Genomic DNA, 230,686 nt, shown 5'->3' on the forward strand with positions numbered 1-230,686 from the left:
TAGTCCACCCCATCATTACGTATATAAATCTAATTAATTGTATAAAAATACAATTAAACACAAAAATATCTATTTTTTCACTAATCGTTGCGCCAATTTCTCTACTGCCAAATGTATCTCTTCAAAAGTCGCGTTAAGCGGCGGAAGAAGCCTCAATGTATTCGGGCCAGCGGTAAGGATTAACAAACCATCTTCCTGAAGCTTTATGAGCAATTCGTTTACCCCGTAATCCATTTCAATGCCCGCCATGAGGCCGAGGCCTCTTATCTCCCTTACAGATGGAACGCCTTCAAGTTTCTCTCTCAATAGGGAAAATAGATACTCGCCCTTCTCCCGGACCTTTAACAACATATCTTCCTTAAAAATTTGATCAGTGACAGCACAGGCAGCAGCAGCGCTGAGCGGATTCCCGCCAAAGGTTGAACCATGGCTCCCTGCATTGAAATAGATGCTTAATTCGGCTTTTCCAAGCATCGCCCCTATAGGGAGTCCATTTCCCAATCCCTTTGCCATCGTCACGATATCCGGTTTAAAATCAAAATGCTGATAAGCAAATGGTTTCCCTGTTCTTCCGATGCCCGTTTGGACTTCATCTACAATAATGAGTGCCCCATTTTCTTTGGCAATTTCCTGAACAGCTTTCAAAAATGACTTTTCCGCACAATGGATCCCACCTTCACCCTGCACGATCTCGATCATAATGGCTGCTGTATCCTGATCAATATGTTTCTGCAGATCATCGACGTCATTAAAGAGAAAGTAATCAAATTGCTCAAGCATCGGACCATAACCGACTCTTACTTTTTCCTGCCCGGTCGCCCCCATTGTCGCGTATGTTCGGCCATGGAAGGATTGCAGGCAGCTTATGATTTTTTTTCGTCCAGTCGCTTTTTTAGCCAATTTAATGGCTGCCTCATTCGCCTCGGCTCCACTATTGCAGAAAAAGGTATACTCAAGCCCCGATTGTTCGGTTAATATATCCGCCAACTTCTCCTGCAAGGGCTGTTGAAACAAGTTAGATGTATGCCAATACCGATCAATCTGGCGATTCAAAGCCTCCTTCACCTGTTCTGGCCGATGGCCTAAATTCAAAACGCCGATTCCCGATGTAAAATCGAGATATTTCTTTCCATCGCTATCACTCAGCCAGCTTCCTTCAGCATATTCAGGTGTAATGTTCCATCTTCCATAGGTTTGAAATAAATGGCTCATGATTGCATCCCTGCCTTTTCAGAAAATGTCGTCCCTATCCAATTCCCTTTTGAAAAGAAAGCATCTTTCCCATTCACAATCCTCACTTGCCTTATGCCGGTCTCCAATGCTTTCAATGCAGTTTGCACCTTTGGAATCATTCCTCCAAGGATGACTTTTTCCCGGATCAATCTTTCGACCTCTTCTGCCGTTAATGATTCAATTAATTTCCCCTCATGCAATACACCCTTCACATCTGTCACAAACACACAGCTATCTGCATCCAATGCCCTTGCTACAGCTCCAGCCGCCATATCGGCATTAACATTCAATGTTGTCCCCCATTCGGAAACAGCCAAGGGAGTCAGCACCGGCACAAGACCCATATCCAGTACGTTTTTGATCAATTCGCTGTTTACAGACGTAATTTCACCGACTTCTCCTAATGATTCCTTATCTATATGCCTTCCTTTCAGAAGGCCGGCATCACTGCCATGCAAACCGATTGCATTGAAACCGTGCTGATTGAGCAGCCCTACAAGGCTCCTGTTCGTCTTTCCGGATAGGACAAGCTCAACCACATCAAGGACATCACTTGTTGTTTTTCGTAGACCGTCATGAAATTCAGGAATGATGTGTAGGGTTTCTAGCATTTGGTTGATATCAGGCCCTCCTCCATGGACAAAAATCAGGCGATAGCCTTCTCGCTGTAAATCTTGCAAACTGGCAAAAAACGAATCGTCCAATTCATCCAAAATACTGCCGCCCAATTTTAGGAGCAGAATTTTCATGCATACCCCTCCTTTATCACGTACGATAGCTTCCGTTTATTCTCACATAGTCATAGGATAAGTCGCAGCCCCAGGCAGTGCCTGTTTCATTGCCTTCCTGTAAAGCCACTTCAATTACAATATGATCATTTTTCAATTTATTTGAAGCATCTTCTTCAGAAAATGGAACAGGTATCCCCTTACGAAGCATAGTAATTCCTTCAATTGAAATATCAACTTGCTGCGGGTTGAACCCTACGCCGCTTCTTCCCATGGCTGCTATTATGCGGCCCCAGTTCGCATCACAGCCAAAGACAGCTGTTTTGACCAAAGAAGAACCAACGATTGTTTTCGCGATCATCCTAGCATCGTTTTTTGTTTTACTTCCCTTAACCGAAACCTCGATCAATTTAGTTGCCCCTTCGCCGTCTCTCGCGATTTTTTTCGCTAGGTCTTCACAAACGGCCGTTATTAATTTGATGAATACCGGCCAATCTGCATGGGAAGGAACCAGTTCCTCATTTCCGCTTAAACCGTTTGCCATGATAAGCACCATATCATTCGTTGATGTGTCCCCATCCACCGTAATCTGATTGAAGGTTTGATCAACAGCCTGCCGCAGTGCAAGCTGCAGGTTATTTGGCCCTATAGCAGCATCGGTAGTCAAAAAGCCAAGCATGGTGGCCATATTAGGATGGATCATTCCCGACCCTTTAGCCGCTCCGCCTATTGTCACTGTACTTCCTGCAATTTCTGCACGATAGGCGCATTGTTTGGTTACTGTATCTGTCGTTAAAATCGCTGTTTCAAAATCAGATGCCCCATGAGCTTCATTAGTCGCTTCCAAACTGTTTATGCCATTCTCGATTTTCTTCATATCGAGATATTCTCCAATAACACCGGTTGAAGCAACTGCAACTTGCCCTGGAAGCAATCCAAATTTATCCGCGGCCAATTGCCGCATAGTCAAGGCATCCTGCAATCCGCGCTCCCCTGTACACGCATTTGCACATGCACTATTGACAATGACTGCCTGCAATAAACCGCCATTAGACAAGCTTTCCCTAGTGGCGAGGATGGGAGCAGCCTGGACAACATTTTGTGTATAGACCGCCGCTGCGCTGGCAGGTTTTTCCGATAAAATCAACCCTATATCTTTTTTGGAATAGCGCAATCCCGCATGCAGCCCCCCAGCCAAAAAACCTTTGCAACTGACTATATTCCCTTCCTCAACTTGCTGGATTTCCGTTTGCGTTTGCATACTGTTCATCCTTTTCACATGCAGGCCTATGGAAATAGCGGCAATTGCATTAATCCATCAGTTTCCCCGAAACCACATAGAATATTTGCATTTTGTACAGCCTGGCCTGCTGCCCCTTTCATTAAATTATCGATTACTGAAACAATCGTTATTCTTCCTGTTCTTTCATTAATAGAGAGTGAGATATCGCAAAAATTCGACCCCATCACCTGTTTGGTGCATGGATACACACCCTGCTCCTGGATTCGGATGAACGGATGGTTCATATACGTTTCCCTATACAAACCATGTAGCTTGTCATTGCTCCATTCCCCTTTCAATTCTGCATAGATGGTGGCCATGATCCCTCTCGTCATAGGCACTAAATGGGTGCTGAATTCAATTGTCGTACGATCCCCTTGCCAGATGTCCAACTGTTGTTCGATTTCAGGAATATGCTGATGCTCATGCACTTTATATATCTTAAAATTTTCATTCACTTCACTATATAAAGAACCGACGCTTGCAGACCTTCCGGCACCGGAGACACCCGATTTTGCATCAATAATCACGGAATCCGGCCTGATTAATCGCTCAACCATCAATGGTGCCAAACCCAATAATGAGGCTGTTGGAAAACAACCTGGATTAGCAACGAGATCCGCTTCTTTGATCTGTTCTTTATTCCATTCACTGAGCCCATAAACCGCTTTTCCCAAGATTGCTTCTTCTGCAGGCTCTTTTTTATACCATTTCCTGTATGACTCTTGAGATTGCAAACGATGGTCACCGGATAAATCAATGACCTTCACCCCAGCAGACAATAGTTTCGAAGCAAGGTCTTTTGCGACGCCTGACGGTGTTGCCAGAAAAACAAGCTGGCTATTCCCAGCTATTTCATCAATATCTATATCACGAAGCCTATAGGGACTATGAGATAAATGCGGATTTTCCTGATGAAGGAATTGTCCGGGCTTAGACGATGAGTGGAGAGAGGAAATAGTGAAAAAGGGATGTTGCTGCAGCAATCTGACTAACTCTACGCCGCTGTATCCCGACGCTCCGATAACTGATACATCCATTCTTTCGTACACCACCTTTTCATTAATCTGAAGGAATTTCCATTTCTTTCTGCTTTTATTTACATTATTATAATCATGAATAAAAATAAAATCAAATGAATTTTTATAAATAATTTATTTTTCTAAAATTTAATATCACCCCTTCCCAAAACCCTTGTATTTTAAAGAGTTTTTCCACTTTTCATTAACCAACACAAATCCACCTAATTAAACTTGTCCAATATAATATGCAACTGATATTAATTTTGCTGTAGTATTTTCCCCCGCATCCAGCATGTTTTTACACAAAATAGGCGTTATCGTCTCCCTTCAAAAAAAAACTGCACCCCGGCAAGGGTGCAGTTTTTCCACTCAATTAATAGTTAAAATTTCATATTGGCTCGCCAATTCAATGAAGTGATCCATTCCACTTATTTTACCGGCAGTCAATTTATCTTCGACACCGTAATAATCTACACATGTCTTACAGGCATAAACCCCTACCCCTTTTGCTTCCATTTCTTTCAGATGGACCGAAGCGAGGGATTCTTCCGTTAAGGCCAAAACACCTGAATTCATGCAGAAAACGGCTACCGGAAGGTCCTCCCGTTGCTTCAAAAGAGTAAAAAAGGTTTCCAGGACCGTTTCTCCCAGTTCCCCGTTACCTGAACCAAACTTATTGGAGCTTAACAAAACGACTTTATTTTTCATGTTACCAACTCTCCTCTAAAAAGCAGTTGTTTTTATGAAATACCTAAAGCAATTTTAGCATATCGGGAAAGGCGGTCTTTTGTCCAAGGCGGATTCCAGACAATATTCACTTCTGTTTCCTTAACTTCAGGAATATCCATTAGGGCTACCTTCACTTGGTCTACAATTGTCCCTGCAAGCGGGCAGCCCATTGCAGTCAGCGTCATCGTAACAGTTGTATTGCCTTCCTCATCCATATCTATGTCATAAACTAATCCAAGATTGACAATATCAATGCCTAATTCCGGGTCGATTACTTGCTCCAATGCCCCCATCAGGTTATCTTTTAAATCTTGATCCATTGCATTCAACTCCTTTTTTTCTATTCTAACAAATAAGGGATTGCTTTGCCCATATCTTAGCGTCAAGCAATCTTTTTCTGAAAGTTATAAGTATTCCACAAACCAATTCACCGCTTCAACCACGCCTGCATTCGGAACTGCATGCCCTGCCTTTTCATCCAAAATATAAGAAATTGGGATGTTTTTTTGATCATATGATGGCTTAATTTTTTCATAAAATGCATATTCCGCTTGATAAGGCACTACTTTGTCATTGCCTCCGTGCCAGAACATAAGAGGTCTTTCCTTCCATTCAGCAAGCCGTTTTGTCACATCGTACGGCTCTAAGATAGCCAATTGTTGTTCAATTTGCTCTTCGGTCAACAAATCAGCTTTCATATTCTTCATCGCTTCGACCTGTTGGTTCGCAAATTCAATATACGCCGGATTCCCCATCAAGGACACACCTGCATGGATCCATTCGTATTTTCCCATGGCTCCTAGAGTAGTTATGGCACCCATCGAAGTGCCTATGAGCCCTATCCGTCCATCTAAGACTAAACCATCTGATACCAGACTGTCTTTAATGAAAACCAATTCTTCGATACTATTCAAAACAATTTTCCAAAAAGAGGCGTATATATTTTTTTCTTCTGCCCGCTCTCCATGATATAAAGCATCAGGCAATATGATTCTGTATCCTTTCTCTGCCAGCATATAGGCAAATTGAAGGTTTCTCTCCTTTATGCTATTCACTCCGTGCAGGAATATAACAAGAGGTGCCGGCTGATCCGCTAATTGCTGCTTCACTACATGCAACACAGGGATATTATGTATGCTGTCTTTTTTTATGATAACCAAAACGAAGCCCCCTACATACCATTTTCTTTAGTTTTCTTACTAATGTATACTATACCTTATAAGTTCAGGGATGGAAAAAAGATACGTCTTCCTGTACATTCAGAAGAAAAGCTTTTTCCAAAAGGAGATACATTATGACAGAAAAACATTTAATTGCTCTAGATTTAGACGGAACACTGTTAAAGAACGATAAAACCATATCCTCCAAAACAAAAGCTGTACTCCATGCTTTAAAAGAACAAGGACACCAGATCATGATAGCCACCGGCCGCCCCTACCGATCCAGCGCTTCCTATTATCAGGAACTCGGCCTGCAGACACCGATCGTCAACTTCAATGGAGCTTTTGTCCATCATCCCCTTTCCACTAGCTGGGGAACGTACCACAGCCCATTGGATTTATCAGTGGCGAAAGATATCGTGGAAGCTTGCGAAGACTTTCCTCTCCACAATATTATTGCGGAAGTGAGAGATGATGTTTTTTTTCATTACCATGATGAGAAAATGATCGATCTTTTCCAATTTGGAAACCCGAACATCACTTATGGCGATCTTCGCAGCTTTCTCCAGGCCTCACCGACAAGCATGCTCATCCATACAGAAGAACATGATGTACATAGCATCCGTAAACATCTGTCCGATGTTCATGCTGAAGTAATTGACCACCGCCGCTGGGCAGATCCTTTCCATGTGATCGAAATTGTCAAATCTGGTCTCAACAAGGCAGTCGGCATCCAAAAAGTAGCAGATTTTCTGGCTATTCCAAAAGATCGGATTGTTGCATTCGGTGACGAAGACAATGACCTGGAAATGCTGGAATATGCAGGGACAGGTGTAGCGATGGGAAATGGGATCGATGCAGTGAAGAATATTGCCGATACCATAACTCTGAGCAACGAAGAAGACGGAATCGGCCTGTTTCTACAGGAAAAATTCAATATCCCCGACCGTAAACTATCCTAATGCCCTTGAGGAAAGTTCAGCAATCATTGCCAGTATCCTATGAGGTGTATCGGCTTATACTAAAAGTGCATCCATATGCGATGCCAATAGCTTAGATAGCGAGGGGTTTACTAATGGGCAAAAGCACAAAATCAAAACGTTTTTTCCAGCAAAGTAAAGACGCTGTTTCCAAGCATGATGAAAAATTCCCGTACCGCATGACCTTAGCGGAAGCAGAAGAAAGAAAATCATGCAGCTGCCATTCAGGTACGGATTGCTGCAATTAATGCAGAGCAAATTGTAACTAGTCCGTACTTCAGAAAGCCAAGAAAATGCTTCCCCTTCACAAGAGTTCATGGCTTCCGTTATTCAGGATGGTCTGGAGCGTGGAACATCAGGCTAAAAGAGGCACATCAAAGCTAACAGCTTTCCCCGCAATAGAACAGCCTACCTAATGGATAGGCTGTTCTTTTTTTACCATTTAGTTGACATCAGCCGTACTGCACTATATAATTCAAAAAAATCAATTATTCAGGAAACGTCGACGAGGATCAGTACAATGTATAAAGCCATTTCCAGAGAGAAAGCAAATCGCTGAAAGCTTTCAGTGGCCCGCATCGGAACCTGCCTCTGAGTTCTGTCCGCAAAATCGGGCAGCGGTTAATCGCCGTTAATAGATAAGAGTGTGAAGCTTGGCTTCGAAATAGGGTGGTACCGCCGATATATCGGTCCCTATTCGATTGCCGGTTTTTTTTTTTACCCTATATGGATGAGGTGCAATTATGGCAAAACAATTTGTGAAAGAAATTACTGCTATGGAAGACAACTTTGCCCAGTGGTATACAGATGTGGTCAAAAAAGCAGACTTAGTTGATTATTCAAGCGTCCGCGGAAGTATGATCATTCGGCCATATGGCTATGCGATTTGGGAAAACATTAAGGATGCCCTTGATAAAAAAATCAAGGATACTGGCCATGAAAATGTGTATATGCCACTGTTCATACCTGAGAGCCTTCTGCAGAAGGAGAAAGACCATATCGAAGGTTTCGCTCCGGAAGTTGCCTGGGTGACTCATGGGGGAGAAGAAAAATTAGCAGAGCGGCTTTGTGTACGCCCTACTTCAGAAGTTCTTTTCGGTGAACACTATAAAAACATCATCCATTCCTATCGCGACCTCCCAAAATTGTACAATCAATGGGCAAACGTAGTCCGCTGGGAAAAGACAACACGCCCTTTCTTACGAACATTGGAGTTTCTTTGGCAGGAAGGGCATACATGCCACGAAACCGATGAAGATGCACAAGAAGAAACGGTCAAAATGCTCGAAGTCTATGCATCCATGTGTGAAGATGTCCTCGCAATTCCTGTAATCAAAGGAAAAAAAACGGACAAAGAAAAATTTGCGGGCGCCAAATATACGTATACGATTGAGAGTCTTATGCATGACGGAAAAGCCCTGCAATCAGCTACTTCACACCATCTCGGGAACGGATTTGCCAAAGCGTTCGGCATCCAATTTACAGACCGGGACGGACAATTGCAATATGTCCAGCAAACTTCCTGGGGATTCACTACCCGTATCATCGGAGCTATGATCATGGTGCATGGAGATGATAGAGGCTTGGTTGTACCGCCACGCATTGCCCCTACACAGCTCATGATCATCCCGATTGCCCAGCATAAAGAAGGCGTTCTGGATTTTGCCTATGACCTCCATGAAAGATTGAAAAAATCGTACCGTACAGGCATTGATGCCAGTGACAAGAAACCAGGATGGAAATTCAACGAATATGAAATGAAGGGAATTCCATTGCGCCTGGAAATCGGGCCGCGGGACATAGAATCCAATCAGGCTGTGCTGGTTAGAAGGGATACAGGCGAAAAACAAACAATTAATTTATCCGATATGGAATCAACCATCGAAAAAACACTGGAAGATATCCAAAAAAACCTTTATCAGAAAGCAAAAAAACATCGCGACAATAAAACAAATGCCGCAGAAAATATAGAGGGCATGAAACAAATCCTTGATGAGAAAACCGGCTTCATCAAAGCTCTATGGTGCGGCAGCAAAGAATGTGAAGAAGAGATAAAAGAAAAAACAGGTGCAACTTCCCGCTGCATTCCTTTCGACGAACAAGCGAAGCCAGGAAAATGCGTATGCTGCCAAAAAACCGCCGAAATCCTAGTATACTGGGCAAAAGCTTATTAATACAAAAGCGGACGGGACCGTTTATCCCCGACCAGCTTAAGGCGGGACTCTCTTAAAAAGGCAAAAAAAATAGGCCGGAGGGATCCACTTTTCATTTGGAACCCTCCAAGCTTATTTCTAATCTTTCCGAAAAAAGCCTACTACATTGGTCGTCTCTACAATGTTTACAAAGGCCTTCGGATCGACTTCCTGTATGATATGTTCAAGGTCATACAGCTCATATCGTGTAATAACCATCATCATCATCTCTTTTTCTTCACCCGTAAATGCCCCTTTAGCCGGCAGCATTGTAATACCGCGTACCAACTTTGCATGAATAGCATTCTTCAATTCCACAGATTTCTTCGTAATGATAAATACAGTCAGCTTTTCATGCCGGGTATGGATTGCATCAACTACACGGGTAGATGCATATAATGCTACAAGGGTATACAACGATTTCTCTGCTCCATACAAATAACCAGCACATAAGATGATCGCTCCGTTCATAGCAAACAAATATGTACCGATTGGTTTATCCTTCACCCTAGACAGAAGCATGGCTACAATATCCATCCCCCCGGTGGATGCACCGAATTTCAAAGTAAAACCGACACCCACAGCACCGATAACCCCGCCAAAGACAGCATTCAGGATGATATCTGGGGATAATTCCTTAACAGGAAGGATTTCCAAAAATAACGTTAATAGTGCGACACTCAAAAAGCTATATAAAGTAAAGGACTTCCCGACCTTTTTCCAAGCAATAACCGTAATGGGGACGTTTAAAAGAAATAATAGCACCCCTGTCGATATGGAAAAAGGAGCATGAAAGTAATCAAGCATCCCCGATATTAACTGCGCCAATCCTGCGAATCCACTTGCATACACATTGGCGGGGATCAAGAAAAAATTCAGAGCAATCGCATTTAAGAATGCCCCAATGATGACAATAATGATTTTTTTTGCTTCAGCTACATACAACTTTGGATTCCCTCCATTAAACCAATTATTATTTACCCACTGTTTACCACTATACTCTTTTTTTGAAAATCAAAACACCCTATTTCCCTATTATTATCCCCAATGATAAACTATATAGTGAAATCATAGAAATTATATAAGAAGGTGATATTGTGAGTATACATATTATAGCCGATAGTGCTTGTGATTTGCCTCTATCATATTTTACTGAACACGATGTTACTTTTTTCCCTCTTAATGTCCAATTGGACGGAAAAGACTATCAGGATGGACTAACTATCGAGAGCAAAACAGTATATGATGCAATGAGAAATGGCAAAGCGCCGAAAACATCCCAGGTTTCCCCCGAGTTATTCCTGGAAAAATTTTCTGAATTCGCCCAAAAGAAAGAATCCGGTATTTACATCGCATTCTCATCCGGCCTTTCAGGGACCTATCAAACAGCTGTCATGATTAGAGACCAGGTCAAAGAAGAGTATCCCGACCTTGACTTGGAGATCGTAGACACTAAATGCGCTTCACTTGGTTATGGTTTAGTTGTTGAAAAAGCAGTGGAACTGGCAAAGGCCGGCGCAACTAAACAAGAACTGATGGAAGACATTCTTTTCAACAGCGAACATATGGAGCACCTGTTCACTGTCGGAAATCTCGAATATCTTGCACGCGGAGGAAGAATCTCCAGAACGTCCGCCTTTGTAGGGGGATTATTGAATATTCGTCCGCTATTGCATGTAGACGACGGAAAGCTAATACCTCTCGAAAAAATACGCGGTAAAAAGAAGCTGGTCCATCGTACGTTGGAAATGATGAGAGAGAGAGGCGTCAATTTAGATAAGCAAAAGATCGGCATCAGCCATGGAGATGATATGGACAGCGCTTTGGAATGGAAGAAAGCCATCCAAGAAGAATTCGGAACTACTTCATTCCAAATTGAAATGGTTGGGGCAACTGTAGGTGCCCATTCAGGGCCTGGCACAATCGCCATCTTCTTTCTAAACAAGGAAAGAAACAAGTGATAGATCTGACTAGAGTGCGTTCTGTAGAACGCACTTTTTGTATGGACAAATTTTGGCAAGCTTTAAATGGATGTTTATTTTCCTCTTGAGAATGGTAAATCAAGAACATAACACTTATATACACGTTCGATATATGGCTTTAGTGCGCACTAAGACGATATTCGATGATAATGATATGAAAGAAAAGGGAGTTGCTTTATTCAATGAGCGAAAAAAATCCAATACCAAATACGTTACAGCAAAACCGGCAACCAGGCATTCAATCTGAAATGGATCCCCAACCAGAGGTGGTTCGCCCCAATTATAAAGGAAGTGGAAAATTAAAAGGAAAAACAGCCCTTATTACTGGAGGCGACAGCGGCATCGGCCGTTCAGTGGCCGTCTATTTCGCAAAAGAAGGCGCAGATATCTTTTTCCTATACTTGGATGAAGAAAATGACGCCAAGGAAACCAAAAATCTGGTTGAAAAAGAAGGCGTTTCTTGCAGTTGCCTTGCAGGCGACGTAGGGGATGAAAAGTTCTGCCAAAAAGCAGTCGATGAAGTGATTAATAAATACGGAAAGCTGGACATACTTGTAAATAATGCCGGTGAACAGCATGTACAAAAATCTTTCCTTGATATTACATCCGAACAAATGGAAAAAACATTCCGCACCAACTTTTTCGGGTATTTCTATATGGCCAAGGCTGCCCTTCCACATATGAAGAATGGCGCTGCCATCATTAATACGACGTCCGTGACAGCCTATGAAGGCCATCCTGAGTTAATTGACTATTCATCCACAAAAGGAGCCATTGTTTCTTTCACAAGAGCTCTTTCCAATAATATTGCCGGCGAAGGAATCCGCGTAAACGCTGTAGCTCCAGGCCCAATCTGGACACCGCTTATTCCTTCAACATTCCCTGCCGAACAAGTGAAACAGCACGGCGGCAATACACCGATTGGAAGAAGAGGGCAGCCATCTGAATTAGGTGCAGCCTACGTGTATTTAGCCAGCGACGATTCATCCTATGTCAGCGGACAAGTAATCCATATTAACGGAGGACAAGTCGTCAACGGTTGACCATTCCCCAATTGCTTATTGCATAAAAAAACGGCCCATTTATGAACTGAACCCCAATTGTTAGACTCAACAATTGGAGGTGCAGTTCATTTACAGGCCGTTTTTTATATCATTGTTGGTTCGGCCGAGCAGACCATGCAGGACTCTCTTTCGACTAAACGAAATGGCAAAATGATCCGCTTTTTTGGTTCCTTTGGATTTTCAATATGCTGGATAAGACTTTTAGCGGCCTGATAACCTAAATCATAAATGCCAATGTCTACTGAAGTAAGCGGCGGATTAGCCAATTCAGCGAATAAAACGTTATTGAAGCTGACAATGCTCATCTCCTCAGGTACAGAAATATGGCGTTCCTTCAATACATTCAAGACACCCATTGCCACTAGATCATCGGTCACGATCAATGCAGTAGGCGGCTCCACCAACTGAAGAAGGGCTGCCACTGCTTGTTTGCCTCCCATTTCAAGAAACTCGCTTTCAACCTCCATATCCGTCGAGTAATCAACTCCCGCTTCTTCCAATGCTTTCCGGTAACCTAGCTTTCTATCCAATGTAACTACATATTGAGGGTCCCCTCCGATAAAACCGATCCTTTGGTGCCCTTTCCCTAAAAGATACTCTGTTGCTTCTTTGGCCGCGCGGAAATTATTATTATCGACATGTGTAATTTCCTCGCCTCCATCGTAGGGCTTTCCAATGATGACAAATGGAAAATTGCGCTCTTTCAAATAACAGATGATCGGGTCATCGATTTTCGAATAGAGCAAAATAATGCCATCCACCCTCCTTCCCTGAACCATCTCAACAACTGCCTGCAGGTTTTCCTCATCCGTTTTTCCTGTATTCATCTGAATAGAATAGCATTTCTCATGGGCGGCTTCTCCCAGTCCCCTTAAAACGGTCGAAAAAAATGGATTTTGAAAATATATGTCGGTCGATGCCGGCAATACCAAACCGATCACTTGAGTAGACTGGTTCGCTAAGCTGCGGGCGATAAAATTAGGGTGATATCCTAGTTCTTTCATCGCCTCTCTTACACGCTCTTTCGTACTTTGACTGATTTTAGCATGATCAGCGATCACTCTTGAAACAGTGGAAGGAGCAACGTTTGCCAGTTTTGCAACATCCTTAATTGTAATAGTCATATGGCCTTCCCCACTTTCGTTAAGCATTTTAGATGAATGAACCCCTTCGTAATGTGGGCCACTACCCCTTTAACTGCTATATTAATATCATTTATAAGAATAACTTCTCTTCTATTATAAAACGTATGAAAGCGGTTGACTAATATTAAATAGAAAATTCAATTAATTTTATTTTCGGCATATGATGTTTGGTTTAACGTTTTATCACTTGCCATACAGTTTAATTTAAGCAACAAATAGAAAAAAGGCCATGGAACTCGCCTTATTAAAATCATGTCCATTCCATTTTTCTTTTGCATTTTTACACTATATTAGTCTAATAGACCACTTGTTTTTTCTATCCTTTTATTTTTTGGCTTTCTCCAATAATGTTTTGGCCGGTCCGTATGAAGGTTTTTTTAGAATTTGCAGCAAAACAGGAATAGCCAATTGATGCTCATCCTTTTCTATTAATGACTCTGCAAATTTGACTGCAACCACATCATTGTCCGGCTTTAAAGAAATGAACCCCTTTATCATAAAGCTCCAGGGAGTTCTCGTTCACATTATTCTTTTTTTCGAATCAATGCAAATCTATGTTTTTACACTTGATGACCATGGTGGTTCCAGAAGCGAACACCACTTCATGACGTAGGCTACTATCGTTCAAGAGAATGATCTCATCGACCATCCAATCATCCAGGCCTCTTAACATAGATGTTCCTGGTCCGTAAGATCGTAATCAAAATGAAACGCGGTGACATTCTCCCATAAAATCTTATATATTCCGTTGCTATGATTAATGAACGCCTCCATTCTGACAGTGTTTTTCGTTTGACACTTATACAAACGAGAAAGCCGGCCATCATGGAACGAATCATTTAAGAAAAAACGCATGGCCGATTTCGTTAACAGGCCTTTGGCCTTTGATAATAGATTGAGATAGCCTTCATTATCATTATTCATGTCTGTAAAGTATTTCATCTTCTGTTTAATTCTTCTCTCCTCAATCCTCTTTTTCGGTCTTTTATTTTGGCTACAATAGAGGAAGGGCCGCCTCTCATCTGGCAGCCCTTTCCATTACGTTACATTTTTCACTTTATATACACTCTTGCTTCATAAGGTTTTAATGTACCATCTGTGCCTGTATAACCGGTCTTTTCATTATGCAACAGAAGCTCTGCACTTGAATCAATCCATTCATTAACAGCGCATTGAATCGGCTGGGCACTGAAGTTACAGATAACCCACGCCACAGATTGATCCGTTGTCCGTTTATAGGCAAATAGAGAAGGGTCTTCAGGAAGGAGCAGCTCAAAGTCTCCGTAAATAAATACATCATGCTCTTTTCGCAAAGAAATCATCTTTTTGTAAAAATGATAGATAGAATCTTCATCTTGTTGTTGCCTTGCTACATTGATTTCCGTATAATTCGGATTCACCTTCATCCATGGAACCGAACTTGTAAACCCTGCGTTCGCTCCATTATTCCATTGCATAGGAGTCCTTGAATTATCACGGCCGCTTTGCCAGATAATTTTCATGATATCCTTAGGATCTCTTCCTTTGGCTGTTTCGGTTGCATAGAGATTTTTCATACCTATATCATCGTAGTCATCGATGGTTGGAAAAGAGACATTCGTCATCCCTATTTCCTGTCCTTGATATATAAATGGAGTGCCTTGCATAAAGAAGTAGCAGGCTGCCAGCATTTTCGCGCTTTCATTCCAATATGAACGATCATCGCCCCATACTGAAACACTGCGGGGCTGGTCATGGTTTTCAAAGAAGAGTGCATTCCAGCCTTTGTTGTGAAGGGATGTCTGCCATTTCTTGAGCACCTTTTTCAAAGAACGCACATCCACTTCTTTTTTCGCTTCTTTTCCCCATAAGCCAAGGTGTTCAAATTGGAAAATCATATTGAAGGCTCCATTCTTTTCTCCTACCCACTGGTCTGCCTGCTCTATTTTTACTCCATTGGCTTCACCGACTGTCATGACATCATACTTGTTGAACGTCCGTTCCTTCATTTCCTGAAGAAAAGAGTGGATTCCTTCCTGATTCGTATGCATATCGAATGCCGGCACATATGGAAGGTTACCTGGGTTAGGCATATCAGGCAACCCTGGGCGTTTCTTTATATGGCTGATTGCATCTACTCTAAATCCATCGATCCCTTTAGCCAGCCACCAGTTGATCATGTTGTACAGCGCTTCTCTCACTTGAGGGTTCTCCCAATTTAAATCCGGTTGCTTCTCGGCAAATAAATGTAAATAATACTCTTTTGTTTTTTCGTCCCATTTCCAGGCGCTTCCTGAAAAAATGCTTTCCCAATTGTTCGGTTCGGCTGCATTTTTAGCTTGTCTCCAAATATACCAATCTCTTTTTGGTGAATCAACGGAATCCTTCGATTCGATGAACCATGGATGCTCATCGCTCGTATGGTTGATGACGAGATCCAAAATAATTTTCATGCCGCGGGAATGGCTCTCCTTCAATAGCTCATCAAAATCCTCCATGGTCCCGAAATCAGGCATAATGTTGTGATAATCGCTGATATCATAACCATTGTCAGCATTAGGAGAAGCATAAAATGGGCAAATCCACAATACGTCAATTCCAAGTTCCTGCAAATAATCAAGCTTTGAAATAATTCCCTTCAAATCCCCGATGCCGTCTCCATTGCTATCCATGAAGCTTCTAGGATATATTTGATAACAGACTGCTTCCTTCCACCATCTTTTTTCCATCTATAAATCCTCCGATTATTTGTTTAACAAGCACACAACAATGGAAGCTCGGAACATATCAACGCAAACAGGCTATTAAGCTTAGGAAGGCCGGGTGCTATTTATCGTTTGCGCTTGGAACGCTTCATGATAATTAAAATAAAGATGGCAAAAACGATCCAAACGGAGAGAATCGCTCCGATGAATCCCTTATTTATACCGGTTTTATCTGCTAGCGCATAAATTTCAGATTCCTCGCGATTGATAATGATTGTATATTTCCCGTCTTTTTCCCGCACTAAATCTCCTGCCAAAAGACCCCTGAGCTCCATATGGTCAGCAAGGTCCTTACTGCTCAACGTTACGTTTTGCGTTTTAGACGTATTATTGATAGCCGTTATAATCACTTCGTTCTTATAAGCTCTTTTATAGACTGCCATTCCATCTTTTTCATACAGAACGTCAAATGATCCTCTTGTTAAAGCAGGTAGCTCTTGTCTCAATTTTCCGACTTTTGTTGCGTGGTCTATTATTTCTTTTTCTGCTTTAAATCCCATGAATCTAGCATTATCAGGATAGGACCCGCCATCCAATGCTATTTCCGAACCATACATGATAACAGGTATCCCGGGAACCGTATATAAGTATGTCAGTGCAAGATTCCACCTGGTCCCTGGGTTGCGGTTCTCGTTTACAATGTCCCGGGTGAACCTATTTGTGAACAAGTTATCAACCAGATTTCCTGTCCGTCCAGGATGCTCCAGTCCAGGCTGTAAAGATTCTATATTGGCAAGCGCTTCTTTAGAACTCCTGTCAGAGGTAGCAAACGCTTTACGTACAGGCTCCATGCCGTCAACATTCAACGTACCATCGAAACCGGCCTGTTCATAGGCCTTTGCCTTTTCCACATCATTATCAGGATCAAGCCCAATCATAAAGAAATTTTTCTTCTCTTTTTTTACTTCTGTATTAAAATCCTGCCACATGCTTATTGGCGCTTCATTGATAAAAGGAATGTAATATCCGTCGATATCGGTTTTCTTAATCCACCATTTAGCAGCATCCACTATGTATGCGTGGACATCAGGCTGGGATTGATCCAAGCGCGGCAATCCGTTAAGCGCTTTCGTATTGAAGCTGCTTCCTTCCAGCTTTCTGGGATTGGGCTGAAACCACTCTTTTTTTGCCGGATCCTTCACCCATTCATTGCTGCTCCCTACCGAAAAGGTCGGAAACTCAATTATGACGCGGATTTGTCGTTTGTGTGCTTCGCGGACTAACTGTTTAAACTCTTTCAGACTTCCATAATGCTCCTCGGTTTTATAGAAATCCTTAACATTGTATCCTGCAAACCCCTTTGCCTCATTATCAAAAATCGGCGATAGTGATATCGTTGTAAATCCCAGATCCTTTATGTAATCCAGTTTTTTCTGTATTCCCTCGAAATCTCCGCCATTAAAGGCAGTGGCTTCTCTGACATCTACCCCTTTATTATTCTCTGTGTTTGCATCATTAAAACGATCAATCACAATATGGTATACCGTTTCATCCTCCCAAAGACGGTTTTCCTTTTCCAATGCATGGGCCGGCATGCCATAGAAAAAGAAGAACGGGACAAGCAATACTATCAGTAATTTCTTGTTCACCTTCTAAGATCCCCCTATCACTTATCTTCTACGCTTTTAAGATTATCTCTTTCAACTGTCAACGTCAAACAGTAAATCTATTTATTGTATGAAAAGGATAGGTTTGGAAATTAAAGCTGTTGTTCTTTTGTGCAATCGATTGCATTTAGACGTAGAATCTATCAGAACAAATACATTTTCAAGAAGTTTTAAACTCTACTTTATTCTTTTTAAATAAATGAAATCGATTGCATTTATAATAGTATAATAAATGCAAATTCACTTTCAAGTTATTTCAACCTTAACAACCAGATTGCCAGAATTACCATTGCAATGTCCCATTAACCATACTAATATGAAATAACATGTGTTTGTGAACAAATCACAATCATGGGCTTTACCAACTACCCAAGGAGAACACATCCAACGATGAAAAATACGAAACAAATGACATTATTTGCTTTAACATGGCCGCTATTTGTTGAACTATTCCTCCACATGCTTATGGGGAATGCAGATACTTTAATGCTCAGCCTTTACTCTGACAATTCAGTAGCAGCCGTTGGCGTGGCCAATCAAATACTTGCACTGGTTATTGTCATGTTTGGATTTATAGCAACCGGGACAGCTATTTTGGTCGCCCAAAACCTTGGGGCGAAAAACCCGCTTGCTGCAGCTGAAGTGTCTGTTATTTCAATGGTCACAAATTTTGCTTTTGGTTTTATATTGAGCATTGCGGTATTCTTATCGAGCAAACAGCTGCTTCTGCTTATGGATATACCTGGCGAACTGATGGATGAGTCGCATTCATATCTCAGCATTGTAGGCGGATTATCGTTCATCCAAGCACTGATTATGACTGCAGGCGCTATCCTGCGCAGCTATGGTTTTACCAAAGATGCTATGTACGTTACGATAGGCATGAACGCACTTAATATTATCGGCAATTATTTATTCATTTTCGGCCCTTTTGGAATTCCGGTCCTAGGTGTAGAAGGGGTCGCTATTTCCACCAGTATCAGCCGTGTGTTGGGCCTTGCAGCCATCCTGATTCTACTAGTCAAGCGAGTCCCTCACAAACTTGATTTTTTCGGGATATTCCGTATGCCTATCCAACATGTAAAAAACCTGTTGGCAATCGGAATTCCTTCAGCCGGTGAACAACTTTCCTATAACGGCTCCCAAATGATGGTGACCTATTTTATTGCTATGATTGGAACAGAAGCGTTGACCACAAGAGTATACGCATCCAACCTAATGATGTTTATTTATCTATTTGCTATAGCAATCAGCCAAGGAACCCAAATATTGGTAGGCCATCAAATCGGTGCGCGAAAATATGATGAGGCCTATAGCCGTTGCTTAAAAAGTTTAAGGATGGCCATTTTGATATCATTTCTGTGCGCACTTGCATTCTCGGTCTTCAGCAAACCATTGTTGTCCATTTTTACTTCCAACCAAAGTATAATCGTAGCCGGCAGCTTGCTCATTTGGCTAACAATCATACTTGAACCCGGAAGAGCGTTTAACATCGTCATCATCAACTCTTTGCGTGCAACCGGAGATGTGAAATATCCGGTTGTAGTCGGAATCCTCTCCATGTGGGGAGTCAGCGTCTCTTTATCTTATTTTCTGGGTATCCAACTGGGTTGGGGATTATTCGGGGTCTGGATAGCCTTCATAGCAGATGAATGGCTTCGTGGCATTCTGATGCTCAGAAGATGGCGATCGAAGGTTTGGATGGACAAAAGCTTTGTCTCTGAAGAAATCCTCCCAAAAAGCAAAGCTTCATAAACGCCACAGGCTGGCTGTATTACTAGAATGACCAACTTTATAGGCCAATCATTTCTTATTAAGATATCCATAAAGCGAAACAATCCGAACGGATGTGACATACTACTAAGAATGTCACATCCGTTCGGATTTTTCTTTAACTGAAACACGATTGTCACGATCTTTATCTTTTCCCCTCTCACTTTAAACAAATATGGTACGATTGGCATAGAAGTATATGATTACTCTTGGGAGGAATTCACGTTTGGAAATCTATCAAGCTTCAATCCGCGATCTGGACAGCATCGCGCCACTTTTCAATGATTATCGGATTTTTTATGGCCAGCCTTCTGATTTGCCGGCAGCACGCTCGTTTATGAAGGAACGATTGACTAACAAGGATTCCATAGTCTACACAGTGAAGCTAGAAGGAGAACATGCCGGTTTCGTGCAATTATATCCTTCCTTTTCTTCCGTATCAATGAAACGTCTATGGATTCTGAATGACCTCTATGTCTCGGAAGCTTTCCGAAGAAAAGGGGTTGCAGAACGTTTGATCAATGAAGCGATTAAACTCGCCCGTTCAACTGAAGCAAAGGAACTTTCGCTGGAAACTGCCTGTACAAATAGCCAAGCCCAAAGACTGTATGAAAAGATTGGATTCATCAAAGACGATGAACATGTATATTATTCCTTGCCCATCTGATCAAAAAGGGCCGTTCCCTGAATGGGAACTGCCCTTCAAGGCCTATATATCTTTCAATTGCACATTATACTGTTCAAACCACATATCCAGTTGTACCAAATGCGCAAGCAATTGCGGACCGGACATCAATTGGCCATACCAAGGGGTCTGGAAAGAGGATCCTTTTGATTCTATTAATGTCTGAAGCTGTTCTTTTTCAAAGAATTCATGCAGTGCACTATGTTTATTGGCTACTCTCTCTTGCAGCAAAGCCGTCACTTTATCTGTATAAATAGGATGATGTGTTTTAGGATATGGACTTTTCTTCCGGTATAGGACTTCTTCAGGCAAAATACCTTCCATCGCCTTCCGAAGAATCCCTTTTTCCCGATTGCCTGCCATTTTCATTTCCCATGGGATATTCCAGACATATTCAACCAAATGATGGTCAGCAAAAGGAACGCGCACTTCCAAGGATGCCCCCATGCTCATCCTGTCTTTCCTCTCTAGTAGATTAATCATGAAATAGTGGAGATTGCTATAAAATAATTGCCTTCTTCCAGCCTCCACCTGGTTCTCCCCAGTCAGCAAGGGTGTTTCCTCCAAAATCTGCCGGTACTTAGCTTCTGTGTATTCCTCTATCTTCAATGAACTGCGCCATTTATCCTTTAGGAATAAAGACCTCTCCTTGCTTGAACGAATCCAAGGAAACTGGCGGTTTTGCACAGGAGGATCTTGGAACCATGGATACCCTCCGAATATTTCATCCGCGCATTCCCCTGACAAACTGACCGTAAAGTCTCTTTTTACTTGTTCACAAAACCACAAGAGAGATGAATCAATATCGGCCATACCAGGTAAATCCTTGGCAATCATCGATTGATGCAACCCATCTGCCAATAATTCCTGAGAGATGACACAGCGATGATGCTCAGTCGATTTCGATGCCGACACCATATCAATCCATGGTGCGTCATCACTTGGCTGAAAATGGTTTCCCTTATAATAAAGGGCATTATCCTCATAATCGATGGAATACGTATGCAATGGTCCTTGGTTGGTCTTTTTATAATGGTCAGCAGCTATTGCCGTAATCACACTCGAGTCAATTCCGCCTGATAGAAAAGTACAAAGAGGAACATCCGATACCAATTGGCGGATAATCGCATCTTCAACTAAAAATCGCACTTTTTCCGCAGTTTGTTCCATATTTTCTGTATGCTCTCCGCTCTTAACATTCCAATACCGCCACATCTTCAATCCTTGGCGGGATAACCGTAGGGCATGCGCCGGACGGACTTCCTTTATCCCATGGAACACACCTGTTCCTGGAGAATGCGATGGCCCCAGCCCGAATAATTCGCATAATCCCTCTCTGTCCACTTCAGCCCTGACTTCTTTATGAGCCAGAATGGCTTTCATTTCAGATGCAAATAAGAGCCCTTTTTTATGTTCTTTATAAAAAAGCGGTTTGACCCCTAATCTGTCGCGTGCCATGAATAATTGCTCCTGTTCATGGTCCCATATGGCAAAAGCAAAGATTCCATTCAGATGATCCACAACATTTTCTTTCCACTCAATATAAGAAGTTAGCAGAACTTCTGTGTCAGAATGACCTTTAAAAGAATATCCTTTTAATAACAAGTCTTTTCTCACATCTTCTGTATTGTACAATTCACCGTTATAACAAATCGTATAACGTTCCTCTCCATGAGCAATCGTCATCGGCTGTTTGCCGCCATCAGGGTCGACTACAGTCAACCGCTTATGCGAAAAGCACGCATGGCGGCTGCTCCACACATCACTTTCATCCGGACCGCGCTGCTGGAGTGTATCACCCATGGCTATTACTGTGGATACTTCCTGAAATAAATATTGTGAAAAATCTACCCAACCAGTGATTCCACACATATTTTGACCACCCTTTCCCATCTGCCTTGTTATTTAGGTCACTGGCTATGTTTCTGCACTTCCTGTTTATATGTATTCAGAAATTGCAGAAAGATTAACAGCATCATTTTTAATTTATTTTAGACGTGTAATAGCCTATGCAGAAGGGAAAGATGTGTTAATGTCCAAACGAAACTCTTTGGCATAACTAGCTTCACTAAGCACTATCGGGAAGGCGGCTTAACAAGTGGTATTTGCCAGCTGCAGCAAATTTTTCTTTTTCCCGGGAAGTTAAGAATGGTCATGTATGGCAATATCCGCCTATTTTATATACGGACAAAAAGTAGGTGAATTTATTATCAACAGTCGGAGGGTACAAAATGAATAAGCAACAAAGAACAGAGCTTATAAAACATCAATCGAGATCCTTTACGGCAGGTATCGTTGAATTTATAAATGATCAATGGATTTTTTTTAGTGATGAAACAGATGAAGCCTATCCGCTTGAGGAGTTTCTTCACTATGAAATAGAGGTATTCAGGGGGAATCGCTGGAAGAAAGGCGTCCTGACAGATATGGCGGTGGTCAATATTAAGAAAGAGCTCGTTTTCTTGAACCACCAGGAAAAAGTAAGGATGAAAAAACAACTGCTTTATTCATTCGAGCGGCTTTTAGAAGAAATCAATGATGATTCTTTTTTCCAATTTATCATGACGCTAAATTCAATGTCTTTTTCCATTTATGACTGTATTTACGGCTACAATCAATTAACATTCATCCGAGACAGGGCAAACTGCAGCGGAGTCAATTTCTTTACATTCGACAATGGGCAATGTGTCTGTTCCGTCCAGCATCATTTTGTTTATTCCACTAAGGAACACGACCGCTTTGAATTCACTCAAAATACCGGAAAACGAATTGTCATTGAAAAATTCACCCCTAATCCATAATGCTCTTAATAAAGGAATCAGCGGCAGCCACTGATTCCTTTTACATTCCTTGTCCTCCTGCAAGCCAATACGCTCTTCCCTTACAGCGATTGGAGGAAGCTTTTCTCAAATTCCTCTGATTGAAGGGGCTTATCGATGTAATAACCTTGTGCGTAATGGCAATCCATCTCCTTCAACAATTGAAGTTGGTCTGCTGTCTCGACCCCCTCGGCAATGATCTGGAGCGAGAGCCCTTTTCCCATCATAATGATGGCTTCCACGATGGCAAGATCACTAGTCCCTTCCTTCAATTGTTGGATAAATGTCTGATCGATCTTTAAATAATCAATCGGCAGGTTTTTTAAATAACTTAACGAAGAATAGCCAGTTCCAAAATCATCAATAGAAACCTTCACGCCCATCTTCTGTAATTGCTCCATAATGGATACACTGAACGACAAATTTTCCACCATGATATTTTCAGTCAGCTCAAGATGGAGATTTGAGGCTTTCATTCCCGTTTCCGAAAGAATATTTTTGACAATCGAAGCGAAATGGGGTTGCTGCAACTGATGGGGTGAAACATTGACTGAAATAGCCAAATCCCCTAATCCCTTCTCGCTCCACTTTTTATTTTGCCGGCAGGCAGTCTTTAATACCCAATTTCCGATTTCGTCAATCAGGCCTGTTTCTTCTGCAAGAGGAATGAAATCTGCCGGGGAAATAAATCCCTCCTCGGGGCTATTCCACCTAATCAGCGCCTCACTTCCGTATAAATGCCCTGAGTGTACGTCGATCAAAGGCTGATAGCATAAGAAAAACTCATCATTGGCTAAGGCTTTCCGCAGATTGCTCTCTCTCTTCAAGCGTTCCTTCGCATCTTCATTCATTTCATTGCTATAAAACATATGTGTGTTGCCGCCTAAATTTTTGACCCGGTTCAATGCAATGTCAGCATTCTTCATCAATGTCTGTTCCGTTGAGCCATCCTCGGGGAACATGCTGATGCCGATTGATGCCGATACGAAGAATTCCTGGCCTTCATATTGAATCGGCTTACATATAACCCGGTTCAATTGCCTGATTACCTTATGGATTTCTTTCATCGACACATGCTTAGTCAGCAGCAGGGAAAACTTATCTCCTGCAAATCGGCCAAGGTAAGCTCCCGGTGGAAGAATCCCATTTATCCTCATGCTGATTTCCTTAAGGATAATGTCCCCTGCATAATGGCCCAAACTGTCATTGATTAATTTAAATCTGTCAATATCAATTAGCAGTACACCCATATCCCAGTTTTTTTTGCGATTGCGGCTAATCGCGTCCACGAGGATATTCGAAAACATAAGCCGGTTCGGCAAATCTGTCATACTGTCATAATAAGACAATTGCGACAGCTGGTCACCCACCTTTTTCTGCTCGGTAATATTCTTGCCGATGCCGAATAAGCCAATCGCTTTATTGTTAACCATGATTGGTACTTCTTTCACATAAAAAAACTGTTTATGCCCTTTTTTATTTTCAACATCAAACTGATAGGTTCTTATTTTCCCTTCTCTTGCTTCATCCATTCGCCTTTTTGCATTAGACCTTTCGGAAGGAGGCATAAAATCGAACGAGATGCTCCCTATTACTTCGTTTCTGGTACCACCGAAATTGTCCAGAAATGCTTCATTAACTTCAATGACTTTCCCATCCATCCCCAATGTATAAACAAAGTCCAGGCTATTGTGGAACAATGTAGCAAATTTTTGCTTAACCACCTCAGCCTGTATATCCTCTTCCATTTTGTCCAGCGCATATTGAAAAGCTACCGGCTCTTCGCTCTCCATTAAAGTAAATGAGAGAACAATCGCCCCAGCTTCCGGCATGTTTTCGCTATTTGTTTGTCCAACAGTGCAATCGTAGATAATAGATTTAGGAATGGATTCATCGCAAACATTTAGAATGGATTGAATGCATTTCCGGTCTTCATTTACTGCAAACAGATGGACAATAACGAGGGGATAATCATTTAACCGTTCTTTTTTGATGTACGTTACTAAGTCCTGGATCCCGGAAAAAATATGGGTCAGATGTTCACTCATGATTATCACCACTTATTTTATCAATAGTTTTATGCTATTAATAAAATAGCATAAATAGTCTCATTTTTGCAGAAAAATAGAAAAAACCACCAACTTTTTTGGTAGTTTTTCGTAAAAAATTCGTATTTCCTTCCAATTATTGAAGGACTTTTATCTCATCTTAAAAAGTTTATGCCCAGCGGCAACCGGAATCCAAGAGCAAGGACTGCCAGAAATGCAACCACAAAAAGAACAGCCATTCCAGTTACTTTCTTTCCTTTGCCCAGGCGAATCAATACCATTTCGATTAAACCAATGACAATGATTCCAAGAACCATCTTCCCATACAATTCTCCTCCGAGCGTGCCTTCCTTGGAGATAAGCATGCCCCCGCTAAGAAGAATCAATATGTATAAAACCCGAATAATCATATGTGTAATTTTAAAGCCTTTTTTATTGCCTTTCTTCCATAAAACAACTGCAATGATCATCAATATAATCGCTACTGCCCAAGTAGTGATATGAAAATCAGTAGGCATGGGAAATTCCCCCTCTTTTGTATATTATCCACTATATAATACCATAGAAAAAATTCCCATCCTATTAAAAAGCTCGACATAGTGATAAATAGTAGATAACTATTCTTCCACTCTATTAGTAAGCGTACCTATTCCTTCAACAGTGATGTCGATCATATCGCCAGGCTTCAAAAACTTCGGAGGTTTGAAGCCTTTACCCACACCAGCCGGGGTGCCTGTAGCTATGATATCGCCCGGCTCCAGCGTCATGCCTTTAGAAAGCACTTCAATGACTTCCGGAATGGAAAAGATAAACTGTTCCGTATTGCCATTCTGTCTCAATTCTCCATTTACTTTCGTCTGTACCTGCAATTTGATAGGATGCTCTACAGCTGTTTTATGGACAATGTAAGGGCCCATCGGGCAGCTCCCATCCAAGCTTTTCCCGATAAAAAATTGCTTATGGCGTTCTTGAAGGTCACGTGCAGTCACATCATTAATAATGGTGTAACCGAAGATATACTTTTCTGCATCTGCTTTTGATACAGCCTTCGCTTCTTTTCCGATTACAACAGCAAGCTCGCCTTCATAATCAAGCTGCTTAGTCAAACTGCTATGGGACGGGATACTAACCCTATTTCCAATGACAGTTGTCGGAGCTTTTGTAAACAGCATAATATGCTCCGGTATATCTGCTTCACTTCCCATCTCAATCGCATGGTCTCGATAATTTTTTCCCACGCAAAAGATATTTTTCTTTGGTCTTGGGATTGGAGCCAAAAATGTTACTTCTTCATGCAAACTAAATAAATGTGGTTTGCTCTGTGCATATTCCGCTGCCTCCTGAATAGCTGTTACCATCTCTTCCCCTGCTTCTATTAAGTCGGCCATATCTGTAGGGATGGCTATTCTATCCTTTCCCATCTCCTCTAAAGCCTGCGCGATATGCAGCAGCTTACCGGATGTAACGTCTTCCATTACAATCATTTCATTTCCGTCTTTCGTCACAGTTGCTAATTTCATTGTACTTCCTCCCTTTTAAATACAGGCCTCTTTCCATATGTCCCCCATCGCCACATATATTCGATAGGCCCTTGCCTGAAACGGAAAAGCCAAAAGCGGCTAAGAAATACTTGCAGAGCAAACAAGACAATTAGGATAAGAACGCCTGTCGAATAGGAAATGCGGCCGTACAGGCCGAATCCATATGAATAAAAAATAGTCGTACAGACGACCGATTGAAGCAAATAATTGCTCATTGACATCCTTCCTACATACGCAAAAGGATGAAGCAGGCGCCGCATATGGCGATTTTGCAAAAGCAATAGGATAGCAGTCAGATAGAAAAGTGAAAGCAGAGGCCCTCCAAAATAAGTCTGCAGAAACATGGCAGAATAACTGTTTGTCCAGAAATATGGCAGTGCCTTGCATACAAGTCCAGACATGAAGCCGACCGCCCCAAGCAATAAGAGCATCCCCCTGTTTTCTTCCACTCTGGCAATCCATCCTTTTTTGGCGCAACCTGCTCCAAGCAGCATAAGGGGCAAAATATTCAAGACGAGCAGCCAATAATTCCCCAAATCGTTTACAGTATTCCAGTCCTTCAGCCTTTGTTGAAAAATCTCCAGAAAGCTTCCATTTTGATAGTTCATTTCAGAAATTGCCGCTTCTTCAGAATTATACAACAATTCATCCGGGTGATTGGCTTCCAACCCGGTTAATTCTGCCAGACCGGTCCCTGCCAACAGAAGACCCCATACCACCAAATAAGCCAAGGTGCCTGTCATCAGCAATCCTCTTCCGCTTTTCCCGAGAAACAAAAGGAGAAATATGCCGCAGATCGCGTATGTAATAAGGATATCCCCATGCCAAATCAAAAAGGCATGGATGGTTCCAATAAAAAACAAGATTCCCAACCTTTTTAAAAAAAGCACATGAAAAGATATTTTCTTTTGGGCAATGCGTTCTGACATCAACATAGCTCCAAAACCAAATAGAAATGCAAATAAAGGGTAGAAACTCGACTGCGCAAACACCGTAACGGCCATCTGCACATAATGGTCAATTCCTGATCCCCAATATGTATCAGGATTCAAATATAAAGCAGGACTGAAAAAAAAAGGCATATTCACAAACAAAATGCCCAAAAGGGCCATCCCCCTCAGAATATCCAATGATATAATCCGGTCTTGCTCCCCGATGGCGCCTAAACGGTGTTCCATCTCCCATAAACCCCTTCTTTCCATAGCATTTTCTTTATTTCAACCAGGAGAGGATGAAATAATGGGACTTCTTTCATTATAAGCCCTAAAAGTGGCTATCTGTCAAAAATGACCTCTTTGACAAAAGCCACCTTTTTTATTGTTATAGCTCCACTAATTCACGAATTTGCCAGACTGCCCTTTTTCTTTCCAATAATCGTTCCGTAGCAAGACCTTTTGAATTTTTCCTGAAGCAGTCTTTGGCAGTTCTTCGACAAAGGTAACTCCCGTTATTGCCTTAAAATGGGCTAGAGATTCACGGGAAAAAGCAATCAACTCCGCTTCAGTGACCTTTGCCTCAGCATGGGCAACAATATAGGCATGCGGCGTTTCTCCCCATTTCTCATGCGGGACAGCAATAACGGCCGCTTCCAGCACAGCGGGATGGTTATATAAATTCCCTTCCACTTCAATGGAAGAGATATTCTCTCCGCCTGAAATAATAACATCTTTTTTCCGGTCCACAATATCAACATTGCCATAACGGTCAACTGTAGCCATATCGCCGGTATGCAGCCAGCCATCCTGAATCGCCGCCATGGTCGCTTCGTCATTCTTCCAATAGCCCTTCATCACTCCGTGGCTTCTCGTCAATACTTCACCGATTTCACAGCTATTCTGCTGGACTTCTTCTCCGTCTTCGTTCACTACCTTCACCCTACTTCCGCACATAGCCCGTCCCGCTTTGGCTTTCAATGCATGCTTCTCTTCCGCTGGCAGGCCGGAGAGCTCGGTCGGCAAAATAGAAGCTAAGCTTAATGGCGAAGATTCAGTCATTCCGTATACCTGGATAAACTCCCAACCAAGTTCATTCTCTACTTTGGCAATAAAAGCGGTAGGCGGAGCGGAACCGGCAATGACGATCCTCAATTTTTGATTTATAACCGGTTTTTCCCGATCGGCATATTGCAGGATTGAATTCAACACGGTTGGAGCCATATGCATGACTGTCACTTTATGCTTATCAATGAGGTTGAAAATAGCTTCCGGAGTCGGTTTCTTAAGGAGAATTTGTGTTGCGCCATTCAATGTATAATAAAAAGGGGCACCCCAACCATTTACATGGAACATTGGAAGAATATGAAGATATGTATCTCCATCGTGCACCTGCAAATGGTGCATCGTTGAAAAGGCATGGAGGTAATTATTCCGGTGAGTCAGCATGACGCCCTTCGGGTCACCGGTTGTACCGCTTGTATAAAGAAGCGAGCAAACATCGTCTTCAGAAATGGTTTCCCTTTTGAAAGCTTGCTTGGGATATGAATTGAGCCATGCTTCATATCCCACTTCCGCACAATCGGCATCATTATAATGCACAATAATATGCTTTACTGTTTCAAGCCTGTCTTTTATCGGTTCTATGAAGCCATATAAATCCTGGTCGACAAATAGCACTTTGGATTCGCTGTGGTTCAGGATAAATAAATAATCTTCCGGCTTAAGCCTCACATTAAGCGGCACCATTACTGCCCCCAACTGAAAAATGCCATAGAATCCTTCCAGCATTTCAACTGTATTTGGAGCAAGATACGCAACCATATCCCCTTTTCGAATGCCAAGGTCCTTCAGGCCATGGGATAGAGCATTGACTCTTTCATTCAATTGTCGATAAGTAAACACTCGCTCATCGCAGTAAATCGCTTCTTTATCCCCAAAGAGCGCCACTGCACGATCCAAAAAATCAGTCAAAACCAATGGTACATTCATATATCCCCCGCCCAACTATTTAAATTTTCTGAATAATTTTATTTTAGCATATCAACATCCTTTATCACAGAGCCTTTAAGCAAAACAAAAGCGGAAAGCTCCCGCGTATCCACGACAAGCTTAAGACGGGCTCTCTTTCCATAGGTCTGAATGTCGCAAATAAGGAAAGCCAGGCGCAGGCATGATATTTTTAAAAGACCAGTTAAGATTTCTTTATCCACTTTATTGCAAAGATAACATACGGATAATCGTATTTAAAACCCCATCTTCCTCATTAGAACCTGTAATAAAATTTGCTGCATCTTTTACTTCCTGAACAGCATTTCGGACAGCAAAGCTGTATTCACCACAAGCCATAAGCTCTATATCATTATATGTATCGCCAAAAACCATCGTTTCTTCAGGAGTAACCTTCAATAAACGTTGCAAGTGTTTAACGGTAGTCCCTTTATGGACATTCGCATTCGTTATATCAATCCACGAAACTTCCGAAGCAACCACATAAGCCGATTGAAAAAATGCAGATAATTTCTCTTTTGTTTCGATACATCTTCCCATCGGATCGTGGACCGTAATCTTTATAAAGTCCTCCTTCATTTCAGCGAAATCGGAGACTTTTTTTACTTTCGCATAAGATCTTCTTACAATCTGTTCTTCTTCATTTGACAGATGATCTTTAAAAACAGCGCCATCTCTTGTACAAGCAATAACGGTATGTTCCGAACTAATATCTTCAAGTAAGCGAATGATTTCTAATCCTAGCTTATTACTTACTAGTGATTCAAAAACAAATTGATTATTATGTTTGATTCGAGCGGCACTATCACCTAATATCCATAACTCATTTGCATCTTCACCGAATAATTCTTCTACACGTTCACATTGTTTTCCAGTAACAGGAGCGAAAACAACTCCTTTTTCTTTCATCATTTTTTTCGCAATCTGGTACAAATCTCTGTTAAAGTCTCCCCTATTATTCAAGAATGTTCCATCCATATCAGATAACACTAATTTAATCATTTTCTTTCCCCCTATTGATTGTCTATAGGCCTATCATAAAAAACGATGTTACATTCATTATAAAATAGCCAAAGGAATGAGGACAATATCAATGAAATAGAGCACAACGTAATATGTGTAAATATCTTACTAATAAAAAACCCACACAGCAGCTTGGCTATCGTGCGGGTTTCCATATACTCTTCATTCAATTACTTTTTCATGGCATAAACTGTTTTTTCATCTTTATGGATTAATTCCGCTACCAGGATATATCTTTGCGGTGCATCACCTATAAAGCTGAAAGGATAGCAAGTGGTCACAGTTAGGGTAGGTTTTGTTTTCGGAACGATCACTGTACGGTCATCGCTATCCACTATTCGGGTCTTTTTCACTTTGAATGTAAATGTTCCAGCAGTTGTAGTGGTAATCAGCTCATCCCCGACGCCCACTTCGCCCAATCGACGGAAAACGGTATCCCGATGGCCCGATAATACGGAATTATCCTTTTCTCCAGGGAATGCCGAGCCTGCAAAATGCCCGACACCTTTTGCTAATTCATCTTCATCCGTGCCGTGGATAATAGGCAGTGAGCGGTCAAGCTTGGGGATAAATAAAGATCCCATCACTTCTCCCTCTGCTGGTTTTTGAATATAAACGACCTTGCTGGCCCGTTTTTTATTCAGGGCAGAAACAGGCTTCTCTGCTGATTCTGCCACTTTTTCTTTTTCTATTGTTTTATTCCATTTGAAGATTGTATAACTGGCCAGGAGTTTATAGGCATTTGTTGTAGTGAAGTACAGCCCTGCCATTAACAAAAAGGCTGCACAGCATCCAATGACCCACTTTTTCCGATAACGAAACGCCTTTTTTTTCACTTATTTAGCAACCTTCACTTTACGTAATGCAAGAAATGAAATTGCCAGCAAACCTACACCTGCCAACAATCCGCCCATATAGTTGCCTGCTGTATTCGGAAGCTTTCCTCCCTTTACTGTCAAGGGCTTGTGTACAGCTGGCGTTTTTAACGCATGGTTGGCTGTTTGTTGAATGGCATCACCTGTTTCATGGATCAAATCAGAGCCGATCATATCTCCTGTTAAAATCATGTCCAAGAGTAGCTTTCCTTCGTTGTTATATATTTCAATCAGTAAACCTGCTCCCTTTGCATCCTCAAGTTTCATTAAACTCTCGAATGAAATCGGAGCCTTGTTGCCATTCTTCACTAAATAGAATTTAAAATCCAATTGAAGGATCTGCTTGAATTCATCCAAAACCGCCATCATTTGCGCCATTTGTGAAGGTGAAAGCTCGTCCACCGTTTCAAAATCTTCAAAGGCCATCATTTTTTCAGACAAAGCCATTAGCTTATCTTCCAATGCTGAATCTTCATTTTGGATTTTGTCCATATGCTCCGCCAGCTTCATTATTTCATCCTCAGTAATACCCAATTCTGAAAAAATGCCTTCCAGTTCGCCGAATAAATCCTCCATGTCTTCATACTCTGGATAAGAATCCATTACTATAATATCTTCAATGTCGGATATAAATAAAAACGATTCTTCTATTGACTTGCCTTCTTCCAACTCCCCATACTCGGCAAGCAATCCTTCGAGTTCTTCTCTCGTCATATCATAATCCTTCAGTAATTGATCGAGGGCTTCTGTTGTCACACGAGGCCCCAAAGTATCACGAAGATCTTCAATATCTTCAAAATCCTCCAATGTCAAATCAAAGGACAAGAGATAGTCATCCAATTGTTCTTTTGATAAGTTCACTTCAGCCAAATATGCATCTAAATCCTTAGTTTCAACAGCAGCCGAAGCAGTAAAACTCCCCCCAAAGAGTAACGTGACAGTTAAAAGTGCAGTAATTAAATATTTCAAATAGATCCCCCTACTTATAAAGTTTTTAAAATACTAAAGTAGTATACAGGCAAAAAAGGGATAAAAATAGGGTATTTCATCCTATTAAATTCTTATTCATGAGAAACTCCAAACATAAACATACAACTCTCACACCCAACAAACAAATCACATAGCATAGTAAGAAAAGCGGAGGAAACCGGTAAGCGGTGTACAAACTGGAACCTTTCTCCTCGAGATCAAGGAAACACCATGAACGAAGTGAATGGATGTTGACTGATCGTAGAGAGACAGGCGAAGTTTTCTAACCGCTGGTTTTACCTTTGACTATACTCGGCTTAAGACCTCGAGAGGCTGGCGTTTGCAGCTGGACCGAGAGAAAAGCGGAAGAAGCCGCTTAGCGGTGCTCAAATCTGAACAAATAAATGGGGCGGTGAGGTATAGCATGCCTGCCTTTGTAGGTGCGATTCAATTGATCAATATTGGAACAAGCGGCGTTTTCCATGTGGGCGATGTCTATAAAATCGCTCCCATTTCAACATCGAAGACCTATGCCGGTGCAGGCTCCTTCAACACCGGAGAAAGTATTTCTGTCTATAACAATGACAGCAGGCTATCGACAACAGACAATGAAAATATCGATCAGCCGATTCTTTTCAATGTTTAATATACGAAAACAAACAACAAGGAGGCACATCCATGAATTATTACATTACACAAAGCATCCAAATCAACAGTATCCGAATCTCCAGCATTTCCAACTCCTCCATTTTTCAGATCGGAAGTGCAGGCATCATTAAATCCCTCAGTACATTAGCGAATACCGGTGAATATACCGAAGAAGCCCCTCCTATCCCAAGCGATGTTACAGTCGTTAAGCAAATATAGGCCATCACCTATCCATTTCCGCTGCATATACTGTTAAATACACATACGTCTACCAACAGAGGTGATTGAGCATGAATGATTTTTACACCTATGCTGCTGAAATGAAAAAATACTTAGAGGCGCAGGCAAAAAAAGTACAGTCACTAGAGGATGAAATCAACCGAATCAAAGCAGAGCAAAAAAGAGCCACTAGCCAGGCTCCCATTCACATCGATAAAATTGAATATAAATTCGACCAATTAAAAATCGAAAAATTGGATGGTACCTTGAATATCGGCATTAACCCTTCCGATTTGCATGAAATTGAAGAAATGGCCGCCAATGGAAAACCATTTCCAGTCCCTTATCCCCCACAATACAGGGAAGAACTTTCTGACCAGATTGCTTCACATATAGCAGATTTCATCGAAAAGGAACTTCCTTCCCTCATATCAACAACAGAGCTGGAAATCGGCCGAAGCTTCCACGGGGAATATGATCAATTTATACAGCAGGATCTGCTAAAGCAATTGGACAGCCGCATTTCATATTATCTGAAGCAATTTCCTCCGAATGAACAAAACCGTAAAAATCCGGAGTACGCAGCTAAAATCATCGAGCAAATGAAAAGCGATATCGAGCAAGCCGTACGGGCTTTTTTGTTAAACATCCATGAAGGTACGAAAGGAATGAAATAAATGGATTACCACGTTACAAATGAAAACCTTTGTGTCGGCAAAGTCAAAGTGATCGGTGTAGCCAGTTCTTCGCTGCTTTTGATCGGGGATGCCCAAACCATTCAATTATCATCCGCATTTGACACGCCGCCTGAATCATTGATTATTGGCCCTCTGGTTCCATTGGCGCCGAAAGCGTAAAGAACGATGCTTAGCCGATCTACTTATGTAAGACAGATAGATTGCGTAAACATCGGGCTCAGTTCTGTTATGCAAATCGGCGATAGTCAGTACATTGACGCTTCTTCCCAGGCATTAGCCGTACAGCAAGGAAGCAAATATTACGACGATGACCCCGACCAGTTCGAAGACTATGATATCTTTCGCTATTTATCACCTGTTCCCGTTATCTATGAGCCTATTGAAATGTGTGTCATTAACAAAAAACCGCGCATATCGGTTGATTATCTTCAAGTCACTGCCATAGCTTCATGTTCAGTCGTCCATATCGGCAATGTGGACCACTCACGGTTGGCAACCCGGATTTTAAATATACGCAGAGTTCCATCCACAGGAAATCCTGCTGATTTGCAGGGATAGAAAGGAGGAGTTGAGCATGCCGGCAATTGTAGGCCCTATTCAAGTAGGCACCGTGACAGGCGGAAGCATACAATTCGGTGATGCTTTTGTCTATTCCCCTAAATCCTCAAGTAAATCTGCCGCAGGATCAGGTTCTGCCCTGACAGGTATCTTTATTATTTCAAATAATGGCATCAGCGCCACCAATGTATTGGATGCCAATGTCATCGACCAGCCAATCGCAGGCAATAACTGATATCGGGTTATCGTCTGCGCCTTTCTTTTGCCTTTTTCGTGCGCACCAGCCTGCCGGATGGCTGCTTCCTGATCCATTTGATAAAATTCCTTATTTTCTCATCCTCCCTTAATTCCTTGACCGTCGATAACCTGGCAGCTAGTTCCTCATTCGTATAAATAGCATGTATTTGTTTATGGCAAGCTATACATAGCAGTGCAGTCGGGAGGAAAGATTCGCCCAGTTCCTTAGGCGTCAAATGGTGCACAGTCAGCTCCGTTTCTTCACGCCCGCATAATTCACATTTTCCCTTATTCTCCTTTTTGGATGCCGCCATTTAATTTCACTCTCCTTTCACCCCTTCTTATCACGTAACTATTATGCCAAAAAAATGCACGCTTCATGAATGGATGGCTTTTTTCCTTTTATAGATCGCGTACAATGCCATCGCTGTTATTAAAAAACCGCCCCCGGCTATTAAACCCACGTTTCTTGCACTTACATAAGCCAGCACAATCCCCGTGCCGAACATGGATAGTCCCATCATCACATTGGAGACTGTACTTAACAGCCCAAATACTATCCCATGATACTCTGCTTTTGTTTCTTTCATAAGCAGTGTATCTATCGCCGCATTTCCGATACCTGAAGCAAAAGAGATAAAGAAATAAACAATCAATCCAAGCCAAGCAATCTCCATTCGGCTAAGCGCAATGATTAATATCCCTTCCAGCATAAGCATGCCCATCCCTATTTCTAGATAGTATCCACTAATCCTATTGGCCAAACTGAAACTGCTGATCAAACCGATGCCAAGCGCAGCATAAAAAAGCCCTACTCCTATATCTCCCATCCGAAAAACCTCAACAGCGTATACACTGATAAGAACATTATTGGCACCGTCAAAAATAGGGATTATACACTCAAGCATAAAAATGATAGAAAGAATTCCGGAAGCAGCAATCATCGTACGAATAATTGGAAAAGCAGCCACTTTTCCATTTTGTTTATGGTTTTCAACTCTATCCACTAAGTGCGATTCCTTTAGAAAAAACAAAATAACGGCAGCGGCAATAAAGGAAATGCCATTTATTACAAATGGCAACTCTTCTCCTAAGTAATGGGCAACTACTCCTCCGGAAAAGGAACCCGCAATTAACACGATGCCAGTAACAGATTGCTCCAAGCCATTGATTTGCATGATGTTTTTTTCTTGGACAATGGAAGGGAGCAAGGATTTTCTCGCCGGTGCATAGATGGCTTCCCCCGCCCCTAATACGAATGAACTGACATAGACAATCCACAAGTCGCTTTCCGAATGAACAAATAAAAAGGATAAAGCAAATCCTATTCGAATGATATCCGTTCCGATCATCACTTTTTTCTTTGAAAAACGCCTTGTTATATATCCTCCCAACGGGCCAAACAGTAAAAACGGAATAACCCTTATAGCCAGCGCAGTTCCCACTGCAAACCCCGAACCTGTCATGCGGAGAAGCAGGCCAAGCATGGCCACTTGGCTGAACCGGTCCCCTAAGCCATTAATTACACCTGCCAAAAACAATTGACGGTATTGTTTTTCTTCCCGGAATAAACACCATGCTTTCATCATCTTCCCATCTCCTCTTTGCACCTTCTAATTAGATATATATCTAATTAGAGGGTGCAAAATAATCCGCCTTTACACTTGCCAAAGCTCAGGCGGATTTAATTCGTATCTGTTTTTCTCTCTGAACATAAACTGATGCATGACCAACTCTCTTCTCAACAATGCATAATCGTCATTGTATGCTTTAAGATAAGCATTTATTTCAGATTCTTCATAGACCTTCCCCATCTCCAAACCACTTGCAATCCGTTCAAGTATAATCAATTTCTTTTTCCGTTGGACTGGCATTTTCTCCAAACGTCCATCATGGCTAAAGAAATGGGTAAGTACCTTGTATTTCTCTGCATCATCGGTATGCCAATCGATTTTTTCTTCCTTTGAGATAAGCTTCACAATGGCAATAGCACTGCTTTCAAGCACCTTTTGGTTAAGTGAGAAATAAATCGTATTGCCGTCCCGCTTTTCTTTGATCAAACCGATTTCCCGCAGCTTTGAGATATGGTGGGTGATGGTAGGCGGCTTAAGCCCTAATCTTCCTGCGATGGCCTGGCCATGCATTGGATGCTGGTTCAATAATGACAAAATTCTTATCCGGGTAGGATCGCCGATGGTTTTATGAAAATGGACCAATCTATCTAATTGCAAAAAAATCCCTCCTCTAACTAATTAGATGATAATCTAATTAGTTAGATAAATCAATTACTTTCAAAAAATCTCCCCGCCCTATGGGAACAACAAAAAAGTAAACGCCCATAATGGGCATTTACTTTTCAACTTCAGCTTCTATTTTTTGAAACGGAAAGGGACAGTTGTTACAATCACATTTTTCCGATAAAGCAAATACGTACGTATCAATAATCCGGATTGATTATGGAGCGTATTTTGCCAATTCTTTTTCGGAATAAATTGCGGAATAAGGACTGTCACCGTATTATTGTTTGCTTTCGTTTCCTTAATGACAACATCGATATACTTCGTCAACGGCTGTATGATACTCCGGTATTCAGATTCTAGCACCACAAGAGGGATATCCGGCTGCCATTGTTTCCATTTATCAGTGAATTTCTTTTCTTGTTCCTTCTCGATTGATACATAAACCGCCCTAATTTCACAATTGAACGCTTTCGCATAACAGATGGAATGCTCAACTGCACGAGTAATCCCAGCAACCGGGATAATCATAACATTTCCGTTAACCGGTTTTTCGGATGTTTCCGTTGATATCCGCAATTGCTCCCCGACAGCCAGATAATGTCTCTTTATCCGGTGGAAACCCATAACGATCAAAGGCAAAAAGATCAATACTGGCCACACATGGCTGAACTTCGTAATGAAGAAAATCATCATGACAGAGAAACTGATGGCTGCTCCGACAAAGTTGATGGATAGTTTGGCGATCCATCCTTTCGGTTTTTCCCTGATCCATTTCACGAGCATCCCGGTTTGGGACAATGTAAAAGGAATGAATACCCCGACCGCATATAAAGGAATTAACGATTCAGTCTGGCCTTTGAAAATGATAATCAACAAAATGGAAGCCAAGCCTAGGGCAATGATTCCATTTGAATAGCCCAGGCGGTCCCCTCTGATCGTAAACATACGGGCGATATATTTATCTTTTGCCAAGTTTACTGCCAGCAATGGAAAGGCAGAATAGCCAGTGTTGGCTGCAAGCACCAGAATAAGAGCTGTCGTTGCCTGAACGAAATAATACAAAACATTCCGTCCGAAAACATCGGCAGCCAATTGGGACACAACCGTTTCCTCCGTCTTCGGCGTAATGCCATAATAATACGCAAGGAACACAATCCCAATTAACAGGACAGCCAGCAAGCCTCCCATCGCCATTAACGTCTTTGCAGCATTTTTCGGAGCCGGTTCCTTAAAATTCGGGATGGCATTCGAAATGGCTTCTACCCCGGTTAAAGCAGAGCAGCCCGACGCGAACGCCCGTAGCAGAATAAACAGCGAAATCCCTGCCACAGGCGTTCCGATTGAAGGATGGATATCAGCCGGGATATGTCCTGTCAACACGTTAAAAACGCCAACCCCAATCAATATAAATAAGGCAAAGACAAACAAATAAACAGGATACGCAAGTATGGACGCCGATTCCGTAATGCCGCGCAAGTTCAATATAGTAATAAAGACGACCAAAGCGCAGGCAATGGCAACCTTATGCTCATGCAAACCCGGAAAGGCGGATGTAATAGCATCTGTACCGGCGGAAATACTAACAGCAACTGTTAAGATATAATCGACAAGTAAAGAACCCCCGGCAATTAATCCAGGATTTTCCCCAAGATTTTCCCGTGATACGACATAAGCCCCTCCCCCATGCGGATAGGCAAAGATAATCTGTCTATATGACAAAATTAGGGCGACCAGCAGGATCAACACTCCCACTGCAATAGGCAGCGAGTACCAAAGGGCTAGCGACCCTACAGATATCAATACAATTAATACCTGCTCTGGCCCGTAAGCTACAGATGATAGCGCATCTGAAGAAAGGATGGCAAGAGCTTTCGTTTTATTCAGCTTTTGGTCGTGCAACTCAGCCGACGTCAGCGGACGCCCTAATAGAAAACGTTTAATCATTGAATACATATGAACACCACCCATACAAATTACATACATGTCCTTAGCATAAAATATTACCGGTACCAAACTTGCGGGCTATTAAAAAACACCGGCATTGGGATTTGCCAGCGCGTATCAGATACGATACTGCATTGCCTCTATTAACATCTGCTGATTACCCTTTTATACGTAAAATCTTCAATGCTAAAATAGCCGTACCGTTAACATTTATGGGAGGTTAAATGGCTGAATTTCTATATGAGACACCTAATGTCAAAAACATATTTCAATTCAGAAACTTTCAACCGATGATTATCATACTCTCGTAAACAATTCTTGTAAACTATTTTCTTTGTTTTGCCTGACTTTATGACGAATGTTCACTAATTGCTTTCAATTTTGTAGACTTTCTAGCAAGGAAATTCCTATTTGTTCATCCTCTTTTCTACCTAATTGATAATTGGCCAAAACTACGGAGGCCACTTTCTTTTCTTTATCTATTGCTAAAAATGAACTAAAGCAACCTGTTCCACCGCCATGCAAAATCACATTATGATTTTTCTTTAAGAGCAACCATCCAAGGCCCATATCATACTTCTTTGTTGCATTTCCATATTTTTTGTGGCAAAGAGACATATATGGTTTATCTTCGGATATATGTATCTTTGCATATTTGAGTAAATCGTCAGCAGTTGAACTTACTGCACCCGCCGGTGATATTAGATTTTCCTTGTTCCAGTCCCAGTTGCCGCAATCATCATTTTTTTTGTTATATCCATGTAAATTATTATTTGATGTTCCTAAATATGTATCGCAGAGCCCAAGTTCCTTATGAAGGAACTCATTCATGGTATCCCAATATCCTCTTCCTGATACAATCCCCAACCCATAACCAAGAAGTGAAATGCCGAAATTTGAATATTTCCATGAATAATCCATATTTCTTAATTTATTTTTTTCAATTAGGATTTTCATTTTGTCATAATCCATATTTAGCGGATTAGTCTTATTCATATCTCCACTGCCCATAATCAAACCTAAAATTAGATTAAAATATTCACGCTTATTTAATGGGAGTCTCGCTGAATACCCAGAAGAATGAGTAGCAAGACGGAGCAATGTAGGATAATACTCATCCCCCTTAAGGTCTTCTATATATGTTTGTATTGAATCGTTTATCGACAACTTATCTTCAGCTACATATTTTGATAATAATGATACAGTAAACGTCTTGGTTATCGACCCAATTTCATAGTGGTATTTTTTTGATGGATCTTGTTCCCCTTTTTCATTAAATATTTTTATTACCGAATGATTGTCTGTTGTTAAATAGCCAACAGTTAATTTTATATGTTTCTTTCCTCTACAGGCCCTTTTAATTAATTTTAGTGTTTTATCGCTAATTTCAAACATAATGATTTCTCTCCTTTATCCTTCAATCTTTAAAAGGGTTGATCTATTTTCTTCAAGATAAATTAGCCTATTTATTTATTTTTCCCCTTTATTAACTGCTTGAATTCTTCTTCTCCCAAACTCTTTCATTATGTTCATTTGTAATTCATCAGTATCTTCATCCATGTTTAAATTACCCTCTTCTTCAAATCCGTCGTGAACTTCATCATCAAAACTATAAAGTTTCTTCAATAGCTCCCACATTGTTTCCAATTCTTCAGTTGAAAATTTCTTAAAAAGGTCTTCCAAAAGGAATATGCCTTTTTCTGCAACAACAAGTAATACCTTTTTTCCGTTATTAGTAATTTTTACGTTGATCGCACGTTTATCTTTCCTACTAGGAACTATATGTACATAGCCTTTTTTTTCTATAATCGTGATTAATTGTTTAGTGCTCTGTTTTGTAGTACCTAATTTTCTAGCAATATTATTTAAAGTCGTTTCATCTTCAGGTAAATGCGCAATTGCCACCATTACCATATACTGTCTTGATGTTAAAGGTTCAAGATACTTATCGCTTTTTACCTGAATTTTATTTGCTAAAGAAAACAAAGTAGCATACGTTTGCTGCATTAAAAAAAGTTCTCTGTAAATATCCATATCCGGCCTCCAATTTAGTCATTATATTGTCTAAATTAAGAGTATCACATTTTATAATATAGTCAATATACTGTCTATATTACTCTTGAAACACAAAGCCAGTTCAGTTAATAAAAAACCACCTGCAACCGATTATTTTAATTGAAAATTCCACTTATTAAATATTGCCTGTTCAACTATCCGACCCATTTTTGAACAAGAAAAAATCCTGCATATTAACGCAGGATTTTACCGAAACAACTACTGAACTAAAACGTCCACCCGATAACAGCATAGGCTGATTGTTATCATTAAGATTCCAAGATGTACATAGTTAATGTGAGATACTAATTAATATTCCCTAAATACACGAGAGATCTTTCGTTATGAACATGTGCCATGAGATATCCTCTTAACCCTTTAGGATACATTCTATATCGAAGTAATTCTATTTCTATACCTGCTTCATTGCTAGCAGGATTAGTAGGTTTATGCCGTTATCCATTTCATCTATCAAAGTACAAGCAACTGATTACTCTACTAACAAAAATGGACTATTTTAAAGCGCAAGATTGCTTTTCCGAAAAAAAGATGGAATGGACCCATTCGTCCATTCCATCCATCTTCCCTTTACATTTCCAGTACATGCCCTCCGTCATCGAAGAAATATAGATAACGGCCGTTTAACTGGATGTTAAGTATCTCTTCCACCGCGCGTGTGTATAGGTCAATTTGTACAGCATACCTCTTCTCGAGAATAGGTTTTGCCTGTCCAAATCCATCTGGAAAGCGGTCAGTGATCCGATCAGTCTTATAATCCAATAAGACTGTCCCTTCCTCATCTGTAAACAGGCAATCAATAATCCCCTGAACCATGACCAGTTCATCGGGACCATCCCAATCACTATATGCTTCTTGAGCTGGCAGCATCAAGCTGAAAGGCACTTCACGCTGTATTTTCTGGCTTTGCTTCATCCTTTTTGCCAGGTCTGTTTCAAAGAAAGCCGCGATTTCATCCACATTTACTGCTTCCGCTTGTTCGGCTGTCAAAAATTCTTCTTCAACAAGGCGGTGAATAAGGGATATGATTTTTTCCTCTGTCATATCATCCCTGACATTGGCCTGTTGCATGACTAAGTGGGTGATGGTCCCTCTCTCTGCGCCTGTAATTGATTTAGCTTGCATGAAAGCAGGGCGTTCATGGATTTTCTTGACTGGCTTCATGATTTGGAATGCATTTTCCCTCTCCTGTACTTCAACCTGCCGTTTCAGCTCTGTTACTGTCTGTTTGGAAAGGTGGTTCGCCGCTGCATGGCGCCCGTATTTCCATGAGAGCTGTTCTTTTATCTGTCCGGCAAAATCGGATTCTATATGGACAGCTTGAAAATTGCGCAATGCATCCATCATATCCTGTTCATTTTCTTCCTCATCCACTGTGGCCTTCAAAGCGGTTGCCTCAATGATCGACATCTTCCAGGAAGATGGGTGGCGGACAATCGATTGATCCACTCCCGTATGGGCTGCCCCTTCAAAGAAATCGGCGTTATCCCTATGTCGGGCGAGGGCAGGACCAATCCAATCGCTATAGCTCTTGGCGGAGGCCCGTAAATGCTCCGGGAGAAGCCAAACAGGATGGTGCAAACTAGTCCGCCATTTTTTAAGCGTCTTATCCTTATTCTTTATGCTGCCGATTAAGATCAATTTCTCCTTGGCACGCGTTAAAGCTACATATAGGACCCTCATCTCTTCTGCAATGAGCTCGAGCTGTTTCTTTCTTTTAAAGGCGATTTGCGGCAAGGAAGGGTAGGTAATCCGGAGATCCGGATTCGTATATTTGCATGCAAACCCATATTCCTTATCCAACAGGTAGCTTTTATATAAATCCATCATATTGAATTGCCGGGCAATTCCTGAGACAAAAACAACTGGGAATTCAAGGCCCTTGCTGGAGTGGATCGTCATGATCCGGACCACGTCCTCCTGTTCGCTGAGCGCACGCGCCGTCCCTAAGTCATTCCCGCGGTCCTGCATTCTTTCAATGAAACGAAGAAAGCGGAACAAGCCCCTAAATGAACTTTCTTCATATTGGCGGGCTCTGTCATATAGTGCGCGCAAGTTAGCCTGCCTTTGTTTTCCGCCTGGCATTCCGCCTACATAATCATAATATTTCGTATCACGGTAAAGCTGCCAAATCAAATCAGCAACGGAATGCTGGCGGGCGAGTTCACGCCATACACCAAGCATCTCATAAAAGGTATGGACATTAACATAAAACTCCCCATTGATTTCCGTCTTTCCTTCCTTACAGAAAGACTGCAATGCTTCAAAGTACGAATTGCCTTTGCCATAGGTTCGCACTGCCGCCATTTGCTCTTCGTCCAATCCGACGATCGGAGACCTCAGCACAGAGGCGAGCGGGATATCCTGAAGCGGATTATCAATGACTTTCAAAAGGGACATCATAACTGCCACTTCCGTTGCTTCAAAATAACCGGAAGCCAGGTTACCGTATACTGGTATCCCTTGCTTTTTGAACTCTTCCATAACTTCCGGCGCCCATGTCATCGATCTCATCAAGATGACAATATCACGGTATGTGATCAACCGTTCCAAGCCGGTCTTTGTATCAGTGATTTTCCTTTTCTCATGGATCATCTCTTTGACGGATTGAGCCAACAGCCTTGCTTCCAATTGTGCTTTTTCAAGCTCTTCCTCTTGTTCTTCGGGCATGCCCTTGCTTCCTTCGGATTGATCCCGGTCGATCAATAGAATTTCAACCGGAAATGCTTCATCTTGCGGATAAGGGGCACCCAATTTCAATTCAGCATCATCATCATATACAATTTCACCCACTGTAACGCCCATCAGCTGCTTGAACAGATAATTGGTTGCGTCCAATACTTCCTTTCTGCTGCGGAAATTTTTATTCAAATCAATCCGCAATCCTCCAGCAGCGCCATCGTGTCGATAGGTCATATGCTTTCCTAAAAAAAGGTTGGGCTCTGCCAGGCGGAAACGATAGATGGATTGTTTCACGTCGCCAACCATGAATCTGTTCCCTTCGGCAGGTTCAGGCTTGCTCACTAAATTCAGAAGTGTTTCCTGGACAGAGTTTACATCCTGGTACTCATCGACAAGCACTTCCTTAAATTGGCTTCTGTAGTTTTCGGCAATCTGCGATGGAATGATGTTTCCGTCGCTGTCTGTCCCGGTCAATATCTGCAGGCAGTAATGCTCCAAATCTGAAAAATCGACAATGCTTTTTTCGCGTTTTTCTGCCGCGTACCGTTGCTTGAAATCCTTCACCAGCTCAGCCAGCATCGCCACATAGCCTTTCAATTCTTTCATATCATGAAGATAGCTTTCTGGCTTCCTTGAAAAAAGTTCTTTCTTTAATCCATCGACTGCATCCTTTGCCTGCTTTCGCAGTTCTTTCGATTGTTCGATTAGATCCTTATCATATTCATCGCCTTTAACTGCTTTTAAAGTGGCAAACTTATAACTTCCCATTGCTTCATATAAAGCACTCCATGATTGCGTAAAAGCGGCTTCCAATGTTTCAAGAAGCGTCAGATCCTTCACCAGGATTTCAGCATGCGGAGCCGGTCCGCCTGGGATTTTTGTGACTTCAAGGGCATTCTCAATACAAGCTCTCGCTTCGGAAAGCTGCAGTTGAATATAGAACTGCAATGAAGGGTAAAATGGTAATTCATCAATAACCGCTCCTTCTTGCAGGTCATACATATCAACCATGCTGTCGAGCCAATTTTCAGGATAAGGATGCGAGCTCGAAAAATTATCGAGCGTACGGATGATATTCTGCAATTCAATATCATTCCTGTCGTTGCTGAACGCGTCTACTAAACGGAAAAAAGGATCATTGCCGGCAATGGCATATTGCTCCTCCAATAAATCATCCAGTACCTCATCCTTTAAGAGCTCCGCTTCTGTGCTGTCGGCAATGCGAAATCCCGGATCAATATCGATTTCATAATAATACTTCCGAATCACATCCAGGCAAAAAGAGTGCAAGGTTGAGATAGAGGCCTTGTTCAAAAGGCTGAGCTGCCTTCTCAAATGTTGCGATTCTGCATTTTTCTTAATTTCTTTATCGAGCGCATCTGCAATACGATGTCGCATTTCGGCCGCCGCCGCATTGGTGAAGGTCACAACCAGCAGCTCGTCTACATTCATTTCGTTTGAAATGATTTTATTGATAATACGGTTGACCAGCACAGCTGTTTTCCCTGATCCGGCTGCTGCCGCAACCAAAATATCCTGCCCTTCTGCCCAAATGGCTTTCCATTGGCTTTCTGTCCATGTTAGTTCAGGGGGCATAGCAGGGATTTGGCCTTTACTCATGGTCATCCCCCTTTTCTATTATGCTCTGCATGATTTCATCATGTTTTTTCGGTTGCAAATTCCGGTATTGGTTTTCTTTCAGGGCGCTGTCGAACATGCAAACACTCTTGTACGGACAGAATGTGCATGGAATCCGATCCTTCAGCTTGTACGGATTGATGGTTGTGTTCCCTTCCATAATCTCATTGCCTGATTGTTGATAAATCTGATGGATATGCCCTCTTAGCATTTGAAGCTCCTGTTCACTGGCGATAGGCGCGCCGCTTTTGAACAGTCCCCCAGTTTTATAAGCCACAGATATAACCTTTGAAGCGCTTCTCTCTCCTTTGATGAGATCATGGTCCATCATATTCAGGACATCCTGGTCATTAAGGAGCAAGCCTTTCATCTTAAACTCTTCAAAAATTTTCTCTTCAATCACATCTGAACCAAGCATCTCAGTCGCCTTAATGATTGGATTATGCATATGGAAGTAAAGCATGCCTGCCGGATGCGCTGTTGTTCCTATTAACCTCTGGGCATGGGCGATTATGACATCCAAATATGTCAGCATCTGCAATGCAAGCCCATAATAGACTTCATCCAAGTTCACGTCCTTGCTGCTCGATTTATAATCGATGATGCGCAGATACGTTTGATGATTGATCTCTGCCTTATCCACTCTGTCGATCCGGCCGACTAATTCCATTTCCGAGCCGTTGGCCAAAGTAAAAGAAAGAGGCGGCAGACTATCCTCGGTCCCGAAGCCGAACCCCAACTCCAGTTTGACCGGCTCAAAACCGCTGTGCCTTGCTTGCTCGCTCAATACCATGCTCGCCCTGCTGATTACATTTTCCAGCTTGCGTTTAATAAAATGGTGGCGGTTAGTGCTAAGCAAAATTTGGTTCTGTAGTTTTGGCGCCAACTGCTCAACTGCGCCACTCGCATATTTTCTGCACTCTTCTTTCGTTAAAGTAGCCCAAGATCTCTTTTTTTCCAACAGGTCATCCGAGATGATCTTAATGGCTCCATGGAACATTTCACCAATATCAGGCGCTTCAAGCCTGAACACCTTTCGTTCCTGAAGATGTAAACCGTGGGATGCAAAATGGGAAAATGCGCAGCTGTTGTATTTTTCCATTCTCGAAACGCTTGCTTTCATCCGGTTTCCATACAATTGCTTCGAGGTATGTTCGCTGAGGCGGACCACTTTATTTTCATAAAAGAGGCTCGACAAAACTTTTTTTGCCGCTTCTCTATGTGTCTCTGATTCCAAAAGCTGATTATATAAACTGTACCAGCTGGCTTCCACTTTATAGCCGCGCTTCTTCATTTGCAGCACAGCCGCTAAATTGGATAAGGCGACATCTTCATTCGGCATATATTTCAGCTGAAGTTCTTCTCCTTCAGCACCTGGCTCATTTTGAAAAGAAATTTCTTTCATGGAAGGCACTACTTCTTTGATCCGTTTAATATAGGGTGACGGCAACAAGGCTGCCCCTTCCTCATCCCCTAGTGGATACGTAACAAATAATGCATGTGATGGCGTCGTAAATGCCCTGTATGCCGTAAATTCCTCATCCAACAAACGGGTCATTGAATCCGGAGCCAATTCCACACCAGCCTTAGTGAGGGCATGCCGGTCCTGGTCCGATAAAATGCCTTCCTCGGATACTTTCATAGGCAGAACGCCTTCGTTCATTCCGATGACAAATGCGATTTGCACATCCGTAAGCCTTGAAAGATCCATATTGGCTACGACAACTTGGTCGATGGCAGGAGGAACCTGTGAGAAGTTCATGGCTTGCAGGCCGGAGTCAAGCACCGAAATGAATTGCTTTAGGTTCATTGTCACCGAGCCCATTGTTTCAACAAACTGGTCCAATAAATCCACCACAGATTTCCATGCTTGGCTATGCTGCTGAAGAAGAAGGAGATTCCCTTCTTCCTCTGCCGCCCTTTCCAATTTCTCCAGCTTCTCGGGTATATGGATATCCTCTAAAAATTGGTAAACGGCTTGGGCATATTCCAATCCCGCCTTTGCCCGTTTACATCGTTTGGAGAGTGTATGCAAGGGCTGCGCGAATAGGTCCTTTAATTCATTCAGCATGTCTTCCATAGATTTTTCCTGGTCTGTCTGTCCCCGCTCTTCCAATTCGAGTCCTCTGAATCTACGGTATGACCATCTTTCCTTATTGGTCCATCGATCGCCTTTTATGCCCCTTGATAATACATAATTCTCCAACTGGTCGACCTGAAGCCTCATTTCCCTTTGGTTGCTGTCCAACGGATAAAGCAAGTCTGTCTTGATCGCCCGGAAGACTGGCTCATATCTCCAATGAGTCATAATGGTTTCCAGCGAGGAACGGATCAATTCGACTAAAGGATGATGAAGCATGGTTTCCTTTGAGTCGATAAAAACGGGAATCTTATATTCCTGAAACGTGGTCTTGATCAAATCGTGGTATTGATGGCCGTTCCGCACCAATATGGCAATATCTTTCCACCTGAAATGCTGGTCTCTCACCTGATGGATCATTTCTCTGGCAATTCCATCTATCTCTGCCCGCCGGTTGGCTGCCATTCCCACCACAATATTCGCTTCCCCGGGAAATTCAACAGCTGGTCTTCTATTAAAATGGTGTTCCAAATGTCCGAGGGCCGGTGATTTCTCAAACCTGACAATCTTTTGCATGATCCTGTCCTGCTCAATCTCCACCTGAAGCTGACTTGCTGATTTATAGAGCTGGTCATAGAGCCGGGCACTCATGGCAAATAAGTAAAAGTCACTTGGCGGCCCCTGTCTGAATGCCTGATCCATTGTAAGAGCAACAGTCACTTTTTTACAGTGCTTCATCAATTCATTGACAACCATCAATTCCTGCGGTGTCAAACTATAAAAACCGTCTATATAAATTTCCGCATCCTGCAAATAGGATGATTTAGGGATTTTAGCCGCCAAAAGGGTAAGATAATCTTCCGAATCAAGGTACTTGCCAATAAGGGCTTTGTCAAATTCAGTATAGATAATATGCAGATCATGCCATTTATCTCTAAGGCTCTGGTCGCTTTCCTTGGCGATTCTTTCCTCAAGAATGCCACCCATATCTTCCGGTGAGACACAGTACCGCTTCAATTCGATCAGCATCTGCTCCATTGATTGGATAAAACCTGTTTTTGACGCGGATCGTTGGAATAGCTTCAGCTCATCCTTCTTTTCTTCAATGATTTTGGCAATCATCATGCTTGTCCCGACAGAGCTCAGATGCAATCTGCTCATTCCCCCGGTTTCTTGTAAAACCCGCAAGGCAAGCCGCCGAAAGCTGAAAACCTGTGCCGCGATCATTCCATTTAACCCAGGTGTGCCTGCCAAATTATATTCCGATATAAATGTCATCTGATCCGGCACCAAATAAAGAATCGGATGACGGTCAGGTTGATTATGAAGTTTCTGTCTAATATCATCTAACATCCAAGTTGTTTTTCCGCTTCCGGAACGCCCCAACACAAATTGTAGCGGCATATATCCAACTCCTTTCAGTTCATGTGCGAAGGAAGCAAAAACGCGGTAATGCTCCTAAATAATCAATAAAAAAACAGCAAAATCCATTTCCTTCCTATCCCCATAAACATATATTCAGTATACCATTTTTGCAGGAATCCCGAGATTGACAATTCCTGTTTACAGGGAGAAACAAAGAAGGCAAACAACCATCAGGAACGTTGGTTATCCGCCTTCTTTGAATTCTATAGTTGCCATCCAGTATGTTCTGCTTGTCCCAACAAAAAACGCACTCCAATAGCGGCAATCCTCTATATAAAAACAGTCTACTCATTCTTTCCTCTTTGCCTTTGTTTCACTTTTGATTCGATATCCCTGTTTAGGCTTACCTCAATCCGCTTGCCCACATACCAGAGGATAAAAATAATGAATAGCACAATAGCTGTCCTGTATGGCTTCGTGAATAATGCTGTGATGTCGCTTCCAACAAAGGAAATTGTAAAAATCATAACAAGCTTTCCCGCAGCTACCGCCATCATATACTTCATTGTACTGATCCGCGACAACCCCGCAACAATATTGACCACTGCCGAAGGCGTGAAAGGAAAGCATAGCATAACGAAAATTGGGCCAAACCCATGCACATCCAGCCATTTTGTCAACTTTTTCACTTGTTTATTTCTTTTTATGAATGCAAGCAGTTTAATATGCCCATACTTCCTGATGATTAAGAATACTAATATCGCTCCCACGGTTGATCCTGCCCATGTAATTAAAAATCCAATCCACAAACCGAATGCGTTCGTATTGGCGATCACAAAAACCACTAACGGCAAAAATGGCAAAAATGCTTCAACTAAAGGAAGGAGAATGCCGGGAAAAATGCCGAATTCCTTATACTGCTGAATTAAATCAAGTATATGCTCTGTTGTAAAAAAATCTTTTAATGTCTCCACATCCATATAATGCTCCTTAAACAACGTAATCTTAATCATCTTCACATATGTACTTACTCTTATATTACATATTTTTTGAAGAAAAAAAAGCTGTATAACCCTGATTTTCAATGAAATCTCCTTTTTTCCTTTACCCTTAGCGATTGGAAATCATACATACCCGACAAAAATAGCAAAAGCAGGCATGTTTAACCAGTCAAAAGACTATTTGATGCATATCGGAAACAAAATGTGGAAAGTACCTTGAAATTGAGGAAAGGCTGCTATAGAATAAGAACAAATGTTCTATTTTTAGAGGTTGCTGGAGGGGTTTATAATGACACGTATACCAAAGGAAGATCGCGATATGATTGAGCAAGCTATCTATTTGCCTATGGTGTTAATAGTTCTCCAACGCGATCTTTCTATTTTTCAAAAAGGGCCTTTTAAATTAAGAAGGCCTTATATAGAATGGGTTGAACAAACGATTAAATACGTACAGCTTGAACTGATTAATGTCAAACGTTATTTGAGGCAGCAGAATATTAAAGTAAGTGAACTAAAGCGCGACGACGCATTCACAATGTATCTGTTTCTTTATAAAGGCTTTGAGGAACACCATAATTACTTTAATCCCCGCATTCGAAACAAAGTTGAAGATTTATTGAAGCACTACTTATATGGAAGGCTTGAATGAGGATGGCTTTAGGCTTCCTGTTCACTATAATGGTACTTCCTTCTCGTTTCCATCACATTTTGTTCAAGCTTACTTTTAAGGATGGCAGTCCTGGCTACTTGCGATTCAAAAACACTGAAAGAGATTGGCAGGCAAATATGTTTCTTATTCCTGAATAGCACATTCGTTTCGAACGGCCCATTTTTAGAGAAACGCAATATATGGCTCGAGGAAATCCAGATGCAATCATCCCTTTCCGGCGATGATGTCGGAAACATAAAAATGGAAAATGATTTCTCAATTTCAATGGGCGCTTTATGGGTATAGCCTGTTAAATGCCTCGTGCCCCTCCTTCTCCCTTCATAATCACTTCCAAAATATTCACAGCTTTTTTTGATAATGTCGATGGGCTTACCGCGTGCGGCAAATTCACTTTCTACTTCCGTTACATGGGAACTTTGTTTACCCTCGACAATCATTGGTTGCAACATGATCGTATAAGGATTCACTTCATACTCATCCAAAACCAATTCCAAATAATCTGTCATATCCTCCCCAACCTTTCTTTTTTTATCAATCTTAGGAATAAAATACCATAAAAATGCCAAAAAATTTACAATTTCACACAAAATTCTAAATTATATGTATTAAAATCCTCCTTTTTATATATTTTTTAAATTTTTTAAATTTTCAGTTGATTTTACTTTTATAATTAAATATAATTATAAAAAGGTCTAGGGGTGATGCTTCATGAATAATGAACATTCTTATACAGAAATGATGAAAGCTACATCAAAGAGAAAACAATCCGAAAAAGACACATTCATGCTGGAACTCTATGTCGATATGATTCTTCAGGAAGCCTTGTTAAAAGCACAGCGAGAACAACTTCTTCAAAAAATTGATTATGCACTCGATCACAGAGACAATGCCCTTTTTACAGCCTATTGCAAAGAACTAACAGAATTAAATAAACGATTCGGCGCTTAATCCTACTGGGAACACATTCTTCCTTTCTAAATTATTTCCTGCCGACACTGTTTGAACTGCACTCGTTAATGATATTGGACCATATGAAAAAGAAGGCTGCCCACGCTGCAGCCTTCTTTATTGATGTTTGGGCAGTGTCCTTGCACCTTCCCTTTTATTCACCCATTTCCTTACTATAAGATTCAAGCATTGATATCCGCTCCAGCATCGTCGGATGAGTATATCTGAAAAGTTTCACTAAAATGGGCGGATGGATTTGCGACAAGGAGGTTTTAGAAAGCTCTTGAAAAGTCTTGACAGCAGCATCAGAATCCTTCACCATCTCAATCGCATACTCATCAGCGCTTTTTTCCTCATACCTTGAAACCGCATTTGATATCGGACTCGATGCAAAGCTTAAGACAGACAGGATGCAGAGAAACAAAGGAAGCGAGCTTAAGCTTCCAATCGACGCAATTCCCCATTGCTTTCCTCTTCTTTTCAGCAACCCTTCCATAATTTTAGCCGTCAGCCATAATCCCGCAAAACCGGCTACAGCATACATAACAATTCCATAATAGATATGTTTCTTCACATAATGGCCCATTTCATGTGCCATTATAAACAGAATTTCATCATCGTCCAATTTATTGAGAGTAGTGTCCCAAAGCACAATCCGTGAGTTTGAGCCAATACCTGTTACATACGCATTCATTGTATTTGTTTTCGTAGCCATATCTACTTCAAAGACATGTTCTGCAGGTATATTTGCCTTTTTGGCGATCTGGAGGATTTTTGCTTCGAGCTCTTTATCCTTTAATGGATAAAAATCATTATAAAGCGGATCAATGACAACAGGTTTTAAAAACATGAAAAACATCATAAACGGGATGGACAACAGCCAAAGATATACCCACCACCGCTTAGCGCTTTTCTTAATCAAATAATAAAGAACACTTACAATGACAGCAGTCATCAAAAACCCAAGCCAAAAATCAAGCAGTTCATCTTTCATCCACATAGAAAACGTCTGGTTGGAGATATGATACTTCTTGGCTAAATAGAAACTGATATATTGAAAAGGAAAAAAGGCAGCAAACGAAAGAACAGACAGATAAAAAACATAAATAGCATTTTGAAAGATAGTGAAACGTGTAATAGAAAGAGATGATTTTTCCCATTTTTTTGATAGTCCGGCCATGAGAATAATGGCGTACATAAGCCACTCAAACGGGGTATTCAAAAAAAATAAGAAATTTTTTATTTCTGAGTACTCTTCACTTAACACAAGTTGATGCTCATTCATGAACGTTGTTGGATCAGCGCTCGTCCCTTTATATTGCTGAGGAAAATCTGAATCGCTGAATACAAATAGATACAGAAACATTACTAAGGCAAACAAGATATAAAATCCGACTGCCTTCATTATCATTCTAGGCACCACACAACCTCCTCTTGTTCCCCGCCCTTGAAAACCGGATAGTAATACAAGCCCCTTTACTAATGTAGTTGGCACTTCTATAAATTAGAACCAATTTTATATTCCCTCAATAACTATAAAGAGTTCATATATATTTCAATGTTTTTCCTTTTTTATCACTCTTTGCCAAATATATTTGTTGTATGATATGTATGAAGCACTCTTACATATTCTTTCATATGCATAGTGAGGAAACGGGGCGGAGAAATGAAAAAACTCTATATGATTTTTGCAATCCTATTAGTACTTGGCATTGGCTCGGGCATCTATTATTTTACAGACTATCGGCAATCAAAAATGGAATTTCCTCAGGACATCACATTGCAAACAGTAAAAGGAGAAGACTTTACATATCGCCATTTGAAGCCAAAGGTAAGGCTGGTTGAATTTATGTACACACAATGTCCGGATATATGCCCAAACACGACATTCCAAATGAAACAACTGCGCAGCCGCTTGGAAAAAGAAGGAGTCTTCGGGAAAAAAGTTGAATTTATAACCGTTTCCTTCGATCCGGAAAATGATACCAAGCTTGTTCTCCAAAAATATGCGAAAACATTCGAAATGAATGAAGATAAAGGCTGGTTTCTTCTCTCAGGAAGCAAGAACGATGTTAAAAAATTAACCGACAGCTTTAATTTCCAATTTCGTGACCCCGGTACCGGGCAATTCATCCATTCATCGGCAACCTATCTCCTTGATGAAAAAAATAACGTGATAGCCGTGTTCGGAATGGGAGAAAAAAATTTCAACCAACAAAAAGTATATAAAAAGATCATGAAAGCGATTTAAAGGACTTGTGCCTACAAGCCCTATTGCTTCAAGTATAATTGATTTCTATTCATATCGGCCTCTTTGACAGCTCCAGAAACCAAATAAAATAAAAACATCCCTCGCTTAAAAGGGATGTTTTTGTTCAGACAAGCATTGCACGGTCATTATTCATTTGCTCCCCACGAATGCGCTGGAATTCACTCAAAAGCTTCTCAATTGTCAATTGTTTCTTCTGCTCTTGGTCGCTCGTAAAAATGATCTGCCCTTTATCCATCATGATTAGACGGTTCCCTAAATCGAGGGCTTGCTGCATATTATGTGTGACCATCAATGTTGTCAGGCCATATTCCTTCACAATATTTTTCGTCAGCTCGGTCACCAGTTCTGCCCTCGATGGATCCAATGCCGCCGTATGTTCATCCAGCAATAAAATTTTCGGTTCTGTAAAAGTAGCCATCAATAAGGAAAGAGCCTGCCTTTCACCACCTGATAGCAAGCCGACCTTTGCATTCAAACGGTTTTCAAGGCCGAGGTGAAGCGACTCCAGCTTAGTACGGAAAAAATCTTTCCGTTTCTTTGTAACCCCTAAACGTAATTTACGCGGTGTCGTCCTTCCGTAGGCGATGGCCAAATTCTCTTCTATTGTCATCGTTGGAGCGGTGCCAGCCATCGGATCCTGGAATACCCGGCCAATTTGTCTGGCCCGTTTATGCTCAGGCAAGCCATTAACCTGAACACCGTCAATCGCGACTTCACCTATATCCGGTTTAAGCTTTCCCGATACCATGTTCATCAATGTGGATTTCCCCGCCCCGTTACTTCCGATGACGGTGACAAAATCGCCTTTTTCCAGGTTAAGCTGGATATTGGATAAAGCCATCTTTTCATCTGGCGTACCCTCATTGAATACTTTATAAATCTGCTTTAATTGAAGCAATGTGGTCCCCTCCTGCCTTAACGTCATTTCCATTCTTCAGATGCAATTCACTCAAGCGCTTTTGCTTGCGTGTGCGCTCCTTCTGTTTATCCAATATCTTCGGTAAAATGAGGGCAATAATCACAATAATGGCAGTAATGAGCTTCATATCTCCCGTATCCAAAAACTTCGCCTGCATGGCCAGTGTTACTACAATCCGATAGATAATCGCTCCACCAACAACAGCGAAGGTTGCTCTGACAATGGATTTGCTGCCGAAAATCGCTTCTCCGATAATCACGGATGCCAGACCGATCACAATCATGCCGATTCCCATTCCGACGTCGCTGAAACCTCCATATTGGGCAATCAATGCACCCGATAATGCGACAAGACCATTCGATATGCCTAAGCCGAGTATTTTCATGTTACTCGTATTGGCTGAAAAGCTGTGAATCATATTTTCATTATCCCCTGTAGCCCGGATGGCAAGGCCAATTTCCGTTTTCAAAAAGGCATCGATCAGGAATTTAATGATCAATGTTACAACAAGCATGGCCAGAAGAACTCCCCAGCCTGAGGGAAGCACACCATCAAGGCCCACACTGCCCAATAGATTGCCGGCAGTTTCGTTCAAACCGGAATTGTTCCAAGCATCGCGTATTTTTGAAATTAAGGTATCCTCCGTCAATAACGGAACGTTTGAACGCCCCATGATCCGAAGGTTGATGGAATACAGCGCGATCATCATCAATATTCCCGATAGCAAAGGGTTAATTTTTCCCTTTGTATGAAGCAGCCCTGTTATGGAACCGGCCAAAAAGCCGGCAAAAGCAGCTGCAACGGTAGCCAATAGCGGATTAAACCCATTCACAATCATTATGGCGGCAGTGGCCGCCCCGGTGACAAAGCTGCCATCAACAGTCAAATCGGGAAAATCAAGTATACGAAAGGACAGGTAGACACCCAAAGCCATTATGGCGTATATCATACCTGCTTCCACTGAATTAAAAATTGCTCCTGCCATATCTTTCTTCCTCTCTCTGTAGAAATTCATCGTCCGGCACGTCCAATAGAAAAGAAGGCTGGCGTTGCAAAGATTCGTATATTCACAGATACCTGAAATACAATCTCATCATCGCCAGCCTTTATTCCACCCATAAACTGCTGTACGGAATCTCTTCTTATTTTACGAACTCCGCTTTGTCTTTCCATTCGTCCTTAATCTCTACACCCATATCTTTAGCGGCTTTTTCATTGATGACTAATTTGACTTTATTAGGGAACTCCACTGGGATGTCGCTAGGTTTTTTTCCATTTTTCAAAATGTCTGCAGCCATTTCCCCGGCCTGATAACCGATATCGTAGTAGCTGAAGCCGTAAGCCGCGAAAGCGCCTCTTGAAACAGAGTCCAATTCTCCTGCAAACAACGGCAATTTACGGTCAGCAGCGACCATTATCACCGATTCTAATGCGGAAACGACCGTATTATCTGTGATGATATAGAAGGCATCGACTTTTCCGGCAAGCGATTCAGCGGCCTGTTTTACTTCGGCAGAAGTAGAGACAGACGTTTCAACTACTTTTACCCCTTTGCCTTTAGCCGCTTTCTTCATTTCGTCCACTTGGACAACCGAATTCTGTTCACCGGAATTGTAGATGGTCCCAATTGTCTTTGCTTTCATTTCATCCGCGATGAAGGCAACCGTATTTGGTATAGCTTCAGGGTTATTATCTGATGTGCCCGTGACATTTCCGCCTGGCTTATCCATCGATTGGACGAGCTTTGCACCAACTGGATCCGTAACGGATGTAAAGATGATTGGAATATCCTTCGTTGCGTTCTTGGCAGCCAAGGCGCTCGGTGTCGCATTCGCAAAAATCAAATCAACATTCTGCGATACATAGTTATTGGCGATAGTGGCCGTATTATTCTGATCATTTTGTGCATTCTGTTTGTCTAGATCCGCCTTGACTCCTTTATCCTTCAGTGCCTTCTCAAAGCCCTTGCTCGCCTCATCTAATGACGGATGCTCCACGAATTGGGTGAATCCTATTTTATATGTTTTATCTTTGGATCCTTCCCCGGCATTGGTATCATCATCAGTCTTGGAACCGCATCCCGCTAATAGTAAGATGGACAGCATTCCTGCTGCCATCGTCCATTTCATCTTTTTCATTAAAAATCCCCCTTGAATTTTTCATAGAAAATAAGTGCTTTTACTTTTTCACTGTTACGCTTTTATGTATTAAATTATATCTGTTTTTTAAGAAAATTCAATATATTTAGCTTATTAATAGATTTATTTATTATATTTGTACACTATTAAGCTATCTATATATTCTATTCATGTAAGTGAAAAAGGAATTTATCTTGGTAATGATGATTTGTTCAGAAAAACAATAAACGATATCCACAAAAAAGAAAGCGCTTACTTAAAGTGTCTATTCATCCCCTCTTTCTATCAGCCCTCCTTGTTCAGTGCTTTCGGACCAAACTCTCCGTTCACCATTCAGACACATTTCTCCTCTGCCTATTGTATTCCACATATCTGCAAACTATCCTGCACCTATTCATAATTAGAAATCGACATTTTTCTTCGATTCCTGCAGGATTAGAAAAAGGAGCCCAATTAGAGCTCCTCTTTCCAGACATTCATTCCTTTTTTTCATCCTTCACACTATTTTTCAAATCAAAATAGGCTTTTATGATTCCCTGGCCGATATGTTTATTGACCGAATCGGTGTCTGTTCTCATGTCAGGTACCACAACCGAAAAGGCAACCTCTGGTTTTTCATATGGTGCATAGCCGACAAGCGTCAAGTTATAGGTCGGCTGATCGAGGAGAGTCTTCTGCAATACGGGATCATAGTAATATGATTGCGCCGTACCAGTCTTCCCGGCAATATGGTAATCCCTGTAAGGCTCTTGACTGAAGTACGTGTAGGCTGTCCCGTGCGGAACCTGGTATACACGCCGGAATCCCTCTTGAACATTAGCAATTTCGTTGTTTTTATTATCGATTCTATTCAAATAAACAGGATTAACGCTTTTAAGGATGTTTTCCTTATCCCCTTTATTAAGCGACGGCTCCCGTATCTCATTGACAAGGTGCGGCTTGATTCTGTAGCCGCCATTAGCGATTGTCGATACATATTGAGCCAGTTGCATCGGCGTATATGTATCATATTGGCCGATCGCAAAGTCAAGAAGCAATCCTGGCTCTTCCGCCGTCTTTTTGAATCCGCTTGATTCATTCGGCAAATCAATCCCCGTTTTGACACCAAGCCCGAATTGGGCGAAATGGTTGCGCATATCCTGGAAGGCATCCGAATTATTCGGCAGCTTCATGCCCGGATAATATTCCCGGCCGAGCATTCTTATCGCAAGCTTGAACATATACACGTTTGAAGACCGTTGCAAAGCTTCGACTTCAGTGATTGGCCCCATGGAACTGACCGACTTTTTGACTAGGTTTTTCCCCAATTTAATAGGTGCATCCGTCATTGTGGTATAAGGGTGAATCACTTTTGTTTTATATCCTGTCAGGACAGTCGCACCCTTGACGGAAGATCCCATTGCATAGGCTGAGTTAATTGTGCCAAGGGCATCATCTTTCACCTTATAAGTCCCTTTTTCATACTCAAGCCTTTTCCCGGCCATGCTTAATATCTCGCCAGTCATCGGATTCATCATGACGACATAGGCTCTGTCCAAATGCTGCCCGCCGCTGCTCGCTTTCGCACGGAGCAATTCACTTTTAACGACTTCTTCTACCTTCTTTTGCAACCTCATATCAATCGATAGGACAAGATCGTCCCCCTGCTTGCCTTCCTTCACTTTTTTGGAATCGATGATATTGCCATTTTTATCTGTAACAACTTCATTGACGGGCTTCACTCCTTGGAGGACGTCCTCATATTGCAATTCCAGCTGGCTTGTTCCAACCCGGTCATTCCGGTTATAATCACGTGCCAAATAATAGTCCAGCTTCTCGCTTGGCAGCCCTTTTTCTGAAGTAGATACATTTCCTAAAACCGATCGGAATATATCGCCATAAGGATACTTCCGGTTCCAATCGACTACAACATCAACACCGGGCAGCTCATCGAGAATCTCACTGATTTTGGCAATCTCTGTTTCGGAGACGCCGGTTTTGATTGGCTGTGGCGTAAATGCGTAGCCTTTCTTCATTTCCCTAAAGATGGCCAGTATCTTTAAATCGTCTGTTGTCAACGTCTTGAGATCTTTTTCTGTGATGCGGTCCAGCTGCAATCTATAAAGATCTGCATCTTTCAGCTTTTCATTTTTCAATTCCTTGTCGGATAATTTTTTGACGGCATTTTTCGGATGTTTTAAGATCCAATAATCCTTTTTATCGCGCTCAGTAATTTTCTCATCCGTTACTTTTATATAATGTGTCAGCTTCTCCGCAGTCTTCAGCATTTCCTTCGGGGAATCATGCTCCCCTTGCGTATAAATGATACTGTTCACACCTACGTTATCGATAACCATGCTATAATTGCGGTCCATAATCCGGCCGCGGGGAACGTTCAGCTTGACTGTCTTCAAGTCGGTCCGGTTGAGCATATTCGTATAATCCTCTCCGGATAGAATCTGAACAAACCCCAAGCGGACAATCAATGCCACAAATAGGATAAACACGAAGAAAAACATGATATTCAGCCGAAATGAACTGATTTTTTTTTGTTTTTTTTGTTTTTTGGTTTTCTTTTCCTTACTAAATTTCAAGCATGCCTACTCCCCTTTCGAACTATCATTCTCAAAAAAATAAAAGAGAAATAAGAAAAATTAAACCTATAATGCAATAGAGCATGACCGTCAAAGGCTGGGGCATTATGATGTAGACCATGCTGCAGCAAATAAACGCAATCCCGCTGAACGCACTGACGTTTCTCTTAAACATATCCGTACTCCTCCCTGCATGCCTCTAAACCAGAAGCCTGAACTTCACTATCGTAAAAGGGCTCTATAACTGCTGTCCATACTGAATTTCCCCATTATTCATCGCTAAAGGACAAATAGGATGCCAAGACGGGTTTTAACCGATCATTGACGTAATGGCTGCCCCTCCGTAAACTCACATCTTCCACCAATGCTGTTAGTAGAATCTTGGGCTGGTCTGTATTGAAGGCTACTAAAAACCCATTTTCCAGACCGTCGACCCCTTTTTCCTTCTTTAATTCCGCTGTACCTGTCTTTGCTGCCAAAGTGACTCCCGGCAGTTTCAGGCTATGTGCCGTACCATCAGGGCGTTCTACTACACCTATAAGTCCTTCCCTGATGGTATTGGCGGTTGAAGGTGAAATGACTGGAACAGGCGGAGTTGTCTGCTGATTCTTCAGCAGCCGCGGCATAATAAGCGCACCATTATTGGCGAAGGGTGTAAAGGCTACACCCAGATGGATAGGGGACATTAACACCTGGCCCTGTCCATACGCCGAGTCGGCCAACAGTATGTCAGTTGTAATTCCTTTATTGGATAACTGGCTTTTTTGAAGGGCAATCGGCAACTGGAAATCTTCCTTAAAACCGAATTTAACCGCCTCTTCCTCAAATCTTTTCGCCCCCATTTCCAATGCTTCCTGGGCAAAATAAATATTATCGGAATAAGCCAATGCATCGTTCATATTTTCAGGTGAAGCGTCTTTTACGCGGGTAACATAGTAGCCGCCCCAGCTAGCATCCTTCTTCCAATGGAGTCCGTGTATAGCCCTTTTCTTCTCGGGGTATGTTGTTCCCAAAGTTACTCCGACTGCTGCTGTTATTGCCTTAAAGGTTGAGCCCGGTGCATATACGGACGAAAACCGGTTAATGAATGGATGGTTCGGATTATCGCTGTATGCCTTCCATTGCTTTGTGCTCATACCTGCCACCATCAAGTTAGGATCATAGGAAGGATAGCTGACCAATGCCAGCAGCTCCCCGGTAGACGGATTCATCGCACTTACTGCTCCCGTATCATTCTTCAACTGTTGGTAAATAGAATTTTGCAGGGAGGAGTTGATCGTCAGCTCCACATTCGTTCCGTTAACTGGTTTCCTTTCCATTATAACCCTTTTAACATCTCCGGAGGAATCCTTTATACCGATTATTCCGCCTTTTTTTCCCCTCAATTCTTTCTCAAATGTATATTCAAGTCCTGCCTTGCCTATATAATCGCTTTCACTGTATATATGCTCTTCATCTTTCTCAAGATCCTCTGCTGTCACTTTCTTCACATACCCGATCAGATGGGCAGCTCCTTCACCCAATGGGTATACCCGCAACTTTTTAATCTGGAAGGATACACCGGGGTATTCCGTATTGGAGAAGTAACCTGGATTGAATGTTCTTGGCATTACTTTAATGGGAACGAATAAATCCGGCTTCACCCACTTTTGCCCAAGTGCTTCCGTTAAGGATTCTATTGGAACTGAAAATTGCTTGCTGATTCTGCCCAGTTGTTCCTCCTTGTTCTCTCCAAGTCTCCCAGGAACGATTCCCATTTCATACACTTCTCCATTTTTAGCCATTGGAATGCCATTTCGATCGAGTATTTCTCCGCGGACGGGCTCCCATGTTTCCGCATAAGCTTTGTCTCCATACTCCATATCGGGCAGAATAAGCCCTGGAGACCATTCCACCTTCCACTGGGCTCCCATGTCACTATCTTCCTTCACAAGGGATGTATGAAAATCAGCGGGAATTACACCGATGGAGGTAGTCAGACTGGCTGAAAAGACAGCTTCATATTTTTTCTTTTCTTTGTTATAAGTCATTTTTTTCGAATGAATATCAATCTTTCCAAGACCTATGCCAGAATAAATATTTTTATATTTTTGCAAGAAATCTTTCTTTGTAAAATCGTTCCTTTTTAACTCCTCTTTAGAGAGCAGAGTATACATATCTTCGTATTCCAATTGTTTATAGTGCTTCAAATATTGGCTGAAAACCACTTCAGGATCGGATTTCGGCAGTTTTGCCCATTTCCAGAATTGGTAACCCAATAGCAGGACAAGGAACAAAACTAGGATAACAAATGCTTTCTTCATCACTAACATCCCTTTCTTTTTCATTCATTGCCTTACTTTGGATATTTCGCTTGCTTTCGACATTCTGAAACTGCAAAAATAACCGTACTGGCCGACACCTATATGTCGCTTTATTGGCAACTATCAATCTAATATTTTATAATTATAAAATTGATGCATGGACGAAACCATGGACTGGACATGATATTTAAATGATAAGATGCAGAATATTCTGCATTATCAACAAAGGGGGGCAAGCTCTATAATGGATCCATATAAATTGATGCTGAAAACAATCCATACAGAGCCTCGTGGCGAGTATGTATATATATATGAAGGGCAGTCTGTTTTAATCGGAAGAGCAAGCCTTCATACGAGGGCGGATTTTCCTGTCTATAATGATTTTGTATCCCGTGAGCATTGCAAATTGTATATGGAAAATGGCAAGCTCTATATAATGGATTTGGCAAGCAAGCACGGAACGGAGCTTAATGGCATGAAATTGGCTCCAATGGAACCAATTCTCTGGACCACGGGAGACCAACTTACATTAATAAGTGGCATGATTGAGTTCAAAATTGAACATGATGACCAAAATACCCGTGAGCTAAGCTTGAAGGAGCTGCAGTCCATACGTGATGTGGTGCTTAATGATAGTTTGCAAAATGTCCTTATCGAAAATGAAGTGATTAAGATGCCGGCTAAGGAATACATATGCTTCAAACTGCTGTTTGAAAACATGAATGAAGTGATTACTAAGTCTTCCATTATAGATCAGGCTTGGCCCGAAAGGAAAAATACGATGCAGCCTTGGGCTAGTGATGAAGAAATCAGCTCGCTCATCTACAGAATCCGCAAAAGGATGAAACCTTACTTTTCCATCAAATCGATTCCCCATAAAGGCTATTACATGGAGCGATTATAACGGTATATAGACAAAAGAGACCTAGCGAAGCCAGGTCTCTTTTGAATGAAACAGCATATTTATTTCGTTACAATCTCTTTTAAAGCTCGGCGAAGAATTTTACCTGTCGTATTTTTTGGGAGTTCATCCAAAAATTCTATCTTGCTTGGCCACTTATACTTAGCCAAATGTTCTTTGCAGTATTGAAGCACTTGATCCTCGGTCAATGAATCATCGCTGGATACTACAAAAGCATGGACAGCTTCTCCTTGGTTCGGATCCGGGACTCCGAGCACCGCTGCTTCAACTATGCCGGGATGCGAGAATAATACTTCTTCCACTTCCCGTGGGTACACATTATAACCACCGACAATAATCAGGTCTTTTTTACGGTCGACAATAAAGAAGTAGCCTTCTTCATCCATACGCGCCAAATCACCCGTATATAGCCAACCATCCTTAATCGTCGCTGCCGTTTCTTCAGGCATTCTATAATACCCTTTCATCACGTTCGGGCCCTGCACTACTAATTCACCCACAGCTCCTGGCGGCAGCTCTTCCCCCATTTCATTGACGACTTTATTCTTCACATTCAGAATAGAGGTTCCAATCGAGCCAGGCTTTCGCGGCCGGTCTAACGGATTGAAACATGTAACGGGCGATGCTTCCGAAAGCCCATATCCTTCGGATACCATTACATTGAATTTGTTTTCAAATTGTTTTAATAGGGCCACCGGCATCGATGCCCCGCCTGCAATACACAAACGAAGAGATTGGAAGTCTTCAGGATTTCCATTGTACTGCAATAAGAAATTAAACATCGTCGGCACGCCTGCGAAAATAGTAGGTTCATATACCTTGCCGATCCGATATATTTCAGCTGGGCTGAACTTCGGAACGATGATGATTGTTCCGCCAGAGATTAATGGAGCATTCATGCATACCGTTAAACAGAATACATGGAACATCGGAAGCGTTGTAATAACGCGGTCATCCGATGTGATCTTCAAATAATCGCCAACATCTTTCGCATTGCTGAATAGGTTGCGGTGGGTCAACATAGCGCCCTTTGGCTTGCCGGTTGTACCGGATGTATAAAGGATAACTGCCACTTCTTCAGGATTCAATTCCGGCTCTTCAAATTGAAGGCTTCCCATTCCTGCAATTTCCGAAAAGCTGTGTAATTTCGGGAATATTGACAACGCTTCCAAATTAGAGCCTTCAGGCATTTTGCCTGTCTCGCACAATATGAAGTGCTCTGCGGAAGGCAGATGCTTATGTACCCCTTCCATAAGCGGAGCCAATACATCCAACGTAATGACAGACTTTACATCCCCATTCATTAAAATAAAGGAAATTTCATCAGCCGTGTAAATCGGATTAATCGGTATAACAGTTGCGCCGGCTCTTAATGCTCCAAAAAAGCCGATCAGAAAATGAGGTGAGTTGCCTGTTATCAGTGCAACATGGTCCCCTTTTTCAATTCCGATTTTAGACAAACCACTTGCGAACATAGTAACAGCTGCATCCAGTTCAGCGTAAGTTTTATGTTGGTCCATGAAATAATACGCTGCTTTATTGCTATTTTCCAGAGCAGTCTTGTGAAGCTGAGACGATAAATTCATACTATTCCTCCCCTATGTATGCCGCAACGATGGCAGCGGGCCCCTAACCGACTGATTCTCCCCCATCAGTTTTAACGGTATCGGGTCTATAAGCCCCTTGCAAACCAACAATGCAGACGTACTGAATAAATAAAGCATTTCACTTGTCCGATTGGCTTTAAGTGTCCTCGAATTCATCACACGGTAAAATGAGATGGCTGCTCAACATTTGATGATTTACATTCAATGTATTTCTTACATAAAGAAACCCCTTACACAATGAATGAATAATCACTCATTTTCCGTTACTTCCTATTATATACAATGAAAAATTATCCATCAACTTTAAAGTAATACTAATTGAAAGATTCGGTCATTTGTTCATATCCAATCATTTTCCATATAAAAAGGCACGGACAATACATGCCGTACCTTTTGGCCTGATCAATAAATCAATTGAATGATTTCTTCTTTTGTTACATTTCCAAAGTAATGCTTGACATCTGTATCTTCCAAAGCGGCAGCAATCGATTGTTTATCATATTGGGCATTCTCTAATAATTGCTCAATATCCTTTACATCCCCGACCCCAAAGAAATCTCCGAAGATTTTGCATTCCTTAATGATCCCTTTTTTCACTTCCAATCGGAATTCAATCATTCCTACCGGGAAGCGTTTGCTGTTCTGGATATTGAAATCAGGAGATTTTCCATAATTCCAGTTCCATGATTGATACCGTTCCTGTGACAGCTCGTTGATTTTCTCCCAATCATCCTCTGTAAGCACGTATTCTGGAATTTCATCATAGCCTTCAAATATATTCTTCAATAATTCTGTGCGGAACTGCTCGATGGTCATCGGCTCTTGTAAAAATTCCGATATATTAGCCACTCGGCTGCGCACAGATTTGATTCCCTTGGATTCAATTTTATCCTTGCGCACTTTTAATGCCGATACAACATGATCCATCTCTGAATCAAATAGCAGCGTTCCATGGCTGAACATTTTTCCCTTAGTAGAAAACTGTGCGTTGCCTGATATTTTACGGCCTTCGGCTTCAATATCATTGCGTCCGCTTAGCTTAGCGTTTACACCCATTTTTTCCAAAGCCCGAATAACTGGCTCAGTGAATTTCTTGAAATTATGGAAACTGTCGCCGTCATCCTTTGTAATGAAGCTGAAATTCAGGTTTCCGTGGTCATGATAGACAGCGCCACCGCCTGACAGCCGGCGGACAACCTTAATGCCATTGCTTTCTACATAGTCTGTATTGATTTCTTCAATTGTGTTTTGGTTCTTGCCGATAATAATGGAAGGTTCATTGATATAGAACAGAAGATAAGATTCATCTTCACCTAAATTTTTCAGCGCATATTCTTCAATGGCAAGATTCACCCGTGGATCTGTAATACCTTTGTTATCAATAAAAAGCATCGTTTCTTCCTCCGTAGCTTCAAAATACTTTGCTATATAGTATAAACACGTCCTTCTCCCATTATAGTCAAAGAGAATAGAAGTTCTCAACTCCGTTGTCTTATTAACACATTTCCTCATTTGTTTTAATAGGCCATTCAATTATTTTTCATTTTGTTATAAAACAAATGTTGACATTTCTAACTCTGTTATAATACAATAGCATACATAGAAACAAATAAATTTTAAATTCAAAATTTTCAAAAAGTGGAGGTAATACGAATGATTCAAAGCAGTGTTGAGTTCTTTAAAAATTTACCACCGAAAAAATGCGTCGAATGCGGCAAAGCCATTGAAGAACAGCATGAATGCTACGGCAATACATGCGACCAATGCAATACATTATCACACTAAGCCCTGGTACAACAGAATACACTCTAATGTATTTTGCTTCCATATTTGATTTATGATGTCAGATTTCTGACTCATACTCCCTCTTTGTATTTGTATGTACTCCCCTGATTCGTACATACAGATCAGGAGATGTTCCCTGACATCTCCAAGCTTTTCAGCCAGCCCCATTTATTGAGGCTGGCTGCTTTTTTCTGATTGTGAGGCCGATCTTCCCTCTTGTCTATATATCAGCACTCGATAAAGGTAAGAAGGTAATGCTATTACAGCTAATAATAAACCATCTATCTTAGAAAGCAAAAAGTCCTTGATATCAAACTATCAAGGACTTTTGCTTAAAGCATTTTTGAGATCTATGCTTCTACTGTTTGTTCATTGTTGATGCCATTATATCTTCTCTTATGTTTAAAGACAAAGAATAACGCTGTTCCAATCATGAACACCACGATGAAGATAGCCAATATTCCTGTATTCAACAACAAATAGCTATTGTTTCCACTCGTAATGGCCGCCTTGAATCCTCTTACCGTATACGTCATCGGCAAGAAACGATTGAAGAATTGAAGGAATTTAGGAATCAATTCCAATGGGAATGTTCCTGCGCTTGTTGTCAATTGGAAGATCAACAACAGAATCGCAGTGAATCGTCCCGGATTGCCTAATGTAGTAACAAAGAATTGGATCAATGTCATAAACACCAAGCTTGTTACAATTGAGAACAGAAGGAATAAAGGTACACTCTGTACGTCAATTCCCAAAGCGAAAATCAAAATAGCATCAGCAATAAGCGCCTGCAATATTCCGACAACCGCCAAGACCCCGAACTTGCTCAAAAACCAGGTGAAGCCATTTCTAGGCTGGACAGCCGGTTCGAACAATGGGAAAACGATGGAAAGCATCAATGCTCCGACAAATAAGCCCAACGATAAGAAGTATGGTGCGAAACCAGTTCCGTAGTTAGGTACATGGTCAACCGGATCCTTATCGACTTTGACTGGCTGTGACATCATATCATATGTTTTATCGTTCGCACTTACTTTAGAACTTTCGTCAGCTGCTTTACCAAGCTCATCCTTGAATTCCTTCGTTCCGTCTTCGACTTTGCCTGTGCCATCCTGAAGTTCCTTCGCACCTGCGGATAGCTGGTTGGCGCCCTCAGCCAACTGGCCAGAACCATCGGAAAGTTTTGTTGCTCCGCCAGTCAGCTTGGAAATTCCGCTATTCAAGTTCGCCGAACCATCCACTGCATCCTTGAATTTATCTCCGTATTGCTGCATTCCGGCAACCACTTTATTTTGGCCCGCCTGCAACCGGCCGATTCCTCCTGCCAACTGGCCGCTGCCCTCTACTAACTGGCCAAGGCCGTTATTTAAGTCGCTGCTGCCTTTGCTCAAATCGCCGAGACCGGCTGACAATGCACTAGCTCCAGTACTTACCTGGCCAGCACCATCACTTAATTTAGAGGCTCCACTATTTACTTGATTAGCTCCATTCTTTAATTCAGCCGCTCCGGAATTCAATTCCTTCGCACCGCTATTAAGGCTGCTTGCCCCCTGTGCCAATGCTCCACTTTGTGTAGCGATCTGTTGGCTTCCTTCTACAAGCTGAGCCAGGGCATTTGCTACTTGCTGTTTAGCTCCATCAGGCAATGAAGCCATCATCGGCTGAAGACTTTGCTGCAGAGCCTTGATACCTTGATTTAAAGAAGAGGCTCCACTAGAAAGTTTAGTAGCGCCATCGCTTACTTGACTGGCTCCATTGCTTAACTTTCCTGCACCTGCAGCAAGTTTATCTGCTCCCTGTGCCAATCCAGGAGTGTTTTTAGATAATTCATTTAAACCTGCTTGTACTTGATTGGCTCCAGCAGCTAAGTCACTTGATTTAGAAGAGGCCTGTTGTAAACCTGCATTAAGCTTTTGGCTGCCATCAGCAGCTTTATTTACGCCACTGATCAATTCTCCGCTCTTAGAAGCAAGCTCATCAATGCCATTCTTCACTTCAACAGAGTGATTTTCAAGCTGTCCATGTGCTCTGCTCAATTGGACCAAACCATTATTCAATGTCTGTGAACCTTTATTGGCAGCAACCAAGCCATCATACACTTGATCGACGCCGCTCTTGAACTCAATTTGTTTAGAAGCGAGCAATTCAAGCTTTTCCTTGATCGTTTTGCTTCCATCGTTCACCTTAAGTACGCCATCATATAAAGTGTTGGCATTTTTACTGGCGTTTTGATATCCGTCCGCCATTGTTTTCACTTTATCGAAAACTGTCTCGGAATAGGTTTTGATGATTTGTTCTGAAACAGCACCTTTGATTTTTTCGATTGCCGTATCGCCGATTTGGGCAGATAAGAAGTTATAGCCTTCATTCGGCACGTATTTCAATTCCAGCTTTTTCGGATTTTGATCAAGAATAGTAGTTGCATTCTCTGAGAAATCCTCCGGTATTTCTACCAGCATGTAATACTTTTGGTCTTCAAGGTCCTGATACCCTTGTTTTTTATCCTTCGTCACAAACTTGAATTGTTTATTGTCCTTCAGATTATCGACCAATTCATCTCCTAGTGACAGTTTCTCATCTTCAAAAGATGCCCCCTTATCCTCATTGACGACTACTACAGGCAAATCGCTCAACTTAGCATAAGGATCCCAGAATGCCCAAAGGAACATACCTGCGTATAAAACTGGGATGAGCATAACAGCTAAAATAGGTATAAGAAGCGATTTATTAGAAAAAATCGACTTCCATTCACCCAAAAATGATCTCCCCTTCATTATTCCCCTCCTAAATTAATGACCACTTTCTAAAAACGGTCATATTGATGCAAAAAAATAGGCTCTTGCAATATGTTTATATGAGCATACATATTATTAATTAAATTCTAAAAAGTTGCAAGAGTTTTTTCTTTGTTAACATTCCTAATTTGAATATATGACCAATATATCCATTTAGTCATTAAATGTGAAAAATGAGGATTACTTATTAATTCAGTAATCCTTTCACGACAAAATTTTGGAACAATGTCGCTATTTCTTCTTTTCGCAAAGGCTCATGATGCTTTTCCCAATCAAAGATCAATGTTTTGTACATTTTATACATTAAGAAGGCAGCAAGCTCGGGATTTCCGATTTCTAGGCCATCTTGATTGGCTGTAATCACTTTTTCCTTGATGTATGCCACAATCGCCTGTTCAATCTCATTCACCATTTCAGCCACTGCAGGGGTACCGATTTCTTTTTCCTCTTCCAGCAGCTTCATCATAAACTGATGCTTTGTTCTGAATTCCAAAATTTCATTCAGCGCTGCCTGGACATTTTCCTGAAAGCTTCTATCTGGCTTTAAGCTTTCTTCGGCTGTATGCTTAATTTCCAAAATCAGCGTATGGACAATTTCTTGAAAAAGCTGCTCCTTATTCGTAAAGAAATTGTAGATGGTCCCTTTACCTACATTCGCAAGCTTTGCAACTTGCTCCATTGTGGTCGCTTTATAGCCAAATAAAGTAAATGATTTAGTTGCAGCAGCAAGAATTTGCTGTTTGCGATCGATAGCCATTTCATCACCTCTATCTATATGTAAATTTCATATATGACCGAATGACGAAAACGGTCAAAGAGTACAGTGGATAATATATCATAACCAAAAAGTATTTGCAATCCCTCAAAGCAGGTTATAAACAAAATAAACGATTAGGGCCAATAAAGAAAAGCCTGCCAGATTGATCATAACAGATCCAAGCGCCCGTGCAATATAGATCCATTTAGATCCTTTATTTCTTCTCACTTCTTTTTCATCATGTCCATTGCCTTTCATAAATATGCCCCTTCTTTCTAGCGGTTTATACGATTCGGCTGAACAGGAAGAAGCTATCCCCTTTATAGAACTTGGAGGATAGCTTCCAGTTTATTGTCGATTGCAGCTTGCACTATTTCATTTCCAGTTTCTTCAATACCACATCCGTTAATGCGTCAATGAATTGCGGCTGGCTGTTCGGCATTTCTGGACGATAATAAGAAACACCCAGCTCTTCAGTTATGACTTTGCATTCATAATCATTGTCATAGAGAACTTCCAAGTGCTCAGCCACGAATCCTACCGGTATATAGACAAACGCCTGGAATGGATGCTTGCCGTATAACTCTCTTGTCAGATCCTGCACATCTGGTCCAAGCCATGGATCAGGCGTATTGCCGGCACTTTGCCATCCGAGCTCCCAGTTTTTCACTGAGGCACCTTCCACGATCATTTCAGCTGTTTCCCGCAGTTGGTCAGGATAAGGGTCGTTTTGTTTAAGGATTTTTTCAGGCAGGCTATGCGCTGAAACGATAAGGACGTAATCTTCTTTTTCCTCTTCTGTCATTCGTTCAACTGTTTCGTTCATCCGATCTATCCAATATTGGATGAACTTAGGCTCCTTATACCAGCTTTCTATGCAGGTAATATGCGGTCCGCCTATTTTTTCAGCTTGCGCCAAAGCCCGGCCATTATAAGATTTTACGCTAAACGTCGAAAAATGGGGAGCAAGTACAATACTGACTGCTTCTTCAATGCCGTCCGCCTTCATTTGGTTTACGGCATCCTCCACAAAAGGCTCGATATGCTTCAAGCCGAGGTACGCTTTAAATTCAACGGCATCTTGGACTTCATTTAGCCGCTCTTCCAAGCCTTTTGCCTGTGCTTCTGTTATCACTGCCAGCGGTGAAATGCCTCCAATCGCTTTATAGCGCTGTTGAAGATCTTCAAGCATTTCCGGTGTCGGCTTTCTTCCATGCCGGATATCCGTGTAATATCGCTCTATATCCTCTTCTTTATAAGGAGTCCCATATGCCATAACGAGAAGGCCCATTTTTTTCTTCATCATGTTCCCACCTTTATTATCAGTTTATCCGTTCTGCTTTCAGAACCCGCCAAGCTTTCTGTTATAAACGCAGGGTTTCACCTGGCGAGCATCTGTTCCGCTCTGCTTTATTTTGCCTTAGTCTTAAGCGCCATTCAACTATTACGCTTATCCTTTTAAACCGGAGGCTTGTTTGGCTGAATACGTATGGATGTATTCCGTCAGGCGTTTCAATGTTTCCGGATTGACTTCAGGGAACACGCCATGGCCAAGATTAAAGATATAGCCGGGCTTCATCATTCCTTGGTCTAATATCGCCTTTGCCCTCTCTTCGATGACATTCCAAGGGGAAAGCAGAATTGCCGGATCCAGATTGCCTTGCACAGGCTTATGGATGCCCATCGCTCTCGCTTCTGAGATTGGCAGCCTCCAATCAAGTCCCACTACATTGAGGGGCAAATCATTCCACTCAAGCGCTAGATGGCTAGCACCCACACCAAACATGATCATCGGTACCTGCTCATCCTTCAAGCTGGCAAATATCCGCTGCATGATAGGCTTGATAAAAACTCGATAATCCTCTACATTCAATGCACCTACCCATGAATCAAAAATCTGGATAGCTTTCGCCCCCGCTTTGATTTGAGATTTAACATAGGTGATGACCATATCACCCAATTTTTCCATAAGAGCAAACCAGGCTTGGGGCTCAGAATACATAAAGGCTTTCGTTTTGTTATAATTTTTCGAAGGGCCTCCTTCGATCATATAGGAAGCAAGGGTGAACGGAGCTCCCGAAAATCCGATTAAAGGAACATTCAATTGTTCCTTTGTCAGAAGACTGATTGTTTCAAGCACATACGGTACATCCTCTTCCGGAACAATTTCACCGAGCTTCTCCACATCGCTTAAGGATGTGATTGGATTAGATATAACAGGGCCAATGCCGGATTTAATCTCCACATCTACTCCGATGGCCGGAAGGGGCGACATGATATCTTTATAGAGAATAGCTGCATCCACGCCATAATTTTCTACAGGAAGCCGTGTAACATAGGCGCATAATTCCGGTTGGTGTGTTATTTCGAATAAAGAATACTTCTCTTTAATTTTTCTGTACTCAGGTTGTGATCTCCCTGCCTGCCTCATATACCAAACTGGAACATAATCAGTCTGTTCCCCTTTGGCCGCTTTCAGAAATGTATCATTGAAAGTTGTTGCCATATAGTCATCTCCCTTTTCATTCCATTCATCTATTTATCGTTCATTGCTTGTTGTATTAACTCGGGTGCCACTTATAAAACAATTTTCCCCCGCTTTTTGCGCATGTTGATGGCGCGAACGGGTAATATGTAAATATGCTATCAATATATCCTTTTCTACTATGGTTGTATAGATAACTACATAAAATGTCGAAAAATAGTCGTTTTTCGACATAGTCTAATATTTCTTGCAACCGCACGCAGAAAAAGGGGATGGAGGAAAAGACCATGAAAATGTATATCACTTCAGGTACGTTCGATTATTTGAGAACCATTATGAAAAAAAATGAAAATCAGCACCTTCTTCTTCTTCAAGGAGGCTCATCCGCAGTCCTTCTCCAGGAAAGTGAGGGAAAAAGCATCTTCAAGGAACCAAGAAAATACGAAATCATTGATGCATTCGAGGAGTTGCAGCCAAATGGATTCATCGCTATGAACAATATTCCAGTCATCGAAGAGGACCGAACGCTTTTCGAGCATAATAGCAAAGAACGCTTGCAAAAAGCCCGGCATCAGGAAGGATTCCTTTCGGGCAGATTACTCCAACCTCTTGGTTCAGAAATCTATATTATTCTAACACAATGGCAGGACGAAAGCGCCTTCAACGCTTGGCAATCCAATGAGAAATTCTTTGAAGAAAGCCAGCACGAAACACCGAGTGCACTGGTCAACCCACAAAGCCTTTTCACCGGGAAAGCCACTTTAAATAAATATTATGTTACGTTCGATGACGAAGAATAAACCATAGGCCATATCACCAAAAAGAACCTCCTTCATATTCTGTAGTAAGCATTGAGACAGATGCCCATTACAGACTGAGGGAGGGATTTTTTTGGGTGTTGAACTGACGCTCATTCACTGGGTATATGTCGCCTTTATAATTGGCATTATCGGCTTTATGGTTATGAGAAGAGATACATCCCTTATATGCATTATCGGCATATTTGCCATTGCAGTGATTTCGACGCATAGTCTCTCAGGCAGCATAAGCGGTGTTTTTAATAGCTTCATCTATGCCATCTCCGAACTTCTACCGACCATACTGATTATTTCTGTCATTATTTCGATGAGCAAAGTATTAAGCGATACAGGCATTAACGATGTCATGGTTACACCTTTTACTAAAATAATGAAAACGCCCACACTCGCTTTCTGGACCATCGGTATAGTGATGATGGTCACTTCCTGGTTTTTTTGGCCATCCCCTGCAGTTGCTTTATTGGGGGCCGTTTTATTGCCAGCTGCTATAAGAGTTGGCCTTCCCGGCCTCGGGGTCGCCGTCGCTATGAATCTCTTCGGCCACGGCATCGCACTCTCCGGGGACTTTATCATCCAGGCAGCCCCAAAAATAACCGGCGATGCAGCAGGCATTCCGGCAGGCGATGTAATCCGGGCAAGCGTACCGCTTGTAATCATTATGGGTTTGGTCACAACAACCATCGCTTTTTGGATGCTAAAGCGCGATATGAAAAACAAAAAAATACTGCCATCTTTGCCAGTGGAAATAGATTCTTCCAAGCAACCCCATAAGCCCCAACTGCTTACCAAAAGCCAGAAAAAAGGATTCGCGCTCCTCATTCCCATTTTATTCGTTCTTGATGTGGCAGCCATGTTTATTTTAAACCTGCAAGGAGGAGATGCCACCGCCATTGTAGGCGGAACTGCTATCTTTATCCTTTTAGCTCTTACAATGTTTGCCCATAAATCAAGCGGCTTGGAAAAAACAACTGCCTATATCATTGATGGCTTTCAGTTTGGATTTAAAGTATTCGGCCCGGTCATTCCAATTGCTGCTTTTTTTTATCTCGGTGACGCCGGATTCGTGAAAATGATCGGAGACTTTTTACCCCACGGTTCCCAAGGAATAGTCAATGATTTAGGCATAGCCTTATCCGAAAATGTTCCATTGAATAAAGGAATTGCCGCTGCCACGGTGACTGTGGTAGGGGGCATTACGGGGCTTGACGGCTCAGGGTTTTCAGGCATCTCATTAGCCGGCTCCGTCGCCGCATTGTTTGCCCATACTCTATCCAGCGGCATCGCAACACTAACGGCATTGGGCCAAATTGCCGCGATTTGGATAGGCGGAGGGACTATTATACCTTGGGCGCTCATCCCGGCAGCAGCCATCTGCAACGTAGATCCATTCGAACTAGCGAGAAGAAACCTCATCCCTGTTGCAATAGGATTAGCCGTCACTACAATTGCCGCCATGTTTTTCATATAAGCAAAAAGCTGTGCCGCTTCATGGCGGCACAGCTTTCATTCATGTTTTCTTTTTTTTCCAGAGAATGATATCAACATGTCATATAGAGATAGGGACAATAGCAAGCAGCTTAGTCCTAGGCTGTAACCGGCAGCCACATCTGTTGGAAAATGGGCGCTCAAGACGATTCTGCTGATTCCGATCGATAAAATAAGTAGTGCAAAGCCAAGCCATACGAGCAGCTTATTTTTTTGCCTGAAAACATACTTCACCAGAAAAAAGGCGATCAAACCATAAGTAACCATGGAGGCCATCGAATGTCCGCTCGGAAAGCTGTACCCGGTGGCATCGATCGAAGGATCAATCATCGGACGGTCCCGTGCCACAAGCCCTTTAACAAATCCATTTAATTGCTGGGCACCGTATACCAGTCCCCCGCTGATAATCGCTCCTATCCAATCTTTCTTTTTCCAAATTAAGAAGACCATTAATAGAACTGCCGATAACCTCGTCATCCATGTGGACCCCAACTCTGTCCAATACACAAAAAACGTATGCACTCCACCCTTGTCCCAGCTTTGGAAGAAGGCTTGCACAGATTTTTCCCATGATATTTCCATACCGCCGTTAATTGCATACATAAAAAATAAGAAAATAATAAAAAACAGCAAAATCAATACGGCCGTTACATAGGTCCTGGGCTCCGCCCGATCTTTTTTATGCAAACTCATACTCCTCCCTCCCCCATTACGCAATCATTACTTACTATACATATATGAAAGAAATAGGGGGCTATGACAATTTGTCCAATAAAAAGATGCTGTTAATATGCCTTATCTGCAACATTTAAAATCAGGATCCTAAATGAAGAAAGATACCGTTTCCGAAACGGTATCCTTCATTTTAATCCCATTTGGCTTTCGAAGCCTTAACAACTTTGCGGTAAGAGCTTTGCAGTAGCAGAATGATCAGCAGACTGACAACCAGTATTCCGATGGCTGAAGGAACACTCCCTGCCAACAACCCGACAATAGCGAAAATGATTGTTTGGCAGCAAAGGACAAGGTTCAATAATCTTTGAATCGAATCATCCCTTACTTTTTCAGCAATCGGGTAGAGATCGTACCAAATAAGACTTTCATGCTGTTTCCTGATTGCCATTAGCTGAAACCCTGTTAAATAAACAAACAAACCAGCCGTTATCATTTGCGGCAACAATGTGCGCAATGACAAGAGAATAAGGATCCCTATGACCGTCAATCTAAAAACAAGGCCAAGGTAATCGCTGCTTCTCACGAATGTCCGTAAATATAAATAAAGATACGCATTTTTTTGTTTATAGCTTACAAGCTTCAGAAGCGGATCAAGCCATTTTCTTCTTGCAGGCTTTTGCTTGAGCTTAGGAACATCTGTGAACAAATTGGCAAAACGGTAAAAGGCCATCATCCGCTTACTCTCCAGCGTGATAAGATGTTCCCATCTGAGCCGCTTCCCTCGTGATGACTGTTCAAAATAAAGCCATAGTGCTAACTGAATGGCCAGCACGATTACGATATACAACATACTGCCTTTAGAAAATACAACATACAGCAAGGCGCCGTTTACGCAATATCGCACCAAGGTATCCAAGAGGTGCACTGAACGCTCCTGGTATTTCAAAACGGACCAGCGCGTGCGCAAGTTGACATATTTCATGATGGCGAGCAGGATAAACATATAAAAGAAATCGGAGAACCGGCCTCCTTCAACCGCAGTATACAGCGGCATGGCTGCAGCTAAAAACATCAGCAAAATATAGGCTTGGACAATAAAGCTTAAATGGATGCTTTTTTTGAAATAGGACTTCAGCTTTGTTTCTACAGGCAATAAAAAAAACATATCAGGTTCTTTAAGAAGGGTATAGATTGAGCTTCCCGTCATGGGTAGTCCGATAATAACCGCTAATATAATCGCTGCAGGGAACGATGAATCCAAGGTTTTTACCCATTCACTGTAATAATAAGCAAGGCCGCCCAGCCCAATGATCAACACAAATACTAAATGGCCATTGAAAATATACTGTAAGTATTTTTGAAGCTCCTGGACAAAAATACCGAATCTCTCTTTCCACAGCTCTTTGCTATTCATGGCTGTCTTCTTCTTTCGTCAATTCGATATAGAGGTCATCCAGCGTCGCTTCCGGCATCGAAAATTCCCGCCGCAAATCCTCGAGAGTGCCTTTGGCACGGATTTGCCCATTATGTAAAATGATGAAAGAATCGCAATATCTTTCCGCAGTAGCAAGTATATGCGTGGACATTAAAATACCCGCCCCTCTTTTCTTCATATCTTCCATCATATTAAGAAGGGACTGAATGCCAAGCGGATCCAAACCGACAAACGGTTCATCCACAATATATAAAGATGGCTGCACCAGAAAGGCGCACATAATCATAACCTTTTGTTTCATCCCCTTCGAAAAATGGGCAGGAAACCATTTCAGCCTTTTTTCCATCCTGAATTCTTTGAGCAGTTTAGATTTTTGTTTTTCAAATTCCTGCTCAGTGATTCCATATGCCATCGCTGTAAGCCTCAAATGCTCCTCCAGCGTAAGTTCATCATATAAAACAGGCATTTCCGGAACGTATGTAAATTGTTTCCGATATTCTTCAAGGTTTTTATCCGGAGATAAGCCATTGATGGTAATGGCTCCTTTTTTCGGTTCCATCGTTCCAATAATATGTTTGATGGTTGTACTTTTACCGGCACCATTCAAACCGATTAATCCAACCATTTCTCCGCTCTTAACGGAAAAAGTGACATCGTTCAGCACCAGGTTCTTTGTATAGCCTCCGGATAATTCTTTTATTTCAAGAAGTGACATAGTTCAATTCCTTTCTTATGCACACGTAGTTGATTTGATTTTATCAAATTTTTCATGCAAGATACACCTCTGCCTCTTGAACACCCAAAAAAATCCATCAAAAAATGTTGTTATATTTTCCGGAAGACTGGTTATCCTAATTAGTGAGGAAGGGATGATATTTCGTAATTGATGTTTATCCACCATTTCAACCAATTGAAATGAGGTGTCTGAAAAAGACGCAAATATCGATCTCAACAACTTTCCTAAGGTGCAAATGAGATGGTTCTCATGCATCCGGCGAATCGTTCAGCAATAAGCACATTACTGATTTCAACAATTGGAATGAGGTGTTTGTTAAAGGCATCCTATCGCTTTATACGTTGTAAACATTTATGTAACAACAATATAGGAGATGGTTGCATTGGACGTTGAAGCTGCTCACTAAAAACACTACATGACAAATGAGGTGTCTGCGGCAGAGATATAATAGCAAAGTTGACGAAACAAATTGATATTCCTTCCTCGCGGGCAGGGTGCACTTTTAAAGTGCATCCTGTTTTATTGTCCATGCTAGAAGCGGTCAATTTATGTTAAAATATTGGTAGCAAACGCTGCAATATCAATAAATCGGAATTGCTACTACTGATTATCGAAAGGATGGGTTGAAATGTCTGATTGTGTTTTTTGCGGAATCATCAACGGAGATATTCCGTGCTCGAAAGTATATGAAGATGAACACGTATTTGCTTTCCTTGACCTTAGCCAGGTAACCAAAGGCCACACTCTCGTCATCCCGAAAGTACATAAGAAAAACGTATATGAATTAACGCCTGAAATAGCAAGCCATGTTTTTGAGGCGGTTCCGAAGATCGCAAATGCAATTAAAGCGGAATTCAATCCAATCGGAATGAACGTCATCAACAATAATGGCGAAGCAGCTGGGCAATCGGTTTTCCACTTCCATCTGCACATCATTCCCCGCTATGGCAAAGAAGATGGATTTGGCGCAGTATGGAAAACACATAACAGCGATTATACAAAAGAAGACCTCATCGCCATTGCTGATTCTATCCATAAGCATATTTAATGGACTCAGGAGACTGGAAACACCAGTCTCTTTTTTCACGTGCTAAAAAAGAAATATTATTTAAATTTTATAAAAATTATGTTATTTATCTTCTTTTTTTGATAGTATAAACTTACTTTATCGCATTACAGTGAGAGGGGATTTAACAAATGAAGCGAGCCTATAATTTTAATGCCGGACCGGCGGCTTTGCCGGAGGAAGTACTTCTAAAAGCACAAGCAGAATGGCTAAATATCGATGATTCCGGTATGAGTGTAATGGAACTGAGCCACCGGAGTTCTATCTATAACAATATCCACCAAAAGGCCAAATTTTTATTGAAAGAATTGCTTTCTATTCCGGATACACATGAAATACTTTTTCTTCAAGGGGGAGCCAGCCTGCAATTTTCTATGGTGCCGATGAATCTTTTGGAAGAGGGCAAGAAAGCCGCATATGTATTGACAGGTTCCTGGTCCGAAAAAGCTTTCAAAGAAGCCCAAAAAATCGGAGATGCGGCAGTGGCTGCCTCCGGTAAGGAAAATATGTATGCCCGCATCCCTTCCACACAAGATTTAACGTACGGAGAAGATGCCGCATATCTCCATATCACAAGCAACAATACCATTTACGGAACCCAATGGAACACATTTCCGAATACTGGATCAGTGCCTTTAGTTGCAGATATGAGCAGCGATATTCTAAGTAAGGAAATAGACATCAGCCAATTTGGATTGATCTATGCTGGGGCGCAAAAAAACCTTGGGCCTTCAGGGGTAACAGTCGTTATTATCCGGAAGGACCTGATCAAGAAGATCAGTCAGCTGCCGACAATGCTTCAATATACCACACACAGTGCAGCGGACTCTTTGTATAATACGCCTCCCACTTTTGCCATTTATTTATTGTCGCTTGTCCTTGCCTGGGCAAAAGAACAAGGCGGGGTTATTGCCCTGGAACAAAGAAATGAAGAAAAAGCCCGTCTCATTTACGATGCGATTGATGGCAGTGAAGGATTTTTCAAGGGCCACGCCGAGCAAGGAAGCCGTTCCAAAATGAATGTAACGTTTACACTGCCAACGGAAGAGCTTACTGAACAGTTTCTTCAAGAAGCCAAGCAGGCTGGATTTGTAGGACTTGGAGGACACCGCTCCATAGGAGGGTGCCGTGCTTCCATCTATAACGCTGTTCCTACAGAACATTGCCAAGCTTTGTCTGCCTTTATGAAAAAATTCCAGGAAGCCAACAAATCGCTTCAAAAATCGTAGTTCAAATGATATAATGTGAGTACGTTTTTCGCAGCAGGCAACGAGTGCACTGTTGGAGAATCGTATATTAAATGAGCTGAGTATAGCAGAGGAGAGAATAGTAAATGAATAATACAAAGACTTTAGTCTCACTTGCCCTTTTTGTCGGTATTGGAGCCATTCTTCACGCCATCATTCCACCGGTGTTCTTCGGTATGAAACCGGACATGATGCTAACGATGATGTTTTTAGGCATAATCCTTTTCCCTCAAATCAAAAATGTCCTTCTCTTGGGCATAACAACGGGCATTATTTCCGCATTGACCTCAGGGTTTCCTGGAGGCGCCTATGCGAATCCGATTGATAAGATTGTAACGGCATTTGTATTCTTCGGTATGGTTATGATTATTAAAAAACTGCATTATTCAATCGTTACATTAGGAATCATCACTGCAATAGGAACAATGGTTTCTGGCTTGGTATTCTTGGGTTCTGCTTATTTGATCGTCGGCCTTCCAGGGCCATTCCTTGGATTGATTGCTGCCGTCGTTATCCCAGCTATGGCTTTAAACACAATCGCCATTGTCATCATGTATCCGATTGTGAGCGGAATTATGCGCAAATCGCATATACAAGTCCAAACAATTAAATGAATATACATTAAACAGGGGCCTGCCATTCTCACATGCAGGCCCCTTTATTGTATATCCATCCATCATTTCCACATATTCAAAACTAAACCCAGTATTAAAAATACACAAGCAATCCCAAGGAACAACATAGCTCTTCGACGCAGGCTGTACCTGGTGGGAAACACACCGGCATTGAATGAAAGAGCCATGTTCAAACCTGCCAATACCATACAGATTAACATGGCGCCGAACGCAATCAGTGTCATTATCCACTCGCTCCTCCCTTCACCGTGTCTATGGACAATATGTATCTATAACACATGTATTCTACTTCGGCACTAATCATGCCATTTACAGAGAGAAAAATGCCTTTATTTCTTCTCCTCCCACCACAAGCTATACTTAAATAATTTATCTCAGCATAAAATTGGTTTAACATACTATATATGTGATATATATAGTATATGGAACAGATTTTAAAATTATTTTTAAAAATTTATATTATATAATAAAGGAATTTTTGCTATTTTGTAGAAAAGTAATATATGGGTTTTTTTAAATAATTTTACTTTGTTTTAGCCTATGTAGTTGTTACCTATTTCAAGGGGAAACGATCATTAGTTTAACCTTAAAATCCACAGATAATTAGAGGTGAGTAGAAATGAAAGGAAAAAACATATTGCTTGGTTTCATTGCAGGCGCAGCCGTTGCAGGAGTCGCTACTCTGCTTTATGCTCCTGCCTCAGGAAAAGACCTGCGCAAAAACATTAAAGAGAATAAAGAAGACATACAAGAGATTTTGGCTGACATAAAAGAGCGTATTAAAGACATGAAGGAAGAAACCGTTTCTGCTTCCATCGTCAGCAAAGAATCGATTAAAGCATTCACTGCCGACGTCAAAGAACTCATTCAATCATGGAAGAGCAGCATAGAACCGCATAAACAGGAGATCCAATACAGAATCAAAGAAATTGAGAGCGCTTTAGGCGAACTTGAACAAGTTGTTTCCTCGGCGCCTGCCGGAGAGAAAACAGAGCAATAAGAGGACAGCTTATACAAGGAAAGTTTCAAAAACACTTTCCTTGTCTCTTGTATTGTTTTTTGAAATAATAATAATGTAATTTTTTTCAAAACAGATATAAATATCTAAAAATTTTGTTAATTTTTACTTTATTAATTTTTATTTTCTTGTCATAATAAATATAAATGATCTGTAAGGTAGGTGGATTATCATGGAAGAAAGAAATTATTCGATGAAAGAAGCTATATTATTTAGCCATCGAGTTGCCCAATTAAGTAAAGCGTTATGGAAGTCAATCGAAAAAGATTGGCAGAATTGGATTAAGCCCTATGATTTGAACATCAATGAACATCATATCCTGTGGATTGCCCAACATTTGAATGGAGCTTCTATATCGGATGTTGCCAAATTCGGGGTCATGCACGTGTCGACTGCCTTTAACTTTTCCAAGAAGCTTGAGGAGAGAGGATTGCTGAAGTTCTCCAAAAAAGAAAACGATAAGCGGAATACGTATATCCAAATAACCGAGGATGGAGAAGACATACTATTGAAGTTAATGGAAAGCTACGATCCGGCAAAGAATGCTGTATTTGAAGCTTCCCTGCCTTTACACAGCCTATACGGCAAGTTTCCGGATATGATCGAACTGATGGCTATCATCCGCAATATTTACGGGGATGATTTCATGAAAATTTTCGAAACTTCCTTCAGCAATGTCGATAAGCAATTAACTGAGGTTGAAGGAAAACTAGTGAATGCCAATAAGACAGCAGAGACTGTTTAATCGCCTTCCTGTAAAACACTCTTCATTTCCTTCATAAACTCTGTATGCACACCTTGCTTTATACATGCGTGTATTAATTCCAAAGACGAAATTGATGCAGGAATTTTCTTTTGTAATTCAAACAGAAGCGGATAAAAAGTAACATATCCTTCCGCTTTTTGTTTTTTGAATTTTTTGCTCAATTCTTCACATATGTTCAATACTTGCTCTGTATCCTCTTTGCTTAAATCATGCTCCACGATAAGATAATATAATGGCAATTCTGTGTCTTTAAGCATCCTTACCAACAACTGTTGGTGATATTCTAATTTATCTAAACGTTCAGCAATTTCATCCATTATGAAAGCGCCTCCTTTTTCATTCTATCTATGGCTGCTTCAGCTTTCCTTCCACCACTGTTTCCATGTCTGGGAATGAAAGAATTCCAATCGAAAAAATGGTATTGCATTTTCGGCTAAAACATCGTAAAGTATTGGAGTATTTCATGAAACAAAAACGGACTTATACTAAAAATTCGCCTATTTGGAGGCTCTCGGCATGCATTGTTGGAAATCTGTCAATTTAACTAAGCAGTATGGTTCACATCGTATACTCATCATATCCTTGTTGACCATGCTTTTATCGTTCGTGACGATCTATGCCCTTATTTCAGCGGGTTTTCCCAAAAGTAAGCTACACGACGATTATACCATTCTTTTTATTGGCGGCATATTTATGCTTTACCCGCTGCACAAACTATTACACTTGCTTCCTTTGTTATTCTCGATCAACAAATTAAAAATTCAATCGAAGCAGCTCTTCTTTATCCCTCGATTCTCTATCAAGGTTAAAGAACCTATCACGAAAATGTTATTTCTTTTGTCGCTTATGACGCCGTTTATTGTCATCACAGGGCTTTGCCTTTACTTTGCCATTATTATCCCGTCATATGCACATTACTTTACCATTCTTCTTTCCCTTCATATCGGGCTGTGCGCCTCGGATGCCATTACATTGTGCAACATTCTCCGCACCCCGAAATATTGCTATGTGGAAGAAAATGATGAAGGTTTCGAAATTCTTGTTAATGAAGCCTAAAGATAGTTGGAGTATCTCCATACTATCTTTTTTGTGCTTTATTTGATATTGTATGGGTACAGAATTTGTTTGTAGTTGGGGGGAAATCCTGTTGTCTTTGACATTCATGATCATCTACTTTATTTTTTCATTGTTCATCCTATATAACATGAACGCGATGACTTATAAATTAATTATACAAAAAGAAATTCCGGACATTAAACAGCCTGGCGTATACCGGATGATAAACGTATGTATGACCATCTTACTAATATCTCTGTATGTGAAAGTAATGTTTACATAAAAAGCATGCAGCTTTAAACAAACAGCGTATGAAAAAGGTGAGGCAAGATGCCTCACCTTTTTGATTAGAACCAAGAGCATCCGATAATCACTAATAGAATAAATAAAACAACTAATAGTGCGAATCCTCCTCCATATCCATATCCACCTGACATGTTCTTTCCTCCCTTCCTTGTGCTCTAAAATACGTTCGTCACAGCCAACATGCCCCTATAATTACAAGCAAAATAAATAAGACAACGAGTAAGGCAAAACCGCCTTGAAAACCGCCACTCATAGTAACACCTCCATAAAGGGTAATTACCATATCTTATTCTGCAGGCACCTTTTTCGAGCAGGCTGTTGTCCTTGCTTTTGTTTTCTTTTTATCCTATATAAGCACAGCCTACAATTATGAGTAAAATGAACAACACAACCAGTAAGGCGAAACCATTGCTATGACCGTAGCCCATTCTCCATACCTCCTTTTTTGTGTACGATACATACTATGTCTAAAGAAATGAGATGGCTAGGTTATAGCCTATTTTTTTCCTAAAATTACTTATTCTCCGGAATAAAATTTTTGCGGGTGAACCATTTTATGATATAGTAAGTTTTATGATAGTTTTTGTAATTTAAATTTAGGAGTTGTTATGATGAAGAAATGGATATTACCCGTTGCCCTTACACTGAGCATCACAGGCTTGGCTGCATGTTCCAACGGGGATTCGGAAGCAGTTGTAGAAACAAAAGCAGGCAACGTGACAAAAGATGACTTTTATAATGCTCTTAAAGATACAAATGGCCAACAGGTCCTACAAGAGCTTGTATACGAAAAAATTCTTTCAAAAGAATATAAAGTATCTAAAAAAGAACTCGATAAACGTGTCAATTCCTTAAAGGAACAATTGGGCGATAATTTCCAGATGGCTCTTGCCCAATATGGATATAAAGATGAAGCAGATTTAAGAAAGAACTTCAAAATCGCCATGCTTCAAGAGAAAGCTGCGATTAAAGATATTAAAGTCACTGATAAAGAATTGAAAAAAGCTTATGAGGATTACAAGCCTGAAATCAGAGCGCGCCATATCCTAGTTGCGGATGAGAAAACAGCTAAAGAAGTAAAAGCTAAATTGGCGGCAGGCGAAAAATTCGAAGACCTTGCCAAGAAGTATTCAACAGATACTGCTTCAGCTGAAAAAGGCGGAGACCTTGGCTGGTTCGGCGCTGGCGCAATGGTTCCAGAATTCGAAGCAGCAGCATATAAATTGAACAAAGGCCAAATCAGCGACCCTGTCAAAACCGATAATGGCTACCATATCATTGAAGTTACTGACAAGAAAGAGAAAAAATCCTTCGAGGATATGAAAAAAGACCTTGAATACCAAGTGAAGGTATCTAAGATCGATAACGAAAAAATCCAAAAAGTAATGAACAAAGAATTGAAAAAAGCAGATGTTAAAGTGAACGATAAAGATTTGAAGGATGCTTTCAAAGCACAATCTACTTCTGCCCAATAAAACAGAACAAAAAGAAGGCCTTCCATTAGGACGGGCCTTCTTTTTGTTCTTCACCATCAACCTTTTACCTTATAAGCTTCTTCCACACGCTTCGCTTTTTCTTCATACATTCTGGCAATATATTTCTGGCCTTCTTGCTCAATGTATTCGTTCTCCATATTTCTTTCATCGCGGCCGGCTTTAATGGCCATGAATCCGCTGACCAATATGCCTGCCAATATGGCTCCCACGATTATAGTCATGTTTATAACATCCCCTTTCCCAACACTGTACAAGCGTTGCTACATTGTATGCGGGAAAAGGGAATTTTATGAAACATCTCTTGAAAAGGCCCTATTTCACTTGTTCTGTATTTTCATAGCGGCTATCCAAATAATCGACAATATGAACGATATACCCTTCTACGGTCTGAGGGCTTCTGATGCATGAACCCCATTCCGGAAGCCCATGATGGCTAAGAATGCAATGAGCAACCGCATGAAGGTCATCCATCGTAATTTCGATTCCTTCTGCTTCTATTACCCGTGTAAAGAAAAGCACACCATAAGGGATGTGCCCAACCATGACTCCAAGCTGGTCCATAATGATGCCTGTCGATTTTCTGGACGAAAAGTCAGCTGTTGCAGTAGGGAATAAGAAAGAAAATTCATCATATTGCTTGCCGGCATGATCGTATTCAAGCATCTTTCCGATATCGTGGAATAAAATGCTCGTCATGATAATATCATAACTCGGCTCATTTTCCTGATAATTCATCATTCCGTACAGCATTTGGTACAGATGGTCGATGGTTTCTTTCCAGACAAGCTGCCCCGTGTTAATTTTACCTGTCTGCATCTGTTGCCATAGTTCATTCTTATGTGCTTTCTCAACGACACTGATCAGTTTCATGACAGCCTTATAGTGGTTCTCTTCAGCCCTCATAATATAGCGGGCAAAGCGCATTAAGCCGACCGTGTGCTTCAGTAATCCCCCTAAATAATTATGGTGGAATCCCTTCGCTGCCGGCCGGAGTGAAAATTGTCCCCAAAATCTGTCCATGGCAGCTATTCCAATTTCCTTAAACGGCGATTGCAGTTCATCCAAATAGGAGAAAAGCTCAACAGTCAGCTCTTTCATATCTTGATGGGTATAGGCCAATAACGTATATGGATTGATATCTGCTTTGGCGGGCGTCATTTTATGGACAGTTATCGACTTGAATCCACGATAATCCTCAACCTTGCCTTCAATCGTAAAAACGGAATATTCCTCAAGCATCGGTACATACGTTTCTACTTCTCCTTGGTTATCCCACATCTTTGTATTGTAGGCGCCGTTATTATTGCTAAAACGCATTTTAAGAAATTGCTTATTTGTTTTCGTCATTTCTACAGAGAAATCATTCAATAGCAACGTGACCTTTACATGATTGCCCTGCACCTCATTTTCCAGAGTAAATGCTTCTTCCGATGTCGGAAGGACCGGCGGCGGATAAGCCGCAATAATTTCTTCACGTCTTCCTTCCGAACACTCATATTCAATCGGGATATTGTTATAAAAATAGGTACTCTCCTGAGACAAGCTCATCCCTTCTTTCTCTTTTGGTTTTATGGTATGGCGCTTAGCCCATCCTAATAATCTGTTGATCTGCCAAATGCTCCACTATATATTCATGACACGTAAATAATATAATCTGATGGCGAACCTGCATCTCCTTCAGTAGTTCAATGATTTTACGAAGACGGCGCAGGTCTAGATTGACAAAACTATCATCAATGATAATCGGCAGGGGATCTTCCTGATATGAATGCTGTGCCAAAGCAAGGCGCAATCCAATATAAATCGCCTCCTGTGTCCCTCGGCTCACTTCTTTCGCTTCAAACAGAAGGCCGTCTTTCCGTTGAAGAACTAACCCTTCCTCTTCTTGCCCCCACTGCAGCGATACATACTTTCCATCCGTAATTAGGCTTGTATAATCCGTTGCCTGTCTTAAAATGGCAGGCAACGTCTCTTTTTTGTATTGATCGACCGTTTTTTCAAGCAACGCTTTAGCCAGCGACAGTTTCATCCATTCGCGTGCATTCTCGTTCACTTCCGATTGCTTCGTTTGAAACTCGAACAGGCGTTCATCATACGTCCCACCTTCTTCAAGGGCTTTTATCGTATGCCTTACATCAGCAAGTGTCTTAATCAGTTCATTTTTCTTTTTCTCAAGCTGCTGTTTTTTTTCTTTCAGCAGACCGATGCTGTAATCATTCACAATTTGTTTGCCGGACCACTGAACCCTTTCTTCTTCATATGGTTTCAACTGGATCCGTATAGTCTGCAATTGCTTTTCAAGCGCTTGTTTTTCTTCAGCCTGCCGCGCTTTTTCCATGAAGCTGGCTTCATCGGTACATTCAGCCTTATTTAAAAGATCATTGATTTGCTTATGCAAGTGTTCGCTTTTCACTTTTAATTCAGCCGCTTGCTTCTCCAGCTGTCCTGCTTGTTCAAGCAGCTGCCTTTTTTTCATGATTTCTTCTTCTAAACGTTCAAGGGCTTTTTTCAACTCAGCATTTCCCTCAGAAAGACTTGAAGGCTTTCTGCCCAAAAAATCTGTACATGCCTCTACTATTCGTTTCTTATATGCCTCAACAGCCATTGCCGATTCTTCTAGTTGGCCTTGAAGCTGCCTCTTAGTATAAATGGATTGCTTAAGAGATACAATCGCCTCATACATAGATTGCAAAAGGCTTGCCGGGACTACTTCCTGGGGAACTTGCCAGCCTGACAGCACCTTGTGGATTTCTTCCTGCACATCCACCATGTTTTTTTCCCACTGCTCAAATTCATCAACCGTCTGATGAAAAGCATGCTCATGTTCCTCTTGCTTGATTTTTTCGCTGTAGAACCTCTGCCTAAGCTCATCATCCTTTTGCTGCAGTTGCCTTGCCTGCTGCACATCAATTTGAGATGATGTTCCCGCCTGCGCTGCACATTTTTCTTTTCGGGAAATTAATTCATTCATTTCTTCGCTCAGTTCTCCGAGCACGGAAACAGGCGCGAAAGCCGTTCTGAAAAAGAACAAGGCAACAAGTGCTGCTCCCACTACCAATGCAGCCAGCCAATTTTGTTGGATAATCAGCAAAACGAGCAAGATGGCACAAATAGCATATAGCCCCAGCATCAAGGATCGGTAATTGCTTCTCTTTTGCTTCTCTTTTTTCTTGGTTTTTTCTATTTTCATTTCAAGCTTGCTGATTGATCGTTCTATATAGGCAAGCTCCACTTCATTTTGCCCGTCTTTACGATTTCTCTCCACTTGATTGTCTATCTGCTCCCGTTCATCGTCCGGAAGAATTTGTTCGTTCAGGAAAGAAAGCCTTTGCTCAATCATCCGCAATGCGCTCTCTTCGCGCTCCTGTTTCTGGTCTAAATGTGTTTTATCATTTTCAAGCTTTGCAAATCTATTCTGAATGGATAAAATCTGTTCCTGAATGATGGAACTGCTATCCAGCAACAAAATTTCTTCCTCTGCCAAAGAAATATGCATATAGTCCCTTAGCTGTTGAATCTCTGTCGAAACGGATTCCAAGGATTGTTCTTTCCGGCGTTGTTCCTGAATCATGTTCTCGTATAATCCAGCTTGGTCGATAAGCTGCCTTACATGTTCTTTTTCTTCTGCAAAGCGCTTGTCAATCTCCAGCCTCCCCATTTGAAGCTGCACGGAATCCAACTGCTTCTGCACCGTATGGAGAGTTGTATCGACAGGCAATAAAACTTCCTTCAATGCTAGAAGTTCATCCTTCGACTCTTCCCGAAAGGAAAAATCGCCCAATACATTCAGTTTATCATTGATTCTTGTTTCTTCAATCAGAAGTGGTTCGGCGCTTATATAGTTATAGCTAGAAATAATTTCTTCCTGTGTTTGCCCAAGCTGCCGCTCTACTTCAGCATGTTCTTTTTCAAGATTTTTCAAATTCTCCTGCCATTCATCGTATCTGTCCTGTTCTTGCCCCGCCTGCTGGAGCCTCCCATACCTTTGCTGCAATTCGTTCAATTCTGCATTGACAAGCGGAAGCTTTCCTGACGGCTTGAAGAGCTGGTCCATTTTTTTCTGTAAGCGCTGCTCAGTCCTGAAGAGGCCGTCGCTTCCCATCATGCCGGATGACAGCAAATAGCGGCTAATATCTTTTTCATCAATATCGCTCAATCCGTTCAACCCTTGAAGGTCAAATGAATAGATACGCTGATAGGCTGTCTTATCGATACCCAGGAGCAAACGGTCCAAATCGGCTTGGCTGCCTGTCCTTCCATCCTGAAAAGTGACTGTCACATCCCCGCTTGCAGCTTTCCCTTTGATGCGTTGAATCAACACCTCGCCATAACGGTCGCTCTCAATCAGCAGCTTACCGCCATATGCCGAAAAATCCTTTGGCTCGTAACGGTTATCATTTTGGTTTTTTAAAGGAAAACCAAACAAAATGCTATGGATAAAACTCATCAAAGTCGATTTTCCCGCTTCATTTTCACCGAAAAAAACCGACAGCCCCTGCAAATCGGAAAACGTGGCATTATGTATTTTTCCATATCCATAAATGCTGATTTCTTTCAATCTCATGACTCTTGCCCTCCATGTGATAATTCAAGCGATAGCAACTGCTCGGCTTCTTTTTCCAAATCCTTTTTTTCATACGGCAGCAAAGGGGAAAGATATTTTCTGCCAAGCTGATGTTTATAGAGGGGCCTTATCGCTTGATCGACATCTTGTTCACTCAGCCCTCGTTCCCTGATCAATACCATCAACGCATTGTTTTGGTCAGCAGCATATTCTTGGATAATACGCAATTGAACCGGGAATACAAATTGCGGCTGCTGTTCCTCTTCTTCCTGAAGAATAGCAAGCAAATCCTGCCCGAGAGTATCCATTGGCATCGAAGGCTTATAGCACACTATATCCAATGTAGCAAAAACATCATACTCACCATTTCTCTTTTGTTGAAATTCTTCTCTGCAGGCTGACAATAACTGGTCAAAATCATCATCATCCTTTAATTCGATTGAGATGTCCTCCCAAACAATTGGTGATGTAGCGTTAAATTCGATGGACGATTGCTTTCCATCCAATTCTACATAATAACAGCCCTTTGGACCCGACTCTTTCCTATTCCTACCTTGGATATTGCCAGGGTAGATGATAGGAGGAGATAGAAGAAGTTCTTTCCTTTTATGTATATGCCCTAAAGCCCAATAATCAAAATGAAGGTTTTGCAGCTCCTCCAACGTAAATGGCGCATATTGTCCATGCTCCGTTTGCCCCTGTAAATTGCCATGAAGAAGGCCAATATGGTAATCTGCTCCCTCTTCCTTTCTATATTGCTGTATAATTCTTTCCTTCACATGCCGTGTAGGATAACTATAGCCATATAGATGTACCTTGGCATTATTCTTCACAAAAACCTCCACACCAAATTGCTCTGAAAAGATATGCACATTACCCGGCTGTTTCATATCGACCCAATCGCCGCCAAGGTGGTCATGGTTTCCATGGATGATATAGACCTCGATTCCCTTAGCTTGCAGTCTTTCCATTTCTTTTCTGAAACGTACCTGTGTTCTCAGGTTACGGTTTGCGCCATCGTATAGATCACCGGCCAGCAGCAGAAAATCTACATTTTTCGATATGGCGAGTTCGACAATTCTCTGGAAGGAAAGGAACACAGCCTCCTTCATCTTTTCCAATATGGAAGGCGGTATCATCTTTAATCCGGCAAACGGGCTATCCAAGTGCAAATCGGCACTGTGGATAAATTTTATTTTTTCCATGATTCTCTCACCTCATATACCCATTATCTTACCATATTAGAGAACATACTTTCTTATTTACTTTTACGTTACAAGCCAACTGATGCATAAATTCACCATTCTTTATAAAAAACGGGTGATAAGATGGACAACCAGGTAGGTGAAAAGCGCCTGTAAGTCTATTACATATTCTGCCCATAGGAAACATAGCACTAATTATGGGGCTTACAGCATCCTTCAAGGGAGGAATGAGGGAATGAAAAAGTGCCTATAGATAAAACACTTTTTTCAAGTGATCCATCTATAGGCACCATCTATCACATTTGTTCTTACATCATTATCGTTTGGACAATTGCAATGCCCTCTTAATATTTTTCAATGAATTGCCTTTTCCATACATTAATACTCCGCCACGATACACCTTCGCACCAAAAATTGCCAATGCGACAATCGTAATCAAGCATAACAAGATACTGATCGCCACCTGCCAAACAGGCACATCAACCATACCTACACGAAGGAACATAAGCATCGGCGTAAATGGCGGGATAAATGAACAAACCTTGACGAACCCTGCCTCTGGGTTGCTCAAGCCGAACATAGACATCATGAACGCAATGACGATTAAATAGGTCATCGGCTGAATCATTGATTGAACGTCTTCCACTCTGCTGACCAACGACCCGAGGAATGCAGCCAAAGTCGCATAGATGAAATAGCCGAGCAGCGTAAAGACAATGGCATAAATGATCGTCGAAAGTGATGCATTGCCGAATCCAAAAACAGAGAAGAAATCGCCCGGCATATCTGCCAGTGACTTCTTGATCGCATAATAGCCAACGCCAAAGAACAGAATGAGCTGAGTAAGGCTCAGCAACGCGACACCCAGTATCTTCGCAAACATCTGCTGAACCGGTGAAATGGATGAAATTAAGATTTCCATTACACGGGATGTCTTTTCTCCCGCCACCTCTGAAGCAATCATACCTGCGTACATCAGAACGCCAAAGTAAATGACAAACAGAATGACATATACCAATCCGCGGGCCTGGCTCAACTCTTCCTGCGTCTTAGCGGAGTCTTTAGTAGCTACTTTTTCAAAGCCAGCAGGCGCATAGAGCCCGGCAATTTTATCCTGCGACAACTGGAGCTGTGCTGTGTAAAGGCGATTTTTCAGCGCCGTCAGGTTTTGGGACAATTCATTGCTGACCGTCTCATCAGAGATGCTTTCCGCTTTATAAGTCCCTTTAGGCATGCCTGAAGCATCAGGTTCAATAATGAGAAAACCTTCTATTTTGCCTTTTTGCAGCTGCTTCTTGCCTTCGCTCTCATTTGCCAGCTCTTTCAGTTTAAATTCTGATTTCGCCTGCTTTAATTGCGCTTTATAATCTTCATAATAGCGTCCATCCTTATCGATGACCCCGATGGTTGTATCCCCTTTTTTATCGAAAAAATCGATGATCTTCGGCAGGTTGCTGAGAGCGAGCAACAAGACCAAAATGATCGCTGTGGTTGCTATAAAACTTTTTGTTTTGATTTTTGATAGGTATGTATGCGAAAGAACCACCCAGAATTTATTCAAGTGACGCACCCACTTTCTCAACAAAGATATCATGCAGGGACGGCTCTTCCAATTCGAATTTCCTTACGAATCCCCGGGCAAACAATTGTTTCTGTATTTGCTCAGCAGCTGATTCATCTCTGATCTGCAGGATTGCTCCTTCTGCAGTTAGGCGCATCTTCTCAACACCAGCGATATCAGCTAGCGATGCCAGATCCATATCTGTGTGTATGACCAAATTCTTTTTGCCGAACGAGCGTTTAATGTCCTTTAATTTTCCATGGACCACAGGCTTTCCCTTATCCATAATACATAAATGCTCGCATAGCTCCTCTACATGCTCCATTCGATGGCTGGAAAAAACAATCGTCGTTCCCCGGCTTTTCAGCTCAAGAACAGCATTCTTCAACAAATCAACATTCACAGGATCCAATCCGCTAAATGGTTCATCCATTATCAATAACTTCGGTTTATGTATAATTGCTGTAATAAACTGGATTTTTTGTTGATTCCCTTTTGATAGCTCTTCCACTCTTTTATTTTTATAATCAGGTACTTTAAAGCGTTGCAGCCAATAATCCAGCTCTTTAAGAGTTTCTTCTTTTTTCATGCCTCTCAGCCTTGCCAAATAGACAATTTGATCGCTTACCTTAAGCTTAGGGTATAATCCTCTTTCTTCCGGTAAATACCCGATGGCATCACTAGTCGAATAATTGATCGGTTTTCCGTTCCATGTAATGGATCCTTCCGTCGGGTCAAGCAACCCCAGTATCATCCGGAACGAAGTGGTTTTGCCGGCGCCGTTAGCCCCAAGGAAACCAAAGATTTCTTTCTCAGGAATATTGAAGTTGATCTGATCCACGGCTGTGAAATCGCCAAACTTCTTTGTAACAGAATCAATAATGAGAGCCATTCTAGTATTATCCTCCTTGAATATAAAGATCTAAATCTACAACACCCTATCGATCTTACACCCTCTTCTCTTTACAAATTAAGTCTATTATGTAAAAATAAAGTATTAATCTGATAATATAAAAGGTTGTGAACTTAATGGAAACATATAAACTTACTGCTTTTGATTCCAAGGGCGAAAAACTGTTGGATGAGGCCTTCCAAGCTGAAAATGACGATCATGCGAAAACAATCGGCCAGCAGCTTCTTGAAGAAAAAAAGGTTGCTGATGTAACCCACCGGTGCACATCCCCTCGAGGAAAGCTGATTTTATTCCATCGATAATAAACGGAATGACTATTGGTGGTGAGGATTATTACAGTGTGTAAAGCATGCTTTACAATAAGTATATGGTTTACTCTTTATTGAAGTCAATGACGCTTATTCGATAATAATCGACAAATTCAGGAAGTATTCTGACATGCTATTTCTCGACGCCAGCTCCAGAAAAATGATCCCCAAGCAGAAATAATCATAAGGGCGGACCTTCTTCAGGCCCGCCCTTATGATTATTTTCCTGTGAAATTCGGTTTTCTTTTTTCAAGAAATGCAGTTACGCCTTCTTTATGATCCTCAGTTTTTCTCATTTTCAATTGTCCTCGCTTCTCTAATTCCAGCATTTTCAGAAGGCAAGGACGGTTTCTTTCAGCCAAAATCTTTTTCGTACGGATCATAGCCTGTATTGGGCTATGAAGCCATTTATCTGCTTTTTCCTTAACATCCTCTTCCAAGTTATCAGAAACAAAGTCAATCAACCCCATTTGCTTCGCTTCTTCTGCGGATAATACTTTGCCTTCCCAGATCAGCTCTTTCGCTTTCACATCCCCAAGTCTTTGGCTTAAGAAGAAATGGCCGCCTCCGTCAGGAATTAAACCAATGCCGATGAAATTCATGGCAATTTTACTGTTGCGATCAGCTACCAAAAAGTCGGTTGCTAATGCCAAGCTCAGGCCAAGGCCTGCCGCTGCCCCATGAATTTCACAAATAGTCAACTTAGGCATACCGTATAGGGTAACTGCCAAATCAGAGATGTACTCCATTACGGTAAAAAAGTCCTTCTCTTCAGACATCTCCAGCATCATCTTAATATCTCCGCCAGCTGAAAACGCTTTCCCTGCACCCTTCAAAATCACAATATCTACGCTTTCATCCGTTGTGATATCCCTTAACACCTGGCTAAGTTCTTTCAACAACTCAACATCCAGCGCATTCATCGCTTGAGGTCTATTGAGCTCTACCGTAATGACCCGATTATTTTTATGAACTAACACTGATTCTGTTTGCGAAGCATAATCCACTTCAGTCAAAACAAATTCCTCCCTTTACACATATAAAAATGGTCCATATTCCTATTATATCGTTAAGCCAAACTCTAGCAAACTAATAATTCCGATAATACTAACTTTTAATAAAATTGAAATATTGCATTCATTTTATACCTTTAATGGAACTTGCTAGAAAATAATTCAATACGAAAAAGTATGTAAGGATTTATAAATAATAATGACGAGGCAACTTTGAAGTGCCCCTCCAAAGATAAGCGACCACTTACTTAACGTGTCATAGATCCTAAACCTATTCTGATATTTCCATTTTTACACAACCAAGAAATGCACCGGCTCCATATTAGACCAGCGGCAATGACACGTGACTACAGCTATCTTGACTGCCCACTACAACATTTTTGAAACAGCATACATAGAAACAGGCACTCTGTCTATTAAGAGTGCCTGTTTGCTTACTTGCCGAATAATTGTTTCAAAATATCGATTTTGTCATCTGTATATTTTATATAGCTGTCATTATACGATTTTGGATCTTTTGGATTGGCAAAGTGCTGGATCGCCCCTGTTCCTTGATCGATGAATTTGCTGGCAGCGCCGCAGCCTATGCCAATGATCGTTTGTTGTTCTTCCATAATCATAATATTGTAGATGCTTTCCTGCCCCGGGAACGAATAGCCGACGTTTTCTAGATTGCCAAGAATATTTTGCTGCCGGTACAAATAATACGGAACATACCCATGTTCCTTCGTCCAGTTTTCGGCAAGGTTCATCATTTTTTCTACTTCATAACGGTCTGCTACCTGATATTTCTCTTTATTTTGTGTCATTTCCGATGCTCTTTTAAAAGACAGAGTGTGTACAGTTAAAGATTCAGGCATCAATTTTTCCGTTTCATCCAAGGAATGCTGGAATTCCTCAGTCCCTTCCCCCGGCAGGCCAATGATCAAATCCATATTGATATTATTCATGCCCATTTCCCTGGCAAGATGGAATTTATCGATGGTTTCTGCCACTGTATGGTGACGGCCGATTGCTTTTAACGTTTCATCTGTATAGGATTGCGGATTGATCGATATACGGTCTATATTCCACTTGTTCAATACGGCCAATTTTTCTTCGGTTATTGTATCCGGCCGGCCGGCCTCAACTGTTACCTCACGTACCCTCTCCACATTTGGAAAATGCTTATACATATGTTCATACATACGGTCCATATCTTCCGCACTGACAGATGTCGGAGTGCCCCCTCCATAATAGATGGTCGTAATCGGGACATTCAATTCCTTCAAAACTTGGCCTATTTTTTCTATTTCATAATGCAATCCCTGCAGAAAAATTGGGACTGAACTTCTTTGGGCGGCAATAGCATAGGCAGGGAAGGTGCAATACGCACACTTGGTTGGGCAGAAAGGGATCCCTATATAGATACTGACTTCCTTGCGGAGATCATATAAATCAGGGACGACTTCCAATTGTCGATCAACGATTTGCTGCATGAGATCGATTTTTTCATCCGTAATGCTGTATTGATCATGGAGGAAATGATGCGCTTCCTCCTTGGTTGCTCCTTCCCTTAAGGATTTATGGAGCAACTTGGTCGGACGGATACCGGTCAGAAATCCCCATTTCTGATGAATCCCGGTCATCGTTTGCAAGGCATCCAAATAAGCGTAGGAAACGGTATTTTTCAGTTGAGTGAACTTTTCCTTCTCTGTTCCTTCTATATCTTCTTTTTGGCAGAAGCCTTTATATTCAGCATGGCTGGAATGGTCAACAATGAGGGCCTCTACTTCAATTGCCTCTTTAAACTGAACTGTGAACAATGCTGTCAGGGACGGATTCTTTCCTTCCGCATATGTCACTTTTGTATTTTCAAAAAACAAATTGGCTATCAGACGGAGCGGTCTCAAGAATTTTTCATCTTGCAGTCCCTTTATTTCTATTAACAAAACAATCACCTTTAATCCGTATATTTTCTATCTGAGTCTGCTAATAGTTTACAGAAACGGGTTGGCAAGGTCAAACCGGAGGCCCCTTTTTCAATAAGCAAAAAAAGCCGGTGGAGGCGCGCAGCTTCCAACAGCTTTCTAAAATGCTTTATTTCAATAAATTCATTTTTTCAAGGAATTGCAGTTGATATTGCTTCCTGAACAATTCCTTTACCATATAGGCAACCCCTTCATCATCATTGCCCCTTGTCACCCAATCCGCTTCATGCTGCAGAACAGAATGCCCGCTGCCCATCGCCACTCCAACTCCGGCTCCTTTAATCATTTCTCTGTCATCTTCACCATCCCCGATCGCTACCAGCTCCTGCCGTTTCACCTTGAAATGGTCGGCTAAATATTGGAGCCCTCTCCATTTACTGACGCCTTCCGGTACAATCAGCAATTGATTCTTGTCTTTCTGCACAGAATAAATATCATCAAACATATTCTGTATGATTACTCTTGTCTCCTGCACCTCTTTTTGGCTTTGAAAAACGGCTTCTATCCCAAGCGGATAATCTGTATTTTCATTCAAATAATCTGTTACAGAGTCGACAAAATGCTGAGAAAACATTTTTTGTTCACTTACATATAGCGCTGCCTTTCCAATAAAATTCTCTGGCAAGTTCACTCTATTCCCGACTTGCTTTTGCTCATAATTCAATTTGAACTGGCACTTTAAATCTTCCAAAAGGGATACAATATCCTTTGTTGTCTTCTCGGATATCTTTTTCATGAATAAAGGCTTATCGATCGAAGTTCCGATATAGGCTCCTTGTGCTGCAATAACCATCGGATTTATTTTCAGTGATTTGGCCACTTTTTTGCAAAATTGGTAGTTTCGCGAGGTGACTAAAGAAACGAGTACTCCTTTTCCATGTACATATTCCAGCGCTTCTTTAGTCGCTTTACTGAACCGTCCATTGCTTTGCAGTAATGTTCCATCTATATTAACGGCCAATAGTTTATATATCATGCTGATCTCCCCTTATTTGAAAGGTATTATAACTAATCTTTATGACAGCCTCCGCATGGGTATTCCAGATTTTATTCCGCCTATGCCATAGTATCTGGGAGTCCTGCCGTTTCACAAAAGAACTCCCCCTTTCAAAACGAAAGGGGGAGTTCTTTTCTCTCATTATTCCTGAGGAGCACCATACAAGTCTTCTAATGGTTTCATAATGATCTTATTCATTTCACCAATCAACATGCTCATTCTTTGTTCAGCATCCATCAATTTAGCGATTGTTTCATGCTGCTGCACCAATTGCAGTGTTTTTTGCGCATGATCGACTTCTTCCTGCGTAATCTCTTGGCCAGCCATTTGTTTTTGTTGAAGCTGTAATTGCAGCATCCGGAAATTATCAAACATTTTTTTTGCGCTTTCATCCTGGTTAACCGCATCCAGATATTTCTTCAATTCAACATATTCATTGCTTCCGCGGATTCCTTTTTCCAAATCATAAGCAAGATCATAAATATTTACACTCATATTTCCACTCCTCTATTTAGTCATCGTGTATCACTTAAAAAAGCAATACCACAATACCTTGCACTAACCCAATGACACCGCCGAGCAAACCGCCCAGATAAGTAATCATTCCTAATTCTCTTTTGGCGATCGACAAGATGATTTCCTCAAGGCGTTCCAAAGAGAATGTATTGACCTGCTCCTGGACGATTTCTTCTAAATGCAGCTTTTCGACAAACAGCTCGACATGAGCGAATAACCGGTCAAATGCAGCATCCATCATCTTTGGCAATAATTGCTCTGTAATGAAGGATTCATGTTTCGTTACAACTTCTCCTACAGAAAGAGCATAGTACTTCTCTAATTGTAACATGTTCATAAGCTGCTGTTGAAGGGGCGCAATCGTTCTTTCAAGGCGCCAATCTGCTATAATGCCTGCCAGATCACGCTCCTTCAATATATGCCATTCTTTCATGATTAATTCAGTAATAGTCTCTTTCGTTCCTTCAGCCTTTAAAAATTTCATGATTTCAGGCTGGATTTTATCTACTAGCTTCTCATTTTTCATGAACATTTGGAGCATATTCCATAACATGCCCTTATCCTCAAAGAAGTCCTCTATTAATTTTTCCAGCTGCTTTCTGCCTTCGGCACTACTGAAAAACGTTTCCCCTTTAGCAATGATTAAATCAGCTATTTCAGGAATTTTTGCTTCTACAGACACAATGGCCTGTTCCGGCAAGATCATCGATAAAGACGTATCTCTATTTTCTATCAGCCACCGGTCCACCTTCGAAGTAATAATAGTAGAAATCTGCCGTTCTACTTTCTCTTTAGTTCGATGGAATCCGAACTTTTCAAGACTTTCCTCTATCGTCTCCGGACGATTTTTAAGTTGAGCCACTTTGTCCCGAAGCCAATTCAGCAGCTCTTGCCGAAAAGTGGGGGTTAATACTTTTTGCTGAATGCTTTCTCCAGTCAGTAAATGCTCAACTACCAATTTTCCTACTTGCTCTGCCAATTCCCCGCGGCGTTTTGGTATTAAACCTGGGGTAAATGGGAGTTTCTTGCCGAATATATACATTGGTTCATATGGACGGAATAGCATTTTTATAGCTATAAAATTTGTAAATGCCCCAATTAATGCGCCAATCACTACCATAAAAAGTATGGAATATACGGTATTCATTCTTTTTCCCCTTTATAGTCAATATACTATCAAGATTTCCTTATTTGATATCTATATTATAGAAGCATCGTCTCCATAGCAAATAAGATGAATGGCATTCATCATTTGTCGCTCTTCCATTAGTTTACTATAATATGGATAGATCTTGTGAAAGGGGAGAGTACTTGATGCTTGCTAATCTGCAAAAACTTTATACAGAAACAGTGCTGACTGTAGCTGGCTCACCTTCCATCCCCGGCTATTTCTGGGTCGAAAGCGATGGGGAAAAATTGGGCATACCTTCGGAGCAATTGTCAGTGGCCGAGGAGCAACTGCTTAAAACCATCTATCCTTCCGCGGATCCTCTTGACCGGTTGAATGCCCGCACAAAACAGATAGACTGGCTTCGCTATTTTACTAAACAAGGTGCGCTTCCGGCCATCAGCTGGAAAGATGTAAGAGTGTTACATTTTACCGTTTCACACACTGATTTTTCCTTGGAAGAATGGCAGGATGCTCTTCTTTCTTTTTTCCAGGATGCTCTATTGGTTTGGTGCGGGGAGAATCAAGGTTTTATTTTGGAAGACCAATCACTTCCGCCTAATGATATAGAAGAAATGGGCACTATTATCCAAACAATAGAAATGGATTTCTATTGCAGGCTTCGTTTCTTCATTGGCAGCCCCCATAAAACAGACGGTAATTTACGCTTCCATTTTGAAAAAGAAAGGGAATGTTTCAAAGCCATTCAATACGTTGACTCCATCTCAACTGTCCATACTATCCAAACGGCCCTTCCCCATTTGCTTATAGCCGGCGAACCGATCGACAGGCAATGGTACATAAAAGAAGTATTAGGGGAGTTTACAGATGACCTTGAAATGATTAAAACAATCAAAACCTATCTGGATTGCAACCAAAATGCAACTAAGACGGCAAAGCAATTATTTATTCATCGTAACAGCCTCCATTACCGGCTTGATAAATTCATCCAACGAACCGGTTTGAATATGAAGCAATTTAATGAAGCGGCAATTGTCTACTTGGCAATACTGTTGCTGCAGCAACTGGATAAATAACACGTGCACAATAAAACGCTTTCATATTTGTGCACGGCAACTATACCCATCGTTTGGATCTTCTTCTACAATATGGATATAAGATACAGACGGAGGGATACAAAAAAATGGCCGAATTGCGCTTAGAGCATATTTATAAAATCTATGATAATAAAGTGACTGCTGTAGAAGATTTCAACTTACATATTGAAGACCGGGAATTCATCGTTTTTGTAGGGCCCTCAGGGTGCGGAAAATCAACGACGCTCCGGATGATAGCAGGACTTGAGGAAATTTCAAAAGGCGACTTCTATATCGATGGAAAGAGGGTCAATGATACCCCTCCAAAGAATCGGGATATTGCGATGGTGTTCCAAAACTATGCACTGTATCCTCACATGACCGTTTTTGATAATATGGCTTTCGGCTTGAAGCTCCGCAAAATGCCTAAAGCGGAAATCAAACAACGGGTAGAGGATGCGGCAAAAATCCTCGGCCTTGAAGAATATCTTGACCGTAAGCCTAAAGCGCTCTCCGGCGGCCAGCGCCAGCGTGTAGCATTGGGAAGAGCAATTGTTCGGGACGCAAAGGTGTTCTTGATGGATGAACCTTTATCCAACCTTGATGCTAAGCTTCGTGTCCAAATGAGATCTGAAATCGCCAAGCTCCATAAGAGGCTCAATACAACAACCATCTATGTTACCCATGACCAAACAGAAGCCATGACAATGGCCACTAGATTGGTTGTCATGAGGGATGGGATTATCCAGCAAATCGGCGCACCAAAAGAAGTATATGAAAATCCGGAAAATGTATTTGTTGGAGGCTTCATTGGATCTCCTGCGATGAACTTCTTCAACGGAACATTGAAGGATGGCTACTTTCATTTCAACCAAACAAAGCTTTCTGTTCCTGAAGGAAAGCTGAAGATGCTGCGGGAACGAGGATATGGCGACAAAAAAATCATTCTTGGCATCCGTCCTGAAGATTTCCATGACGAGCCTTTGTTTATCCAATCCTCGCCACAAACAGCTATTCAGGCACAGATTGATGTAGCTGAACTGATGGGTGCAGAATTTATGTTGTATTCTTCCATTGACGGCCAAGACTTTGTCGCGCGTGTTGATGCCAGAACGATCGTATCGGCAGGGCAAAAAATGGAGCTTGCATTGGATTTGAATAAAGCACATTTCTTTGATGCTGATACCGAAATAAGAATCCGATAAAAAGCCGATTCATATAAATAAAAGGCTGTAGTCCTCAAAACACACATACACAAGATTCCATTTTGTAATATCTATAGATGCGAAAGAAGCCATCGGTTACTCCCCGTTGGCTTTTTTCGTTTGGACTTTTTATTCCTTCAACTCTTATTAGTGCAAGTCCCGATTTTTTCGAGAAAATCATATTGCTCAATCTTATTCACCTAGTTCAATAAAATAATGGTCCTTACGATATGATATTGCCTCCATAGTTGCCATTAGATTCTGTCCATGGAAAACGTCTATTCGATAGAATCCAGTACGATAGTTCCTCTTCATTTCAGTCGCACGGGCTACGATCTTGTCTCCCGGTTTTGCTGATTCAATAAACTGTATGGTTGTCGAAAGCCCTAATGATGTCTTTCCATATGCATTACAAACTGCAGAAAAAGCATGGTCTGCTAAAGCATAAATGACGGCTCCGTGAACAGTTCCATGAGCATTTACCATATGGTCCTGAACCTCTACTATTGCTTCCGTATATCCAGCTTCAAATTTGATTAGCTGTATCCCTAATGATTGAGCATATGGATCGTTTTTTACATGCCTATGAATTTCTTCATAGTTTTTTTCATATATTTGATGCTCATCCATTTTCTTCTTCACAACTACCACCCCTTTTATCACATATACATGCCAACCCTAACATCAGAAACCACGCTTACACACCAAACTATATCATATATGTCATTAATATGCATGAAAGGAAATTACTAGGTTATAGTTGGATTGTAATAGCCGCTGGAAACAAGAGAGCAAACAATACAACAATCTCTACAAATAGAGCTCGAACCATATAAGTATCTTGATAAAGTTAACAATGGCATACAAACTGATGTTTAGAAATTTCTCATTTGGGTATATTTTACACATAGAAAAAACCACCACTTTTCAGTGATGGTTCCATCTCAATCTATTATTACATCCGTGCATTTATATATGCCAGGCATTGATTATGCTTATTGATATAAGAAACAGCTTTACCGTACTTGGCATAACCGCCTTCTCCTCTATTGTAAGCACTCAATACAGCATTTTTTAAGTTAGCGCCTTTTAATCCTTTTCTTTGGTATTTTTTATAAAGGTCCGAAATCATATATGTACCCCAATTCATATTGATATAAGGGTCATATGGGTTATTTTTTGTTTTAAGTACTTTAGCCAAATGTGCATGATTGACTTTATTGATTTGGAAATAGCCATAGTTGCTTCCGCCTCTAGCTTTTGGATTAAAGCTGCTCTCATGCTTGATAAATGCAAGCATGTCAGCGTAATTCAATCCTCTTTGTTTACTTAGGTTATATAAATATTTTTGTTGATCTGCCGGCATCGGAATACCTTTTACATAGTAAGAGGCAGATGACGGGGCAGCAGCCTCAGCGGTTATTGTAAAATTCTCCATGATGGAAGAATTTGAATGTGGAAAGATGGAAGAAACCAATTCCTTACCTATTTTAGAATCCGAAAGCGCTAATAGTGACATTACCAACACGACCATGATCCCCAAACGAGAAAGCCTATTTACAAATGTATTCATGTATTTCTCCTTTCAACCAATCAGTTGTAATTTGCCGCTCTTTTTCGCGATGTAATAAAAGTAGCCGTTACGTTACAGAACGTAACTCCATTGTTACCGTTCTGTAACATAAAAAATAAGGAGGTGTTATACACCTCCTTACATTAAAATTCCTATTTTATTGTTTAAATTTTGTTCGTTCTGCAAGTGATTAAGAAGCTGGATGATGATGTTTCCCGTAAAGGATTGATTATATCGTTGATTATTCATTGATTATTGCCCTCAAGGAGAAAATCTCCAACTTTCTATAAAATATAAATCGCATCGCATTTGGCAGCAGCCATCAAAGATGAAGTTCTTCTGCATACTAAATAGTATGATTTATAAGCAAATATAGAATAGTTCCTATTTTTTTGCTCTTATTAATAGTATCTTGCAGCCAATAACCTGTCAACCCTTCTAGCTCGACAAAATTCTTCAGTCTCTCTGTTCTACAATAACATGTTGCATATATCCACAAGATAGGCAATAGAAATAATGGGTGCATCGATTCCTTTCGCTTTCCTCTTCACCTGTACATATAGGTTCTTCATAGGCGCTATATTCATCATAATAATCGCTCGTTCTTCCACCATCCATCATTCTCTCTAGACAATGGATACAAGCCAACTCGATTTCTTTCAAACCATTGCATAAAGGACAAATCAAACTTTCCACCCTTTTCTAAGGTTTACCTGCTCTATTTCCTAGATAAGCCTTTTCTTTTATTTTGATGTACTGGCCAAACGACATACAGGCCAACAATTACCAAAATAAAATTCCTCTCTCCATCCCATAATATGATTACATTCACTAACCGATGGGTTAAGCCGAAGAAGGCTGAGAGAAACGAATAGATCAGGCTATTTCATTCTCTGTTCCTGGTGCAATTCCAGCAAACCCAACCAATGATTTAATTTGTTGAAGAAGGAATGAATACATAAATATGTAAAAGCTCCCACTCTCAACAAAAACAGACAAAAATAGAGAAAAGAGGATACACCATGCAAAACCAGTCTACAAGAAGTTCTTCAAATGAGTTAGTCGTTTCTGGAGCACAAGCAGCTATCGACCAAATGAAATACGAAATTTCTTCTGAGTTTGGCGTTACGCTTGGACCAGACACTACATCCCGTGCCAACGGTTCAGTCGGTGGAGAAATTACGAAGCGCTTAGTTCAAATGGCTGAACAACAATTAGGCGGTTCAATGAGATAATATGAATGACAAAGGGCCCAAACGTAACGTTAACGTTTAGGCCCTTTACTTATGTTTTACGTTTTAAACCATGGAACTTGGATCAATAATTTGGTCGAATTCTTCTTCAGTTACATATTGCAGCTGTAAAGCCGCTTCTTTCAGGGTTAGGTTGTCCTTATAAGCAAGCTTGGCAATTTCCGCAGCTTTTTCATATCCTATATGTGGATTGAAGGCCGTTACCAGCATCAAAGAATGGTGCAGGTATTCATCGATTTTTTCCTCTTCCGCTTCGATACCTTCCAAACAATTGACTGTGAACGAACGCAATCCATCGCTTAGCAAACGAACTGTTTGCTGGAAATTATAAATGATAACAGGCTTAAACACATTTAATTGAAAATTCCCTTGACTTGCTGCCATTGAAATCGTCGCATCATTTCCAAACACTTGAGCGGCGATCATAGTGACTGCCTCGCATTGCGTTGGATTTACCTTCCCAGGCATAATACTACTGCCAGGCTCATTGGCAGGTATTCTTAATTCTCCGATTCCGCATCTCGGGCCACTTGCTAGCCACCGTACATCATTTGCCATCTTCATGGCATTGGCGCTTAGAGCCTTTAGAGCTCCATGGACATACACAATGGCATCATGGCTAGTTAATGAATGGAACTTATTCTTCGCACTTTCAAAGGGATAACCTGTTTCTTCTTTCAGGAAATGTGCTGTTTTTTCTCCAAAGTCTTTATGTGCATTCAAGCCAGTCCCCACCGCTGTGCCCCCAATGGCCAGTGGCAACAATGACAAAGCGCTCTCCGAGATCATTTTTTGAGCTTCTTCAATCATTGTCCGCCAGCCGCTGATTTCCTGCCCTAATGTCAATGGAGTGGCATCCTGTAGATGTGTACGGCCTATTTTCACTATATGCTGGAACTGTTTTTCTTTTTCTGCCAAAACCTCTCTCATTTGTCCAAGTACAGGCAGCAATTGTTCCTCTATCGAACAATAAGCTGAAATATGCATGGCGGATGGAAAGGAATCATTTGAACTTTGGCCTTTATTCACATCGTCATTGGGATGCAGCTTTTCATTCTTCCCCTGCTCTTCCAAAATCATATTTCCCCTATGCGCAATCACTTCATTTACATTCATATTTGTTTGGGTTCCACTTCCTGTTTGCCAAACTGCCAACGGGAAGTGCCCATCCAATTTTCCTGCTATGATTTCATCACAAACAGCCTGGATAGCTTTTGATTTAATGTCAGAAAGCACCCCTAACTCTGCATTCGCTTTAGCTGCATTTTTCTTCAATCGCGCATATGCCACAATTAGCTCTTTTGGCATTTTTTCTTCACCAATATGGAAATTTTGGCGGCTTCTTTCTGTTTGCGCTCCCCAATACTTATCCTCATCCACTTGAATTTCACCCATAGAATCTTTTTCCGTTCTCATTCCTTGTTTCCTCCTCCATCCTTGTATATATGTAAACACTTTCTTTCTCTATATACCACAGAAGATAGCAGGAATCACATGAAACAACTAAAAAAGAACGGCCTCCCGATCTTGGAAGGCCCCAATTCATATTCAGGACGGTTTTGTCAGCAAGGTATATGCTAAAAAGAACCCGATTGTCACAATGCTTGCTATAGCTAAAGTAACGGATAATTGTTCCATCCTAACGACCTCCCTTTGTAGACTTCCTTTACAAAAAAGATAACACACAAAGATTTCAATTATTGGGAATAAAAAGTATTTTCGGTGGCTGTTAGGTGAATTTTCCATGAACAATCCTCTGGGTAACCGGTAAAAAAAGTGATGCCAAGCATCGCTTAAAGCGCTAATTATATCGCCACATTAGCACCGCCCACTTGCATTTTATACATGTTATAATATTTTCCTTTCAGCTGCATCAATTCATCATGTGTTCCTTTTTCTGAAATTCTTCCTTTATCCAATACAAGAATACAATCAGCGCTTTTTATGGTCGAAAGCCTATGGGCAATGATGAATGTAGTTCTTCCTTTTTTCAATACATCCAACGCCTGCTGGATGAGGAATTCGGTCTCAGTATCAATATTGGAGGTTGCCTCATCCAATATCAATATGGCAGGTTGGAACGCTAATGCTCTCGCAAATGATATCAGCTGCCGCTGTCCGGATGATAATGTACTTCCCTTTTCGACCACTGGCGCGTCTATCCCGCCCTCTATCTGAAGAAGCACTCGTTCCGCACCGACATCTTTCAACGCTTTTTCCACCATTTCTCGTGATATGCCCTGTTCATTCAGGCTTACATTCGAAGCGATGGTCCCAGTGAATAAATAAGGATCCTGCAAAACAATTCCCATATGCTCCCTCAATGTTTGATGCGGAATACTGGCAATGTCCATTCCATCCACTGTGATTTTTCCTTTTTGCGGATCGTAATAACGGAATAAGAGGTTCATGATCGAGCTTTTTCCGGAACCTGTATGACCTACAAATGCGACAGTTTCTCCTTGCTTAGCTGTAAAAGAGATATCCTTGAGGACATACTCATCCTCCTTATAGCCGAACCATACATGGTCAAAAGCCACATCGCCTTTATAGCGGTCAATATGTTCTTCGCTCACATCAATTCCTTCCTCATCCAACAGTTCAAAGACACGTTCTCCCGCGATTAATGCCTGTTCCAGATTGGCAAACTGGTTGACGATTCCCTGAATCGGTTGAAAAAGCCTGTTTAAATAGTCAACGTACGCATAAAGCATACCAATGGAAAGAATGCCCGCCCCGTCCAAACTAATACGCCCAAAATAGGCAATGAATGCAACAAAGGTAATATTGCGCAGCAAGGTCACAAGATTATGCGATGTAAATGAATTAAGGCGCATCATCTTCTGCTGGAATGTGTAATGCTCTTCATTCAGCTTTTCAAAATCGGCTTTAATATCCTTTTCCCGTCCGAAAGCCTGGATAATATTCATCCCTTGAATAGATTCATTGATCATTCCATTCAAGTCGCTTATCCTAGCACGAATCACCTTATTGAAACGCGAACCGAAAGTCCGATATACAAGAGTCCATGCAATCAATATCGGTACAAGGATTAAACATAACAGTGCAAGCTTTACGTTCAGGATAAATAGAGCAATATAAATGCCTATGATATATACGCTGCTCGAGAAAAAATTGGCCAATACATTTACATACAATTCCTTGATCGCTTCTGTATCATTGGTCACACGGGAGACTACCTTCCCTGCGGGCAGATTATCAAAGAAACGGATTGGGAGCCTGGATAGAGAATTGAAAATATCATTTCTCATCCGCTGAATAATGCGGTTGGCCGACTTTTGCAAATAGAAGCTTTGCCCGTATTGGAAAAAAGCCGCCAGGACCAATAATCCGAAATACATAGCAATCAACCTGATGATAGGAGCAATCTCCGGTTCATAAAAAGCCAACACTTGTTTCTTTGATAATTGAAGGGCCGGCTTTTCCTTTTCAGTTCCATTCTCCCGGTAAGCTATGGTTTGCCCATCCCATATCTTTTCTCCTTCAAGAGGCACAGTCCCTTGCACATAGATAAAGTCCAGGCCCTTTTGAATAATGGTCGATTTTTGCCCTTTTTCTTCATCCCCAGAAAAGTTGGCCTCCCGTTTCATATACGTACCTTTATAGAGGACGCTATTACCGCCTGGCTTTGATTCATACCAGTAAGATTGGATGCCCAAAATATGTTTATCAATAATCGTTTTGGCGACAAAAGGGCCTGCTAAATCGGCGACAACCGAAAGAGTCAGTAATAGCAAAGCGAATGCAATCATTTTTTTATATAATAACGCATAGCGGATCAACCGTTTTCCTGTGCCCACCATTACACCTCCAGTTCTTCTTCAAATTGTTGGCGGTCATACTGTTCTTTGTACCATCCTCCGAGTTCATACAGTTCATCATGCGTACCGGATTGAATGATTTTCCCTTCATCAATAACAGCGATCAGCTCGGCGTGTTTGACAGCAGACATCCTATGTGTTGCGATAATGGTCGTCTTGCCGGACCTCTCTCGCTGGATATTTTCAATGATATTTTTCTCCGTCTTGGCATCTACGGCAGATAAAGAATCATCCAGCAACAGGACCTCCGGATCCTTAATAAGCGCTCGGGCAATAGATATCCTCTGCTTTTGGCCTCCGGACAGCGCCACTCCTTTTTCCCCGACCATTGTTTCAAGGCCTTCAGGCAGCATCTCCAAATCCTTCTTAAAATCAGCAAGCCCAATAGCCTGCTCCAGCTCTTCCACTGAAGCATCAGGTTTTCCGAATGTAATATTGTCCTGGATGCTTTTTGAAAATAAAAATGGATCTTGCGGGACATATCCCAGCCAGCTGCGGATATGTTCAAGCTTTATTTTCTGCAATGGCTGGCCGGATACTGTTACATTTCCGGTGCCAAGGGGATATTCTCTTAACAGCTGGCGAATGAAAGTCGTTTTTCCACTGCCGGTTTTCCCGACAATCCCCAATGTTTGACCGCGTTTGAGATGGACATTGATTTGTTGCAGATTTGCAACAACCGAGCTAGGATATTGAAATCCCATCTGTTTGAACTGAATATCCTCTGGATATGGGATATGATCGGTTGCTTCATCCATATCAAAAACATCTTCCTTATAATGCATAGTTTGTTCTACTCTATCCAAAGAGGCATTTCCCCGTTGCATGACATTGATCAGCTCTCCGATAGCAAACATTGGCCAGATCAACATCCCTAAATAGACATTGAAGGATACCAGGTCTCCTAGTGTAATTTGTTGGTTAAACACCATTTTTGCCCCATAGCCTAGCCCGATTAAATAAGAGATGCCGACCAATATATTGATGGTTGGATCAAAGAGTGCATCCACGCGTGCAACCTTCAAGTTCTTTTGGAAAACATCTTCCGTCATGCCTGCAAATTCACGTTCGCTTTGCTTTTCCTGAACATATGCACGAATAACGCGGACGCCGGCAACAGATTCCAATACCGAATCATTCAGTTTACCGAAGGATTCCTGGGCTGCTGTAAAATGAATATGTAATTTTTTTCCGTATATTTGCATTAAAAATGCCATGAATGGTAAAGGAATGATTGCCAAAAGTGTTAATTCCCAGGAAATCGAAAAACCCATCATACAAAGAATAGTTCCCGTAAACATGATACTGTCCGTAAAAGAAAGAATCCCAAACCCTGCAGTCAGCTGAATCGCTTTCACATCATTAGTGGCACGGGCCATAAGATCGCCAGTACGGTTCTTTTCATAAAATGTCGGTGTCATTTTTAATAAATGGCCCATAAAACCGAACCGTATTTTTCGCTCCAGCAAAAAAGCTCCTCCATATAAATTCCGTTGCCAATAATAGCCCATAATATAAATGGCAACAGCAACCCCCACCAACAAGGAAACGTACTTAAGTATTATTTCAGCATCCAGCGTTTGCTGATGAATGCCATCAATGGCCAATCCTACAAGTTTAGGAGGGACCATATCCAATATGTTAACTATGCACAATAGAAAAATCGCAATCGTATACCTCTTCCAATTCTCCTTAAAAAACCACGCTAATTTTCCGTATACTTCAAACATATACTTCAACCCCTATCATCGATCTTGTTGAATTGCCTGCCTGTTTCGTATTCCTCCTCCCTTCTTAAAGACAACAAAAAAAGCCCCCGCCATAACACGGAGACTTTTATTGACTATAAAAGCAATATGCTGCGGATAAGCAGCATGCAAGTTTTCTCAGAAAAAGACTTCTTCCAAAACCATTTCGAGCTGCAGGGTGCTATTAAGTTGGATGAATGTATAATTGTCCATTAATAATCTCATTTCCCTCAGCTCCTTTCAGTCTTTTCTAATATTTTACATTTATCTGAATTTAAAGTCAATTATAATGTTTACCTATATGCTTCTTTTTTTCATTGGTTTCTTACATAAACCGAAAGGCAAGTCTCATCCCCTTTATACCAAGCAAGTAAATAGGTCAATATCCCTAAAAAATATCACTTATGTTTCAAACAAAAAAGAGCGGGTAAATTTACCGTACAACGAACATTACAATTAAAAAAATAAAAATAAAATAACTATTTTAAAGGGGTAATACACATGAAGACGATCGTAGCAACAGATTTACACATACAAGAAACATTGCCAGTCCGTACGGTAATGGCCATCTATAAAGAAATCAAACAATGGGGCGGAGATGTCTACCTTGTCCAAAACAGAAGAATGGTCTCTGGAAACTCATTAACAAAGCTTCTTACATTCTTAATGACAACAAACAGCAATACGCCGATCAAATTGATTGTAGAAGGAAGCAATGCCCAACATATGAACCAACAATTAAAAGACCTATTCGAAAAAAAAGGGAAAACGCTGGAAGCCTCCACACATTTGGAATTGGTACAACAATAAATATAAAAATCCAAAAGGATAACTGATAAAGGAGTTGAATGTACATGAGGACCATCCTAATGATTATCGGAGCCATCGTTGTAATCGGGCTTATCGTCAATTTTATATTCTGATCACTCCAAGCTTACATCTCCATCTGCATAAGGACCACACTAACCGAACACTTCTTCTTGCGAATGGTTACCACAAAAAACAGCCTAGGCTGTTTTTTTTGTGTCTTATATTCCTTTTTTTCTTAATTACCATTTTTACCTTGTAATACGATGTACATCGTATTACAATTGTCCCTGAGGAGATGGTTAAATATGGATAAAGAAATCTTAAAGGGCAGTATAGATATTTTATTGCTATCTTTAATTGCACGCAAAGATTCCTATGGTTATGAACTTTCCAAGACCATGAACGAGCAAAGCAATGCTTTGTATAATATGGGAGAAGGCACTTTATACCCTGCCTTAAAACGGATGGAACGAAAAAAATGGCTCACATCCTATTGGAAAGAGACAAATAGCGGCTCAAGGAGAAAATATTATGCAATTACTGAAGATGGGCGCTTACAACTTGAAGTGAAGTTAAAGGATTGGAATCTCGTTCAGACAATGATTCGAAAAAGTTCGGAGGGATTGACATGAATCTAGAAAAATATGTTCATTCCATCTGTATGCATACTGATTGCTCCAAAACGGAGAAAGAGGAATTAAAAGAAGAAATGCTTGATCATTTAGAAAGCCTTAAACAGGACTATTTAAATCAAGGTTTTTCCGAAGAGGAAGCATTAAAAAAATGTATATCCTCCTTTGGCGATAGTGCTATATTGGGTACGCTTCTACAGGAAGCCATCTACCCCCTTCGGAAGCGATTGCTCATATGGCTCAGTATTGTTTTAACAGCTGTTACTTCTTCTCTTTATATAATGTATGCCATTGAATTAAAGGAAGCAGTAGATACCCTGTATTTTTTCCTGTTGCCCGCACTCGGGTTGCTGCTTAGCTCGTCCTTCCCTGCAAAAAAATGGAACAGAAAATTTTTGATTGGAAGCCTTTTAGTATTGGTTGTGCTTAGTACTGCCCTAAATTTTATGGTATCAAGCCAGCTGAATTATAATCTGATAGGCACTATTTTATATTACAGCAATTTTCTGGTCGCTCTATCAGCCATCGTACTCATTTATATGACTGTCCTTCATCAGCAACATACATCAATATCTACATCCGGTTCCCAAAAAAGACTTCATATGATCAATATTACATCAGGTATTACTATCGGTATCGCCTGCTTATTTATTGCGTACAGCTTTCTTCTATTCGGAGCATCATTGCTTATTTTATTGCTAATATCCATTCCTATGTCCGTCTGGGCCCTTCTCTATTACTTACAGATAAAGTATAAAGAGAGACTCGGGAAAGCTACGCATGTTTTAACCTTTATCACTGCTTTGCCGGTTATTTTCATTATTGGTTACATCGCTTACATGGCTTTATCTGTCATTTTCTGAACAGTCCATTCAGTTTGATAAGGGAGAGAATAACCTATTTCTCCTTATCTGTTATGGAGAATTTTCCACCATCCCGCCATGGGGCCAAAACGCGGGTATATCCATTTTTAAAAAGGGAGGAAATCCTATTGAACAAAAAAAACACACTTATCATCTGCGCCATCATTTTGGTTTTGAGTGCTTCCTTAATAAAGGTTGGCCATTCTCTGGCACGTCCTGAAAGCCAAAAGAGAGAGGGACTTTCAGAAGTGTATGATATCACCGCAGATGGACAAATTGCAGCAGGCATATATAATGAAGGAAAACCATCTGTCTATTTATTTGATCAAAACATGGAAAACAGCAAAAAAATCGGGGAAGGAAATCTTACACAGGAACTTTCATTCCTTCAATTCTCCCCAGACAATACAAAACTCTTATGCATATTTTCTACTAAACAAATTCAAGGACAAGATGATAGAACGGACAAAGAAAAAAAAGCTATTGAATCAAGCATTTTAGAATACGATTTGAACAGTGGAAAAATGAAGACTTTATTCAATAAAAAGGGGATCATTCAACGGGCATACTTCACTAAAGATAACAAGCAGATCATCTGGAGGTTTCTATCCGACCAGAACTCATTGCTTTTTCCTGCGCAACGTTCCGATGACCATATATACGCATATCATATTGAGCTCAATAAACAAACCCCTTTACAGTTGGAGCTGCCTAAGGGCCCTTATGAAAATCCACAATATACTCTTGAATTGATCAATAAGGATTCTTTATACCTGTCCATATCAGAAGGATATACGGATGATTGGACCAAAAAAAAGCCAGAGGATTCCTTATTAAAATATAGTTTATCTAACCTACACAACTACGAATACATACAAATACCGGATCACAGTGTAGGTTCGCTTGCTATATCTCAAAAAGGAAATAATTTCTCCTATGTAACTAGCTCCAATCCTGATCAATATGAACCGGAGTTATGCCTGTGGAATCTTGAGAAAAAAGAAAAAACGATTCTATCCAATACGATCAAGGCTCCTTCCAATCTACGATTTTCGGAGGATGCCAAACTAATTTATTATATGGAGGATTCAATAAATCGTTATAACAAACATAAATACACACTTTTCCGATATGACATACATATGAATATATCTGAAAAAGTAAACAAATAAAGAGCTTAAAGGCTCTTTATTTGTTTGAACTTGGGGTATAAGAAAGTATTCATTTTTCAAGCTTATTCTTAACATGTTTTCTCTGCCATTGTTGTTTTTGCATGCAGATAAATCCAGCGGATCATTATAACCAAAAAAATGGACCATCAGTAAAATCAAACAACAATCCAAAGCTGTCATCTCTCTATCAATAGCAACCAAGCTAAAAAACAGCTTTTTATAAGGATATTCTTTTTCGCCTGAAAAAAATGCTGAAGCATGCGGCATTTTTTCAAGTTATTCACCTTAGTTTCCTACTAATTAAAGGATTTTCAGGCCTTATGTAGAATACATTAAAGGCAATAGTCAGCTGTCATGACATGATCTTCTTTCTATTGGCAGTTATAGCATACATAATACATACTCCCTACCTAAATCCCGAGCCCATTCTTTTCAATGGAGGTGATCACTATATATGAGCGAGGAGGAATGGAATATCATAAAGAGCCTGGAATTATACCAAACTAATATGTTGATGCTGTGGAAGAACAAAATGATTATTTCGCCTCAGGACCCTCTCAAAGAAATCATTCTCCAAAATACATTGGCGATGTATGATTTATTTATTGATCGAATCCAATCATCCAACCAGAATTACAAAAAAGAAATGACTAATCTTGGAAAGAAAATTGCAAGCGAAAGGCTCAAGGTAAATGTCCCGATATCTGATTTTTTATATAACATCTCTATTGTGAGGACAGATATCCTCACTTATCTGGATCGTGAATTCGAAAAATCGGATGCCCTCAATAAAATTAAAACGTACATGAATGAATCAGTAGACTATTTGTTGCATGAAACAGTCACACATTATCTGACGTTGCAGGAACAAATCAACGATAAAGAAAACGCTATCCTTTCAGAAACGCATAAGGAAAGGCTGACGCTCCTCGGCCAAATGACATCCAGCTTTGTTCACGAATTCCGAAACCCTCTTACTTCCATTAAAGGGTTTGTACAATTATTGAAGGCCGAACATCCAGATTTGAAGTATTTGGATATCATATCCAGCGAATTGGAGCAGCTTAATTCACGCATATCCCAATTTTTGATGATTTCTAAAAAGGAAGACCTGAATTCAAATCCAGAAGTCTTTTCCTTACGTTATTTAATTGATGAAGTGATCGCTTTTCTTTACCCTAGCATTGTCGATACAAATGTAAAAGTAGAAACCAATGTAGAAAAAGACACATTGATTCTAGGCTACCCTGAAGAAATCAGGCAAGTTTTACTGAATATTATTTTCAACGCCTTAGATGTCCTTTCCAATATTGAAAACCCGACTATTGCTGTATCGATTAATGAAGCAAACAACCACTATGTCCAAATTACAATTGCAAATAACGGACCGAAAATTAATGAAGATTTGTTAAGTGATATTTTCAAGCCATTTATAACAACCAAAAAAATCGGGACAGGCCTGGGGCTTTTTGTGTGTAAAGAGATTATCGAAAAGCATAACGGAGCGCTAACATGCACCTCTTCGGATTCTTTAACCGTTTTCACGATCCTTTTGCCTGAGCTGCATCAAGACCATTAAAGGATGGGATTGCTTGGAAACAAATGAAACATTGAATCTATTAACCTATATAAAAGAGAGGGCGGAACCCATCCCTCTCTTTTCTTATATGTATTATTCTCTTTTCTAATTAATGAATGGCTTGTTTTTTAAACCGACCGCCTCTCACTTCCGAAATATTCGCTACGGCAAGGAAAGCATCCGGGTCTTTCTCTTCAACAATTGTCTTAAGCTTTGCTTCTTCCAATCTGGTTACTACACAAAAGACAACTTTCTTTTTATCGCCTGTAAAAGCACCTTCACCTGTTAAATAAGTGACCCCGCGCCCTAAACGGGCCAACAGGGCTTCTCCAATTTCTTCCGCCTTATCACTGATAATCCAAGCTGATTTCGATTCCTCAAACCCTTGAATAACAACATCGATTGTTTTATAAGCAACGAAATAGGCCAACAAAGAGTACATCGCACGGTCCCAACCAAACACAAAACCAGCACTTCCAAGAATGAAAATATTGGCAAACATGATCATTTCTCCAACAGAGAAAGGAGAATTTTTATTAAAAAGGATGGCCATGATTTCCGTCCCATCCAAAGAACCGCCATTTCGGATTACGATTCCTACTCCTGTGCCTATGATGATACCGCCAAAGACTGTCGCCAACAATGGATCTTTGGTCAACACCGGCACATCATGCAACAGGGCCAAGCTGATGGAGAGAATGATAATACCGGAAATGGTCGATAAAGCGAATGTCTTCCCGATCTGTTTATAGCCGATAAAGAAAAAAGGAAGATTTAGTAAAAATATAAAAATCCCTAAACTCCAACCGGTAAAATGGGATAAAATGATGGATATCCCCGTAATTCCTCCATCAATTACGTTGTTCGGAACCAAAAAACACTCTAGTCCGACTGCCATCAAAATAGCGCCGACGACTATCATTAAGGTTTTTTTTATGATTTTTCTTTTTGTAAGCCCTCTATGCTGTATTTTCCTTATTGTTTCTTCGCTTATCGTATCCAAACATTCATCCTCCTTTTAATTTTTTTGATTAAAATGATTTAATTATGTATGGAAGCAAAAAAGCCATACAGGGAAAAGAGAGTCAGGCGGGAATCAATCTGCAGAAAAAATATAATCTCCCTTTCGGAGCTTATGAATTGAAAAGGATCTATTGGCATTTGTTTTTCTATCCTTATTATACAGAATATTTTTTATAAAAAAAAGACACTTACTTTACCAGTGTACACTAATGAAATAACCAAAAAGCTGCTTTCTTTAGAAAACAGCTTTTTACTTCTATAATATAAGGACATTCCTTTTACATCTGTTCCCGCTTATCCTCTTGCTCAGAAATAAACAATGCACATGCTGCATCACCGGTAATATTGAGCGCCGTTCTTGCCATATCCAACAAACGGTCTATCCCAAGTATTAAACCGATTCCTTCAACCGGAAGATCAACAGATGTCAGAACCATCGCAAGCATGATCAAACCGACCCCAGGCACTCCCGCGGTACCGACACTGGCCAACACAGCGGTCAGGACAACAGTCAGCATTTGGACCATCGTCAGGTCAACATCATAGACCTGTGCAATAAAAATAGTGGCAACCCCCTGCATAATGGCTGTGCCATCCATATTAATCGTAGCTCCAAGCGGCTGCACAAAGCTGCTGATTGATTCTTTAACCCCCAATTTTTCTTGGGCCGTTTCCATTGAAATAGGAAGCGTGGCTGAACTGCTTGATGTACTGAATGCTACACTCATCGCAGGAGCAAATCTCTTAATGAACCAAAGAGGATTCTTTTTGGCCAAAAGCAATACAGTACCCCCATAAGTGACTGTTCCGTGCACCAAAAGGGCTAGGACAACCACAACCATATAAAGGCCCATTGCCTTCATTGCTCCGATCCCCTGGCTCCCTACAGCAGTGGCAATTAAACCGAAGGTGCCGTATGGGGCTAGCTTCATCACCAAATGGACAAGATACATCATAATTTCATTGCCTTGCTCTACTAAATTGAAGATTCCCTTGGTTTTTTTGCCCAAAGCCGTTAGGGCAAAACCGATTAATACCGCCATTATGATAATCTGCAGCATATTTCCTTCTGTCAAAGCCGCAAATGGATTGGAGGGGATAATATCCATTAATGTATCGCCTACCGGCGGTGCTTCTTTAGCTGTAAAACTGGCATTAGAGGTATCAAAATCCCCCTTGGTACCAGGAGATATGACAATTGCGAGCGACATGGCTATCGTAATAGCGATAGCTGTTGTGAATAAAAAGAAAACGATTGTCTTAAATCCTATCCTTCCCAGCTTCTTAGGATCGCCCAAGCCTGCAGTTCCTAAAATAATGGAAAACAAAACAATCGGCACCACTAAGAGTGTAATTAAATTGATGAAAATTTTACCGATAGGTGTAAATAAAAATTTATCTAGATACGTAAATAGTTCGGGTGCAAAAAGGTTCAGTCCAAGTCCAACCAATGCTCCCAGCACTAAGGCAGTAATGATCTTTCCTGTAAGGCCCATTTTCGTCCATTTCATCTGCATCATCCTTTTCTTTGAATTTTTCAAGGTTTGATTTTTTTTTGTGGATTGTGGAAGGAAGGAACAAAAGGATACGGATACCCGAAATTAAATTGGGCTCCTAATTTTGGAGCTCTGATTGAATATATGGTGCGCTTTGTGACTTCAAGAAAAAGCTGTATGGCGGCAGGTGTTGTTTTTCATGAATGCGATTTTGTTCCGGGGAGTATCTTTTTTAATGTTCCGAATTTAGGAGCGATCCCTTCCCTATCTAGCCGCATAATAAGATGATAAGCTTTTAGGGTATTGGCTATATTCCCTATCAATCTTCTAAATCGGAATAAATACTATTATACATAAAACAAATATATTCATAAAATGTAATCTCTTCCAAATATAGTGGGGATAAAGCATCATGCGTCTATATATTGATAGACACAATAAAAAACCTCAATGTACAAGGATGAATACTCAGACATTAAGGCAACGGTATACATATATTTATAGTAATTAAATATCAGGGAATGAGTGGGTCGGCATTAAAGATCTTTTATCAGGATGAGCTGTTTCAGCATAGGAATTCAAGTGACCGGATGAATGCCTATCAAACACAGCCTGAAAAACGTCATATCTTGATTTTGTTTTTTCAACTTTTATTCCCTTGCTCTGAAGCTGACTAATGATATTATTGATCATACAGTTCACCCCTTTATTTCCATTCGCTATTGTATTCCCTAATCCCCATTTTCTAAACTTTCTTCTATATATTCCATCATAAAACAAATTTATTAAAAAGCTATGAACAATCTGAAAATATTTTTAATTTTCATACTTACTTTTATCTTGGACCCTTTTCCTTCATGTAACTACCATTCCCACCCTATAAAAGCAGTAAACCGAACAAATTCAGCTACTATTCCCTTTTATTCCTCCATATACTTGAAATAACACCTTTTTTCCGTGTATCGCAAGTTTGACTGAAAGGTAAAGATTTTCTATAATTATCTTAATCTTACGAGTTGTATTGAGGTGATGTACATGGGGCAGCAATGATGAATAAACCGGAATATAAGGAAGGCCTTTTTGGTGGGCTTTTCATTCGCGTGAAACAGAGCTGTTGCGCATTGCACTCTCTTACAAAACGGTATTTAAGCCAAAAAAATTCAGTAAGATTTTATTATCTTGGGAGGTGACTCCTTTCTCGCTGGATAGGCGGGATAAGGAAAATTATTTGGACATATTAAACTTGGTTATCTTGGCCCTGTTAATTGCTTTGACAGCATTTTTCGTAGCCTCAGAATTTGCCATAGTAAAAGTTAGAAGCACAAGGATAGACCAACTTGTGGAAGAAGGCCGAGCGGGTGCCCTTTCTGCGAAGAAAGTCATAACCCATCTCGACGAATACCTCTCAGCCTGCCAGCTGGGAATCACCGTTACTGCGTTAGGCCTCGGTTGGATCGGTGAACCTACCATTGAGCATATATTTGCTCCATTGCTCGAACGCCTGGACATTCCTTCATCCGTTTATCAAGTCCTATCTTTTATCATCGCTTTCTCCATTGTTACATTCCTTCATGTAGTTATTGGGGAATTGGCGCCGAAAACGTTCGCCATACAAAAAGCAGAGGGGATTACATTAATTGTATCCCGGCCTTTAATGATATTCTATAAGGTCATGTTCCCTTTCATATGGGTATTGAACGGTTCTGCACGGATCGTGACGAAATTATTCGGTCTAAAGCCAGCTTCTGAACATGAAATTGCGCATACTGAGGAAGAATTACGAATCATCTTGTCTGATAGCTATAAAAGCGGCGAAATTAACCAGTCTGAATTCAAATATGTAAATAAAATTTTTGAATTCGACGATCGTATCGCGAAAGAAATTATGGTTCCGCGTACGGAAATCATCACACTTTCTAAAGATGACGAACTAGAACATGCCTTCTCAATCGTAAAAGAAGAAAAATTCACAAGATACCCGGTCATTGACGGAGATAAGGACCGTGTCATTGGGATGTTGAACGTAAAAGAGCTGTTCACTTATATGCTGTCTGCCGATTCTTATAAAGACAAGCAACTTGAACCATTGGTTAGGCCAATCATCCGCATTATTGAAACCGTTCCGATTCAGGAATTGCTTCTTAAAATGCAAAGAGAAAGGATCCATATGGCTATCCTTATGGATGAATATGGCGGCACATCTGGCTTAGTGACAGTAGAAGATATATTGGAAGAAATCGTCGGTGAGATCCGTGATGAATTCGACCTTGATGAAGTCTCAGAAATCCGGAAAATCAAAGAAAATCAATATATTATTGATGCAAAAGTGTTGATTAGCCAGGTGAACGATTTATTCGGCCTTGATATATCCGATGAAGATATCGATACAATCGGCGGATGGATCCTTACCGAAAACTATGAAGCCAAGCAAGGCGACACTATTTCATATGAACATTACAACTTCAAAATTATTGAAATGGAAGACCATCATATCAGTTATATTGAAGTAACAAAATTGGAAGATACCTTTATCGCAGAACTAAAAGAAATCGAACCGCATAAAGACTTCCAAACAGAATCCCCAGCCGTACCATTAAACCAAACAACTGAAATCGTATCATAAAAAAATGCACCCAATTGTTGGACTTAACCAACAACCGGGTGCATTTTTTATTCTCCAAGGCATGAAACCCCTCCAAAAAGAACATAATAAGAAGAAAAGCGGAAAGTGCCGATTAGACCCGACCAGCTTAAGGCGTGGCACTGTCAAAGGCTGCTTTTTGCCTTAGACAGGGGCTTGACTTAAGACCTCGAGGGGCTGGCGCTTGCAGCTGGATCACAAGAAAAGCGGATAGCGCCGATTAGACCCGACCAGCTTAAGGCGTGGCACTGTCAAAGGCTGCTTTTTGCCTTAGACAGGGGCTTGACTTAAGACCTCGAGGGGCTGGCGCTTGCAGCTGGATTACAAGAAAAGCGGAAAGTGCCGATTAGACCGGACCAGCTTATGATCCGATTAATTCCATCATTATCCAAAAATAAACAGGCTTAGATCAAAAAAATGTTTAGTTTTGATTTACCGCGGCACAAATCGGGGTATATTCACGGTATAAACATTCGAAAACAAACGAATGCAACAACACAAATTACATGTACTTATCATCTGAAGGAGAGAAACCAAATGAAATATATTGAACTATGCTCTACTTGCCAAGGTAAAGGAAAAGTACCATTTTTACAGTTTTTTTCACGTTCATGTTCTAAATGTAAAGGAAAAGGCAGAACGGTAAGGCAGCTATCCTCAAACCACCTGTGACAAATTACTTTCCCGTATATCGATGCTCCGATCGTTTTTGCAAAATATCATTTGATCGTCACCCTCTAGGATATATTTCATAGAAAAAAGAAATTTTTTATAATTTTATGTGTATTAATATAACTTTTATTGAATGAAGTTTATACTTATATTATAGTTTTAAAAACTTCATATTCGGATAGATGAAAGTTAAAGACTTCTAGGAGGTGAACGGGGAGACTGTCAGTCAATTGCAGTCCCCTGACAATTGGTTATAGTAAACGTTATATTGGTAGCAGTATTAATTATTGCTACAGCTTTTTTCGTTATTACGGAATTTTCCATTGTCAAAGTAAGGTCGACCCGTATCGATCAGCTTGTAGCAGAAGGAAATCCCCGAGCGAAAACAGTCAAAAAAATCATATCTTCACTGGATGAATACCTATCAGCAACCCAATTGGGTATAACAATCACTGCGTTAGGTTTAGGTTGGCTGGGCGAACCTACCATACAGAGGATACTGGCTCCGCTTTTAAAACAATTTGATATCCCGGCTACAGTCAGCCATGCAATATCATTCATCGTGGCCTTTTCCGTTATGACATTTCTGAATGTTGTACTGGGAGAATTGGCTCCAAAAACCTTTGCCATCCACAAGGCGGAAGCAGTAGCTATGATCGTGGCCAAACCAATCTACATTTTCTATAAAGCTACTTATCCAATCATAAAAGTACTGAACGGATCTGCCAATTTCATTGTCGGTTTATTCGGATTAAAAGCGGCATCCGAAAACGAAATAGCCCATACTGAAGAGGAATTGCGTATGATTCTTTCCGACAGCTATAAAAGCGGTGAAATCAATCAATCCGAATACCGCTATGTAAATCGGATCTTCGAATTCGATAACCGGCTAGCAAAAGAAATCATGGTACCCCGCACAGAAATGGTCAGTGTATCCAAGGATGCAACGTGGGAAGATATCCTTGAACTTGCCGCAAATGAAAGATATACCCGTTATCCGGTAATCGATGGAGATAAAGACTCGACAATCGGTATTATCCACCTTAAAGAACTATTATACGTCGCCTTAAGCAAGGACCGTTCTGTTCTTCAATTAAGCGATTATATCCATCCGATTTTATCAGTCATTGAAACGATACCAATCCATGATCTTCTATTGAAAATGCAAAAAGAACGGATTCACATGGCTCTTTTATTTGATGAATATGGCGGTACATCAGGCATTGTTACCGCCGAAGATATCCTGGAAGAAATTGTAGGGGAAATCCAAGATGAATTTGATGTAGATGAACGGCCGCACATCCAACGTATTTCTCCCGATCACCTAATTGTTGATTCAAAGGTTTTACTCGAGGAATTAAATACACTTTTAAAAATCGATTTGTACGAGGAAGGCATTGATACAATCGGCGGTTGGCTCCTTACTCAAAAATATGATCTTGAGACAGGAGATTCTGTCGAACGCGGCAAATTTGTATTTACAGTCAAACAGATGGACGGACATCACTTGGAATTGATTGATATTAAACATAAACGAGTCGACCCTGAGGAAATCGCTTCTGAAGAAGCAGCCGTCACTCTAGAAAAATAACAGAAAGAAGCGGATTCTAATGGAATCCGCTTCTTTCTTTCTATCAGCCTGTCAAAATATCTTCAGATGGATAACGGATATTATCCTTCTTTGGGCGAGCCAATGAATAAACTAATGTCAGTGGTCCCAGTTTCCCAAGAATCATGATGAATATTAACACTATTTTGCCGATCCATGTTAAATGGAAGGTAAGCCCCATCGTTAAGCCGACAGTTCCGAATGCAGAAAATACTTCATATAAAATATGGACAAGAGGCGCTTTTTCAGTGATGCTCATTATAAAGACGGCAAATATAACAAATAACAAACTCACTGTAGAAATAGCCAACGCTTTAAAAATGATGCTTGTTCCAATTGTCCGTTTACGGAATACTACAGTATTTTTACCTCTAACAAAAGCGCCGACAGCAAGCAGGATGACTAAAAAGGTGGTCAACTTGATTCCTCCTCCCGTCGATGCGCTCCCCGCGCCAATGAACATAAGAATCATTGTAAAAAAGGCGGTACTGTCATGGATCTGAGTCAAATCAATCGTGTTGAAACCTGCAGTACGCGGGCTGACACCCTGGAAGAAGGAGGCCCAAAATTGTTCCGTATGGCTAAGAGAGCCCAATGTACCGGGGTTTGTCCTTTCCAGCAAGTAATAAACTAATGTAGCAATAACAGTCATGGCAATCGTTCCTACAACCATAATTTTTGAGTGCAAGCTCAACTTTCTATAAGTAGGCTTTGTCCATATATCAACAAGAACTGTAAATCCCAGTCCCCCTATCATGAACAAACCGGCTATAACGATATTAATGACCGGATCCCCAACATAGTCCACCAAGTTATTGGATAACAAACCAAAGCCGGCATTATTAAAGGCAGAAACAGCGTGGAAAATGCTGAAATACAGACCCTTCCCCCAGCCAAATTCAGGAACCCAGCGTGTTGCCAGGCAAATGACTGCAACCGCTTCGATGGCAAAAGCAAAAATAAAGACATTTCGGACAAGCCGGATGACTCCACCAATGGTGGTCTGATTCAATGATTGTTGAATGAGAATTCTTTCCCTAAATCCTATTTTCTTACCTAACATGATAAAAATTAATATGGCAAATGACATGATGCCAAGTCCGCCAATCTGAATCCAGCACATGATGATTATTTGCCCAAACATTGTAAATGCATCGGCAGTATCAACAACTGTCAATCCCGTAACCGTGGTAGCCGATGTAATCGTAAATAAAGCTTCCAGCCAGCTGATTGATTCATGCGTTGCAATCGGGAGTTTTAATAATGCCGTCCCGATTACCAAAAAGAATAAAAAGGAGAACAATAGCAATCGCGGTGGATTTATAGTTATGTCTTTAATTTTCATGTTACCTCCTCTGTTGCAAGAGCAAAACTCCTGTTCCAACTAAATTATGAATATTGAAATAAAAAGAACAAAGGAACGGCCCTAAAATTTATGGCTAAACTGCATAGCAATAATAAAGATACCTAAAATCCAGACATAAACAGCAAACACTTTTAAAGAATGCTTTTTCAAATATCCGATCATCCATCTTACCGCAAAATAACCGCATAGAGCAGAGGCCATAATCCCAACCGCTAAAGAGGCAGATGATATCGCTTCTCCGCTCCCCTTCATTAAATCTATTATTTGTAGAAGAATCGCACCTGCAATAGCAGGCGTGGACAGCAAAAAGGAAAAATACGCAGCCGTTTCCCTGTCCAGCTTTCTCATTAAAGCTGCAGCGATTGTCATTCCTGAACGGGAAACGGCAGGAAAAATAGCTGCTGCTTGAAATGTACCAATGAACAGAGCATCCCCAAATGAGATTTCATGCATTTTTTTCCGCCCTTTTTTTATGGTTTCTGAAAACCATAAAAAGCAACCCGTAATCAGAAATTCCCATCCAACCGTTGTACCAGTTTTCGATATGGCATCGAAATAATCTTTAAATGTAAATCCAATAATAACAGCAGGAATTGTTCCAACTGCCAACAACCAGGTTAACTTCCCGAATGGATTTTTCAAAATGGCCATAATATCTTTCCAATAGAATACAAAAACCGCTATTAACGTGCCAATATGTAACATCGTATCCAACAGAAGCCCCGCTTCATTCAAACCAAACATGTGCCTTCCCAGATACAGATGGCCGCTTGAACTGATCGGCAAAAACTCAGTCAACCCTTGAATAATCCCTAGAATGAAAGCTTCCAACGTATTCAGCGTTGCCACCGCCCTTTTCCTTTGCGCTTTTCCTCCTTCAATGTGACACATGATGAAAAAATTATAATATGCAGCAGAAAAAATGCAAACCTTTATTTTTCAATCCTTGTCCATATTGAATTGTATTCACCGCTACCAATTGTATTCATAAAACAAAAAACCGGATGAAAACAAAAGCGAAAAGCGCCTGTTTACCCCCGACAAGCTTAAGACAAGCTCTGCTTAAAGGCTGGGTTTTGCCTTTAACAGAGATTGGCTTAAGACCTCGAGGGGCTGGCGCGATGAAAACAAAAGCGGAAAGCACCTGGTTACCCCCGACAAGCTTAAGACAAGGCGCTGACAAAGGCTTAGATATACACTGTTCATTTAAACTAAAAAAAGGCCAGGACTGTTTAACTGTCCTGGCCTTCATTTTTCACGATGATCAAGTAAGCTTCAAAGATACGTATTTAATTTCCATAAACTCTTCCATACCATATTTGCCGCCTTCTCGGCCGATCCCACTTTCCTTCATGCCGCCAAATGGTGCCTGGGCCACTGAAGGCAATCCATCGTTGAGCCCAACAATGCCGTATTCAAGCCCTTCCGCTATTTCAACAGCTTGGGTTACATCCTGTGTGAAAACATAAGCAGCCAATCCAAAAGGCGTATCATTCGCCCGTTTAATCGCCTCTTCCTTCGTTTTGAATGTAGCGATTGGAGCCAATGGGCCGAACGTCTCTTCTGTCATACATAACATGGAGTCGTCGGCTTTTCCGAGGACCATCGGCTGCATGAATAGTCCTTCTTGCTCAGGGCCTTCCGTCAACAATTCGGCACCTTTTCCAAGCGCATCATCTAAGTGCTTCTTCACTTTGCTGACGGCGTCATCATTAATTAACGGACCTATTGTTACACCGTCGTCCATGCCATTTCCGACCTTGAGCTTTTTAACTTCAGCAACAAATTCTTTACTGAAATCTTCATAGACATCTTCATGGACATACACACGGTTGGTGCAGACACATGTTTGGCCAGCATTGCGGAATTTGCTTGCTGTCACAGCTTCTGCTGCGGCCTTCAGATTGGCATCATCCATTACAATAAATGGCGCTTGCCCTCCGAGCTCCAAAGAAATTTTCTTCATGGTGTCCGCGCTGTTCTTCATCAATTGTTTGCCTACTTCAGTTGAACCGGTGAATGATAATTTCCGTACTCTTTCATCTTCCATCCATGCATCCGAAATCGCGCCGGAATCACCTGTCACCAGATTAATGGCACCTCCATCAATTCCGGCTTCATAAGCCAATTCCACCAAGCGGACTGCAGTTAACGGTGTAAGTTTGGCCGGTTTAATGACAGCTGTACAACCTGCTGCCAAAGCAGGAGCCACTTTTCTTGTAATCATGGCTGCTGGAAAATTCCATGGGGTTATAGCAGCGATTACACCTACAGGCTGCTTCAATACGATTATCCGTTTTTTCGGGTCGCTTGCCGGAATTGTATCCCCATAAACACGCTTAGCCTCCTCAGCGTACCATTCAATAAAACTGTTGGCATATACGATTTCACCTTGCGCTTCCTTGAATGGCTTTCCTTGTTCCTTTGTCATTATTTCCGCTAGTTCATCTTTATGTTCGTTGATTAAATCAAACCATTTGCGGAGCAGCTGAGAACGTTCAGCAGCAGTTTTCTTTGACCATGCAGGCAATGCGGCATGGGCAGCATCGACAGCTTCACGCGCTTCTTTTGCCCCTCCATTTGGAACAGTGGCAATTTCTTCGTTTGTCGCAGGATTCATTACTTTAATTACATCATCGCAATAGACTTCTTGTCCGTTAATGAACATGGATGCTTTCTTCATATTCTACTTTCCTCCCCTATCTAGTCGATACTTATAATGTATTATTCTATTTATCTTCCACTATTCCTATGATTCTAATCTCCCTTTTTTATTATTTAAAAAAATCACTCATTTGCCAATCGTTTAATATGCCTTATGATTTCCTTATAGGGAACATCCTTGTTTCCTTTGTAATATCGTACAATTTTCCCCTCCTTGTCTATAAGGTAAAAATAAGTCCCGTGGTTCACCTGATCAGTTCCTTCCTCTTTCTTCACTAAGGCTTTAAAGCTTTCTCTGGAAAACTGTTCAATCTCCACCTGCGTATATCCTGTTAAAAAGCTCCATTTTTCACGTTCATCTGTAAATGCTGCTTTAAATTGCTTAAGCTTCATTGGGGTATCCATTTCTGGATCTACTGTAAAAGAAATAAACCGGACATCTTTGTCTTCCTTAGCAACTGCTTTTCTCAATTTTTCCATATTGGCTGTCATCGGCGGGCAAACAGTAGAACAGCTCGTAAATACAAAATCAGCAATCCATATCTTCCCTTTCAAATCTTCCAAGGAAAGCCTCTTTCCATTTTGGTCAATATAACTAAAGTGGCTTACCTCCCAGCCAAGACGATTGTCTATCTGTCCTCCACACCCTGTTAACAAAAACAGGACAGCCATCAATGCACATCCGATCGTTTTCCTCATCGCGTTCTCTCCCATCCAACTTGTTTCCCTCTCTCTTTCTAAAATATGTAAACAACTTCTTCCACACAAGAAAGAACAGTCATTTATTACACACTAGCCTGCAGGTTTCACAAAAATGTAAAGGAAATATAATCCTTTATTCTACATTTTGTCTTGCTTTTGCATGCAAGCCCGTAATTAGGGCAAAATCACATCATGGACTATATAATCTCCTGATTGCCATAGAAAGGAGGATGCCCTTTGACTTAGGGCGATTTGTATGCTGAATGTATTGTATATTGCATTATTGATTGCTTTAACAGGATTTTTTGTCGCTTCGGAGTTCGCCATCGTTAAAGTAAGAAGCACTCGTATTGACCAATTAATCGAAGAAGGAAATAGGCATGCAAAGTCGGCAAAAAAAGTGATTTCTTCTCTCGACGAATACTTATCTGCCTGCCAATTGGGCATTACCCTAACTTCCCTGGCACTCGGATGGCTTGGAGAACCGACTCTGGAACATTTACTGAATCCGATTCTTATCTATTTTGTCGATAACGAAGCGGTCGTTAAACTGGTCTCCTTTCTTGCGGCCTTTTTTATCATTACCTTTTTGCACGTGGTGATCGGAGAACTAGCTCCCAAAACATTAGCCATTCAAAAGGCAGAAGCGGTGACTCTCCTATTTTCAACACCACTGATTTGGTTTTACAGAATCCTCTATCCTTTCATTTGGATGCTAAATAAATCGGCTTCCCTTGTCATAGGCATATTCGGCCTAAAACCCGCTTCTGAAACCGAAATGGCGCATTCAGAGGAAGAACTGCGAATGATTTTATCCGAAAGCTTAAAAAGTGGAGAAATTAATCAGTCGGAATATAAATATGTAAATAGGATTTTTGAATTCGATGAACGAATCGCCAAAGAAATCATGGTTCCACGGACAGAAATGATTACAATCGATAGTGAGTCTCCTCTAAAGGACGTCATGGATATAGTCCAACAGGAAAGATACACACGCTATCCGGTTGCTGAAGGCGATAAAGATAACATTATCGGCATTATCAATATGAAGGAAGTCCTTACAAGTGTAATTATGAATGAAAAAGAATTGGCCGGCACAATTGCTCCCTATATTCACCCGGTTATCTCCGTTCTTGAAACATTGCCTATCCATGAATTATTAGTAACTCTGCAAAAAAAGCATTCCCATATGGCCATATTGTTCGATGAGTATGGAGGAACAGCTGGATTGGTGACAGTCGAGGATATTTTGGAAGAAATCGTTGGAGAAATACGGGATGAATTCGATGCAGATGAATTGCCGGACATCCGGAAAATAAGCGAAGACCATTATTTATTTGAAGGAAAAGTATTAATTGAAGATGTGAATGACATATTGGGATCCGATCTTTTAGAAGACGAGGTTGATACAATCGGCGGCTGGGTCCTGACCCAAAAATACGACGTCGTCAAAGGTGATACTATAGAAGAAGATGGATACATATTCACAGTAAACGAAATAGACGGGCAGCACATCCTCTTTATCGAAGCAAGAAAAGCAGAAGAAGACGCTTAGCCCAGACACACCCTTAAGGGACGGCATGGCTTAAGACCTCGAGGGGCTGGCGCCCGCAGCTGGACAATCAGAAGAGCGGAGTGCGCCTGTTTAGCCCTGACCAGCTTAAGACGGGGCACTGACAAAGGCTGTCTTTTGCCTTTGACAGTGGCATGGCTTAAGACCTCGAGGGGCTGGCGCCCGCAGCTGGACAATCAAAAAACCGCTCTTGATGGCAAGAGCGGTTTTTTGTGTCTGTCTATTTGTGCCGGGAAGTTTCGAAGGAAGTAACAATCGAATCGCACGATTTAGTCGAACAACTTTTATTCAATGCGCACCCAGCGCATTTGCCGCCTTTTTGTTTCTTGATGCTTCTCCATAAAGCAAACGCGGCATAACCAAAGATAACTAATCCAACAATGATATTGATCAGTAAAGACACAGCTTCCACCTCTTTAGAATATAAGCATTCCTACATAATAAATGACGAGGGCTACGAGATAAGCTACAAAAAATGGATATAACGAAGCAAACAAAGTCCATTTCACAGATTTTGTTTCCCTTTGTATGGCCCCTACAGTTGCAAGGCAAGGCATATACAATAAAACAAAAGCCATGAATGTATAAGCGCTGACAGGAGTAAATGTCGAGGAAAGGGTGCCGATTAGGGCACTCTCCTTCACTCCATAAATAATAGCCATAGCGGAAACCACGACCTCTTTAGCAAGGAATCCGGAAATTAATGCTGCTCCTGCTTCCCATGTCCCAAAACCAAGAGGTATGAATAAAGTGCCGATTGCTCCGCCGATTGTTGCCAAAAAGCTATCATCCATATTCACATTGAAGCCGCCAGGGCCAGTATAAGATAAAATCCAAATGATTACTGAACCGGCAAATATAATAGTCCCAGCTTTTCGGAGGAACCCTTTCCCTTTCTCCCAAGTGGAACGCCATAATGTTTTCAACTGGGGAATATGATATGCGGGCAGCTCTACAAAAAAGACAGAGCGTTCATTCTTCAATAATGTCATCGATAAAACTTTCGTTACCAAAAGGGCAATGACTATCCCTAAAACATAAAGTGAAAACACGACCAGCGATTGTTTATGGGCAAAAAATGCACCTGCAAACAGCGCATACACCGGCAACCTTGCTGAACAGCTCATGAAAGGGGCAACCAAAATGGTAAGAAGCCTCTCTTTGGATTGTTCAATTGTCCTTGCCGCCATAATCCCTGGGACATTACAACCAAAGCTAATAATCATAGGAATAAAGGCTTTGCCGTTCAAGCCGAAAAACTCCATCAGCCGATCCATGACTACAGCAATGCGGGCCATATATCCGGAATCCTCCAGCATGGAAATGAAAAAGAAAAGAACAAATATTTGCGGGACGAATACTAATACCCCTCCTACACCGCCTATGATTCCTTCTGTCACTAAATCAACAATAAATGGGGAAGCCCCTATTGCATTTAATGCGGATGTCGCCACATTGGTGAACGGACCAGATACAAAATGATCCAGAAGATCGGATAACGGTGACCCAATCCACGTAAATGTTGCTTCAAAGACAAGGTACATCAATGCAAGAAATATAGGAAATCCGAAAACCGGGTGGGTCAGTACCTTATCCAATCGGTCCGTCAAGCTCGTTTCTGAACTATGTTCCTGGACTACTTCCCTCTTCAGCTCGGATATAAATGCTCGGCGTGCGTCATAAATGCTCGCATGCGTAGATTTCCCTAATTTTTCGCTAGCAGTTTCCCGTATAGCCATCATATCTTTATAACAGGTTTCCTTGCTATAAAATTGCTCCACTGCTTCATTGCCGGCAAGAAACTGAATAGAGGTCCACCGATTTTTGCTGCACGCATTCCCTTCGGTGCCCATCAGATCTTCTATTTCAGCAATCGATTGTTCAATGACCGGGTCATAGGCTAGATGGAAAAGCTGTTCTTGTTGTTGATCAACCACGTTCCCTTTCATAGCCATATATAGCCCGTCAAAACCTTTTCCGGACCGGGCAACCACCGGGATGATGGTTACGCCCAGAATCGAGCTAAGCTTTTCGACATCGATGGATATCCCTTTCTTTTCTGCCACATCGATCATATTTAAACAAATCAGAACCGGCTTGCCCAATTCAAGGATTTGTAAGGTTAACTGCATATTGCGTTCAAAATTTGAAGCGTCGAGAATATTCAATATCGCTTCTACTTCTTCTTCCATAAGGAATGTTGTGACGACACTCTCATCTTTCGAAATGGGGCTCAAATCGTATATACCTGGAAGGTCAATGATTTCTACCTTCAGTTTTTTCATTTGGCCCACTTTCTTCTCAACGGTAACGCCGCTCCAGTTCCCGACATATTCATAGGAATCTGTCAAAAGATTGAATAAGGACGTCTTTCCTGTATTCGGATTTCCGATTAAAGCCATTCGATTCATACAGCCTGTACCTCTATATTCAATAGGTCTTTTTTACGGAGGCCGATTTGCTGGCCTTCACATTCGACCACACAAGCCCCGGAGAAAAGCCCTTTTTGTTTCATGCAAACTTGGCAGCCTTCCCTAATCCCAAAAGAGCTTAATCTCTTTTGCAAAAGGCTATCCACATCAGAAAGGTTTATAACTGTCACTAGGCATCCTGGTTTAATACCATGCAGTTTCATGAGCATTTTCCTTCTTTCAATAAATGATAATCATTATCAACGATAATGATACCACTGTTTTTTTGCACTCTCAACCGATAATCCGGATAAACCGAAAGGGCTATCAGCATTCTTCACAAAAAGTTCAAGATACTTGAACCAACAGCTAAATCATACAGATTACTATACCAATTGTTAAGAAAAGGACAGTCCATTACTGAACAGAGTCAAAACTCAATAACTAAATACCGCCCTGCATAATGCAGGGCGGCCGAACATCTCTAATGAGATAATCTTTTGTAAAGAGAAAGTTTAACGTATAATAATAAAAAAGGGAGGTGGAGATGAGTGAGTTCAGAACAAGAAAAAGGAATACAAAAAGAATTGGATGAAGAAACTCTATTTCTCGTAACACAAACATTCAAAGCCCTTTCCGATCCAACCCGCTTGCGGATTCTATACCTTTTATTCCAAGGCGAGCATTCAGTCAATGAAATTGCCGAGAAATTATCGTTGGTACAATCAACAGTTTCCCATCAATTGCGTTTTCTAAAGAACCTCCGCCTAGTCAAATTCCGAAGGGAAGGTACTACTCTTTTTTATTCACATGACGATGAGCATGTTATGAGCATCATCATTCAAACAATAGACCACGCTAACCATCACTAATTACAGAGCTGCTTGGCATTCGGACAGCCATTCTCAGCTTTCTCCACTTGCAGAGTTGTATGTTCGATATGAAAATGCTCAGATAGTAAACGTTTGGCTTCAAAAAGAACCTCATCATGGAACGCAGGAGCCTTAATGGATATATGGCATGATAGCATCGGCTTTTCGGAAGTGAGCGACCATATATGCAAATCATGGACATCTTCCACATCTGGCAATAACAATAGTTTTTTCTTCACATCCTCCAGATCAATATTTGCCGGAGTTCCTTCCATTAATATATGGAAGGATTCTTTTGTTACCCTGACACCGCTCACTATGATTAATACCGCAACGATAAGGCTTGCAATCGGATCTGCATAAGTCCAGTCAAAGAAATAGATTAATAAAGCTGCCGCAATGGCGCCCACTGATCCAAGAGTATCTCCAAGCACATGCAAATACGCACTTCGTACATTCAAGTTTTCTTCTTTGTTCCCTCTCATTAATAAGAATGCTGCCAGTATATTTACCAGCAACCCTAAAACTGAGACAACAAGCATGCCTGTGCTTTGAATTTCAGGAGGATGCTGGAATCTCCGAATCGCTTCATAAAAAATATAAGCGGACACGACAATCAGCAAAAGCCCATTTAGAGCTGCCGCAATAATTTCAAACCGTTTATATCCATATGTGTTGCCCAATGTCGCTTTTCTGGCGCCAAGTATGACAGCGACCAAACTTAGACCAAGGGCTGCCGAATCACTAAGCATATGGCCTGCATCGGACAGCAAGGCAAGACTGTTTGTCAGGAATCCCCCGATTACTTCTACAATCATAAAAAGAGTAATTAAGATAAACGACATGAACAATGCTTTTTTGTTTGCTGAATGATGATGGTGATGCCCTCCTCCATGATGATCATGTTGATGTGCCATCATTACTACCTCCTCAAAATTAAGATTTCATTATATGAATATGTGTACATATATATTATCTATTAAACACAGCATTATTTCAAGCCTCTCGTATTAATTGGGCTAATAACCGTATTGTTGGCTATTATACCCTTGGCAGTAAGGTTAAAACCGAGGAATTTTTCCAAACAAAAAGAAAAGCTTCCTTATGAAGGAAGCTTTTCTTTTATACAGATGGTATATTATTTCTGGTCATAAGCTGTTGTAGCGTAGGTCAATTCTTTTTCCAACTCCGTTTTATATTCCTGCTTCTGTTTATCGGACCAGTTGAAAATAGAAGACATATACTCAATCACCGCTTCTTTCCACTCATATACCCATTTGATATTGAACAGAAGAGCTCCTGTGCGTCTTAAGAAGAAATCCACAGGTGTCGCGAGACTTTCTTCCCTGATGGCATAGACAAGTCTTGCATATACTTCCTTAGATAAATGGAATTTCTCCATGTCCTCGTGTCCCTCTTGGATCAGACTGAATAATTTAGTGACATTTGTTCCATAGGAATGGACCAGCTCTGAAGCTTCCTCCTTGGATAAACCCAGCTCCATGCCTTTTTTCACCTGCTTATCCACATATCCCTCAAAACGTTTTGACCCGCCTACATTCCCGCCGGAAATCGGCAAATGTTCGGTTTGGCATCCATCAAACAATTTATATTTTTCTTCCTTGAATTGTTCGGACACTTTATCAACTACTTGCTCAGACATTTTCCGGTATCCGGTCAACTTACCGCCCGCTATCGTAATCAAGCCGGAATTGGATACCCACACTTCATCTTTTCTAGAGATTTCCGAAGGGTCTTTTCCTTCCTCTAAAATCAAAGGACGTACACCAGCCCAGCTGGATTCAATATCGTCTTCTGTAATAGTTGCTTCTGGGAACATATATTGGATTGCATCTATTAAATACGAGCGGTCTTCTTTTGTCGGATGGGGAGCGATCGGATCAGTGTCATAAAAAGTATCCGTCGTTCCTACATACGCTTTATTTCCTCTTGGAATTGCAAAAACCATCCGTCCATCTTCCGTATCAAAATAGATAGCCTGCTTAAGCGGGAATTTTTCCTGATCCAGGACAATGTGCACACCTTTTGTCAGCTGCAATGTTTTTCCGCCTTTGGAACCATCCTTTTCCCGTAGTTCATCCACCCAAGGGCCAGTGGCATTTACTACTTTTTTTGCTTTAATTTCATACGTATCGCCAGTCATTCGGTCTTTCACTTTCACACCTGCAACCCGGCCATTTTGATAGATAAACTCTTCTACCGCTGTATAATTCACTAAATCTGCTCCGAATTCTTTTGCTTTTTTAGCGACTTCAATTGTTAAACGGGCATCATCTGTCCGATATTCAACATAATAGCCGCCGCCTTTTAGGCCCTTCTTCTTCAAGAGCGGCTCTTTTTTTAAGGCTTCCCCTTTAGACAACATTGTACGGCGCTCGCTTTTTTTGACACCTGCCAGAAAATCATACACTCGAAGACCGATAGAGGTTGTAAAAGGACCGAATGTTCCGCCTGTATACATTGGCAGCAGCATCCACTCCGGCGTTGTGACATGGGGGCCGTTCTCATATACAATGGCGCGTTCTTTCCCGATTTCCGCCACCATCTGCACTTCAAATTGCTTCAAGTAACGAAGTCCTCCATGAACAAGCTTGGTGGAACGGCTGGAAGTCCCGCCTGCAAAATCCTGCATTTCACATAGTCCCACTTTCATGCCTCTTGTGACCGCATCTAGCGCTATCCCTGACCCTGTAATGCCTCCTCCCACTACAAATACATCATATTCTTCCCCGCTCATTTTTTTTAATGTTTCTGACCGCTCCAAATTAGAAAATGCCATGCTATTTCTCCTCCCATTTATGTTCATTCTTCATTGTCATATTAAATAAATACCCATTTTTTCGCATTTCACCCTTAAAAGGAAAAAATATACCCAACAAAATGGATAGCGATACCTCTATTAATTCCGCTTGTCTTCCTACTCTACCCTTTCTATATGATGATTACACAGCATTCGGGACTAATCCGCATGCTGTCCAAATACAGAATTCGGGCAAAACAAAAGAGGCCACAAGGGCACTCAATGATTTGCATCAAAAAGTGCCGACGTGGTCTCTCCAGTTCTCCAACCGATTCATTAACTTACATATATAGTAGCATACAAAAGGAAATAAGTGTATCCATTTGCCTCATTTTACATTCACATCGTAACTCTTTAATCGTTATTATTTGAATGCCATGGCAGCCTTCACGGCCTTCTGCCAACCTTCATATGCGGTTTCGCTGTCTTTTTCAGACATGGACGGCTCAAATTCTTTATCCAGCTTCCAACGGTCTGAAACGGTTTTTTGGCCGTCCCAGAAGCCAACAGCAATACCTGCCAAATAAGCTGCACCGAGAGCCGTTGTTTCATTGATTTCAGGACGTTCCACTGGAACCCCCAATATATCGCTCTGGAAGCCCATCAAAAATTCATTTTTGACGACTCCCCCATCGACACGAAGCTTCTTAAGAGAGATGCCGGAATCAGCTTCCATGGAGCTCAATACATCCTTGGTTTGATAAGCCAGAGACTCTAGTGTTGCACGGATGAAATGTTCTTTAGACGTCCCTCTTGTTAAACCAAATACGGCTCCGCGTACTTCGCTATCCCAATATGGAGTGCCAAGCCCTACAAAAGCCGGGACAACATAGACACCGTCTGTTGAGGAAACGCGTTCAGCATATTGCTCGCTATCTTTGGCATCCTTCAGCATCCGCATGCCGTCTCTCAGCCATTGGATGGCAGATCCAGCGACAAAGATGCTTCCTTCCAATGCGTAATGTACTTTGCCGTCGATTCCCCAAGCAATCGTTGTTAATAAGCCATGTTCAGATTTAACCGCTTTTTCCCCTGTATTCATGAGCATGAAGCAACCTGTTCCGTACGTATTCTTAGCCATGCCTTCCTCGAAGCAAGCCTGGCCGAATAACGCCGACTGCTGATCTCCGGCAACTCCGGCAATAGGGACTTCCTCTCCGAAGAAATGATAGCCAACAGTATGGGCATAGACTTCAGAAGAAGGTTTAACCTCTGGCAGCATGGAAGAAGGAACATCCAGCAGCTCTAATAATTCTTCGTCCCACTTAAGATCGTATATATTATACATGAGTGTTCTGGAGGCATTGGAATAATCGGTTACATGCGCCTTGTGCCCTGATAATTTCCAGATAAGCCAAGTATCGATTGTGCCGAATAACAATTCGCCTTTTTCCGCTTTTTCCCTTGCGCCGTCGACATGGTCAAGAATCCATTTCACCTTAGTTCCGGAAAAATAGGGATCTACAAGCAGCCCTGTTTTGTCACGAATGGTATCTTCATGTCCTTTTTCTTTCAATTCATTGCATATTTCCTGTGTTTGTCTTGATTGCCATACGATTGCATTATAAATAGGCTTTCCGCTCTCTTTATCCCATACCACCGTCGTTTCCCTTTGATTCGTAATACCGATTCCGGCAATCTGCTTTGGCTGGATATCGCTTTCTGACAAGGCACTGGCAATGACCGATAGGATGCTTCCCCATATTTCGCTTGCATTATGCTCGACCCAGCCAGGCTTTGGAAAATACTGTTTAAATTCCTTCTGTGCAATATGGACGATTTCACCGTCTTTATTAAAAATAATGGCTCTTGAGCTGGTTGTTCCTTGGTCCAACGACATAATGTATTTTTCCATCGTTCCCATCCTCCTCAATTATCGATTCAATTACTGCTCCTATGTTCCTCCGTTGTTCTTTTTCCATTGCCTTAAGAGTATTCTATGAATCTACTATTCTTTAACTATACCTTACATTGGTAAGTCATTTTGGTGCAAATGAGCGGGTTTTCTTCCAAAGATTGCTGCTAAAACAAGGATCACAGCCACCACTCCTATCACTACCCAATAAGTTCCTTTGAACGCTTGTTCATAGACCATCTTGTAAAAGACGGCTGCAAGCCCTCCGCCAAGCAATGGCCCGACAACCGGGATCCACGCGTATTTCCAGTTTGAATTGCCTTTTCCGGCAATAGGCAAAATGAAATGGGCAATTCTTGGCCCTAAATCACGTGCAGGATTAATGGCATATCCAGTCGTTCCTCCAAGGGACATCCCTATCGCCACAATAAGCAACCCGACAGCAATCGGGTTCAATCCTTCAGTAAATTTATTAGCCCCAATGAATAATAGCCCCAGAATTAAAATGAATGTCCCAATCATTTCACTGATTAAGTTGGCAAATGTGTATGGGATTGCAGGACTTGTTGAAAATACCCCTAATTTTGTCCCCTGGTCAGGTGTCGCTCTCCAATGCGGCAAATAATGGAGCCACACGATTGCGGCTCCTAAAATGGCACCGATCATCTGCCCGATAATATACTCAGGGACATCGCTCCATGGAAATTTGCCGATTAATGCGAATGAGACCGTGACAGCTGGATTCAAATGGGCGCCGCTGATGCTCCCAACTGCATATACCCCTAATGTAACGCCTAATCCCCAGGCTAACGTCGTAACAATCCATCCTCCATTATTGGAGAATGTCTTGTTCAAGCTCATGCCTGCTCCCACACCGCAGCCAATCACAATCAAAACCATTGTCCCTATAACTTCTCCCCAAAATGCTGACATAATCAAACCCCTTTCTCCATTAACTGACAAGTTTAATAAAAATAAACAATGATTCCCCTTCTTTTCCCTTTTGAAAAACGAAAGAAACATGCTAAAAGCCATTTTTGTAAGCGGAAACATTTTATACTATGGAAGGTAAGGCGCCCTAACCTACGCATAGTATATGAGCCAAGCACCGCTTTTAGATTAGGAATGTGCACTTTCCTAATCGACGGAACAAAAAAGATGCACACGAATAAACTTGAGTCGTTTATTCATGTGCATCTCCATTTCTCCGCCACAGTTATTAACTTACATTCAGTATAGAAAGGCAATGATTTATTGTCAAATATTTCTTTCACTTTTCTGTCAAAAGGAAAATTGATGCTCAAACTGTTTCCATAAATCGGTATTTGAAGTGGTTATGGCAGCAGCTCCTGCATCCAGAGCCCGGGCTACTTCATCAGGATTCCTGATAAAACCTCCGGCAAAGATAGGAATATGGGTCCGTTCCTTAATTTCTTTAATAATCCAAGGCATCGCCCCTGGGAGGACCTCTATATAGTCCGGTTGCGTCCTAGAGATAATCTCCAGGTTTTTGGATAGAGCCTGCGAATCGATCAGGAAAACTCTTTGAACAGCCAAAATCCCCTTTTGTTTAGCTTTTTTGATGACACCAGCTTTTGTAGAAATCAATCCCAACGGCTTAAATTCCTGGATTACAAATTCCGTTGCATAATCATCATTACGCAAACCTTGGATAAGGTCCATATGATAAAACATCTGTTTATTATGGGCACTTGCCAAGCGCTGGATATTTTTTAATTGTGAAATGTGCATTTCCAAATAGACCCCTATCGGATAAGGCGACGTTAAAAATTTTTCAAACTCCTTCATATTACGTGATGCTGGAAATATTTTCTGCATATTTCAGACCTCCTTTGTTTGCTTAATTGTGAAACTGATTATACAATGAATGTGGAAGAAAGTAACAACCTTTCCGTACCTTTATTCATTTAGGAATAAAAAACTTTTACGGAAAAAATGGAACTATTGTAGTGCCATTGCATATACACTATAATAAGTGCTTATAAGACAAGTCTATTACTACTTTATATACCCATTTGAAAGGAGGGATACAGCATGCTTGAATTTCTCGAGTTAAATGATGTGTCAGCTTATATAATGTTCGCTGGGATGCTAGTGGAAGTGACCACATTGATCGGCTTCTTCTATTTTCTAAAGGTGCAGATCAATAATAGATCGCAAATACAGCCTAAGCTCTCCTTCTCCAAGGAGGAAAGCCACTTCCATTCACAGCGGCAGCCAAATGAAACGAATTCGATCGGCAATTGGATCGCGCGTTGCGCAGGCCGAAAGGATTCACCGGATGATAGTCCGGCACACCACCTTCTTGAATGCAATCAAATTTATACAATTCAAGGAGGACTAAAATGGAAAAGAAATCGAATAGAACTGTATCCCGCACTTTCTCGGGAATACTTGCTGTAGTTGCATTATTTATCGGAAGTATGATGATAGGCGGTGAGCATACCTTTGCAGCCGGCGCTACTGGCGCAGCCTCTTCACCCGGGTTCTTCCATCATTACTTTGTGGACCCATTAACGTATATACTAAATATGGTTGCCGACTGGTTTTCTGGCAATTATGGCATTGCGATTATATTGGTTACAATTGCCCTGCGCTTGCTAGTCATGCCGCTAATGCTTCGGGCATCAAAAACACAGATGATCATGAAAGACAAGATGGCTGTCGTACAGCCCGAAATGAAAGTCATCCAGGATAAAATGAAAAAAGCAACAACACAGGAACAAAAAATGAAACTGCAGCAGGAATTGATGGCACTCTATAAAAAACACAATGTGAATCCTATGGCTTCACTTGGCGGATGCCTTCCTTTATTAATCCAAATGCCGATCCTGATGGGATTTTATTGGGCCATTAAAGGTTCGCCTGAAATCGCTACACACAGTTTCCTATGGTTCAACCTAGGAACAGCCGATATTCCGCTAGCACTTCTGGCAGGCGTTGTATACTTTGTCCAATTCAAAATGTCTTTAATCGGCATGGCCGAAGAACAGAAAAAGCAAATGGCGATCATGGGATATATATCACCGATTATGATGACATTCATTTCCTTGAAAGCCCCAGCTGCACTTCCTCTATATTGGGTAGTGGGCGGATGTTTCTTGATGTTCCAAACTTATTTAAGCCGTAAGTTGTATTCATCCAAGACAGTTCCTGTCAAAGAAGTGAAAACAACCTGATAAACAAAAGCTTCGTGCACTTGCACGAAGCTTTTTTGATTCCCGTTTATTTTATTACCCCAGACTCATGCAGCATCGCTGAGACAAGTTCCCCAGCCGGCAACCCGCGACATTCCGCATAGCCAACGCCTGCCCATAAGGACATATTTTCAGGATTCCCCTCAACTGCACTTTTTTTCCTCAGCGGCTGTGTAATTTGATTGATGAATGGATAAGAAGCAGGTGCCTTTTCACCGTAACGGTCTATGAAACTGTTCCTCAATCCTCTGGCCAATCTTCCAGAAAAAGCTCTTGTCAGCACTGTTCCATCATAACGATTATTCATGATTGCCTCTTTATGCATAGGATGGGCTCCACTTTCGGGACAGCATAAAAAAGCCGTGCCGAGTTGGACAGCATCCGCCCCTTCGTCCAGCAGCATTTTCATTTGAACACCGTCCATTATGCCACCTGCAGCTATAATCGGCTTGTCTGTTTTCGGGCGCAATGATGAGATTAAAGTAAGGATAGGCATATTCGTGTTTTCATTCTCATTGCGGAAAGTTCCCCTATGGCCTCCAGCTTCACTTCCTTGGATACATACTGCATCGGCATTTGATTCAAGAGCAATATCCATTTCTTCCGCGTTTGTGACAGTCACAATTACAAAAATATCATAGCGGTGAAGTTCGTCGACATCTTCTTTTGCTGGACAGCCGAATGTAAAGCTAGCTATCGGCACGTTCTCTTTGATCAGCAAATCGAGCTTCTCTCTGTATCCGTCATCATCCTGATAATAAGTTCCTAGCTCTACCCCTTCTGACCTGCTTACTAAATCACGATACGTATTTATTCGCTCTTCGTCCATTCTGTCTAAACTGGGCATAAATAGGTTAATGCCAAATGGCTGGTTCGTTTTATTCCTTAGTTCATTGATTTCTTCACGAACCTTTGCTGCACTCTTATACCCTGCTGCCAAGAAACCCAAGCCTCCTGCATTGCATACAGCTGACGCAAGTTCAGGGGTTGCAGCTCCCCCTGCCATTGGAGCCTGTATCACTTTTGCATGTAATGAATACATTCATTTTCCATCTCCTTCTACCGATAGTATATAGGCAAGGACGAGAAATCAAAAATAAAAGAACCTTCTGATGCTTTGTTCTCTACTTGGGATATTTTTTCAAAATTATGTATTTCATCCAGATTTTATGCTAGCATATAGGCGAAATGCAAATTCAAGGAGTGGAACACTATGAGTGAGAGCATTGGCTTTTTATCCTGCCTGCAATTATTTCCAGTGCCGGATATGGAAAAAACCTCCCGTTTCTATCAAAGATTAGGATTCAAAAGCGTTCCTTATTTACAAGCATCAGATCCGCATATATGCCTTTACCGGGATAAAATTGAAATTGTTTTAATTGGCTCCCAATTGAAATCTATTCAACCGAATTATCTTCTTCACGGTTACGGATATGACGCTTATTTTATTTGTGATAACCAAGAGGATTTCTATAAGGAGTGCCTCGAATCAGAAGTAACAATCATCCTCCCCCTTTCAAGAACTGATGATCACAACCGGGAATTTGTCTTTGAGGATATGGATGGACGGAGAATTGCAGTAGGAAAGAAAATCATTCCTTCCCTTTCAGAATAAATGTGGTGCAAACTAGCAGTTCGCACCACATTCCATTCAATAAATAAAGTATCCTATTATATAAATGACCCAGAGATGCAATGGGTAGAACACATAAAATAAATACTTGGAAAAAGGGGTTTTCCATCCTCTTTTCCCGTTATACACAAGGATGAATGGCAATGCGAAAAGCATTGCCCACTGATAATCAAACAAAAACATCGCATCCATTGTATACTCAGGGGCAGACCCGATAGTCATCCCTAAAAAAACGGTGCCATATAGGATGCACATTAAAAAATATCTTCCCCTGAAAAAGTAAAAGATTAATGCCATCATCACTCCATATAGGGAAGCCTCTGTAAAAAACGATACAATAAACATAGCTATAGCCACCGGAATTAATAACCAGCTATTCCCCCTGCCCCTTTTAAGGGAATCAATTGCCCAAAGCATTGATACCGCCAGAGCTAAGGAAAGAAATATATTGTTATGGACACCAACATCTGTTGGGAAAAACCTGTTCAGCATACCATTTCCAATGGACATGAATATGGACCAACCATAAAGGCGGATTGTATATTTTTTTCTGCTCCTTGTATGAAAAAATCCTTCGACCATCAAATAAAAAAAGATGGGGGCCACTATTCTTCCAACTAAAGAAAACCATTCCGGCATTCCTGGAAAGTAGGTATACAGATGATCCAATACCATTAGGAGCATGGCCATTACTTTTAGTTGAAAACTGTTCATTTACTGCACCTCGCCCTGAAGTTATGTTTGCTTCCTAACTATACAGACTCTTAATCCGAGGTGGTATTTCATTTCCTTACATATATCTTACAAAAACGAAAGCCGAAAAGCCTGCAGAGCAACCTGCAGGCTTTTTTATAAAAGAAAATACGAAAGCAAGGACAAACAAATAGATGTGATGAGCATTGCAAATAGAGGCTTCAACGCTTTTCTCCTTACTTCATCAAGATGGATATTCAAACCCAGTCCTACCATCGCCGCAGTCAGGCACCAAGTTGTAAAGGTAGCAACATTTGCAAGAAAGGCCTCAGATACAGGTATATATGACCCCAAGATAAAGCTGCCGATAATACTCATTGCGACAAACCCAATCAAAAAATATGGGAAATGCAGCTTTTGTTTTTTTCCTTCATTCTCTTTCTTCCTGCTGTATATCCATACAAAAATCAAACAAAGCGGCACAAGGAAAAACACCCGTCCCAATTTAGCCAACAGCGCCATAGCTAAAGGGCCTTCACCTGCAGGATCTGCAGCAAGAGCTACGTGGCCAAGCTCATGGAGACTAAAGCCGCTCCATATGGCATATTCATATGGATCCAATGGCAGAATCGGCCGTATCAGTGTATAGACAATGGCGAATAAAGTTCCTACCAATGCTATGATCCCCACTGAAATAGCAGTCTCATCATCATCTGATTGCACAATGGGGGCAATCGCCACAATGGCGGCCGCGCCACATATACCGGTTCCTACACCCAATAAGACGGAAATTTTTTCATTGCCTTTAAAATAGCGGGAAAGCCATAGCATAAGCAGGATAGCAAAAGAGATAAATAATAGATCCTTTAGAAGCAGCATAGGTCCTTCTGAAACAAGCACGGCAATATTTAATTTCAAGCCATACAAAATGATGGCAAGGCGCAATAGAATTTTTGATGAGAACCCAATGCCTTTTTTAAGCCGTACAGGATATCCCCAGATTTGCCTGTATATCACAGCAATGATAATGGCACAGCCCATTTGGCCAATCATAGAAACACCTGGGATTTTCGCTAAAAAGTATCCTATTAAAGCAATAAAGAACGTAAAAGCTACTCCAAATAATAGAGGGAATTCTTGTTTTGCATTTTTATCATTTTGAATATTCTTTGCTGACATAATGATATACTCTCCTACCGCAATCGTTCTATCTTCCTAATTTTAAAATGTCCAATTCATAAGATCATTATGCTTAAGCAAATAGCAATACGCTTTTCTTCTGTATTTTTTGAATAAATATTTATACAAATAAATATTTATTCATTTTTCAAGCCTTATAATTTTCAGGATAGTTCTGGCGGATGTATAATAAATAATCAATAAAGCGAACAGTCTTATTATATAAATCAAATAAATTAGCCATAAAATTCTATTAAAAGAAATATTTACATTTTTCCGATTATACTATATAACTATAATCAGGCTACTTCGTTAAAACGTTTTCATTTGTTTGTAAATTCTTATGACCGTGATTCTTTGTCTAGCTGTAAACGGAACCAGATCCCTTACTCTGTCTCTAGGTACCTGCAGGCATTTACGTTTTTATTTCATTAAGGAGCGATTTTATGAACACAAAACACAAACCACAACAGCAGTTGCAAAGATCAATGAAATCCCGCCACTTATTCATGATTTCACTTGGGGGAGTAATCGGCACAGGTTTTTTCTTAAGTACCGGAATGACTGTCAACCAAGCGGGACCGACCGGAGCTGTTCTTTCTTACCTCGTCGGCGGTTTTATTATGTACCTGACCATGCTCTGCTTAGGTGAACTATCTGTGGCTATGCCGGTTTCCGGCTCTTTCCAGACATACACATCCAAATTCATTGGCCCTGCAACCGGATTCGCTATCGGATGGCTATACTGGCTAGGGTGGGCTGCGACCGTTGCACTTGAATTCCTGTCAGCTGCTACACTTATGCTCAGATGGTTTCCACATACTCCTGTATGGATCTGGTGCGTCATCTTCGCAGGAATTTTATTCACATTGAATGCATTATCAGCTAAAGCATTCGGCGAAGCCGAATTTTGGTTTTCTAGCATTAAAGTCACTGCCATTATTCTGTTTATTATCCTTGGAGGGGCAGCCATGTTCGGCCTAATTGACATGAAAGATGGACAAGCTGCACCCATGTTCATGAATTTCTACCAAGACGGATGGTTCCCTCATGGACTAACCATCTTGATTTCAACGATGATCGCCGTGAATTTCTCTTTCCAGGGAACTGAATTGATCGGGATTGCAGCCGGGGAAAGTGAAAATCCTGAAGTGACTATTCCTCGTTCAATCCGCCAGACTGTATGGCGTACATTGTTCTTCTTTGTCCTAGCCATTATCGTTTTGGCCGGATTAATTCCTTGGCAAAAAGCTGGGTTGCTGGAAAGTCCATTCGTAACGGTATTTGACAATATTGGTATTCCATATGCAGCCGATATCATGAACTTTGTTATCCTGACAGCCCTTTTATCAGTAGCGAATTCAGGTTTATATGCGGCTTCCCGTATGCTATTCTCATTATCCATTGAAGGAAAGGCAAGCCGCGCTTTTTCAAAAGTCAATTCCCGGGGGGTACCGATGAATTCACTGCTTCTGACTTTAGGGATTGCTTGCCTGTGCTTGCTTTCCCGCGTATTTGCGGCAGAAACAGTTTATGTGTGGCTGCTCTCTCTGGCTGGGCTAGGCGCTCAAGTTGGTTGGATTGCCACTACTGCTTCACAATTGGCATTCCGGCATAAATTCATTAAAGCAGGCGGAAATGTGAAGGACCTTAAATTCAAGGCACCTCTTTATCCTGTCCTTCCGCTGATCGGACTTACCCTTAATTCCATCGTTTTGATTTCCCTAGCATTTGATTCCGAGCAGCGCATGGGTTTATATTGCGGCATTCCGTTTATGATCGCATGCTATATTATCTACCATTTGCGCATTAAAAAGAAAAAGCATTTAAACCGGGATCATAAAATGACGGTTGAATTAAAACAGAATAAGACAATTGATTTATAATAGAGAAAACGACCCACTGTACCATTCAGAGGGTCGTTTTTCGTTGCGATATACAAGGGCAATTCCATCACCCAATACTGCTATTAAATAAATAAATTCAAATTGGAGTCATCCGTTTTGCCCAAGTACGTTGCAACACCTGCAACTTCAACTCCATCAATGAGCTCTTCTTCTTTAATTCCCATCACATCCATACTCATGGCACATGCTACAAGGTTTACGCCTGCTTTTTTTGCATTATTAATTAATGTTTCAATATCATCCACATTTTTATTTTGCATAACAGACTTCATCATTTTTGTACCCATGCCCATCATATTCATGTTGGATAAAGGCAAAGCATTGGCTCCTTTCGGCATCATCATCCCAAACATTTTTTCCATCATGTCTTTTTCAACCGTAGGCGCATCTTTTTTCCGCAGTATATTTAAGCCCCAGAACGTGAAGAACATCGTTACCTTTTTCCCCATAGCAGCTGCTCCACAAGCTATAATAAAGGAAGCCATCGCCTTATCCAGCTCTCCGCTAAAGACTACAAGTGTTGCCCCGTCCTTTACAGCAGTATCATTAGAGGTTTCTATATCTCCGCCTTTTATTCCCTTTTGAATTTTAACGACGGAAGCATTGGATTCGAATGTTGAATCAAGCAACGTGTTGCCTGTTCTTGCACACCAGGAATGGATGTCTTTTGCAAAACCTGGATCGGTAGCTTTAATTTCCAGCACTTCACCTTCATTCATTTGATTCATACTTTCTGCTACTTTCATAATCGGGCCTGGGCATTGAAGGCCGCAAGCATCAACCGTTATAGTCACCGTTGATCTTTTTTTTATCACTTCATCCGTTTCTTGGATGTCTTCTTTTGGCTTTTCTACAATTGTGTGGTTATCATTACGGACACTTGTATAGGTCTTGTAACCGCCGTCTACATTAACTGCTTTAATTCCGTTTTGGTCCAGTATCCGGCCCGCTAAATAACCTCTTAGGCCAACCTGGCAGGATACATACACCTTTTGGTCTTTTGGAATTTCATCCAGTCTGTCTCTCAGCTCACCCAATGGAATGTTAATTGATCCAGGAATATAGCCCATTTCTCGTTCAATCGGTTCACGGACATCGATCAATAATCCGCCAGCTTCTACAATATCATCTATTTCATGCCATTGGACTGTTTCAATTGCGCCTTCCACAATATTTGTTGCAACATAACCAGCCATATTAACTGGGTCCTTAGCTGAAGAATAAGGCGGGGCATATGATAATTCTAAATTAGGCAAATCCATAACCGTTAATCCGCCTTTTATTGCCGTTGCAATCACATCAATCCGTTTATCCACGCCATCTCTTCCAACTGCTTGAGCCCCAAAAATCTTACCTGTCTCTTTGTCAAAAGTCATTTTCAAAGAAATAGGTGTTGCCCCTGGATAATAGCCTGCGTGTGAATTTGGATGGATATGAATGACTTCATAAGGAATCCCTACGCGTTTAAGTGTTTTTTCATTATTCCCTGTTAGCCCAACAGTCAAATCAAACACTTTAGCAATTGAAGTTCCTAAGGTTCCTTCATAACGGACATCATATCCATTAATATGGTCAGCCACCAATCGGCCTTGGCGGTTTGCAGGCCAAGCAAGCGGCACCATCGTTGGTTGCCCATTGATATAATCAATCACTTCAATCGCGTCACCAATTGCATAAATCGATTCATCCGCTGTCTGTAATCGGTCGTTCACTTTGATTGTTCCGCGAATGCCTAATTCCAAGCCCGCATCTTTTGCCAATGAGCTTTCTGGTTGAACTCCAATTGCAAAAATAATTAAATCTGTATCAACTGTTCGGCCACTATTCAAAATTATTTTTTGGCCATCATTTTCAAAACGATTAACGCCATCTTCAAGAATTAGTTTCATCCCTTTATCCATCATATGGTGTTGGAGGATAGCAGCCATTTCATAATCGACAGGCGCCATTATTTGATTGCCTAGTTCGATTAACGTCACCTCTATACCGCGCTCATGAAGATTCTCAGCCATTTCAACACCAATAAATCCTCCGCCGATAACGACTGCTTTAGCCGGTTTCTGATCATCGACATATTGTTTGATTTTATCTGTATCCGGAATATTCCGAAGCGTAAATAACGCTTTTGCTTGGTCGATTCCCGGAATAGGGGGCTTAATCGGTTTTGCTCCAGGTGAAAGAATGAGTACGTCATACTCTTCGCTATAAGTCTCACCGGTTTTCACATTCGAAACAGTAATGCTTTTTTGATCTCTATCAATGGATGTAACTTCACTGTTGTTTCGTATATCAAGATTGAATTTCTTGGACATGCCTTCTACTGTTTGAACAAGCAATGCATCACGATTTTGAATTACATTGCCTATATAATATGGCAAACCGCAATTAGCAAAAGAGATATGTTCTCCTCGCTCAAATAATACAATCTGCGCTTTTTCATCTAGTCTCCGTAATCTTGCTGCAGCAGTTGCACCGCCAGCAACTCCACCTACAATAACAATTTTCTTGCTCATAGCTTCTCCTTCTTTCTAGAAAATATAGTAACCTCATCAGGTATTATTTATTTTAATTTGCGTTTGAAACATCTTTATTTTATACCCCTACAGGTATTTATTAAAGTGTAAGTTTTTCCACCTCTTTTCAGGTCTACTCTCGGAGGGCGTTTAAGAATGGGAGAACCCAGCAAAATCCCATAATGAAATTCGAACATACTTGAGGGATTGCCACTCTCTAACTCATTGTTCTTGAAAAGAAAAATATCATCATGGGAGGATCTCAGACTTTTTCACTCAAAAAAAAATCCGCTTAAATAGCGGATTTCTCTTAGACATATAGTTAGAGCAATTTAAAATACCATCAATAGGAAAAGCACCTTTCATAAAGAAAGATGCTTTAGGTCGAAGGCCTTATTTTATTTTAAATTTGATTTAACGGCTTCCACAATTTTCTCAGGTGTCAAACCGTATTTTTGCACAAGTTCAAGTGGTTTTCCACTTTCGCCAAAAGTGTCGTTGATTCCGACCATCACCACTTTTGTAGGATGGTTTTGGCTAAGAACTTCACTTACTGCAGATCCTAGACCACCGATTACATTGTGCTCTTCGCACGTAACGATAAAGTCGCTTTCTTTTGCCAAAGAAACGATCAACTCTTTATCGATTGGTTTAATCGTTGGCATGTTGACAACTGTTACTTCAATGCCTGATTGTTTAAGGATTTCACTCGCCTTCAAGGCTTGCTGAACCATAAATCCTGTAGCGATAATAGTCGCTTTGCTTCCTTTTTCAAGAACGACACCTTTTCCGATTTTGAATTCATAATCAGATGCATTATTCACTTGCTCCACTGCTAAACGGCCAAGGCGTACATAGCAAGGGCCGTCAAATTCAGCCACTGCTTTGATGGCAGCTTCTGTTTCGACAGCATCACAAGGTGAGATAACAGTCATATTCGGAATGCTGCGCATAAGAGCCAAATCTTCTACTGCTTGGTGGGATGCCCCATCTTCTCCAACGGTTAATCCTGCATGGGTCGCACACACTTTTACGTTCAATTTCGGATAGCAGATAGAATTTCTGATTTGTTCAAACGCTCTTCCTGCTGCGAAGATAGCGAATGTGCTTGCAAATACCGTATTTCCGTTTGCAGCCATTCCTGCTGCTACAGACATCATATTGCCTTCTGCAATACCCATATTCACATGACGTTCCGGGCACACTTTTTGTGCATCACATGTTTTAGTGGATTTAGATAAATCAGCGTCAAGGACAATGACATTCTTTTTTTCTTGGACTAAGTTTGCCAACGCTGTACCGTATGCTTCTCTTGTTGCAATCTTACTCATTATTCATTACCTCCAAGTTCATTGATAGCCTGTTCGCATTGTTCTGCAGAAGGAGCTGCTCCATGCCAGCCTGCTTGGTTTTCCATGAATGAAACACCTTTTCCTTTGACCGTCTTAGCGATGATCACTGTTGGTTGCCCTTTTGTTTCACGCGCAGTTTGGTACGCATCCAGCAGCTCAGCAAAATCGTGGCCATTAACAGTCAACACATTCCATCCAAACGCTTCAAATTTTTTGTCGATTGGGTTCGGGTTCATGACCTTTGTAATATCGCCGTCAATTTGCAAGCCATTAAAATCAACGATTGCCACCAAATTATCCAATTTGTAATGAGCAGCAGCCATTGCCGCTTCCCACACTTGGCCTTCTTCCAATTCTCCATCGCCAAGCAATGTGTAAACACGATCATTCAATCCATTGATTTTATTGGAAATGGCCATCCCGACAGCTGTAGAAATACCTTGGCCCAAAGAACCAGTGGACATATCGACTGCAGGGATATAGTTCATGTTAGGATGCCCTTGAAGTTTAGAGTTCACTTGTCTGAATGTAGATAGGTCTTCAGTGGAGATGAATCCTTTTTCATGCAATACGGAGTATAGTACTGGAGAGGCATGCCCTTTTGATAGAACGAACTTATCTCTATGAAGATTGTTTACATTCTCTTCTGTCACGTTCATTTCCTTGAAATAAAGGGATGTCAAAATCTCTACAGCAGATAAAGAACCGCCTGGGTGCCCTGATGCAGCTTTTGTTACCATACGGATAATATTTTTCCTCACATTTGTCGCTTTTGTTTCTAGTCCTTTAAAGTTATCCAACATGAATCCTCCTAAAATAATAATCTGGCAGAAAAGCGCTCCTATCAGAACTGTCTACTTTTGTGCTCTATTTCACATATTGTAGCAACCTTTCCAGAAGGCTTATTCAAATTCGCGCGAAATCGTTTTCCTATATATGGACGTCAGACCTCTCACGTAAGAATGACTCCATTATACACTATACCAGTAAAATTAAAATACTCTCTATACAATTTTTTCATAGTCAATAAAATACATATACACACTTTTGTCACCGCTTTCTTTTTATCCTTTCGCACAGCTATAATATTATATAAAAATACAAAATGATAGATGTAATTCTTATCCTCAAGGAACGAATGCAGACGTTAACATTCCCCTTACAATACACCCAAATAAGCCACACTAAAAAAAACAGTACAAGTATACTCCTGTACTGTTTCTTCCATCTGTATGGCATTCGATTTCCTTCAACAATTTATCCTTCCGGCCTCGTTTTCGGATATCCAAACTCTTCTCGAAATCGTTTCCTTTTTTCAGTAAAGTCATGCCATTTCTTTTGGCTGGTTTGGTCGTTGGCATAATTCACCGCACATCTGAATTGATCCTCCACACAGGGATCAATCCTGTATCCACATCCCTTTTCAAGACGATCGAATAAGTCTGCGGGGTCTTTATCCTTCAAATCCTCTAGACCATATATCTCCAATATATCTACCAGATTTTCCGCAAAACGGATGCCGATACTCGGAATATTTTGAAATATAGCCAAAGACTTCAGTCTTTGCGCCCTTACTGGGGATATGTCCAATAAATCCACCAGTCCTTCTACCGGTATGCCGTATAGCTCTTTAAGGCGGACTCCGGCCGAACGCATTTTTGCTTTTTCCTCCGGTTCCAACGGAAGCTTAGGCGATTGGATTATAGTCATTGCCTACACCCCTTTTCATTACTGCCATCCATTCTCACCATCTGCGCATATATTTCGTCAGATAATAGAATGTCACAATAGCAAATATTCCTTGCACTATGAAAAAAGCTCCAATTATGAACGCAATCCCGATAGCTGCAATTATCGGATTGAACAGGGCCATAAATCCAATCAGAATGCCAATAATGCCGGCAGCCATGATCCATCCCCAATAAGGAATATCAAAGTCCCTTGCTTCAAAGGCTCCTATGACACGAAGCAATCCCGAAAATAATACCCAAAAACTGAATAGATAGGCAAGGGCCAATGTACCGGAAATCTGGTCGGCAACAAGCACGATACCCAGTAACAGTGTAAGAATTCCATCAGCTAATACCCATCCTGATGTTCGGCGGTATTTCCGATGGTAAAAATACATAATGATATGGAATATTCCGCTCACCATCATCAGCAGCCCTATAAAAACAGTAAAGGCAGCCAAAGTTACAGAAGGGTCCACCATAAACCAGAAACCTAATCCAATCATCAATATGCCCGATACTAAAATCAGAATACGGGAAAATGTATTCATACCGCTCGCTCCTTGTATATTCTATAGATGATATGTACGCTTACCTTTAACACAACTAAACATTCTTCAAACAGGTAAAAACAGGATAGAATAAACCATTTATATAGACAGTTTACCCTATAATTGCCTGAATATTTCCCGGTATATCCACACTGCAATCATCGTTTTACAATATACTTTTTCTTATCGCATACTTACTTTGCCCTTCAGAAAGATCTTTTACGGCACAAGACATACCAAGCTTACGCAAAACGTTTATCGACCGCCTATTTGAGTTATTTACTACTGCTCCAATCTCTTTGAAAAGGAGTTCGTCAAATCCGAAATCCAGAACGGCCGAACATACTTCCGTGGCATAGCCATATCCCCAATAGGCTGGGGAAAGCATATAGCCAAGTTTCAAGCAATCACCGGCTTCCTCCCATTCCAAAAAGATGATCCCCATCCATCTTCCGCATTCTTTTCTTCTTATGCTCCAATAATGGGATGGATACATGCTGTTGACCATTTGATTAAACCGGCGGGACGCCAAGTGCCCCGTTATAACCCCTCCCATGTATTCTCTGACTTCTTCATCTTCGTATAGGCTGCATACTTCCTTAAAATCTCCATACATTACTCGATATAGGCTGCAACGAACGGTTTCCAGCACCGGAACAAACGAATAATTGCCCATTAAAAAGATGATTCTGCTTCAGTTTGAGGATCCATTTCACCAGCTTTCATTCTACTCAAAATGTCATAAGGCCTTACTTTGTATGATTCAAGATTTGCATATTTTTTCTTTTTAGCATCCTCTATACGGACTCTGAAATGTGGGCAGGATACCAGCTCAGAAAGGTTATCCTCATTCACTTTTAAAAAGATGGCTTCGGACGTCTCCTCTACATTAGGTTTTGGTTCACCGGAAACATATTCACCCGCAATAACGACACAAAACACATCCCTACTGACATTTTGGTAAATCCCAGTTACGCCAGATAATTTCACCTGAACCCCTGCTTCTTCATAGATTTCACGCAGTAAAGCTTCTTCAAGTGTCTCACCATCTTCAACCTGCCCCCCTGGCAATTCCATTGTATCGCTTCTGTGGTTGCTTCGGACAAGAAGGGTTTCTCCTTTCTCATTGAGGATATAGCCCGATACAGAAACGATATGCCTAGGGGAATGATACTGCCCAGTGGATGTCCAGAACTCCTCTGAACTTCCTTCAAATAAAGGCTCAGCATTTCTTCGTCTTTCTTCCTGCGCTGTAATGTGCGCATCGCTTGATCCGATCTGCGCCTCAATCCATTCATACTGTCCTTTATCTTTATATTCCCACATAGCCATAATCTCTGTTTTTTCTTCATTTACCCAGCGCCCTATCAACACCGCTCCATGTCCCAGCTGATTCGGCAACAGATTTTGATGAAAAAAAGCATTAAAACGCTCTACATTATGGGGCAATACTTTATACGTTTTTCTTCGGTAAAACATTTTTAAACCCTCCTTATCTCCTTTGTTCTATTCAACAGAACGGTAAAAATTCCTTCCTGGACATGCTCATGTCAAAAAAAACCAGGGAAAACGATTCGATGGTTCTTTCTAAGATTGCCGCAGCGTTTCACGTCGAATGATTTCAGAAAAAAATAGCCTTCTATGGAGCAATAGCCGCTCATCATATATGACTTGCGATTATAACGTTGAATGCTCTTTCAAACCAAAAGACGAGACTTTTCAAAATAAAAAAAGTGCCATGATAATAATCATGGCACCTCCTATCCATTTGGAAAACCTTCATGTGTTATGCCCCTATTTTTTCATCTTCGGGGTCACATTCCTCTAAGTAGGTTGATTCCAACCGTTTCAACCTTCTTTTATATACGATTTTCGATAAAGATATGCTGATCTCATAAAGAAGCAATAAAGGAATCGCAACGAGCACATCTGAAATAAAATCCGGGGGCGAAATCAAAACAGAAACGACCACTAAGCAAAAGTAAGCATACTTTCTCATTTTCGCCAGAGTAAATGGGTTAATGACACCAATAGTTGTTAAAAACATCGCCACCGCCGGCAACTCAAACAAAACAGCAAAAGGCACTGTCATATTCATGAGGAATGAAAAATATTTATCCACTGTGAAAGTGGTTGTGAATAAATCACCACTCAAATTAACGAGAAAATTCAAGACAATCGGAAAAATAACAAAATAACCGAAGGATAGCCCAATCATAAACAATACAAATAATGCCGGTATGTATGAAAGGGCCTTCCTTGCTTCAAAAGGCTTTAAAGCCGGTTTAATAAACATCCATATTTGCAGAGAAAGAACCGGAATCGTTCCGGCTATCGCGATCAGTCCTGCAATCATGAAATAAACCCATATAATATCGCTTGGACCCAATACCGTCAATTTATAATCCAGATCACGAACAAACCAACTATATATTTCTTCCACATAGATAAACCCAATAATGAAAAAGACGAGAAAAGATACAGCTGTCAAAATGAGCCTTCTCCTCAATTCATCCAGATGATCAATAACATGAAGCTGTTTGTCAGCCATACAAACGCCAACCTTCCTATGAAAAGTGAACATCCTGCCTAGAAGGCAGGATTTGAAAAAGGGTGCAAGATGGTATCATCTCACACCCTATCTATCATTAATTTGTTTTTTTCTTATCATCCTCGACATCTTCCATGACATCGCTTGTTAAATCTCTAGTGGATTTCTTGAATTCCCTTAACGTCTGGCCAAACGCGCGGCCTACTTCTGGAAGTTTCTTCGGTCCAAAAATTATCAAAGCCAATACAAGAATCAAAATAAGACCTGGAATACCGATATTTGAAAACATCTATACCATCCTCTTCCGTATTTTTAACTTCTTAATGCTATTTCATTATAATATCTTCAACAACCTTTTTGGGGAAAACTAGGATAAGTTCACATTCATTTCACAATTACTTACAAATATAACCTTCAAAATAACAAATAAACCAATTACAGGTAAAATCTATCGAAGGGCTGCTAAATGAACCGAAGCTGAATTAAAAGCTGCCCCTTCAAAAGAAACAATCATCTCCAAGTTTCCAAATTCTTTATCCAGCATTTTCCAATCGGGATTTTATGCATGCAGATTACGGCAAGCCATCCATAGTCATCCATAGGAATGAACTAGCCGGTTCATCAGTTTCAAGCAGTGAACGGGCAAAATACTGGGCGTATACTATCTTTAGCTGTGTACCCATGATTATAGTATTGGGTAATGCTTTCGGAGAACTGCCCGCTCCCTCTGTCTGCATACAATAGTCCCCTGCCTGCACTGCCAATATTCCCGGTCATGGCCATGAACGCATTGATTGCCCTAATATTTTGACCGCCTTTACTGTTGCACTGCAAGCCGAAACCAAGCAACACCATTGTCTTTCTTCCTTTTCGGGTAATTTGCAGATACAAATCCGATTTTTTTGCAGTTGCTGTATATACTGGGTCGATGGTTACAATTGTAGCTCCCTTACTTTTTGCTTCATATATAAAAGGTATCGTATGGATGGATGTCCACAAGGGATTGGCTCCCCACAGGATGATCGTTTCCGCCCCTGAAAGCTGGCTGGGATCAGAATTCCTTACGTCGCCAAAATCATAGATGAATGCATCTATTCTGTATCACAGCGAGCCTCCCATATCTCTTTTCATTTTTTTAGAATAGAGATTTTCCAATAGCTAAATGATACCAGTTTTTCATGTGAATAATATCACAATAATTCTTACCTTATCCAACTTGTTCATGTATGATAAGTAAAGAGGTGAATCGTATGAAACAGTTGGGCTTTTTTATTGATGTGGATAAATGCATTAACTGCCATGCTTGTACATATGCATGCAGCAATGAAAGAGACGCCAAAGAAACCAACCGAAGAAAAATCGTTTCTCTTCAACAAGAAAACAAAAGAGAGAGCATTCATTTTTCCTTTTCCTGCCATCACTGTGAAACACCGGCGTGTATGCCCGCATGCAGTAAAAATTGCATTAGAAAATTGAGAAACGGAATTGTTGTGCTGGATTCTAAAAATTGTGATGGATGCGGGAAATGTATAGCAGCTTGCCCCTTTGGTTCCATCACCATCAATACCCAAACGAAAAAAGCAGATAAATGCGATATGTGCTATACCCTGCTCCAAAAGGGAAAAAAGCCTGTCTGTATAGAGGCATGCATCGTAGACGCCATCTCTATTAATGATGTAAATAGCGCATATCCAAGCAAGTATAAAAACACATTGAAAGAATACACTATAAAAAATATTACATCTCCGTCAACACGATATAAATGTGAGGATACTGGAAAACAACTGTTTTGGGCCATTGAAAGAGAGGGACACCATGACTCATTTGACGTATGACAGGCTTATGACTATCCGCCCTTTTTATGAAGGGATAATTCTGGCAGGATGGCAAGGGCGAAAAAACATCTGCCGACATGCGGCTATGTCAGACACTATAAATGAAGCCAAAACTGCCTTCATCATAAATTACACTCCTGTGACAACCAATCGGATTGAAAAAGCTTTAAACGATCCTTCCGTTTCTGCCATCATTCTGGCGGCTGAAATCATGCTGCCCCTTCCTGCTCCATTGATCCAGTTGGCCGATGAAAAGGCTAAACCATTGATAGCCGTATCGGCAAATGCCCATACCATTCTGGCCCGGATCCATCACATCCTATCAGTATACAGGTATGGACATAGTGAAACACTTTCTCTTGAGCTAAGTTCCTATTGGCTTCGCTTGTACAACGAATTTAATATAAAGGCACTTTTCAAGAGATTGAACCACTTAATGGACCAGGAAGTTTGGCTATATATCACTGGCAAAGGGGCCCCTTCCATCCTCCCTCCAGCTATGACCGAAAAAAGATTGAATGATGCTGCAAAATCAAAAAGCAGTTCCCTGCCCGAAAAGATAGAAATATGGACGATCGATGACATGGAACTTTTTGCTTATTCAATTGCCGAATGCGACTCAGAAAAGTGCAGATATTTATTATTTGAAACACAGGATCATTCCCAACCCGATCCCGTTAAAATTCTGCTTCTTGAAACAGCCAGATTGACCATTTCAACTTGGCTGAAACTGGAGGAAAGAGCCTGGGATATCCACTTGAAATATAAAGATCAGTTTTTATTTGATATCCTCAATAACAACATTGAAAATGAACTAGATCTTATCTCTTCAGCCAGTCGTTTAGATATGCACTTTTCTCCATACGCCTGTGTGATGGCCATCCATCTATCAGGCGAATTCAAAGGAAAAGACTTTCTGGAAGAAATCAGTTCAACGCTGCAAATGAAACAAAATAAACAGCTGAATATATATACAACGATCCTTAATCAGCGAATTATTGCCCTGCTCTTTCCGGAACCCGGCTACCCTCTGGATAAGGCCAAAGTGAATGAATGGCTTGAGGACTGGCAGGAGGTTCTCCATCGGCATTATCCAGCCATCAGAAGCTTTATCGGCATTGGTAGACAGTACGAATCCAATCTGGACTTGCATAAAAGTTGTCAGGAAGCAAAAATGGCCCTTCTGATGCTTGATACAATGTCCGAATCCCGCAGCTTTATCCATTATGAGGATTTGGGGTTCATCCGCCTTCTTTCTTATTTGCATGATGAATTATTATCTGATTTTGCCCAACAGTATATCGGTCTTCTTGAACAGTATGACGCTGAAAATGATACTGATTTAGTATCTACTCTATATCTATACTGCACCCAAAACGGGGATATTTTCCAAACAGCAAAACGTATGTTCATTCATCCAAATACATTGAGGCAAAGGCTGAAAAAAATAGAATCCATCCTGCAAATCCAACTGAACCATTTTACTGATTTAGTGAACATCATTCTGGCACTTCATATCCGACATCAAAAAAATGGACATTAAAAAAACAGCCTCCCCCTACTATCCATGAGGGAGAAGCTGTTTTTTACCTTTTTTCCATAAATATCTATACATATCATTGAATACACGGCCATTTTGTGGAATCATTTCTATATGCTTTTCGAAGCATATTTCTTCACAAAGGCCGCATGAAACACATTTATTCGTTGCCAGGATAATACTGTCCTCGTCGGCATACAGTGCGTCCATAGGGCAAAGAAATGAACAGGCGCCGCATTGTGTACAGCTTTCTTTTATTGAAGGAAGCTGAAATTCAAGCAGTTCCTGCATTTCCGGAAACTCCTTGAGTTGATTCATTAATATCTCTCTTTTATCCGTTCGGATTACTGCATCATTCACCAGTTTATCCACTAGAGATGTTTTAAAGTGGTCAACTTCTTCATTAATTTCCTCGAATTCGCTGCGCTCCAAATGAAACCGTTCAAATTTTTCAAATGGAGAAAGAGTTTTATTGACTTCCATCCATTCCTTTACTGCGATTGAGTTTGTTTCCTTCACTTCTTCAAAAAGCGATGTCAGCAATCTTCGTTTGTCATGGTCAACAATACTATGTTCCTTGGAATTCGATATCTCCAATTCAGTGCCGGTCCAAAATGAAGGAAGAGTAGGCAACGCTTCTTCCGCTCGTTGAAGATGCTCCTTGAATGCCTGCCCGCCAGTCGTTATACGGCAGCCGGCACACTTTTTTTCATTGTGCAAAATACGGATATTATCCGTTTTTAAACCAGCGCTGATCCATAATTCAGCTGGCACCATCCCTAAACAAGGGACAGTGACAACAGCTGAATGGCGATAGGAAGGATACAATTCTTCACAAGTAAGGTATACATGCCCCTCGCTTTTTGATGTACGGATGATTTGGTCAACTGTTTGTGTAAGTGGAGGATGGTTCCATTTCAATGCATTTGTCGGACAAGCCGCTGTACATAAACCGCATTCCAGGCATGGATTTAGCTCAAGAGTGTCCAAGCCTATTTGTATGCTTCCCTCCGCAGGGCAGACATCCATACAGGCCGTACAAGAGCTGATCGCAGCCCTTACCTTTAGGCATCTATTGGGTTCAACATCGATTTTCTCGATTTTTTTGACCAGCACATTTGACATTTTCTTAATCCGATCAAACAGCATGAGACCAATCCTCTCTCTGTGGTAATGTTACAGATGGATGCCTGTTGAATAGAAAAGGATTCTTCCGATAAATTCAGCTCCAAAGAAGCAGATGAATAATACAGACACCATTCCCATTGATTTCATTTTTCTATTGATGATCATATAGCCTGCAAGACCCAAGCCAGCTGCAAGCAAGATCATCTTGATCCAAAATAGTGGACTTTCCAAAAGCAATGCGCCTGTTTGTGCCGCCTCGGCAATACCGCCGCTTAAAATGGTTACATTCAACACATTTAACACGATGACAAATGCAGCCATTATCATTGTATATTTGCTTAAATCCATTGTTTTTTCTTTAAGAAGGTACAGCATCACTTGAATTAACACCGGTCCTACCAATAGGGCTGTCATGAAGAACGCCGCCATGGTTGTACCATTGTTCCAAGCAGGGATTGCCGGAATGATATAAATCATTGCTGTACAGAATATGGTTATTGTACCAAGGGCGACTGTCGCCATGCCAATCCACTTTTTGGATGAAGCAGTTTTGGCGAAAAGCGCATAAATGAATGCCCCAAGCATGAATCCTGGGAAGAAGACAATTTCCCGGGTTAACCAGGAATCGCCAATATTCAATAGGGCCCGGTATGCATTTAACGGATGCCCTAAATGGAATAAAGAGGCAAGGACAGCAACAAGGGCAATGACAAGAATAACGCCGCACATGATGAAACTAGCCTTTTGAGAAATTCGTTTCTTATACGCATCCATGATGAACAAGGTGGCAAATGCGCCTATTGCCAATTGAGAAAGCACTGTAAAGACAACAAGGGGAAAGCTATGTTCCATCAGGAATCCCTCCTAACTGTCTGTGTAGAATTAGGCAATTTAAATAGAGTGGAGGAATTTGTGATTGTTGGGTCCACAAATCCTGGAACTTGAGTTACATATTGCGTTTTATCCACTTTGTTCATATCAACAATAGAGATAGCCTCCATCGGGCAAGAAGAAACACAGATTGCATCTTTGCCATCTTCCAGGCGATCATAGCACATACTGCATTTATCCATCTTCTTTTTGACCTCATCAAATTGAGGCACTCCATAAGGACACGCAGATGCACACATTTTACAGCCAATGCAGCGATCTTGGTCGTGCTTGACGATTCCATTCTCCAATTTTGTGTAAGCACCGGTCGGGCACGCTTTCGCGCAAGCCGGATCTTCACAGTGGTTACAAGCTGTTGAAATATGGCAACGCTTAGGGCTTCCCGTCAACTTTTCATCCGTTTCCTTGACGAAGCGGCGTTTCATATTCGGCTCCAACTGATAGAAACTTTTGCACGAGATTGTGCATGCGTTACAGCCGATACAGCGATCCATGTTAATGATAAAACCTAATCTTTCTTTAGTAGCCATTCAACTTACCTCCCTACAGTCTTTCAATATTTACAAACTGGTCATGGAATGCCACGCCTGCTTGCCCGGTTGCATTCGAACCCATATCTGACGGCGTTGCTTTAACCAAGTAATTGCAATTGAATTTCTTATCCTTAAACCAAGCTTCATATATGACAACGGTATCTTTAGGCAATGTTTCTGTCAGTTTCGCTCTTAAATCAACAAAGCCGATATCATTCTTTACGCGTACCATGTCCGCTTCTTTTATGCCTTTTGATTTAGCCAATTCCGGATGGATTTCGACGAACGGTTCATCGCTTACAGTCTGCATCCACTCAAGATTTTGGAATTGGGAATGCAGTCCATATTTCCAATGCGGTGTCATTAGGCGGATTGGCATATCCTTCGGCGCCTTCATTTCTTCCATGTAAACCGGCAGTGCATGATGGCCAAATTTAGCGCATGATTTGGATAAAAACTCAAATTTACCCGAAGCAGTACGGAATTCGCCGTCTGCCCATGGTGCCTCATAGCCCTTGATTTTAGCTGAACCCTTATCGAAGAAATCGGTCCATTTGGATAATCCCAATTGCTGAAGGAATTCAGGCGAGAATTCTTTTGCCAGCCATTCTTTAGGCTCAATATCTGTTGGATACGTACTTGAACCAGGCTCAAGCTCATTCATTTTCTTAGAAAGCCCCATTGCAATTTCTAGGTCGCTCTTTGTTTCATATAAAGGATCAATTGCTTTTTCGTTAATACTGATCCAGTGGTGCCAATAACTTGCCGTTACGCCCCAAGTCTCGAAGATCGAAGAAATCGGCAACACAAGGTCCGACTGGTTGACTGTTTCATTGAACCAAAGGTCGGATGTGACTACATAATCAATACTGTCGAATGCTTTGTAGGATACTGACGTTTCCGGATCTTGGGCAATCGGGTTACGGCAGGCTACCCATAGCATCTCAATCGGAATTTCATTTGGATCATTATTTAATGCCAATACTTGTGCGGGGAAATTGTTCATATTGATGGCACGGTCAGCTTCGCCTTTGCTTCCTTCAGGGATTGTACCTGCACCGGAAGCTGCGTAATTGAAGCCGTAGCTGTCAAGCATCGCATAGTTTGCACCGCCGCCTACTTTTCCGATATTGCCAGACATGGCAACCAACGCATCGATTGCCCGAACAGAGGCACCACCATTCGTATGTCTTTGCATCCCGTAGCCTATCCAAATAGCCGCTGGCTTTGCCGCTGCATATTCACGCGCTAAGCGCTCGATAACCGCTACCGGAACACCAGTCTTTTTGGACGCCCATTCAAGTGTCACATTATTTTTCAGGTATTGTAAATATTCCTGGTGGCCTACTGAATTGTTTTTCATCCACTCATCATCCTGCAAGTTATGGTCAAGGATGTACTTTGCCATACCAAGTGCCAAAGCACCGTCAGAAGAAGGCTTGATTTCAATGAATTCATCCGCATTTGAGGCTGTATCCGTCAAGATTGGATCAATAACAACTACTTTCGTTCCATTTTCTTTCGCTTTTTGGATAATGGTCATTGTATGGACTGATGTCCAGGCAGGATTTGCTCCCCAAACGATCAAATGTTTTGTTTTCACAAATGATTCCGGATCGGAGTTCAAGGCTGTCCCGAAATCAAATGTTTGGGAATCGATTCCTGCAGGCCAGCATGGCGTGCCTGTAGCGCGGGTTGTATATCCCCAGCTCGTGAACATGCCGTTTACTGCATCAGCCAGTACACTTTGGTTTCCGGAATATTTGTTCAAACAGATCGGCAATGTATGTCCGTGCTTTTTCTTGATGGCCAATATTTTCTTGGCGATCATTTCATACGCCTCATCCCATGAAATGCGTTCCCACTTACCAGAGCCTCGTTTAGCCTGTTTCATCGGATATTTGATACGGTCAGGAGAATATACATAATTTGGGTATGTGTAACCTTTCACACATAAACGCCCATTTGTATACGTATTATTTTTGTTTCCTGTCACATACTTAATTGTTCCATCCTCTACAGTTGAAATTAATGAACAAGCATCGTAGCAGTTCCTTGGGCAAGTACCATAGAATTGCTCAGTTTTCCCAGCTGCTTTCACTGTGTTTTTATCGATATTTTTCAAACCGGCCGTTGCAGTACCAACGCCTGCAAGCGCACCTAGAATAGCCGACCCTTTTAAAAAGGTACGTCTAGAAAATTTACTCATTGATAATTCCCTCCTTCTTAGCATTCCTTTTCTTCTCATCCTCCATTAAGCCTTGGAGTATATATGAAATACCGACCAATAACTTATTGGATGAGTTTTCCCTTATTTTTTCACAATGTTTTCCAATCCATTGGCTAAGGTGTCTTCGGTGAAATTCCTTATATAAAAAGGCGGATTGTTCATCATCCACACTTTTTTCAAGCAGATAACATACAAACTCCAATTCAAAAATAATATGGTCATCAGGTTCTTGATTCTTTAATTCAACAACCAGCCCTGCTGCCTCATAAAATTTGCGTACGGCCAATGTTGACGTCTGCAGGATTGCTCCTGTTTCATTGCGGTATGAAGATTCAAACGGCGATGCTTTCAATCGATCCGGCCCGATGAACAGGCTATTGAAATCGAATTTCAGCTCTTTTGCATCCTCTTCCGAAAAGGAAAGCATGATATCGACACCTTGACGTACTATACTGCCTTCGAACGAGACGGTATCTTTGTCTATATGAGTAAGCAGTTCTTTCCACTGAGCATTGTTTAGCTCATTCAGCTGGCCGCCATAAAAGTTCTGTAAGAACAAATACAGAGGCAAATGCTTGGCGACATATTCTTCCGTCATTGTTTCCCCATATTCCTTGATCATTTTCCCCATCTTGCTACACTCCTTGTTCTATAATCTATGAAGACGCTCTTCAGCTTCTTTTGTATCATTATCTTCCAGAGATTTTTTTAAGTCCTCAAGCTGTTTTGCTTCTTCAGGTGTTTGTTTATAGTTTTCTTCAAGCACGGGATCTGGATCGCCTTTATAGTTTTTATCCACTACTCCATTATTGAACGCAGGTTGTTCCTCCGCTTTATTGGAGCATCCGGCCAAAATGGTAAACGCGCCTACCAAACAGATAAAATACATACAAGTTCGTTTCATAATCGATAAGCCTCCTTGACTTTTTCCTAAAGGAATTGTAGCAAAGGTATTTATAAAACTTGAGTGTAAAAATGTACATGTTTTACAGCCCCTTAGTGTACAAATGAACACTCCTAGAAAGTTGATTGCGTCAAGCCCTTTCATATCAATGGTTCATGAATATAGCCAATAATTCAGATAACATCCGCCTCTTGATAACTGATAATGGTTATCGTCATTTTTTAGACATTATTAGTGAAGCAGCTTCTTCTTTTTCCATATTTTGTTTTTTAACCTTCCAACTAACCAAAAAAAAATGGACTCCTAAAGGAATCCATCTTACTCTTTTTCAGTTATCCGCCTATGAATGACATAGAAATCTTTTTGCGGTTTTTAACCGTTTGTTCAGTTCGCTCCATACTGTATTGATCTGTCCGTTTTTCCCAAACGGCGCAAATACTTTCAATAATGTCCTGATCGCTTGCCCCGTTCCGCAGCATCTCCCTGAAATCTTTTCCTTCAGAAGCAAACAGGCAATTGTAGAATTTGCCGTCGGAAGAAAGCCGTCCTCTTGTACAGGAAGAACAGAATGGGTTGGAGACAGAAGGAATGAAACCAATCTCAGCTCCATTGTCATTATAATGATATCTCTTTGCCACTTCGCCAAAGTATTCCTCCGAGGATGGCTGCAGCTTATGTTTTTGCTGAATCATCTCAAGAATCTCTTTTTGGGAGACTACCTTCTCCATGCTCCATCCATTGTCATTCCCTACATCCATAAATTCGATAAAGCGAAGCTGGATGCCCCGTTCTTTGAAATACTCGGCCATTGGAACTACTTCTTGTTCATTGATCCCTTTTTGGACGACCATGTTTATTTTTACGTGAAAGCCGATTGATTGTGCCAAATCAATATTCTCCAAAATAATAGAAGGACCTACTCCCCTTCCGTTCAGCTTCCCGAACAGCTCCGGATCCAATGCATCCAGGCTGATATTGAGCCTCCGCAATCCCGCATCATATAATGGCTGTGCTTTTTGTTTTAATAAAACAGCATTTGTCGTCAGTCCAATGTCTTCAATTCCTTCAATTCCGGTCAGCTTCCCAATTAATGCTTCAAGATTGTGGCGAAGCAATGGCTCTCCGCCTGTAATACGCAATTTCCGTACTCCGAGGGAAGCAAATATAGTCGACATTCGATGTATTTCCTCAAACGTCAGCAATTCTTCTTTGGGCATAAATGCATAGTGGCTGCCGAATATTTCTTTCGGCATACAATAGGCGCACCGGAAATTGCATCGGTCTGTCACCGATATCCGCAAGTCCCTAATGGGCCGCTTTAGTTGATCAAGCATGGATTGTGACATGATTTCTTCTCCTCACTTATAGATTAATCACTATATAGTTACATCAGGCTGTTTACATATTTTAATATCCATCGTTCAAGCTCTTCAAGGTTATTTCGGTCGATTACCGGAAATCCGCAATTAGGGCGGACTCCTTCAGGGGCCACAACTAAAAGAATATGTTCAAGGTCCTTCAGTGTCTCCCAATCCTCCATGGAGCGCAAAATGATTATTTTGTTCTCCTTTTCCTTCTTGAACCCTTCGATAAGGATAACATCAGGATATGCAATTTGCGATAGTTTTATTAATTCGTTTAAAGGCGCTTCCGTTTTGCCATGGAATTGGATCATCCCATCACCGAGCACCAAGGAACTAACAGCCCCAGTTTCAAGAAAGGTCATCCCGTCTGTTCCCGGATCCGGCATTTCAAGCGGGCCCCCGTGACCATGATGCTTAATGACAGATGTTTTCGTTCCGTTTTTGCCTAATGTCTTTATCCATCTATTGATCAATGTGGTCTTGCCGCTGTTCTTATAGCCGACAACCTGCAGGCAGATCAAATCGTCCATTTTTCCATGCCTTCTTCCGTTCCCAACAATAGGACATCGACCTCATCGCCCTTTTGGAAACCTCTTGTTCCACTAGGCAGTACAATCATTGAATTGCCTTTTGCAATACTTGTTACTGCGTTAGATTTATTGAATCCGGCTGGCTTAGCAACTGCCCCCGTAGCAGTAAATTCAAATTGGGCTCGTATAAATCTTGTAAAAGGGTTCGGTTTCGGAAAGTCTTCCCCTAATATCGCTTTTGTATGCTGCAGGTACGGTCTGTTGCAACCCATCATCTTAAGCAGCGTAGGCCTTACATATAACTCGAAGCCGGTAAAGCAGGCAGAAGGATTTCCCGATAGACCGAATAAATATTGGCCGTTAACCACAGCAGCGGTCGTTACGCTTCCAGGTCTCATGGAGATTTTATTGAATAGCACTTTGGCCCCCAGTTTTTTATATATTGCCGGTGCCAGATCATAATCCCCAACGGAAACTCCGCCTGTTGTAATCAAACAGTCGCATTCCTTTAAAGCCTGGGAGACAACTGCATAGCATTGGTCGAGGTCATCTGTTTGCATGCCATACGAACGGCAGTCCATGCCCATTCTTTTCAATTGCGCAATGATCATCGGACCGTTGCTATTGCGTATTTTCCCGTGCTCCAATGGATCTTCTGCAGACAATAATTCGGTACCGGTTGTCAAAATCCCCACTGTCGGCCGTTTTGCTACATTCACCTGAGAATAGCCAAATGCGGCCAATAAAGCGATAGTACCAGGGTGTATGACGCCTCCCGGCTCAATCAGGCGATCTCCTTCCTTTGCATCTTCTCCCTTGAAAGAAAGATTTTCTCCTGCTTGGAAGGTCTTGCGGACTGAGAACCCCCCCTCCGATTCACGGGCTTGTTCAAACATGACTACTGTATCGGCACCTTCAGGCATAGCTGCCCCAGTCATGATACGGACAGCTTCATGTTTCCCTACTTTTTTGCCTGACACTTGGCCCGCTCCAATATGGTCGACCACCTTAAAAGAAATTCGATTTTCACCCGTTGCCCCATTAGTATCCTCTGCGCGCACTGCAAACCCGTCATAGGCAGAGCGGTTAAAATGGGGGATATCATGCTTGGCGATGATCGGTTCTGCTAGGATGCGGCCATATGACTCCTGCAATTCCACTTGCTCACTATGAGGCTCAGACACATGCTCCATTAATCGATCTATGGCCTCCGAAACGGTTATAGGTTTTCTTTTTTCCACCATTGTCCAAAAAACTCCCTTCTTTTCTTGTATATACTATATAGGAAAGATTCTTTTCATAAACAGGCTCACTGACTCTTTTTTCGAAAGATATTATAACACAACTAATTTTTTGCTAAGATGAGAGTTATACACCACAAATATTTATCACATGCATCTGAGTAGCACTAACCCGCACAGAGATGCAGAAGGGACGTTAGAATGAACGAACTTACACACTTCAACGAACAAGGGCGTGCCAAAATGGTTGATGTCTCCGATAAAAAAGAGACAGAGAGAACGGCCGTCGCCACTTCTTCTATCATTGTCAACGAAGAAATCTATAAACAGATTGCTGAAGGAACAAACAAAAAAGGGGATGTCTTTGCAGTTGCACAGGTTGCCGGCATCATGGCAGCCAAGCAAACCTCCTCCATCATACCCATGTGCCATCCAATCGCATTGACAGGCGTCAACATCGAATTCAATTGGAGCATTGACCAAGAAAAGTCTGTTTATGAAATAAACATCACTGCTGAAGCAAAAATAAAAGGGCTGACAGGTGTGGAAATGGAAGCCCTGACAGCGGTATCCGCAGCTGCCTTGACCATCTATGACATGTGTAAGGCGGCAAGCAAAGATATGGTGATCGGTCCAACCATGCTCCTGAAAAAAACAGGCGGCAAAAATGGCGATTACAAACGGAATAATCAATAAACCGAGTAAGCTCCTGTCACTTGCAGGAGCTTACTCTATTTGTCTATTGCAGATTCAATACTCAATGAATCTAATCGGTAGCTTCCTCCAGCTTATCCTCCTCTTCAAGCATGGCCTCAGCCGCTTCTTGCCGCTTCATCCTTTTTTTATAAATAAATTTGGATAAAGAAATACTGATTTCATATAAAAGCAGGAGCGGAATGGTAACCAATATTTCAGAAACCAAATCCGGCGGCGTTATAAATGCCGCAATGATAAATAGGACAAAATAAGCATATTTCCGTATTTTAGCCAAAATGAATGGGTTAATAATTCCGATGGATGTCAAAAACATCACAACTACCGGCAGTTCAAATAAAATGGCAAATGGAAGCGTAATATTCATTAAAAAACTGAAGTATTTATCCACTGTATAGGACGTAATGAATAAATCCCCTCCCAAATTGCTTAAAAACTTCAAAATCATCGGGAAGATAATGAAATATCCAAAACATAACCCACCGATGAACAGTACAAATAAAGCGGGAATATATGAAAGGACTTTTTTCCTTTCAAAAGGCTTTAATGCTGGTTTGACAAACAGCCATAGCTGCAGGGCCATTACGGGTATCGTGCCAGCGATTGCAATTAGGCCGGCAATCATAAAGTAAATGCGGATTATGTCACTGGGTCCAAGCACCATCAGTTTATAATCGAGATCCTGTACAAACCAATTATAGATCGGCTCGACATAGATAAATCCGATGATAAAGAATAAGAGGAACGCGATTGCTGTTACAATCAGTCTTTTTCTTAATTCATCAAGGTGGTCGATCACATGAAGTTGTTTATCTGTTTGCATGTCTCAGCCTTCTTTCTCTGTAAAATCCAATAAATTACGTTTTATCATCCATTAAACAACAAATCAATTGCCCCAAAGCCATTCTGAGGTGCGAGTCGGTCCACTTCTCTCCATGCGCTGGGTCAAACCCGGAAATTTCTAAGTGCAGAGTAACAAAACCCTGTCATCCTCTTCCGAATAGATTGCCCACTAATAGATCGCATCATTAAATTATTATGAACGAATAATGATCAGAATTGTAGTGGTTCACATTGTTTTCACAATATACTCAATGAGTGGACTCATTTGATTCTTCACATGGTTCTTTCATTTTCAATATGGCTGTTTTCACAAACTTTGTTGTTTTAGATGGACAATGTGCCGTTTATGTATGCTCGTTTTATCATTATTTAGCTTCTTCCAATCAAAAAATAAACAGCCCTGTAATGGACCATCGGAAAAGTCCGTTACAGGGCTGTTTAAATTACCCTAATATTCTTTGATACAACGCCTTCGCTTTTGCTTCATCTTTTGTATGATGGACAAGAGCCCGGCCATCTCGGAATATGACCATCCGTTCATCCTTGTTTTCCATAGAAAGCAGGAAAGGATTAGCTTTCACTTCATATCCGATCCTTCTAATATCCGATGCAAGTTTTTCTAAATCTAGATTACTCTGCGCTGGAGGGCGTATTTGGACAGTCTCCCTTCCGCATAGCACAGCTGTTTTCGTCCTGTTTTCGCGAAGCAGAAATGGGTAATCCGGATTTTCTCCGCAAGAAGGGCATCCATCCTTTTTCATTTTGGCAGCCTTGATCATATGGTATTGATTATTCCAAATATCAAAACTGATAAAGCCCGTCCGTACAGCTGACCATTGCTCTGCCAGTATTTTGAGCGCTTCTGCATTTTGATGGGCAACGACCATCGAGACAGTAGGAGCAATAATGCCATTCGTATCGCAGGTCATTCCTTGGATCGGCAATGCAGAAAGCAAGCAATTCAAGCATGGCGTTTTCCCAGGCAATATTGTAAAAGTCATACCGCTGCTTCCTACACAAGCCCCATAAATCCACGGTACGCGATATTTCTGGGAAAGGTCATTAATAATCATCCTCGTTTCAAAATTATCGGTGGCATCGATGACCAAATCCGCATCCTGCACTAATGGTTCCAATGATTCGGGATCCCCATCCGCTACAATGGCTTCTATAACGACATTTGAATTTATCTTTCGCAAATGGCGTTGGGCGGCTTCCGCTTTCGGAAGCTGCATTTGAACATCTTCCTCACTATACAGCTGTTGCCGTTGTAGGTTGCTTTCTTCCACATAATCGCGGTCTATGATAGTAAGCTTGCCGATTCCTTCCCTCACCAGCATTTCACAATTAGCCGACCCTAAAGCTCCAGCTCCCACCACTAATGCATGCTTTTCAGAAATCAGCTTTTGTCCGGCTTCTCCTATGGGCGTAAATCGTTCTTGTCTTGAATATCGTTCACTCACCTGCCATCAACCTCCGCTGACCGGTGGTATGAACGCGACAACGTCACCTTTTTCCAATACGTAGGCATCATCGACAAATTCTTCATTAACGGCTGTCATGACAGAGGCCAATTCATCCTTAACATTCAATCTGTCTGCCAATTGGCTTTTTAGGCCTGACACAGAAAGCCCCGCTCCTTGCCATTCCATTTCATCTTCACCGAATTTTTCCTTCAGGTTTGTAAAAAGCAAGATTTTAATCATAGGTCGTTCTCCTCCGGTTTTCCTGATGGATAAGCAATGGTCCCTTGTTGATTGCCGATCCACTCTTCCCCGTCTTCCCAATGCTCTTTCTTCCAAATCGGCACCATTTCTTTAATTCGTTCGATTGCATATTCATTGGCTGCATAGGCATCCTTTCGATGCGGTGTTGATACAGCTATGACAATAGCGATATCTGTAATTGCCAACTTTCCTATTCTATGGGTAATGGCCATTTCGGCATCGGGCCAGCGCTCTTTCACTTCAGCAACAATTTCATCCATTTTTTTCACAGCCATCGGGACATATGCTTCATATATCAAAAATAAGGTCTTCTTTCCTTGCGTCCATTCTCTGACTGTACCGATAAAGGTCGTAATGGCGCCTGCTTCCCGCCTAGTGACCTTATCGATCATCTGTTGAACATCAATCGGTTCTGTAGTAATTTCACAATTCATTGAATACCATCCTTTTATCTGCTTTTGAACAAGAAACCCCTTGAAACAGTATGGCTATCCGGATTTTCACCTATCATCGCGATACCATTTCCTTTCGACTTCTTGCGCTTTTTTATATTCATCCGGCGAATTCATATTGAAAAAAGCCATTTTACTTTCATCTGAAAGGGCTAGATCTTCCTCGAACAGTTCCTTCACCTGAACATCATCCAATAGATGCATCATCTTAACATCCCTTGCTAGCAGTTTTTCTCTTATCGTTTTTAGGCAGGTTTTACGATAGGCCGCAAACAAAGGGTGTTTCCTGCCTTCAATGACAGGCACCGCTGCATCATGACCCACTATTCCGGCCGTTAACGCTCGCATTACCTGTTCATCAAGGAAGGGCATATCACATGCAACGAGCAAACCGACATCATGGCTGCTTGCGGTCAACCCCGCTTCCAATCCTGCCATCGGCCCTGACTTCCCGTACCTGTCTGCAACCATCGGCAAACCTAGGAACGAATATGTTTCAGGGTCATTCGTAACCAGAATGACTTCATCGGCTACCAGTTGGCAGCGCGAGGCAATATGTTCAATAACAGTCTGGTTGAATATCGGTAAAAGAGCCTTGTTTCGCCCCATCCTGCTTGATTTTCCACCTGCAAGAATAATCGCCGTACATTCCATTCGATTGCACCTCTTCCATCATCGCCAATGAATACATTTGGCTGACGCTTCTATTATGGCATATTTCATACTGGACTGGCGCACTCTTCAATAAGCAATCTAACGTTATACTTATAATGTTCACAATTTGGAAAAGAATCCAATGAAGAAACAACAGCTTCAGGTTATTTGCATCCTTTACTCTGCCCATCATTCCGGTTAGAGCTATGCATCAATTGATCGAATTCCTCATTCAGTTTTTTATATTCCTCAGAATCTGGCTGGACAGTGCTCAATTGGCCTATCAACTCGATTCGTTTCAGTTCGTTGACTGCTCTTTCATTATCCTCGTCCAGTTTGGCACGTTCAACATTTTGTTCAGCTCTTTTTTCATGCTCTTTCAAGGTGGATTCGATTCGCTTTATCCGTTTCCCTTCAATGACCAATAGTTTATCGCAGACAGCATCTATCAAATAACGGTCATGTGAAATGATCAGCAGCGTGCCTGTGAATTCAGACAATGTCTTTTCAAGTGTCTCCCTGCTTGGCAAATCCAAATGGTTGGTCGGTTCATCCAACACTAATAAATCATACGAATCCAATAGCATGGAAACCAATTTGACCTTCATTAACTCTCCTTGGCTGAAGGCAGATAGCTTATTTTTCAACTGGAGGGCTGTAATGCCCATATTTGCAAGTATGGTCCTGGCTAAACTAGTTTGCACCCCAGCGTTTATAAACTCCAAGGCGGTCTTCTCTAAAGGAATGTCAGTCAATTCTTGGCTGAAGTAGCCAATCTTGAGGGAAGGGCTTTTCCATAAGGATCCTTTCGTAATGTCTTCATTGCCCAGTAGCATTGACACAAAGGTGGTTTTGCCGCTGCCGTTTTCCCCCAATAAAGCGGCCTTCTCTCCTCCTTTTACATAAAAATGGCTTTTTTCAAAAAGTGTTCGTTCTCCGAAGCTTTTTGCCAGCCCCTTGGCCTCCAATATCCTCTTTCCATGCTTTTGTTCAGCCCGGAAAGAAAAATCGACTTTCCACTCTTCTTCCGGCTTCTCCACTTTTTCTTTTTTCAATTCAGCTTCCAGGCGCTTTCTTTTGGATTGGACTTGCTTATCGCGTTTTTTGGCCCGCACGCCGTCAATCTCTTTTATTCTGCTCTCCGCTGCAAATCCTTTTTTGCCTTGCTGCCGGTGCGCTTTGGACGCCCATTGGGAAAGGTGGCTGATTTGCTCTTCGATATCCCTGATATGTTGCTGTTGGTTATCGTATGCTCTTTGCAGGGATTCCCTGTCCTTTTCCTTCTGAAGGCGGTAATCGCTATATGTGCCTGTATAAGCTGTTAATTTTCCATTCTCCAATTCAAGAATGCCGGTTGCCAGTTGATCAAGAAAATGCCGATCATGTGAAATCAGAATGATGGCTCCTTTGAAGGCATTCAATTGTTTCAACAGCCATTCCATCCCCTTTGCATCCAAATGGTTGGTCGGTTCATCAAGAAACAGGATATCCGGCTTCTTATCCAGAAGCGCTGTCAGTGCCAGTTTTACTTTTTCTCCTCCACTGGCGCTCCCGCGCGATGACAAAATTTCCAGCAAATCATGGCCATTCCCGATTTTGCTCAATTGCTGCATGTAATCGTTTGAATACATATCTTCGATTTTCTTTCCATCTCGGATGTCCACCATTTGCGGCAAATAGCCGATAACTAGATTTTCCGGAAAGAAACGTATGGTTCCTTTATCAGGCTCCACTAGACCCATCAACATTTTTAACAATGTTGTTTTACCTTGGCCATTATAGCCGGTCAGTCCAAGGCGCTCTCCGTCGCTTATGGTTAAATCTCCATGATTGATAATTGTTTTTTCATTAAATGCTTTTGCCAGGCCTAACGCCTGTATACGGACTTCCTTCATACACTCACCCCAAGTTTTCATATTTTCCATGGAGGTGAATGGGAAATGTTCCAATAGAAAAAGCCTATCCGGATTAGCAGGATAGGCTTTCGTCATGTGTTCCATAACATCATATACGTACACGAAAGACATGCATATGCCGTAAAGATCCGTTCCAGCGGATTTCACTTATGCGCATGCAAAAACGTATATGCTATAGACAGACTAATCCCATTCTCTCCAGATTTCTCACATTACTATTGAGATTTCTTTTGAACGCAATGAGATTAGTTGTACATAGACATATACCTTCGCTTTCTTAAAGTTACCTTCATTGTAGTCCGGTGCGGAAGGAAAGTCAATCAGGCTGAAAATGATAATGGGTTGCTTGCGGTTGTCCCTGCCCTTTGAATTGCTTATACTCGACTTATATCAGTTGATATAAGAAAGGAAACCGGGTATGGAAATCTTTAAAATTATCACAGAAGAAGACTTGCAACATGCATTTGCCATCCGCAAGAGCGTATTTGTTGAAGAACAGGAAATTCCTCTTGAGAATGAATTCGACTGTTATGACACGCTTTTGGCCGAAGCTGACCATGTATTGGTTCAGTACGAGAGGCAAGCCGCCGGTACCGGAAGAATGAGAATAACGGAAGGAGCCGGCAAGCTGGAAAGGATTTGTGTCCTTAAACAGTTCCGCACATTTGGCCTGGGAAAAGAAATCATACAAGCCTTGGAAGATATAGCGGTTTTACACTCGTTGGAGCAGGTGAAGCTTCATGCCCAGGCACAAGCAAGAGGGTATTATGAAAAATTAGGCTATAGTGCCGCTTCAGAGATTTTTATGGAAGACGGTATCCCCCATATAGTAATGGTAAAGCCTTTAATGAGCGTTTGACATTTTTTTCGCTGAAGCTGACTACCGGTAATGATCATTTTACAGCACAGCAAATAGGAAGGGCTGCCCCCTTCCTATTTCTATTTTATTGCATTTGCCCGATCGATAAATACTTCGTTTCCAGGTAAGGCTCGATTCCTTCGATGCCGCCTTCTCTCCCCAGACCGCTTTCCTTCATGCCCCCAAACGGGACATGGGCCGCAGACGGAGCTCCGTCATTCCATCCAATAATGCCAAATTCAAGATGTTCATGCAGGTAGATTCCCGTCCGGTAATCATTGGTGAAAAAATAAGCCGCTAATCCATATGGTGTCCGGTTGGCGATGGCAATCGCCTCTTCCAATTCCTTGAATGGAATGATGGGAGCAACCGGGCCGAATGTTTCTTCATGCATGATGAGCATCTCTTCATTGACATTTGCCAGAACAGTCGGTTGAACAAAATAAGAACCTTTATCCTGATCACCATCATACGTTCCGCCAGTAAGCACGTTCGCACCCTTTTCAACAGCATCGTTGATTTGCCCAACAATTTTATGGAAGCCCTTTTCATTAATGATTGGCCCTATTTGCACATCCTCATCCAATCCATTCCCCACTTTCAGGCATGCAACTTCAGCTGAGAGCTTTGCCGCGAATTCAGCGGCTACGGATTCATGGACAATAAGGCGGTTGGCGCACACACATGTCTGCCCGGCATTTCTGAATTTCGAGATGATGGCTTGCTGTACGGCAAAATCTAAGTCCGCATCCTCTGCCACTATAAAAGGGGCGTGCCCTCCCAATTCCATGGTGACATGCTTCACACTTTCCGCACTGTTACGGATCAATGATTTTCCTACAGACGTAGAACCGGTAAAAGACAGCTTCCTCACATATTCACTGCTTGTAAAAAGGCCGCCGATTCGCTTTCCTTCTCCATTTACACATTGCAGAGCATCCTCAGGAATGCCTGCTTCATGTGCCAATTCTATTAATCTGACAGTCGTTAAAGGTGTTTCTTCCGCTGGTTTTACAATAAATGTACAGCCGGCGGCAAGGGCCGGCGCCGCTTTTCGCGTCATCATGGCAGCGGGAAAATTCCACGGAGTGATGGCTGCGACCAATCCGATCGGCTGCCTGCTGACAATGATTTTTTTGGAATCGGCGGAGGCAGGAATTGTCCGGCCGTAAACCCTCTTTGCTTCTTCCGCATACCAGATAATATAGCTGTTGGCATAGTCGACCTCTGCCAAAGATTCATTCAGCGGTTTTCCATTTTCCAACGTCATGACCCTTGCAAGTTCTTCTTTATGTTGGATGATTTTTGCTGCCCACTTTTGCAGCAGGCCGGCCCGTTCATGCGCATTTACTTTTGACCATGACTTGAAATATTCATGCCCTTTTCTTAACGCTCTCTTCACTTCCTCATCCGAAGATACATCTACCTCTGATACGATTTCACCTGTAGCCGGATTCGTTACTTTCAATTTTTTTCCCATATGTATCTCTCCTATCCCTGAAATAAACAATGATGTTGCCTTTAGCGAGTACTAACCTTCTTTTATGGAGCTCCCATCCATCTTTTGCATTCTAACGCATCGGTTCACAACTCCAACCGCATTTTTTTTAAAAAACATGGTTCTTTAGGATGCTTCTTTATCATCCATCGATAATTCCGGCGGCTCCCTCCGGAACATTCTTGTCAGGACGATTAAATATACAAAGCCAACAAATGTCCAGATGCTTCCTAGAATTAATGCATGCTTGTCCAAATGGATGAGGAGCCATATGTCAAAAAAAGCTCCAAGCAGAGGCACTAGTAAATATAAAAGAACATGCTTTCCTGAGCGGTTTCCTTCTTTAACAAAGTAATGTCCGATCACAGAGAGGTTTACGAAAGTAAAGGAAACAAAAGCACCGAAGTTGATAAATGATGTGGAAGTAGAAACATCCATTTTCAATGCCAATAAGGCTACGACAGAAACGACCAACAAATTGAGGATCGGCGTTCTGAAGCGGGGATGGATGTATCCAAAAAATTTCTTTGGAAGCACTGAATCGCGGCCCATGGCAAACAGTAACCGTGCTGCACTTGTCTGGGCGGTCAGGCCTGAAGCAAATTGGGCGATAATGAGCCCCGCCAAGAAAATTGCACTGAACAGATTTCCTCCCACAGCAAAGGCGATTTCAGAGCCCGCGGCATCGATATGCTTAAATTGCTGATAATGTGGATAGACCAAGTAAGACACGTAGGATGTCAGTATAAAGACTGCACCGCCGATCATTGCGATCAAAGAAATTGCCCGCGGCACTGTCTTCGTCGGGTTTACCGTCTCCTCGGACATAGTTGTGACTGCATCAAAGCCCAAAAATGAATAACAAGCCACAGAGGCTCCTGCCACCACTAGAGAAAAAGTCACTTTACTATTTACAAACGCACTGCTGGAGAACAAAGTGCCCGTACCATGCCCTTTCATTAAACTGATAATGGATAGGACAATAAAAATAGCAATGACCAAAAATTGAAACAGCATCATGAGAAAGTTTACATTGGTTGTCATTTTTATACCGATGATATTGATGGCAGTTGTAATAACAATAAAAGAAATAATCCAAATCCAAGCAGGTACATCCGGAAATGCGGATTGCAGGTACACACTGCCTATAAGCCAGATGACAAGCGGTAAGAACAAATAATCAAGCAAAACAGACCAGCCGACCATAAAACCTAGATGGGAACTGATTGATTTACGGGTATATGTATAAGCCGAACCGGATACAGGAAACGCTTTCACCATCTTCCCGTAGCTATTGGCAGTGAAAAGCATGGCAATGAGAGCGATGATATAGGCTGTCGGCACCACGCCTTTCGTTGTTTCAGCCAAAACGCCATATGTGCCAAACACAATCATTGGAGCCATATAAGCCAACCCGAACAGAACTAGCGGCACCAAAGTAACTGATCGTTCCAACGATTCTTTCTCTTTTTTCATATTATCAATCCTTTCTGTCCCTTATACTGCTGCTGTCTTCCGCGCAAACACTCTTTCATTACAAACAGGATTTCAGGCTGTTTTTCATTCGCGGATGCAGGTTTTCAGCGTAAGCCAGATCGGGATCGTGTTCTTTGCCCAACGGAACATCGACTGTCCGGAACGTTTCCTCCGATTGCATATCGATCAATACATGGCCTTTTCCGTCAACAGCCATGCTATTTCCGAAAAAATGCAAGTCCCCCTCCATGCCCAATCGATTGCAAATGGCGATTGGAATCTCATTTTCCATTGCCCTGCTTTGCATGTAGACCGTTTGATAGCGCTCATAAGGGGTCATGTTGGCCGTATTGACTAAAATCAAGTCTGCCCTTTGCAAACGAAGGAGCCTTGCGACTTCCGGAAACTCCAGATCATAACAAATCATTACGCCGATCCTCCCGAGCTTTGTCTCGAAGACCGGCCAACAATCACCTCGTTTGAAGGAAGCGGCCTCCTCACCGAATAAATGTGTCTTTCGGTACACTCCGGCTATTCCTCCCTCATCATCGATCAACGCACTGGATATGTAATAGGACCCTTCTTTTTTTTCTGGAAAAGAAATGACTGAATGGATAGCCAGCTCTCTGCAGACACTCCTTAAAAATGTCAGCGTTTCACCTTCAACCGATTCTGCCTGTTCCTCCAATTCACAGCCAATTGAATAACCTGTCAATGCAAGCTCAGGGAACAGAACAATATCTGCTTTCTGCATTTTAGCTTCACGCAAATATTCGGCCATTCGGTTTGCATTCTTCCATTTATCTGATAATACGGGAGTAAATTGTGCCAATCCTACCCTCATCACGACGCCTCCTTTAATCGGGATATGAAATCACTAAACGCTCAGAACGGAAGGGCCTTGCCAATCTTTTTTCTTCCGTTCTAAGCTGATTAACATCCAACTCCCGCAAGATATCCTTTTATACCCAATCATTCCATTTAATAGTCTTATAGAATAATCATTCTACTGAAGCAAATGATTGCCCAAGAATGGATAATCCTTTTGAAAGCTCTTCATCTGTGATGACAAGCGGTGCAAGAAAACGGATAACGTTACTATTGAGGCCGGCGGATAGCAACAATAAGCCATTTTCATTAGCAAATTTTGTAATCCCTGCTGTTCTTTCTTTATCCGGGAGCTTGGAATGGCGATCTTTCACAATCTCAACAGCAGCCATGGCTCCTAGACGGCGGATTTCCCCAACAAAATGATAGTGCTTTTGCAATTCGGATAGGGTGGCTTCCATTTTTTCGCCAATGGATTCCGCCCGCTTCGGCAGTTCTTCCTCCTCCATTACTTCTATTACAGCTAGTGCCGCTGCACATGCTACCGGATTCCCTGCATATGTTCCTCCTAATTCCCCGGGCTCAGCGGCATCCATCATTTCTTTTCGCCCGACAACCCCGCTCAACGGAAGCCCGGCTGCCAAGGATTTAGAGACTGTCATTAAATCGGGCACAATCCCAAAGTGTTCCATAGCAAAAAGCTTGCCAGTGCGCCCAAAACCGGTTTGGATTTCATCTGCAACGAACACAATTCCATGCTCCTTGCAGAATTCACTGACATAAGCAACGAATTTTTTCGGCGGTATAATGAAGCCTCCTTCACCTTGTACCGGCTCCATGACAATGCATGCCACTGTTTCTGGAGCGACGGATGCGATGAAAAACTCTTTGAACTCTTCGATTTTTTGGTCGATATAAGGATCTTCCTCCATTGCCTCCGGCTTATGGTACATATATGGAAAAGGAGCTTGGTATACCTCAGGCGCAAATGGGCCGAAACCGAATTTATAGGGCTTTACCTTGCTTGTCATACTCATGGTCATATTGGTTCTGCCATGATAGCCGCGCACAAAGGACACAACCGCTTGTCTTCCGGTATAACGCCGCGCAATTTTGACAGCGTTTTCAACTGCTTCCGCACCGGAATTCAATAAAATTGCTTGCTTATCGAATGTACCGGGAGTGATTTGGCATAATTTCTCCGCCAATCGGATGTAGCCTTCATACATCATCACGTTGAAACCGGGATGCAAAAAACGGTCCACTTGCTCTTTGACAGCCTCCGTGATCTTTGGATGTGTGTGGCCGACATTCAACGTGCCGATGGCCCCCGCAAAATCAATCCATTCATTCTGGTCAATATCTGTAACAGTCGCCCCATGCGCATATGCGGCAATTTGCAGGTTGCCATTGCTGACCCCTTTCGGAACGAATGCCTTTCTTTTCTCCTGCAGTTCTTTCGCCTTATTGGACGTTTTCATCCTTAACCACCTCTATCGTTTAATTTATTATCCAGTATGACAACATTTTGATACAATAAAAAGTACCAAAAGTGAAAAAAATTGGGTACCAGAAAGCGTGGGATTGCATGCTCTACTTATCGATCGACCATAGTAAAGAAACAGGTTTTATATATAAACAAGTCTATGAAGGCATTAAAAATGGGATACTGTCAGGCAGGATTACTTCCGATGAAAAACTTCCTTCAAAAAGGAATTTGGCCGGACAACTGAATGTAAGTGTCAACAGTATTGCGACTGCCTATGAACAATTGCTTGCCGAAGGATATATTTACTCAAAAGAACGAAGCGGGTATTTCGTGGAAAATATGAAAGAGCTTATTCAGCATGAACCAGCCGGCCAATATACCCTTCCTGATGATTTACGGGAAAACAAGGAAAGGGATGATGATTGGCTGTCTTTATCGCATATGACTGCCAATATGTCCTTATTCCCTTTCAAAAACTGGTTCAGATGCCAAAGGGAGGCGATTATTAACCACCAACAGGAACTTTCTGAGATGGCCCATCCACAAGGACCTTATATCGTCCGTGAAACAATCAGCAAAATGATCGCCTTAACAAGAGGCGTCAAAAGCGAGCCGGAACAAATCGTTATAGGGGCAGGGACGCATTCACTTATCCGTCAGCTGATGGAGTTAATGAAAAAAGAGGCGGTCATCGCTGTGGAAAATCCAGGCTATGCCCGATTCTATACATTGCTAAAGCGACTTGGACGTAAAGTCGCGCCAGTTGCATTGGATAAAAAAGGAATCGATCCTGCAGGGATTGCAGCTATTGATGCCGATTTGCTTTCCGTTACGCCCTCCCACCAATTTCCGACTGGCATCATCATGCCCATTTCCAGGAGGATCGAGCTGTTGAACTGGGCCTTTAAAAACAAAGGCCGATACATTATAGAAGATGATTATGATAGTGAATTCAAATACAGAAGCGATATCATTCCTTCTTTACAGAGCCTGGACAGCCATAATAAAGTCATTTACACCGGTACTTTTTCCAAATCGATGTATCCAGGATTCCGAATCAGCTATATGGTGCTGCCACCGGACTTATTGAGGCTCTACCGGGAACGCTTTCAAGACGGGATGCAATACAGCAATACTTTGAATCTATATACCTTGCATTACTTTATCCAGGATGGCGGATACTTGCGCCATGTAAAAAAAATGAACCATCATTACGAACATAACCGCGGGATATTGATTGAAGCCTTAAAAAAGAGGTTCAAGAAAGACATAGAGATTGATGATATTCCTGCTGGCCTGCATTTATTGGCCCATTTCTGTTCGGAAAAAACATATGCTGAAATCGAAGAGCATGCCAAACGACAAAAGCTTGAAATCTATACAATGAAGCGATTTATGCTGAATGGTGCTGAGAAACATGGAAAAACGATTGATCTGGTAATAGGTTTTGCCAACATAGAAGCGAATCAGATAGAGGAAGCGGTTGAAAGGCTATACCGCATATTGCATTAAGGCAAGAGGCATTCTGCGGGCAGAAAAAAAGGCAATCGCCTATTAGACAGGCGATGCCTTTATTTACTCGTTTCACGCAAAAATGAATCAATTCGTTCCGTCGATAAAATCTGGCGATTGCACTGCTCACCGTCTTCACAAATGTAATTGCCCAGCGCTTTGTAATTCATTGATGCGCCTTTTGATTTTAATTCAACTGTAAATAGGCCCACCTGTGAATGATGATGGCAAAAATGGCAAATGCCCTTTTTCGAGCTCAACAGAAAACGTCCATGAATCCCGACTAATTTTCCATCCACTTCTTTTATAATAAATTTCCGGCCATTGCCCTTATCATTCCAGCTTACAAAAGTAAGATGATTCCATTGATCCTCCGTCAAAGCAGGATTGTTCAATTTCTTCACCTTGCGGAACAGCTTACTGATCTGATGATCCGTCAAGGCAGGAAAGGGGATGCAAAGTTCACCGATTTTACGTTCGAACTGTTCAAGCCCACTTTCCGATTCGATCGACAACATATCGGAAAGCAGGGAATGCTGCTCTTCCTCCAGATGCGGAAACAGTTCTAATACTTTATCGAATGCTGAATAAATAAATGCCTTTTTCACCTGGCCGTCATTCACTGTATGCCTGGCTCCGTCAATCAGTTTGGCCTGCTTCATAATAAAGTTATATTGATCATTTGTTATAAAGGGAATCATCTTCATTTCCTCCTTACACTTATTGTACCAAGTAAGGCATGCGTATAATAGTTTTAAAATGACTATATCTATTTTTGGCATAGACTAAAGCGAATCAAATTAAAAATCATGCAAATGGTTTTGCATGATTTTCTCCTTATTTTCGATAGAGGATATTCTTGACCGTCGATGGGGATAAATGATACTTTTTCGCGATTTCATCAAGCGGAATACCTTTTCTATATTCATTCTGTATAGCCTGGTTGCGTTTTCCCAATTCATTCTTTGCCCCAGTTTGTGAGCCCCACTCTTTCCGCTTGTTGCCCTTAACAGGAATATAGATGAATTCTCCATCGATATATTTTTGCACTTCATTCAATAATGCTTCCGGCAATATTGAATGGGCTGATTGATATTTCATGCCGGCCCGCTCCTTTATTAAAAAATTTAATAATGGATGCAAAGCCTTTTAACTGGGCGATCAAAAATGATTGTCTACCCCATGTAAAGGACCGCCGCTAAAGAAAAAGGCTTTACATGGACCGTTCTAGTATCTTGTTTATTCAAGCTGACCACCTCCTGAATCATCTTCTTCCCCCTGAATATAGGGTACGCGGAATGGATTGTCAATTATGATAGCAAGTTCACCTGTCACGTATGCCCACTAAGAAAATCACCCCGCCCTTAAACAAAGCAAACATAAAAAAAACCAGTGAAAATAAATAATCACTGGTTTTTCGGTTGCAATTAATAATATTTAGATACATTAAATCCTTTAGACTTGTAATAGTCCAAAATTCCGTAATAGATGCCCTGAGCCGCTTTTTGCCGATAGGTAGGTGATCCAAGCAATGCATTGTCAGCCTTCGTATCGATAAAAGCCAATTCCACTAAGACGGCTGGCATCGAGTTTTCACGCAAAACATGGAGGTCGCCGTGTTTCTCCCCGCGATCCTTTGTTCCCAATGCTGCTGTCAATCTCGCTTGGATGCAGTCCGCCAACTTTTTGCTGTCTGTTACATTCGGATTGGAAGCCTTGCCGTAGTAATACGTTTCTGAACCTGTTCCCCCACCCGCATTCGTGTGGATGGATACAAACGTATTAGCCTTCACGTTTTTCGCAAATGTCACACGTCCTTGTAATGTAACAAAAACATCTGTATCCCTTGTCATCTTAACATTGAGAGGCGTTTTGGAAAGATAATTCCGCAGCCGGATTCCTGTATCCAATACAATATCCTTCTCTTTTAAGCCATAGCCGATACCGCCTGGGTCTGTTCCCCCATGGCCAGGATCGATGACTAATGTCTGTGAAGCAAGTGAAGTGCCGCTATTGCCCCCATTTGACGGTGGTGTTACTGTCCCTCCGGAATTCCCTGAATTGTCGCTGCTGCTCAAATAGGCATTAGAAACAAAACCGACTAGTTGGCTTTTTGACTTGACCAATGTCCAGCTTCCTACCTTATAGCCTACTGATACGGTCTCATTATATTTTAAACTGCCGATCGAATTATACAAGGTCGACGGGCCCGAACGCACATTCAATGTGTCTGCCTTTACTGATTGTGTTCCACTGAAAGTGATATTTTGCTTTGTTCTTAATTTATAGTTGATTGCCCTTGCAAGATAAATGGCTGTATCTTCACGGAGAGCCTTTCCTGTTCCAACAGAACCCGAAGGTGCGATGCCCAGCGAAACTAATTTATTTAAAGCACCTGCAGTCGTATTGTTCGAAGAATAGCCGAGTGCTCTGCAAATCATAAGAGCCATTTCACCACGTGTGACATTTCCCGATGGTTTAAACGTCCCATCCTTATAGCCGCTGATAATATTTTTCTGAGTGGCCTCCTGTATGTAGCCGGAAGCAAAATTACTTGAACCGACATCTTTAAAAGCCGTTTTTTTCTTCGTTCCATCAAAATTCAGGGCCCTTCCAAGGAATGCAGAAAATTCCGCCCTTGTTACATTATTTTTAGGGTTGAAATATCCATTGATATCCCCTGTCGTAATTTTCCCCTGAGCTAAAAACATTATTTCCTTATACGCTTTATGATTGGATGGAATATCCTTGAAGCTTGTAGAAGCCGCTTTAACCGGATTCTTATTTCCCATGGCCGCCATTGGCAACACCAACAGTGTACAAAGTAATAGAATAAGTGCTTTCTTCAAAGTTACCGCTCCTTTCTATCCACTACTAACTTACCATATTATCGGTATAATAATTTTAATATTCACCTTTTTTCCTAAAATCGCTCAAAAAATCGACAATAATGAACATTTACACATACAAAAAGACTACTTTTATCAATATTTCTGACATAAAACGAACAAAAATAAGGCCTGAATAATCTGAATATCTAGGACCTCTAATCACATATCTGCATTTATATATGGAAATTAGCTAATGAACAGGGAATATTTCCCTTTATCAAAGGACTTTTTCACCCTACCATCGTTGTTGTAAAGTTGCTTATAAGATTATGCCCAATAGCTAAAAAAAGAGACAGCATTTTAGCTGTCTCCGTTCTTCACCATGTATAAATAAATCCTTTTTAAATTAAAAACGACTCGCATTCTATACTATTAAAAAAAGCATCCATCTTTCATTGTAAAGGGTTTATGCTTTCTTCATATAAGGTTGCCCAGGTCACACGCATTTTAACGGCCATATTCGAAATTATGAAGAACTGTATCGTTTATGGAACAACTCCATTATTTTTGAACTAACATTTTTCTAACAATTCGTATTTGACCTCTATGGTTAATTTCATCCTCGAATACGTGAAACCAAATGAAGTAGTTATTAGATGGATGTTTATCCCATAGTCTATCCTCATATAACCAATCATCATCCAATTTAGCTAATTCTTTCAATGTTCTACTTCGAACTTCATCAAGTTTGGCAATATAAAAGTCTAAGGGATATCCTTTTATGTTTGCTCTTCCTTTATCTCCAAGGCCGTATGGCGTGCCCCAATCAGCCATTTCTTTTTCATTCGGACTCCTGCCATCAAAAATCTCTATTTGGAACCCTTTTTCAACAGCAGCCATATGTAATAAAAGGGCTCCAATACTATTACCATCCTTGCTCGGTAAAAAGTCTAAGTCGGAAGCAGTTAAACCATATACAGCTTCTAAAGTTGTTTTTCTGACATAGTCCATTTGTGAAACAAGATGTCCTATTTGGGGACTGAACCCTTTTAACTTATCTATCTTAAATTCCATACAAATTGCACCCCATCTACTCAAATAGAAATTTTGCCTTCCTACCTCCATAACAAAAATAAGACTACTTATTGGCAGCCTTGATCTTCAGCTCTAGCACGTATTAGCTTAATAAGTAATACTCAATATTTTTCGACTATTTTGTTCTCTGTTCCATTTAGAATTCTTTTTAGATTTTGTCGATGAAGAATGATTATTGATACGCTTATTAGTAGAGTAAGTGCCATGGTAACATTATCTTCAAATATTAGACTGTAAATGAATAATGCTATACTAGCCAACATTGAACTTAGTGACACATACTTAGTTAATAACAAAGTTAACACAAACACTGCAAAACCAACCAAAACACCTAAAGGCGTCAAGAATAAGAAAACTCCAGTTGCTGTCGCAACAGCTTTCCCACCTTTGAAGCTAGAAAATACAGGAAATATGTGTCCTAATATGGCTAATAATCCACATAAAGCAGGGTTAACCGTAGAATCTAGTATTAGTGGAAGTAAACAAGCAAGTGTACCTTTTAATATATCAGCAATTGCAACAATTACTCCTGCTTTTACTCCTAAAACTCTATAAGCATTAGTTGCCCCGAGATTACCACTACCGTAATCACGGATATCTTTCTTATAAAACATTTTACCGATTACTAAAGCAAATGAAATTGAGCCTATTAAATAACTTAAAGTCAGAGTTAAAATATTCATAGTAGTATGATCTCCTCTCTTAGTTTGTTATATTAAGTATTTCTATTCGGTATATATATTTTCCTGCAATCCTTCTTGCGTTAAACTGCCCCGATAGTGACATAAAGAAAGAAGCTGATTAAATCAGCTTCTTATTAAAGTAATGCACCCGTTAGTTTAAGTGCATTTATTCACAAACTTTCTGGAATGATTTTTTCTTTTGACCTATTATCTTATCTCCTTTAGATTCTACATCAAGATTTTCTCACTTCTTTACCCAATACGTTCCATTTCCGTAAGGGATGAAACCAATGGAATAATAGAATTGCTGGGAAGAACCCACGAAGATAGATTTTGCCCCCAATTCTCTACATCTTTTTATTCCTTCATAGACAACAGCCTTGCCAAGCCCCATTTTTCTGTATTTCGGTATTGTCACGAGCGGTTCTACAATTCCGTATTCAGAATGCTCGTCGTACCACATACCACAGTAAGCGGCAAATTCGCCATTTGAATCAAGAGCAATAACTTTTAGCCCCTTATTTACATTCGGGGCGCTAAATTCGTTATGATAATGCTCAATGTCCTTTTCCGTTGCGGTGAATATTCTATTTTCCTCTTCATGATCAAATCCTTTAAACAATACCTCTCCATACTTAAATACATCATAATTATCTGCCATGCTAGCAATGCGAAAGCCCTCAGGCAATTCATAGTTCAAGGAACGTTCTTCAATAGGAAAATATGCGTCACACTCTTTATTTGTGGTCGGAAGGTAACCTTTTCTATAGGCAATACGCTGAAATTCTAAATCCTTATCTGAAATAAATGCTTCAAATACAGCGCCATTGTTTAAATTCTTTTCAGCATAGAGAAGCATTTCCTCTTTTAGGTATGCATAGCCTTCCTTAATACAAAAATGTCCATTACCTAAGTCACTGTCATAGAGGACAGCAGCCACAATTTCACCGTCATCTTCCCATATCCCTATTCTCGAAATTTCCGATTTATTTAAAAAACCATGCTTCATCATCCAATCCCATCTTCCATAAGAAAAGGTCAGGTCTTTAAGACGACATAAAAACATCCTTATCTTCAAATAATCGTCCCCAAATTCATTGATATCACAATTGTTTCGAAATATTACTGTCATACATAACATCCTCCTTTTTACTTATATCTTTTCATGGGAGTTTTACACTACAAACTATAACATCTTTCAATTTATCCGCCTGTAACTAACTGCTTATTAAGAAAGGTCTTTCTTACAAACTACTTAAAGATATGTAATACTATCAAATTTATCATCAAAATTTCAATTCAAACTCGCCTTATATCGTAATTCAATTTTGCATTTTTTATGCCGTGCATTTGCTTTGTCAATCCTTTGAAACCCTGATATTACATCCATTTTTCATTTGTAAATAAATCTCAAACAAAATTAGTGTTATGCTCTATTATTTCTGTCTCAAATTTTACTATAAATTCTAATTTGTATTGTGAAGTTTTATAGAAATATATTACCCCGTTTGTTACATAAGAAAAAAAGCTATCAAAATGACAATCTTATTCAGCTCTTGCACCCGTTTGTTTAAGTGTAATTTTTCACAAACCATTTATCATTATTATATTGGACTTTAGTAAACCTACTACAATTACAACAGCTAATATTAAATTAATAAAAAGAAATAAATTTATTTGATATGAAGGAATACTTTTAAAAGAAAATGAAATCTTTCGAAGTACCGTAACCAATATTAGGAATATCATCATTCTCCAAATCATTCCGAATGTACTTAAATTATCATTTGCGATGTATTGCATTATAATCATTATTGCAGGTAATGATATCGTGAACTGAATAAAAAATAATACCAACCTCTTTTTCAAGTAATCACCTTTCCTGTGTAGTGTAAGAAATATGTGCAGTTTTCCTCCATTTTTCTACTTATTCTTATATTCTTTATTACTTATTATAATAGAATTTAATAAGTATATTAAAATGAAATTTCATCTATCGCTTATTGAGCTATCCTGCCCCGTTTGTCCAATAAGGGTTTCAGTAAAAAAAGCGTCAATCCTTGTTGGATCAACGCACCCGATAGTTTAAGTATGTTTCTTCACAAACTTAGTTGATTTTTGCATAATCAATCAGTTCATTCATTACAGAAATGCGACTGTTGATTGAATACTCTATCTATATATTATTTCTTAATTTGAATACGAGAATTATTCATTTGTAATGTATTGATAAATCCCTTTTTGTCTTTAGGAGAAATAGCAATTACTTTATGCTTACCATAATTTATTTCAATTTTTTTCATTGAAAGTGCTGGTGCTACAAATGGATTATTTGTTTCACGTATTGAGTTAATATCCTGCATATTAATATTCCATTTGATAGGACCATAGGATATTTTTAACGTATCTTTTTCAAATGTATATCGAGTATAGAACCAAATTGATGTCATTAAATAAATCATTAAAGGCATTATGATGATACCAACAATATCAAACCGAACAAATATTGATTCATATAGAATCCAACCACAACCAGCAATTACAGCCCAAATAATAACTCCCATCCAAATATCTTTTTTCGAAGGAAAAAACATCTTACCACCCCCAATATATATTATAGCAATTATCGTTTTGTATTTGGGATTATATTACATATATTGATTTTGATTCTCTTCTTCCACTATCCTGCCATGTTTGTGGAATAAGAAAAAAAGAGCTGCGATTAGCTCTTGACATTGAAGTAATGCACCTGATAGTTTAAGTACACTTCTTCACAAATAATGATTTCACATTAACAGGAATACAGCCAGGTTGCTATAATATAGAGGGCGTTAATCCTTTCAAAATCAACGCCATTAGACTTATATAAATTTTAAAAACCTAAAAAACACAGTAATTTTAAATATCCTTACAGTTCAACTGTTAATGTATCAAATATAATTTTATTCATTTTAGGCATTTTCTCTTTTGAAAGTCTCTCAATATCGTTTTGAAGAAGTTCAATATATGGTGTGATTTTTAATTTTGTTACTCCTTCATCAATAGGCTCATATAAATTTTTACCCAATCCATCTGCCAAAACCCCATCAAGCTGTTTTAATTCTTTTCCATAGGAATCTACTACTTTGAATTTAATCGAGCTTTGTAAGTAGTACATTTGCTCATTAGATGTATATGTTAGTAAAAGTCCCCCTGGACCGCGGTTTATTTTATTTACGGAAATAACTAATCCTTCTTTTTCTTGTTTGTAATCAAATCCTTCAATTTTCTCTGTCATTTGTTTCGTAACTTGTTTTGTAAACTCCCAAACCTCACCTTCTTTTCCTTCAAAAGTTATTCCAATTTGAGTATCTTTAGGGAATTCATCTTTATAAATTTCAATTGATAGGAAACCAGCCCAAAGTTTCGGTGAAATTTCCTTGTTATCAATAGTCATTGAACCAGCTTTGGACTCCCCATTTACCTTAAAGCTATGTTCAAAGTAATCCTCTGGTATTGGTTTGTCACTTTCAATTTGATAGCTAATTGTTAATCTTGTATCATCCAAATATGCTTCTTGGAGTAGAAATGCTAATTTAAATATGTACAGTATTGCTCGAATAAATATGTACAAATTTGATATGAATCTACATACTAATCTTGGGGGGATTAGTATGTACATAACAATGAATATTGATATCGATTTTGAGATTAAAAGTCTTTCAGACTTACCGAAATTCAAACAGATTATGGAGCATATGAAAATGAAAATCAATAAAAGTAAGCTAGCAAAGGAATTGGGTGTGGATCGGCGGACAATTGATAAATATCTAAATGGCTTTATCCCAAAAAGAAAAAGGGAAAAGCCCTCAAAGATTGATCCTTATTATGAAATAATAGCCGCATTGTTATCAGAAGATTCAAAACAGGTATTTTATTACCGTCGTATGCTTTGGCAGTACCTAAAAGACAATCATGGATTGGAATGTGGAGCTTCAACCTTCCGTGCGTATATAGCTCGTACACCTGAATTTAATGCCTACTTTGAAGAGGATAAACGTATTTCTTCACCCAAAGGGACAGTCCGATTTGAAACGCCACCAGGTAAGCAGGCCCAATTAGATTGGAAGGAAAACATTTTATTCGAAACCAAAGAGGGAGAAAAGATAGAAGTCAATGTGGCGGCTTTCATTTTATCAAATTCCAGATTCCGAACATTTCAATTAAGTCTTTCTAAGTCACAGAGTACCTTACTTTCTTTTTTAACAGATACTTTTGAAGCAATTGGCGGAGTTCCAGCTGAAATCCTTACGGATAATATGAAAACGGTAATGGATGAAGCGAGGACTGATTATCAACCTGGGAAAGTGAATGCGAAATTTGATCAGTTTGCGAGGGACTTTGATTTTAAAGTCAAACCATGTATTGCAGGACGACCGAGAACCAAGGGGAAAATTGAATCCACAATGAAACTCCTTGATGAAATTCATGCGTACCAAGGTCAACTGACAATGGAGGAACTTCATCTATTCATACAGGATTTAGGGAATAGAATGAATCACCAGATCCATCAAGGAACGGGGAAAATACCGATTATGGAATTCAAAAAAGAAAGGAACCACTTACTCCAGCTACCAACTGACAAAGTAAGAGATTCCTATCGCATCAAACATACACATGTAAAAGTCAATGCATCAAACATGATTTCCTACAAATCGAATCAATACTCTGTACCACCAGAATATCAAGGAAAAAAAGTAGGCTTACAGGTGTATGATGACTACTTGTGGATTTATTATAACATGAAACTGATCGCCCAACATCCAATTAGTAACGCTAAACTTAATTATCAAGAGGAACATTATAAGGCAAGCTTACTTGTTTCCACCCCTCATTATCCTGAAATCGACGATTTAGCAAAACGGAATTTAGCAACGATTGGAGAAGTGTATAAATAATGAATCCAACTACAAACTATCAACAATTATTATGGAATCTTGACTATCTAAAGTTAAAGCAAATGAGCTTACATTTAAATGAAATCGTAGACTTCAGCGTAAAGCATCAGATGTCATTTATCGACACATTAATCAAGTTGACTGCGTATGAAATAGACATACGGGAGAAAAACATGACGCAATCGATGGTGAAGGTCGCAGCTTTCCCTCATTTTAAGGAGGTGAAAGATTTCGATTTTACCTTTCAAACATCGATTAACCAACAGCAGATTCTAGACTTCCTTACATTGCGTTTTATCGAGGAGAATGAAAATATTGTGTTTTTAGGACCAAGTGGTGTCGGTAAAACCCATTTGGCCACAGCAATAGGGATTGCGGCAGCAAAGAAACGGACGAGTACCTATTTTATTAAGTGCCATGACTTGATTCAAAATTTGAGGAAAGCTCGATTAGAAAATCGGTTAGAGAGCCGTTTGAAGCATTACAGCAAATACAGACTGTTAATCATCGATGAAATCGGTTATTTACCGATTGATCACGAAGACGCTAAGTTGTTTTTCCAGCTGATTGATCGAAGATATGAAAAAAGAAGTACCATCTTAACAACCAATGTGAATTTCAAAGCGTGGGATGAAATATTTCAGGAACCTAAACTGGCCAATGCCATATTAGACCGCATTTTACATCATGCGACAGTTGTGCCTATGATAGGTGATTCATACCGATTAAAGGATCATTTAGCAAAAGAGAACGAGTAATTCTGTACATCCTTATCCAAGCGAAAGTGTACATATTTATGTTGACATTTACACTTGGAGCGTAACTGTCTTATTGTTAACTGTTTCTGAAGCACCTAGCTGCTTACTCGTACCATTATTGGATACCTTTTTCAAGCCAGAATCCCCAAATACATTGAAAACAGAACCAATAAGAGGAATATTTGATAATGTATTGGCCATCGTTGGCGATAAGGCTGAACTTCCCCATAATAACCCGAACGTTATTGAAGCTGCTCCAACAGAATACAGGAATTTCTTCCGTACACTTGATTTTTTATTTGGTGTATTCGTCTCTAGCTTCGAAATAATGGAATCGAGCTTCTCGGTTGGCACTTTTATGTTATCAATTTCCTCTTTAAACAACTGAGTTTTTTCTAACATCACTGTACTCTCCCTTCAACGTATTTTTTAGAATGTTTAATCCTCGCTTTATATTTGTTTTAACCGTTCCCTCTGGACAACCAAGAACCTCTGATATTTGGTTAACAGTGTAATCTTGATAATATCTTAGTATTAGAACCGTTTTATATTTCTCTTCTATTTCATCTAATGCTTTCAAAAGATCCATTTTTTCATCAGCATCAATTGGCAATATAGGATTTAACCTTTCTAAGACCTCTTGGTTTAATGGCACCGTGTATTTTTTCTTTCTTAGTTGCGATATTGCTGTGTTTATTAGGATTCGTGTAATCCAGGTTGAAAAATACTCTTCTTTTTTTAGTTTAGATAATGACTTTAATGCTTTATACATTGTCTCTTGGAAGACTTCTAATGATTCTTCTTCATTCCTCATATAAACAAAGGCAATTCTGTATAGTTTTTCTTTCTCTCTGTGAATCAAAGTTTGAAATGCATTAACATCTCCATTTTTTGCTTTATAGATTAAGTCTATCTTTCCTTCCATAATTGCACCTCCTTATCTATTAGATAAAAATACTGCTTATATCGTTTCAAATAATCGCTATTTTTTATCCTGTAATTAAACACTGTGCAAAACTATCCAAGAACGCCAATATCTCTTTGTATTGATTTTCGAAAACCAGTTACACTACAACTATTTTCTCTTCACTAATTGGAACACGAAGCTTTTCTCTTTATGTAATTGGCCCTTAACAGCATAAGAAAAGACTGTCAATTAGACAGCCTAGATTATCTATTTATCCTAGAAAGAACATAACTATCATTATATTCGAGTAGAGTGGATATTTTTCCTTCTTCCTCCACTAACCTGCCCCTGCCTCGATAGTGACATAACAAAAAAAGACTGCTCATTAGCAGCCTTGATCTTCAGCTCTAGTCCCCGTTACAATAGGGAACAACATACTGAATTGTTTAATCAGCATAGAAATTAACCTCTGCCACATCAAAATTTTGGAGTTTCATTATTAGTTTATCAATTTTCTTATGCTGGTCTTTTCTAATGAATTCTTTATAGCCTTTAAGGTCCTCTGCTAATTGAGAACATTCATCTCCCTTAAATTTTGCATCCTTATAATAATCCCTGAGTTTACGCAGGTGTATGTAACTCATATATAACTTACTGGAATTTTCAAAAATAGCTTCGTGTAAAGAGTCGTCAATAGGAAAGTAGTCTAATTTATTTTTCTTTCTATCATACATGTAACCATCTAAAGCCATATGCTTTCCCCTCCTTTTTGCTACCTACTATAAAATATTGATTTCATCAGCCAAGTTTGAAGTAAAAATATGAATAGGATTTTTTTCTTGCGCTAAAGCTGCTCCAAATTTAAATACAAGGACCAGTGAGACTATTGGAATATATTCCATAGTATTTTTGATATAACCACCTCTGTATGGTAATTATATCTAAAAAATCTTAAAAATCCTTATTTAACTAAACTGCCCCGTTTGTCCAATAAGGGTTCAATAGAAAAGCGTTAATCCTTCTTGGATCAACGCACCCGTTAGTTTAAGTGTAATTGTTCACATATTTAATGAAGTAAATCACCTGTAGTTGCAGAAGAAAAGACACTGTTACTATAGAATCGCATTTACTTATGATATAATTCTTCACCCTTGTTTTAAGTACATTTTTTATAATTTGTTCATAAGAATAATCTATATAGGGCTTGTCACACCTCCATCAAGCTAACTGAAATAACACCAAATCAAATTATTTTCTCCTCTGCTATTTACAGAAATTAAGTTTATTTACTCTCCTTAAGAAACAACCATTTTTCTAAGTTGATGAGAATGTGTTGTAACCCAAAGATGTCACAAACAAGACCTCTCTTGTTATGATACAATTGGAATAAGTTTACATATTGTTGTCTATGTTCTGCGTTAACGAGTTGGGTATGACTATTTATTCCTACCCTTGACGAATGACGAAATCAATTCTTTGGGAGGATGTTCTAATGAATAAGATGAATGGACTAAGTTTTATTCTAATTGCTGGTATCACGTTATCTGGATGTTCCAATATATTAGATGCACAAGAAAAAGCTGATGTTGATGTTGCTTTTAAAGGAGAAACTGGCAGAGGAAGGATTGAATTATTAACACCAATAATTACAACAAAAGATAACCAATTAGAATTTAAAACTAAGGGAATTAATGAAACTAAAATGGCCTTTGTCTTTGTTGCCAATAAAAAAGTATTTGAGAAGAAAATAAAAAATGGTGAATCCTACAAACTTAATATTAAGAATGTCAAAGATGCTCATAGGACGGACTACGAGCCTAAAGTTCAACTTATGCAAACTGAAGATGATACTGAAAATGGAGACATAATAACCTTTAAACAAGTTAGATATACAGTTGAAAAAGATTAATTTTATAGTTATTTAATCCTTATCCTAATGGGAAATTATTAAAAGATATTTCTCCATTAGGATGGGAAAACATTAATGGTCCTTCGCCTATTTCTAGCAAAGTGCTGTTTAAGTACATTAATTCATAAAATTAGACTATTTATTTTTTTGAAAAATATTCTTGAACTATTCTGCCCCGTTTGTACAATAAGGACTTCATAAAAAATCGTAAATCCTTTTTGGAATCATTTATTACAGGAATGCTGCCACTTTACCTCCTCAAGAAGTTTAATATAAAAAGGCATTAATCCTTCTTGAATCAACGCCACTGTCACATCAGAAAAACTTTTTATATAGCTCTCGTCGCAGTGTCCCACTTAAATAGGCGTAAATTTTAGTCGTTTCACTCTTCTCGTGTCCCATTAAATTCTGAATGACTTCTAGAGGGGCTCCGTTATTCAATAAAGTAGTAGCATAACTATGCCTCAACTGATGAGGGTGAATATTTTTATTGATGCCCGATCTCTTAGATATCTGTTTAATGACATATCTCATTTGGGGTATGCTCATTCGATGGGGAGCACGGACTGTTACAAATAATGCTTCTTGATCATCTGTTCTCTCGTCCAAATACCTCTTCAACCAGATATCACACCTAGTATTAAAGTAAACTTCTCTTTCTTTATTTCCCTTACCTAAAACAATTAAGGACTGATTTGAAAAATTAATGGATTGTCGATTCAGCTTTACGGCTTCTCCAATTCGACACCCAGTTGAATACATAAATTCAAATAATGCATTTTCTAAAGGAGTGTGACAAGCTTCTCTTAAATGCTCAATTTCCACTTCAGATAAAAACTTTGGTATTCGAATATCCAATTTGGGTTCCTTAATTTTTGAAGCTGGATTACCATTCAGAACATTTTCGTCTTGGGCCCACCTAAACAGTGATTTTATAAACCGTATCCTATGACTCAAGCTAGCAGCCTTTAATTGATCAGCAACATTTCCAAGGTATAGTTTTAATGAATGGGTGGTTATCTCATCAAGAGGAAGATCACCGAGGTGTCGGATTAACAACTTTAATTGAACATTATATGCTTTCAAAGTCTGTGGTGAATATCCTTGAATCTGTTTGTCAGCTTTATATAAATTCCAGGCTTCAGATAATATCATCCTATTACTCTCCTCCTCTATTTTTATCAGTATAGACAAATAGAAAGAAAGTAATACGCCAATCTTATTAAACGATAGCACCCGTTTGTTTAAGTACATTTATTCACAAAATAATTCTTTTCACACTTTATTTTTTACTGGAATGTGCCCTTTTAGTTCAATGAAAAACAGGGAATATGTGATTGCTGCTATTAAATTATTTAGTATATGTATCAACTTTTGTCATTATTGATTGCTTACGATTGGTTGCGAATAACAAGTAGATGAATAAAGAAAATAGTAATGCTATAATTCCTGCTAATAATGATTGATTGCTTACAAACACATTAAGGACACTATTACAAAGAGCGTGTGTCATAATACAAAGAAAGATGCTTTTTGTTTTGTAATAAACAGTTGATAATAGGAGGGAAAAAGAAATAACACTTAATGAAAATTCAGGGATGTTCAAATATTCATTTTGATAAGTTCCAATAATAAAAAACAATGGCAAATGCCAAATAATCCAAACAATACTTACAAGCAAAGTGCTTGTAAAAGCTGGTATTCTTTTTGTCAATTCTCGAAGCATAAAGCCACGCCATCCAATTTCCTCTAAACCGCCAATTAAGATAAAAAGAGGGATTTGTAAAAGTATATATTGGGCGGATACAATTTGTTCTCCCCCACTAATAAAATATGGAAGTAAAGAAAAGATTAAAACAATCAAGATAATAAATATATACCAAGTTAATTTTTTAGGTGGTTGATAACAACTTTTTAAAAACATTCTAAAATCTTTTTTTGAATCAGTATTTTTACTGACAATTATCCCAGCAATTGCAGGTCCTATTACACCTAAAATATAAAGAAGGTATAAAATAATTGATGAACCAAAAGGAATATTGTTCATTTGCGTATAAACAGCAATTATCCCCCAAGAAAGATAAGTTATTGAAAACGTTGTAAATAGATATTTTTTTAATAAAGACATATGTACCTCCTTTGAATTCACTAAACATACAAATTATACCATATTACGATTGTATTAGTCTTTAGTGTTCCCTATCTCTTTCATATTCCACTAGTCGAGTAGAAGGGAGACTTTCTACCTTACGGTAAATTGTACTCCTCCCCCCTCACAGAACCGTGCTTGCGCTATTAACGCACACGGCTCCTCCTAGTCATCATTTACAGAATATAGCTAATCTCTTTTCTTAATTCATAAATATTCACTTTAATTCTTGGAGAAGGAAGTGGAAACCTCTGAAGGAAAAGCCTAAATTTATCCCATGTAAAGGATTTTCTTTGGCTCCTTCTATTTAGCCATTTAAATAGTAAGCTTTCGATTTTCTCTTTGAATCCATTAACAGTTTGAGTATTGTCTGTTATGCAGTAATAGTTGTAGTATCCTATTAGAGAACGTTTAAATCTATCCATGATTATATGAATATCTTTATTTCTATTAGCCTTCAGCCATTCTTTAGACTCTTTGAGTTTGCCTTGGACTTTCTTCCTGCTCGATTTCCGTTTTACGCGGAATTTCCCTTGTTTACTTCTTCCACAATAGTGGGTAAACCCAAGGAAATCAAAGGTTGCTGGTTTCCCATTCCCTGATCGTTTTGCATTATTATCCGCAAACCGCCCGAAAGGAATAATCCTAGTTTTATCCTCTGCTATCTCCAAGTTAAATTTCTTCAATCTCTTTATTAAAGACTGATAGAACTGTTGTGCTTCCCTTTTATGTTGAAAACAACAAACAAAATCATCTGCATATCTTACTATATATGCCTGTCCTTCACATTGTTTCCTAACCACTTTCTCAAACCATAAGTCGAGAACATAATGGAGATACACATTGGCTAATATCGGAGATATTACTCCACCTTGCGGTGTACCATTTTGTGTTTTGTATTTCTTACCTTCCTCCATGTATCCACCTTTGAGAAACCTACTGATTATTCTCAGAAGGTTGGGGTCAGTAATTCTATGTTTCAAGAACTCCATCATCCATTTGTGGTCAACATTGTCAAAGAAACCTTTGATATCTACATCTACTACATAGCTTACTAATCTCTTTTCAATATAAAAGTTGAGTATTTTCAACGCATCATGACAGTTTCTGTTTGGTCGAAACCCAAATGAACAATCTAAAAAGTCATTCTCATAGATTGCATTTAGCACTTTGGCAATGCCTTTCTGTACAATCTTATCCTCATGTTCTGGTATTCCCAAAGGTCTTTTCTTACTCGAATTGAGCTTTGGTATATACTTTCGTCTCACTGGAACTGGACGATAACTTTTGTCTTTAAGTCTACTTACTAAATTCTTTATGTTACCTTCCAACTCTTCATTGTATTGTTCTTTAGTCGTGCCGTTCACGCCAGTTGCCTTCTTATTAGGTAACTCATGATGACATTGAATAAGTGACTGCTCATTTAATAGATGTACAAGAGATGTGAATTTCATTTTAGGTTCAGATTTTGCTAATTCTGCTATCCTTAGTAGTTTTGTTTCCATTTATTATCCCTACCTCTGTGTGTAGTAAATGTGTCCCTAGTAAGGGTGATAACTGGTAGCTAGCCTTCCCTCCATTAGCATTACCCAACTTCATTGGTACTACGCTGCTATCCGACTCCCTACACGGCATTTGGTTTCCTTGCTTGTTATCACTTGTAGACCATACTCTTCTGAAAAAAGAAAAGACCCGTAGGGTCTCCCGAGTTGCCGAATCATATCAATGTATAGCGTGCCAAGGTCTCTGACTCCAGAGAGGTTTTATCCTTCTTGCCTTTAACAAAGGATAAAATGTTGCTTTCTGCACGCAGGTAAGGCATCAGCCCTCTCGGTTTACTAACGCTTATGGAGCTCAACCCCTTCAACCATTTGGCTTTCGGCCCGCTACCTAACTGTCTACGCTTAAAGGCTAATGTTACCATTAGCCCTCCAAGACTCGCTACGAGCGAATGGCTAGTTCTTACTCGACGGGAATCCCACCCGCTATATGATACGACCTAGGCTCGGCCGCACACCTGCCCCGTTTCTCCCATAAGACTTCAATAGAAAAGCGTTAATCCTTCTTGGATCAACGCACCCGTTTGTTTAAGTACATTTATTCACAAACCCTAAAATATTTTCATTCATTACAGGAATGCTGCCCCGATAGTGACATAAGAAAAAGCCGCCTAAATGACAGCTCTGATCTTCTGCTACCTCAGGGTCCAATTTTTATTATACATAGCAGATGAAATATAAGATATACAAACTCTAATGAAGAATGGTTAACCTTAAATTAACTATAATTATTGAATTCCACGAATTTCACGATATTACTTTCGTTGTCAATACATATTATTACTTTATTTGCTATGTTGCTTAATTCTGAAATCACCTTGGAGTTTCTCAGGTTTTCATCTAATTTCCATCCAATTGGTTGTATAGTATAGCAAGAGTTATTATTGTCTAAATACGTCTTTTTTATAAAAGAGAGTAATGTATCCTCTTTTCGTACCTGGGATATTATTCCGTCTTTAATTACTTCATAAAACAATAATTTTTTGGATATTTGGAAATGCGAATTCATTTTATGAAAAGGATTTTTGAAATACAACTCCTGTATATACGGGTGAACTTGATATTTAAAAGCTTTAAATTGTTCGAGGGATGTATTTTTCACACTTTTAACTTGTACAGCTCTCAACTCGCCACTAAATTTTAATTCTTGTATAACTTTAAAGTGTGGGTATACTTCGTCTTTAATAATATTATATACTGATTTATTTGTAATCGGAAAATACGATAATACATCCGTATTATAAATTAATGAAGGCGCAATTATAAATTGAGCAATTTCAGTTATATTATTTCCTTCTTGTTGATTAGAGATGACTTTAATTTCTGGCCTTGTCACATCTTTAGATTCTCTCTGTAAGTTCCAGTATTCTTCTTCTGATATTTCTTTTAACCAATCCACGGGATCCACCTACTTTTTTGATAATATTAGGATGCATCAAATATAAGATGCATCCTAATATCTTTATTCTATGTTAAATGTTCTTGATGCTAATTGGTTAACAGACCCTTTAATCCATAAACTGTTCCCCAAATATAACTACGGTATGTACCAGGATCACCAACCCCGCACAAGTTTGTTTAATTTCACCCTGTTTTGCTACTTATCGCCTTATAAAAGAACATAACGCTGATTACTATGAAGATGATAGAAACCAAGTTATCTACAATAGACGGTAGAAAAGGACTTACTTGGAATGAACCTTTAGCTACATTTTCTCCTACAAATACAATTGTCTCTCTTATTTTTTCTAAAGTGAAAACTAACCCACTAAATAAAACGAAAACCCATCCTAGGATATTATATGTGTTGGCATTCATCTTACCTTCCACCTTACTTAATTTTCTATAAGGTAAGATATTCTATTTGTATTTTACAAAATCCTTCTTGTGCTAACCTGCCCCGTTCGTATTATAAGGTTGACCAAGTTATTGGTTGACCTTTTTATTTGAGGTCTAGAATACTAGAGGTAGCTGGGGTAGAACGTCCCTGCCCGTGGGGTTTGACCCCGTCAGCTAAACCGTTCGCCCCCTACTTATAGAAACATGATTGAAGCTGGTTGGGACACAGATCTCGTATAACAAGCAAAGCTATGACACTATAAGAAGCCATTTAGGGGTTACTAGCTAATTCATTGATGAGGAGGAGATATCATGAATCCAGTCATTGGTCTGGATGTCGCAAAGAGAGAAAGTCAGGTTCAAGCATTCTTGGAGAAAAAGAAACCTTTCAAAAAGAGCTTTAAATTCGCGCATACACTGGATGGATTACAACGGGCCATTATCATCTGCCTATCGTTCAGTATTTCGAGAAAAGAGGATACCTGTTAATCATTGTGAATCCACTCATTTCTTACAAAGCGAAAAGTTCGAGTTTGCGCAAAGTCAAAACAGACATAATTGATGCCTACCATCTTTGCGAGCTCTATTACAAAGAGGATTTAGAGCCCTATAAAAAAGCGTGGTATCAGCTTTTAAACTTGCGTAATCTGACGAGACAGCACGAGAATTTGACAGGCATGTTTGTACAGGCTAAGTTACAATTTCAATCCGTGCTGGATCATGTGTTTCCAGAGTATGTAGGCGTGTTTGGGGAATTGTATTCGGATGTTTCTTTGCATACTTTATCAGCCTTCCCCACCTCTAAAGAGATCCTGGAAGCTGGTGAAGAGGTCGTATCAGGGAAGATTCATGAACTGTGCAAGAGCCGATCTCAGAAATGGGCCTGTAATCAAGCGGAGAAGCTTATACAAGCAGCTAGTCGAAATCCATTTCAGCAGACTCTTTACCACAGTCACCTGATTAGTTTAGAGATGCTTATTGAGATTCTTCTGGAATACAAAAAGCATCTATCCAACCTTGAAGAAGAGATAGATGCCCTAGCAAAGAATATAGAAGAATATAAGATTATCCAATCCATTCCTGGTATCGGCGAAAAAATCGCGGCAACGATTATTTCTGAAATAGGAGAAATAGATCGGTTTAATCACCCTAAAAAGTTAGTTGCCTTTGCGGGAATCGATCCCAGTGTATTCGAGTCTGGAACCTTCAAAGGTACCAAAAACCACATTACGAAAAGGGGTTCCAGCAGGCTGCGGCATGCCTTATTTACAGCTGTTCGTTGCGCCATTCGAGATGCACGTAAAACAAGGACTACCAAAGAACTCATCCCTCGAAATAAGAGACTACGTGAGTTTTACGACAAAAAACGTGATGAAGGAAAGCCTTGTCGAGTTTCCATCATTGCCTGTGCGAACAAGCTTTTACATTGGATTTACGCTCTTTTGAAAACCAAAAAACCTTCCAAGATGTTGTATAAAATAAATTTTCACATATCTTCAAGTAACTTCCATGTCATTAAAGGAAGTTTATTTGTCATGCCTTATTTTCAGTATAACATGCTTATATTCTATTTTTGAGTGAAATGATTGACAAACTATTAGCTGGTTTTGTTGCATAAGAAAAAAGAGCTGATCACAGCTCTTGATATGGAAGTAATGTCCCGATTAGTTCTATATGGGATAGCCGTTTAATGGTATTGAAACCAAACAAACCATCCTTTCTCCTTACTTTTAGCTAAAAATATTTGACCTTGAGCTAAATCAGCTCCAGGTGCTTTTGGGAAATCCAAACGTACAAGCCACGATTTTTCAGCAATTTCTTTGCCACAAAAGATTTTTGCCATTCCAAAATAGTCATTTTCTTCTTTAACACCAACTGTTTTAGGAAAAGGTTTGGCAGTTACTACATTCCACTTAGTGTACATATCAGGAAAATCATCTATTCCAGTTCCGTAAGTTTTTGGTATTAAGGTATGTAATGCTTCTATTACTTCTTTTCTATTCTTAATGGGTATTTGCTCTAAATCACTTAGCACAGGACATTCTTTAGGTTGTGCATTTCCTTGAAGTGAACCGAAAAACAAAATCGGAATAGGAATAATTAAAATAGTTAACATTTTTATCAAATGATTCCACCTCAATATTATCTTGCCTACCTTTAAGAAAAATAGTCCAGTTATTGAAGTGTTATAGTTCTAATTCCGATTTAACCAATCTGCTCCGTTTGTCCGATAAGGCTCCATTAAAAATCGTTTATCCTTTTTGGAATCATTTATTACAGGAATACTGCCCCGATAGTTGCATAGTAAGAAAATGCTCATTAGCAGCCTTAATCTTCAGTTCTAGCACTAGTTTGGTTTTTTCAATCGCTTCATTCTCTAGCTTATAAATGTAATCGCATAAGCAAATATCACAATTAAAGTTGGCATAAATCGTGTTGAATCCTTCTCTAAGGGAGAACTAGACTTAATAACCCCCAGTATTACAAAAAGTTTAAAACTTAAGTAACCAATTACTGTGCCTAGAACATTCGCAATCAAATCATTGATGTCTGTGGCTCTATATAGAGTAAATAACTGACTTATTTCAATCATAAGTGATATTCCTGAACCAAATAATACTACTTTTTTTATTTGTTCATGCGTCTTGCTTATTATAGGGCAAAGAAATCCCAATGGAATAAAACAAATAATATTCAAAATAAATTCTAAGCTTACCCCATTGTCTAACGGAATCAAGTTAATATTAGGGTTAAAAAATGACTCTCCTAAATGTGATAGCCCGAACAGTTCATTTATCGTCGGAATCCCAACAATATTTTTGAAAACTATACACAGATAATAAAACATTAGAATTGAACCAATCACTATTCTTAAATTTGGTTGTTTTTTATCTTTTTTTAATAACCAAAATGCCAATAAGCCTATCAATACCAATCCAAAAATAAACAATGGTTTTAAATATAGAATGTCCATAATTGCTTCAAAAAGACCTAATTGAGTCACCATATGAATTACCTTCTTTTTTCATAGTTGCTTCTTTAAATACTATAATTGGACCATATTAAGAAAATCTGCATAAAAGTCTTAATTATTTCTTAATTCTAATTCACTGCCTTTTTTCATCAGATAATTGATATTAAATCTTATAGAGCTACACTGCCCCGTTAGTGCATTAAAAAAGAACCAACTAATGTCAGTTCTGCTCCTAAGCTAATGTACGAATTAGTTCAACAAGCATCATTCATTTATTACTCGTTACTGATTCATTTATCAATTAGCAAAGGAAGCCGACTTGGTATTCATTAAACCCAATAACAAGTAAAACCACTAATATGTAAAATCGATTGCCTCATCAATCATTAAGAAGATAGTATTTCCATTATTGATATTGTACTTTAAAGGCACTAAACTTTTAATGGATTCTTATACGTATTACGAGGATAATGGAAACAGTGGTAAATTATATTCTATATATGGAAGGAAGTTTGTAGATGATAGCCTCTATTTCAAATTGCTATAATGAACAAGAATTTTTAGATATTGTTCGTTTAAACGGTTTAAAAAAATATAATTTAGATAAAACAAATGGTAAACTACAAATTCCAAATAAAGTATTTACATTTGTGGCTCGGAATGAAAATGATGTCATTATTGGCGGTGTTTCAGGATCAACATATTTGTCATCCCTAGAAGTAGAGGTTCTTTGGGTTCAAGAATCTTATAGGGGACAAAGTATAGCCTCACGTTTACTTATAAAAATTGAGAATGAAGCTAAAAAAGCTGGATGTCAATTATCCCATTTAACTACATATTCTTTTCAAGCTCCACTTTTCTATCAGAAGCAAGGATATAAAATTTGCGGAGAAATAGATGGATTTCCTGACAATATTAAGATGTATATATTGAAGAAGCAACTGTGATAAAAGACTAAGAGCGTCAAGCAGAGTGGACCTCCTTGATGCTCGAAATTTTCGTAAATTATCACTCCAAATCATCTATTATTGATAATTAAATCAATAATTTCATTAATTTTCTAACCTGCCCCGATAATGACATAAAGAAAGAAGCTGATTAAATCAGCTTCTTATTAAAGTAATGCACCTGTTTATTCAATAACGAATGTTCAAAGCCCTGCAGTTTAATCAATTCTGAAGGGTTTAATACTATTTTTTATTCGACTACATCTTATTAATTATAGGGGGCATACGAATTTTAATAAGTTTAGTTAGGAATTTTTGTTTGAAGCAATTTAATCCCCATTCCAATAAAGATTACTCCAGTTATTTTATTTAATACCATTCCAATTTTCTGGTTTCCTCTTAATTTATTTGTTACATATGAAGAAAAATACGCAACAATTAAACACCATATCAACCCGGTCGTTGTAAATGTTAGTCCTAAAATTAAAAATGGAATCGGTCCAGAAGATTGCGTATCTATAAATTGAGGAAGGAATGAAAGAAAAAACAACGATACTTTAGGATTTGTTAGGCTCGTTAAAATACCCTGCACATAAACTTTGCGAATATTTAACTTATCGAGTTCAGATGCCCGAAACGTCTCATTTGATTTATCTAATAGCATACTTATTCCCAAGTATACTAAATAGATAACGCCTAGAATCTTAATCGTATTAAATAAGAAAACAGATTTTATCAGAACAATGGATAATCCGAACGCAACGAACAACGTATGAATTAATGAGCCTGTAATGATTCCAAAAACGGAACATACTCCAGCTATTCTTCCCTGAGAAATACTTCTTCCTACTATATACATCGTGTCCGTACCTGGAATTAAATTCAGTAAAATTCCTGTAATTAAAAATACTTCATAATTAATGATACCATACATAATTTATGCACCCTTTCTTTTTCGAGGTGCCCTTATTGATATTACAGGTTTATGAAAAAAAAAGAAAGAATTTTCATCTTATTTTAAATTTAATTCTGATAAAACAGTTAATTTTTCCTTGAACTAAACTGCCCCATTTGTCCAATAAGTACGTCACCTTTTTTTTAAGAATTTCGCTAATTGCTAAAAATAGATTTTTTATCATTTCAACAATCCAAAAAAATCAGTCGTAAACACTGAAAGTATAAATACTAATACTACCACTAATTGAATAGCCGAAAAAATATAATCATTTCTATTTTCTGCATATCTCTTCTCCATAATTATTCTAGCTGTTTCAGATGCAAATATAAAAACAAATAAAAGGATATGCGTCTCCAAAAACCAAATATGCTCTAAAGGGGCACGTTCGACGTTAGTGAAAAAACCGATGCATAAAAGGACAATAAAAATGATTCTAATTGTCCAATCAATTTTTTTGTGTTTATCATTTACATGACCATAGGAAAACAATTTTTTCTTTTCAACATTAAGCCACTTTCTCAAAGCTTTATTAATGAAAAAGAGAAAAAGCCCAAAAATAGATAATATTAAAATTAGATTTACGAAAACACTCTCCACTGACGAATCACCACCTACCAAAAAAACTCTTTATTTTTATAACATTCCAATTATTTCAAACAAACACATTCTAAACAAGCCCCATCTTCAATAAAATAGCCAATTGTTGAACAACTTCATATGTACTCTTAAACGAACTTGCCCCGTACTTCCATAATACGTTCGCTAAATTCTTATTAAGCTATATCAGCAAACCTATATCCAAATCACTCCAATTGTCTGCCATCCAAATGTTCTCTTCACTAAACCTCTTTAAAGGGAGTGAATTATATGAATTTTCAGCTCGAACCCACTCCTCTACCTGTAAGGCTTAGTTATAAAAAAAACTCCTTCACTATGTGCATGACTGCTCCCACATTACTCACTTCGGATCATCTAAACTCCTTACTGACTTATGCAGGAACGGCAGCCAATAAAGGAATTTTTATTTACTCTCTTGAATGTATACTTTGAGAGGAGGAATAGACATGAGGGAATTAATTGGGTATTGCTGCGTATGCAAAAAGGAACTTTTCTGCCTCGATGGCTTTTTCAACGGCATCATCGAAGAAGGGCAGTTATTTTGCTTTGATTGTGATGATCAAGCAGCCAATCAAAATGATCCACAATGTGAAAAAGAATAAGATAAGGTGGACTATTAAATGGATTTGAAAACATTCCGCTTTGAGCTTTCCTGTGTATATAAAACCATTCACTTTGACCCAGCCGGCTTTTTCCGTGAAAAGGCAGCAGACCCTTCGATGATACATACATTTCTAGCCAATACAGAACCATTGCTCGAACAATTAAGAAGCAATAACGATCAGGAACTCTTTTTTGTAAGAGGGGCAATAGGCAATCTTTGCAGAATAATCGGACCTTCGGAAAAGGCTCTCACTTTGCTGAAAGAAAACCTGGAATATGCTCTTGCCCAAGATGCAAAGAAGAATGAAATCATTTCTTTCATAAGACTGGGGGAAGCATATAAATACAACCATAAACATGCGGATGCCATTCGACTTTTTGACAATGCCCTTCTGAAATGTGGAATGTATGAAGAGGTGGAATACCTCGATTTCGCCAACCAGCATAAAGGAAAGTGCCTATTGGAAATGGGAATATACCCGGAGGCAATCGAAAACCTAAAAGCCGCATTGAAAATCCGCATGAAAAAAAAGGACGAACAATTGATCTACTCCACAAAACAGGTTCTGGAGTTGGCTGAAAAACTTGGGAATAAGCCAACGAAGAACCAAAAGAGGAGCCCTTAAGCTCCCCTTCAACCATTATTGAATATCATAGTGCGTTCTATTTTCTTGCCGACCATGCTTATGCCAAAGAATAGTGCTGCTATGAAGATTATTTTCAACGGATTTTGTACAATCTCAAATAAATCATCCCCGATGAAACTTAAAACCACTGTCATACCGAAAATACCCATCGCTGATGCAAAGGCAAACTTTCTGAAATCCATCCGGTTCGCACCGGCAACAATGGTGACAACCGAATTCGGAAAAACCGGGACCATGCAGAGCAGTGCGACAAGCAATATCCCTTTTTTGTGCATCCATTCTGTATACTTTTGAACGGATGGTTTATCTTTGTACTTAGCAATAAAGGGTTTATTGCCCAAGTATCTGCAAACCCAATACAATGACCATGCACCAGCTACACATCCGACGTAAGAGACAATAAAGCCGGTAGCCAAACCGAATGATGCTGCATTTCCCATTATAAAGGCCGTTAAAGGCAAAAAAGGGAGGAATGCTTCGATATAAGGTAAAAACACGCCTGCAATTGGACCTAATGATCCATATTGATCGATGATTTGCTGTAATGTATCTATAGACAAAATTTGATTCAATTCCTGGATCATTAGATCTCCCCTCTCTTCTATACAAGCATTTTTTTCTCCTTCACCTTCTGTATTACTGTTACTTGAAGTATAAAAGCAAGAACGACTTTCTCACATTCATTTCTCTTACACCAACCTTACAGTTTTGTAAGCCATCAAGAACGCTACTTTTTGTTCTTATTTAAAAATGTACACCCCAAAGATAAAGATACAACGAATAAAAAACGAAAGAATTTCTTAAGATTGACTAAATATGCCGCACCATAGGATCACTCTCTTAAAGAATAAACATCAGGAAACTTTCTATACTAATGGTAGTGATGTAAGAGAGGAGCAAATATATGAAAATCAGTATGGCAAGTGATCATGCAGGCTTTGAATTAAAGGAAGAAATAAAAGATTTGCTAACGAAGCAAGGGCACGACATCATTGATTACGGCTGCAGCAATAAAGAGGCAATCGATCTATCTGATACTGTCTATCCGGCTTCTCTTTGCGTAGGCAAAAAAGAAGCTGACCGAGGCATATTTATTGACGGTGTAGGCTATGGGAGCGCCCTGATTGCCAATAAAATATATGGCGTTTATGCGGTCGTTTGCCAGGACCCCTTTTGTGCAAGATTGGCGCGTGAGCATACGGACAGCAATGTCCTTTGTCTTGGGGGCAAAATCATCGGCTCTGCCCTTGCGTTGGAGATTATAGATGTTTGGATGAAAACGGACTTCTTAAACGGCATTGAAAAGTATGAGCGCCGCGTCAAAAAAGTAAAAGACATTTCAGAGAAGCATTTGAATCGCTTAGATTCCTTATAATGTTCCCATTTAAAAAAGCCAATCATAAAGATTGGCTTCTACAAGTATGGATGTTGGCGATTGATTTTACCTCCTGCTGAAATAAGGACCGCAATATCCTTTTTCATGTGTAACAACATATGTCCAGGTGAAGTCTCTGTCAACGATGTACATATCTTCTTCATGGGCAAAATCAATCGCTTTTAGCCCGGAGGTTTTTTCAATGATGTAGGCATCGTCACAATGCTGATAAAAGAGATAGCAGAATTGCTTTGTTTCTTCATTAAACATTCGGTCTGCTTCTTTATCTGTAAAGCAATTTCTTTTTCCATAACTGAACAGATGCCATAAATACCCGCAGGCGATTCTGTCACCGTACAAATAGATTTCCTTTCTTTCGTCCATTGAAAGATGGCTCGCAAAATGTTCTTCCCACTTTCCTCGAAGAAAGCATTCCCATTTGTCGATATTCGTCACTTTGACTTTTTTTGAGCAAGCTGTTCAACAATATCCATACGTCCTCCTGTTTTACATGCCTTCTTTAATTCCCTTCTTCACCAAGAACCAGTTGGCCGGATAGGATGTCAGCGCGCCAAGGATCATGGCAATCTGCATCATGAACCAATATGGCATTGAATTAGGCTCTGGAGGTGTGTCGAACAATACATAATGCACAATCGCCATCCATCCGAACATGCCGATTTCAAACGCAATCAAGGAAATCGTATCTGCTTTAATCGCCTCGATAAAACCTTTTCCCCAACTCATGTGGTTGCCCATCTGCCTATTCATCGGCACAATGGAAAATACCTGAAAAAGAACGCCGAATATATAAGCCAATATAAATTCAACAACATAATGTGTAAATAACATGGAGCCCATTATCGTAAACCCAGTAAAGAAAACAAATGGAACACCAAATGCATCTCCAAGAGTGCAGCCTCCTGAACAATGGCTAGTCGAAACAAAGACACTCTGCCAAAACGGTTTCTTGCCGCCCATATCCATGTCTTCTCCATCGTCCCCTTTTTCTCTTCCCATAACCCAATACGCCCAAATGGCGAACGGCCCTAAATATAAACCGTTAATGGGCCAAACAATATTCATAATCTTCATCGATTGCGGATGGCTTACTAAATCAACAGCAATAAAAACAGCAGATATAATGCCCAAAAAAACAGCAATATACGAAACAACAGTTAAAGTATCCATTTCTTCCTCCCGAAACAACTTATGCAGTTCTCTTCCATTCACTCCAGATGAAAGGAAGAAGGCATAATGATGATTGGATGCCCGTAAGCATGTCCGTTCTTTTTTATACCCGCTGCCGCATTCTATAACCGTCATTTCATTTTTTCTGAGGAAAGTAGACTACTGCTTTAGACAAACATTTCGGCAAAAGGGTCAATCCCTGAATCCTCCGTCCGAATGAATGATTTGCCCCGTCACCCAACCGGCTTCTTCGCTGGCCAGGAATGAAATTAACCTGGCCGCATCCTCCGGAGAGCCGATCGCCCCCGTAGGGAATTTTGGGCGGAGAAACTGTTTTGTCGCTTCATCCATCCAGCCTGTATCAGTGGGGCCTGGATCTACAGCGTTCACTGTGATTTTTTCCGCAGCCAATTCCACAGCCAATGATTTAGTAAAAGCAGAAATGGCTCCCTTTGTTGTAATATAAGCCAGATTCCCTGGCTGCGGACTCTTATCCTGGCCTGATACCAAATTAATAATGCGGCCCTCCTTTCCTTTTCCAGCCCTTTTGGCAAATTCAACGGATAGCAGGCATGTTCCTACAATATTAACTTCGCAATGCTTTAGCAGAATATCAGCTGTCATCTGCTGATACCCCACTTCCTCACAATGAGTGGCGTTATTGACAAGAATGTCCAGTTTTCCAAATCGGCTCTCAGCATGTTCCAGTAACCGGGGAATGGAATCCCTCTCACTTAAATCCAGCTCCATGCTTTCAGCCCGTATTCCATATCGGCTTAGCTCCCTTTTAAAGTCCTCGGGCCAATTTTCCTCAATATGGCTGTACCCCGTTTTTGCATCATAGCCGTATAAATGAGTAAAAAAAAGGGAAACTCCTTTTTGCGCCAACGCTCTGCACACTGCCGCCCCAATACCGTTCTCCCTGCTTACTCCAGTGACAAGAGCAACTTTCCCCATCCTTTTATCCATACAAACCTCCGTTCCCTGCCTCTTTTTCAATATGATAGCGGCATACAATTAGGACATCAGCTATTTTCCAGAAAATTCATCCTATATTCCATCATAATAAAATGAACATTTTTTTACAATTGCAAATGGAATACATGGATTTGCCAAAATAACCGTTATCCAGTGCTTCCCCACCATTTTTACGCTGTTTCCCCTATGTAAATGGTGCAATTATCCATATAAGACACTACATTAAAAATTTTGTATACTTTTTATATACATCTTTAAAATCGGTCCTCACTCATCACGAACAAGGGCATTAAAAAGAGAATCGCAAATGAAAGACACTACTCAACAGTTTTTGGAATATGTGCAGCAGGAAAAAGAGACCATCATAAATGAACTTCTTGAAGCAACGATCGGAAAGCGGACAGTGCCTTTAAATAGAGAAAAAGAGAAGGAACTGCTATCTTATCTGTTGGATAGAATAAACAGCACAGAAAGCGAGCAAAGATCACTCCAAAAAGAACGCTTCTTCGATCAGTGCCCTGAAAGCACACTTGAACAGGTACCCACTTTATCGGAGATTGTAGAAGTTATTTTTCTATATCGTTCAGCTCTATTGGATCTTGCAGAAACAAAAGTTGATGAAGAATCCATCCAGCACACGTTAAGGAGAATTATCGATTATTTCGATTTTGTTGTAAGCAGCATTACTTTTTACTATACTGATTACCAAAAGCAGATCATCCGGAATATGGAAGAGGAAGCAATGGCTCTATTGGCGCCTATTGTGCCTATAAAAGAAGGGATAGCCGTTCTTCCACTAATCGGGGAATTGCAAAATGACCGGATCGATTACATTTTAAACATAGTGATTCCAAAAGCGGTAAATATGAGGCTGGAATGCTTGATTTTGGACTTTTCAGGCATTAAAACATTTGATACATACGTAGCCCACCATCTTTTTCAGATTAACGAAATTCTTTCATTGCTTGGCATAGAAGCCATTATTACGGGAATTCGCCCTGATTTGGCCCAAATATCCGTGCAATTGGGCATAAAGGTGGATAAAATACAAACTTTCAAGAATGTCCAACAGGCCCTTGAAAGGTTATAAATCTTTGATAAAAACCAAAAATAAGAACCCTTAAAAAGCTGGGTTCTTATTTTTGGTTTCAGTTATTCATTTGCTTTTTTTCTAATTCTTCCAGCACTTGTTGGACACTGGCATAAGAGTTTAAATCCTTTACGTCAATTCCTAATTGGATAGCAGTCTGCGCCAATTCCGGTCTGATGCCGGTAATTATGCTTTCGATGCCGAGCAGCTGCAAAATATCCCTTATTTGAAAAATTCTTTGTGCAACATAGGTATCAAACGTATGCATGCCGGAAAAATCGACAATCAATACATCCACCTTCATTTTTGATACATTTGGAATAACCACATTAGAAATATATGATGCACGATTTTCTTTAAAATTTCCTATTAAAGGAAGGACGGCAATTCCTTTTTTAATAGGGACAATCGGCGCCGACAACTGCATAATTTCCTGTTCGATATTTTCAAGCACTTCCTGATTACTCATATTAAAGCTTTTCGTTGTATCACGGATAGCCATATCAAAAATATAAATGACGCGGTCGACAATAGTGAAAATCTCTGTCACATCAATGTGATGATCGACACAATACTTTCGGATCCTTTGGATTAAACCAATGCGGAAATCGCTTAAGATTTCTACTGTCTCTGAGAGCATGGTACCTGTTTCATAAAAAAAGCGGTCCACATCATATTCCATGCTTACATCTTTATTTTCTTCTTCAGATAAGCATAACCGCTTTGATATCTCGCTTAGCAACGCTGAAATTAGTTCTTTATGTTTATTGATTTCCCTAATTTCAGATTCATCCGAGCGCCTCTTAATCTGAACAAGTATATCTTCCAACAATGCCGTTTTGTCTTCTTCCAAATACTTAGAAACACTATTCATCACTTCGTATCCCATAGCTTACTCCTCTCGAAGCCACTTTTTCAATCATTTCATTATTTATAGTATAGCAATTATTGAAAAAGCAAGCTATTGGAAGTACTTTTCAAAGGGAAACCATGGCATGAACAATAAAGGACATACAGCATTAAATTATTTTATTTATTAAAAAATGGTAGTATTTACATATCAGAAAGATCATCCTGCAGAACTGGTTCCTAAAGAGCACGGAATGACAGGATGATTTTAAAGAAGAACATTATGATGGAAACAAGGAGGAGGATTTAGATGAATTGGATTGCCTCTCTGCAAAAAGCAATCGATTATATGGAAAGCCATTTAGCGGAGCCGATAACGATTGAAGACATTGCCAAACAGGCTCACGTATCGCCTTTTCATTTTCAACGCACTTTTTCCATTTTGACTGATTCAACAGTCGGTGATTATTTGCGCAGAAGAAGGCTGACTAAGGCGGCACAGGAGCTCACACAAACAGACAAAAAAATAATAGACATTGCCTTTGCATTTGGCTATGAGACACCCGAGTCCTTCTCCAAAGCTTTCCGCAAACAGCACGGAATGACTCCTACAGATGCCCGCAAGAATAATGGAAAGCTTGTATGTTATAACCGCCTGGTTATACAGGTGCAATTGAAAGGAGCGGAACCGATGAAGTATAAGATCATAAAAAAAGAAGCGTTTCAAGTAATTGGCGTGAAACGTACTTTTTCTTTAGAAAATGAGGAGAATCTCAGAAGAATCCCGAAAATGTGGGATGATATCCATCAAGATGGGACAAATGATAAGCTCAACCGCTTAAATAACGGTGCTATCAAAGGAATATTGGGTGTTTGTGCAAACGCAGCACACGGCAATCCAACTAATTCAATAGACTATTGGATTGCAACAGACTACTGTGGGAAAGTTCCAGCCGGATGGCAATCCATGCAGATTCCAGCTTCAAAGTGGGCTATTTTTGAAGTGCATGGACCTATGCCGGATGCTATGCAAATGGCCTGGAAACAAATCTATTCTGAGTGGTTCCCTTCCAATTCTTACGAGTATGCAGGTACGCCGGAGCTCGAGGTTTATACAGAGGATGATCCTGCAAGCCCCGGCCTGTATTCAGAAATATGGATTCCGCTTAAATAAAAAAACGGATAGGGCTCTCATTAAAATCTCGCCATAAAGCGCTTGCTTTATGGCTTTTCGAAATAAAGACAGATAAAAAACGGCCATACAAAGAGGAAAAATAGAGGTCATTCTAATAGGTGTCCTATGCGTTTATCTATACGGTGAACTTCCACGTATTTTTATCTGTATTCTTCCTAATAAGTATTTTCTATTGGAGCTTCGTACTTGTTTGCATGATGCTTTGGACTAGAAGGAACACACAGATAGCTTCTTTCCCTATTCAAAGCAATCATTTATTTTGGCCAATGTTTGATGATCTTCCCATTTGCCGTTTATGCGCACGTTTTCTTTCGCTATTCCTTCCTTATGGAAACCCGCTTTTTCAAGCACTCTGATGGAAGGGATATTATGGGGCATGACACCTGCCTCGATTCGATGCAATTTCAGCTCATTAAACCCGTAATCCACTGCCAATAGCACTGCCTCGGTCGTATAACCGCAGCCATTCTGCTTTTTGTCTAAACTATAGCCAATCCATCCGCTCTGCAGATCTCCTCGTACTACTTCTGATAATGCAATACTTCCAATTAGGTTCCCGTCTTCCTTCAAAAAAACGCCAAATGAATACAATGTCCCTTTTTCAGCTCCTGCAATGCCCCTTTCTATCCTTTCTTTTTGTCCATCAAGTGTATAGAAGGAATCCTTCTTTAAAGGGGAATACAACTGAAAGAATTCTTTATTCTCCATTTCAAGCTGAAGCAAAGCTTCAGCATCTTCACTAGCCAATAACCGTATAAATACTCTCTTCTCTTGTTTCATTTTACTTCCTCCCTTACATTTTCATTTAGTAACTTCAGAAATATATCGACAGCTTCTGCATAATTGCGGCGGTATACCTATTCTCTCGCAAAATGATTCATTCGTACAAGAATAAAGCGAATAAAAAGAATAGTATACAAGGAAATGATTGCAGGAGGTGAATGATATGTGTAACTTCAGAGAAAACGATTTTGATAGACGTGATGGAGAGCGGAACGATCGCAGAAGACGCAACGAGCGTTTGGTTTGCCGTTGTGAGTGCCGCCGCAGACGCAACAGATGTGACGACTAAGCAATAAAATTAGTTGCTTCCTTAATCAGTTTGGGAGAGAACGGGCACATTTTGCCCGTTCTCTTTTCTTACTGGTATCATCTTCACTAGATCCATTCCTCGATCAATCCATTCACAAATCCAGAGACTCTCTTAATGGCCGCTCTGGAAAAATCAAATTCAATTCCAGTGTTTTGATAGATTTCGGGAATCGGGGCATATTGGCTCGTACCTGCACCCTTTTTGAACAAAGCGATGGCCTTATCCGGATTTTCCCGGTAAATCATATATAATTGCAGAGCTCCTATTTGTGAGATAGCATATTCAATTTTATAGAATGGGTATTGGATATAGTGGACGGATTCCATCCAGGATGAGCTAACATCAGCCTCAAAACCTTTTATATCGATAGGGGCATATTTATATCTTTTGTTGATTTCCACATACATATTGTCCCGTTCTTCAGTTGTATGATGGGGATTTGTATACATCCAGTGCTGGAAGAGATCGCCTGCTACAGGATTGATGAGCATCATGAAGGACCGCTTCCCTATTTCACGCTGTGCTTTTCTGCATTCCCCATCATCAGGATAAAATACCCCAATCTTATCCAAAAGGAGCAGTTCTAGGCTATGTGAATACAATTCGGCCACTTCTTCCCTAAGGTATTGTTCTTGAAACCCATGTACATGATCAAACTGGAGATAAAAATGCAGGGCGTGCCCCAATTCATGGATCAGGGCATTAAGTGCAATAAATGAAGGGCTAAAATTAGCGAAGATAAATGAGTTCTTCGTTTTCGGGAGTGTAAAACATGCTCCTCCGGGTGCTTTTCCCTTCCTGTCATCCAGATCGAACAACCGTTTTTCCCTCATATGATTGAACCGTTCCTCAAAATAAGGATCCGACTTGCCGAGCATCTTTTGCACACCATCCAACAACTCCGAAAAGCTCGTGAAAGGGATTTGCTTTAAAGAAGAATGGGAGTAATCCCACGGCCGGTATGTATCTACCTGAAGTTCTTGCTGAAAACCTAACGCAAGCTTTCCCCAAGCCGGCACAAGAAGCTTTTCAACAGACTCATGGAACTTATAGCAATCCTGTACAGTGAATTCCCTCCCTTTCATCTCAAATATATAGTCACGGTAGTTTTTAAAACCTGCATTGATTGCCATTTGATGCCGAAGCTGCACCAATTCATTCATCACCCTGTCGATATCTGGTTTAATGCGACTGCGCGATTTTCCTAACTCCCTCCAGGCTTGTTCACGCATTTCTCTATCAGGGCTATTGAGTTTTGACTTTACGAACGCATATGGTTTCATCTCCCCATTCCAATCTGCTGATAATGACCCCATCATTTCTCCATACGCTGAAATGAGCTCCTGCTCCTTGAGAGTTAAGGGTATATTGGCTTCAATCAATAAACCATTCCTTTTTTTTCTTGCCTTTTTCATGAATCCGTATGCTTCATCAGAAAGATGGTCCTTAAATGGGCACCCACAGAACTTTCGGTCAAACTCTCCCCTATACTTTAATAGCAATGGTTGCAGCGTCTTTTGTCCATTCAAATACCGCTCTTTCTTTTCGAAATTAGTGGTATCCTGAAAAAATTCAATCATTCGGCCTGTCAATGCTTCCTCTATCTCCGATTCAATCTGCCTTTCATCGTGCAGCCAGGTTTTTAATTCTTCTACGGAGAGAATCTCGCGTTGTAGAAGCAATTGACATCTATTCTCCAGTTCATTCAAATCAACACATTCTATATCTTCGTAATAGAAGCCTTCCTTTTTAATTTCCGGCATCAAACACACTCCTCCTTCCGCAATAACTTTATTTTATTCCAAATTTACCCTTTTTTATAGTGTTCTCCATTTTGTTATTTAGTAGGCTTATTCCTTTTCTTACAAATAAGTAAGCTATTTGTAAGTCAAATAAATATCTCATTTTGCACTTTTGATTTATATTTAAACATATCGAATATGAAAGTTGCGTTTTGCATCTTTTAAGCAAGGAGTCTTTTTATGAAAAAAATGTATAATTTTCTTTTAGGATTGGGTATTTTAGTCACATTGTTGCCTGTCATCGCCATAAACGTCCTTAAACTGATCAAAAAAACAAGCATGGAACAATGATGATTGTCCATGCCTTCTTCATTCAGGGAAAATAAGTTCTGTAGGCAGCGGCATTTTCCCTCTCTCCCAGCGGAGATCAGGCACTCTGCCATCTACCCACGCACTAATGCCACCCATTTGCTCCATTCTGAAAATCCACTCAAAAAAGAGCAGGCGGATCGGTAGTGACCCCTAAAAGGTAGTTTTGACTCTACCTTTTGGGGTGCGGCACCATCCACCTGCTCTTTCCTAACTAGTCTTCAAGCTTCCTATTTATATCCTTAGCCACTTTCTTCAGCGCTTTCTTGGAGCCCCTTTCCAGATCATGCTGCCATTTCCGATCCTGATAGCTGACAAAAAGCGTATTCAAATCATATCCCTCTGGATAAAGATCGATTGCCTTCAGTTTCAGTTCAACCCTCTTCACATTGACCTCTTTAAATACTCCTTCATGAAGCACCATAATATTGTTGAAGTTATTCTTTTTCTTATAGACAATTGCGTGGCCGTCGAGTTCTGTCAGGCTTACTTTATCCCCTATTTCAAATTCATACTGGTATTCCATCTGTACCTCTTCACTAATAGGCTTCTTCGTTTTTTGCCCATCCACAAGAGCCGTGTCGTATTCCTTATTGTCCATATAGCCTTTTGCTTTTTGGAGCACCCTTTCAGGAATGTCCATTTTTCTTGAAATCCATAAAGCATTGCTGTCACCGGAAGTGCCAATCAATAATTTATATAGAGGTTCCAATGCTTCACTATTGAATTGCATCGCGGCATTCATAAAATCGCTGTGCATTTCCGAATAACGCTTGATCTCCCCGTAATGAGTGGTCGCCACTGTGATGCAACCCATTTGATAGAATTCCTCCAATATGGCGATGGCAAGTGCAGCACCTTCATTCGGCTCAGTCCCGCTTCCAATTTCGTCAAATAAAAGTAGTGAATTTCTATGCGCCGCTTTCATGATATCCGATATGTTCTTCATATGGGAAGAAAACGTGCTTAAAGCATTTTCAATGCTTTGGTTATCGCCGATGTCGACAAATACTGAATCAAATACAGCAAGCTCTGTCCCCTCTTTGCCTGCAATATGAAAGCCCGACATAGCCGCCAAGCTCAGAAGGCCGATTGTTTTCAGCACAACTGTTTTTCCTCCTGCATTGGGACCAGTAATGATTAGGCTACGATAATCTTTCCCGATTTCAAAATCCAATGGAACACTATCTTTCGGCAATAAAGGATGCCTGCATCCTTTTAATGAAATATAGCCATGATCATTGACTTTGGGCTCTACGGCATCGTAGCTCTTACTAAATTTGGCTTTGGCAAATATCATGTCATACTGGCTGATCAGTTCAATATTAATCCTGATCGGCCTGATTCCCTCTGCAATCATGCCTGTTAACGTAGCAAGGATCTGATACTCCTCCATCGATTCCTCCGCCTTCAAGCTAGCAAGCTCCATATTCAGTTTCGTTACGGCAGCCGGCTCTATAAAGACAGTCGATCCCTTTGAAGAAACTTCCACAATTGTACCTGCCACATGATTTTTATAGGAGGCTTTGATGGGAATCGTGAATCGGTCATCTTTCTTGCTGATAAAAAATTCCTGAATAAATTCCTTGTTGGTTCCACTTTTCAAGAATTTATTCAACCGTTCTTCAATCTTGCTTTCTGCCTTATCCATTTGATTCCGTATCCTTTTCAACTCTTTGCTTGCTTCGGAAGCGACTCTGTTTCCCTTAATGGCAAATTGGATTTCTTCTTCGATGCTTCTGAATTCCGTCATAGACCGTGCATAAGTGTGCAAAGTGGGGGCGAAAAATTCTTTATCTGCCATAAACGATACAATTCTCCTGCACCCACGCAGGAAATCTGCTATAGCTATTAATTCCCCTGGCTCAAGAATCATCCCTTTCTCTACCTTTTCTATTTGATTCCCTATATTGGATATCCCCTTCAAGGGAATATGATTCTCTGCATCAAGCAATTTTCTGGCTTCACTTGTTTCATTCAGACGATTTCTCACCACTTTTAGATAGGCACTTGGCTGAAGCTGATCCAGCAATGCTTTCCCGAGACCGCTGACACAATGGCTCTTCACCAACTCTTTCAATTCTTTATACTGTAATTTATCAAATGTCATCTGATTCATTATCATTCTCCTTCACCGTTCCGGAATATAACCTCATATAGCACAAAAAAACCGCAGTATGCCATCCTACCCGAAAGGACAAATATATCCAATCGAACATTAGAAAGCTTCTGCGGCCATCAACTACGTATGTAGCGAGGCTATTCATTCAGCACAAATAGGAGGACGTAGATGGACCTTGCAACAAAAAAAGCATGGCAGGACAAATCCCGCCATGCTTTTCGCTGCAACACCTATATGTTGCACGAATGTATGGAAAAGGAAGCAGTCTTCAGGTAGGTATCCACAGCGGATTAAACCGCTCTGGAAAAAGGCATACTTAATACACTGGATGATTCCAATGATTAAATACCTTATTCAACTAGGATTAGTTGATACCTACTCCCGACATAAAACACCACACCTTTTCTAAAGTTGCTTTTACTATATCATTGACAAGCATCTGGAGTCAATGCGGTAAAAGCCTTTTTCATTCATCAAGCAAAAAAAGCAGGAGAATAGACAACCGTGCCCTGCACCTCTGATAAACTTCCCGGCACGAGCTCTAATGCCATAAAATTCACATCATTCACTTCAAACGGAGCCTTTATACTCCATTTGGAGGCTGGTTCAAACCCAAATCTAGGGTAGTATTGCTCGTGGCCAAGGACGATGACTGCTTGATAGTCCAAATCTTTTGCTTTTTTTAGCGCTTGCTGGATCAACGCTTTACCGATGCCTTTATTTTGACAGGAAGGCCATACAGACACCGGCGCCAAAGCAAGAAACTGGTCAGTGCGGGAATGATCGCCTATTTTTATTTTAGTCAACAGGATATGCCCGGCAATCTGATTGTCTTCTTCATATACAAGAGACAGTTCCGGGATGAATTCATCGCTTCTCCTGAGGCGCTTAACCAATTCATGTTCATTTCCATCACTGAATGGCCTATTGGTAAAAGCAGCTTTCACCAATGGCTCGACTGACTGATAATCTTCTTTCTTTTCCACTCTAATGGCCATATGATAGGTACTCCACTCTTTCTATATCGAAATATATAGCCATTTTACGATAAATGAGGATGAAATAAACATACTTCTTTAGCCGGCCGTATCCAAGGATTCCTGTTTTCTGTAAAGAGATAACCGATCGATTATCGCTTCACTTCGGTTATCAAGCCCTATGACGTTTACTTCATTCTGATTCTCTCTAAGCTTCAGTACCACTTTATCAATTGCTCCAACAGCTGAATCATCCCAAACATGCGAATCGGAGAAATCTATTACGATTATTTTATGTTCGGCCGTTAAATCGAAACGGTCTACAAAACTTTCTACGGAGGCAAAGAAAAGTTGCCCTTCCACTCTATACAGCATCTGATTTCCGTGGACCTTTTGCTGAATCTTTATTTTGGATATCTTGGCGACAAAGAATATAGCGCTCAAAATGACACCCGCAATGACGCCTTTAGATAAATCGTTAGTCCATACTACGATGACAACAGTGGCAAGCATGACAAACGCATCTGTTTTCGGCGCTTTTCTTAGATAAGCAAAAGATGACCAATCAAAGGTACCGATACAAACCATAATCATTATTCCAGCGAGTACAGGCATAGGAATCTGCACTACTAAGTCACCGAGGACAAGAATTAAAAACATCAGAAACAAGCCGGCAACCAAGGTAGATAATCTTCCCCGCCCTCCTGATTTAACATTGATGACCGATTGGCCAATCATCGCGCATCCGGCCATTCCACCAAAAAACCCGTTAACGATATTCGCTATCCCTTGTCCTCTTGCTTCCTTGTTTTTATTACTATCGCTTTCCGTCATGTCATCCACGATTGTTGCAGTCAACAACGTCTCCAATAGGCCGACAATCGCAAGCGCCAAGGAATACGGGAAAATAATCTTGAATGTTTCCAGATTAAAAGGCACATCGGGAATGATAAAAGACGGGAAAGATTTAGTGATTGTCCCTAAATCTCCAACTGTCTGCAAAGGTACATGGCCAAAAATGGCCGCTGCCGTCAACACAACGATCGCAAGTAGCGGAGCGGGGAAGATTTTAATAAAGCGCGGCATAATAAAGACAATTAGAAGCGTAACGCCCACAAATAGATAGGTCATTGTCGAAATGCCCACAAAATGGGGCACCTGCGCCATAAAAATAAGAATGGCAAGTGCATTCACAAAGCCGATCATAACAGGACGCGGAATGAATTTCATTAATTTGGCGACCTTAAGTACACCAAATAGCCATTGCAACAGCCCTGTCAAAACGGTTGCAGCAAGAAGATAATCCAAACCATATTTTTTTACTAGCGGCAGCATCAATAACGCCATCGATCCAGTCGCAGCCGAAATCATGGCTGGACGCCCGCCGACAAAAGAAATCAATACAGCTATACAAAAAGAAGCATATAGCCCGACCATCGGATCTACCCCTGCTATAATGGAAAAAGCGAGTGCTTCTGGAATTAATGCCAAAGCAACAACTATACCGGACAAAACATCAGCCCGGACATTCGAAAACCAATCTTTACGTAAACTTTCTAACACTTCTTTCACCCATCCCTTATTGATTATGAATACGAATAAAATCCATAAAGAATAGTCTATCACCAACAGTCTCAAAATGGAACCTTTTTGAACCAAAGAGGAAATGGTTATCATTATGGTATGATGGAAAGTGGATTTTATGGACAAGGAGAAATAGAAGATGATTATAGGATATATGCGACCATCTTTTGACGATACAGATTGCAAAAAACAAATGGCATTATTAAATCCGTTTGAATGTGCACATATAGTGAAGGAGGAGCATGGTTCACCAAAAAAGAGAATACAGCTGGCAGGAATGCTTGAGAAGTTGCAGGCAGGCGATAAAATCATCGCAGCCCGCCTTTCCGCTTTGGCAGACTCGACAAGGCATCTGATGGAAATCTTACAGCTTTTACAGGACAAGAAAGCGACTGTCTTCTTTATCGATGAACAAATTGACAGCTCCCGGGATCAACATTATTCCTTTATCTCCATCACTCAGCATTTATTGGCTTTCCAAAGCCATATCATCAGCGAAAAAACGAAGCAAGGCATGGATGAAGCCAAACAAAAAGGGAGCCAGCCCGGCAGGCCGCGAAAACCGGATGAAAACGTTCGCAAAGCCATTAAAATGTATCAAAGCAAACAATATACATTGCCAGAAATCAAAGAACAAACAGGAATAAGCAAATCAACCCTATACAGAAACCTCGAGCATTAACAAAAGCGGAAAGCGCCTGTTTACCCCCGACAAGCTTAAGGCGAGCTCTGCTTAAAGGCTGTTCGTCGCCTTTAACAGAGATTGACTTAAGACCTCGAGGGGGTGGCGCTTGCAGCTAGATGAGCACAAAAGCGGAAGGGACCGTTCAGTGACGTACAAACTGGACCGATTTTCTTGAGATATAGGAAACACGGCAAGCTTGTAAGCCGATGTTGACTTATCGTAGAGAAAAGTGGGAAGTTTGCTAGTCACTGGTCCCTGCAGCTAGATGAAACAAAAGCGGAAAGCGCCTGTTTATCCCCGACAAGCTTAAGGCGAGCTCTGCTTAAAGGCCGGGTTTTGCCTTTAACAGAGATTGACTTAAGACCTCGAGGGGATGGCGCTTGCAGCTGGATGAGCACAAAAGCGGAAGGGACCGTTCAGTGACGTACAAACTGGACCGATTTTCTTGAGATATAGGAAACACGGCAAGCTTGTAAGCCGATGTTGACTTATCGTAGAGAAAAGTGGGAAGTTTGCTAGTCACTGGTCCCTGCAGCTAGATGAAACAAAAGCGGAAAGCGCCTGTTTATCCCCGACGAGCTCTGCTTAAAGGCCGGGTTTTGCCTACTTTATTGCTTGATTCTATTTACTGAGCATTTTAGTAGACCTAACCGATTGCTTGTACTATAATTATTATCAAAATAGTCAGTTAATTCGACGTTGCCTTCTACAATCAATACACAAAAGGATGGGGATCAACAATGGAGCACACAACAAGGGATATCTTTTTGGTTAGGTACGTGGATTTGCATAATGGAACATTTTTTGAAGAAGAAATGTTCGATTCAGATTTAAAAACCTTACATTTCCTAAAGAAAAATGATAATCAGGTTCTTTCCACTCAATATTTACGAAGAGAAAAGAAAAAAACTTCCTGAAAGAAAGCACTCTGCATGTAAAAGCCGGATTTCCGGCTTTTTTCTTTATGTATTTGAATTGTTTTGCCAGCCCGCCTTTGTTCATATGCAGGACCTGGACTGGCATATACTAATGAATCCATTTCAATCATCAAAAAAATCAATATATAAATAAAAATGATAATAGATTTCTGTTATCTCCTTATTTGTCAGCCCATATTTATCCTTTACCGCTTGATAGATTAATTGATTATCTTCATACGGACGGTAATCGATTCCTGTTCTTGTCAAAACATCATAGAAACGTTTCATATAAAGATACACTTCTCTTTGTGAATGGCCATTTGAGGTATATAAATCCTTGCTTGGATATTCCGAATATCTTTTGAGTTGTTTCTCCGTAACCGTTTTACCATTGATGATCATATCACTATTGGGTTTAAAGGCATATTTGATTCTCTGATTCTTATATGTCGCATCTATTCTATAAATGAGAAATAATGTACTGTTATCAAAACGGTCTTCTTCATGTTGCTCCAACTGAAGATTTTTATGCAATAATGAAACAAGCATATATTTCTTCTCAAGCGGCAAATCTGCAAAGTTATCCTTCAATTGTAATTTCATTGTAACGTAATACGTTTTGATCCACTTGGCATTCTTGTATTCATATGTAACATTTTCAATATACTCATTCAATGAGGAGCTCTGAATAATCAGATCTCTTTTTTCCTGATACTCTTCCCACGCATACACTTTCCTGAAGAAGAGTATCAACAATAGGACAAAAAAGATAGAACCGCCTATTACAAGTGCTTTTAATTTCATGATGTATTTAGCCTTTTCTTTTTATAATATAGAAAGTTCATGCCTTTTCAAATGACAATACAATGAATTTTTAAAAATCTGTCTATTAACCTTTTAAAAAGCCCCTCCTTCCTATTACTCTCGACATTTTTTTCTTCCATGTTAAAATGGACTGGCAGAAAGGATGATCAGATGAAATTCATAAGCACCTTGTTATTGGCTGCCTTATTGCTGTCAGGCTGCAGCGCCGGCAACAATGATGGCATTCATCAAACAGACAGACAAACATCTGGCGATTCGGAGCATCAACTTGAGAATGCAACCACTGCATCCGTTGTCCGTGTAGTGGACGGGGATACAATCCTCGTGAGGCTTGATGGAAAACAGGAAAAGGTCCGGTTATTATTGGTCGATACCCCCGAAACAGTGAAAGCCAATACACCCGTTCAGCCATTTGGACCAGAAGCGAGCGCATTCACAAAAAAAATGCTGCCTGAAGGAAAACAAATTCAGCTCACTTTTGACCAGGAAAAAAGAGACCAATACGGGCGAATGCTTGCCTATGTATATATGGATGGAAAGATGCTGAATGAAAGATTGTTGGAGGAAGGGCTCGCACGTGTCGTTGTCTTTAAACCCAACGTAAAATACGTAGATACATTCCGTGAAATCGAAGAAAAAGCAAAAGAAAAGAAACTAGGCATCTGGAGCCTTAAAAGCAATCAATCCGGAAGCTCTTCACAGCAAAGCAAGGGAGCTACAATAAACACCCCCTCCCAAGGTACTTGCAGCGAGCCTACAATTAAAGGAAACATAAACCATAAAGGCGAAAAAATCTATCATCTTCCAGGCGGGCAATCCTACAGCCAAACAAAAGCCGAAGAAATGTTCTGTTCGGAAAACGACGCTAAAAAAGCAGGTTTTAGGCCTGCCACACGGTAACATTTAGCTGCAAACAGACAGCGCAGGCTGTCTGTTTCTTTTTGAAAGAATAAGGGTTTATCTCCTCATCCATTAATCCAAGTCACTGGAATACTTTTCCGGCAACAGTTCCATAACATTGCATTTAACTAATTCACCATTATAAGAAATAATGACGTCTGTCTCATTACCGTAATCGCTGATCAATTCCCTGCACATTCCACAAGGGGCAACAACCCAGCATCTGTCTATTTGTTCATGGGGATGGGGATGGGCTACAGCTACAATCGTTTGAAATTCATGATCTCCTTCAGAAATTGACTTTCCGATTGCCATTGCTTCTCCGCAAACCGTTATTCTCCCTACATTTGCTTCCACATGAACAGCTGAATACACATGGCCGGAGGCTGCACGGACAGCAGAGCCGATGTGGTGCCTTCCATACCGGTAATTTTTTTCGATTACTTTTTCTGCTTCTTTAATCAACTCATAATCTTTATCCTCTAAAGGTTTAACGTTTAACATAACCATTCTCCTAAAAATGTGACTATTTTATATTGTCTTCTCTTTGGCATTTTATTAAGGAACTTCATACAAAAACACGGAAGACCTGATGAAATAAGGGTAATCATTTTAATTCTGCAATAAAAAACCACTTTATTATAAAAATGGTTTTAATTGATTCCACTATAAAAATGGTCTATTTGCTTCGGTAAACTCCTTTTGCTTGGCATTAGTCGATAAGATACTCACTGGGGATTGCGGATGAAGGGCGCCATCCTGAATGTTTGTATTTTTCTTTAAGAAATCCCGGACTTGTTCTTTTGTCATTCCAACTTGTTTAGCCTCCATTATTAACTGCAGCCATTCGTTCTTATGCTGCTTTTTTTCGTTCCCATCTACAGATAAACTCATGCCATCGCCTTCTTTCATCCTTTTTCAGGTCAAGTCGAAATACAAAAGTTAACTTGTCCAGTCACTTACCATGAAACAATCCTTCCAAAATGATTGATACCATTCGTTCTGCAATCATTTGCGGGTTTTCCCCTTTTTCGAAAAGCTGAGTAAGCGTCAATCTGTCAATAACCCCTACTAGGGTTTCCGCCGCTATCCCCATATCAATTCCAGAACGAAAACATCCTTGTTTCTGTTTAGGCAGCCATTTGGCTTCTATCATCCTGGCCAATTGTTTTTTGATATCCTCCGATTTTGGTGAAAGATAAAAACCAATTCGGGTCAATTCAGGTTGATTTCTGAAATATCGAAAAATAGACACCAATCCTTCAGCAATATCCTTGGATACCTGCTGTCTAGCATGCTTACGCTCCATTTTGCTACAGGCAACCAGTTCGAACAACTCCCTGCGAAATTGCTCTATCAACTCTTCGAATAAGGCTTCTTTATTCTTGAAATATAAATAAAAAGTAGGTTGGCTAACATCTGCTTTGGAAACAATATCCGAAATTTTCGTATCATGATAACCATGTTGTGAAAATAGATCAATGGCAGCTGATAGTAAATGTGAACGGCTTTCTTCGCCATTAGATCCTTTTTTTCTTCCTCTCATTTTCATTTTATGGCTCCTGTTTCCAGTATATTACTCATGAGTATTATATTACTTCAATTTATTTACAGTCAATCGCTTTTCCCACCCTGCCTTTAAAACGGTTATAACAGCTCACCTTTCTGCAGCCAAAGAAAATTAAACTCTCATTTCTATATACTATATGCTTTTATAGTGTACTTTTTTACGGATATTCCATATAGCTTCTATTTGATCACTAACCATCTGTTCATGTACGGTTTGATCCGGGTTGACCACATACTCCCAAATCCCCCCCTGTTCCTCTATAAAAAAAGGAGAACATGAACGCCTTTTCATCCTTAAAAATAATAAATAACTGGCCTTTGACTTTTCCATCTTTAATCTGTTTAAACGCTACATTCTCTAAGTCCGGCTTATAATCATACCCTTTCTTAACTTGATCAAATAAGCTGACTTCACTGTGTTCAACTTTTCCCGACATTTTCTCCTTGCCGAACCGATTTTTTGCCTCTTTTACACTTATGCCTATCTCAGCATTTTGCTTGATAAAATCCTTATTAAACAGATGGCTGTTTGATTTTTGGGTTGATTTTTCTGTCGTTGACTGGCTACAAGCAGCCAATGCCAAACATAAATAAGCTAAAAGGAGCTTTTTCTTCATAGATAGTCCCCAAAAAATGGATTAATAGGTTCTGGGATAAAAATTTTCCCAATGTTATGGATAACAAATTCTACCTTTTTGTTCCATAATCCTTTACCACTATAAAAAATGGGGAATTGGGTCTATTTAGAATACTAAAAGCCCTATGTTTTCATATTACGAACGCATAGGGCTTCTTAATTACGTGATTTACTTGTACTTATTCATAGATTACATCCGCATCCGGAGGTAACTGCCTCACTCTTTCAAGATAGGCTGAAACATTCTGGTCTTCTTCCGAATTGTAATCAAACCCTAGAGAGTCTGCTACACGAATGGCCGTCTTACGGAATAGGGAGACACTAGAAAATAATGAATTCCAAACCGCTTCATAGTTTCCTCCTGCATAAGTGGCCATCAATTGTTCCCATTCTTTATCCGTTATATATTGCTTCAAATATTTGCTGTTTTTGCCTGTGCTAACCGCAAAGCCAGTCTCAATGCCCACTTGCCAATCAAGCATTTTCAAAAGCATCTGCCGGCAACTTCCATTTAGATGATCCTGGGCGTATAAAATTTCTTTTCTCCATAAACCTTTTACGACATAGGTAGATACCCACCAAAATTCGTTGCAGCAATCTGCAAAGTGGGCTTCAGAAGGCTTCGCTATCCAATAATCTTGATCGGTAGGATTTGAAAGCGTGGGCATATCCCCATCTTTGTCCAATACTATCTTCGTTAGGGAATCTTCCTTGCAATAAGCCCCTTTCTCTTCAACCGGAGCAAGCATAAGATCAATTCTGTTTCCATCTTTAAATAGCATCAGGTAAGTGAACCTTCCTCCAAGTTCCGGAGGGAACAAAGACATATCCTCGGGTGTCTGCAAAATGATCCGTTCACCGAATACATCGATCCATTCCGGATTTTGCAAGAATGAATCCAGCTCACTCACCAGATAGACGATATCGTAATCCTGAAAGATATCTCGCGGAGCTTTCCTATTTACCCTCGATCCATTCATTCCTACTGCCCGTATCCTTTCATCCTTTTCGGCAACACGTACTATTAAATCCATCATTTCCTGTTTTGTGCGCATATCCATTCCTCCAATCATTAGCTTGCATTTCTAGCTCATAATAATAAAGCCATGAATATAACCGTAGATTCTTGAACTACTGGTCGAAAAAAGGAATAAGCATACTTAATGCCCCCATCTTAGCACTTAGGTGAGCATTCATTTATAGAAAAAAGAGAAACAATCGTTACAAATACAAGATGCTATTCTCTTCTTCTTTTAATCTGATCACTATTTTCGCTGATAATTGTTCAGGCTTTTTGCCATAAGATGATTGGATTTCCTTGAACAATTCTTTTACTACTAGTTCCACGTCCGCTAAAGATGCTTCTTTTGAAAAGCTTTTGGTCCTTGCCATTTCCAACCCTTTAAAAGAATCCTCATAACCTTCAATCTTATCCTCGCCGAAGGCCTTCAATTCAAATTCAATTCTCATTTCATCAGTCATCATTTACCCTCTGTTACAAATTAATATTGGCTTGTTGCTATAAAGAAAAAGTCATTCTTTTTATATTTTTCAGTCTCGCTATTAATCTGAGTTCTTATGGTACTATCATAGATATCCAAATAGATAATAGAAGAAAGATATTATAGGAATAATCATACACTAGGAAGGAAAAACACTGAATGAATAAAAGACTATGGAAATACCTTCATTTTTCCATACTTCCCTTAGCGCTGGCCAGTATTGCGATCATCGCATTCATTATATATACCGATTGGGATTCTTTATTTCCTGTCGTCCTCGGATGTATAGTTATTATCTTTCTGGCGTTTATTTACGTGCCCATTCTCATTATTTTCCGCCTCAGGCATTTATCGCGCCAGAATATCCGAAAAAGAATTCTTATCGCTATAGCCGTATTTGTTCTCTACAACATAGTCACATGGACAATATACTACTTCAAAGAACCGGCAGAAATTGATTTAATGGCAGACCTTATTAAAAACGGTATTTTAGCTATGACTATGGCGTTCTTCGACCTTTTCTTCTTTAAGAAAGGATTTGATGAAAACGAATGATACTATTACAGGTAGCGACACTAAGATTCACCTTTTTTCTCTTGGCGGGCTGAATTCAATCTTTGCCCTGCCATCTCCCAAGTTCCGCTGGCCAATAGGCATGCTCCAAAAATAGCAAGGAATAATCCAGGCGAAACTACCTTCATAAATGATAAACCAAGCATGAGCGTACCAACTAAAATATACTGGCTTGTGACATGAATGCGGTAGGAGTTCCTGCTTTCATTCCATGAACGGAAATATCCCTGAAGGAAACCTAAAATGATTTGAGAAACAAGTGCCATATACGGCAGCCACTCTATGGAAAACGAATAAATCCCCAATAGAAGATAGATGAATCCCATCCCCATATACACCCATTTCATAGCATGGCTTCCCTTTTCCTTTCTGGTTTGTTGCATGCGGTATCCCCAAGCTGCAGAAAAAGAGAAGACAGCAAATAACCATGCAAATAATGTATAGCTAAAGGAAACCTCCTTCAGCCAAATGGTATAGTAAGGAAAGATGACAACTTGGCCGACAGTGACGATCAATGGGATGTATTCGATGTTTCTGTTTTTCAATTCGCCACCTTCTTTTTTAGGTAGTTTTGATAAAAGAGATTAACAAACACTTCATTCGGATCCTTTTTATTTTTTATTTGCCGGAATGCCTGCCAGTCAGGATACGCTTTTTTGAATTGCTCCTTTGTCTGGTAAGGATAGTATGGCAAATAATAGGTGCCTCCATAATCCAGCGTAACATCTGTCCACTTGCGGATCATCCGCTTCGCATGGAGAATTTCACCATCACTTAATCCATGCTGCAGCAGTACGACCAATCCAAGCATATCTTCCCTCGCATAAGGAAGGCTGGTCAATGTATCCTTCCCTGCATATCGGACTGTAATATTATGAATCTTAAAATCGTCGTTTTGATCATTTTGCGGAAGCTCTTTTTTCAAAGCCTCCAGATACGGTGTGAATTGATTGATAGGAACAAAAAATTCCTGTAGGACCTCTACTCTTCCAGGCTTTGTAAACTCCATGAAAGTAGATTCAGAGCGCATAGCATTATTCCGGGTTATGGACTTGCCATTGATCGACCTCATATACAGTTTCTGGCTTGCCCAAAATAAATCCTCCCATTTTCCGCCTCTCCTCCCAAGGTCGAGCGCCAGCTTGCTTGCTCTTATACCTTGTTCTCCTTTTAAAGGAGTTGTTCGATCCTTCTTGCCTGTTTTTACATAATCGACCGCATACATTTCATCCAAGAATGTATGCGGAGCTACGCTGATTCTTGCATAATGCATGGCAACATCAGGGTCATCCAAAATATGGCGGAAATACGCTGCATAATCCTTTGCCTCGACCCTTTTTGTATGCATGGTATATCTTTCGTTATCTGTCAAATCCAGGGTTACATCCAGAATGACACCGAATAAACCATAACCCCCTAGCACATACCGAAGCCACTCTTTATCCTGATAGGACACTTTCTTTATTTCACCTGTAGGCGTCAATAAGGTTATTTCCCTAACCGTGCTTGCCATTGGCCCAAAACGGATATCTCTTCCATGGGCGTTCACCGATAGTGAACCTCCGACCGTAAAAATCGATTGCGATTGTGTCACTTTTAAGGCCAAACCGTATGGGGCAATCGCCTTTTGTACATCTTCCCAAGTTGCCCCGCTCTCGACCACGACTGTCTTTTTTTCCTTATTCACTTCGAGCACCCGATTCATTCCGGCCATATCCAAAACAATTCCATTTTTATAATAGGTGTGGCCCCCTTGGGAATGCTGGTGCCCTGCAATGGATACGTGCTGCTGGTCTTTATTGGCGGTTTTGATGATACGCTGGATCTCGTATCGGTTATTGACCTTCTCTACCCGTTGGATCCGTTCAGGCAGCAGACCTGTATAATCTGTTGCTAGACCGCCTTGGTTAAATCCATACTTCCTCTTTTCAACAGGTATATTCCATACGATCATCACAGCAAGCGCTGCCACTAAGCTGCCTATGAACCACGGTTTATGGAACAAACTGTTCTTTTTCCCCATATTATCCACCCGCACTCCTTCGTTCCAATATTAGGAATATACCATACTATCTTTTTCTTGTTTATAGATTTCAAGAAAAATTATGCATTGTCTGGCAAGATAACGGATAGGCCAGCAGACGGATACGTTTTATTTATCTTTTTGTCCGCGTTCTGGACATCCCTTTCTTTTTTGCAACTCATCAATCATGAATCTATTTTCCGCCTTAACAATAACTTCTCTGCTACCATTCCAAAACTAAAAAACGATCCTCCATGAAAAAGGATCGCTTTCACTGTTATAAAGAAAATAATGATTTACTTTTACACATCATCTTCCCATATTGTCAGGCCATTTAAAAATGAATCAAAATTAGAAGCAAGTTCAATAATCTGTTCATTGTCAACATCTATCCATATCACTGCCGGTTCTTCCTTTGTATTTCTGTAATCAAGCGCAACCCAGGAGTGCCCATTTCCAGAAAGCAGTACGATATCGTTAGGCAAACCCCATTCATCAATTAAATACGCACTCTCCAGTATACCGTTTTCCTCTCCTATCCCCATTAGATGATCAACCTCTATATGGTCATCCGCCCAAGAAGTCGGGACTGAAGTCGGGTAAGCATCGAATTTTATATATCCTCCATTTTGTTCCTTCAGAATATGTATGTATGACTGCGGCAGCTTAATATTCAGCTTTTCTTCTGCTTCTTTTACTAATTCCTCTGTCAGTGGTTCCAACTTATAATACTCATTATCTTCCTGCCAAATACGATTCTTCATTAAAACACCCCTTGCGAATGGAATCATATCCATTTATTCGTTTATTGTACCAATAGATATTTGTGAAATTTCATCATTAAACTGTTTCTTTAAGTGAGGAGGCCGCTTCAGAATGCTCACTTAAAGCGGAACGGGCGATATGAAAAATCAGAGAGTTGTCTGGACAACATAACTACTCTTCATTATCCAAATCATGATCAAGAAAAGATGTTTTATCGTTGGTCACCTCAGATTGCTTTTCGATAAATTGACCGACCACAGATTTATTAATACCATCCTTAACTGCTGTTGAAATAACGATATACACTACTAGCAGACCTATTACCCAGAGAATAATTGAAAATA

Annotated in this window: 220 protein-coding genes, 3 pseudogenes and 1 other annotated feature (1 of these 224 running past the window's edge); of the genes and pseudogenes, 64 read left to right on the forward strand and 159 right to left on the reverse strand. The window is 40.5% G+C overall.

The genetic code is table 11. The features are described 5' to 3' along the window. Nucleotides 1-69 precede the first annotated feature (69 nt). From argD to ABC357_RS14345, 7 genes are all read right to left on the reverse strand, one after another. On the reverse strand, nt 70-1,212 hold the full coding sequence (argD, locus tag ABC357_RS14315; RefSeq protein WP_412888167.1) for an acetylornithine transaminase: 1,143 nt from the start codon (nt 1,210-1,212) through the stop codon (nt 70-72). Then, entirely contained in the window at nt 1,209-1,982 is a 774-nt protein-coding gene (gene argB, locus ABC357_RS14320; protein ID WP_412888168.1) for an acetylglutamate kinase, read from the reverse strand. Before argB ends, argD begins: the two co-directional genes overlap by 4 nt. Nucleotides 1,983-1,998: 16 nt before the next feature. Continuing rightward, nucleotides 1,999-3,231, reverse strand: coding sequence for a bifunctional ornithine acetyltransferase/N-acetylglutamate synthase (gene argJ, locus ABC357_RS14325; protein ID WP_412888169.1), 1,233 nt, complete (start codon nt 3,229-3,231; stop codon nt 1,999-2,001). 17 nt (nt 3,232-3,248) lie between these two features. Beyond that, complete coding sequence (gene argC, locus ABC357_RS14330; RefSeq protein WP_412888170.1) at nt 3,249-4,283, reverse strand: N-acetyl-gamma-glutamyl-phosphate reductase; 1,035 nt, start codon at nt 4,281-4,283, stop codon at nt 3,249-3,251. 351 nt (nt 4,284-4,634) lie between these two features. Further along, nucleotides 4,635-4,973 (reverse strand): DsrE family protein, encoded by a 339-nt coding sequence (locus ABC357_RS14335; RefSeq protein ID WP_412888171.1) that lies wholly within the window; start codon nt 4,971-4,973, stop codon nt 4,635-4,637. Nucleotides 4,974-5,005: 32 nt separating this feature from the next. Next, nucleotides 5,006-5,314 (reverse strand): metal-sulfur cluster assembly factor, encoded by a 309-nt coding sequence (locus ABC357_RS14340; protein WP_412888172.1) that lies wholly within the window; start codon nt 5,312-5,314, stop codon nt 5,006-5,008. Nucleotides 5,315-5,398: 84 nt separating this feature from the next. Next, the gene (locus ABC357_RS14345; RefSeq protein WP_412888173.1) at nt 5,399-6,154 is read right to left on the reverse strand and encodes a prolyl oligopeptidase family serine peptidase; all 756 of its coding nucleotides are present in this window, start codon (nt 6,152-6,154) and stop codon (nt 5,399-5,401) included. A gap of 134 nt (nt 6,155-6,288) precedes the next feature. On the opposite strand from ABC357_RS14345, the gene ABC357_RS14350 reads away from it, so the two are divergent. The 3 genes from ABC357_RS14350 (at nt 6,289) to proS (ending at nt 9,308) form a co-directional block, all read left to right on the forward strand. Next, the gene (locus tag ABC357_RS14350; protein ID WP_412888174.1) at nt 6,289-7,116 is read left to right on the forward strand and encodes a Cof-type HAD-IIB family hydrolase; all 828 of its coding nucleotides are present in this window, start codon (nt 6,289-6,291) and stop codon (nt 7,114-7,116) included. 113 nt (nt 7,117-7,229) lie between these two features. Then, the gene (locus ABC357_RS14355; RefSeq protein WP_412888175.1) at nt 7,230-7,382 is read left to right on the forward strand and encodes a hypothetical protein; all 153 of its coding nucleotides are present in this window, start codon (nt 7,230-7,232) and stop codon (nt 7,380-7,382) included. Between the two features lie 245 nt (nt 7,383-7,627). After that, nucleotides 7,628-7,832, forward strand: a binding site (T-box leader). Nucleotides 7,833-7,877: 45 nt separating this feature from the next. Then, nucleotides 7,878-9,308, forward strand: coding sequence for a proline--tRNA ligase (proS, locus tag ABC357_RS14360; RefSeq protein ID WP_412888176.1), 1,431 nt, complete (start codon nt 7,878-7,880; stop codon nt 9,306-9,308). 117 nt (nt 9,309-9,425) lie between these two features. On the opposite strand, the gene ABC357_RS14365 is transcribed toward proS, so the two are convergent. After that, nucleotides 9,426-10,271 (reverse strand): YitT family protein, encoded by an 846-nt coding sequence (locus tag ABC357_RS14365; RefSeq protein WP_412888177.1) that lies wholly within the window; start codon nt 10,269-10,271, stop codon nt 9,426-9,428. Between the two features lie 152 nt (nt 10,272-10,423). On the opposite strand from ABC357_RS14365, the gene ABC357_RS14370 reads away from it, so the two are divergent. Continuing rightward, a complete protein-coding gene (locus ABC357_RS14370) occupies nt 10,424-11,287 on the forward strand; it encodes a DegV family protein (RefSeq protein WP_412888178.1) in 864 nt (287 codons plus the stop codon). A gap of 203 nt (nt 11,288-11,490) precedes the next feature. After that, on the forward strand, nt 11,491-12,351 hold the full coding sequence (locus ABC357_RS14375) for an SDR family oxidoreductase (protein WP_412888179.1): 861 nt from the start codon (nt 11,491-11,493) through the stop codon (nt 12,349-12,351). Nucleotides 12,352-12,455: 104 nt separating this feature from the next. Here the strand turns inward: ABC357_RS14375 and ABC357_RS14380 are convergent, their stop codons facing one another. From ABC357_RS14380 to ABC357_RS14395, 4 genes are all read right to left on the reverse strand, one after another. After that, nucleotides 12,456-13,496 (reverse strand): LacI family DNA-binding transcriptional regulator, encoded by a 1,041-nt coding sequence (locus tag ABC357_RS14380; protein WP_412888180.1) that lies wholly within the window; start codon nt 13,494-13,496, stop codon nt 12,456-12,458. Between the two features lie 345 nt (nt 13,497-13,841). After that, on the reverse strand, nt 13,842-14,015 hold the full coding sequence (locus ABC357_RS14385) for a hypothetical protein (RefSeq protein ID WP_412888181.1): 174 nt from the start codon (nt 14,013-14,015) through the stop codon (nt 13,842-13,844). A 554-nt stretch (nt 14,016-14,569) separates the two neighbouring features. After that, a complete protein-coding gene (locus tag ABC357_RS14390; RefSeq protein ID WP_412888182.1) occupies nt 14,570-16,225 on the reverse strand; it encodes a glycoside hydrolase family 13 protein in 1,656 nt (551 codons plus the stop codon). Nucleotides 16,226-16,326: 101 nt separating this feature from the next. Continuing rightward, nucleotides 16,327-17,850 carry an alpha-amylase family glycosyl hydrolase gene (locus tag ABC357_RS14395; protein ID WP_412888183.1) on the reverse strand — a complete coding sequence of 508 codons (1,524 nt, stop codon included), beginning with the start codon at nt 17,848-17,850 and terminating at the stop codon, nt 16,327-16,329. A gap of 408 nt (nt 17,851-18,258) precedes the next feature. On the opposite strand from ABC357_RS14395, the gene ABC357_RS14400 reads away from it, so the two are divergent. Together ABC357_RS14400 and ABC357_RS14405 are read left to right on the forward strand one after the other, a co-directional pair. Then, nucleotides 18,259-19,623, forward strand: coding sequence for an MATE family efflux transporter (locus ABC357_RS14400; RefSeq protein WP_412888184.1), 1,365 nt, complete (start codon nt 18,259-18,261; stop codon nt 19,621-19,623). Between the two features lie 244 nt (nt 19,624-19,867). Then, the gene (locus ABC357_RS14405) at nt 19,868-20,308 is read left to right on the forward strand and encodes a GNAT family N-acetyltransferase (RefSeq protein WP_412888185.1); all 441 of its coding nucleotides are present in this window, start codon (nt 19,868-19,870) and stop codon (nt 20,306-20,308) included. 42 nt (nt 20,309-20,350) lie between these two features. On the opposite strand, the gene asnB is transcribed toward ABC357_RS14405, so the two are convergent. Then, a complete protein-coding gene (gene asnB, locus ABC357_RS14410) occupies nt 20,351-22,198 on the reverse strand; it encodes an asparagine synthase (glutamine-hydrolyzing) (RefSeq protein ID WP_412888186.1) in 1,848 nt (615 codons plus the stop codon). Between the two features lie 359 nt (nt 22,199-22,557). Here asnB and ABC357_RS14415 point away from each other — a divergent pair, with 359 nt between their 5' ends. After that, nucleotides 22,558-23,127: a DUF2777 family protein gene (locus ABC357_RS14415; RefSeq protein ID WP_412888187.1), complete on the forward strand. Its 570-nt coding sequence runs from the start codon at nt 22,558-22,560 to the stop codon at nt 23,125-23,127. 80 nt (nt 23,128-23,207) lie between these two features. Here ABC357_RS14415 and ABC357_RS14420 read toward each other — a convergent pair whose 3' ends face one another. The 8 genes from ABC357_RS14420 to ABC357_RS14455 form a co-directional block, all read right to left on the reverse strand. Beyond that, nucleotides 23,208-25,193, reverse strand: a complete 1,986-nt coding sequence (locus tag ABC357_RS14420; RefSeq protein WP_412888188.1) for a putative bifunctional diguanylate cyclase/phosphodiesterase — start codon at nt 25,191-25,193, stop codon at nt 23,208-23,210. Between the two features lie 155 nt (nt 25,194-25,348). Beyond that, nucleotides 25,349-25,711, reverse strand: coding sequence for a DUF1516 family protein (locus ABC357_RS14425; protein WP_412888189.1), 363 nt, complete (start codon nt 25,709-25,711; stop codon nt 25,349-25,351). A gap of 99 nt (nt 25,712-25,810) precedes the next feature. After that, a complete protein-coding gene (locus ABC357_RS14430; protein WP_412888190.1) occupies nt 25,811-26,713 on the reverse strand; it encodes a fumarylacetoacetate hydrolase family protein in 903 nt (300 codons plus the stop codon). Continuing rightward, a complete protein-coding gene (locus ABC357_RS14435) occupies nt 26,710-27,912 on the reverse strand; it encodes a DUF418 domain-containing protein (RefSeq protein WP_412888191.1) in 1,203 nt (400 codons plus the stop codon). Before ABC357_RS14435 ends, ABC357_RS14430 begins: the two co-directional genes overlap by 4 nt. A gap of 153 nt (nt 27,913-28,065) precedes the next feature. Then, nucleotides 28,066-29,658, reverse strand: coding sequence for a long-chain-fatty-acid--CoA ligase (locus ABC357_RS14440; RefSeq protein WP_412888192.1), 1,593 nt, complete (start codon nt 29,656-29,658; stop codon nt 28,066-28,068). Nucleotides 29,659-29,880: 222 nt separating this feature from the next. Next, nucleotides 29,881-30,678 carry an HAD family hydrolase gene (locus ABC357_RS14445; protein ID WP_412888193.1) on the reverse strand — a complete coding sequence of 266 codons (798 nt, stop codon included), beginning with the start codon at nt 30,676-30,678 and terminating at the stop codon, nt 29,881-29,883. Between the two features lie 191 nt (nt 30,679-30,869). After that, nucleotides 30,870-31,475 carry a class D sortase gene (locus ABC357_RS14450; protein ID WP_412888666.1) on the reverse strand — a complete coding sequence of 202 codons (606 nt, stop codon included), beginning with the start codon at nt 31,473-31,475 and terminating at the stop codon, nt 30,870-30,872. Between the two features lie 60 nt (nt 31,476-31,535). Further along, nucleotides 31,536-32,543, reverse strand: coding sequence for a processed acidic surface protein (locus ABC357_RS14455; RefSeq protein WP_412888194.1), 1,008 nt, complete (start codon nt 32,541-32,543; stop codon nt 31,536-31,538). 424 nt (nt 32,544-32,967) lie between these two features. On the opposite strand from ABC357_RS14455, the gene ABC357_RS14460 reads away from it, so the two are divergent. The 6 genes from ABC357_RS14460 (at nt 32,968) to ABC357_RS14485 (ending at nt 34,901) form a co-directional block, all read left to right on the forward strand. Beyond that, entirely contained in the window at nt 32,968-33,189 is a 222-nt protein-coding gene (locus ABC357_RS14460) for a spore germination protein (RefSeq protein WP_412888667.1), read from the forward strand. 32 nt (nt 33,190-33,221) lie between these two features. Then, entirely contained in the window at nt 33,222-33,410 is a 189-nt protein-coding gene (locus ABC357_RS14465) for a spore germination protein GerPB (RefSeq protein ID WP_412888195.1), read from the forward strand. A gap of 71 nt (nt 33,411-33,481) precedes the next feature. Beyond that, a complete protein-coding gene (gene gerPC, locus ABC357_RS14470) occupies nt 33,482-34,087 on the forward strand; it encodes a spore germination protein GerPC (RefSeq protein WP_412888196.1) in 606 nt (201 codons plus the stop codon). Continuing rightward, nucleotides 34,088-34,267 carry a spore gernimation protein GerPD gene (locus ABC357_RS14475; RefSeq protein ID WP_412888197.1) on the forward strand — a complete coding sequence of 60 codons (180 nt, stop codon included), beginning with the start codon at nt 34,088-34,090 and terminating at the stop codon, nt 34,265-34,267. 6 nt (nt 34,268-34,273) lie between these two features. After that, on the forward strand, nt 34,274-34,666 hold the full coding sequence (locus ABC357_RS14480) for a spore germination protein GerPE (RefSeq protein ID WP_412888198.1): 393 nt from the start codon (nt 34,274-34,276) through the stop codon (nt 34,664-34,666). 16 nt (nt 34,667-34,682) lie between these two features. Next, nucleotides 34,683-34,901, forward strand: a complete 219-nt coding sequence (locus tag ABC357_RS14485) for a spore germination protein (protein WP_412888199.1) — start codon at nt 34,683-34,685, stop codon at nt 34,899-34,901. 7 nt (nt 34,902-34,908) lie between these two features. Here the strand turns inward: ABC357_RS14485 and ABC357_RS14490 are convergent, their stop codons facing one another. From ABC357_RS14490 to ABC357_RS14530, 9 genes are all read right to left on the reverse strand, one after another. Then, a complete protein-coding gene (locus ABC357_RS14490; RefSeq protein WP_412888200.1) occupies nt 34,909-35,217 on the reverse strand; it encodes an HNH endonuclease in 309 nt (102 codons plus the stop codon). A gap of 63 nt (nt 35,218-35,280) precedes the next feature. After that, nucleotides 35,281-36,513: an MFS transporter gene (locus tag ABC357_RS14495; RefSeq protein WP_412888201.1), complete on the reverse strand. Its 1,233-nt coding sequence runs from the start codon at nt 36,511-36,513 to the stop codon at nt 35,281-35,283. A gap of 48 nt (nt 36,514-36,561) precedes the next feature. Further along, nucleotides 36,562-37,134 carry a DUF2087 domain-containing protein gene (locus ABC357_RS14500; protein ID WP_412888202.1) on the reverse strand — a complete coding sequence of 191 codons (573 nt, stop codon included), beginning with the start codon at nt 37,132-37,134 and terminating at the stop codon, nt 36,562-36,564. Nucleotides 37,135-37,272: 138 nt separating this feature from the next. Continuing rightward, entirely contained in the window at nt 37,273-39,096 is a 1,824-nt protein-coding gene (locus ABC357_RS14505; protein WP_412888203.1) for an APC family permease, read from the reverse strand. Between the two features lie 366 nt (nt 39,097-39,462). Next, complete coding sequence (locus ABC357_RS14510; RefSeq protein WP_412888204.1) at nt 39,463-40,482, reverse strand: serine hydrolase domain-containing protein; 1,020 nt, start codon at nt 40,480-40,482, stop codon at nt 39,463-39,465. A gap of 75 nt (nt 40,483-40,557) precedes the next feature. Then, nucleotides 40,558-41,121, reverse strand: coding sequence for a MarR family winged helix-turn-helix transcriptional regulator (locus ABC357_RS14515; RefSeq protein WP_412888205.1), 564 nt, complete (start codon nt 41,119-41,121; stop codon nt 40,558-40,560). A 609-nt stretch (nt 41,122-41,730) separates the two neighbouring features. Next, nucleotides 41,731-45,462 carry a helicase-exonuclease AddAB subunit AddA gene (gene addA / locus ABC357_RS14520; protein ID WP_412888206.1) on the reverse strand — a complete coding sequence of 1,244 codons (3,732 nt, stop codon included), beginning with the start codon at nt 45,460-45,462 and terminating at the stop codon, nt 41,731-41,733. Further along, complete coding sequence (addB, locus tag ABC357_RS14525; protein WP_412888207.1) at nt 45,455-48,964, reverse strand: helicase-exonuclease AddAB subunit AddB; 3,510 nt, start codon at nt 48,962-48,964, stop codon at nt 45,455-45,457. Before addB ends, addA begins: the two co-directional genes overlap by 8 nt. Nucleotides 48,965-49,269: 305 nt before the next feature. Next, nucleotides 49,270-49,905, reverse strand: a complete 636-nt coding sequence (locus ABC357_RS14530; protein WP_412888668.1) for a TVP38/TMEM64 family protein — start codon at nt 49,903-49,905, stop codon at nt 49,270-49,272. 310 nt (nt 49,906-50,215) lie between these two features. On the opposite strand from ABC357_RS14530, the gene ABC357_RS14535 reads away from it, so the two are divergent. Then, the gene (locus tag ABC357_RS14535; protein WP_412888208.1) at nt 50,216-50,575 is read left to right on the forward strand and encodes a YhjD family protein; all 360 of its coding nucleotides are present in this window, start codon (nt 50,216-50,218) and stop codon (nt 50,573-50,575) included. An 8-nt stretch (nt 50,576-50,583) separates the two neighbouring features. On the opposite strand, the gene ABC357_RS14540 is transcribed toward ABC357_RS14535, so the two are convergent. Continuing rightward, nucleotides 50,584-51,102, reverse strand: coding sequence for a competence protein ComK (locus ABC357_RS14540; RefSeq protein WP_412888209.1), 519 nt, complete (start codon nt 51,100-51,102; stop codon nt 50,584-50,586). A gap of 202 nt (nt 51,103-51,304) precedes the next feature. On the opposite strand from ABC357_RS14540, the gene ABC357_RS14545 reads away from it, so the two are divergent. After that, nucleotides 51,305-51,544: an IDEAL domain-containing protein gene (locus ABC357_RS14545; RefSeq protein ID WP_412888210.1), complete on the forward strand. Its 240-nt coding sequence runs from the start codon at nt 51,305-51,307 to the stop codon at nt 51,542-51,544. 154 nt (nt 51,545-51,698) lie between these two features. Here ABC357_RS14545 and ABC357_RS14550 read toward each other — a convergent pair whose 3' ends face one another. Continuing rightward, nucleotides 51,699-52,955: a M48 family metallopeptidase gene (locus ABC357_RS14550; RefSeq protein ID WP_412888669.1), complete on the reverse strand. Its 1,257-nt coding sequence runs from the start codon at nt 52,953-52,955 to the stop codon at nt 51,699-51,701. Nucleotides 52,956-53,210: 255 nt separating this feature from the next. Between ABC357_RS14550 and ABC357_RS14555 the strand changes: the two genes are divergently transcribed. Then, nucleotides 53,211-53,795 (forward strand): SCO family protein, encoded by a 585-nt coding sequence (locus ABC357_RS14555; protein ID WP_412888211.1) that lies wholly within the window; start codon nt 53,211-53,213, stop codon nt 53,793-53,795. Between the two features lie 124 nt (nt 53,796-53,919). Here the strand turns inward: ABC357_RS14555 and ABC357_RS14560 are convergent, their stop codons facing one another. The 6 genes from ABC357_RS14560 to pbp4 all read right to left on the reverse strand — a co-directional run bounded on the left by ABC357_RS14560 (nt 53,920) and on the right by pbp4 (nt 61,773). Next, the gene (locus ABC357_RS14560) at nt 53,920-54,714 is read right to left on the reverse strand and encodes an ABC transporter ATP-binding protein (RefSeq protein ID WP_412888212.1); all 795 of its coding nucleotides are present in this window, start codon (nt 54,712-54,714) and stop codon (nt 53,920-53,922) included. Next, a complete protein-coding gene (locus ABC357_RS14565; RefSeq protein ID WP_412888213.1) occupies nt 54,689-55,720 on the reverse strand; it encodes an ABC transporter permease in 1,032 nt (343 codons plus the stop codon). The genes ABC357_RS14560 and ABC357_RS14565 overlap by 26 nt, the downstream gene beginning before the upstream one ends. Nucleotides 55,721-55,877: 157 nt before the next feature. Next, nucleotides 55,878-56,864 (reverse strand): ABC transporter substrate-binding protein, encoded by a 987-nt coding sequence (locus tag ABC357_RS14570; protein WP_412888670.1) that lies wholly within the window; start codon nt 56,862-56,864, stop codon nt 55,878-55,880. Nucleotides 56,865-57,349: 485 nt separating this feature from the next. After that, nucleotides 57,350-59,446: a peptidoglycan D,D-transpeptidase FtsI family protein gene (locus ABC357_RS14575; RefSeq protein WP_412888214.1), complete on the reverse strand. Its 2,097-nt coding sequence runs from the start codon at nt 59,444-59,446 to the stop codon at nt 57,350-57,352. A 31-nt stretch (nt 59,447-59,477) separates the two neighbouring features. Then, on the reverse strand, nt 59,478-59,621 hold the full coding sequence (locus tag ABC357_RS14580) for a hypothetical protein (protein ID WP_412888215.1): 144 nt from the start codon (nt 59,619-59,621) through the stop codon (nt 59,478-59,480). Between the two features lie 94 nt (nt 59,622-59,715). After that, nucleotides 59,716-61,773 carry a penicillin-binding protein PBP4(5) gene (gene pbp4, locus ABC357_RS14585; RefSeq protein WP_459562753.1) on the reverse strand — a complete coding sequence of 686 codons (2,058 nt, stop codon included), beginning with the start codon at nt 61,771-61,773 and terminating at the stop codon, nt 59,716-59,718. Between the two features lie 220 nt (nt 61,774-61,993). On the opposite strand from pbp4, the gene ABC357_RS14590 reads away from it, so the two are divergent. Next, nucleotides 61,994-62,653, forward strand: a complete 660-nt coding sequence (locus ABC357_RS14590) for an FHA domain-containing protein (RefSeq protein ID WP_412888217.1) — start codon at nt 61,994-61,996, stop codon at nt 62,651-62,653. A gap of 59 nt (nt 62,654-62,712) precedes the next feature. On the opposite strand, the gene ABC357_RS14595 is transcribed toward ABC357_RS14590, so the two are convergent. Both ABC357_RS14595 and lplA read right to left on the reverse strand, forming a co-directional pair. After that, nucleotides 62,713-64,257, reverse strand: a complete 1,545-nt coding sequence (locus ABC357_RS14595) for a fatty acid--CoA ligase family protein (RefSeq protein ID WP_412888218.1) — start codon at nt 64,255-64,257, stop codon at nt 62,713-62,715. Nucleotides 64,258-64,680: 423 nt separating this feature from the next. Continuing rightward, on the reverse strand, nt 64,681-65,670 hold the full coding sequence (gene lplA / locus ABC357_RS14600) for a lipoate--protein ligase (protein ID WP_412888219.1): 990 nt from the start codon (nt 65,668-65,670) through the stop codon (nt 64,681-64,683). A 261-nt stretch (nt 65,671-65,931) separates the two neighbouring features. On the opposite strand from lplA, the gene yhfH reads away from it, so the two are divergent. Then, nucleotides 65,932-66,063, forward strand: coding sequence for a protein YhfH (gene yhfH, locus ABC357_RS14605; protein ID WP_412888220.1), 132 nt, complete (start codon nt 65,932-65,934; stop codon nt 66,061-66,063). Between the two features lie 350 nt (nt 66,064-66,413). Here the strand turns inward: yhfH and ABC357_RS14610 are convergent, their stop codons facing one another. The 5 genes from ABC357_RS14610 to hemE form a co-directional block, all read right to left on the reverse strand. Then, on the reverse strand, nt 66,414-68,837 hold the full coding sequence (locus tag ABC357_RS14610; RefSeq protein WP_412888221.1) for a YhgE/Pip family protein: 2,424 nt from the start codon (nt 68,835-68,837) through the stop codon (nt 66,414-66,416). A 208-nt stretch (nt 68,838-69,045) separates the two neighbouring features. Next, nucleotides 69,046-69,615, reverse strand: a complete 570-nt coding sequence (locus tag ABC357_RS14615) for a TetR/AcrR family transcriptional regulator (RefSeq protein ID WP_412888222.1) — start codon at nt 69,613-69,615, stop codon at nt 69,046-69,048. A 105-nt stretch (nt 69,616-69,720) separates the two neighbouring features. After that, nucleotides 69,721-69,873 carry a hypothetical protein gene (locus tag ABC357_RS14620; protein WP_412888223.1) on the reverse strand — a complete coding sequence of 51 codons (153 nt, stop codon included), beginning with the start codon at nt 69,871-69,873 and terminating at the stop codon, nt 69,721-69,723. Between the two features lie 112 nt (nt 69,874-69,985). Beyond that, on the reverse strand, nt 69,986-70,921 hold the full coding sequence (gene hemH / locus ABC357_RS14625; protein ID WP_412888224.1) for a ferrochelatase: 936 nt from the start codon (nt 70,919-70,921) through the stop codon (nt 69,986-69,988). Between the two features lie 144 nt (nt 70,922-71,065). Further along, entirely contained in the window at nt 71,066-72,121 is a 1,056-nt protein-coding gene (gene hemE, locus ABC357_RS14630) for a uroporphyrinogen decarboxylase (protein ID WP_412888225.1), read from the reverse strand. A 266-nt stretch (nt 72,122-72,387) separates the two neighbouring features. Between hemE and ABC357_RS14635 the strand changes: the two genes are divergently transcribed. Further along, nucleotides 72,388-72,900, forward strand: coding sequence for an antibiotic biosynthesis monooxygenase family protein (locus ABC357_RS14635; protein ID WP_412888226.1), 513 nt, complete (start codon nt 72,388-72,390; stop codon nt 72,898-72,900). A gap of 91 nt (nt 72,901-72,991) precedes the next feature. Beyond that, complete coding sequence (locus ABC357_RS14640; protein WP_412888227.1) at nt 72,992-74,386, forward strand: hypothetical protein; 1,395 nt, start codon at nt 72,992-72,994, stop codon at nt 74,384-74,386. Between the two features lie 35 nt (nt 74,387-74,421). Here ABC357_RS14640 and ABC357_RS14645 read toward each other — a convergent pair whose 3' ends face one another. The 3 genes from ABC357_RS14645 to ABC357_RS14655 form a co-directional block, all read right to left on the reverse strand. Continuing rightward, the gene (locus tag ABC357_RS14645) at nt 74,422-75,096 is read right to left on the reverse strand and encodes a phosphatase PAP2 family protein (protein ID WP_412888228.1); all 675 of its coding nucleotides are present in this window, start codon (nt 75,094-75,096) and stop codon (nt 74,422-74,424) included. A 172-nt stretch (nt 75,097-75,268) separates the two neighbouring features. Then, nucleotides 75,269-76,492, reverse strand: coding sequence for an ABC transporter permease (locus tag ABC357_RS14650; protein ID WP_412888229.1), 1,224 nt, complete (start codon nt 76,490-76,492; stop codon nt 75,269-75,271). Further along, a complete protein-coding gene (locus ABC357_RS14655; RefSeq protein WP_412888230.1) occupies nt 76,485-77,228 on the reverse strand; it encodes an ABC transporter ATP-binding protein in 744 nt (247 codons plus the stop codon). The genes ABC357_RS14650 and ABC357_RS14655 overlap by 8 nt, the downstream gene beginning before the upstream one ends. A gap of 649 nt (nt 77,229-77,877) precedes the next feature. Here ABC357_RS14655 and ABC357_RS14660 point away from each other — a divergent pair. From ABC357_RS14660 to ABC357_RS14670, 3 genes are all read left to right on the forward strand, one after another. Then, entirely contained in the window at nt 77,878-78,297 is a 420-nt protein-coding gene (locus tag ABC357_RS14660; protein ID WP_412888231.1) for an HIT family protein, read from the forward strand. A 149-nt stretch (nt 78,298-78,446) separates the two neighbouring features. Next, nucleotides 78,447-79,544 (forward strand): 3-phosphoserine/phosphohydroxythreonine transaminase, encoded by a 1,098-nt coding sequence (serC, locus tag ABC357_RS14665; RefSeq protein ID WP_412888232.1) that lies wholly within the window; start codon nt 78,447-78,449, stop codon nt 79,542-79,544. A 104-nt stretch (nt 79,545-79,648) separates the two neighbouring features. After that, the gene (locus ABC357_RS14670; RefSeq protein WP_412888233.1) at nt 79,649-80,176 is read left to right on the forward strand and encodes a tryptophan transporter; all 528 of its coding nucleotides are present in this window, start codon (nt 79,649-79,651) and stop codon (nt 80,174-80,176) included. Between the two features lie 62 nt (nt 80,177-80,238). Here ABC357_RS14670 and ABC357_RS14675 read toward each other — a convergent pair whose 3' ends face one another. Then, nucleotides 80,239-80,421, reverse strand: a complete 183-nt coding sequence (locus tag ABC357_RS14675) for a hypothetical protein (RefSeq protein ID WP_412888234.1) — start codon at nt 80,419-80,421, stop codon at nt 80,239-80,241. 395 nt (nt 80,422-80,816) lie between these two features. On the opposite strand from ABC357_RS14675, the gene ABC357_RS14680 reads away from it, so the two are divergent. Then, nucleotides 80,817-81,197 carry a YtxH domain-containing protein gene (locus ABC357_RS14680; RefSeq protein ID WP_412888235.1) on the forward strand — a complete coding sequence of 127 codons (381 nt, stop codon included), beginning with the start codon at nt 80,817-80,819 and terminating at the stop codon, nt 81,195-81,197. Between the two features lie 190 nt (nt 81,198-81,387). Next, the gene (locus tag ABC357_RS14685; protein ID WP_412888236.1) at nt 81,388-81,960 is read left to right on the forward strand and encodes an HTH-type transcriptional regulator Hpr; all 573 of its coding nucleotides are present in this window, start codon (nt 81,388-81,390) and stop codon (nt 81,958-81,960) included. Here the strand turns inward: ABC357_RS14685 and ABC357_RS14690 are convergent. After that, nucleotides 81,957-82,298, reverse strand: coding sequence for a DUF1878 family protein (locus tag ABC357_RS14690; RefSeq protein ID WP_412888237.1), 342 nt, complete (start codon nt 82,296-82,298; stop codon nt 81,957-81,959). The genes ABC357_RS14685 and ABC357_RS14690 overlap by 4 nt on opposite strands. A 199-nt stretch (nt 82,299-82,497) precedes the next feature. On the opposite strand from ABC357_RS14690, the gene ABC357_RS14695 reads away from it, so the two are divergent. Beyond that, nucleotides 82,498-83,037, forward strand: coding sequence for a DUF3267 domain-containing protein (locus ABC357_RS14695; protein WP_412888238.1), 540 nt, complete (start codon nt 82,498-82,500; stop codon nt 83,035-83,037). A gap of 347 nt (nt 83,038-83,384) precedes the next feature. Here ABC357_RS14695 and ABC357_RS14700 read toward each other — a convergent pair whose 3' ends face one another. From ABC357_RS14700 to ABC357_RS14710, 3 genes are all read right to left on the reverse strand, one after another. Continuing rightward, on the reverse strand, nt 83,385-83,474 hold the full coding sequence (locus ABC357_RS14700) for a YjcZ family sporulation protein (RefSeq protein WP_412888239.1): 90 nt from the start codon (nt 83,472-83,474) through the stop codon (nt 83,385-83,387). A gap of 38 nt (nt 83,475-83,512) precedes the next feature. Further along, nucleotides 83,513-83,596, reverse strand: coding sequence for a YjcZ family sporulation protein (locus ABC357_RS14705; RefSeq protein WP_412888671.1), 84 nt, complete (start codon nt 83,594-83,596; stop codon nt 83,513-83,515). Between the two features lie 88 nt (nt 83,597-83,684). Next, complete coding sequence (locus ABC357_RS14710; protein WP_412888672.1) at nt 83,685-83,771, reverse strand: YjcZ family sporulation protein; 87 nt, start codon at nt 83,769-83,771, stop codon at nt 83,685-83,687. Nucleotides 83,772-83,954: 183 nt separating this feature from the next. On the opposite strand from ABC357_RS14710, the gene ABC357_RS14715 reads away from it, so the two are divergent. Next, nucleotides 83,955-84,818 (forward strand): peptidylprolyl isomerase, encoded by an 864-nt coding sequence (locus ABC357_RS14715; protein ID WP_412888240.1) that lies wholly within the window; start codon nt 83,955-83,957, stop codon nt 84,816-84,818. A gap of 56 nt (nt 84,819-84,874) precedes the next feature. On the opposite strand, the gene ABC357_RS14720 is transcribed toward ABC357_RS14715, so the two are convergent. The 6 genes from ABC357_RS14720 to ABC357_RS14745 all read right to left on the reverse strand — a co-directional run bounded on the left by ABC357_RS14720 (nt 84,875) and on the right by ABC357_RS14745 (nt 93,061). Next, nucleotides 84,875-85,060 carry a sporulation YhaL family protein gene (locus ABC357_RS14720; protein WP_412888241.1) on the reverse strand — a complete coding sequence of 62 codons (186 nt, stop codon included), beginning with the start codon at nt 85,058-85,060 and terminating at the stop codon, nt 84,875-84,877. A 91-nt stretch (nt 85,061-85,151) separates the two neighbouring features. Further along, a complete protein-coding gene (locus ABC357_RS14725; RefSeq protein ID WP_412888242.1) occupies nt 85,152-86,387 on the reverse strand; it encodes an HD domain-containing protein in 1,236 nt (411 codons plus the stop codon). A gap of 34 nt (nt 86,388-86,421) precedes the next feature. After that, a complete protein-coding gene (locus ABC357_RS14730; RefSeq protein WP_412888243.1) occupies nt 86,422-89,403 on the reverse strand; it encodes an ATP-binding protein in 2,982 nt (993 codons plus the stop codon). Then, complete coding sequence (locus tag ABC357_RS14735; protein WP_412888244.1) at nt 89,400-90,608, reverse strand: metallophosphoesterase family protein; 1,209 nt, start codon at nt 90,606-90,608, stop codon at nt 89,400-89,402. The genes ABC357_RS14730 and ABC357_RS14735 overlap by 4 nt, the downstream gene beginning before the upstream one ends. 316 nt (nt 90,609-90,924) lie before the next feature. Continuing rightward, nucleotides 90,925-92,169, reverse strand: coding sequence for an ABC transporter permease (locus tag ABC357_RS14740; protein ID WP_412888245.1), 1,245 nt, complete (start codon nt 92,167-92,169; stop codon nt 90,925-90,927). Further along, the gene (locus ABC357_RS14745) at nt 92,162-93,061 is read right to left on the reverse strand and encodes an ABC transporter ATP-binding protein (RefSeq protein ID WP_412888246.1); all 900 of its coding nucleotides are present in this window, start codon (nt 93,059-93,061) and stop codon (nt 92,162-92,164) included. Before ABC357_RS14745 ends, ABC357_RS14740 begins: the two co-directional genes overlap by 8 nt. Before the next feature lie 137 nt (nt 93,062-93,198). On the opposite strand from ABC357_RS14745, the gene ABC357_RS14750 reads away from it, so the two are divergent. After that, nucleotides 93,199-93,384 carry a YhzD family protein gene (locus ABC357_RS14750; RefSeq protein WP_412888247.1) on the forward strand — a complete coding sequence of 62 codons (186 nt, stop codon included), beginning with the start codon at nt 93,199-93,201 and terminating at the stop codon, nt 93,382-93,384. Between the two features lie 224 nt (nt 93,385-93,608). On the opposite strand, the gene ABC357_RS14755 is transcribed toward ABC357_RS14750, so the two are convergent. The 5 genes from ABC357_RS14755 to ABC357_RS14775 form a co-directional block, all read right to left on the reverse strand. After that, entirely contained in the window at nt 93,609-94,406 is a 798-nt protein-coding gene (locus ABC357_RS14755) for an enoyl-CoA hydratase (protein WP_412888248.1), read from the reverse strand. Between the two features lie 431 nt (nt 94,407-94,837). Continuing rightward, on the reverse strand, nt 94,838-96,334 hold the full coding sequence (locus tag ABC357_RS14760) for a coproporphyrinogen III oxidase (RefSeq protein ID WP_412888249.1): 1,497 nt from the start codon (nt 96,332-96,334) through the stop codon (nt 94,838-94,840). Between the two features lie 148 nt (nt 96,335-96,482). Next, the gene (locus tag ABC357_RS14765) at nt 96,483-97,349 is read right to left on the reverse strand and encodes an HAD family hydrolase (protein ID WP_412888250.1); all 867 of its coding nucleotides are present in this window, start codon (nt 97,347-97,349) and stop codon (nt 96,483-96,485) included. Nucleotides 97,350-97,511: 162 nt separating this feature from the next. After that, nucleotides 97,512-97,865: a YlbF/YmcA family competence regulator gene (locus ABC357_RS14770; RefSeq protein WP_412888251.1), complete on the reverse strand. Its 354-nt coding sequence runs from the start codon at nt 97,863-97,865 to the stop codon at nt 97,512-97,514. Between the two features lie 34 nt (nt 97,866-97,899). After that, a complete protein-coding gene (locus ABC357_RS14775; protein ID WP_412888252.1) occupies nt 97,900-99,033 on the reverse strand; it encodes a DUF445 domain-containing protein in 1,134 nt (377 codons plus the stop codon). Nucleotides 99,034-99,200: 167 nt separating this feature from the next. On the opposite strand from ABC357_RS14775, the gene ABC357_RS14780 reads away from it, so the two are divergent. Both ABC357_RS14780 and ABC357_RS14785 read left to right on the forward strand, forming a co-directional pair. Beyond that, nucleotides 99,201-100,091, forward strand: a complete 891-nt coding sequence (locus tag ABC357_RS14780) for a PucR family transcriptional regulator (RefSeq protein WP_412888253.1) — start codon at nt 99,201-99,203, stop codon at nt 100,089-100,091. Nucleotides 100,092-100,198: 107 nt separating this feature from the next. Further along, complete coding sequence (locus ABC357_RS14785; RefSeq protein WP_412888254.1) at nt 100,199-101,296, forward strand: ABC transporter ATP-binding protein; 1,098 nt, start codon at nt 100,199-100,201, stop codon at nt 101,294-101,296. A gap of 192 nt (nt 101,297-101,488) precedes the next feature. Here the strand turns inward: ABC357_RS14785 and ABC357_RS14790 are convergent, their stop codons facing one another. The 3 genes from ABC357_RS14790 to ABC357_RS14800 all read right to left on the reverse strand — a co-directional run bounded on the left by ABC357_RS14790 (nt 101,489) and on the right by ABC357_RS14800 (nt 103,483). Next, nucleotides 101,489-101,938, reverse strand: coding sequence for a PaaI family thioesterase (locus tag ABC357_RS14790; RefSeq protein WP_412888255.1), 450 nt, complete (start codon nt 101,936-101,938; stop codon nt 101,489-101,491). Between the two features lie 313 nt (nt 101,939-102,251). Further along, nucleotides 102,252-102,869 (reverse strand): transglycosylase SLT domain-containing protein, encoded by a 618-nt coding sequence (locus ABC357_RS14795; protein WP_412888256.1) that lies wholly within the window; start codon nt 102,867-102,869, stop codon nt 102,252-102,254. A 470-nt stretch (nt 102,870-103,339) separates the two neighbouring features. After that, nucleotides 103,340-103,483: a hypothetical protein gene (locus ABC357_RS14800; RefSeq protein WP_412888257.1), complete on the reverse strand. Its 144-nt coding sequence runs from the start codon at nt 103,481-103,483 to the stop codon at nt 103,340-103,342. Between the two features lie 408 nt (nt 103,484-103,891). Between ABC357_RS14800 and ABC357_RS14805 the strand changes: the two genes are divergently transcribed. Continuing rightward, on the forward strand, nt 103,892-104,104 hold the full coding sequence (locus ABC357_RS14805) for an alpha/beta-type small acid-soluble spore protein (RefSeq protein WP_412888258.1): 213 nt from the start codon (nt 103,892-103,894) through the stop codon (nt 104,102-104,104). A gap of 63 nt (nt 104,105-104,167) precedes the next feature. On the opposite strand, the gene fumC is transcribed toward ABC357_RS14805, so the two are convergent. From fumC to ABC357_RS14820, 3 genes are all read right to left on the reverse strand, one after another. Further along, on the reverse strand, nt 104,168-105,538 hold the full coding sequence (gene fumC, locus ABC357_RS14810) for a class II fumarate hydratase (protein ID WP_412888259.1): 1,371 nt from the start codon (nt 105,536-105,538) through the stop codon (nt 104,168-104,170). 389 nt (nt 105,539-105,927) lie between these two features. After that, nucleotides 105,928-107,946, reverse strand: a complete 2,019-nt coding sequence (locus ABC357_RS14815) for an ABC transporter ATP-binding protein (RefSeq protein ID WP_412888260.1) — start codon at nt 107,944-107,946, stop codon at nt 105,928-105,930. Further along, complete coding sequence (locus ABC357_RS14820) at nt 107,946-109,694, reverse strand: ABC transporter ATP-binding protein (RefSeq protein ID WP_412888261.1); 1,749 nt, start codon at nt 109,692-109,694, stop codon at nt 107,946-107,948. Before ABC357_RS14820 ends, ABC357_RS14815 begins: the two co-directional genes overlap by 1 nt. A 519-nt stretch (nt 109,695-110,213) precedes the next feature. Between ABC357_RS14820 and ABC357_RS14825 the strand changes: the two genes are divergently transcribed. The 5 genes from ABC357_RS14825 to ABC357_RS14845 all read left to right on the forward strand — a co-directional run bounded on the left by ABC357_RS14825 (nt 110,214) and on the right by ABC357_RS14845 (nt 114,768). Beyond that, nucleotides 110,214-110,522: a hypothetical protein gene (locus ABC357_RS14825; protein ID WP_412888262.1), complete on the forward strand. Its 309-nt coding sequence runs from the start codon at nt 110,214-110,216 to the stop codon at nt 110,520-110,522. A 305-nt stretch (nt 110,523-110,827) separates the two neighbouring features. Next, complete coding sequence (locus ABC357_RS14830) at nt 110,828-111,154, forward strand: PadR family transcriptional regulator (RefSeq protein WP_412888263.1); 327 nt, start codon at nt 110,828-110,830, stop codon at nt 111,152-111,154. Next, the gene (locus tag ABC357_RS14835; protein WP_412888264.1) at nt 111,151-112,017 is read left to right on the forward strand and encodes a permease prefix domain 1-containing protein; all 867 of its coding nucleotides are present in this window, start codon (nt 111,151-111,153) and stop codon (nt 112,015-112,017) included. Before ABC357_RS14830 ends, ABC357_RS14835 begins: the two co-directional genes overlap by 4 nt. A 128-nt stretch (nt 112,018-112,145) precedes the next feature. Beyond that, nucleotides 112,146-113,189 (forward strand): hypothetical protein, encoded by a 1,044-nt coding sequence (locus tag ABC357_RS14840; protein WP_412888265.1) that lies wholly within the window; start codon nt 112,146-112,148, stop codon nt 113,187-113,189. Between the two features lie 454 nt (nt 113,190-113,643). Continuing rightward, entirely contained in the window at nt 113,644-114,768 is a 1,125-nt protein-coding gene (locus ABC357_RS14845; protein ID WP_412888266.1) for a histidine kinase N-terminal domain-containing protein, read from the forward strand. A 109-nt stretch (nt 114,769-114,877) separates the two neighbouring features. Here ABC357_RS14845 and ABC357_RS14850 read toward each other — a convergent pair whose 3' ends face one another. The 3 genes from ABC357_RS14850 to ABC357_RS14860 form a co-directional block, all read right to left on the reverse strand. Then, nucleotides 114,878-115,690 (reverse strand): YitT family protein, encoded by an 813-nt coding sequence (locus ABC357_RS14850; protein ID WP_412888673.1) that lies wholly within the window; start codon nt 115,688-115,690, stop codon nt 114,878-114,880. 379 nt (nt 115,691-116,069) lie between these two features. Next, on the reverse strand, nt 116,070-117,287 hold the full coding sequence (locus ABC357_RS14855; protein WP_412888674.1) for a dicarboxylate/amino acid:cation symporter: 1,218 nt from the start codon (nt 117,285-117,287) through the stop codon (nt 116,070-116,072). 507 nt (nt 117,288-117,794) lie between these two features. Beyond that, the gene (locus ABC357_RS14860) at nt 117,795-117,980 is read right to left on the reverse strand and encodes an Lmo0850 family protein (protein ID WP_412888267.1); all 186 of its coding nucleotides are present in this window, start codon (nt 117,978-117,980) and stop codon (nt 117,795-117,797) included. A 535-nt stretch (nt 117,981-118,515) separates the two neighbouring features. Between ABC357_RS14860 and ABC357_RS14865 the strand changes: the two genes are divergently transcribed. Then, complete coding sequence (locus ABC357_RS14865) at nt 118,516-119,910, forward strand: hemolysin family protein (RefSeq protein ID WP_412888268.1); 1,395 nt, start codon at nt 118,516-118,518, stop codon at nt 119,908-119,910. Nucleotides 119,911-120,847: 937 nt separating this feature from the next. Then, nucleotides 120,848-122,191: a hemolysin family protein gene (locus ABC357_RS14870; protein ID WP_412888269.1), complete on the forward strand. Its 1,344-nt coding sequence runs from the start codon at nt 120,848-120,850 to the stop codon at nt 122,189-122,191. 43 nt (nt 122,192-122,234) lie between these two features. Here ABC357_RS14870 and ABC357_RS14875 read toward each other — a convergent pair whose 3' ends face one another. The 4 genes from ABC357_RS14875 to ABC357_RS14890 form a co-directional block, all read right to left on the reverse strand. After that, the gene (locus ABC357_RS14875; protein WP_412888270.1) at nt 122,235-123,554 is read right to left on the reverse strand and encodes a TrkH family potassium uptake protein; all 1,320 of its coding nucleotides are present in this window, start codon (nt 123,552-123,554) and stop codon (nt 122,235-122,237) included. Nucleotides 123,555-123,635: 81 nt separating this feature from the next. Next, the gene (locus ABC357_RS14880) at nt 123,636-124,415 is read right to left on the reverse strand and encodes an undecaprenyl-diphosphate phosphatase (protein WP_412888675.1); all 780 of its coding nucleotides are present in this window, start codon (nt 124,413-124,415) and stop codon (nt 123,636-123,638) included. Between the two features lie 424 nt (nt 124,416-124,839). After that, nucleotides 124,840-126,243 (reverse strand): NAD-dependent succinate-semialdehyde dehydrogenase, encoded by a 1,404-nt coding sequence (locus tag ABC357_RS14885; protein WP_412888676.1) that lies wholly within the window; start codon nt 126,241-126,243, stop codon nt 124,840-124,842. A 119-nt stretch (nt 126,244-126,362) separates the two neighbouring features. Next, the gene (locus ABC357_RS14890) at nt 126,363-126,938 is read right to left on the reverse strand and encodes an SCO family protein (RefSeq protein WP_412888271.1); all 576 of its coding nucleotides are present in this window, start codon (nt 126,936-126,938) and stop codon (nt 126,363-126,365) included. Nucleotides 126,939-127,191: 253 nt separating this feature from the next. On the opposite strand from ABC357_RS14890, the gene ABC357_RS14895 reads away from it, so the two are divergent. Next, nucleotides 127,192-128,496 carry a hemolysin family protein gene (locus ABC357_RS14895; protein ID WP_412888677.1) on the forward strand — a complete coding sequence of 435 codons (1,305 nt, stop codon included), beginning with the start codon at nt 127,192-127,194 and terminating at the stop codon, nt 128,494-128,496. A gap of 238 nt (nt 128,497-128,734) precedes the next feature. Here ABC357_RS14895 and ABC357_RS14900 read toward each other — a convergent pair whose 3' ends face one another. The 3 genes from ABC357_RS14900 to ABC357_RS14910 are packed head-to-tail and all read right to left on the reverse strand — an operon-like array spanning nt 128,735 to nt 131,149. After that, nucleotides 128,735-128,917, reverse strand: a complete 183-nt coding sequence (locus ABC357_RS14900) for a FeoB-associated Cys-rich membrane protein (RefSeq protein ID WP_412888272.1) — start codon at nt 128,915-128,917, stop codon at nt 128,735-128,737. Nucleotides 128,918-128,930: 13 nt separating this feature from the next. Further along, complete coding sequence (feoB, locus tag ABC357_RS14905) at nt 128,931-130,925, reverse strand: ferrous iron transport protein B (protein ID WP_412888273.1); 1,995 nt, start codon at nt 130,923-130,925, stop codon at nt 128,931-128,933. Then, nucleotides 130,922-131,149, reverse strand: coding sequence for a FeoA family protein (locus tag ABC357_RS14910; protein WP_412888274.1), 228 nt, complete (start codon nt 131,147-131,149; stop codon nt 130,922-130,924). Before ABC357_RS14910 ends, feoB begins: the two co-directional genes overlap by 4 nt. Before the next feature lie 327 nt (nt 131,150-131,476). Here ABC357_RS14910 and ABC357_RS14915 point away from each other — a divergent pair, with 327 nt between their 5' ends. Continuing rightward, a complete protein-coding gene (locus tag ABC357_RS14915; RefSeq protein WP_412888275.1) occupies nt 131,477-131,797 on the forward strand; it encodes an ArsR/SmtB family transcription factor in 321 nt (106 codons plus the stop codon). Here the strand turns inward: ABC357_RS14915 and ABC357_RS14920 are convergent. From ABC357_RS14920 to ABC357_RS14940, 5 genes are all read right to left on the reverse strand, one after another. Then, nucleotides 131,794-132,714 (reverse strand): cation diffusion facilitator family transporter, encoded by a 921-nt coding sequence (locus tag ABC357_RS14920; RefSeq protein WP_412888678.1) that lies wholly within the window; start codon nt 132,712-132,714, stop codon nt 131,794-131,796. The genes ABC357_RS14915 and ABC357_RS14920 overlap by 4 nt on opposite strands. Before the next feature lie 221 nt (nt 132,715-132,935). Continuing rightward, nucleotides 132,936-134,597 (reverse strand): glycerol-3-phosphate dehydrogenase/oxidase, encoded by a 1,662-nt coding sequence (locus tag ABC357_RS14925; protein WP_412888276.1) that lies wholly within the window; start codon nt 134,595-134,597, stop codon nt 132,936-132,938. 385 nt (nt 134,598-134,982) lie between these two features. Further along, nucleotides 134,983-136,473, reverse strand: a complete 1,491-nt coding sequence (gene glpK / locus ABC357_RS14930) for a glycerol kinase GlpK (RefSeq protein WP_412888277.1) — start codon at nt 136,471-136,473, stop codon at nt 134,983-134,985. Nucleotides 136,474-136,584: 111 nt separating this feature from the next. Further along, a complete protein-coding gene (locus ABC357_RS14935; protein WP_412888278.1) occupies nt 136,585-137,406 on the reverse strand; it encodes an MIP/aquaporin family protein in 822 nt (273 codons plus the stop codon). Between the two features lie 348 nt (nt 137,407-137,754). Then, nucleotides 137,755-138,312 carry a glycerol-3-phosphate responsive antiterminator gene (locus ABC357_RS14940; protein ID WP_412888279.1) on the reverse strand — a complete coding sequence of 186 codons (558 nt, stop codon included), beginning with the start codon at nt 138,310-138,312 and terminating at the stop codon, nt 137,755-137,757. A 216-nt stretch (nt 138,313-138,528) separates the two neighbouring features. Between ABC357_RS14940 and ABC357_RS14945 the strand changes: the two genes are divergently transcribed. Further along, nucleotides 138,529-138,897, forward strand: a complete 369-nt coding sequence (locus ABC357_RS14945) for a hypothetical protein (protein WP_412888280.1) — start codon at nt 138,529-138,531, stop codon at nt 138,895-138,897. Continuing rightward, complete coding sequence (yidC, locus tag ABC357_RS14950; RefSeq protein ID WP_412888281.1) at nt 138,840-139,673, forward strand: membrane protein insertase YidC; 834 nt, start codon at nt 138,840-138,842, stop codon at nt 139,671-139,673. Before ABC357_RS14945 ends, yidC begins: the two co-directional genes overlap by 58 nt. Before the next feature lie 46 nt (nt 139,674-139,719). Here the strand turns inward: yidC and ABC357_RS14955 are convergent, their stop codons facing one another. Continuing rightward, nucleotides 139,720-140,733 carry an NAD(P)H-dependent flavin oxidoreductase gene (locus ABC357_RS14955; RefSeq protein WP_412888282.1) on the reverse strand — a complete coding sequence of 338 codons (1,014 nt, stop codon included), beginning with the start codon at nt 140,731-140,733 and terminating at the stop codon, nt 139,720-139,722. A gap of 171 nt (nt 140,734-140,904) precedes the next feature. Here ABC357_RS14955 and ABC357_RS14960 point away from each other — a divergent pair, with 171 nt between their 5' ends. Next, nucleotides 140,905-141,306 (forward strand): VOC family protein, encoded by a 402-nt coding sequence (locus ABC357_RS14960; protein ID WP_412888283.1) that lies wholly within the window; start codon nt 140,905-140,907, stop codon nt 141,304-141,306. A gap of 36 nt (nt 141,307-141,342) precedes the next feature. On the opposite strand, the gene ABC357_RS14965 is transcribed toward ABC357_RS14960, so the two are convergent. Both ABC357_RS14965 and ABC357_RS14970 read right to left on the reverse strand, forming a co-directional pair. After that, on the reverse strand, nt 141,343-142,038 hold the full coding sequence (locus tag ABC357_RS14965) for a TraX family protein (protein ID WP_412888284.1): 696 nt from the start codon (nt 142,036-142,038) through the stop codon (nt 141,343-141,345). A gap of 135 nt (nt 142,039-142,173) precedes the next feature. After that, on the reverse strand, nt 142,174-143,196 hold the full coding sequence (locus ABC357_RS14970) for a YeiH family protein (protein ID WP_412888285.1): 1,023 nt from the start codon (nt 143,194-143,196) through the stop codon (nt 142,174-142,176). Between the two features lie 446 nt (nt 143,197-143,642). Here ABC357_RS14970 and ABC357_RS14975 point away from each other — a divergent pair, with 446 nt between their 5' ends. Further along, on the forward strand, nt 143,643-145,082 hold the full coding sequence (locus tag ABC357_RS14975) for an amino acid permease (protein WP_412888286.1): 1,440 nt from the start codon (nt 143,643-143,645) through the stop codon (nt 145,080-145,082). An 83-nt stretch (nt 145,083-145,165) separates the two neighbouring features. Here ABC357_RS14975 and ABC357_RS14980 read toward each other — a convergent pair whose 3' ends face one another. The 10 genes from ABC357_RS14980 to ABC357_RS15025 form a co-directional block, all read right to left on the reverse strand. Continuing rightward, nucleotides 145,166-147,616, reverse strand: coding sequence for a CoA-disulfide reductase (locus tag ABC357_RS14980; protein ID WP_412888287.1), 2,451 nt, complete (start codon nt 147,614-147,616; stop codon nt 145,166-145,168). 398 nt (nt 147,617-148,014) lie between these two features. Then, complete coding sequence (locus ABC357_RS14985) at nt 148,015-148,947, reverse strand: transketolase family protein (protein WP_412888288.1); 933 nt, start codon at nt 148,945-148,947, stop codon at nt 148,015-148,017. Then, the gene (locus tag ABC357_RS14990) at nt 148,947-149,771 is read right to left on the reverse strand and encodes a transketolase (RefSeq protein WP_412888289.1); all 825 of its coding nucleotides are present in this window, start codon (nt 149,769-149,771) and stop codon (nt 148,947-148,949) included. The genes ABC357_RS14985 and ABC357_RS14990 overlap by 1 nt, the downstream gene beginning before the upstream one ends. Before the next feature lie 454 nt (nt 149,772-150,225). Beyond that, complete coding sequence (locus tag ABC357_RS14995; protein WP_412888290.1) at nt 150,226-150,678, reverse strand: helix-hairpin-helix domain-containing protein; 453 nt, start codon at nt 150,676-150,678, stop codon at nt 150,226-150,228. A gap of 34 nt (nt 150,679-150,712) precedes the next feature. Next, nucleotides 150,713-151,249: an HdeD family acid-resistance protein gene (locus ABC357_RS15000; RefSeq protein ID WP_412888291.1), complete on the reverse strand. Its 537-nt coding sequence runs from the start codon at nt 151,247-151,249 to the stop codon at nt 150,713-150,715. Nucleotides 151,250-151,415: 166 nt separating this feature from the next. Beyond that, entirely contained in the window at nt 151,416-151,925 is a 510-nt protein-coding gene (locus ABC357_RS15005; protein ID WP_412888292.1) for a GNAT family N-acetyltransferase, read from the reverse strand. Continuing rightward, nucleotides 151,925-152,728 carry an NUDIX hydrolase gene (locus ABC357_RS15010; protein WP_412888293.1) on the reverse strand — a complete coding sequence of 268 codons (804 nt, stop codon included), beginning with the start codon at nt 152,726-152,728 and terminating at the stop codon, nt 151,925-151,927. The genes ABC357_RS15005 and ABC357_RS15010 overlap by 1 nt, the downstream gene beginning before the upstream one ends. A gap of 307 nt (nt 152,729-153,035) precedes the next feature. Beyond that, nucleotides 153,036-153,800, reverse strand: a complete 765-nt coding sequence (tatC, locus tag ABC357_RS15015) for a twin-arginine translocase subunit TatC (protein WP_412888294.1) — start codon at nt 153,798-153,800, stop codon at nt 153,036-153,038. Between the two features lie 97 nt (nt 153,801-153,897). Next, nucleotides 153,898-154,089, reverse strand: coding sequence for a twin-arginine translocase TatA/TatE family subunit (locus ABC357_RS15020; protein ID WP_412888295.1), 192 nt, complete (start codon nt 154,087-154,089; stop codon nt 153,898-153,900). 338 nt (nt 154,090-154,427) lie between these two features. After that, on the reverse strand, nt 154,428-154,895 hold the full coding sequence (locus ABC357_RS15025) for a molybdopterin-dependent oxidoreductase (protein ID WP_412888679.1): 468 nt from the start codon (nt 154,893-154,895) through the stop codon (nt 154,428-154,430). A gap of 155 nt (nt 154,896-155,050) precedes the next feature. On the opposite strand from ABC357_RS15025, the gene ABC357_RS15030 reads away from it, so the two are divergent. Beyond that, nucleotides 155,051-155,635: a 4Fe-4S dicluster domain-containing protein gene (locus tag ABC357_RS15030; RefSeq protein WP_412888296.1), complete on the forward strand. Its 585-nt coding sequence runs from the start codon at nt 155,051-155,053 to the stop codon at nt 155,633-155,635. Further along, nucleotides 155,616-157,178, forward strand: a complete 1,563-nt coding sequence (locus ABC357_RS15035; RefSeq protein ID WP_412888297.1) for a PucR family transcriptional regulator — start codon at nt 155,616-155,618, stop codon at nt 157,176-157,178. Before ABC357_RS15030 ends, ABC357_RS15035 begins: the two co-directional genes overlap by 20 nt. Before the next feature lie 18 nt (nt 157,179-157,196). On the opposite strand, the gene ABC357_RS15040 is transcribed toward ABC357_RS15035, so the two are convergent. From ABC357_RS15040 to ABC357_RS15080, 9 genes are all read right to left on the reverse strand, one after another. Then, nucleotides 157,197-158,324, reverse strand: a complete 1,128-nt coding sequence (locus ABC357_RS15040) for a 4Fe-4S binding protein (RefSeq protein WP_412888298.1) — start codon at nt 158,322-158,324, stop codon at nt 157,197-157,199. A gap of 27 nt (nt 158,325-158,351) precedes the next feature. After that, complete coding sequence (locus ABC357_RS15045; protein WP_412888299.1) at nt 158,352-159,155, reverse strand: dimethyl sulfoxide reductase anchor subunit family protein; 804 nt, start codon at nt 159,153-159,155, stop codon at nt 158,352-158,354. Next, nucleotides 159,155-159,724 carry a 4Fe-4S dicluster domain-containing protein gene (locus ABC357_RS15050; RefSeq protein WP_412888300.1) on the reverse strand — a complete coding sequence of 190 codons (570 nt, stop codon included), beginning with the start codon at nt 159,722-159,724 and terminating at the stop codon, nt 159,155-159,157. Before ABC357_RS15050 ends, ABC357_RS15045 begins: the two co-directional genes overlap by 1 nt. A 13-nt stretch (nt 159,725-159,737) precedes the next feature. Beyond that, nucleotides 159,738-161,936, reverse strand: coding sequence for a molybdopterin-dependent oxidoreductase (locus tag ABC357_RS15055; RefSeq protein ID WP_412888301.1), 2,199 nt, complete (start codon nt 161,934-161,936; stop codon nt 159,738-159,740). Continuing rightward, nucleotides 161,929-162,588 carry a TorD/DmsD family molecular chaperone gene (locus ABC357_RS15060; protein WP_412888302.1) on the reverse strand — a complete coding sequence of 220 codons (660 nt, stop codon included), beginning with the start codon at nt 162,586-162,588 and terminating at the stop codon, nt 161,929-161,931. Before ABC357_RS15060 ends, ABC357_RS15055 begins: the two co-directional genes overlap by 8 nt. 18 nt (nt 162,589-162,606) lie before the next feature. Continuing rightward, nucleotides 162,607-162,861 carry a hypothetical protein gene (locus tag ABC357_RS15065; RefSeq protein ID WP_412888303.1) on the reverse strand — a complete coding sequence of 85 codons (255 nt, stop codon included), beginning with the start codon at nt 162,859-162,861 and terminating at the stop codon, nt 162,607-162,609. 332 nt (nt 162,862-163,193) lie between these two features. Beyond that, nucleotides 163,194-164,207: a GTP 3',8-cyclase MoaA gene (gene moaA / locus ABC357_RS15070; protein ID WP_412888304.1), complete on the reverse strand. Its 1,014-nt coding sequence runs from the start codon at nt 164,205-164,207 to the stop codon at nt 163,194-163,196. Nucleotides 164,208-164,245: 38 nt separating this feature from the next. Beyond that, nucleotides 164,246-164,755 carry a molybdopterin-guanine dinucleotide biosynthesis protein B gene (gene mobB, locus ABC357_RS15075; RefSeq protein ID WP_412888305.1) on the reverse strand — a complete coding sequence of 170 codons (510 nt, stop codon included), beginning with the start codon at nt 164,753-164,755 and terminating at the stop codon, nt 164,246-164,248. Continuing rightward, a complete protein-coding gene (locus tag ABC357_RS15080; protein ID WP_412888306.1) occupies nt 164,743-165,999 on the reverse strand; it encodes a molybdopterin molybdotransferase MoeA in 1,257 nt (418 codons plus the stop codon). Before ABC357_RS15080 ends, mobB begins: the two co-directional genes overlap by 13 nt. Nucleotides 166,000-166,197: 198 nt before the next feature. On the opposite strand from ABC357_RS15080, the gene moaC reads away from it, so the two are divergent. Continuing rightward, nucleotides 166,198-166,692, forward strand: a complete 495-nt coding sequence (gene moaC, locus ABC357_RS15085) for a cyclic pyranopterin monophosphate synthase MoaC (protein ID WP_412888307.1) — start codon at nt 166,198-166,200, stop codon at nt 166,690-166,692. Nucleotides 166,693-166,762: 70 nt separating this feature from the next. Here moaC and tatC (ABC357_RS15090) read toward each other — a convergent pair whose 3' ends face one another. From tatC (ABC357_RS15090) to abc-f, 6 genes and pseudogenes are all read right to left on the reverse strand, one after another. Next, nucleotides 166,763-167,533, reverse strand: a complete 771-nt coding sequence (gene tatC, locus ABC357_RS15090) for a twin-arginine translocase subunit TatC (RefSeq protein WP_412888308.1) — start codon at nt 167,531-167,533, stop codon at nt 166,763-166,765. 463 nt (nt 167,534-167,996) lie between these two features. After that, nucleotides 167,997-169,016, reverse strand: coding sequence for a thiazole biosynthesis adenylyltransferase ThiF (locus ABC357_RS15095; RefSeq protein ID WP_412888309.1), 1,020 nt, complete (start codon nt 169,014-169,016; stop codon nt 167,997-167,999). 6 nt (nt 169,017-169,022) lie between these two features. Then, nucleotides 169,023-169,259, reverse strand: coding sequence for a MoaD/ThiS family protein (locus tag ABC357_RS15100; RefSeq protein ID WP_412888310.1), 237 nt, complete (start codon nt 169,257-169,259; stop codon nt 169,023-169,025). Continuing rightward, a complete protein-coding gene (locus ABC357_RS15105; protein WP_412888311.1) occupies nt 169,256-169,714 on the reverse strand; it encodes a molybdenum cofactor biosynthesis protein MoaE in 459 nt (152 codons plus the stop codon). Before ABC357_RS15105 ends, ABC357_RS15100 begins: the two co-directional genes overlap by 4 nt. A 66-nt stretch (nt 169,715-169,780) precedes the next feature. Then, nucleotides 169,781-170,386 (reverse strand): molybdenum cofactor guanylyltransferase, encoded by a 606-nt coding sequence (gene mobA, locus ABC357_RS15110; protein ID WP_412888312.1) that lies wholly within the window; start codon nt 170,384-170,386, stop codon nt 169,781-169,783. Between the two features lie 164 nt (nt 170,387-170,550). Beyond that, nucleotides 170,551-172,206: pseudogene (gene abc-f, locus ABC357_RS15115) on the reverse strand (ribosomal protection-like ABC-F family protein); the annotation flags it as partial. A gap of 514 nt (nt 172,207-172,720) precedes the next feature. On the opposite strand from abc-f, the gene ABC357_RS15120 reads away from it, so the two are divergent. Then, nucleotides 172,721-173,161 (forward strand): GNAT family N-acetyltransferase, encoded by a 441-nt coding sequence (locus ABC357_RS15120; protein WP_412888313.1) that lies wholly within the window; start codon nt 172,721-172,723, stop codon nt 173,159-173,161. Between the two features lie 85 nt (nt 173,162-173,246). Here ABC357_RS15120 and ABC357_RS15125 read toward each other — a convergent pair whose 3' ends face one another. The 4 genes from ABC357_RS15125 to gabT form a co-directional block, all read right to left on the reverse strand. Further along, the gene (locus ABC357_RS15125) at nt 173,247-174,641 is read right to left on the reverse strand and encodes an NAD-dependent succinate-semialdehyde dehydrogenase (protein ID WP_412888314.1); all 1,395 of its coding nucleotides are present in this window, start codon (nt 174,639-174,641) and stop codon (nt 173,247-173,249) included. 144 nt (nt 174,642-174,785) lie between these two features. Next, complete coding sequence (locus tag ABC357_RS15130) at nt 174,786-176,135, reverse strand: APC family permease (RefSeq protein ID WP_412888315.1); 1,350 nt, start codon at nt 176,133-176,135, stop codon at nt 174,786-174,788. A 58-nt stretch (nt 176,136-176,193) separates the two neighbouring features. Beyond that, nucleotides 176,194-176,979, reverse strand: coding sequence for a carbon-nitrogen hydrolase family protein (locus ABC357_RS15135; RefSeq protein WP_412888316.1), 786 nt, complete (start codon nt 176,977-176,979; stop codon nt 176,194-176,196). 157 nt (nt 176,980-177,136) lie between these two features. Further along, on the reverse strand, nt 177,137-178,444 hold the full coding sequence (gene gabT / locus ABC357_RS15140) for a 4-aminobutyrate--2-oxoglutarate transaminase (RefSeq protein WP_412888317.1): 1,308 nt from the start codon (nt 178,442-178,444) through the stop codon (nt 177,137-177,139). A gap of 71 nt (nt 178,445-178,515) precedes the next feature. Between gabT and gabR the strand changes: the two genes are divergently transcribed. Continuing rightward, nucleotides 178,516-179,964 (forward strand): MocR-like transcriptional regulator GabR, encoded by a 1,449-nt coding sequence (gabR, locus tag ABC357_RS15145; RefSeq protein WP_412888318.1) that lies wholly within the window; start codon nt 178,516-178,518, stop codon nt 179,962-179,964. 59 nt (nt 179,965-180,023) lie between these two features. Here the strand turns inward: gabR and ABC357_RS15150 are convergent, their stop codons facing one another. The 8 genes from ABC357_RS15150 to ABC357_RS15185 all read right to left on the reverse strand — a co-directional run bounded on the left by ABC357_RS15150 (nt 180,024) and on the right by ABC357_RS15185 (nt 188,120). After that, nucleotides 180,024-180,665: a FusB/FusC family EF-G-binding protein gene (locus ABC357_RS15150; RefSeq protein WP_412888319.1), complete on the reverse strand. Its 642-nt coding sequence runs from the start codon at nt 180,663-180,665 to the stop codon at nt 180,024-180,026. A 136-nt stretch (nt 180,666-180,801) separates the two neighbouring features. Beyond that, a complete protein-coding gene (locus ABC357_RS15155) occupies nt 180,802-181,065 on the reverse strand; it encodes a CD3324 family protein (protein WP_412888320.1) in 264 nt (87 codons plus the stop codon). A gap of 326 nt (nt 181,066-181,391) precedes the next feature. Further along, nucleotides 181,392-182,813, reverse strand: coding sequence for an N-acetylmuramoyl-L-alanine amidase (locus tag ABC357_RS15160; RefSeq protein WP_412888321.1), 1,422 nt, complete (start codon nt 182,811-182,813; stop codon nt 181,392-181,394). Between the two features lie 543 nt (nt 182,814-183,356). Further along, nucleotides 183,357-183,869: a DinB family protein gene (locus tag ABC357_RS15165; protein WP_412888322.1), complete on the reverse strand. Its 513-nt coding sequence runs from the start codon at nt 183,867-183,869 to the stop codon at nt 183,357-183,359. A 122-nt stretch (nt 183,870-183,991) separates the two neighbouring features. After that, on the reverse strand, nt 183,992-184,573 hold the full coding sequence (gene plsY / locus ABC357_RS15170; RefSeq protein WP_412888323.1) for a glycerol-3-phosphate 1-O-acyltransferase PlsY: 582 nt from the start codon (nt 184,571-184,573) through the stop codon (nt 183,992-183,994). Between the two features lie 244 nt (nt 184,574-184,817). Continuing rightward, on the reverse strand, nt 184,818-185,705 hold the full coding sequence (locus ABC357_RS15175) for a GNAT family N-acetyltransferase (RefSeq protein WP_412888324.1): 888 nt from the start codon (nt 185,703-185,705) through the stop codon (nt 184,818-184,820). 1,051 nt (nt 185,706-186,756) lie between these two features. Further along, a complete protein-coding gene (locus ABC357_RS15180) occupies nt 186,757-187,167 on the reverse strand; it encodes a PH domain-containing protein (protein ID WP_412888325.1) in 411 nt (136 codons plus the stop codon). A 314-nt stretch (nt 187,168-187,481) separates the two neighbouring features. After that, entirely contained in the window at nt 187,482-188,120 is a 639-nt protein-coding gene (locus ABC357_RS15185) for a DUF5643 domain-containing protein (RefSeq protein ID WP_412888326.1), read from the reverse strand. Between the two features lie 106 nt (nt 188,121-188,226). On the opposite strand from ABC357_RS15185, the gene istA reads away from it, so the two are divergent. Together istA and istB are read left to right on the forward strand one after the other, a co-directional pair. After that, nucleotides 188,227-189,510, forward strand: coding sequence for an IS21 family transposase (gene istA / locus ABC357_RS15190; RefSeq protein ID WP_412885845.1), 1,284 nt, complete (start codon nt 188,227-188,229; stop codon nt 189,508-189,510). Next, entirely contained in the window at nt 189,510-190,268 is a 759-nt protein-coding gene (gene istB, locus ABC357_RS15195) for an IS21-like element helper ATPase IstB (protein ID WP_412885551.1), read from the forward strand. The genes istA and istB overlap by 1 nt, the downstream gene beginning before the upstream one ends. A 48-nt stretch (nt 190,269-190,316) precedes the next feature. On the opposite strand, the gene ABC357_RS15200 is transcribed toward istB, so the two are convergent. The 3 genes from ABC357_RS15200 to ABC357_RS15210 all read right to left on the reverse strand — a co-directional run bounded on the left by ABC357_RS15200 (nt 190,317) and on the right by ABC357_RS15210 (nt 191,927). Further along, nucleotides 190,317-190,670, reverse strand: coding sequence for a DUF4179 domain-containing protein (locus ABC357_RS15200; RefSeq protein WP_412888327.1), 354 nt, complete (start codon nt 190,668-190,670; stop codon nt 190,317-190,319). Beyond that, the gene (locus ABC357_RS15205) at nt 190,645-191,193 is read right to left on the reverse strand and encodes a sigma-70 family RNA polymerase sigma factor (protein WP_412888328.1); all 549 of its coding nucleotides are present in this window, start codon (nt 191,191-191,193) and stop codon (nt 190,645-190,647) included. The genes ABC357_RS15200 and ABC357_RS15205 overlap by 26 nt, the downstream gene beginning before the upstream one ends. Before the next feature lie 428 nt (nt 191,194-191,621). After that, the gene (locus ABC357_RS15210; RefSeq protein ID WP_412888329.1) at nt 191,622-191,927 is read right to left on the reverse strand and encodes a hypothetical protein; all 306 of its coding nucleotides are present in this window, start codon (nt 191,925-191,927) and stop codon (nt 191,622-191,624) included. Nucleotides 191,928-192,667: 740 nt separating this feature from the next. Here ABC357_RS15210 and ABC357_RS15215 point away from each other — a divergent pair. Further along, nucleotides 192,668-193,084, forward strand: a complete 417-nt coding sequence (locus tag ABC357_RS15215) for a hypothetical protein (RefSeq protein ID WP_412888330.1) — start codon at nt 192,668-192,670, stop codon at nt 193,082-193,084. 315 nt (nt 193,085-193,399) lie between these two features. On the opposite strand, the gene ABC357_RS15220 is transcribed toward ABC357_RS15215, so the two are convergent. The 6 genes from ABC357_RS15220 to ABC357_RS15245 form a co-directional block, all read right to left on the reverse strand. Then, nucleotides 193,400-194,239: a tyrosine-type recombinase/integrase gene (locus ABC357_RS15220; protein ID WP_412888331.1), complete on the reverse strand. Its 840-nt coding sequence runs from the start codon at nt 194,237-194,239 to the stop codon at nt 193,400-193,402. A 196-nt stretch (nt 194,240-194,435) separates the two neighbouring features. After that, nucleotides 194,436-195,212: a CPBP family intramembrane glutamic endopeptidase gene (locus ABC357_RS15225; protein WP_412888332.1), complete on the reverse strand. Its 777-nt coding sequence runs from the start codon at nt 195,210-195,212 to the stop codon at nt 194,436-194,438. A gap of 197 nt (nt 195,213-195,409) precedes the next feature. Next, nucleotides 195,410-196,738, reverse strand: coding sequence for a group II intron reverse transcriptase/maturase (gene ltrA / locus ABC357_RS15230; RefSeq protein ID WP_412886940.1), 1,329 nt, complete (start codon nt 196,736-196,738; stop codon nt 195,410-195,412). Between the two features lie 212 nt (nt 196,739-196,950). Continuing rightward, nucleotides 196,951-197,157 carry a hypothetical protein gene (locus ABC357_RS15235; protein ID WP_412886823.1) on the reverse strand — a complete coding sequence of 69 codons (207 nt, stop codon included), beginning with the start codon at nt 197,155-197,157 and terminating at the stop codon, nt 196,951-196,953. Nucleotides 197,158-197,510: 353 nt separating this feature from the next. After that, complete coding sequence (locus tag ABC357_RS15240; RefSeq protein WP_412888333.1) at nt 197,511-198,191, reverse strand: hypothetical protein; 681 nt, start codon at nt 198,189-198,191, stop codon at nt 197,511-197,513. Between the two features lie 185 nt (nt 198,192-198,376). Next, nucleotides 198,377-198,610 carry a hypothetical protein gene (locus ABC357_RS15245; RefSeq protein ID WP_412888334.1) on the reverse strand — a complete coding sequence of 78 codons (234 nt, stop codon included), beginning with the start codon at nt 198,608-198,610 and terminating at the stop codon, nt 198,377-198,379. Nucleotides 198,611-198,943: 333 nt separating this feature from the next. Here ABC357_RS15245 and ABC357_RS15250 point away from each other — a divergent pair. Continuing rightward, nucleotides 198,944-200,108, forward strand: a pseudogene (locus ABC357_RS15250) (IS110 family RNA-guided transposase). A gap of 210 nt (nt 200,109-200,318) precedes the next feature. On the opposite strand, the gene ABC357_RS15255 reads toward ABC357_RS15250, so the two are convergent. Together ABC357_RS15255 and ABC357_RS15260 are read right to left on the reverse strand one after the other, a co-directional pair. Further along, nucleotides 200,319-200,747, reverse strand: a complete 429-nt coding sequence (locus ABC357_RS15255) for a hypothetical protein (RefSeq protein WP_412888680.1) — start codon at nt 200,745-200,747, stop codon at nt 200,319-200,321. Between the two features lie 261 nt (nt 200,748-201,008). Continuing rightward, nucleotides 201,009-201,638: a VanZ family protein gene (locus tag ABC357_RS15260; protein WP_412888335.1), complete on the reverse strand. Its 630-nt coding sequence runs from the start codon at nt 201,636-201,638 to the stop codon at nt 201,009-201,011. A 485-nt stretch (nt 201,639-202,123) separates the two neighbouring features. On the opposite strand from ABC357_RS15260, the gene ABC357_RS15265 reads away from it, so the two are divergent. Further along, nucleotides 202,124-202,552: a GNAT family N-acetyltransferase gene (locus ABC357_RS15265; protein WP_412888336.1), complete on the forward strand. Its 429-nt coding sequence runs from the start codon at nt 202,124-202,126 to the stop codon at nt 202,550-202,552. Between the two features lie 301 nt (nt 202,553-202,853). Here ABC357_RS15265 and ABC357_RS15270 read toward each other — a convergent pair whose 3' ends face one another. Beyond that, complete coding sequence (locus ABC357_RS15270; RefSeq protein ID WP_412888337.1) at nt 202,854-203,486, reverse strand: LysE family translocator; 633 nt, start codon at nt 203,484-203,486, stop codon at nt 202,854-202,856. Nucleotides 203,487-203,687: 201 nt separating this feature from the next. Then, complete coding sequence (locus tag ABC357_RS15275) at nt 203,688-204,107, reverse strand: DUF4181 domain-containing protein (protein WP_412888338.1); 420 nt, start codon at nt 204,105-204,107, stop codon at nt 203,688-203,690. A gap of 467 nt (nt 204,108-204,574) precedes the next feature. Here ABC357_RS15275 and ABC357_RS15280 point away from each other — a divergent pair, with 467 nt between their 5' ends. Both ABC357_RS15280 and ABC357_RS15285 read left to right on the forward strand, forming a co-directional pair. Continuing rightward, nucleotides 204,575-204,730 carry a hypothetical protein gene (locus ABC357_RS15280; RefSeq protein ID WP_412888339.1) on the forward strand — a complete coding sequence of 52 codons (156 nt, stop codon included), beginning with the start codon at nt 204,575-204,577 and terminating at the stop codon, nt 204,728-204,730. Nucleotides 204,731-204,748: 18 nt separating this feature from the next. Beyond that, entirely contained in the window at nt 204,749-205,357 is a 609-nt protein-coding gene (locus ABC357_RS15285; protein ID WP_412888340.1) for a hypothetical protein, read from the forward strand. An 8-nt stretch (nt 205,358-205,365) separates the two neighbouring features. Here ABC357_RS15285 and ABC357_RS15290 read toward each other — a convergent pair whose 3' ends face one another. After that, nucleotides 205,366-205,962 (reverse strand): TVP38/TMEM64 family protein, encoded by a 597-nt coding sequence (locus ABC357_RS15290; protein ID WP_412888341.1) that lies wholly within the window; start codon nt 205,960-205,962, stop codon nt 205,366-205,368. A gap of 320 nt (nt 205,963-206,282) precedes the next feature. Between ABC357_RS15290 and ABC357_RS15295 the strand changes: the two genes are divergently transcribed. Then, entirely contained in the window at nt 206,283-206,753 is a 471-nt protein-coding gene (locus ABC357_RS15295; RefSeq protein WP_412888342.1) for an RpiB/LacA/LacB family sugar-phosphate isomerase, read from the forward strand. Between the two features lie 66 nt (nt 206,754-206,819). Here ABC357_RS15295 and ABC357_RS15300 read toward each other — a convergent pair. The 3 genes and pseudogenes from ABC357_RS15300 to ABC357_RS15310 all read right to left on the reverse strand — a co-directional run. Beyond that, nucleotides 206,820-207,221 (reverse strand): annotated as a pseudogene (locus tag ABC357_RS15300) (DUF4275 family protein); the annotation flags it as partial. 39 nt (nt 207,222-207,260) lie between these two features. Continuing rightward, nucleotides 207,261-208,079 carry a DUF4396 domain-containing protein gene (locus ABC357_RS15305; protein ID WP_412888343.1) on the reverse strand — a complete coding sequence of 273 codons (819 nt, stop codon included), beginning with the start codon at nt 208,077-208,079 and terminating at the stop codon, nt 207,261-207,263. A 57-nt stretch (nt 208,080-208,136) separates the two neighbouring features. After that, complete coding sequence (locus ABC357_RS15310) at nt 208,137-208,913, reverse strand: SDR family oxidoreductase (protein WP_412888344.1); 777 nt, start codon at nt 208,911-208,913, stop codon at nt 208,137-208,139. Between the two features lie 316 nt (nt 208,914-209,229). Here ABC357_RS15310 and ABC357_RS15315 point away from each other — a divergent pair, with 316 nt between their 5' ends. After that, nucleotides 209,230-210,012, forward strand: a complete 783-nt coding sequence (locus tag ABC357_RS15315) for an STAS domain-containing protein (protein ID WP_412888345.1) — start codon at nt 209,230-209,232, stop codon at nt 210,010-210,012. A 58-nt stretch (nt 210,013-210,070) separates the two neighbouring features. On the opposite strand, the gene ABC357_RS15320 is transcribed toward ABC357_RS15315, so the two are convergent. Beyond that, the gene (locus tag ABC357_RS15320; protein ID WP_412888346.1) at nt 210,071-210,901 is read right to left on the reverse strand and encodes an STAS domain-containing protein; all 831 of its coding nucleotides are present in this window, start codon (nt 210,899-210,901) and stop codon (nt 210,071-210,073) included. A gap of 270 nt (nt 210,902-211,171) precedes the next feature. Between ABC357_RS15320 and ABC357_RS15325 the strand changes: the two genes are divergently transcribed. Then, nucleotides 211,172-212,035 (forward strand): effector binding domain-containing protein, encoded by an 864-nt coding sequence (locus ABC357_RS15325; protein WP_412888347.1) that lies wholly within the window; start codon nt 211,172-211,174, stop codon nt 212,033-212,035. A gap of 258 nt (nt 212,036-212,293) precedes the next feature. Here the strand turns inward: ABC357_RS15325 and ABC357_RS15330 are convergent, their stop codons facing one another. Next, nucleotides 212,294-212,836 (reverse strand): GNAT family N-acetyltransferase, encoded by a 543-nt coding sequence (locus tag ABC357_RS15330; RefSeq protein ID WP_412888348.1) that lies wholly within the window; start codon nt 212,834-212,836, stop codon nt 212,294-212,296. A gap of 161 nt (nt 212,837-212,997) precedes the next feature. Between ABC357_RS15330 and ABC357_RS15335 the strand changes: the two genes are divergently transcribed. Next, a complete protein-coding gene (locus ABC357_RS15335; RefSeq protein WP_412888349.1) occupies nt 212,998-213,135 on the forward strand; it encodes a hypothetical protein in 138 nt (45 codons plus the stop codon). Nucleotides 213,136-213,214: 79 nt separating this feature from the next. On the opposite strand, the gene ABC357_RS15340 is transcribed toward ABC357_RS15335, so the two are convergent. From ABC357_RS15340 to ABC357_RS15355, 4 genes are all read right to left on the reverse strand, one after another. Next, on the reverse strand, nt 213,215-214,912 hold the full coding sequence (locus tag ABC357_RS15340) for a M3 family oligoendopeptidase (protein ID WP_412888350.1): 1,698 nt from the start codon (nt 214,910-214,912) through the stop codon (nt 213,215-213,217). Nucleotides 214,913-215,474: 562 nt separating this feature from the next. After that, nucleotides 215,475-217,379 carry an endonuclease MutS2 gene (locus ABC357_RS15345; RefSeq protein WP_412888351.1) on the reverse strand — a complete coding sequence of 635 codons (1,905 nt, stop codon included), beginning with the start codon at nt 217,377-217,379 and terminating at the stop codon, nt 215,475-215,477. A 476-nt stretch (nt 217,380-217,855) separates the two neighbouring features. Next, entirely contained in the window at nt 217,856-218,380 is a 525-nt protein-coding gene (locus tag ABC357_RS15350; RefSeq protein ID WP_412888352.1) for a GNAT family N-acetyltransferase, read from the reverse strand. 78 nt (nt 218,381-218,458) lie between these two features. Continuing rightward, the gene (locus ABC357_RS15355; RefSeq protein WP_412888681.1) at nt 218,459-219,922 is read right to left on the reverse strand and encodes a SulP family inorganic anion transporter; all 1,464 of its coding nucleotides are present in this window, start codon (nt 219,920-219,922) and stop codon (nt 218,459-218,461) included. Between the two features lie 160 nt (nt 219,923-220,082). Here ABC357_RS15355 and ABC357_RS15360 point away from each other — a divergent pair, with 160 nt between their 5' ends. Continuing rightward, complete coding sequence (locus tag ABC357_RS15360; protein ID WP_412888353.1) at nt 220,083-220,625, forward strand: recombinase family protein; 543 nt, start codon at nt 220,083-220,085, stop codon at nt 220,623-220,625. A gap of 1,043 nt (nt 220,626-221,668) precedes the next feature. Here the strand turns inward: ABC357_RS15360 and ABC357_RS15365 are convergent. Further along, on the reverse strand, nt 221,669-222,352 hold the full coding sequence (locus ABC357_RS15365; protein ID WP_412888354.1) for a hypothetical protein: 684 nt from the start codon (nt 222,350-222,352) through the stop codon (nt 221,669-221,671). A gap of 171 nt (nt 222,353-222,523) precedes the next feature. Here ABC357_RS15365 and ABC357_RS15370 point away from each other — a divergent pair, with 171 nt between their 5' ends. Continuing rightward, the gene (locus ABC357_RS15370; RefSeq protein WP_412888355.1) at nt 222,524-223,273 is read left to right on the forward strand and encodes a thermonuclease family protein; all 750 of its coding nucleotides are present in this window, start codon (nt 222,524-222,526) and stop codon (nt 223,271-223,273) included. A 72-nt stretch (nt 223,274-223,345) separates the two neighbouring features. On the opposite strand, the gene ABC357_RS15375 is transcribed toward ABC357_RS15370, so the two are convergent. The 6 genes from ABC357_RS15375 to ABC357_RS15400 all read right to left on the reverse strand — a co-directional run bounded on the left by ABC357_RS15375 (nt 223,346) and on the right by ABC357_RS15400 (nt 226,961). After that, on the reverse strand, nt 223,346-223,777 hold the full coding sequence (locus ABC357_RS15375) for a cytidine deaminase (RefSeq protein WP_412888356.1): 432 nt from the start codon (nt 223,775-223,777) through the stop codon (nt 223,346-223,348). A 162-nt stretch (nt 223,778-223,939) separates the two neighbouring features. Continuing rightward, nucleotides 223,940-224,167 (reverse strand): anti-repressor SinI family protein, encoded by a 228-nt coding sequence (locus tag ABC357_RS15380; RefSeq protein ID WP_412888357.1) that lies wholly within the window; start codon nt 224,165-224,167, stop codon nt 223,940-223,942. A 61-nt stretch (nt 224,168-224,228) separates the two neighbouring features. Next, the gene (locus tag ABC357_RS15385; RefSeq protein ID WP_412888358.1) at nt 224,229-224,825 is read right to left on the reverse strand and encodes a TetR/AcrR family transcriptional regulator; all 597 of its coding nucleotides are present in this window, start codon (nt 224,823-224,825) and stop codon (nt 224,229-224,231) included. A gap of 220 nt (nt 224,826-225,045) precedes the next feature. Further along, nucleotides 225,046-225,459, reverse strand: coding sequence for a hypothetical protein (locus ABC357_RS15390; RefSeq protein WP_412888359.1), 414 nt, complete (start codon nt 225,457-225,459; stop codon nt 225,046-225,048). A gap of 199 nt (nt 225,460-225,658) precedes the next feature. Then, nucleotides 225,659-226,534: an aminoglycoside 6-adenylyltransferase gene (locus ABC357_RS15395; protein WP_412888360.1), complete on the reverse strand. Its 876-nt coding sequence runs from the start codon at nt 226,532-226,534 to the stop codon at nt 225,659-225,661. A gap of 166 nt (nt 226,535-226,700) precedes the next feature. Next, the gene (locus ABC357_RS15400) at nt 226,701-226,961 is read right to left on the reverse strand and encodes a hypothetical protein (RefSeq protein ID WP_412888361.1); all 261 of its coding nucleotides are present in this window, start codon (nt 226,959-226,961) and stop codon (nt 226,701-226,703) included. A gap of 179 nt (nt 226,962-227,140) precedes the next feature. On the opposite strand from ABC357_RS15400, the gene ABC357_RS15405 reads away from it, so the two are divergent. After that, nucleotides 227,141-227,536 carry a hypothetical protein gene (locus ABC357_RS15405; RefSeq protein WP_412888362.1) on the forward strand — a complete coding sequence of 132 codons (396 nt, stop codon included), beginning with the start codon at nt 227,141-227,143 and terminating at the stop codon, nt 227,534-227,536. A gap of 20 nt (nt 227,537-227,556) precedes the next feature. On the opposite strand, the gene ABC357_RS15410 is transcribed toward ABC357_RS15405, so the two are convergent. From ABC357_RS15410 to ABC357_RS15425, 4 genes are all read right to left on the reverse strand, one after another. Then, a complete protein-coding gene (locus tag ABC357_RS15410) occupies nt 227,557-228,099 on the reverse strand; it encodes a hypothetical protein (protein WP_412888363.1) in 543 nt (180 codons plus the stop codon). Then, complete coding sequence (locus tag ABC357_RS15415) at nt 228,096-229,577, reverse strand: FAD-binding oxidoreductase (protein WP_412888364.1); 1,482 nt, start codon at nt 229,575-229,577, stop codon at nt 228,096-228,098. The genes ABC357_RS15410 and ABC357_RS15415 overlap by 4 nt, the downstream gene beginning before the upstream one ends. A 302-nt stretch (nt 229,578-229,879) precedes the next feature. Continuing rightward, nucleotides 229,880-230,341 carry an SMI1/KNR4 family protein gene (locus tag ABC357_RS15420; RefSeq protein ID WP_412888365.1) on the reverse strand — a complete coding sequence of 154 codons (462 nt, stop codon included), beginning with the start codon at nt 230,339-230,341 and terminating at the stop codon, nt 229,880-229,882. Between the two features lie 172 nt (nt 230,342-230,513). Further along, nucleotides 230,514-230,686 carry the 3' portion of a hypothetical protein gene (locus ABC357_RS15425; RefSeq protein ID WP_412888366.1) on the reverse strand. Its footprint extends 19 nt past the window's final position, so 173 of the gene's 192 nt are visible here — the last part of the coding sequence; its start codon lies beyond the right edge, outside the window; it ends in the stop codon at nt 230,514-230,516.

Source organism: Bacillus kalamii (assembly GCF_047238185.1).
In the GTDB taxonomy this organism is placed as follows: Bacteria; Bacillota; Bacilli; order Bacillales; family DSM-1321; genus Bacillus_AD.

Excerpts from the sequence above, each read along its gene's own strand:
- argD (WP_412888167.1), bottom strand. The coding sequence starts at position 1,212 with ATGAGCCATTTATTTCAAACCTATGGAAGATGGAACATTACACCTGAA.
- argB (WP_412888168.1), bottom strand. The coding sequence starts at position 1,982 with ATGAAAATTCTGCTCCTAAAATTGGGCGGCAGTATTTTGGATGAATTG.
- argJ (WP_412888169.1), bottom strand. The coding sequence starts at position 3,231 with ATGAACAGTATGCAAACGCAAACGGAAATCCAGCAAGTTGAGGAAGGG.
- argC (WP_412888170.1), bottom strand. The coding sequence starts at position 4,283 with ATGGATGTATCAGTTATCGGAGCGTCGGGATACAGCGGCGTAGAGTTA.
- ABC357_RS14335 (WP_412888171.1), bottom strand. The coding sequence starts at position 4,973 with ATGAAAAATAAAGTCGTTTTGTTAAGCTCCAATAAGTTTGGTTCAGGT.
- ABC357_RS14340 (WP_412888172.1), bottom strand. The coding sequence starts at position 5,314 with ATGGATCAAGATTTAAAAGATAACCTGATGGGGGCATTGGAGCAAGTA.
- ABC357_RS14350 (WP_412888174.1), top strand. The coding sequence starts at position 6,289 with ATGACAGAAAAACATTTAATTGCTCTAGATTTAGACGGAACACTGTTA.
- ABC357_RS14355 (WP_412888175.1), top strand. The coding sequence starts at position 7,230 with ATGGGCAAAAGCACAAAATCAAAACGTTTTTTCCAGCAAAGTAAAGAC.
- proS (WP_412888176.1), top strand. The coding sequence starts at position 7,878 with ATGGCAAAACAATTTGTGAAAGAAATTACTGCTATGGAAGACAACTTT.
- ABC357_RS14375 (WP_412888179.1), top strand. The coding sequence starts at position 11,491 with ATGAGCGAAAAAAATCCAATACCAAATACGTTACAGCAAAACCGGCAA.
- ABC357_RS14380 (WP_412888180.1), bottom strand. The coding sequence starts at position 13,496 with ATGACTATTACAATTAAGGATGTTGCAAAACTGGCAAACGTTGCTCCT.
- ABC357_RS14385 (WP_412888181.1), bottom strand. The coding sequence starts at position 14,015 with ATGATAAAGGGGTTCATTTCTTTAAAGCCGGACAATGATGTGGTTGCA.
- ABC357_RS14390 (WP_412888182.1), bottom strand. The coding sequence starts at position 16,225 with ATGGAAAAAAGATGGTGGAAGGAAGCAGTCTGTTATCAAATATATCCT.
- ABC357_RS14400 (WP_412888184.1), top strand. The coding sequence starts at position 18,259 with ATGAAAAATACGAAACAAATGACATTATTTGCTTTAACATGGCCGCTA.
- asnB (WP_412888186.1), bottom strand. The coding sequence starts at position 22,198 with ATGTGTGGAATCACTGGTTGGGTAGATTTTTCACAATATTTATTTCAG.
- ABC357_RS14415 (WP_412888187.1), top strand. The coding sequence starts at position 22,558 with ATGAATAAGCAACAAAGAACAGAGCTTATAAAACATCAATCGAGATCC.
- ABC357_RS14420 (WP_412888188.1), bottom strand. The coding sequence starts at position 25,193 with ATGAGTGAACATCTGACCCATATTTTTTCCGGGATCCAGGACTTAGTA.
- ABC357_RS14425 (WP_412888189.1), bottom strand. The coding sequence starts at position 25,711 with ATGCCTACTGATTTTCATATCACTACTTGGGCAGTAGCGATTATATTG.
- ABC357_RS14430 (WP_412888190.1), bottom strand. The coding sequence starts at position 26,713 with ATGAAATTAGCAACTGTGACGAAAGACGGAAATGAAATGATTGTAATG.
- ABC357_RS14435 (WP_412888191.1), bottom strand. The coding sequence starts at position 27,912 with ATGGAACACCGTTTAGGCGCCATCGGGGAGCAAGACCGGATTATATCA.
- ABC357_RS14440 (WP_412888192.1), bottom strand. The coding sequence starts at position 29,658 with ATGAATGTACCATTGGTTTTGACTGATTTTTTGGATCGTGCAGTGGCG.
- ABC357_RS14445 (WP_412888193.1), bottom strand. The coding sequence starts at position 30,678 with ATGATTAAATTAGTGTTATCTGATATGGATGGAACATTCTTGAATAAT.
- ABC357_RS14460 (WP_412888667.1), top strand. The coding sequence starts at position 32,968 with ATGCCTGCCTTTGTAGGTGCGATTCAATTGATCAATATTGGAACAAGC.
- ABC357_RS14465 (WP_412888195.1), top strand. The coding sequence starts at position 33,222 with ATGAATTATTACATTACACAAAGCATCCAAATCAACAGTATCCGAATC.
- gerPC (WP_412888196.1), top strand. The coding sequence starts at position 33,482 with ATGAATGATTTTTACACCTATGCTGCTGAAATGAAAAAATACTTAGAG.
- ABC357_RS14475 (WP_412888197.1), top strand. The coding sequence starts at position 34,088 with ATGGATTACCACGTTACAAATGAAAACCTTTGTGTCGGCAAAGTCAAA.
- ABC357_RS14480 (WP_412888198.1), top strand. The coding sequence starts at position 34,274 with ATGCTTAGCCGATCTACTTATGTAAGACAGATAGATTGCGTAAACATC.
- ABC357_RS14485 (WP_412888199.1), top strand. The coding sequence starts at position 34,683 with ATGCCGGCAATTGTAGGCCCTATTCAAGTAGGCACCGTGACAGGCGGA.
- ABC357_RS14490 (WP_412888200.1), bottom strand. The coding sequence starts at position 35,217 with ATGGCGGCATCCAAAAAGGAGAATAAGGGAAAATGTGAATTATGCGGG.
- ABC357_RS14505 (WP_412888203.1), bottom strand. The coding sequence starts at position 39,096 with ATGTATTCAATGATTAAACGTTTTCTATTAGGGCGTCCGCTGACGTCG.
- ABC357_RS14510 (WP_412888204.1), bottom strand. The coding sequence starts at position 40,482 with ATGTTTGAAATTAGCGATAAAACACTAAAATTAATTAAAAGGGCCTGT.
- ABC357_RS14515 (WP_412888205.1), bottom strand. The coding sequence starts at position 41,121 with ATGGATATTTACAGAGAACTTTTTTTAATGCAGCAAACGTATGCTACT.
- addA (WP_412888206.1), bottom strand. The coding sequence starts at position 45,462 with ATGAGTAAAGGCCAAATCCCTGCTATGCCCCCTGAACTAACATGGACA.
- addB (WP_412888207.1), bottom strand. The coding sequence starts at position 48,964 with ATGCCGCTACAATTTGTGTTGGGGCGTTCCGGAAGCGGAAAAACAACT.
- ABC357_RS14530 (WP_412888668.1), bottom strand. The coding sequence starts at position 49,905 with ATGGATGTGGAGACATTAAAAGATTTTTTTACAACAGAGCATATACTT.
- ABC357_RS14535 (WP_412888208.1), top strand. The coding sequence starts at position 50,216 with ATGACACGTATACCAAAGGAAGATCGCGATATGATTGAGCAAGCTATC.
- ABC357_RS14540 (WP_412888209.1), bottom strand. The coding sequence starts at position 51,102 with ATGACAGATTATTTGGAATTGGTTTTGGATGAGTATGAAGTGAATCCT.
- ABC357_RS14545 (WP_412888210.1), top strand. The coding sequence starts at position 51,305 with ATGAATAATGAACATTCTTATACAGAAATGATGAAAGCTACATCAAAG.
- ABC357_RS14550 (WP_412888669.1), bottom strand. The coding sequence starts at position 52,955 with ATGATAATGAAGGCAGTCGGATTTTATATCTTGTTTGCCTTAGTAATG.
- ABC357_RS14555 (WP_412888211.1), top strand. The coding sequence starts at position 53,211 with ATGAAAAAACTCTATATGATTTTTGCAATCCTATTAGTACTTGGCATT.
- ABC357_RS14565 (WP_412888213.1), bottom strand. The coding sequence starts at position 55,720 with ATGGCAGGAGCAATTTTTAATTCAGTGGAAGCAGGTATGATATACGCC.
- ABC357_RS14570 (WP_412888670.1), bottom strand. The coding sequence starts at position 56,864 with ATGAAATGGACGATGGCAGCAGGAATGCTGTCCATCTTACTATTAGCG.
- ABC357_RS14580 (WP_412888215.1), bottom strand. The coding sequence starts at position 59,621 with ATGTTTAAGAGAAACGTCAGTGCGTTCAGCGGGATTGCGTTTATTTGC.
- pbp4 (WP_459562753.1), bottom strand. The coding sequence starts at position 61,773 with ATGAAAAAGAAAGGGATGTTAGTGATGAAGAAAGCATTTGTTATCCTA.
- ABC357_RS14590 (WP_412888217.1), top strand. The coding sequence starts at position 61,994 with ATGGATCCATATAAATTGATGCTGAAAACAATCCATACAGAGCCTCGT.
- ABC357_RS14595 (WP_412888218.1), bottom strand. The coding sequence starts at position 64,257 with ATGAATTTATCGTCTCAGCTTCACAAGACTGCTCTGGAAAATAGCAAT.
- lplA (WP_412888219.1), bottom strand. The coding sequence starts at position 65,670 with ATGCTTTTTATTGATAACAAAGGTATTACAGATCCACGGGTGAATCTT.
- yhfH (WP_412888220.1), top strand. The coding sequence starts at position 65,932 with ATGATTCAAAGCAGTGTTGAGTTCTTTAAAAATTTACCACCGAAAAAA.
- ABC357_RS14610 (WP_412888221.1), bottom strand. The coding sequence starts at position 68,837 with ATGAAGGGGAGATCATTTTTGGGTGAATGGAAGTCGATTTTTTCTAAT.
- ABC357_RS14615 (WP_412888222.1), bottom strand. The coding sequence starts at position 69,615 with ATGGCTATCGATCGCAAACAGCAAATTCTTGCTGCTGCAACTAAATCA.
- ABC357_RS14620 (WP_412888223.1), bottom strand. The coding sequence starts at position 69,873 with ATGAAAGGCAATGGACATGATGAAAAAGAAGTGAGAAGAAATAAAGGA.
- hemH (WP_412888224.1), bottom strand. The coding sequence starts at position 70,921 with ATGATGAAGAAAAAAATGGGCCTTCTCGTTATGGCATATGGGACTCCT.
- hemE (WP_412888225.1), bottom strand. The coding sequence starts at position 72,121 with ATGGCAACAACTTTCAATGATACATTTCTGAAAGCGGCCAAAGGGGAA.
- ABC357_RS14635 (WP_412888226.1), top strand. The coding sequence starts at position 72,388 with ATGAAAATGTATATCACTTCAGGTACGTTCGATTATTTGAGAACCATT.
- ABC357_RS14645 (WP_412888228.1), bottom strand. The coding sequence starts at position 75,096 with ATGAGTTTGCATAAAAAAGATCGGGCGGAGCCCAGGACCTATGTAACG.
- ABC357_RS14650 (WP_412888229.1), bottom strand. The coding sequence starts at position 76,492 with ATGAATAGCAAAGAGCTGTGGAAAGAGAGATTCGGTATTTTTGTCCAG.
- ABC357_RS14655 (WP_412888230.1), bottom strand. The coding sequence starts at position 77,228 with ATGTCACTTCTTGAAATAAAAGAATTATCCGGAGGCTATACAAAGAAC.
- ABC357_RS14660 (WP_412888231.1), top strand. The coding sequence starts at position 77,878 with ATGTCTGATTGTGTTTTTTGCGGAATCATCAACGGAGATATTCCGTGC.
- serC (WP_412888232.1), top strand. The coding sequence starts at position 78,447 with ATGAAGCGAGCCTATAATTTTAATGCCGGACCGGCGGCTTTGCCGGAG.
- ABC357_RS14670 (WP_412888233.1), top strand. The coding sequence starts at position 79,649 with ATGAATAATACAAAGACTTTAGTCTCACTTGCCCTTTTTGTCGGTATT.
- ABC357_RS14675 (WP_412888234.1), bottom strand. The coding sequence starts at position 80,421 with ATGACACTGATTGCGTTCGGCGCCATGTTAATCTGTATGGTATTGGCA.
- ABC357_RS14680 (WP_412888235.1), top strand. The coding sequence starts at position 80,817 with ATGAAAGGAAAAAACATATTGCTTGGTTTCATTGCAGGCGCAGCCGTT.
- ABC357_RS14685 (WP_412888236.1), top strand. The coding sequence starts at position 81,388 with ATGGAAGAAAGAAATTATTCGATGAAAGAAGCTATATTATTTAGCCAT.
- ABC357_RS14690 (WP_412888237.1), bottom strand. The coding sequence starts at position 82,298 with ATGGATGAAATTGCTGAACGTTTAGATAAATTAGAATATCACCAACAG.
- ABC357_RS14695 (WP_412888238.1), top strand. The coding sequence starts at position 82,498 with ATGCATTGTTGGAAATCTGTCAATTTAACTAAGCAGTATGGTTCACAT.
- ABC357_RS14700 (WP_412888239.1), bottom strand. The coding sequence starts at position 83,474 with ATGTCAGGTGGATATGGATATGGAGGAGGATTCGCACTATTAGTTGTT.
- ABC357_RS14705 (WP_412888671.1), bottom strand. The coding sequence starts at position 83,596 with ATGAGTGGCGGTTTTCAAGGCGGTTTTGCCTTACTCGTTGTCTTATTT.
- ABC357_RS14710 (WP_412888672.1), bottom strand. The coding sequence starts at position 83,771 with ATGGGCTACGGTCATAGCAATGGTTTCGCCTTACTGGTTGTGTTGTTC.
- ABC357_RS14715 (WP_412888240.1), top strand. The coding sequence starts at position 83,955 with ATGAAGAAATGGATATTACCCGTTGCCCTTACACTGAGCATCACAGGC.
- ABC357_RS14720 (WP_412888241.1), bottom strand. The coding sequence starts at position 85,060 with ATGACTATAATCGTGGGAGCCATATTGGCAGGCATATTGGTCAGCGGA.
- ABC357_RS14725 (WP_412888242.1), bottom strand. The coding sequence starts at position 86,387 with ATGAGCTTGTCTCAGGAGAGTACCTATTTTTATAACAATATCCCGATT.
- ABC357_RS14730 (WP_412888243.1), bottom strand. The coding sequence starts at position 89,403 with ATGAGATTGAAAGAAATCAGCATTTATGGATATGGAAAAATACATAAT.
- ABC357_RS14735 (WP_412888244.1), bottom strand. The coding sequence starts at position 90,608 with ATGGAAAAAATAAAATTTATCCACAGTGCCGATTTGCACTTGGATAGC.
- ABC357_RS14745 (WP_412888246.1), bottom strand. The coding sequence starts at position 93,061 with ATGGCTCTCATTATTGATTCTGTTACAAAGAAGTTTGGCGATTTCACA.
- ABC357_RS14750 (WP_412888247.1), top strand. The coding sequence starts at position 93,199 with ATGGAAACATATAAACTTACTGCTTTTGATTCCAAGGGCGAAAAACTG.
- ABC357_RS14765 (WP_412888250.1), bottom strand. The coding sequence starts at position 97,349 with ATGATATATAAACTATTGGCCGTTAATATAGATGGAACATTACTGCAA.
- ABC357_RS14770 (WP_412888251.1), bottom strand. The coding sequence starts at position 97,865 with ATGAGTGTAAATATTTATGATCTTGCTTATGATTTGGAAAAAGGAATC.
- ABC357_RS14775 (WP_412888252.1), bottom strand. The coding sequence starts at position 99,033 with ATGAATACCGTATATTCCATACTTTTTATGGTAGTGATTGGCGCATTA.
- ABC357_RS14780 (WP_412888253.1), top strand. The coding sequence starts at position 99,201 with ATGCTTGCTAATCTGCAAAAACTTTATACAGAAACAGTGCTGACTGTA.
- ABC357_RS14785 (WP_412888254.1), top strand. The coding sequence starts at position 100,199 with ATGGCCGAATTGCGCTTAGAGCATATTTATAAAATCTATGATAATAAA.
- ABC357_RS14795 (WP_412888256.1), bottom strand. The coding sequence starts at position 102,869 with ATGAATACATTTGTAAATAGGCTTTCTCGTTTGGGGATCATGGTCGTG.
- ABC357_RS14800 (WP_412888257.1), bottom strand. The coding sequence starts at position 103,483 with ATGGTGGAAGAACGAGCGATTATTATGATGAATATAGCGCCTATGAAG.
- ABC357_RS14805 (WP_412888258.1), top strand. The coding sequence starts at position 103,892 with ATGCAAAACCAGTCTACAAGAAGTTCTTCAAATGAGTTAGTCGTTTCT.
- fumC (WP_412888259.1), bottom strand. The coding sequence starts at position 105,538 with ATGAGAACGGAAAAAGATTCTATGGGTGAAATTCAAGTGGATGAGGAT.
- ABC357_RS14815 (WP_412888260.1), bottom strand. The coding sequence starts at position 107,946 with ATGGTGGGCACAGGAAAACGGTTGATCCGCTATGCGTTATTATATAAA.
- ABC357_RS14820 (WP_412888261.1), bottom strand. The coding sequence starts at position 109,694 with ATGTTTGAAGTATACGGAAAATTAGCGTGGTTTTTTAAGGAGAATTGG.
- ABC357_RS14825 (WP_412888262.1), top strand. The coding sequence starts at position 110,214 with ATGAAGACGATCGTAGCAACAGATTTACACATACAAGAAACATTGCCA.
- ABC357_RS14830 (WP_412888263.1), top strand. The coding sequence starts at position 110,828 with ATGGATAAAGAAATCTTAAAGGGCAGTATAGATATTTTATTGCTATCT.
- ABC357_RS14835 (WP_412888264.1), top strand. The coding sequence starts at position 111,151 with ATGAATCTAGAAAAATATGTTCATTCCATCTGTATGCATACTGATTGC.
- ABC357_RS14845 (WP_412888266.1), top strand. The coding sequence starts at position 113,644 with ATGAGCGAGGAGGAATGGAATATCATAAAGAGCCTGGAATTATACCAA.
- ABC357_RS14850 (WP_412888673.1), bottom strand. The coding sequence starts at position 115,690 with ATGATAGTCGTCGGCGCTATTTTGATGGCAGTCGGACTAGAGTGTTTT.
- ABC357_RS14855 (WP_412888674.1), bottom strand. The coding sequence starts at position 117,287 with ATGGGCCTTACAGGAAAGATCATTACTGCCTTAGTGCTGGGAGCATTG.
- ABC357_RS14860 (WP_412888267.1), bottom strand. The coding sequence starts at position 117,980 with ATGATCAATAATATCATTAGTCAGCTTCAGAGCAAGGGAATAAAAGTT.
- ABC357_RS14875 (WP_412888270.1), bottom strand. The coding sequence starts at position 123,554 with ATGAAAATTAAAGACATAACTATAAATCCACCGCGATTGCTATTGTTC.
- ABC357_RS14885 (WP_412888676.1), bottom strand. The coding sequence starts at position 126,243 with ATGTTCATTAACGGACAAGAAGTCTATTGCGATGATGTAATTAAAGTA.
- ABC357_RS14890 (WP_412888271.1), bottom strand. The coding sequence starts at position 126,938 with ATGAGGAAAACGATCGGATGTGCATTGATGGCTGTCCTGTTTTTGTTA.
- feoB (WP_412888273.1), bottom strand. The coding sequence starts at position 130,925 with ATGAATCGAATGGCTTTAATCGGAAATCCGAATACAGGAAAGACGTCC.
- ABC357_RS14910 (WP_412888274.1), bottom strand. The coding sequence starts at position 131,149 with ATGAAACTGCATGGTATTAAACCAGGATGCCTAGTGACAGTTATAAAC.
- ABC357_RS14920 (WP_412888678.1), bottom strand. The coding sequence starts at position 132,714 with ATGGCACATCAACATGATCATCATGGAGGAGGGCATCACCATCATCAT.
- ABC357_RS14925 (WP_412888276.1), bottom strand. The coding sequence starts at position 134,597 with ATGGCATTTTCTAATTTGGAGCGGTCAGAAACATTAAAAAAAATGAGC.
- glpK (WP_412888277.1), bottom strand. The coding sequence starts at position 136,473 with ATGGAAAAATACATTATGTCGTTGGACCAAGGAACAACCAGCTCAAGA.
- ABC357_RS14935 (WP_412888278.1), bottom strand. The coding sequence starts at position 137,406 with ATGTCAGCATTTTGGGGAGAAGTTATAGGGACAATGGTTTTGATTGTG.
- ABC357_RS14940 (WP_412888279.1), bottom strand. The coding sequence starts at position 138,312 with ATGCAGAAAATATTTCCAGCATCACGTAATATGAAGGAGTTTGAAAAA.
- ABC357_RS14945 (WP_412888280.1), top strand. The coding sequence starts at position 138,529 with ATGCTTGAATTTCTCGAGTTAAATGATGTGTCAGCTTATATAATGTTC.
- yidC (WP_412888281.1), top strand. The coding sequence starts at position 138,840 with ATGGAAAAGAAATCGAATAGAACTGTATCCCGCACTTTCTCGGGAATA.
- ABC357_RS14955 (WP_412888282.1), bottom strand. The coding sequence starts at position 140,733 with ATGTATTCATTACATGCAAAAGTGATACAGGCTCCAATGGCAGGGGGA.
- ABC357_RS14960 (WP_412888283.1), top strand. The coding sequence starts at position 140,905 with ATGAGTGAGAGCATTGGCTTTTTATCCTGCCTGCAATTATTTCCAGTG.
- ABC357_RS14965 (WP_412888284.1), bottom strand. The coding sequence starts at position 142,038 with ATGAACAGTTTTCAACTAAAAGTAATGGCCATGCTCCTAATGGTATTG.
- ABC357_RS14970 (WP_412888285.1), bottom strand. The coding sequence starts at position 143,196 with ATGTCAGCAAAGAATATTCAAAATGATAAAAATGCAAAACAAGAATTC.
- ABC357_RS14975 (WP_412888286.1), top strand. The coding sequence starts at position 143,643 with ATGAACACAAAACACAAACCACAACAGCAGTTGCAAAGATCAATGAAA.
- ABC357_RS14980 (WP_412888287.1), bottom strand. The coding sequence starts at position 147,616 with ATGAGCAAGAAAATTGTTATTGTAGGTGGAGTTGCTGGCGGTGCAACT.
- ABC357_RS14985 (WP_412888288.1), bottom strand. The coding sequence starts at position 148,947 with ATGAGTAAGATTGCAACAAGAGAAGCATACGGTACAGCGTTGGCAAAC.
- ABC357_RS14990 (WP_412888289.1), bottom strand. The coding sequence starts at position 149,771 with ATGTTGGATAACTTTAAAGGACTAGAAACAAAAGCGACAAATGTGAGG.
- ABC357_RS14995 (WP_412888290.1), bottom strand. The coding sequence starts at position 150,678 with ATGACTATAATCCAATCGCCTAAGCTTCCGTTGGAACCGGAGGAAAAA.
- ABC357_RS15000 (WP_412888291.1), bottom strand. The coding sequence starts at position 151,249 with ATGAATACATTTTCCCGTATTCTGATTTTAGTATCGGGCATATTGATG.
- ABC357_RS15005 (WP_412888292.1), bottom strand. The coding sequence starts at position 151,925 with ATGGGCAATTATTCGTTTGTTCCGGTGCTGGAAACCGTTCGTTGCAGC.
- ABC357_RS15010 (WP_412888293.1), bottom strand. The coding sequence starts at position 152,728 with ATGTTTTACCGAAGAAAAACGTATAAAGTATTGCCCCATAATGTAGAG.
- tatC (WP_412888294.1), bottom strand. The coding sequence starts at position 153,800 with ATGGCTGACAAACAGCTTCATGTTATTGATCATCTGGATGAATTGAGG.
- ABC357_RS15020 (WP_412888295.1), bottom strand. The coding sequence starts at position 154,089 with ATGTTTTCAAATATCGGTATTCCAGGTCTTATTTTGATTCTTGTATTG.
- ABC357_RS15030 (WP_412888296.1), top strand. The coding sequence starts at position 155,051 with ATGAAACAGTTGGGCTTTTTTATTGATGTGGATAAATGCATTAACTGC.
- ABC357_RS15035 (WP_412888297.1), top strand. The coding sequence starts at position 155,616 with ATGACTCATTTGACGTATGACAGGCTTATGACTATCCGCCCTTTTTAT.
- ABC357_RS15040 (WP_412888298.1), bottom strand. The coding sequence starts at position 158,324 with ATGCTGTTTGATCGGATTAAGAAAATGTCAAATGTGCTGGTCAAAAAA.
- ABC357_RS15045 (WP_412888299.1), bottom strand. The coding sequence starts at position 159,155 with ATGGAACATAGCTTTCCCCTTGTTGTCTTTACAGTGCTTTCTCAATTG.
- ABC357_RS15050 (WP_412888300.1), bottom strand. The coding sequence starts at position 159,724 with ATGGCTACTAAAGAAAGATTAGGTTTTATCATTAACATGGATCGCTGT.
- ABC357_RS15055 (WP_412888301.1), bottom strand. The coding sequence starts at position 161,936 with ATGAGTAAATTTTCTAGACGTACCTTTTTAAAAGGGTCGGCTATTCTA.
- ABC357_RS15060 (WP_412888302.1), bottom strand. The coding sequence starts at position 162,588 with ATGGGGAAAATGATCAAGGAATATGGGGAAACAATGACGGAAGAATAT.
- ABC357_RS15065 (WP_412888303.1), bottom strand. The coding sequence starts at position 162,861 with ATGAAACGAACTTGTATGTATTTTATCTGTTTGGTAGGCGCGTTTACC.
- moaA (WP_412888304.1), bottom strand. The coding sequence starts at position 164,207 with ATGTCACAATCCATGCTTGATCAACTAAAGCGGCCCATTAGGGACTTG.
- mobB (WP_412888305.1), bottom strand. The coding sequence starts at position 164,755 with ATGGACGATTTGATCTGCCTGCAGGTTGTCGGCTATAAGAACAGCGGC.
- ABC357_RS15080 (WP_412888306.1), bottom strand. The coding sequence starts at position 165,999 with ATGGTGGAAAAAAGAAAACCTATAACCGTTTCGGAGGCCATAGATCGA.
- moaC (WP_412888307.1), top strand. The coding sequence starts at position 166,198 with ATGAACGAACTTACACACTTCAACGAACAAGGGCGTGCCAAAATGGTT.
- tatC (WP_412888308.1), bottom strand. The coding sequence starts at position 167,533 with ATGCAAACAGATAAACAACTTCATGTGATCGACCACCTTGATGAATTA.
- ABC357_RS15100 (WP_412888310.1), bottom strand. The coding sequence starts at position 169,259 with ATGATTAAAATCTTGCTTTTTACAAACCTGAAGGAAAAATTCGGTGAA.
- ABC357_RS15105 (WP_412888311.1), bottom strand. The coding sequence starts at position 169,714 with ATGAATTGTGAAATTACTACAGAACCGATTGATGTTCAACAGATGATC.
- mobA (WP_412888312.1), bottom strand. The coding sequence starts at position 170,386 with ATGGAATGTACGGCGATTATTCTTGCAGGTGGAAAATCAAGCAGGATG.
- ABC357_RS15120 (WP_412888313.1), top strand. The coding sequence starts at position 172,721 with ATGGAAATCTTTAAAATTATCACAGAAGAAGACTTGCAACATGCATTT.
- ABC357_RS15125 (WP_412888314.1), bottom strand. The coding sequence starts at position 174,641 with ATGGGAAAAAAATTGAAAGTAACGAATCCGGCTACAGGTGAAATCGTA.
- ABC357_RS15130 (WP_412888315.1), bottom strand. The coding sequence starts at position 176,135 with ATGAAAAAAGAGAAAGAATCGTTGGAACGATCAGTTACTTTGGTGCCG.
- ABC357_RS15135 (WP_412888316.1), bottom strand. The coding sequence starts at position 176,979 with ATGAGGGTAGGATTGGCACAATTTACTCCCGTATTATCAGATAAATGG.
- gabT (WP_412888317.1), bottom strand. The coding sequence starts at position 178,444 with ATGAAAACGTCCAATAAGGCGAAAGAACTGCAGGAGAAAAGAAAGGCA.
- ABC357_RS15150 (WP_412888319.1), bottom strand. The coding sequence starts at position 180,665 with ATGATTCCCTTTATAACAAATGATCAATATAACTTTATTATGAAGCAG.
- ABC357_RS15155 (WP_412888320.1), bottom strand. The coding sequence starts at position 181,065 with ATGAAATATCAATCAGCCCATTCAATATTGCCGGAAGCATTATTGAAT.
- ABC357_RS15165 (WP_412888322.1), bottom strand. The coding sequence starts at position 183,869 with ATGGAATTTAAGATAGATAAGTTAAAAGGGTTCAGTCCCCAAATAGGA.
- plsY (WP_412888323.1), bottom strand. The coding sequence starts at position 184,573 with ATGAATATTTTAACTCTGACTTTAAGTTATTTAATAGGCTCAATTTCA.
- ABC357_RS15175 (WP_412888324.1), bottom strand. The coding sequence starts at position 185,705 with ATGACAGTAATATTTCGAAACAATTGTGATATCAATGAATTTGGGGAC.
- ABC357_RS15180 (WP_412888325.1), bottom strand. The coding sequence starts at position 187,167 with ATGTTTTTTCCTTCGAAAAAAGATATTTGGATGGGAGTTATTATTTGG.
- istA (WP_412885845.1), top strand. The coding sequence starts at position 188,227 with ATGTACATAACAATGAATATTGATATCGATTTTGAGATTAAAAGTCTT.
- istB (WP_412885551.1), top strand. The coding sequence starts at position 189,510 with ATGAATCCAACTACAAACTATCAACAATTATTATGGAATCTTGACTAT.
- ABC357_RS15200 (WP_412888327.1), bottom strand. The coding sequence starts at position 190,670 with ATGTTAGAAAAAACTCAGTTGTTTAAAGAGGAAATTGATAACATAAAA.
- ABC357_RS15205 (WP_412888328.1), bottom strand. The coding sequence starts at position 191,193 with ATGGAAGGAAAGATAGACTTAATCTATAAAGCAAAAAATGGAGATGTT.
- ABC357_RS15210 (WP_412888329.1), bottom strand. The coding sequence starts at position 191,927 with ATGGCTTTAGATGGTTACATGTATGATAGAAAGAAAAATAAATTAGAC.
- ABC357_RS15215 (WP_412888330.1), top strand. The coding sequence starts at position 192,668 with ATGAATAAGATGAATGGACTAAGTTTTATTCTAATTGCTGGTATCACG.
- ABC357_RS15220 (WP_412888331.1), bottom strand. The coding sequence starts at position 194,239 with ATGATATTATCTGAAGCCTGGAATTTATATAAAGCTGACAAACAGATT.
- ABC357_RS15225 (WP_412888332.1), bottom strand. The coding sequence starts at position 195,212 with ATGTCTTTATTAAAAAAATATCTATTTACAACGTTTTCAATAACTTAT.
- ltrA (WP_412886940.1), bottom strand. The coding sequence starts at position 196,738 with ATGGAAACAAAACTACTAAGGATAGCAGAATTAGCAAAATCTGAACCT.
- ABC357_RS15235 (WP_412886823.1), bottom strand. The coding sequence starts at position 197,157 with ATGGTAACATTAGCCTTTAAGCGTAGACAGTTAGGTAGCGGGCCGAAA.
- ABC357_RS15245 (WP_412888334.1), bottom strand. The coding sequence starts at position 198,610 with ATGAATGCCAACACATATAATATCCTAGGATGGGTTTTCGTTTTATTT.
- ABC357_RS15255 (WP_412888680.1), bottom strand. The coding sequence starts at position 200,747 with ATGTTAACTATTTTAATTATTCCTATTCCGATTTTGTTTTTCGGTTCA.
- ABC357_RS15260 (WP_412888335.1), bottom strand. The coding sequence starts at position 201,638 with ATGGTGACTCAATTAGGTCTTTTTGAAGCAATTATGGACATTCTATAT.
- ABC357_RS15265 (WP_412888336.1), top strand. The coding sequence starts at position 202,124 with ATGATAGCCTCTATTTCAAATTGCTATAATGAACAAGAATTTTTAGAT.
- ABC357_RS15270 (WP_412888337.1), bottom strand. The coding sequence starts at position 203,486 with ATGTATGGTATCATTAATTATGAAGTATTTTTAATTACAGGAATTTTA.
- ABC357_RS15280 (WP_412888339.1), top strand. The coding sequence starts at position 204,575 with ATGAGGGAATTAATTGGGTATTGCTGCGTATGCAAAAAGGAACTTTTC.
- ABC357_RS15285 (WP_412888340.1), top strand. The coding sequence starts at position 204,749 with ATGGATTTGAAAACATTCCGCTTTGAGCTTTCCTGTGTATATAAAACC.
- ABC357_RS15290 (WP_412888341.1), bottom strand. The coding sequence starts at position 205,962 with ATGATCCAGGAATTGAATCAAATTTTGTCTATAGATACATTACAGCAA.
- ABC357_RS15295 (WP_412888342.1), top strand. The coding sequence starts at position 206,283 with ATGAAAATCAGTATGGCAAGTGATCATGCAGGCTTTGAATTAAAGGAA.
- ABC357_RS15305 (WP_412888343.1), bottom strand. The coding sequence starts at position 208,079 with ATGACGGTTATAGAATGCGGCAGCGGGTATAAAAAAGAACGGACATGC.
- ABC357_RS15310 (WP_412888344.1), bottom strand. The coding sequence starts at position 208,913 with ATGGATAAAAGGATGGGGAAAGTTGCTCTTGTCACTGGAGTAAGCAGG.
- ABC357_RS15315 (WP_412888345.1), top strand. The coding sequence starts at position 209,230 with ATGAAAGACACTACTCAACAGTTTTTGGAATATGTGCAGCAGGAAAAA.
- ABC357_RS15320 (WP_412888346.1), bottom strand. The coding sequence starts at position 210,901 with ATGGGATACGAAGTGATGAATAGTGTTTCTAAGTATTTGGAAGAAGAC.
- ABC357_RS15325 (WP_412888347.1), top strand. The coding sequence starts at position 211,172 with ATGAATTGGATTGCCTCTCTGCAAAAAGCAATCGATTATATGGAAAGC.
- ABC357_RS15330 (WP_412888348.1), bottom strand. The coding sequence starts at position 212,836 with ATGAAACAAGAGAAGAGAGTATTTATACGGTTATTGGCTAGTGAAGAT.
- ABC357_RS15335 (WP_412888349.1), top strand. The coding sequence starts at position 212,998 with ATGATATGTGTAACTTCAGAGAAAACGATTTTGATAGACGTGATGGAG.
- ABC357_RS15340 (WP_412888350.1), bottom strand. The coding sequence starts at position 214,912 with ATGCCGGAAATTAAAAAGGAAGGCTTCTATTACGAAGATATAGAATGT.
- ABC357_RS15345 (WP_412888351.1), bottom strand. The coding sequence starts at position 217,379 with ATGAATCAGATGACATTTGATAAATTACAGTATAAAGAATTGAAAGAG.
- ABC357_RS15350 (WP_412888352.1), bottom strand. The coding sequence starts at position 218,380 with ATGGCCATTAGAGTGGAAAAGAAAGAAGATTATCAGTCAGTCGAGCCA.
- ABC357_RS15360 (WP_412888353.1), top strand. The coding sequence starts at position 220,083 with ATGATTATAGGATATATGCGACCATCTTTTGACGATACAGATTGCAAA.
- ABC357_RS15365 (WP_412888354.1), bottom strand. The coding sequence starts at position 222,352 with ATGAAATTAAAAGCACTTGTAATAGGCGGTTCTATCTTTTTTGTCCTA.
- ABC357_RS15370 (WP_412888355.1), top strand. The coding sequence starts at position 222,524 with ATGAAATTCATAAGCACCTTGTTATTGGCTGCCTTATTGCTGTCAGGC.
- ABC357_RS15375 (WP_412888356.1), bottom strand. The coding sequence starts at position 223,777 with ATGTTAAACGTTAAACCTTTAGAGGATAAAGATTATGAGTTGATTAAA.
- ABC357_RS15380 (WP_412888357.1), bottom strand. The coding sequence starts at position 224,167 with ATGAGTTTATCTGTAGATGGGAACGAAAAAAAGCAGCATAAGAACGAA.
- ABC357_RS15385 (WP_412888358.1), bottom strand. The coding sequence starts at position 224,825 with ATGAAAATGAGAGGAAGAAAAAAAGGATCTAATGGCGAAGAAAGCCGT.
- ABC357_RS15390 (WP_412888359.1), bottom strand. The coding sequence starts at position 225,459 with ATGAAGAAAAAGCTCCTTTTAGCTTATTTATGTTTGGCATTGGCTGCT.
- ABC357_RS15395 (WP_412888360.1), bottom strand. The coding sequence starts at position 226,534 with ATGCGCACAAAACAGGAAATGATGGATTTAATAGTACGTGTTGCCGAA.
- ABC357_RS15400 (WP_412888361.1), bottom strand. The coding sequence starts at position 226,961 with ATGACTGATGAAATGAGAATTGAATTTGAATTGAAGGCCTTCGGCGAG.
- ABC357_RS15405 (WP_412888362.1), top strand. The coding sequence starts at position 227,141 with ATGAATAAAAGACTATGGAAATACCTTCATTTTTCCATACTTCCCTTA.
- ABC357_RS15415 (WP_412888364.1), bottom strand. The coding sequence starts at position 229,577 with ATGGGGAAAAAGAACAGTTTGTTCCATAAACCGTGGTTCATAGGCAGC.
- ABC357_RS15420 (WP_412888365.1), bottom strand. The coding sequence starts at position 230,341 with ATGAAGAATCGTATTTGGCAGGAAGATAATGAGTATTATAAGTTGGAA.